The sequence below is a fragment of the Candidatus Vicinibacter affinis genome, from assembly GCA_016714365.1.
Lineage (GTDB): Bacteria > Bacteroidota > Bacteroidia > Chitinophagales > Saprospiraceae > Vicinibacter > Vicinibacter affinis.
This window is the reverse complement of the sequence record JADJNH010000005.1, coordinates 1,647,569-1,878,254: the sequence shown is the minus strand read 5'-3', so window position 1 is coordinate 1,878,254 and position 230,686 is coordinate 1,647,569. Positions and strand designations below refer to the sequence as shown.

General features: G+C 38.5%; 177 protein-coding genes and 1 tRNA gene (2 of these 178 cut by a window edge). 102 read left to right on the top strand and 76 right to left on the bottom strand.

The genetic code is table 11. The features are described 5' to 3' along the window. Both IPJ53_07430 and IPJ53_07425 read right to left on the bottom strand, forming a co-directional pair. On the bottom strand, positions 1–2,350 hold the 5' portion of the coding sequence (locus IPJ53_07430; GenBank protein MBK7798926.1) for a TonB-dependent receptor. 176 nt of this gene lie to the left of the window's left edge; 2,350 of the gene's 2,526 nt are visible here — the first part of the coding sequence; it begins with the start codon at positions 2,348–2,350; its stop codon lies beyond the left edge, outside the window. A 20-nt stretch (positions 2,351–2,370) separates the two neighbouring features. Further along, entirely contained in the window at positions 2,371–3,042 is a 672-nt protein-coding gene (locus tag IPJ53_07425; protein MBK7798925.1) for a ribulose-phosphate 3-epimerase, read from the bottom strand. 224 nt (positions 3,043–3,266) lie between these two features. Between IPJ53_07425 and IPJ53_07420 the strand changes: the two genes are divergently transcribed. The 5 genes from IPJ53_07420 (at position 3,267) to hppD (ending at position 13,346) form a co-directional block, all read left to right on the top strand. Next, entirely contained in the window at positions 3,267–3,743 is a 477-nt protein-coding gene (locus IPJ53_07420; GenBank protein MBK7798924.1) for a hypothetical protein, read from the top strand. A 97-nt stretch (positions 3,744–3,840) separates the two neighbouring features. After that, positions 3,841–8,727: a gliding motility-associated C-terminal domain-containing protein gene (locus tag IPJ53_07415; GenBank protein MBK7798923.1), complete on the top strand. Its 4,887-nt coding sequence runs from the start codon at positions 3,841–3,843 to the stop codon at positions 8,725–8,727. 211 nt (positions 8,728–8,938) lie between these two features. Further along, complete coding sequence (locus IPJ53_07410; GenBank protein MBK7798922.1) at positions 8,939–10,996, top strand: hypothetical protein; 2,058 nt, start codon at positions 8,939–8,941, stop codon at positions 10,994–10,996. A gap of 323 nt (positions 10,997–11,319) precedes the next feature. Beyond that, the gene (locus IPJ53_07405) at positions 11,320–12,054 is read left to right on the top strand and encodes a histone H1-like repetitive region-containing protein (GenBank protein MBK7798921.1); all 735 of its coding nucleotides are present in this window, start codon (positions 11,320–11,322) and stop codon (positions 12,052–12,054) included. A gap of 164 nt (positions 12,055–12,218) precedes the next feature. After that, positions 12,219–13,346, top strand: a complete 1,128-nt coding sequence (gene hppD, locus IPJ53_07400; GenBank protein ID MBK7798920.1) for a 4-hydroxyphenylpyruvate dioxygenase — start codon at positions 12,219–12,221, stop codon at positions 13,344–13,346. A 51-nt stretch (positions 13,347–13,397) separates the two neighbouring features. On the opposite strand, the gene IPJ53_07395 is transcribed toward hppD, so the two are convergent. The 5 genes from IPJ53_07395 to IPJ53_07375 form a co-directional block, all read right to left on the bottom strand. Continuing rightward, on the bottom strand, positions 13,398–13,739 hold the full coding sequence (locus tag IPJ53_07395) for a hypothetical protein (protein ID MBK7798919.1): 342 nt from the start codon (positions 13,737–13,739) through the stop codon (positions 13,398–13,400). A 25-nt stretch (positions 13,740–13,764) separates the two neighbouring features. Next, complete coding sequence (locus tag IPJ53_07390; GenBank protein ID MBK7798918.1) at positions 13,765–16,413, bottom strand: transglycosylase domain-containing protein; 2,649 nt, start codon at positions 16,411–16,413, stop codon at positions 13,765–13,767. Between the two features lie 29 nt (positions 16,414–16,442). After that, on the bottom strand, positions 16,443–17,501 hold the full coding sequence (locus IPJ53_07385; GenBank protein MBK7798917.1) for a 3-dehydroquinate synthase: 1,059 nt from the start codon (positions 17,499–17,501) through the stop codon (positions 16,443–16,445). Positions 17,502–17,563: 62 nt separating this feature from the next. Further along, positions 17,564–18,970 (bottom strand): DUF4403 family protein, encoded by a 1,407-nt coding sequence (locus IPJ53_07380; protein ID MBK7798916.1) that lies wholly within the window; start codon positions 18,968–18,970, stop codon positions 17,564–17,566. A gap of 69 nt (positions 18,971–19,039) precedes the next feature. Then, complete coding sequence (locus tag IPJ53_07375; protein MBK7798915.1) at positions 19,040–19,513, bottom strand: nucleoside triphosphate pyrophosphohydrolase family protein; 474 nt, start codon at positions 19,511–19,513, stop codon at positions 19,040–19,042. A 209-nt stretch (positions 19,514–19,722) separates the two neighbouring features. Here IPJ53_07375 and IPJ53_07370 point away from each other — a divergent pair, with 209 nt between their 5' ends. Both IPJ53_07370 and IPJ53_07365 read left to right on the top strand, forming a co-directional pair. Beyond that, the gene (locus IPJ53_07370; protein ID MBK7798914.1) at positions 19,723–22,491 is read left to right on the top strand and encodes a TonB-dependent receptor; all 2,769 of its coding nucleotides are present in this window, start codon (positions 19,723–19,725) and stop codon (positions 22,489–22,491) included. 273 nt (positions 22,492–22,764) lie between these two features. Further along, positions 22,765–26,061 carry a PKD domain-containing protein gene (locus IPJ53_07365; protein ID MBK7798913.1) on the top strand — a complete coding sequence of 1,099 codons (3,297 nt, stop codon included), beginning with the start codon at positions 22,765–22,767 and terminating at the stop codon, positions 26,059–26,061. 229 nt (positions 26,062–26,290) lie between these two features. Here the strand turns inward: IPJ53_07365 and pruA are convergent, their stop codons facing one another. From pruA to IPJ53_07350, 3 genes are all read right to left on the bottom strand, one after another. Next, complete coding sequence (pruA, locus tag IPJ53_07360) at positions 26,291–27,910, bottom strand: L-glutamate gamma-semialdehyde dehydrogenase (protein ID MBK7798912.1); 1,620 nt, start codon at positions 27,908–27,910, stop codon at positions 26,291–26,293. A gap of 68 nt (positions 27,911–27,978) precedes the next feature. Further along, positions 27,979–28,470: a pantetheine-phosphate adenylyltransferase gene (gene coaD, locus IPJ53_07355; protein ID MBK7798911.1), complete on the bottom strand. Its 492-nt coding sequence runs from the start codon at positions 28,468–28,470 to the stop codon at positions 27,979–27,981. A 100-nt stretch (positions 28,471–28,570) separates the two neighbouring features. Then, positions 28,571–29,044 (bottom strand): hypothetical protein, encoded by a 474-nt coding sequence (locus IPJ53_07350; protein MBK7798910.1) that lies wholly within the window; start codon positions 29,042–29,044, stop codon positions 28,571–28,573. 187 nt (positions 29,045–29,231) lie between these two features. Here IPJ53_07350 and IPJ53_07345 point away from each other — a divergent pair, with 187 nt between their 5' ends. Then, positions 29,232–29,405, top strand: coding sequence for a hypothetical protein (locus tag IPJ53_07345; protein ID MBK7798909.1), 174 nt, complete (start codon positions 29,232–29,234; stop codon positions 29,403–29,405). 133 nt (positions 29,406–29,538) lie between these two features. On the opposite strand, the gene IPJ53_07340 is transcribed toward IPJ53_07345, so the two are convergent. Beyond that, the gene (locus tag IPJ53_07340; protein ID MBK7798908.1) at positions 29,539–31,857 is read right to left on the bottom strand and encodes a PKD domain-containing protein; all 2,319 of its coding nucleotides are present in this window, start codon (positions 31,855–31,857) and stop codon (positions 29,539–29,541) included. Positions 31,858–31,970: 113 nt separating this feature from the next. Between IPJ53_07340 and IPJ53_07335 the strand changes: the two genes are divergently transcribed. Then, positions 31,971–32,240, top strand: a complete 270-nt coding sequence (locus IPJ53_07335) for a hypothetical protein (GenBank protein ID MBK7798907.1) — start codon at positions 31,971–31,973, stop codon at positions 32,238–32,240. Positions 32,241–32,252: 12 nt separating this feature from the next. Here IPJ53_07335 and IPJ53_07330 read toward each other — a convergent pair whose 3' ends face one another. The 10 genes from IPJ53_07330 to IPJ53_07285 all read right to left on the bottom strand — a co-directional run bounded on the left by IPJ53_07330 (position 32,253) and on the right by IPJ53_07285 (position 42,664). Next, positions 32,253–32,429: a hypothetical protein gene (locus IPJ53_07330; protein ID MBK7798906.1), complete on the bottom strand. Its 177-nt coding sequence runs from the start codon at positions 32,427–32,429 to the stop codon at positions 32,253–32,255. A 139-nt stretch (positions 32,430–32,568) separates the two neighbouring features. Next, positions 32,569–32,787, bottom strand: a complete 219-nt coding sequence (locus IPJ53_07325) for a hypothetical protein (GenBank protein MBK7798905.1) — start codon at positions 32,785–32,787, stop codon at positions 32,569–32,571. Positions 32,788–32,790: 3 nt separating this feature from the next. Beyond that, the gene (locus IPJ53_07320; GenBank protein MBK7798904.1) at positions 32,791–34,068 is read right to left on the bottom strand and encodes a hypothetical protein; all 1,278 of its coding nucleotides are present in this window, start codon (positions 34,066–34,068) and stop codon (positions 32,791–32,793) included. 155 nt (positions 34,069–34,223) lie between these two features. Continuing rightward, a complete protein-coding gene (locus IPJ53_07315; GenBank protein ID MBK7798903.1) occupies positions 34,224–34,514 on the bottom strand; it encodes a hypothetical protein in 291 nt (96 codons plus the stop codon). 44 nt (positions 34,515–34,558) lie between these two features. After that, entirely contained in the window at positions 34,559–35,380 is an 822-nt protein-coding gene (locus IPJ53_07310; GenBank protein ID MBK7798902.1) for a T9SS type A sorting domain-containing protein, read from the bottom strand. An 8-nt stretch (positions 35,381–35,388) separates the two neighbouring features. Beyond that, positions 35,389–36,066 carry a hypothetical protein gene (locus IPJ53_07305; GenBank protein MBK7798901.1) on the bottom strand — a complete coding sequence of 226 codons (678 nt, stop codon included), beginning with the start codon at positions 36,064–36,066 and terminating at the stop codon, positions 35,389–35,391. Positions 36,067–36,099: 33 nt separating this feature from the next. Continuing rightward, complete coding sequence (locus IPJ53_07300) at positions 36,100–37,605, bottom strand: T9SS type A sorting domain-containing protein (protein MBK7798900.1); 1,506 nt, start codon at positions 37,603–37,605, stop codon at positions 36,100–36,102. Positions 37,606–37,668: 63 nt separating this feature from the next. Continuing rightward, positions 37,669–38,001, bottom strand: a complete 333-nt coding sequence (locus IPJ53_07295) for a T9SS type A sorting domain-containing protein (GenBank protein MBK7798899.1) — start codon at positions 37,999–38,001, stop codon at positions 37,669–37,671. A 19-nt stretch (positions 38,002–38,020) separates the two neighbouring features. Then, positions 38,021–39,526, bottom strand: coding sequence for a T9SS type A sorting domain-containing protein (locus IPJ53_07290; protein MBK7798898.1), 1,506 nt, complete (start codon positions 39,524–39,526; stop codon positions 38,021–38,023). Between the two features lie 66 nt (positions 39,527–39,592). Beyond that, a complete protein-coding gene (locus tag IPJ53_07285; GenBank protein ID MBK7798897.1) occupies positions 39,593–42,664 on the bottom strand; it encodes a T9SS type A sorting domain-containing protein in 3,072 nt (1,023 codons plus the stop codon). Positions 42,665–43,005: 341 nt separating this feature from the next. Between IPJ53_07285 and IPJ53_07280 the strand changes: the two genes are divergently transcribed. From IPJ53_07280 to IPJ53_07270, 3 genes are all read left to right on the top strand, one after another. Beyond that, positions 43,006–43,476 carry a hypothetical protein gene (locus IPJ53_07280; GenBank protein MBK7798896.1) on the top strand — a complete coding sequence of 157 codons (471 nt, stop codon included), beginning with the start codon at positions 43,006–43,008 and terminating at the stop codon, positions 43,474–43,476. Positions 43,477–43,855: 379 nt separating this feature from the next. After that, complete coding sequence (locus IPJ53_07275; protein MBK7798895.1) at positions 43,856–45,304, top strand: ankyrin repeat domain-containing protein; 1,449 nt, start codon at positions 43,856–43,858, stop codon at positions 45,302–45,304. A 10-nt stretch (positions 45,305–45,314) separates the two neighbouring features. Continuing rightward, positions 45,315–45,896 carry a hypothetical protein gene (locus IPJ53_07270; protein MBK7798894.1) on the top strand — a complete coding sequence of 194 codons (582 nt, stop codon included), beginning with the start codon at positions 45,315–45,317 and terminating at the stop codon, positions 45,894–45,896. Between the two features lie 72 nt (positions 45,897–45,968). On the opposite strand, the gene IPJ53_07265 is transcribed toward IPJ53_07270, so the two are convergent. Further along, complete coding sequence (locus tag IPJ53_07265; protein MBK7798893.1) at positions 45,969–46,973, bottom strand: IS30 family transposase; 1,005 nt, start codon at positions 46,971–46,973, stop codon at positions 45,969–45,971. A gap of 137 nt (positions 46,974–47,110) precedes the next feature. Between IPJ53_07265 and IPJ53_07260 the strand changes: the two genes are divergently transcribed. Then, positions 47,111–49,591 carry a T9SS type A sorting domain-containing protein gene (locus tag IPJ53_07260; protein ID MBK7798892.1) on the top strand — a complete coding sequence of 827 codons (2,481 nt, stop codon included), beginning with the start codon at positions 47,111–47,113 and terminating at the stop codon, positions 49,589–49,591. Between the two features lie 287 nt (positions 49,592–49,878). Here the strand turns inward: IPJ53_07260 and IPJ53_07255 are convergent, their stop codons facing one another. The 10 genes from IPJ53_07255 to IPJ53_07210 all read right to left on the bottom strand — a co-directional run bounded on the left by IPJ53_07255 (position 49,879) and on the right by IPJ53_07210 (position 59,355). After that, positions 49,879–50,046, bottom strand: coding sequence for a hypothetical protein (locus IPJ53_07255; protein ID MBK7798891.1), 168 nt, complete (start codon positions 50,044–50,046; stop codon positions 49,879–49,881). Between the two features lie 497 nt (positions 50,047–50,543). Beyond that, a complete protein-coding gene (gene phoU / locus IPJ53_07250) occupies positions 50,544–51,227 on the bottom strand; it encodes a phosphate signaling complex protein PhoU (GenBank protein ID MBK7798890.1) in 684 nt (227 codons plus the stop codon). An 11-nt stretch (positions 51,228–51,238) separates the two neighbouring features. Then, positions 51,239–51,997, bottom strand: a complete 759-nt coding sequence (gene pstB / locus IPJ53_07245) for a phosphate ABC transporter ATP-binding protein (protein ID MBK7798889.1) — start codon at positions 51,995–51,997, stop codon at positions 51,239–51,241. After that, entirely contained in the window at positions 51,997–52,878 is an 882-nt protein-coding gene (gene pstA, locus IPJ53_07240; GenBank protein MBK7798888.1) for a phosphate ABC transporter permease PstA, read from the bottom strand. Before pstA ends, pstB begins: the two co-directional genes overlap by 1 nt. A 1-nt stretch (position 52,879) precedes the next feature. Continuing rightward, positions 52,880–54,070 carry a phosphate ABC transporter permease subunit PstC gene (gene pstC, locus IPJ53_07235; GenBank protein MBK7798887.1) on the bottom strand — a complete coding sequence of 397 codons (1,191 nt, stop codon included), beginning with the start codon at positions 54,068–54,070 and terminating at the stop codon, positions 52,880–52,882. A 15-nt stretch (positions 54,071–54,085) separates the two neighbouring features. Further along, positions 54,086–54,934, bottom strand: coding sequence for a phosphate ABC transporter substrate-binding protein (locus IPJ53_07230; GenBank protein MBK7798886.1), 849 nt, complete (start codon positions 54,932–54,934; stop codon positions 54,086–54,088). A gap of 255 nt (positions 54,935–55,189) precedes the next feature. Beyond that, complete coding sequence (locus IPJ53_07225) at positions 55,190–55,795, bottom strand: rhomboid family intramembrane serine protease (protein MBK7798885.1); 606 nt, start codon at positions 55,793–55,795, stop codon at positions 55,190–55,192. Next, a complete protein-coding gene (locus IPJ53_07220; GenBank protein ID MBK7798884.1) occupies positions 55,788–56,255 on the bottom strand; it encodes a 23S rRNA (pseudouridine(1915)-N(3))-methyltransferase RlmH in 468 nt (155 codons plus the stop codon). Before IPJ53_07220 ends, IPJ53_07225 begins: the two co-directional genes overlap by 8 nt. A 2-nt stretch (positions 56,256–56,257) precedes the next feature. After that, positions 56,258–57,574 (bottom strand): hypothetical protein, encoded by a 1,317-nt coding sequence (locus tag IPJ53_07215; protein ID MBK7798883.1) that lies wholly within the window; start codon positions 57,572–57,574, stop codon positions 56,258–56,260. Beyond that, positions 57,571–59,355 carry a hypothetical protein gene (locus IPJ53_07210; GenBank protein MBK7798882.1) on the bottom strand — a complete coding sequence of 595 codons (1,785 nt, stop codon included), beginning with the start codon at positions 59,353–59,355 and terminating at the stop codon, positions 57,571–57,573. The genes IPJ53_07215 and IPJ53_07210 overlap by 4 nt, the downstream gene beginning before the upstream one ends. On the opposite strand from IPJ53_07210, the gene IPJ53_07205 reads away from it, so the two are divergent. From IPJ53_07205 to IPJ53_07175, 7 genes are all read left to right on the top strand, one after another. Next, positions 59,324–59,812: a histidine phosphatase family protein gene (locus tag IPJ53_07205; GenBank protein MBK7798881.1), complete on the top strand. Its 489-nt coding sequence runs from the start codon at positions 59,324–59,326 to the stop codon at positions 59,810–59,812. The genes IPJ53_07210 and IPJ53_07205 overlap by 32 nt on opposite strands. Position 59,813: 1 nt before the next feature. Then, on the top strand, positions 59,814–60,155 hold the full coding sequence (locus IPJ53_07200; protein ID MBK7798880.1) for a DUF4296 domain-containing protein: 342 nt from the start codon (positions 59,814–59,816) through the stop codon (positions 60,153–60,155). Between the two features lie 61 nt (positions 60,156–60,216). Next, positions 60,217–60,900 (top strand): response regulator transcription factor, encoded by a 684-nt coding sequence (locus tag IPJ53_07195; protein ID MBK7798879.1) that lies wholly within the window; start codon positions 60,217–60,219, stop codon positions 60,898–60,900. A 69-nt stretch (positions 60,901–60,969) separates the two neighbouring features. Then, complete coding sequence (locus IPJ53_07190; protein ID MBK7798878.1) at positions 60,970–61,953, top strand: sensor histidine kinase; 984 nt, start codon at positions 60,970–60,972, stop codon at positions 61,951–61,953. 351 nt (positions 61,954–62,304) lie between these two features. Next, on the top strand, positions 62,305–62,760 hold the full coding sequence (locus IPJ53_07185) for a hypothetical protein (protein ID MBK7798877.1): 456 nt from the start codon (positions 62,305–62,307) through the stop codon (positions 62,758–62,760). A 19-nt stretch (positions 62,761–62,779) separates the two neighbouring features. Next, positions 62,780–63,829: a hypothetical protein gene (locus tag IPJ53_07180; protein MBK7798876.1), complete on the top strand. Its 1,050-nt coding sequence runs from the start codon at positions 62,780–62,782 to the stop codon at positions 63,827–63,829. Beyond that, positions 63,807–64,157, top strand: coding sequence for a hypothetical protein (locus tag IPJ53_07175; protein ID MBK7798875.1), 351 nt, complete (start codon positions 63,807–63,809; stop codon positions 64,155–64,157). The genes IPJ53_07180 and IPJ53_07175 overlap by 23 nt, the downstream gene beginning before the upstream one ends. Positions 64,158–64,265: 108 nt before the next feature. Here IPJ53_07175 and IPJ53_07170 read toward each other — a convergent pair whose 3' ends face one another. After that, positions 64,266–65,570 carry a peptidoglycan DD-metalloendopeptidase family protein gene (locus IPJ53_07170; GenBank protein ID MBK7798874.1) on the bottom strand — a complete coding sequence of 435 codons (1,305 nt, stop codon included), beginning with the start codon at positions 65,568–65,570 and terminating at the stop codon, positions 64,266–64,268. A gap of 356 nt (positions 65,571–65,926) precedes the next feature. Between IPJ53_07170 and folP the strand changes: the two genes are divergently transcribed. From folP to IPJ53_07155, 3 genes are all read left to right on the top strand, one after another. Continuing rightward, positions 65,927–66,859, top strand: a complete 933-nt coding sequence (folP, locus tag IPJ53_07165) for a dihydropteroate synthase (protein ID MBK7798873.1) — start codon at positions 65,927–65,929, stop codon at positions 66,857–66,859. A 61-nt stretch (positions 66,860–66,920) separates the two neighbouring features. Then, positions 66,921–71,738: a translocation/assembly module TamB domain-containing protein gene (locus IPJ53_07160; protein MBK7798872.1), complete on the top strand. Its 4,818-nt coding sequence runs from the start codon at positions 66,921–66,923 to the stop codon at positions 71,736–71,738. Next, positions 71,707–74,127: a Smr/MutS family protein gene (locus IPJ53_07155; GenBank protein ID MBK7798871.1), complete on the top strand. Its 2,421-nt coding sequence runs from the start codon at positions 71,707–71,709 to the stop codon at positions 74,125–74,127. Before IPJ53_07160 ends, IPJ53_07155 begins: the two co-directional genes overlap by 32 nt. A gap of 190 nt (positions 74,128–74,317) precedes the next feature. Here IPJ53_07155 and IPJ53_07150 read toward each other — a convergent pair whose 3' ends face one another. After that, entirely contained in the window at positions 74,318–74,899 is a 582-nt protein-coding gene (locus tag IPJ53_07150) for a PorT family protein (GenBank protein MBK7798870.1), read from the bottom strand. A gap of 311 nt (positions 74,900–75,210) precedes the next feature. Between IPJ53_07150 and IPJ53_07145 the strand changes: the two genes are divergently transcribed. The 3 genes from IPJ53_07145 to IPJ53_07135 all read left to right on the top strand — a co-directional run bounded on the left by IPJ53_07145 (position 75,211) and on the right by IPJ53_07135 (position 77,665). Continuing rightward, positions 75,211–75,687, top strand: a complete 477-nt coding sequence (locus IPJ53_07145) for a GyrI-like domain-containing protein (protein MBK7798869.1) — start codon at positions 75,211–75,213, stop codon at positions 75,685–75,687. Positions 75,688–75,822: 135 nt separating this feature from the next. Next, positions 75,823–76,236, top strand: a complete 414-nt coding sequence (locus IPJ53_07140) for a DUF1801 domain-containing protein (GenBank protein ID MBK7798868.1) — start codon at positions 75,823–75,825, stop codon at positions 76,234–76,236. A 157-nt stretch (positions 76,237–76,393) separates the two neighbouring features. After that, complete coding sequence (locus tag IPJ53_07135; protein MBK7798867.1) at positions 76,394–77,665, top strand: divalent metal cation transporter; 1,272 nt, start codon at positions 76,394–76,396, stop codon at positions 77,663–77,665. A 63-nt stretch (positions 77,666–77,728) separates the two neighbouring features. Here the strand turns inward: IPJ53_07135 and IPJ53_07130 are convergent, their stop codons facing one another. The 3 genes from IPJ53_07130 to tsaD all read right to left on the bottom strand — a co-directional run bounded on the left by IPJ53_07130 (position 77,729) and on the right by tsaD (position 80,361). After that, positions 77,729–77,953 carry a ferredoxin gene (locus tag IPJ53_07130; GenBank protein MBK7798866.1) on the bottom strand — a complete coding sequence of 75 codons (225 nt, stop codon included), beginning with the start codon at positions 77,951–77,953 and terminating at the stop codon, positions 77,729–77,731. Continuing rightward, positions 77,946–79,193 carry a U32 family peptidase gene (locus IPJ53_07125; protein MBK7798865.1) on the bottom strand — a complete coding sequence of 416 codons (1,248 nt, stop codon included), beginning with the start codon at positions 79,191–79,193 and terminating at the stop codon, positions 77,946–77,948. The genes IPJ53_07130 and IPJ53_07125 overlap by 8 nt, the downstream gene beginning before the upstream one ends. Positions 79,194–79,344: 151 nt before the next feature. After that, the gene (gene tsaD, locus IPJ53_07120; protein ID MBK7798864.1) at positions 79,345–80,361 is read right to left on the bottom strand and encodes a tRNA (adenosine(37)-N6)-threonylcarbamoyltransferase complex transferase subunit TsaD; all 1,017 of its coding nucleotides are present in this window, start codon (positions 80,359–80,361) and stop codon (positions 79,345–79,347) included. 66 nt (positions 80,362–80,427) lie between these two features. Between tsaD and IPJ53_07115 the strand changes: the two genes are divergently transcribed. The 4 genes from IPJ53_07115 to IPJ53_07100 all read left to right on the top strand — a co-directional run bounded on the left by IPJ53_07115 (position 80,428) and on the right by IPJ53_07100 (position 84,693). Next, positions 80,428–81,054, top strand: a complete 627-nt coding sequence (locus IPJ53_07115) for a DUF3822 family protein (protein MBK7798863.1) — start codon at positions 80,428–80,430, stop codon at positions 81,052–81,054. Between the two features lie 6 nt (positions 81,055–81,060). Continuing rightward, complete coding sequence (locus tag IPJ53_07110; protein MBK7798862.1) at positions 81,061–81,624, top strand: RsmD family RNA methyltransferase; 564 nt, start codon at positions 81,061–81,063, stop codon at positions 81,622–81,624. Positions 81,625–81,748: 124 nt separating this feature from the next. Next, the gene (locus IPJ53_07105; GenBank protein MBK7798861.1) at positions 81,749–83,764 is read left to right on the top strand and encodes a ComEC/Rec2 family competence protein; all 2,016 of its coding nucleotides are present in this window, start codon (positions 81,749–81,751) and stop codon (positions 83,762–83,764) included. Between the two features lie 2 nt (positions 83,765–83,766). Beyond that, positions 83,767–84,693: a helix-hairpin-helix domain-containing protein gene (locus IPJ53_07100; protein ID MBK7798860.1), complete on the top strand. Its 927-nt coding sequence runs from the start codon at positions 83,767–83,769 to the stop codon at positions 84,691–84,693. A gap of 64 nt (positions 84,694–84,757) precedes the next feature. Here the strand turns inward: IPJ53_07100 and fbp are convergent, their stop codons facing one another. Beyond that, positions 84,758–85,738 carry a class 1 fructose-bisphosphatase gene (fbp, locus tag IPJ53_07095; protein MBK7798859.1) on the bottom strand — a complete coding sequence of 327 codons (981 nt, stop codon included), beginning with the start codon at positions 85,736–85,738 and terminating at the stop codon, positions 84,758–84,760. Positions 85,739–85,966: 228 nt separating this feature from the next. Here fbp and IPJ53_07090 point away from each other — a divergent pair, with 228 nt between their 5' ends. After that, the gene (locus IPJ53_07090; GenBank protein ID MBK7798858.1) at positions 85,967–87,760 is read left to right on the top strand and encodes an ABC transporter ATP-binding protein; all 1,794 of its coding nucleotides are present in this window, start codon (positions 85,967–85,969) and stop codon (positions 87,758–87,760) included. A gap of 181 nt (positions 87,761–87,941) precedes the next feature. Beyond that, the gene (locus tag IPJ53_07085; GenBank protein MBK7798857.1) at positions 87,942–88,277 is read left to right on the top strand and encodes a DUF3276 family protein; all 336 of its coding nucleotides are present in this window, start codon (positions 87,942–87,944) and stop codon (positions 88,275–88,277) included. A gap of 98 nt (positions 88,278–88,375) precedes the next feature. On the opposite strand, the gene IPJ53_07080 is transcribed toward IPJ53_07085, so the two are convergent. Then, positions 88,376–89,347 carry a hypothetical protein gene (locus IPJ53_07080; GenBank protein MBK7798856.1) on the bottom strand — a complete coding sequence of 324 codons (972 nt, stop codon included), beginning with the start codon at positions 89,345–89,347 and terminating at the stop codon, positions 88,376–88,378. A gap of 356 nt (positions 89,348–89,703) precedes the next feature. Between IPJ53_07080 and IPJ53_07075 the strand changes: the two genes are divergently transcribed. Beyond that, on the top strand, positions 89,704–92,229 hold the full coding sequence (locus IPJ53_07075; GenBank protein MBK7798855.1) for a cation-translocating P-type ATPase: 2,526 nt from the start codon (positions 89,704–89,706) through the stop codon (positions 92,227–92,229). A gap of 85 nt (positions 92,230–92,314) precedes the next feature. Here IPJ53_07075 and IPJ53_07070 read toward each other — a convergent pair whose 3' ends face one another. Next, positions 92,315–92,470 (bottom strand): lmo0937 family membrane protein, encoded by a 156-nt coding sequence (locus IPJ53_07070; GenBank protein MBK7798854.1) that lies wholly within the window; start codon positions 92,468–92,470, stop codon positions 92,315–92,317. A 380-nt stretch (positions 92,471–92,850) separates the two neighbouring features. On the opposite strand from IPJ53_07070, the gene IPJ53_07065 reads away from it, so the two are divergent. From IPJ53_07065 to bglX, 3 genes are all read left to right on the top strand, one after another. Then, the gene (locus IPJ53_07065) at positions 92,851–93,507 is read left to right on the top strand and encodes a TonB-dependent receptor plug domain-containing protein (protein ID MBK7798853.1); all 657 of its coding nucleotides are present in this window, start codon (positions 92,851–92,853) and stop codon (positions 93,505–93,507) included. Continuing rightward, on the top strand, positions 93,474–95,210 hold the full coding sequence (locus tag IPJ53_07060; protein ID MBK7798852.1) for a family 43 glycosylhydrolase: 1,737 nt from the start codon (positions 93,474–93,476) through the stop codon (positions 95,208–95,210). Before IPJ53_07065 ends, IPJ53_07060 begins: the two co-directional genes overlap by 34 nt. Before the next feature lie 165 nt (positions 95,211–95,375). Further along, positions 95,376–97,655 (top strand): beta-glucosidase BglX, encoded by a 2,280-nt coding sequence (gene bglX / locus IPJ53_07055; protein MBK7798851.1) that lies wholly within the window; start codon positions 95,376–95,378, stop codon positions 97,653–97,655. A gap of 79 nt (positions 97,656–97,734) precedes the next feature. Here bglX and IPJ53_07050 read toward each other — a convergent pair whose 3' ends face one another. The 6 genes from IPJ53_07050 to IPJ53_07025 form a co-directional block, all read right to left on the bottom strand. Then, entirely contained in the window at positions 97,735–98,022 is a 288-nt protein-coding gene (locus IPJ53_07050) for a hypothetical protein (protein MBK7798850.1), read from the bottom strand. Next, entirely contained in the window at positions 98,019–98,480 is a 462-nt protein-coding gene (locus tag IPJ53_07045; GenBank protein ID MBK7798849.1) for a hypothetical protein, read from the bottom strand. The genes IPJ53_07050 and IPJ53_07045 overlap by 4 nt, the downstream gene beginning before the upstream one ends. Next, a complete protein-coding gene (locus IPJ53_07040; GenBank protein MBK7798848.1) occupies positions 98,477–98,866 on the bottom strand; it encodes a hypothetical protein in 390 nt (129 codons plus the stop codon). Before IPJ53_07040 ends, IPJ53_07045 begins: the two co-directional genes overlap by 4 nt. After that, positions 98,863–99,459 carry a TetR/AcrR family transcriptional regulator gene (locus tag IPJ53_07035; protein ID MBK7798847.1) on the bottom strand — a complete coding sequence of 199 codons (597 nt, stop codon included), beginning with the start codon at positions 99,457–99,459 and terminating at the stop codon, positions 98,863–98,865. Before IPJ53_07035 ends, IPJ53_07040 begins: the two co-directional genes overlap by 4 nt. Positions 99,460–99,468: 9 nt before the next feature. Next, positions 99,469–99,879 carry a hypothetical protein gene (locus IPJ53_07030; GenBank protein ID MBK7798846.1) on the bottom strand — a complete coding sequence of 137 codons (411 nt, stop codon included), beginning with the start codon at positions 99,877–99,879 and terminating at the stop codon, positions 99,469–99,471. A gap of 200 nt (positions 99,880–100,079) precedes the next feature. Further along, positions 100,080–100,382, bottom strand: a complete 303-nt coding sequence (locus tag IPJ53_07025; GenBank protein MBK7798845.1) for a hypothetical protein — start codon at positions 100,380–100,382, stop codon at positions 100,080–100,082. A 185-nt stretch (positions 100,383–100,567) separates the two neighbouring features. Between IPJ53_07025 and IPJ53_07020 the strand changes: the two genes are divergently transcribed. Then, positions 100,568–101,047, top strand: a complete 480-nt coding sequence (locus tag IPJ53_07020; protein ID MBK7798844.1) for a hypothetical protein — start codon at positions 100,568–100,570, stop codon at positions 101,045–101,047. A gap of 326 nt (positions 101,048–101,373) precedes the next feature. Here the strand turns inward: IPJ53_07020 and IPJ53_07015 are convergent, their stop codons facing one another. Continuing rightward, positions 101,374–102,624 (bottom strand): ABC transporter permease, encoded by a 1,251-nt coding sequence (locus IPJ53_07015; protein ID MBK7798843.1) that lies wholly within the window; start codon positions 102,622–102,624, stop codon positions 101,374–101,376. 118 nt (positions 102,625–102,742) lie between these two features. On the opposite strand from IPJ53_07015, the gene IPJ53_07010 reads away from it, so the two are divergent. From IPJ53_07010 to IPJ53_06965, 10 genes are all read left to right on the top strand, one after another. After that, the gene (locus tag IPJ53_07010; protein ID MBK7798842.1) at positions 102,743–104,029 is read left to right on the top strand and encodes a tyrosine--tRNA ligase; all 1,287 of its coding nucleotides are present in this window, start codon (positions 102,743–102,745) and stop codon (positions 104,027–104,029) included. A gap of 1 nt (position 104,030) precedes the next feature. Next, positions 104,031–105,296: an alpha-hydroxy-acid oxidizing protein gene (locus tag IPJ53_07005; GenBank protein ID MBK7798841.1), complete on the top strand. Its 1,266-nt coding sequence runs from the start codon at positions 104,031–104,033 to the stop codon at positions 105,294–105,296. Positions 105,297–105,501: 205 nt separating this feature from the next. After that, the gene (locus IPJ53_07000) at positions 105,502–109,614 is read left to right on the top strand and encodes a gliding motility-associated C-terminal domain-containing protein (GenBank protein ID MBK7798840.1); all 4,113 of its coding nucleotides are present in this window, start codon (positions 105,502–105,504) and stop codon (positions 109,612–109,614) included. A 109-nt stretch (positions 109,615–109,723) separates the two neighbouring features. Continuing rightward, a complete protein-coding gene (locus tag IPJ53_06995) occupies positions 109,724–111,166 on the top strand; it encodes a trypsin-like peptidase domain-containing protein (protein MBK7798839.1) in 1,443 nt (480 codons plus the stop codon). Between the two features lie 231 nt (positions 111,167–111,397). Continuing rightward, entirely contained in the window at positions 111,398–112,057 is a 660-nt protein-coding gene (locus IPJ53_06990) for a hypothetical protein (GenBank protein MBK7798838.1), read from the top strand. A 270-nt stretch (positions 112,058–112,327) separates the two neighbouring features. Next, a complete protein-coding gene (locus IPJ53_06985; GenBank protein ID MBK7798837.1) occupies positions 112,328–113,953 on the top strand; it encodes an acyl-CoA carboxylase subunit beta in 1,626 nt (541 codons plus the stop codon). A gap of 202 nt (positions 113,954–114,155) precedes the next feature. Further along, on the top strand, positions 114,156–114,476 hold the full coding sequence (locus IPJ53_06980; protein ID MBK7798836.1) for a hypothetical protein: 321 nt from the start codon (positions 114,156–114,158) through the stop codon (positions 114,474–114,476). Between the two features lie 176 nt (positions 114,477–114,652). Then, a complete protein-coding gene (locus tag IPJ53_06975; protein MBK7798835.1) occupies positions 114,653–117,535 on the top strand; it encodes a glycosyl hydrolase in 2,883 nt (960 codons plus the stop codon). Further along, positions 117,535–118,437 (top strand): ABC transporter ATP-binding protein, encoded by a 903-nt coding sequence (locus IPJ53_06970; protein ID MBK7798834.1) that lies wholly within the window; start codon positions 117,535–117,537, stop codon positions 118,435–118,437. Before IPJ53_06975 ends, IPJ53_06970 begins: the two co-directional genes overlap by 1 nt. A 41-nt stretch (positions 118,438–118,478) precedes the next feature. After that, positions 118,479–119,288, top strand: coding sequence for an ABC transporter permease (locus IPJ53_06965; protein MBK7798833.1), 810 nt, complete (start codon positions 118,479–118,481; stop codon positions 119,286–119,288). 474 nt (positions 119,289–119,762) lie between these two features. Here IPJ53_06965 and IPJ53_06960 read toward each other — a convergent pair whose 3' ends face one another. The 3 genes from IPJ53_06960 to IPJ53_06950 all read right to left on the bottom strand — a co-directional run bounded on the left by IPJ53_06960 (position 119,763) and on the right by IPJ53_06950 (position 120,834). After that, positions 119,763–120,026 (bottom strand): IS110 family transposase, encoded by a 264-nt coding sequence (locus tag IPJ53_06960; GenBank protein ID MBK7798832.1) that lies wholly within the window; start codon positions 120,024–120,026, stop codon positions 119,763–119,765. A gap of 206 nt (positions 120,027–120,232) precedes the next feature. Beyond that, on the bottom strand, positions 120,233–120,457 hold the full coding sequence (locus IPJ53_06955) for a hypothetical protein (protein MBK7798831.1): 225 nt from the start codon (positions 120,455–120,457) through the stop codon (positions 120,233–120,235). An 8-nt stretch (positions 120,458–120,465) separates the two neighbouring features. Further along, positions 120,466–120,834, bottom strand: coding sequence for a transposase (locus IPJ53_06950; protein MBK7798830.1), 369 nt, complete (start codon positions 120,832–120,834; stop codon positions 120,466–120,468). Positions 120,835–121,575: 741 nt separating this feature from the next. Here IPJ53_06950 and IPJ53_06945 point away from each other — a divergent pair. From IPJ53_06945 to IPJ53_06930, 4 genes are all read left to right on the top strand, one after another. Next, positions 121,576–122,625: a hypothetical protein gene (locus IPJ53_06945; protein ID MBK7798829.1), complete on the top strand. Its 1,050-nt coding sequence runs from the start codon at positions 121,576–121,578 to the stop codon at positions 122,623–122,625. A gap of 24 nt (positions 122,626–122,649) precedes the next feature. Next, positions 122,650–124,125, top strand: a complete 1,476-nt coding sequence (locus IPJ53_06940; protein ID MBK7798828.1) for an MBOAT family protein — start codon at positions 122,650–122,652, stop codon at positions 124,123–124,125. An 878-nt stretch (positions 124,126–125,003) separates the two neighbouring features. Beyond that, a complete protein-coding gene (locus tag IPJ53_06935) occupies positions 125,004–125,594 on the top strand; it encodes a hypothetical protein (protein MBK7798827.1) in 591 nt (196 codons plus the stop codon). Between the two features lie 43 nt (positions 125,595–125,637). Continuing rightward, positions 125,638–125,892 carry a hypothetical protein gene (locus IPJ53_06930; GenBank protein MBK7798826.1) on the top strand — a complete coding sequence of 85 codons (255 nt, stop codon included), beginning with the start codon at positions 125,638–125,640 and terminating at the stop codon, positions 125,890–125,892. Between the two features lie 627 nt (positions 125,893–126,519). On the opposite strand, the gene IPJ53_06925 is transcribed toward IPJ53_06930, so the two are convergent. Further along, entirely contained in the window at positions 126,520–128,898 is a 2,379-nt protein-coding gene (locus tag IPJ53_06925) for a T9SS type A sorting domain-containing protein (protein ID MBK7798825.1), read from the bottom strand. A gap of 53 nt (positions 128,899–128,951) precedes the next feature. Further along, entirely contained in the window at positions 128,952–130,328 is a 1,377-nt protein-coding gene (locus tag IPJ53_06920; GenBank protein MBK7798824.1) for a T9SS type A sorting domain-containing protein, read from the bottom strand. A 210-nt stretch (positions 130,329–130,538) separates the two neighbouring features. Between IPJ53_06920 and IPJ53_06915 the strand changes: the two genes are divergently transcribed. The 6 genes from IPJ53_06915 to IPJ53_06890 all read left to right on the top strand — a co-directional run bounded on the left by IPJ53_06915 (position 130,539) and on the right by IPJ53_06890 (position 136,021). Continuing rightward, entirely contained in the window at positions 130,539–130,931 is a 393-nt protein-coding gene (locus IPJ53_06915) for a cytochrome c maturation protein CcmE (protein MBK7798823.1), read from the top strand. 6 nt (positions 130,932–130,937) lie between these two features. Then, the gene (gene ccsA, locus IPJ53_06910; GenBank protein ID MBK7798822.1) at positions 130,938–133,760 is read left to right on the top strand and encodes a cytochrome c biogenesis protein CcsA; all 2,823 of its coding nucleotides are present in this window, start codon (positions 130,938–130,940) and stop codon (positions 133,758–133,760) included. Continuing rightward, positions 133,760–134,536 carry a DUF2520 domain-containing protein gene (locus IPJ53_06905; protein MBK7798821.1) on the top strand — a complete coding sequence of 259 codons (777 nt, stop codon included), beginning with the start codon at positions 133,760–133,762 and terminating at the stop codon, positions 134,534–134,536. Before ccsA ends, IPJ53_06905 begins: the two co-directional genes overlap by 1 nt. 4 nt (positions 134,537–134,540) lie before the next feature. Next, positions 134,541–134,783 carry a hypothetical protein gene (locus IPJ53_06900; GenBank protein MBK7798820.1) on the top strand — a complete coding sequence of 81 codons (243 nt, stop codon included), beginning with the start codon at positions 134,541–134,543 and terminating at the stop codon, positions 134,781–134,783. A 41-nt stretch (positions 134,784–134,824) separates the two neighbouring features. Further along, entirely contained in the window at positions 134,825–135,397 is a 573-nt protein-coding gene (locus IPJ53_06895; GenBank protein MBK7798819.1) for a hypothetical protein, read from the top strand. 258 nt (positions 135,398–135,655) lie between these two features. Next, positions 135,656–136,021, top strand: coding sequence for a hypothetical protein (locus tag IPJ53_06890; protein ID MBK7798818.1), 366 nt, complete (start codon positions 135,656–135,658; stop codon positions 136,019–136,021). 291 nt (positions 136,022–136,312) lie between these two features. On the opposite strand, the gene IPJ53_06885 is transcribed toward IPJ53_06890, so the two are convergent. Further along, complete coding sequence (locus IPJ53_06885) at positions 136,313–136,891, bottom strand: transposase (protein ID MBK7798817.1); 579 nt, start codon at positions 136,889–136,891, stop codon at positions 136,313–136,315. Between the two features lie 378 nt (positions 136,892–137,269). Here IPJ53_06885 and IPJ53_06880 point away from each other — a divergent pair, with 378 nt between their 5' ends. The 4 genes from IPJ53_06880 (at position 137,270) to IPJ53_06865 (ending at position 142,658) form a co-directional block, all read left to right on the top strand. Next, the gene (locus IPJ53_06880) at positions 137,270–138,055 is read left to right on the top strand and encodes an ABC transporter permease (GenBank protein ID MBK7798816.1); all 786 of its coding nucleotides are present in this window, start codon (positions 137,270–137,272) and stop codon (positions 138,053–138,055) included. 1 nt (position 138,056) lies between these two features. After that, positions 138,057–138,809 carry an ATP-binding cassette domain-containing protein gene (locus tag IPJ53_06875; GenBank protein ID MBK7798815.1) on the top strand — a complete coding sequence of 251 codons (753 nt, stop codon included), beginning with the start codon at positions 138,057–138,059 and terminating at the stop codon, positions 138,807–138,809. Positions 138,810–138,815: 6 nt separating this feature from the next. Beyond that, a complete protein-coding gene (locus tag IPJ53_06870; protein ID MBK7798814.1) occupies positions 138,816–139,808 on the top strand; it encodes an MCE family protein in 993 nt (330 codons plus the stop codon). 654 nt (positions 139,809–140,462) lie between these two features. After that, positions 140,463–142,658, top strand: coding sequence for a T9SS type A sorting domain-containing protein (locus IPJ53_06865; protein ID MBK7798813.1), 2,196 nt, complete (start codon positions 140,463–140,465; stop codon positions 142,656–142,658). A 652-nt stretch (positions 142,659–143,310) separates the two neighbouring features. On the opposite strand, the gene IPJ53_06860 is transcribed toward IPJ53_06865, so the two are convergent. Genes IPJ53_06860 through IPJ53_06850 form a run of 3 tightly spaced genes read right to left on the bottom strand, consistent with a single transcriptional unit; the run spans position 143,311 to position 145,517 of the window. After that, positions 143,311–144,339: a hypothetical protein gene (locus tag IPJ53_06860; protein ID MBK7798812.1), complete on the bottom strand. Its 1,029-nt coding sequence runs from the start codon at positions 144,337–144,339 to the stop codon at positions 143,311–143,313. Positions 144,340–144,359: 20 nt separating this feature from the next. Further along, complete coding sequence (locus IPJ53_06855) at positions 144,360–144,980, bottom strand: porin family protein (protein MBK7798811.1); 621 nt, start codon at positions 144,978–144,980, stop codon at positions 144,360–144,362. A gap of 12 nt (positions 144,981–144,992) precedes the next feature. Then, positions 144,993–145,517 (bottom strand): T9SS type A sorting domain-containing protein, encoded by a 525-nt coding sequence (locus tag IPJ53_06850; protein ID MBK7798810.1) that lies wholly within the window; start codon positions 145,515–145,517, stop codon positions 144,993–144,995. A gap of 547 nt (positions 145,518–146,064) precedes the next feature. On the opposite strand from IPJ53_06850, the gene IPJ53_06845 reads away from it, so the two are divergent. The 3 genes from IPJ53_06845 to IPJ53_06835 all read left to right on the top strand — a co-directional run bounded on the left by IPJ53_06845 (position 146,065) and on the right by IPJ53_06835 (position 150,966). Beyond that, entirely contained in the window at positions 146,065–146,658 is a 594-nt protein-coding gene (locus IPJ53_06845) for a class I SAM-dependent methyltransferase (protein MBK7798809.1), read from the top strand. A gap of 209 nt (positions 146,659–146,867) precedes the next feature. Beyond that, positions 146,868–149,417 (top strand): T9SS type A sorting domain-containing protein, encoded by a 2,550-nt coding sequence (locus IPJ53_06840; protein MBK7798808.1) that lies wholly within the window; start codon positions 146,868–146,870, stop codon positions 149,415–149,417. 172 nt (positions 149,418–149,589) lie between these two features. Continuing rightward, positions 149,590–150,966 (top strand): hypothetical protein, encoded by a 1,377-nt coding sequence (locus IPJ53_06835; GenBank protein MBK7798807.1) that lies wholly within the window; start codon positions 149,590–149,592, stop codon positions 150,964–150,966. 338 nt (positions 150,967–151,304) lie between these two features. Here IPJ53_06835 and IPJ53_06830 read toward each other — a convergent pair whose 3' ends face one another. Next, positions 151,305–151,472 (bottom strand): hypothetical protein, encoded by a 168-nt coding sequence (locus IPJ53_06830; GenBank protein ID MBK7798806.1) that lies wholly within the window; start codon positions 151,470–151,472, stop codon positions 151,305–151,307. Between the two features lie 165 nt (positions 151,473–151,637). Here IPJ53_06830 and IPJ53_06825 point away from each other — a divergent pair, with 165 nt between their 5' ends. From IPJ53_06825 to IPJ53_06790, 8 genes are all read left to right on the top strand, one after another. Beyond that, a complete protein-coding gene (locus IPJ53_06825; GenBank protein ID MBK7798805.1) occupies positions 151,638–155,999 on the top strand; it encodes a CusA/CzcA family heavy metal efflux RND transporter in 4,362 nt (1,453 codons plus the stop codon). A gap of 9 nt (positions 156,000–156,008) precedes the next feature. Next, a complete protein-coding gene (locus tag IPJ53_06820) occupies positions 156,009–157,304 on the top strand; it encodes an efflux RND transporter periplasmic adaptor subunit (protein MBK7798804.1) in 1,296 nt (431 codons plus the stop codon). 379 nt (positions 157,305–157,683) lie between these two features. Further along, positions 157,684–159,570, top strand: a complete 1,887-nt coding sequence (locus IPJ53_06815) for a cation-translocating P-type ATPase (GenBank protein ID MBK7798803.1) — start codon at positions 157,684–157,686, stop codon at positions 159,568–159,570. A 246-nt stretch (positions 159,571–159,816) separates the two neighbouring features. Next, a complete protein-coding gene (locus IPJ53_06810; protein ID MBK7798802.1) occupies positions 159,817–160,590 on the top strand; it encodes a dienelactone hydrolase family protein in 774 nt (257 codons plus the stop codon). A gap of 237 nt (positions 160,591–160,827) precedes the next feature. Further along, entirely contained in the window at positions 160,828–162,603 is a 1,776-nt protein-coding gene (locus IPJ53_06805; protein ID MBK7798801.1) for a DUF885 domain-containing protein, read from the top strand. 193 nt (positions 162,604–162,796) lie between these two features. Further along, positions 162,797–168,925: a gliding motility-associated C-terminal domain-containing protein gene (locus IPJ53_06800; GenBank protein MBK7798800.1), complete on the top strand. Its 6,129-nt coding sequence runs from the start codon at positions 162,797–162,799 to the stop codon at positions 168,923–168,925. Between the two features lie 100 nt (positions 168,926–169,025). After that, a complete protein-coding gene (locus tag IPJ53_06795) occupies positions 169,026–170,273 on the top strand; it encodes a T9SS type A sorting domain-containing protein (GenBank protein ID MBK7798799.1) in 1,248 nt (415 codons plus the stop codon). Between the two features lie 281 nt (positions 170,274–170,554). Further along, positions 170,555–171,475: a DUF1295 domain-containing protein gene (locus IPJ53_06790; GenBank protein MBK7798798.1), complete on the top strand. Its 921-nt coding sequence runs from the start codon at positions 170,555–170,557 to the stop codon at positions 171,473–171,475. An 80-nt stretch (positions 171,476–171,555) separates the two neighbouring features. Here the strand turns inward: IPJ53_06790 and IPJ53_06785 are convergent, their stop codons facing one another. Both IPJ53_06785 and IPJ53_06780 read right to left on the bottom strand, forming a co-directional pair. After that, entirely contained in the window at positions 171,556–172,455 is a 900-nt protein-coding gene (locus IPJ53_06785; protein ID MBK7798797.1) for an SDR family oxidoreductase, read from the bottom strand. Positions 172,456–172,670: 215 nt separating this feature from the next. Beyond that, on the bottom strand, positions 172,671–172,967 hold the full coding sequence (locus IPJ53_06780; protein MBK7798796.1) for a hypothetical protein: 297 nt from the start codon (positions 172,965–172,967) through the stop codon (positions 172,671–172,673). Positions 172,968–173,158: 191 nt separating this feature from the next. On the opposite strand from IPJ53_06780, the gene IPJ53_06775 reads away from it, so the two are divergent. After that, a complete protein-coding gene (locus IPJ53_06775; GenBank protein ID MBK7798795.1) occupies positions 173,159–174,652 on the top strand; it encodes an NAD(P)H-hydrate dehydratase in 1,494 nt (497 codons plus the stop codon). Between the two features lie 198 nt (positions 174,653–174,850). Here IPJ53_06775 and IPJ53_06770 read toward each other — a convergent pair whose 3' ends face one another. Next, positions 174,851–175,207, bottom strand: coding sequence for a hypothetical protein (locus IPJ53_06770; GenBank protein ID MBK7798794.1), 357 nt, complete (start codon positions 175,205–175,207; stop codon positions 174,851–174,853). A gap of 4 nt (positions 175,208–175,211) precedes the next feature. Here IPJ53_06770 and IPJ53_06765 point away from each other — a divergent pair, with 4 nt between their 5' ends. Beyond that, positions 175,212–176,084 (top strand): nucleoside phosphorylase, encoded by an 873-nt coding sequence (locus IPJ53_06765; GenBank protein MBK7798793.1) that lies wholly within the window; start codon positions 175,212–175,214, stop codon positions 176,082–176,084. 227 nt (positions 176,085–176,311) lie between these two features. On the opposite strand, the gene IPJ53_06760 is transcribed toward IPJ53_06765, so the two are convergent. After that, a complete protein-coding gene (locus IPJ53_06760; protein ID MBK7798792.1) occupies positions 176,312–176,887 on the bottom strand; it encodes a YceI family protein in 576 nt (191 codons plus the stop codon). Between the two features lie 204 nt (positions 176,888–177,091). On the opposite strand from IPJ53_06760, the gene IPJ53_06755 reads away from it, so the two are divergent. Beyond that, positions 177,092–177,934: a class I SAM-dependent methyltransferase gene (locus IPJ53_06755; GenBank protein MBK7798791.1), complete on the top strand. Its 843-nt coding sequence runs from the start codon at positions 177,092–177,094 to the stop codon at positions 177,932–177,934. 15 nt (positions 177,935–177,949) lie between these two features. On the opposite strand, the gene IPJ53_06750 is transcribed toward IPJ53_06755, so the two are convergent. Next, positions 177,950–178,312 carry a hypothetical protein gene (locus IPJ53_06750; GenBank protein ID MBK7798790.1) on the bottom strand — a complete coding sequence of 121 codons (363 nt, stop codon included), beginning with the start codon at positions 178,310–178,312 and terminating at the stop codon, positions 177,950–177,952. Positions 178,313–178,486: 174 nt separating this feature from the next. After that, the gene (locus IPJ53_06745; protein ID MBK7798789.1) at positions 178,487–180,748 is read right to left on the bottom strand and encodes a peptidoglycan DD-metalloendopeptidase family protein; all 2,262 of its coding nucleotides are present in this window, start codon (positions 180,746–180,748) and stop codon (positions 178,487–178,489) included. A gap of 299 nt (positions 180,749–181,047) precedes the next feature. Here IPJ53_06745 and IPJ53_06740 point away from each other — a divergent pair, with 299 nt between their 5' ends. From IPJ53_06740 to IPJ53_06730, 3 genes are all read left to right on the top strand, one after another. Continuing rightward, entirely contained in the window at positions 181,048–181,761 is a 714-nt protein-coding gene (locus tag IPJ53_06740; GenBank protein MBK7798788.1) for a metal-dependent transcriptional regulator, read from the top strand. Positions 181,762–181,840: 79 nt separating this feature from the next. After that, a complete protein-coding gene (locus IPJ53_06735) occupies positions 181,841–183,772 on the top strand; it encodes a hypothetical protein (GenBank protein MBK7798787.1) in 1,932 nt (643 codons plus the stop codon). Continuing rightward, on the top strand, positions 183,754–184,119 hold the full coding sequence (locus tag IPJ53_06730) for a gliding motility-associated C-terminal domain-containing protein (GenBank protein MBK7798786.1): 366 nt from the start codon (positions 183,754–183,756) through the stop codon (positions 184,117–184,119). The genes IPJ53_06735 and IPJ53_06730 overlap by 19 nt, the downstream gene beginning before the upstream one ends. Before the next feature lie 7 nt (positions 184,120–184,126). Here IPJ53_06730 and IPJ53_06725 read toward each other — a convergent pair. After that, positions 184,127–184,210, bottom strand: a tRNA-Leu gene (locus tag IPJ53_06725). Between the two features lie 655 nt (positions 184,211–184,865). On the opposite strand from IPJ53_06725, the gene IPJ53_06720 reads away from it, so the two are divergent. The 10 genes from IPJ53_06720 (at position 184,866) to IPJ53_06675 (ending at position 190,262) form a co-directional block, all read left to right on the top strand. Beyond that, positions 184,866–185,264, top strand: a complete 399-nt coding sequence (locus IPJ53_06720; protein ID MBK7798785.1) for a transposase — start codon at positions 184,866–184,868, stop codon at positions 185,262–185,264. Positions 185,265–185,269: 5 nt separating this feature from the next. After that, positions 185,270–185,557 (top strand): hypothetical protein, encoded by a 288-nt coding sequence (locus IPJ53_06715; protein ID MBK7798784.1) that lies wholly within the window; start codon positions 185,270–185,272, stop codon positions 185,555–185,557. Between the two features lie 118 nt (positions 185,558–185,675). Further along, positions 185,676–185,939, top strand: a complete 264-nt coding sequence (locus tag IPJ53_06710) for an IS110 family transposase (GenBank protein MBK7798783.1) — start codon at positions 185,676–185,678, stop codon at positions 185,937–185,939. A gap of 438 nt (positions 185,940–186,377) precedes the next feature. Continuing rightward, positions 186,378–186,875, top strand: coding sequence for a hypothetical protein (locus tag IPJ53_06705; protein ID MBK7798782.1), 498 nt, complete (start codon positions 186,378–186,380; stop codon positions 186,873–186,875). Positions 186,876–187,081: 206 nt separating this feature from the next. Next, positions 187,082–187,249: a hypothetical protein gene (locus tag IPJ53_06700; GenBank protein ID MBK7798781.1), complete on the top strand. Its 168-nt coding sequence runs from the start codon at positions 187,082–187,084 to the stop codon at positions 187,247–187,249. A gap of 227 nt (positions 187,250–187,476) precedes the next feature. Next, a complete protein-coding gene (locus IPJ53_06695) occupies positions 187,477–188,151 on the top strand; it encodes a DNA alkylation repair protein (GenBank protein ID MBK7798780.1) in 675 nt (224 codons plus the stop codon). Between the two features lie 102 nt (positions 188,152–188,253). Next, the gene (locus tag IPJ53_06690; protein ID MBK7798779.1) at positions 188,254–188,598 is read left to right on the top strand and encodes a hypothetical protein; all 345 of its coding nucleotides are present in this window, start codon (positions 188,254–188,256) and stop codon (positions 188,596–188,598) included. A gap of 758 nt (positions 188,599–189,356) precedes the next feature. Continuing rightward, positions 189,357–189,590 (top strand): transposase, encoded by a 234-nt coding sequence (locus IPJ53_06685; GenBank protein MBK7798778.1) that lies wholly within the window; start codon positions 189,357–189,359, stop codon positions 189,588–189,590. 5 nt (positions 189,591–189,595) lie between these two features. Beyond that, positions 189,596–189,967 (top strand): hypothetical protein, encoded by a 372-nt coding sequence (locus tag IPJ53_06680; GenBank protein MBK7798777.1) that lies wholly within the window; start codon positions 189,596–189,598, stop codon positions 189,965–189,967. 31 nt (positions 189,968–189,998) lie between these two features. Further along, on the top strand, positions 189,999–190,262 hold the full coding sequence (locus tag IPJ53_06675; GenBank protein ID MBK7798776.1) for an IS110 family transposase: 264 nt from the start codon (positions 189,999–190,001) through the stop codon (positions 190,260–190,262). A gap of 413 nt (positions 190,263–190,675) precedes the next feature. Here IPJ53_06675 and IPJ53_06670 read toward each other — a convergent pair whose 3' ends face one another. The 4 genes from IPJ53_06670 to IPJ53_06655 all read right to left on the bottom strand — a co-directional run bounded on the left by IPJ53_06670 (position 190,676) and on the right by IPJ53_06655 (position 195,796). Continuing rightward, complete coding sequence (locus IPJ53_06670; GenBank protein MBK7798775.1) at positions 190,676–191,098, bottom strand: hypothetical protein; 423 nt, start codon at positions 191,096–191,098, stop codon at positions 190,676–190,678. 18 nt (positions 191,099–191,116) lie between these two features. Beyond that, positions 191,117–193,183 (bottom strand): S46 family peptidase, encoded by a 2,067-nt coding sequence (locus IPJ53_06665; protein ID MBK7798774.1) that lies wholly within the window; start codon positions 193,181–193,183, stop codon positions 191,117–191,119. 55 nt (positions 193,184–193,238) lie between these two features. Continuing rightward, the gene (locus tag IPJ53_06660; GenBank protein MBK7798773.1) at positions 193,239–195,098 is read right to left on the bottom strand and encodes a M1 family metallopeptidase; all 1,860 of its coding nucleotides are present in this window, start codon (positions 195,096–195,098) and stop codon (positions 193,239–193,241) included. A 65-nt stretch (positions 195,099–195,163) separates the two neighbouring features. Continuing rightward, positions 195,164–195,796: a WbqC family protein gene (locus tag IPJ53_06655; GenBank protein MBK7798772.1), complete on the bottom strand. Its 633-nt coding sequence runs from the start codon at positions 195,794–195,796 to the stop codon at positions 195,164–195,166. 707 nt (positions 195,797–196,503) lie between these two features. Between IPJ53_06655 and IPJ53_06650 the strand changes: the two genes are divergently transcribed. Next, the gene (locus IPJ53_06650; GenBank protein ID MBK7798771.1) at positions 196,504–197,745 is read left to right on the top strand and encodes a hypothetical protein; all 1,242 of its coding nucleotides are present in this window, start codon (positions 196,504–196,506) and stop codon (positions 197,743–197,745) included. Here the strand turns inward: IPJ53_06650 and IPJ53_06645 are convergent. From IPJ53_06645 to IPJ53_06625, 5 genes are all read right to left on the bottom strand, one after another. Next, positions 197,742–198,680, bottom strand: coding sequence for a hypothetical protein (locus tag IPJ53_06645; GenBank protein ID MBK7798770.1), 939 nt, complete (start codon positions 198,678–198,680; stop codon positions 197,742–197,744). The genes IPJ53_06650 and IPJ53_06645 overlap by 4 nt on opposite strands. A 44-nt stretch (positions 198,681–198,724) precedes the next feature. Continuing rightward, entirely contained in the window at positions 198,725–199,411 is a 687-nt protein-coding gene (trmD, locus tag IPJ53_06640; GenBank protein ID MBK7798769.1) for a tRNA (guanosine(37)-N1)-methyltransferase TrmD, read from the bottom strand. A gap of 54 nt (positions 199,412–199,465) precedes the next feature. Continuing rightward, entirely contained in the window at positions 199,466–200,050 is a 585-nt protein-coding gene (locus IPJ53_06635; protein MBK7798768.1) for an FKBP-type peptidyl-prolyl cis-trans isomerase, read from the bottom strand. Between the two features lie 88 nt (positions 200,051–200,138). Continuing rightward, complete coding sequence (locus tag IPJ53_06630) at positions 200,139–201,506, bottom strand: dipeptidase (GenBank protein MBK7798767.1); 1,368 nt, start codon at positions 201,504–201,506, stop codon at positions 200,139–200,141. Positions 201,507–201,608: 102 nt separating this feature from the next. Continuing rightward, positions 201,609–203,771: a S9 family peptidase gene (locus tag IPJ53_06625; GenBank protein MBK7798766.1), complete on the bottom strand. Its 2,163-nt coding sequence runs from the start codon at positions 203,769–203,771 to the stop codon at positions 201,609–201,611. Between the two features lie 83 nt (positions 203,772–203,854). On the opposite strand from IPJ53_06625, the gene IPJ53_06620 reads away from it, so the two are divergent. Both IPJ53_06620 and IPJ53_06615 read left to right on the top strand, forming a co-directional pair. Beyond that, complete coding sequence (locus IPJ53_06620; protein ID MBK7798765.1) at positions 203,855–204,844, top strand: hypothetical protein; 990 nt, start codon at positions 203,855–203,857, stop codon at positions 204,842–204,844. Continuing rightward, positions 204,832–205,437, top strand: coding sequence for a tRNA-(ms[2]io[6]A)-hydroxylase (locus IPJ53_06615; GenBank protein ID MBK7798764.1), 606 nt, complete (start codon positions 204,832–204,834; stop codon positions 205,435–205,437). The genes IPJ53_06620 and IPJ53_06615 overlap by 13 nt, the downstream gene beginning before the upstream one ends. Positions 205,438–205,568: 131 nt before the next feature. Here the strand turns inward: IPJ53_06615 and IPJ53_06610 are convergent, their stop codons facing one another. Further along, entirely contained in the window at positions 205,569–206,906 is a 1,338-nt protein-coding gene (locus IPJ53_06610; GenBank protein MBK7798763.1) for an MATE family efflux transporter, read from the bottom strand. A gap of 740 nt (positions 206,907–207,646) precedes the next feature. On the opposite strand from IPJ53_06610, the gene IPJ53_06605 reads away from it, so the two are divergent. The 10 genes from IPJ53_06605 (at position 207,647) to IPJ53_06560 (ending at position 224,332) form a co-directional block, all read left to right on the top strand. Further along, positions 207,647–212,755: a T9SS type A sorting domain-containing protein gene (locus tag IPJ53_06605; protein MBK7798762.1), complete on the top strand. Its 5,109-nt coding sequence runs from the start codon at positions 207,647–207,649 to the stop codon at positions 212,753–212,755. A gap of 274 nt (positions 212,756–213,029) precedes the next feature. Next, complete coding sequence (locus IPJ53_06600; GenBank protein MBK7798761.1) at positions 213,030–213,983, top strand: magnesium transporter CorA family protein; 954 nt, start codon at positions 213,030–213,032, stop codon at positions 213,981–213,983. A gap of 428 nt (positions 213,984–214,411) precedes the next feature. Continuing rightward, on the top strand, positions 214,412–215,389 hold the full coding sequence (locus tag IPJ53_06595) for a ribonucleotide-diphosphate reductase subunit beta (protein MBK7798760.1): 978 nt from the start codon (positions 214,412–214,414) through the stop codon (positions 215,387–215,389). 54 nt (positions 215,390–215,443) lie between these two features. Then, a complete protein-coding gene (locus IPJ53_06590) occupies positions 215,444–217,903 on the top strand; it encodes a ribonucleoside-diphosphate reductase subunit alpha (GenBank protein ID MBK7798759.1) in 2,460 nt (819 codons plus the stop codon). A gap of 198 nt (positions 217,904–218,101) precedes the next feature. After that, positions 218,102–218,533: an Rrf2 family transcriptional regulator gene (locus tag IPJ53_06585; protein MBK7798758.1), complete on the top strand. Its 432-nt coding sequence runs from the start codon at positions 218,102–218,104 to the stop codon at positions 218,531–218,533. Positions 218,534–218,695: 162 nt separating this feature from the next. Beyond that, on the top strand, positions 218,696–220,792 hold the full coding sequence (locus IPJ53_06580) for a ribonucleoside triphosphate reductase (protein ID MBK7798757.1): 2,097 nt from the start codon (positions 218,696–218,698) through the stop codon (positions 220,790–220,792). Between the two features lie 11 nt (positions 220,793–220,803). Further along, entirely contained in the window at positions 220,804–220,974 is a 171-nt protein-coding gene (locus IPJ53_06575; protein MBK7798756.1) for a hypothetical protein, read from the top strand. After that, positions 220,967–221,644: an anaerobic ribonucleoside-triphosphate reductase activating protein gene (locus IPJ53_06570; protein MBK7798755.1), complete on the top strand. Its 678-nt coding sequence runs from the start codon at positions 220,967–220,969 to the stop codon at positions 221,642–221,644. The genes IPJ53_06575 and IPJ53_06570 overlap by 8 nt, the downstream gene beginning before the upstream one ends. Before the next feature lie 57 nt (positions 221,645–221,701). Further along, positions 221,702–223,090, top strand: coding sequence for a vanadium-dependent haloperoxidase (locus IPJ53_06565; GenBank protein ID MBK7798754.1), 1,389 nt, complete (start codon positions 221,702–221,704; stop codon positions 223,088–223,090). Between the two features lie 810 nt (positions 223,091–223,900). Beyond that, entirely contained in the window at positions 223,901–224,332 is a 432-nt protein-coding gene (locus tag IPJ53_06560) for an Rrf2 family transcriptional regulator (GenBank protein MBK7798753.1), read from the top strand. Between the two features lie 60 nt (positions 224,333–224,392). On the opposite strand, the gene IPJ53_06555 is transcribed toward IPJ53_06560, so the two are convergent. After that, positions 224,393–226,774, bottom strand: a complete 2,382-nt coding sequence (locus IPJ53_06555) for a cbb3-type cytochrome c oxidase subunit I (protein ID MBK7798752.1) — start codon at positions 226,772–226,774, stop codon at positions 224,393–224,395. A gap of 838 nt (positions 226,775–227,612) precedes the next feature. On the opposite strand from IPJ53_06555, the gene IPJ53_06550 reads away from it, so the two are divergent. Then, positions 227,613–230,453 (top strand): leucine--tRNA ligase, encoded by a 2,841-nt coding sequence (locus IPJ53_06550; protein ID MBK7798751.1) that lies wholly within the window; start codon positions 227,613–227,615, stop codon positions 230,451–230,453. Between the two features lie 102 nt (positions 230,454–230,555). On the opposite strand, the gene IPJ53_06545 is transcribed toward IPJ53_06550, so the two are convergent. Then, a protein-coding gene (locus tag IPJ53_06545) for a TonB-dependent receptor (GenBank protein MBK7798750.1) crosses the window boundary here: on the bottom strand, positions 230,556–230,686 show its 3' end. It continues 2,236 nt past the right edge of the window; 131 of the gene's 2,367 nt are visible here — the last part of the coding sequence; the start codon falls outside the window, past its right edge; it ends in the stop codon at positions 230,556–230,558.

Sequence of the window (230,686 nt, the reverse complement as noted above, 5' to 3'; positions counted from 1 at the left end):
GTGGCTTCTCAAGCCTCTTCCCCTCATCCCATAACAAAGCGGAAAAACCGATATCCACCCGATGATAAGGTTTAAACCTATAAGCATTGCGGTAGATTTCATTTTCTTCGCGAAATCCGTATGGGAGACCACTTGCAACCGTTGTCTGCATGTGCATTTTAAAATTCTTGTTTTTGGGTAGGTAGTCCTGAAAAAACAGACTGAGTGCAAAAAGTTGATCCGTGGGCCTGGGTACATCGGCAATTGTCTTGGGAGAGGCGGGATCGTCTGATTGTCTAAGATGCTGAACTCCATTCAAACTCTCTCTTGTCCTCAAAAAAGAAAGATTTACCCACGACTCAGCTCCGGATACAAATTCACCATTGATGCGATTGTCCCATCCTATGGCATAAGCTTGTGCATCGTTTAATCCTGAATATCGAATTCTGACATTGTCCAAATCATAACTGACCACATCCCAAAGTTTTTTATAATAAATCTCGGATATCCATCTGAACCTGGAAGTGCTCATTTTCGGCCACAAAAAATCCATTTTAAATCCACCGATCAAATGGAAAGATTTTTGGGCCTTCAAATCTGAATTGATATTTCCGTCAAGATCTCTCATTTCTCTAAAAAAAGAAACTTGAGGATACAACCCTGTTGATATCCAATATCTGATATTCTGAGTGGATCCCAAAGGCACAAATTCAAATTTCAATCTCGGACTCAATAAAAATTCATTATTGAGTTGATTGTAATGTGCCCTCAATCCGGGAGTAATATGCAAATGATTTTTGGAAGAGTATGCCCATTGGACAACATCTTGTAACCAAAATGCATATTTCTGATTGTTAAATTGGTTATTTGCACGAACAAATCTGTCCAGAATTATGGAATCACCCTGCAGAGGGATTGAGTATCCTGCTGAATCAATCCGTTCCCATTCCTTCAGTCTGTCATCAAAGGATTCGAAACGCACAGAACCGCCATATTGAATAAAGTGATTATTTCCGCTGGATAAATTATTCATTTGGTAGCCACCGCGCAATTCATGCAGTTGTACCCAATTATTCAAATAATTTCTCCCGTTCAAATGCTGTGTGCCTTCGCCCCAAAGTTTAACTTCTCTTCCATCCTGATCCTTTTCATCATTTTCAATTTCAACCAAACGGTAATAACCCAATATATCAAATTGTTCCGCTTCTTCACCTTGATATACGGAAGATATCCATTTAAAAAAATATGGATTTTTTACTCTTTTTGGAAAATAAAGTAAACTAACTCCTGTCATGGATTGATTAAAATAACTTTCTTCTTTTCCCTCATAAAATGTATTCAGTCGCAGCACAAAAAAGAAAGAACCCTTTGCCTGTGTGCTTGATTCCGGAATCAAACTAAACCGCGCTCTGTTGATATTTCCGATCCATGACAGTTGCCATGCAGGATTGAAGTCATAGCTTAAATAAGATTGAATATCTAAAAAATCAGGTTGATATTCACCCTTGATATCCTGTGAATTTAATAAATATTGATTGGTTTTGTAACGGGCACCAACCAGGTATTTTAGTCGTTTGTAATTGTGTTTTCTGGAATTAAATGCACTGCCTTCCAGATGTCCTGCAATACCCAAAAAACTTGCTGAGAAGCTGTATTTTAATGAATCCGGAATTTTGTATTTGATGTCTAAAACAGAAGACTGTTTGTCACCGTATCTGGCTTCAAATCCACCGGAGGAGAAACTCAATTCTCTGATTAAATCAGGATTTGGAAAAGACAATCCTTCTTGTTGCCCATTTCTAATGAGCTGAGGTCTAAATATTTCGAAGTCATTTACATAAACCAGGTTTTCATCATAGCTTCCTCCTCTTACACTGTATTGACTGGATAATTCCCCTCCCGCACTTGCGCGAACGCCCAGCCCAATGCTGGGTAGGATATTTTCAAATTGGCCTGAGACAGTTGGTAAGAGTTCAAACGAACTTCCTTTCTCACGTATGGTACCTGCATCTTCTGATTTGCGATCCCTGATGATGACCTCTTCTTGATCGATCATTTTTAAATTGAAATCCAAAGAAATCTTTCCCTCCCCTTTCCAATCTTTCAATACTTTTTCCTGAGGGTTATATCCTACTCTACTTACTTTAATGATGCAATTTTTCAGTGCGGGAATTTTCAATGAATATTTTCCTGTGGCATCCGTTTCTGTAAAATAGGACTGCTCCGGAACGAAGACAGTGGCAAATTCAAGACCCTGACCGGTATGCTCATCCCTGATCACACCACTTATAACGCCTTGCCCAATAACACAACAAAATGCAGAGAGCGCATAAAAAGCAAAAATCAGAAATTTACGGGTACATAAATTCATGTTCAGTTGAACGAATAAAATCACATTAAATTTTCTACTCCGATGAACTTCAGTTGTTCTATAGCTCTTTGCGGAGAAGCAGCTGAAAATACGGCATTCCCGGCAACCAAAACGTTGGCCCCTGCCTGCAGTATTTTTTCTGCATTTTGGAGTCCCACGCCACCATCCACTTCAATATCAATTTCAAGATTCCTGGCAATTATTTCATCTTTCAATTGCTTAATTTTTTCAAGTGAACGGTAAATAAATTTTTGTCCGCCAAAACCAGGGTTTACAGACATGATTATAACTAAATCCAATTCTTCCAGCACATCGTATAAAAAATTTACCGGGGTGTGTGGATTGATCGCAACTCCGGCCCTGGCACCAGTATTTCTAATTTCCTGCAAGGTTCTGTGCAGATGAGTGCAAGCCTCATAATGCACCGTAATTTGATCAGCACCTGCATCTCTAAATGCCTGGATGTATTTTTCAGGTTCACGAATCATGAGGTGCACATCCATGACCTTTGAACAAACTTTGCTGATGGCAGAAATCACCGGAAGTCCAAAGGAAATATTGGGTACAAATGATCCATCCATTACGTCAAGATGCAACCAATCAGCGTCACTGGCATTGATCATATTTATTTCATCTCCTATTCGAAGAAAGTCACAAGAAAGTAAGGAAGGAGATATAAGATGTGAAGGCATAAGCTAATTTGAGTTACAAAGATAGACCTATTATATATGCTTACAAAAGAACCAGGCATTTAATAATCAGGTTAAAAATCTAATTATTAAGTTTTCCACATAATATTTACACCTAATTTATATCTAGTGACAGATCTGATTCGTTAATGATTCTAAATCGTCCTTTACATTTTTTAATTACCCACGATCTTCCAATGGCAATGCCTAAAAAAATATCGATACTGTTGTTTGTTCTCCATTTGAGTTCAGCTGAAGCGCTTATTGCTCAAAAATACATTACTAGCCTTGGAGCCAGGCTTGGTGAAGAAACGGGTCTCAGCTTGCAACAAAAAATTGCACATGACTGGACCATTGAAGGCATCCTTCTCAGCAGCTGGCGAAATAAAGATCTAGGTCTAAAAGTACTCGCGGAAAAACATCACCCAATAATTGGGCGTAGATTTAACCTGTATTATGGAGGAGGAGTGCATTGGAATTATTTGAATGATTCCGCAAAAATTTACCCATCCGGACTATCCGGTATTGTAGGCGTAGAACTAAGTATTAGCAGATTAAATATTTCCTGGGATTTCTTACCATCCTTCAATATTTGGTATGGTGACAGTGACTTCACACCCAGTACCGCAGTAAGTCTGCGTTATATATTAATAAAAGAAAAAAAGAAAAAGCGTCACTGGAGACTATTTAAAAAACAAAATTGATTTCCGGGAATAATTTTGAATCTGGAGTTCGACTTGAAATACTGTATTCGAAATTAGCTGAATGGAATGATTGCCTCTGTTATATTTAATATATTGATTGCAGAATAACCCATATATTTGCAACAAAGCCAATCCTTTGAATTGTAGGTATCTGCTCTTATTACCTCTTTTCACTATTTGCAGAACCCTGTTTGCCCAATGTCCTGAGATTACTCAGACTACGGTAACACCTGCGTGCGCTCCTTCTTGTGAAATGTGCGAAGGAGAGTCCTTTACAGTTAATTTAAAAGGAGTCGATTTACCCAATGGCGGTAAAATTGAATATTATTTTAATGATGTTCCGGACTTTAATCCTTATCTCGGTCAAGGAACAAAAATAGGATCAGCTAACATTACTACCCCGGGAGGAAATTGCAGAATTTGTCCTGAATTGATCGGGTTTATGATTGACGCATGTGGGACAGAACAGTTGAATGAATTCATCGTCATTTGGACAGGATCCGGTTTCAATACCAGTAATTTAATTTTTGATTTTGATGCAAACAATAATGTAGGTGCTGGCAACGGAGACATTGGGACATCGTGTGGTATAGCTAGCGGCAATGCAGGTTTAATCGGAGGATGCATGGCCACCGCAGTAGGTGCTGGATTTAATTTACCGGGCAATGCAATTTGGGTAGTTTTTACCAGTGCAGGTGCCAATTATGCTTATGATTTTTCTTCTGTTTGCGGATTGGGTTTAAAAGTTTTTGTTAGTTCAAGTGCCTGTTCACGATCGATTGGTGGCTTTTCAAATTTTACCTCTACCGGAATCAGAACGCAAACATTTTCTGTGAATGGATGTGCCTGTGGAAATACCATCATGTATGACACAGACGATCCATCGCTCATGGGAAACGGAGATGCATGGGCAGGAGGTATAACAAATGGTGGTTGTGCTGCGTCTGTCAGTGGTGCAGGAAATTATGTGCCGGCGATCAGCGTAATTGATCCATTTACTTATGTGATTCCTAAATCCTGGTGTGACAAAACTTATGAAATAGTTGGAATCATAAATCCAAAACCAGATCCAATGTGCTGTATGGAAGAGTTTACGGAACGATTTGAAATTACTGTAAAATGTCCAAAAGCAAAACAATCGGCACTTGAAGCCTGCGAATTTGGAAATGGATTGGCAATTTTTAATCTTGAGGATGCGGACATGGATGTACTGGATGGAAGTTCTGGTACAGTAGAATATTTTAGAGACGCTGCAGGTACTATTTCCATTACATCTCCTTATACTTCTGCAACTGGCACTGTGTATGCCCGTGTGGTCGATGGCCGATGTAAATCATCTCCGGTGCCAATCAAATTAACCGTGGTTCAGATGCCATTTGCAAGAACTGCATCAGATACTTTATGTGAAGAACTTTTTGGGATTGCCACTTTTCCATTAATTGATTTGATCACCATTATCAAAGGTTCTAATCCAGGAGCTAAGGTCACTTTTTATGAAGATCTCACACTTACAACTCAAATATTTCCACCCTATGCCACCACCACCATCACCATTTACGCAGTAACTTCTAATGGTGATTGCACCTCCAATCCTGTACCCATCAATTTGATTGTTCGTCCCTCTCCCACATCACGAAAAGCGGGTGACACCATTTGTGATCTGGGTGATGGAACCGGTATATTTAATCTTTCCAAATTAGACAGTGTAGTTTCAGGTGGAATCAAAGTTGACAGCGTTCGATATTTTGAAGACAGCCTGACTACTGTCATGATTAAAAGTCCATACCGTACTTCTTCAAAAACCATTTACGCAATTGTATATGAAAAAGGATGTACCTCTAAGCTTGCAGAAATTTCTTTAAAGGTTTTGAAGTTTAATGCCGTTCCTTTAATCATTGATAAGATGTGTGAGGATGGGAATGGCAATGCTGAATTTGATTTAATAAATGTTGTTCAAATTTTGCAAAATGGGAATCCATCCATTAAAATCGAGTTCTTTGCAGACAGTCTTGCTCAAAAACTAATTCAACCTCCCCTATCAATCTCTCGTAAGGATACCATATATGCCTATGCGAGTAAGGATGCATGCCTTTCAAATCTTGTACAGATAATTCTTGAACCCATTTCAAGACCCAAAGCTTTTCCTGTTGAGTTGGTGAAATGTGCAGATTCCAGCGGAAAGGCAATTTTTAATTTAGATGACATCCGAAATCTGGTGAATGGTGGCAACGGATTGTTTGTTGGATTTTCAGAAGACAGCTTGTTAAAGAAACTGGTCCGGTCACCGTATGTATCAGCAGACGACACCTTATATGGTTTTACATTAGACGGAAACTGCTTTTCAAAACCGGTGTTAGTTGTGCTGAAAGCAAATCCTACTCCACAGTTTAATCATCAAAATGACACCACAGCATGTGGATATTTCATACTTGATCAAATCAATGGGAACCGTCTCTCTGGCAATGAAGTATATTCCACAGGTGAACGAGGTTCAGGTAAAATTTATAAAGCAAATGATACTTTATTTCAATCTGAAAAAATCTATTTGTACGATGTTAATTCAGGTTGCGAGGCAGAAGACAGTTTTAATATTTTGCTTTCAACTCCTGTTGATGCCGGACAGGATTATACCGGATCAGTTTGCCAGGGTAATATTTTAGATCTTAATACTTTGTTGGCAGGAGCTACCCCGGGAGGAATTTTTATCGACCGAGGAAATACCAATACATTGGTTGGATCTAATTTTAACTCCACCAACCAAAATGGCAAGACATTTAATTTCACCTATCTTTTGAGTGCTCAGGCTCCATGTCCAAATGACAGTTCAGAAATATTTATTGAAGTGGTTAATGCGCTTTCAGCAGGTCTTGATTCTTCTGTAACCATCTGCGAAAATGAATTGCTGAATTTGGATAGTCTGAGGCGTAATTTTAATTCAGGCGGCATTTGGAGAGATACTTCAACTACAGGGGCCTTCACAAATTCAATTTGGAATTCATCAAAGTCCGGTCCCGGCATGTTTGAAATTATATATGAGACGGGAGATGGAAAAGTTTGCCCAAAAGATTTTGCCGCTTTTAGTATTACCGTAAATCCAGGAATTGAAATTGATCCTTTGACCGAACTTATCAATTGCTCCTACTATGTACTTCCGGTTATCAATGGTAAAAACATTCCTTCGGATGCCTCCTATTACACCGGTCCAAATGGCACGGGACAAAAATTCAATTCTGGAGATACTATACGATTTTCTACAAACTTGTTTGCCTATGCTAAAAATCAGGATGCCTGCAACGACGAAAAACCGGTAGTAGTGACCATCGATCCATTGCCTGAAACTAATTTTACCCAAAGCAATTTATGTGCAGGCGATTCTTTATTGATTGGTGGCAATGTATACAACATCAATCGACCAAAAGGTCGGGAGATTTTAAAATCTGTACTGCAAACTAATTGCGATTCAATCGTCAACATTGACCTTTCTTTCCGCCCTGTTATAAACACAAAAATCTCCCTTAATTTATGTGAAGGAGATTTTATAGTCGTAAATAATACACGTTATGATCAATTGCATCCAAAAGGTCGCGAAGTCTTAACAGCAGCCTCATCCGAGGGTTGTGACAGTATAATCGACTTGGAACTTCAGTATTTCAAAAGTCCTCAGACGGATTATTCCGTTGGCATCTGCCCTGGAACAAGATTAACCATTAATGGCAGTGTGTATGATGAAAACCGGCTTGAAGGAATTGATACATTGATAGCCGCTGCACAAAATGGATGTGACAGTCTGGTACATACTAAATTGGTTTTATTACCAGTGTCCTCATTTGTTTTTAGAAGAAATTTATGTTTTGGGGATTTCATTTTAATAAATGGAATTAGATTTGACCAAAACAATCCGGGACTTAAAGAAACTCTTAAAGCTGCCTCTTTTTATGGATGTGACAGCACTGTGGACATTCAAATCAGCTTTTATCCGGAATCGGTTTTTGATTTACAAAAGACCTTGTGCAATGGCCAATCTATTACTGTAAATGGTAAAACTTACAACCAGTCAAATCCACGAGGACTTGAACTAATCAAAGGTGCCGGACAAAACGGTTGTGATTCAACAGTTCGAATTGATCTTACATTTCGGTCCGAGATCAAAGAAATAATTCGCACGGATTTATGTCAAGGGGATACTTTGAAAATAGGTAACCGAAAATATTATGATAATAATCTAGTGAGTCTGGATACCTTATTCGGTGGGGCACAGGGCGGATGCGACAGTATTGTGGATGTGCAGGTCAATTTAATCAATACACCAAATGGTCGATTGGATACCACATTATGTATAGGTGAGAGCATTCTAATAAATGGAACTCTTTATAATGAAAGTAACCGAAATGGGTTTGAAAAAATTAAAGTTCCCAATGGAACTGGTTGCGATTCACTGGTAGAAATCAGTCTTAACTACCAGGAATTAAAGGTTGACTACATCCAGGTTTATCAAATCAACTCAGGGGAGAAAGTAAGCTTTCTTGTCAATCCAGATTTTATTCCATCACAAGTTCAATGGTTTCCATCCACCGGCTTGACATGTTCAGATTGCTTAAATCCGGTGGCCTCTCCCTCAATCTCCACTGATTATACTTTGGTTTTGACAGACGAAAATGGTTGCCAGATAAGTCTTTCAATTAAAGTTATCATACAAAGTGATACTGATATTTTTACACCTACCGGATTTTCACCTAATGGAGATCAGGTAAACGATCGATTTAAAATATTTGGGAAGAACCCCAATTTGACCATTGAAAAATTAAACATATTCGACCGGTGGGGTGAATTGATTTATGAAGAAAATAATGTTTCTATTGGTTCTCAAATTGGCTGGGACGGCACCTTCAAGGGGCTTCCGCTGAATCCAGGGACGTTTGTTTTTTACCTCAAAATCAAAGAATCCGGACGAACAATTTATGGCGATATTAATCTGGTCAGATAAATTATAAAAGGCAAGAGCACTTTTATTGATGTTTAAATCCGCCTACTTTTCTACATTTTTTTTGAATCGGTAAGTTTGGATATGTAGGAAAGTCCGGAGATTTTTTTTTGCAAAAAAAGAAATCCGGCTGGTACTCCGCAATAAATATCAGACAATCCTTTTTGCATTTTAAGGTTTTTCTTACATTTGTTGCACACACACCTTAACACCTATGAGACCTTTCATTATCGGCATCGCCGTTATTTATTGCCTTTTTTGGAATACCTTAAACGCCCAGGAAGATGCAATTTTTGAACCTGAACCCAGTTGGAGCAAGGAAGAGGAAGTTAATTTATGGAGTGAAGAGATTCCAGAATCCTTGACATTTGCAGATCTGGTTAAAAATCCAATACAGGTTTCAGGCTGTACCATTGAAAATCTTGCATCCATTTCATGGCTGACCAGTCAGGAAAAAAAATCACTCATTGAATATTTCGATCATCACAGTCCACTCAGTTCACTATTGGAGATTCAAAGCATACCTGGTATTGGTATTGAAAAAGTCAGGCTGCTCATAAAGGTCTTTAGTTTAGAGAGCCGGCCAAAATTAAATTCATTTTGGAATTCACATTTCCTGGATGGTAAATCACAGCTTACCTTAAGATGGGGTAAATCGGTCAGCACTACCGAAGATGAAACCTCAAACAATTCATCTGACAAAAGCTATTTGGGTTCACAAGACAAGTTGTTTTTTAGATTGCGGCATTCGAGGTCAGGGTATTTTTCATATGGGCTGTTGGCTGAAAAAGATGCAGGTGAAGTCCTTTGGTCGAAATCGAAAAAATCGGGAGTTGATTATCTTTCAGGACATATTTTTTTGGAAAGAATTACTCCGCGGTTAGAAAAAATTGCCCTTGGAGATTACCGTTATAGAATTGGGCAAGGACTCATTTTAGACAATGCATTTCAACCAACAGGGACTTCAGAATATGGATCTATGGTAAAACCTGCTGAGTATTTAGGTCCTTATAACTCAGTGCAGGAAAATCAAATGCTGCGAGGCATTGCCCTTCAATTAAGGCTCAGCAGATATGTCAGTTCGAGTCTATTTTTCTCAAAAACAAAAGTCGATGCCAATTTATCGAATCCGGATTCACTTGAAAAATCAGGCTATACGAATTCGTACACAAGTATTCTCTCCTCCGGATTACATCGGAATAAAGCAGAATTATCAGATCATAACGCCCTGGATATTTTACAATCCGGGGTATCTATGAATTTTCGTCACAGCATGGGGAACATTGGTTTTGCTGGTGTCTACAGTAGACTGGGAAAAGATAAACTCAGGAATGGGAGTCCCTATCAATTGTACCAACAGAGAAGCGCAGAACAATTACATTTCACAGGCTACTATCAACATCAGATAAGAAACATTTTGTTATTTGGCGAGACTGCCACAGATCTAAAATTGGGATTCGCCACTTTAAATGGCCTTTTGATTGGCTTGGCCAAAAAGGCGGATGCAGTTTTTATATTCCGCAAATTCAGTCCTACATTCAATGCATTCCAAAGTCAAACTATATCGGTGACCGGCAAGAGTCAAAATGAAACTGGTCTGTTCACCGGAATAAATCTAATGGTGAATAAAGAGCTTCAATGCAATATTCACTTTGAAAATTGGAATGTTCCCTGGTTAAAATATACATCAGATCTCCCCTCCGATGGTAAAGAATGGGCAGCACGATTACAATATGTCAAACGTAAAAAGTGGTTTAGCTATGCTCAATTCAGTATGAGAGAACGTCAGGAAAATCAAATACAAGGAAAGGAAAATACATTGGTTACCGTAAAAAATCAAAATTTCAGAATTCATCTTGAGCAGAAAATCAGCAGCGATTGGACCTGGAGATCCAGACTTGAATGGCACACATTTTGCAAAAACAATTCCGAAGATCAGGGTGTGATGATTTATGTTGACCTGCTGTACAAGAGCCTGGGACAGGCCTTTTCAGGAAATATCAGATGGTGTATATTTGATACTGATTCTTACAACAGTAGAATTTATGCTTACGAAAACGATGTCTTGTATGCATATTCGGTACCTTCCAATTCTGGAAAAGGAAGCATGTGCTACTTGAATTTAAAGTATAAATCGGAAAAGAATTTTTCAATTGAAGTCCGACTCTCGTACAGAATGCAACACCAAAACTCGCCATTATCCGGGTCCTTAAAATCAGATTTAGCTCCCGTCCAGAAAGGAATTCGTATGCAATTGAATTATTCATTTTGACAAATCAAATGAATACGAATGCACATCCATCACTAAATTTGGAAAACTAAAAACTTAAATAACTCTTTTCTGCCGGGCAGTATCAACTAAAAAAAATGAAATAGCTTATCAATTGACATGCTTAATAATCATTACAAGACAACAGAATTGAAATATTTGCATCAATTAACAATAATTTTTAAAAAAACAAGTCATTTTGACTAAAAAAATATTAAAAAATATTTGCATATATAAAAAATGTCATACCTTTGATATGATAATTGTATCAGTGGATGCAATTTTTTAAATTTGAAATTTAATTTTGTTAACTAAATTGATTAAACATGGCAACTACAAGTAGTGCAAAAAAGTCAACAGGTAAAAAAGCTGCTGCTAAAAAACCTGCTGCAAAAAGCGGAAAGACAGCAACAGCGAAGAAAACTGCTGCTAAGAAAACTACTGCAAAAAAGGCAACTGCTAAAAAAGCAGCTCCTAAAGCTGCTGCTAAAAAAGCAGCTCCTAAAAAGGCAACTGCTAAAAAAGCAGCTCCTAAAAAAGCAACTGCTAAAAAAGCAGCTCCTAAAAAAGCAACTGCTAAAAAAGCAGCTCCTAAAAAAGCAGCTCCTAAAAAGGCAACCGCTAAAAAAGCAGCTCCTAAAAAGGCAACCGCTAAAAAAGCAGCTCCTAAAAAGGCAACCGCTAAAAAAGCAGCTCCTAAAAAGGCAACCGCTAAAAAAGCAGCTCCTAAAAAGGCAACCGCTAAAAAAGCAGCTCCTAAAAAGGCAACCGCTAAAAAAGCAGCTCCTAAAAAGGCAACCGCTAAAAAAGCAGCTCCTAAAAAGGCAACCGCTAAAAAGGCAGCTCCTAAAAAAGCAACTGCTAAAAAAGCAGCTCCTAAAAAAGCAACCGCTAAAAAAGCAGCTCCTAAAAAGGCAACCGCTAAAAAAGCAGCTCCTAAAAAGGCAACCGCTAAAAAAGCAGCTCCTAAAAAAAGAACGGCTAGCCGTGGCAGAAAAAAGGCCGAAGTTGTAGCTCCAGTTGAAGTAACTGAAGTAATGACTCCGACTATGGAATCTTAGGATTTTTTTAAATCTTTATAAAAACTCCGCTCCTTTCAGAAGCGGAGTTTTTTTTTTATGCTAAAACACTTTTGTGAACGCGGGTTAATCTTGTTGAGTCATGATGTATATTTGCATATCTTATTTTTTACCTTTTACCTTATCAAATCAATAAAACAGGAATCATGCAGGTAGCGACAAAAATTCAATCCAACGAATCTACTCACGATACATTTCCAATATTAGGAACTGACCACATTGAATTTTATGTTGGTAATGCAAAACAAGCGGCACATTTTTACCAGCATGCATTTGGTTTCGAAATGGTAGCTTATAAAGGTCCGGAGACCGGATCTAAGGATCTTTGTTCCTATGTACTCCAGCAGGATAAAATCAGGTTTGTACTGACCTCTGCTTACAAACCAGATCATGAAATTAGCAAGCATGTACAACTTCATGGGGATGGTGTTAAAGTACTTGCCTTGTGGGTAGATGATGCCAAGCAAGCTTTCCAACTGGCTGTCGATAAAGGAGCTGAAATCGCATTTGAGCCCCAAACATTTAAAGACGAATTTGGAGAAGTTGTGATGGCTTCTATTAAGACATACGGAGATACCATTCATACTTTGGTGGAGCGTAAAAATTACAATGGTTCCTTTTTACCAGGGTATGTATCTAAATCCGGATTAAAGCATGTAGTTTCTACGGGCCTGAAATATGTGGATCATTGTGTCGGGAATGTTGAACTGGGATCAATGAATAAATGGGTTCAGTTTTACCAAGAGGTATTAGGTTTCAAATTATTAATCACTTTTGATGACAAAGACATTTCTACTAAATACACCGCACTGATGAGCAAAGTGGTAGCAAATGGAAATGGATATATCAAATTCCCAATCAACGAACCCGCACAGGGATTAAAGAAATCCCAAATTGATGAATACCTTGAATTTTACAATGGCGCCGGGGTTCAACATATTGCCATTGCCACCGACAATATACTCCAGACGGTGAGCATGCTACGGGAGAATGGAATAGATTTTCTATATGTTCCGGAAGTTTACTATGAAGATGTAATGGACAGGGTCGGACAAATAGATGAAAATCTAGAAGATCTTAAAAAGTTGAACATACTTATTGATCGAGATGAGGATGGATACTTACTCCAAATATTTACAAAACCACTTCAAGACAGACCCACTGTTTTCTTTGAAATTATTCAGCGCAAAGGAGCAAAGTCATTTGGAAAAGGAAATTTCAAAGCACTTTTTGAAGCCATTGAACGCGAACAGGAAATCAGAGGAAATTTATAAACTTCTCTAATATCAAACATTAGACCTGAATCAAGACAAATTGATTTTGGTTTACAGGCTTTTTTGAAGTCTCCAAATTTTATAATACATCACAAGTGCAGCAGCTGTGCAGATGAGCATGAGTGCAACCCTCAAGGTACCCATTTGATGGCCGCTTTCAAGACTATTTTTTAACGGTAGCAACAAGGTGAGAAAGATGATTCCGGTAAGGGCTATCACGATTTTAAAAAATCTTTCCGGGGCATTGAGTAAAGGCCTGTGAAAAAATGACAACAATATTCCTAATGCCGGGACAATCAAAGTATGATTATCCCTTCCTGAAGCCTGAAAACTCCATAGACCCAACATTACCAAAGCGACTGCGAGAAATAAATTAATTCTATAAGGGTACATTATTAAAGATCTTTAATTAGAAAAATTATTGATTTTCATCTTTGCGAGGTGGTTTGACTTCTTCATAAATTTCGTCTTCTTCACCTGTACTGCTGTTTGGTAAAATACTGTTATCCATGTTTAAAGAATTCATCATGGATTTAAATGTTTCACAATTTAACTCAATGCCTATATCGCCTTTAGGTCTCGCAAAATCTACGTCCGTCTTAAATTCAGCTTCCGGGGTTTCTTCCAACTTATGCATAAACTTCATAAAAAACGGTTTCGCCATAACTGAACCCTGACCATTTTCTAAAGATAAAAATCTAATCCATGGATCTTCACCTCCAACCCAGGTTCCAACCACTAAATTTGGTGTAATGCCCATAAACCAACCATCCACATAATCATTAGTAGTTCCTGTTTTACCACCGACAGGAGTTTTCAATCCATAAACCTGTCCTGATTTTCTGAGCAAGTCTACCATGACATAATTATAATTTGGAGAAAGTGCCAAATTCCGAATTGCAGAATTTCGATAGATCACCCTTCCTTCTTTGTCTTCAATTTTGGAAACAAAATAAGGTTTTACATATTCACCATCATTTGCAAATGTGGTATACGCCCCGGTCATTTCATAGACTGAAAGATCAGCAGATCCCAGTACAATGGATGGCCATCTGGGAATCAACAATCCCCCATCTCTTCTTTTTGCCGTACTGTCAATGCCCATGTTGTGAAGCAAGCCTCGGATAGGCTCCACGCTTCCGAGCAGTATCACAAGTTTAACTGTAATTGAATTTTTGGAATACGCCAAGGCCTTATACAAATTATAATTGCCGCCGGTAAATACTTCAGCATTGCCGGGTGACCATGCTTCCGGCAAGTGAAAATTAGGATCATTTGCCGGAATCGTATATTGGACATCCTGAAACTCATTACATGGAGAAATATTTTGAAGTGCTATGGCTGTTGCATATACGAATGGTTTGAATGTAGATCCTACCTGTCGTCTGGAATTGACATGATCATATTTGAAATATTTGAAATTGGTACCACCCACCCAGGTCTTTATTTCACCGGTATGAGGATCCACACTCATTGAACCAATTTGCAAATGCTTCCGATGATATTTTATGGAATCAATCGGGGCCATCTTGGCTTTCTTCTCTTCTCCGGTAGCATAATCATAGATGAGCATATCTACCGGTGTGGTCATTTGAACCCGCATGTCTTTTTCAAATGAGGACCAAAGTTTCTGAATCATTGGCCATTGCTTGCTCTCTAGAATCTTTTTTGAAAATTCGTACTGTGTTTTGGTGAGCTGTTTTTTATTGTACTCTTCTTTGAGGAATCCGGGTTTCAATTTTTCATTTATTAACCTTTGAATGGTTCTATCCGTTACATCCACTTTTCCAATTTCAGCTTCCAATTGTGCAATAATTTTTCCATAATATTTATTCCACACAAATTGATAACGCTCTGTTTCACGAACCAGATTATTCAGGGCATCTTTTCTGATCCGTTTCATGTTGTCATTATCGTCTTCAACCTTTTCCCACGGATCCTGGTTAGTCCACACATTGAAATAAGCTTTTTGAACATTGACCATATGTTCTCTGGCAGCTTCTTCTGCCAGTCTTTGATATACAGGATTAATGGTGGTATAAATTTTTAAACCATCCTGATAAATATTGTATTTTTCACCATTGGGTTTAAGGTATTCATCCTGTTCAAATAAATCTTTCAACCACTTCCCTAATTCGATTCTGAAATGAGGGGCAATCCCATCGAGGTGAGTCTCGCGTTTGAAAAGTGAAACATCAAGTGGTAACTTTTTATACGCTTCCAATTGCTTGCTGCTAATGACGCCTTTTTGCTCTGCGAGTGCAAGTACTGTGTTTCTTCTTTCCTTTGCAAGATCCGGGAATTTCTTTGGATTGTATAAAGTAGGATTCTTCAACATTCCTACGAGCATGGCTGCTTCGTCTAATCGAAGATCCTTTTGATCTTTCCCAAAGTAAGTTTTTGCGGCCGTTTGCACCCCATGTGCTTCATAAATAAAATCAAATTTATTCAGATACATGGCTATAATTTCTTCTTTGGTATAACCTTTCTCAAGTTTTACTGCTGTCAACCATTCTTTCAATTTGACACGCACCATCATCATGGTCCGGACCAATTTACTTTTACCTTTCAAGTTTGGCCTTTCAAATAAAAGCTTTGCAAGTTGCTGTGTAATGGTACTTCCTCCTCCCGATTCTTCTTTACTCAACAGCAAAGTTTTAAAAAAAACTCTTATTAAAGCCCATGAGTCTATTCCTGAATGGTTATAATAGCGTGAATCTTCTGTGGATAAAAGACATTGCACCAAATATGGATTCAGACTGTCATACAATAAGAACTCTCTGTTCTCATTGTAAAACTTCCCCATTACTGACAGATCATTGGAATAGATGAGACTTGCCTGATTGTAATTTGGATTTTCCAATTCCTCAAAAGTTGGAAGATTGTCAAAGGAAATAATCAGGATGAGCAAATAGGAAAATAAAATAACTGCCAACAACATCTTCCAGACAAAGCCAATAAACTTCCTAAACCAGGGTTTGTCTTCCTTGGATTCTCCATTGTAAATATCCGTAAGTTTAAACTCGCGAATAAAAATGGCCCAGCGTTTTTTAAAATTTTCCCACATTTAAGTAAAAATTCAACTGCAAATTTCGTCTAAAAATTGCAGTCCTCCAAAGTTTTATTCACCAGTTCTGCATCCACCTCCACACCATATTTTGGCTGGCCGGGACGCTCAAGTAAAGTCATTCTAATTTTTCCTTGCAGATTTTTTTTGTCTGCTGACATCCATTTAAGAATCCCAGGAAAGTCTGCTGCCTGTGGCCTCCATGCACCTAAGAAGGGCAGCATCATTTCCTTGATTTGAGGAAACCATTGGGCCCTCCAGGCAAACTTTTGGGATGAAAGCCATGACTCGTATATAATTCCATACGCAACAGCTTGTCCATGCAGCATCTCGTGAGGGCTGTTCAAAAGCATGCCCTCGATGGCATGTCCAAAACTGTGTCCAAAATTGAGGATTTGGCGTAATCCTGTTTCATGAAAATCCTTCTGTACGATTTCCATTTTAAATCGCACTGATTTTCTGATAAGTTCAGGAAGAAGCTCCATTTCCGGTAAACCCGGCCTTTGTCTCAACTCTTCCCAAAATGGTGGATCCTGAATCAACGAGTGCTTGATTATTTCCACATATCCATTTTTAAGTTCCGATTCTGAAAGTGTTTTTAAGAAAGCCGGTTCAATCAGTATAGCTTTGGGCAACTTGAACAAGCCTATTTGATTTTTGAATTGCATAAAATTAATTCCGGTTTTTCCTCCCAAAGCAGCATCGGCCATCCCCATCAAACTGGTAGGAATATAAATACAATCGATTCCTCTTAATAAAACCGAAGTACAAAACCCGGTAAAATCTGTCACAACGCCTCCACCCACTGCCAAGCAAATTGTCTTTCTACCGACTCCATTCTCCAATGCAAAATTCCAAAATCGCTCACATTCTGCAAGACTCTTGGTTTGTTCACCCACAGGTAATTCAAAAATCAAAGGATTCTCCAGGTTCAATTGTCCAAGCATATAAGGTATACAATGCTGCCTAGTATTGGCATCGCAAACAATCAGCGTGCCGGAATATGGAGTTCTGGACAATATGGAAGAAAGCCTTTCCCAGGGTTGTTGAAAAAAAATCAAGCTGTCTGTAAATGGTGTACCTGACATGTGTTTGGATTATGGCCGCAAGGTAAGCCTTTGACTGCTCTTATGTGAAAGAAAATGGCAAACTATTTTCTAAGAATTTTCATTGGATCCACGTAGTTTACCTTCAACTTCAATTTTAGTTTTGATTCTAAGTTAAAATACATCCTGTTATCCATGAAATAAAAATTTCTGATATTAAAATCTTCCAGTTCACCATTCATGTTCAATCCATGTACTAATTCCTTATCATCCAGCAGAGTTTGAATAGATTCTTTATAATCCTTTATCATAGTGTTCAATTGCTCCTCCAATGTTTTTTTGATTTTTCCTTCTGCAATCCCTCTGACCAGAGAAAATATTGCTTTGTTGATGGATTTACCATTTTCAACTTTAAGCTTTAATTCTTTGAGTTCAATCAATTTACTTTCCTGATTGAATTCAGGAATAAAGGTCATCAGAAACCTTCCATTGAAAGCACCGGTTGAGTTAAAACCAACAGAAACTTTATCTTCTTGACCGGATAGATTGAGGGAGGTGATTTTTATCCTGGCCATTCCTGATCCGAATTCTTGATTCTCGACCGCTTCTTTGGTAAGGATTTCAAGATAATTTACCGGAATTCTGGATTGCAAATAAAACAAACTGCTCTCTTCAACATAGGGACGCATGGAAAAGGTGAGGTCATTATACAACTCCTCTGGTTTGCTTTCCGAAATAACATTTTCCAAATAAATCAAAACGGGTAATGAAATCTCATTGTTGCGATAGCTTGCAGGTCCAAGCGCCAGCTCTACCGGACTGGAATAAACATGGATGATGTTGTCTTCGGTGGAATAAAAAGGGGTAGTAAAAAACTGTTGTACTGATTTTTTAATTTTATTAAGATCCAGATTTTTAACGAGTGTCAAATCCAGTTTGGCACACAATTCTGATTTATATCTTTTGACAATCTGATTGGCAATTGGCTCTATCGGTATAGGAAGACCATAAACTTTCAGAATTGGCTTTTTTAACCATCGATAATCAATCAAATCAGTCTTGCTCAAAATCTGGTTGTTAAAGATATCCAGCTTGTTGACCAATTGAAGTTCAAGTTGCCCGATTGCTTTCACTTGACTGATTTGCGACCGGGGCTGGATTTCCAGATCAATCGGCAAAACCAGATGGATGGTGTTGTCCACGGCCTGAACCTGCATTTGACTGGCAAGTCTGGCTTTGCATTTATAACCATCCTCCAACACCAGACCTTCTCCAATGGTGGTATTGACCAATTCATTCACCACTCTGTTCAACTCATAATCTGAAATACTGATGTTGAAATTAACCGTGGAAATCGGTATTCGTTTCAGATTTATCATTTGTTGGGCATCTTTAAGAGGTGGGGCAATTTTCTTACTGCAGGAGAATGGCACACAGATCATAAAAATAACCACCAACCAAAGTATTTTATAAAGTTTAGTATCAGTAATACATCCTGTTTTTTCAATCATGTACTCTATAAACTAAGTTACCCTGATAAAATTGTTCCATACAAATAATTGCTTGTGCCAAAGATATTCTTACAATTTTAAATCCGCAGGATTGTAGGCTATTGATTTTAGCACTTTTCCATCCTCTTTCCTGTACACCAAAAATTGATTTCCTTTGTTTTTGATCTCTGAAACGGTACCTTTTTCGCTAAAATATTTTGCCTGAGTAGCGAGCGCTTCTTCATAAGTATTGCACGCCTTACTCATATTAGATCGCTGCACTTCATCAAAAAGTGATTTAAATTTATTCCCCAACCCAAATTCCAACACAGCTCCTGAAAGTACATATTGCAGATCACACAAGGCATCTGCTATTTCCCTCAGGTCATTTGTTTCTACTCCTTCTCGCAGTTCTCTTAGTTCTTCTTCCAAAAGTGCCAATCTCAATTTACATCTATCCATTGAAGGAATGGCGGGCTCATCCAAAACCGGCATGTCAAATAAATCATGGAAGTCTGCTACATCATTGAGTGCCTGAGGTTCTTTAAAATTCCTTTTGTTCATGTTTTCTCCATTTGGTCTGCAAAATTACATATTTAGCTTATTTATATAGGATAAAACTGAATATATCTGCACACCAAGGTTCATAGAAATTCACTTTGGTAACAATTTGGTCACATTCACTTAACACAGAGTTATTAATTAGTTAATCTTAGCAAAATGGCCGCCTGTAAGCATCTTCGTACCTTTGTGGAGTAAATAATTTAGAAAAAATGTTGAAATTTAAGCTAATTTTTATCATGCTCTTAGCCACATTGAGCATGCATGCACAAAATGCAATTATACAAGGAACCATCATTGATAAAGCGTCTAAAGAGCCTATCATTGGAGCAACCATCATGGTTGAGGGCACTCAAATAGGAACTACCTCAGATTTTGAAGGAAAATTCACACTTAAGAATTTAGTTGCAGGCCAACTGACCATTGTTATCAATTACATTGGATATATGAAAATCACAAAAGCATATAACCTGGAAAAGAATTCGAAAATTGAAGAATCCTGGGATCTGGAGGAAGAATCCACTGTGTTGGCTGACGTTGTTGTAATAGGAAAAGTAAACAAACAAAATGCTTCTGCCATAAGCCTATTGCAGCAAAAATCTTCTTCTATGGTTAGTGGAATTTCCAATGAGGACATCAAGAAAAGTCCGGACAGAAATACGAGTGATGTATTAAAAAGAGTAAGTGGAGCGAGCATTCAGGAAAATAAATTTGTTATCATACGTGGTTTGGCAGACCGCTATAACAATGCCCTTTTAAACGCCAACCTTCTGCCAAGCACAGAGCCAGATCGTCGTTCCTTCAACTTTGATCTTTTCCCTTCAAGTGTACTTACAAATCTGGTTATTTACAAAACAGCTACGCCTGATCTTCCGGGGGAATTTGCAGGAGGAATTGTTCAGGTAAATACTAAAGAAGTTTCAGAAAATCCCTTTATGGAATTGACACTCGGAACGGGTATAAATTCCATTTCCACCTTCAAATCATATAACTTTTACGAGGGTGGCAATACAGATTGGTTAGGATATGACAAAACCAAAAGAAGCCTTGACCCGAATGTTACTAAAGAAGCTTTGAGTAACAATACGACCCGATATGAAAATTCAAGACTGGTCGCCAATGACTGGAAGGTAAGTTCTTTTAATTCCATGATGCCATCTCAAAATCTACAACTTTCTGCCGGAAAGAATTTTAATGTGTTTGGTAAAAAATTAGGAATTCTCGGCGCCCTAAGTTATCAAAACACCAATAGAATTCTCCAAATAGAGAGGAATGACTTTAACATTGACAAAACTCAGCTGTATTCTTATTTAGATGCTCAGTATAAAAAACAATACAACAATGCCGGCTTACTGAATGCCACACTCAGTCTGAACAGTAGAAATAAAATAACTTTAAATAATCTAATGACTGTGATTGGCGATGATCAATACATTGAAAGATTGGGGCATGACATCGAACAAACCAGGCAGATTAAGGCTTATTCAATGCTGTACACAAGTACATTCCTTCTGAACAGTCAGCTTATCGGAGAACATGAGTTGAGTAAATCCGGTACTCTTTTAAAATGGGCTTTGTCGAGATCAGCCATCAACAGAAATACACCTTCCTACAGAAGGATGACCTATATAAAAAATGATGATGCAGAACCTACCGATCCATACTATGCTTACATACCTATTGGCGCACCTTCACCGAATTATGCGGGTAGATTCTATTCAGATCAAACAGAAAAATTATATACAGGTCGTGTTGATTTAAGTTTACCTATTAGGGGCAACGATCAAAACCAAATCAAGATTGGTGCTTTTACAGATGTGAGAGACCGCAATTTTGATGCCCGAGTATTTGGTTATACTTATTCCAAAAATTACGTTGCGCAAGAATTACTCACTCAGGAAATTGGTGACATACTGGATCATAAAAATATCAATGAAAAAGGTTTTGTTCTGAAGGAATCTACCAATCCAAACGATTCATATGATGCCTCTTCTGCAAATGTTGGTGGATATGCTATGTTGGATCATCATTTCTTTGGAAACAAAATCAGATTTATCGGTGGACTTAGGTTAGAAGCTTTTAATCAACAGTTAAACACTTTTGAATACGGAGGCAGTCCTATCGCCATTAACAGCCAGGTATATGATTTTCTTCCATCCATTAATTTAGTTTATAAAATTAACGAAACTTCCAATCTACGTTTATCCGGAAGCCAAACGGTAGTCCGACCAAATTTTAGAGAATTGGCTCCGTTTTCATTTTATGATTTTAATCTATCTGCTGCGATCGTCGGGAATCCTGATCTTAAGCGCACTCAGATCATGAATTACGATTTAAAATTTGAAAAATTCTTTAGTGCAGGACAACACATCAGCGCCTCAGCTTTTGTGAAAAAATTCAAAAATCCTGTAGAACAGTTGTATGAAACGCTTGGGGCAGGAACCAGAAATTTTCTGTTCACCAATGCGGATGCAGCATCTAATTATGGTATTGAATTGGAAGCTCGATATAATCTGAATCAAATCACTCCTGTCTTAAATAATTTTCAGTTCAGAACCAACCTGGCGTGGATCAGTTCAATGGTAGACCTTAGCAAATTTGCCGGTCAAAATCAATCAGAACGACCGTTGCAAGGGCAATCACCTTATCTACTTAATTTCGGTTTGTCCTATCAGCATCCGGATCTTGGATTGGCTGTAAATGTATTGTACAATAAAATCGGAAGAAGAATCTGGTTGGTAGGAAGTAATGGATATCTTGATACTTACGAGGCTCCTAGAGATTTGTTTGATGTGCAAATTTCTCAAATGCTTGGAAAGAATTTTCAAATAAAATTTACAGTGTCTGACCTATTCAATCAACCTTATACTTTTTATCAAGATCAAAACGGATCTAAAAAATACGATGCCGATGACACCTTGATCCTTCAAAATACTTTTGGAACAAACTATTCATTGGGTTTAACTTATATGATTAAGTAAGATACATTTCAACACTTTTTTTTTAACGGTTGTCCATGCAGATGGGCAGCCGTTATTTTTTTAACTAAATTTTAAACTCCCCTTGATCACTATTTGAATTTTGTTCAATGAAATAAAAATATTTTATCACATTCCATTCAATTATCAAAAAATTAATATTGCAGCAAAGATTTAGTAACCATTTGGTAACATCCAAGGCCCCTTTCCCGTATTGACCTGTCGTAATTTTGCAGTGAAAAGATTGAGAATTTTAATTTATCTAAAAAGCTATCTATGAAGAGATTGTTACTTTTAAGTTTTATTTTTTCTGCTTTTTTACTGAATGCACAAAATGTGATTCAAGTGAATGCAGACATTACCGGCAACACCACATGGGAATCGAAAAATATCTATGTGCTCACCGGTGCATCATTCATTTATGTAAAAAATGATGCGGTGTTAACCATTGAAGCTGGAACCATTATCAAAGGTGATCCGGCAGCTTTGGTCATTACAAGAGGTTCTAAAATTATTGCCGATGGAAAGGCAGAGATACCGATTGTGTTTACCTCCAACAAACCTGCAGGACAAAGGGCTCCAGGCGATTGGGGTGGACTGTTAATCCTTGGAAAAGCCAAAGTAAATTGTCCCGGTGGAGAGTGTAATGTAGAAGGAGGACTTGATCCGGTATTGGGTAAATACGGAGGCCAGGACGATGCAGACAATTCAGGAATATTGCGCTATGTGCGTGTAGAGTTTGCAGGTATTGCCTTCCAACCGAATAATGAAACCAACAGTTTGACCTTAGGAGGTGTGGGTTCAGGTACAACTATCGATCACGTACAAACCAGTTTCGGTGGTGATGATGCATTTGAATGGTTTGGCGGAACTGTAAACGGAAAATATCTGGTGGCCTATAAAACCATTGACGATATGTTTGATACTGATTTTGGCTTCACCGGAAACGTACAATATGGACTTGGTGTGAGTGATCCTAACCTTGCGGACATTTCAGGATCCAATGCATTTGAAGCGGACAATGATGCACAAGGAAGCACGAATACACCTATCTCAAGAGGGGTATTTAGTAACATGACTATTATAGGTCCAAGACAAGATGCAAGCTCAACATTTAATACTAACTTCAGAAGAGGTGCTCACCTTAGAAGGAGTACACAACAGAACATCGTGAACTCTATTATTTCAGGATTTCCAACCGGTATCAGGTTGGAAAGTGCAAACTCTGAAAATTTTTATTTGAACTCGAAAGAACTTCAATTGAGAAACAACATCGTTGCTTCTGTTGGTAAATTATTTGATTCTACCTCAACTACCACACAGATTATTTCAGATTCTTTCAGACTTCAAAACAGGATATTAAATACTTATGGCGAATTAAATCTGACTTCTCCATTTGGCGCCGTGGTAAATCCAGTTCCGGCTGCAGGATCTCCTGCATTAACCGGATCAGGATTTTCAGGAATGCCTGCCTTTTTTGAGCGAACAAATTACGTAGGTGGATTTGGTGGAAACAACTGGACCAATTGCTGGTGTGAGCAAGATCCTGTAAACGCTGATTATTCTAAATCTCCGCTAGAGTATATTGAATCCAATATTACTATCAACGCTCAAATAAATGCAGGAGAAGTAAAATTTACCACTTCTGCCAGTTCCAATTATACATACAGCTGGGTATTTGGAGACGGAGGAACTTCCACTGAAGCCAATCCGACGTACACGTATAAAAAATCAGGAAAATATACTGCTACTCTAACAATCTCGAATGCACGTGGTTGCACTAAAACAATTACTAAAACTGTGGAAGTCATTACACAGCAAAATGTAATTTTAGTTAGTTCGGATATAACCGTTGATACCAAATGGGAATCAAAAAACATTTATGTATTGACCGGAACTGCGTTTATCTATGTAAAAAATAATGCTACACTAACCATTGAACCAGGAACAATCATCAGAGGTGAGCCTGCAGCATTGGTTATTACAAGAGGATCAAAAATTATCGCAGACGGTCTTCCAAATAAACCTATTGTTTTTACATCCAATAAAGCAGCCGGTCAAAGAGCCCCAGGCGATTGGGGTGGTCTTTTAATGTTGGGAAATGCCAAGGTAAATTGTCCCGGAGGAGAATGTACTGTTGAAGGAGGTCTCGATCCTGTGTTGGGTAAATATGGCGGACAAAATGATGCAGACAATTCAGGCATACTGCGCTATGTACGTATTGAATTTGCAGGTATTGCCTTCCAACCAAATAATGAAACCAACAGTTTAACGTTGGGTGGTGTAGGTTCAGCAACTACCATAGAACATGTACAAACCAGTTTCGGTGGTGATGATGCTTTTGAATGGTTTGGTGGAACAGTGAATGGAAAATATCTAATGGCTTATAAAACCATTGACGATATGTTTGATACTGATTTTGGTTTTACCGGAAATGTACAATATGCTTTGGGTATCAGTGATCCAAATCTGGCAGACATCTCAGGATCAAATGCATTTGAAGCAGACAACGATGCACAAGGTTCTACAAACACTCCTCAATCACAATCCATCTTCAGCAATATAACCATCATTGGACCAAGAGAAAATTCAAGTTCTACTTTCAATACTAATTTCAGAAGAGGTATTCACTTAAGAAGAAGCACTAAAGAAAGTCTTGTCAATTCAATTATTGGAGGATTCCCTACAGGTGTGAGATTGGAAAGTGCAAATAGTGAAAATTATTTTTTAACTTCAAAAGAGTTGAAATTGAATGGAAATATTTTCACTTCCAATGGAAAACTTTTTGATTCTACATCTGTAAATACCAAAACCATCTCAGATGAATTTGTAAAACAAAACAGAGTGTTGGCGACATGGGCAGAAACTGGTTTAACGGCACCTTATGCTGCCAAATCAAATCCTCTCCCGACAGCAAGTTCACCTGCGTTAAGCGGTTCAGAATTTACCGGACTTCCTGCATGGTTTGAAAGAACTACTTTTGTAGGTGCATTCAGCACAAACAACTGGACTGATTGCTGGGCTGAATACGATCCGGCGAATGCTGATTATTCTGCTTCTCCGATTGAATATTTTTCAGAAGTTCTGAATATCAATTCAACCGCAAATAACGGCACGGTATCTTTCGGAATTAACAATCCGGGAAACTACAGCTACAGCTGGAACTTTGGCGATCAATCCGCAAAATCAACTGAAGCAAATCCAACTCATACTTATTCGACTTCCGGCAGATTCACAGTAGTTCTTTTGTTAACCAACGACAGAGGCTGTGTGAGAGAACTTACTAAAGTTGTAGATGTATTAACTGCAACTAATAATCCGGTAGAAAATTCAAGTGTGCAAGTATCTCCAAATCCAAATAGCGGAAACTTCCGATTGACCGTTCAAACTTCCATAAGTTCAGACATGAAAGTTGAAATTATAAACTCAATCGGTCAGGTTATGCGTACGCATACAACCAAAGTACAGGCCGGACAAGAAAGCTTTGATGTAAATTACCTTTCTAAAGGTATGTACACTGTAAAAGTGACTATTGGGTCTAAGCAGATGGTTAAGAAAATACAGGTTTTATAAATTAGCTAATTTGAAAATTAGCTAATTAGTTAATTTGGTAAGAATAAAATTCTTGTAGTTTACCGATATTGATATTGTTTTCGTAGCTCATTAGCTTTAAAGCTAATGAGCTATTTTTTTTTTGAAAATAATCAACTTACCATTAACCCATTTTCAAATTAACTCATTAGCACTTTAACATTTCCCATCATTAACCCATTAACTAATTTTCAAATTAGCTAATTAAAATTTATTCTTCTTTCATAAACGGATATTCATAAGAAAGAGGCGGATCAAAATTTTCTTTGATGGTTCGAGGAGATACCCATCGGATAAGATTGAGTACCGAACCTGCTTTGTCATTCGTACCGGAAGCCCTTGCACCTCCGAATGGCTGCTGATCTACGACGGCACCTGTTGGCTTGTCATTGATGTAAAAATTGCCGGCAGCATTTCTCAGTACATGAGAACTGTGCAGGATGACTTCACGTTCTTTCGCAAAGACTGCACCCGTCAAGGCATAATCTGAAGTCTGGTCCACTTTATGAAGTATTTGATCATAATCTGCATCATCATAAACATAGATGGTTAAAACCGGTCCAAACAACTCTTCACACAAGGTAACGTAATCAGGGTTGGTAGTAAGGATGATGGTAGGCTCAATATAATAGCCGATGGATTTATCACATTTACCTCCGGCGATGATTTTGGCATCAGGAGATTTTGCGACATCGTCTATGTAAGATTTTAATTTGTCAAAAGATTTTTCATCGATGACTGCGTTGATAAAATTTGTAAAATTTTCGGGGTTTCCCATTTTCATGGAATCAAGATCTTCGCGCATGAAACCTTCAATTGCCGGCCATAGGCTTTTGGGTAGATAGGCACGGGAGGCTGCGGAACATTTTTGGCCCTGAAATTCGAAGGCGCCACGGGAAAGAGCCACTGCAACTGCTTTTGGATTGGCGGAAGGGTGTGCAACTACAAAATCCTTTCCACCGGTCTCCCCTACCAGTCTTGGAAACGAACGATATTTAGCAAGATTGTTTCCGATTTTCGCCCAGATATTTCTGAACACGCCGGTAGAGCCCGTAAAATGCAATCCTGCAAATTCTCTATGTTCAAATATTACACTTCCGGCAGTGGCACCATCGACGAAAACCAGATTGATGACTCCTGGAGGAAGACCCGCCTCTTCCAGAATTTCCATGATGAGTGAGGCAGAATAAATTTGAGTTTCCGCAGGTTTCCATACTACTGTATTGCCCATCAAAGCCGGGGCACAAGGAAGGTTACCCGCAATGGAAGTAAAATTAAATGGAGTCAGTGCGAATATGAATCCCTCCAGAGGGCGATATTCCAGCTTGTTCCACATCATGGGCATTGAATTTGGCTGGATTTCGTAGATCTGCTTGAGATAGGCCACATTGAATCTGAGAAAATCACAGAATTCACATACGGCATCGATTTCAGCCTGATAGATATTTTTTGACTGTCCCAACATGGTCATGGCGTTGGTGCGTGCATGGTAACGTCCTGCGATTAAATCTGCAGCCTTTAGAAAAATGGCAGCGCGATCTCTCCAATCCATTTTCTCCCAGCCCTCCTTAGCCGTCAATGCAGCGTCAATGGCAGCCTGAACTTCTTTTGCAGAGCCTTTATAGTAATACCCAAGGGTATGACTTAATTCATGTGGCGGATGGATCCTTCTTCGATCATCAGAAGCAACCTTTTGTCCATTGATGGTCATTTTGATGTCCAGTTGGGTGGATTTTAACTCAGCCAGTACTTTTTTTAGTTCTATTTTTTCCTTTGATCCGGGTGCATAGTTCAGGACCGGTTCATTTTTAGGAACAGGAATTTGATTCATGTTGCGATTTTTAATTTGCCTGCAAAGAAACGACGCTTCCGGCAGAAAGCCATGAAATCAGCCTGAAATCAATGCTCGGTAATAGACATTCCACTGATATCGTTCAGGATAAGCTGTGGGACAAAAGCACTGATGTCACCTGCTCCCAGGATCAGTTCCCGCACAATGGTAGAGGAAATATGACTTAACTCGGGACGGGCGATAAAAAACACGGTATCCAAATGCTTCTCCACGGTGTGGTTGATTTGTGAAATGGTCCGTTCATAATCGAAGTCGGCAGCATTGCGAATGCCACGAATGAGATAATCAGATTCTATTTTTTGGCAATATTTGAGGGTAAGGCCCTGATAGTCGTCGACCTTTACCTTGGGCTCATATTCAAAAATGGACCTTAGCCATGATTTCCTTTGCTCAAGTGGAAACAAATATTTTTTTTGAGAATTCACACCGATGGCAATTACGATTTCATCAAAGAGTGGCAATGCACGGCGCACAATGTCTACATGTCCGATGGTGATGGGGTCAAAGGATCCAGGTAAAACTGCTATCTTTTTTTTCATATAGGCTTATTGGCTCAAAGCTAAGCATTCATCACCGTTCATACAAAAAACTAGGTTTAAATGGTCCTTGGAGAGAAATTCAAAAATAATGAATGACGAACTACAAATTTTCCTTCAGGGGTTGAAAGCTGATTTTATAGGCTTCGTATAACCCTTTGGTTGCGGTGGCTGGAAATTGGATCATTTCAGACATGCAGGAAATTCTGGAAGCCGGAATTTGTTTGGCCAATAATTTTTTAATGGCTTCTGCACGTGCCATACCCAAATTTTCATAAGGGCCGGAATATTGTTCCCGAGATTCATACAAACCCGTCACCACCGTCATCAATCCTGTTCTGGCCACCCGCATCAAAGAATCCCGATACATATAAAATTTTGGGCTGGTGAGCACACTGTCAGAATCATAAGTAAAGAATACATATTGTCCCTCCTCAAAACGAATATGGGAAGGGATCGGAGGCACTTTTTTATCAGCAACATTTCCGGATTGACAGGCGAAAACTGCCAGCATGATGAATAAAAAGACACTACCGGAATTCCACAAATACTCCCTACTTAATTTTAGTTCACTCATTTTAGGCTTATTGTCCAACTGCAAAAATACATTGGATACAAAACATAATCGGATTTTAAAAAATGAAATAAATGATGAAAGTCTTGCATTCCGGTTTTTGAAATTGTATATTTGAAATATTCGGATAGAAAAATCAATCACAAGAGATTAAGCATCATCATCTATTTTAAAAAATTAAACATTCAACATGCAAAAGGAATTTGACAAGGAACTTTTATTTACGAAAGATTTTCCAGAGCGAAACCGAAAGGCATTAGCAAAAGAAGTCGAATCCTATAAAAAAAATCCTTACACACGAGAACAGGTGGAGGCGCAAATCAAACGTATGTGCAAAAGAACGGAAGGGAGAAGGAAGGTTTAACCCATCAGACTTTTCTTTCCACTTTTATAGGAAGGTACTTTTTTTGCTGGTATGCAGCCTACACAATTGTCAAGGCTATAAATTCATCCTGCAAAAAAAGTACTTCTCACAATCTATTCCTCCGGCCTTTAAATCAACGGTCGTAAAAGAATATACTCAACTCTGTTTGGTTGCTGCTCCAGTCCACTGATCCAAGGTGCCTTTCCATTGGCATTCCCTGAAATTCATAGTTCTCCTGATAACTCAGTTGTTTTACCTTGGCCTGAGCGTCCGGTCCAGTCAGGATCTTACCGATTAATTTACCTGGTTGCCATACATCCATAGGAAAATCTTGCAACACAATAGCTGATTGATAAGTCCACAATCCTTCGAAGGCGCTGCCGGTGTAAATCGCACTCAGATAGTTTACTTTTTTAAAATCATCGGACATGGTTCCTGAAATTCTGCAGATGTAGGTTGCCTGTCCCTGACTGAATGTAAATTCCGTTTCAAAATTGTTTTTGTTCCACTTAATTGCCGGAGCGGTGGACTCCACTTTGTTGGACCAAACAATTGCAGGAATATCAATACCATCGCTCGTTTTGATGGTACTCGGTGGAGTAGTATTCATACCCTTGAGCGTGATGGCTATTTTAGGCCAAATCGTGACATGAATGGTGGTCTGAACTTCCGCCACTATTTTATTTTGATCGAGGTCGGTTACTTTTAGAATGACATCAAAATCCCCTATATCCTCGTATTTGTACACAAAAAATGTATCCGAACTGGTAAATGTTTTATTGTTGCCAAAATCCCATTCATATCGTGCGTTTTTAGGTGCTGATCCATTGTTGCGCGCAAGAAATTTAATTTCTGTATTTACAGCGATGGAAGTGTCCACCGGTTCTATCCAAATGTCTTGTTTGCGAATGCGAAACCACTGGAATCCTATCCAGCTTTCATACTTACTTGAGGGAGGTGTGCCCTTCAGGTTGAATCCAATGAGGGTATCAGATTCAAACATTTCGATTGGATGGACAATGTTTGGATAGCGAACCCACTGGTTGCTTTCTTTATCAAAAATAACGATTCCCGGATTGAGATTGTAGGAAGCATTCAAGCCCTCAACCACGAAATTGAATTCTCTGAATGGAATGTAATTTGTGATTTCATTTTTTGCGAGCGGTTTTAGTTCAACCCTGCTGTAGGCCGGATCGATGGGAACTGCAAACACCTTGTAGGAAGGAAATATTCCTTGTTCGATGGTTTTGTTTTGCACCTTATTCCACAAGAAAGTCATTTCATCCGGAAGCATTACGGAAGACAATGGCAGGAAGGCAATCTGATCACAATTAAATGTGATCCCTTCATCCAAAGCTTTTTTATTGGCAGCTGAAGTATAAGGTTTGAATTTTTTCTGAACCATGTCATACTCAATGGCACTTTGCGCGCCCGGATAGTTGGGATCATAAACCTGAATTTTGGCAGTCTGTGAATTGATTTCATAACCAAAAGCGATAATCATATGTGCCGTGTCGGAGACCGTGCTTTTCACATAAAGCAATTGTGGTTGATTAATGATCAGTAAATTATACACAATGTTCCAGAATCGGTCTTCCTCCGGAGCATTGAGCATTTCACCTATACTCTGATTGTTGCTGGTGTAGAATACTTCCTGAATCCTGTGAATGGCCGTAGCAAAATGCAACCCAGTCGCATCGTCCTCCCATATACCGGGTGTTGGAAAACCCAGTCCATTGTTATCAAAATAACTGTACAACTTCAATCCTGATTTAAAATTTTTATAGTAGTAGGCCGCACCTATACTCATGCCTGCACAAATTCCTCCAGCCTCAGGGTAAGTTCCGTAATTGACAAAACTCCAACCATTGACCAGCGGATCAAAAAATGTGTTAAATCCTTTTCCCTCTATAATCAGTCCTTTTTGAACATCGCTGACAACTACCAGGGAAAAATGCCTGACGGCGACCTCCACAAACTCAGACGTAGAGCGCACTATGGGTATCCCTTCCAATTCACCCGTTGCTTTGTCATAGTAGAAAGCCATTCTAATGCGTCCCGCTACTTCTGTTGAAGGAATCCTAAGGCTCATCATTTTCTCAGAAAGGCCGCCACCATTGGTAATTTGAATTAAAGGACTGACCGGATTAAAAAACGCTCCAAGCTCATGAGACTCGATCGCAGCATAAGACACCTTGAATTCTCTTGACTCCGGATAAGCACCGGGAGGAATCGTTATTTGAAGCCCATTGATTAAAGAATCAGAACTTGTCACTTCCAATTGCCCTCCTGAGATACCAATGTTTTCAATGCTGACTTCCACACTATTTCCTGTTACTATCTTTCCTGAATCATTGACTCCACCTTCATCCTCTTTATTACACGCGATGGAGACTCCCAGCAGCAACAGTAGACCCAAAACCAAACCCTTAAAAATCAGTTTATTTCTCATCTTTTAAAATTTAAAATTGTACTTTTTCAGAGCTTAATTAACCATGATTTGGGTAAAAAAACAATGACCTTGATTAAAGGCTCCGCTGACATTTATCATGCAGCAAAGTATCTGTGAATCCGCTTAAAAATATTTACAATGGATTGGACGAAAAAAGTTGTTTTGAATTGCTGCAACTTAAAAATAAGCTTATCTTTGAATATCGTATGTTGACGACATCAGAAAACAGGTATGGATTCCCAACTCCGGAGATGTACACCTCCATTGAATACCCATTAAATTATCTACAGAACAAGTTGGATGCACTTCAAGAGAAACAAGAGGATGTGATTATTGTCTCAGTGGATTATGGAGATTGTTGGGCTTTGGAATCATTTAATTAAAATAATAAATTTTCACAGGTTTTGAGTTGGTGAGCGAAGCATCTCGTCCAGTATTGCTTTCACTTTTAAGAAAAACGTATCTTTGAAATATCTCTTCTGGATATACTCCTGTGAAATAATCAACGCGATAACCAATGACATGGTTACCTGATCTATAATCCAAAGCCTCTTGTTAATTGATTGATTCATGTAAACCTTTAAATAATCATTACCCAGTGACTCCACTACAAACTTTGTTAAATCAAGAGGTATCTCCGCAATTTACAGCTTGTGGTATTTACTCATTAAAGTCTCTTGTAAATGGCAAATTCCAGGAAACCAGCAATCGTCACGGGGTCTCCATTTTTATCTGATAGGGTCCAAAAGAATGATTTTTATAGACCGGTCCTTGTTGTCTTAGCGCGTCTACCATCAATTCATTTTCAATGAAATATGTTCCACCATTAATATATGGTTGATCTCCACCATTTTTAAACGGATATTGATATTGTGCGAATGATTGTGTGATTATAACTAGATATAGATAAAATACAACAGCGCTTTTCATTAGCTAAATCTTAAGTTTGAATATGTTGTTTTTCATTTCAATATCTTCATGCTTTAAATAAAACTCGCTACCATGTAAGTATAGCGAAACTTCGCCTGAAAATGGTAAAATAATAGTACTAGTTTTAAGACCTGTTTCTAAGTCAAATATTTGAATATATTTTTTATCTTGCACCTTTCTATTATTGAGAAACCTATATTCTACAAATAATATATAAATCTTATTGTTTTGAAAATAAACCCTATATGCCTTAGCATTATTATTATCTCCTCCAATTTCTCTAACTAACTTTCTTTGAGTTAAATCGAATATATATACTTTGTGGCCTTCTACTATTAAATAATCAATATTCTTGTATTTTATATCTGTAGCTGGGAAGTTGCCAATATGGAATACTGGTATGTTCAATATAGGCTCTCCCCTTGAATTCAATATTGCATATCGAGACTCAATTTGATTGCCATTTAAAATACTCCGATAGTAGTAACTAATATGGTTACCATCATTAGACACATATAAACTGGAAGGTAAAATATCTATATTCTGCAATTTTCTAGAAAATAATTTAGAGCCAGAAATTGAATATTTTTCTATATTAAATATATTATCTTTATTATAAGTGACCACTACAAATGAGCTCCCATTTTCTGCAACACAAACTGAATGGAGTCTTGCTATTTCAGATTTTAGTTGTTTTGCTTCAGTATACTTACCGTTAGACAATGTATATATTTTTATATTCATTGAATATCCAAGCCTATAAGCAAATTGTACAAATCCATTCCCATTATCAAATGGTTTAAAGCAATCATAGGTTTCTTCACTTTCCAGTCCACTTGTTTCAGCTTTTCGAAAAATCTTTTGCTCTTCATCAAATAGATATAAATTATAATGCCCTGTTCTAATTAAATCTGTTTTACTAAACCCTATTTTATAATTAAATTTTTTTGAAAAATAGTATATTGTATCGCCTCTCTCTTGAGCATTTTCTCTATTATTCAAAAGCAATGGATATTTATAGTCAACATTATTGTCTAACTTTTTTAAGTCATTAAGAGATAATGGTGATGTATGTTCCCTTAAGAAGAGTGTAAGTTCTTGTGTATTAGAGTTATTCTTATTAATACCCTTAACTGTGCTTGTATCATATTGAATATTTTTCTTTGCTTCTAATGTGACCGCCCTACTTAACTTTACTTCACTATTTGACTTTTTTGCACAAGCCGTATAAACAAAAAACAATATAAAATGAGTCCAAAACGAAAGTTTGCGTAAATCCATATTCTAGTACATTGATTAACAAATATAGTCAAATATTTATTTTTAGAGTCAGACTTATAAAACGAACGCACTTTTTTTTTAGCGAGCGTTTTCTTTAATTCTTTAAACCATTTAGCGTATCAATCACGGTGCGCTAAATATAAAAAAATCCCACCCTAAGCAAGATACGGCAAATGTGGCAAAACGCTACTTGTTGTCTTAAAATATTTTATTGTAAAATTTATTCTAATATGAATTTTATTTTTTACCGGACTTCCATTTTCCATCCGTACCAATCTTCCTTCCATGGTAAAGATTTCAATTTGGCGTATTACATCATCCTCTTCATTGGGAATCAATGTTACCTTGTCGCTGGCAGGGTTTGAAAATACTTCTATTACCATTAATTCACTTTTTGGTCTTTGAATTACCGTCATTTGTTTCTGTCTGTTTACAAATAGACGCATAATTCCAATCCTGAAAAATTCTCAATCTGAAAGACTAATAATATCTATCTTTTAATAAATCTGCCTCTCCGGTTAACTCCTTCATTATCCAATAAATTTATAAAATAGATACCCGTAGGCAAATCTTCTACCTGGAATTTTATTTTATTGGTATTGCCATTCTCACTTATTGTTTGTAATAGTTTACCATGTACATCTTCCAGTTTGAACAATGAAATCGATTTGGACTGATCTGACAGTTCAATTGTTATTTCTTTAGCTGCCGGATTTGGATAGAGAAAAAGATCTTTCGAATTTTTACTAAAAGCCAAATTCCACGTCATGGTCATTGTACTGTCACACACCGGTTCATAGCCCAATCGATAATTCACAAAGTTGGGTATACTCGCATGATTTCTTGCAGGAAGTTGTATGCCGTGTTGTTCAAAATTACAAGCTTTACCTTTTTCATTTGGATTGTGGATGACGTGCATCACCCGATTGCTGGTTCCCGTGCGGATGTAGATTTTACAATCCGGACCGAGCATCGCCGCATCAAATCCCGCTGCCCATATTCCACCCTCCACATAACCATCCCAGGAATCTATATGCACCAGACTTGCCTGAACATCTTTTTCCCAGGTATCCACCTGATATAAATCAAATCGATACACCAGATATATAAATCTTGAATTTGGTGAAAATGCGACTCCAACTGAATGATCATTTGTCTCAGATCCGGTGGTAACATTTCTGAAATTGCTGAGCTGTCCGTTTGACCGATTAAAGTCCATTAAAAACAAGCCTGTGCTGGGTGTCATCCTCGCATACTTTGTTCCATCCGCCGAAAAACAAGATTGTGAGCCTCCATCGTCCAGGTACTGCATAGGAATCCCTAATTGCATCGTTTGAAATGGCCGGGGCCATTTTCCGTCATTTGTATGCTGTAATATAAATCATTTGCGCGTCCAGGCACCAATATCCACCAGTCAATGTTATTTGCATGTCTGACAGCTGTAAGATCTCCTCCGGAAAGATGCTTTTCTATAACAATTTGGTTTTTGCTTTTCACGTCGCCAAAGCTATTATTGGCATTCATATCAACAATACTGTATAATAACTTCGTAGATGTTCCCCCTGGTAATTGTGGATCAGGATCAAACTCAAGGAACCTGTGCAAAACTATATATTCATTTGCTTTACTTACCATTGGGATAATTAAGGTGCCATTATACAAAGGATGATCTCCATACTTACAATAAAAATCCCACACTAAGCCCTCATTAATCTTCCCATTGGGCATAGGTCGGTGAAGCCTGTCCGATACATTACAACCAGCGGTGTACATCAATAAGTTTCCATCTTTATCACAAATGCTGGCGTTGTTTTGATGAATGCGATAATCTTTATGAGTTATATATATACCCATGGGCTTTTTATTAAAATCAAAGTTAAAGCGATAATAATTTGTATCATCAATTGCTGAATTACTTCCGCCTAGCAACCATATATAATCTCTTTTGCCTTGGGCAAAAATTATGAATGGAAATAAAATCAGAAAATATATCTTCATTGTATTAGGTATAAAAAATGATGGAATTTCCTTTTAGTTTTTAACACTTTTAATTACATACTCCTGCCCACTTTTATCCGTCACTTTGACAAGATATATGCCTGCATCCAAATTGCTTAAATCAATTGTCTCTTTAAAGTTTGCATCTAAAAAAGATTTCTTTGTTACAACCTGACCATTCAAATCTAATATGCTGATGTTTTGAATAAAATTTTTACGATTTCGCAATTCAATGTTCATTATACTTTGTACAAGATTTGGATAACCAATTGCTTCATTAGAATCCGAAAATATATCCCAGGTCCTGGTCAATGTGCTGTCACACACCGGTTCATATCCTAATCGGTAATTCACGAAGTTGGGAATACTCGCATGATTTCTTGCCGGAAGTTGAATGCCGTGTTGTTCAAAATTACAAGCTTTACCTTTTTCATTTGGATTGTGGATGACGTGCATCACCCGATTGCTGGTTCCCGTGCGGATGTAGATTTTACAATCCGGACCGAGCATCGCCGCATCAAATCCCGCTGCCCATATTCCACCTTCCACATAACCATCCCAGGAATCTATATGCACCAGACTTGCCTGAACATCTTTTTCCCAGGTATCCACCTGATATAAATCAAATCGATACACCAGATATACAAATCTTGAATTTGGTGAAAATGCAACTCCTACTGAGTGATCATTTGTCTCAGATCCGGTGGTAACATTTCTGAAATTGCTGAGCTGTCCGTTTGACCGATTAAAGTCCATTAAAAACAAGCCTGTGCTGGGTGTCATCCTCGCATACTTTGTTCCATCCGCCGAAAAACAAGATTGTGAGCCTCCATCGTCCAGGTACTGCATAGGAATCCCTAATTGCATCGTTTGAAATGGCCGGGGGCCATTTTCCGTCATTTGTATGCTGTAATATAAATCATTTGCGCGTCCGGGCACCAATATCCACCAGTCAATGTTATTTGCATGTCTGACAGCTGTAAGATCTCCTCCGGAAAGATGCTTTTCTATAACAATTTGGTTTTTGCTTTTCACGTCGCCAAAGCTATTATTGGCATTCATATCAACAATACTGTATAATAACTTCGTAGATGTTCCCCCTGGTAATTGTGGATCAGGATCAAACTCAAGGAACCTGTGCAAAACTATATATTCATTTGCTTTACTTACCATTGGGATAATTAAGGTGCCATTATACAACGGATAATCTCCATACTTACAATAAAAATCCCACACTAAGCCCTCATTAATCTTCCCATTGGGCATAACCCGATGTAGACGATCCGAAACATGGCAACCGGCCGTGTACATCAATAAGTTGCCATCCTTATCACATATGCTGGCATTGTTTTGACGCAAGATTGGGTTAGGGCGATCTTTAATATAAATTGATCTTGGTTTAGTATTAAAATCAATTTGAAATCCTTGATAACTTGTATCGGTGGTTGGTGTTCTGTTTCCTCCTAAAAGCCAAACATAATCTCTTTTCCCCTGTGCAAAAATTATGAATGGGCATAAAATCAGAAAATATATCTTCATTGTTTTAGGTATAAAAAATTGGAATGCAATCCTGTTTTGGATTGCATTCCAAAGTATTAATAATTACTGTTTCATAAATCTCTTCGATCCCACACTACCATCTGAAAGGTAAACTTTTACATAATACATCCCACGCTCCAAATGTTGGATAGAAAAACTAATTTCCTCATTTACAAATTTTACATTTTCCATCATGACCAATTTACCTTCCATGGTAAAGATTTCAATTTCGTTAATTCCTTCATCCTTCCCGCTGACAATCATTGTTATCCTTTCGCTGGCAGGATTTGGAAATAAGGATATCCCTTCCCATTCGTTTCCGGGAGAAGGCTGAGTTCTTATGGTTGCTGCCTGATTACAATTATTTGTATTATTCCAATCCTGAAAAATTCTCAATCTGAAAGACTAATAATATCTATCTTTTAATAAATCTGCCTCTCCGGTTAACTCCTTCATTATCCAATAAATTTATAAAATAAATACCCGTAGGCAAATCTTCTACCTGGAATTTTATTTTATTGGTATTGTCATTCTCACTTATTGTTTTTAATAGTTTGCCTTGTACATCTTCCAGTTTGAACAATGAAATCGATTTGGACTGATCTGACAGTTCAATTGTTATTTCTTTAGCTGCCGGATTTGGATAGAGAAAAAGATCTTTCAAATTTTTACTAAAATCCACATTCCATGTCATGGTCATTGTGCTGTCACACACCGGTTCATAGCCTAATCGGTAATTCACGAAGTTGGGAATACTCGCATGATTCCATGCCGGGAGATGAATATCATGTTGTTCAAAATTACATGCTTTTCCTTTTTCATTTGGATTGTGGATGACGTGCATCACCCTATTGCTTGTTCCTGTGCGAATGTAGATTTTACAATCCGGACCCAACATCGCAGCATCAAAGCCCGCCGCCCAGATTCCCTCATCCACATAGCCATCCCAGGAATCTATATGTACCAGGCTAGCCTGTAAGTCTTGGGCCCAGGTATCCACCTGGTATAAATCAAATCGATACACCAAATAGACAAATCTAGAATTTGGTGAAAATGCAACTCCTACTGAATGATCATTTGTCTCAGATCCGGTGGTAACATTTCTGAAATTGCTGAGCTGTCCGTTTGACCGATTAAAGTCCATTAAAAACAAGCCTGTGCTAGGTGTCATCCGTGCATACTTTGTTCCATCCGGCGAAAAACAGGATTGTGAGCCTCCATCATCCAGGTATTGCATGGGGATCCCCAATTTCATTTCTTGATAAGGCAAGGGTCCATTTTCAGTGAACTGAATACTATAATATAAGTCATTGGCGCGGCCAGGCACTACAATCCACCAGTTTTGATTATTACTATGTCGCGTGGCGGTAAGGTCAGCTCCGGATAAATGCTTTTCAATTACTACTTGATTTTTTGCAGTCACATCTCCATAGCCGTTATTTAAAGCCATATCTACAATGCTATATAACAATTTTGTAGAAGTTGCCCCTGGTAAATTTGGATCAGGATCAAATTCTTCATATTTATGAAATAAAATATACTTTTGGTAATCATTTATTTTAGGGACAAATACTGTCCCATTATGAATTGCATAATCTCCTCGTTGACAACCAAAATCCCAAACAACCCCTTCATTGATCTTACCATTCGGCATGGGTCGGTGAAGTCTGTCTGAAATATTGCAACCAGCGGTGTACATCAATAATTTACCATCTTTGTCACAGATACTGGCGTTGTTTTGGTGAATCCGATGTCCTATTCCCAAACGCATGGACTTCATGGGTTTTTCATTAAAATCTAAAATAGAACGATAAAAATTAGAATCAGTATTATTATTTGAGCCACCAAATAACCAGATATAATCCCGTTTTCCTTGTGCAAAAGCAAGTATTGGAAAAATAAAAAAATAAAATAGTTTCATAATTTTTTAAATAAAAATAAAAATTAAAATGCTACCGAAACTTCAGTAGCATTTTAATTGAATTTATTAATTTTTAAAGAATTTTGTGATTAGATTATTTCCATCAGGCATATATATCTTGGCAAAATAAATGCCGCTTGGCAAACTGCTGGCAGAAAACGTCAATTCTTCTTGTCCCGGAGTCACAATAAATAGATTGATATTTTTTCCTTCCATATTCAAAATTTCTATGTTTATCTCATTATTACTTTTAATTGGTACATTAATCGTAATAAGATCACTTACTGGATTAGGATAAATACTAACTTTATCCAAAGCACTGTTTTTATTTACGCTGCTCCTTGAAGCTAAGGCTAAATTACAAATTTCTTCATCACTGTAACGGTCAAGTCGGTAAATTGCTGCTAATGCACGGGCACGATTGACTCCATCTCCTCCATAATATGGGCATTGGCTCGCAATTTGATCAATTTGAAGTCTTTCAGTCTCAGAAATACTCCAATCATTGGATATCATTTTTTGAAGCATAATTTGATTAACTTGTTTTTGATTCTGTTCATACACTTCGGAAGTTATGATTGAATTGTTTTCCAATAAAAATTGGTTCAAAATAGTCTGTACACCTGTAAGCCATTGATTACTCAATGCTGATTGATTGACTAAGATTGTATTTTTTTGAGCCATCAGGGTATTTAATTGCAATTGCAAGGAAGCTTGTTCGGTAGGATTGCTTAAGCTATTCATCTGACCAGTAATACTAGCAATATTGGTAGTCAGATTTTCTAAACTAATCAAATTAGCTTGTATTTGATCGTTAATGAATGTGCCATTTCGGTAAGCATCCCTGATCCCATTTTCTACTAACTCAAACTTACCTACGGAAGTATTCGTGTGATTATTGAAAAAATTATTGAATGTCCGAGGAATATTTTCTCCAACTCCAGTTTCCAAAATCTGCCGATACAATTGCCTTCTATCTGTCCAAATTCTTGATCCCCAATCATAATCTGTGTCAAAATCATTATTTAATATAAAATAATCATCAGATCTAGGAAACAAACGAGGGAATGGATTTGGATTACCCGAGCCAATACCTAAATTACAATTCCAACTTGCTGCACTCCCAGGATCATGTGCAAACCATCCATCATTCACTAACTCAGAAAAGTTATTCGGTTTTAGATCCGGATTATTGGGATCTTGAGCATTGACAATAAATCTGGATTTTTCTCTGTCACCATACGGACCATAATGTTTAGCACCTTTGGCATGTGTCCCATTCCAACGATTGCCCTTGTGCTCCTGTACACCTATTCGGGCACTAAATCCTCCCTGAGCAAAACCCAATATCAAACCATGGTTGGCATTGCCCATTTTATTGTTTGCAAAAACAGTACCCAAGGAAGTGCCTGCAAACTGGAAGTCGTACTGCCAGCCTTCTGCAAAATTGGCGATATCTGCATTATTTAATGATTCCGACACATAAAGCCCTTGATTGTTGCAAACCATTGATGAAGATAATAAATTACACGCAACCAATGCATCAGAACCACCTGTAATGGATATTCCAATATTGGGCAATGAATTCAAACCATCTGCAAATACAGCATTGTTATAAATCCAGCTGCCCCGGCTGTTTTCATGGTTGATTCCCTTATACCCATTCCCAATTTGGATGTTGTTCTGAAAAATTGTTTTCAGATTTCCTTTGGTCTCCACAAGGTCTATTCCAATTGCATTTTGACCTGTCAATTGAATGGTGTTTTGTTCGTTCACTATGATGGAGGAAACTTCTCCGGTCCAGGAAAAATTTATCCCTCTGTTCACCGCTGCAATATTATTGTGTTTTATGTCAAATGTCCTTCCGGGACTGTAATCAAACTGCATGCCTGTCAATACATTTTTCAGGTGGTTATTGCTTGCGGTACAATTCACTCCTTTCGTATAAATCCCCCAGTTGCTGTTCTCCACAGTACAATTGGAAACGAGGGTATTATTTGGAAAACCAACAGAGTGAATTGCTTTGCCATTGGATTTTTCAGCAGAAATATTACTGTTGCCTACTTCCCAAATATTGTTAAAATTTGACCCCTCTACAGTTAATTTTGAATCTAAGGTCCTGACACCGTTCAACAAATTTATGAATGAACCGGCATTCACTCGTACCCCGGATTTTTTGGCATAAATTCCGGACCAGGTTTTAGCTTCCAAAGCAGGTTCGCCGGCATAACTGGCATTAAATCCCTGAAAAATAAATTCTGAATCATCTACATCCACATTCGCAAATTCATCTGCACGAATACCAATGGCAGCATCTTTAAATTTTGAATCTTTTACAATAACGGTCGATCCTCTTTTAGCTTCAATTTCAAAATGTCCGTTGTCAAATGTGGTATTAAATACTTTTAGAATTGCCCCCGACTCAACCACTATGGAGTTCCATCTTTGACCATCACATGCAATGACATAATTTTCATTTAAGGTGAGGACATTACCAGATTTAACTGTAATACTTGAGCCGGGCAACATCCTTATGTGAAATGCCCCATTTTGATAATTTACATGACCTATCAAACAGTAATAACCAGCGTCAATGTCCAGATTGCCATTAATGATTAATTGTTGACGATTACTACATGAATTTGCCTGGTTAGCCAATCTACCGTTGTTAATCAATTCCTGCAAGGATCCTTGCACCACAAACCCATTTGATGAATTGTACAGAAAAGTGATATAGCTCTTATAACCAGAATCGCTCAAACATTTATACTCATAAGTAAAACGAGCCTGACCACCATACAAATCACGCAGAACCAGTAATTTATCGGCCCATGGAACTTCTGCCGGATCAAATTTGGCTTTAAACAATGTTTTTTCCAAAATTCCATTTACACAAACCTCTTCCTTGGTAAAATCTCCCAGATCCACCACTTCAAATGGTACATCTCTAATAATTTCTATTAATACTTCTCCAATTCCTTGAGGTGTACCGGACCAGTCGGGAACCACCTTAAACACGATGGGCTCGCATCCTGCCATACTGCTGATGGCATTGTGATTGGGACCCGGCACCGGGGATATATTAGGAATAAATGTACATACGTTTTGAGCTTCAAGCAAACCATTAAAATAAAACACGGACAAAATCGAAAGAAATAAACAAGGCTGCTATATTAGTGAATTTTTCATAGTTGAATAATTAGGTTTATATGCCTTCATACCCTTCAGGCATTGGGCCGAAAACCATTAAACAGGAAGGTGATTTTCGGGTGTCTACCTCCTTGATTTACCGTGCACTTAAATCCTTACAAAAATAGTTTGCCTGTTCGAAAAATGCTGAGTAAACCGAGGAACGGTAGCTCTGAACCGATTATCGGTAGGTATGGACCGATTATCGGTAAAATAGAAGGCTAGCTATTAAGTTGAGTGCCAGCTTGCGCCTTTACAAAAAATGTATCTTTGAAGACTAAAATAAATATATGGAAATCACGGATTTAAAAACAACTATATCTGAAGAACTGTACAATACTTTAGTTCAGGAAATAGAAATTAATAAAAGACAATCCAATATTCACTTTGAGGTCATTTTCCTGGATGACAAATATTCAGTGATCAGAGCTGAGCAATTTAAAACCTCTAATGCCAAATATTTTTCAAGGTCGAGAATTGTTGAAATTGTTCATGAAACATTTGATAGTGCTCTAGCTCCAAGAACAATTAGGGTGCATCCATTGACTTATATTCAAAATCCATGTGATATAATAAATGATAAATATCTGCACGATCTTACGGGTAAACTCAAGATTAGCAATAAAGAATTTGAAAGGGCCTTTGGCATACACAAAAACGAAATATCCAAATGGATAAATGGCTCCAAACCAATGGGTAAAACGGTTAGAGCCCTGTTTTATTATTACTTATTGTCCAAGGGTTATATTTTAGAAATGTGAAGCAGCTCTAGTTTGTATTGGCCATCCAAAAAATTCGTATAGATGAGAATTTTGTTTGCTTCCAGGATGAATTTATCACCTATGGATTCTGCTATACTTTTAGTGAAGTGGATCCTAGAGATAGCCCGATTTACAATTTTCAGTTAATTCAACTTATTTGGATTGTTCATAGATTATAAAAGCACTCATACTTTAGCACAAAACTAAATGAAAGCCTACTTACTAAATTAGATCCCTGGTCTGAATCATATTATGTTCACTTGGTCAACAATTACAGGATACTGTCCAAGATTAACTTCTCAAACATAATTAAAATTAAAATTAATTAAAACCAAAATATATTATATTTGCTAAAGACAATCAGGTCAAAGTTATTACAATGAAACGTCTAATTTACAGAATTTCTCACTTTCTGATTATATTGACTTTTGCGGAGATTTATGGTCAAAAAAATCCACTCTCTGATGCAATTGAACAAGGTAATTATGAAAAGGCAATGGAATTCACAAATAAGTTATCGAGTTTAAATCAAGCCAGTGGCAAACTAGGATGGACTCCGATATTTTATTCTATATTTCAAGCAGGAATTAGTCCTTCACAATTTACCGCACTAAAGAAAAAAAATAAGTACCTTCAAAACACAGAATTAATAACACATCAAAACAAATTCAATGATTTATGCATCTCGCTAATTAAAAATGGTGCACATATTAATTTATTCGATAAGAAAGGTAGAAGTCCACTTTATTATGCTGTCGTACTCAGACTTGATACATTAGTTTCATTTATGATCGCACAAAAATTACATATTGAAGATTCTGAAGATTTATTTAAACTTGCTTCCGCACATGGCTATCCAGCAATAGTAAGTTATTTGATGAAAGTAAAATTAAATCCTTGTGAATCAGATAGAGATTGCTTCGCCCCAATTCATTTAGCCAGTATCAATGGACATTTATCATGTATTAAAAGCATTATTTTTCATAAGCTGGATGTGGATTGCCAATCAAAGCTAAATTATGGAGATTTTTCATCTTTAAGTTCATTGCAATTGGCAATTATGAATGGAAACAATCACCTCATTGAACCATTATTTCTTGCAGGTGCCAAAATAAATCAATTAAATTCCAGGCAAGAGAACTTAATGCATTTAGCTGCAAAGGGAAGCCGTAGTGAAATATTTAAGGTGGATAAAAAAGGAGAACCTGAAGAGTATTTAATGGTTAAAGGAGGAAATTTAGCTTGTATAAAATTATTAGATTCTATTTCTAAAGAATTCCACAATTATGATGCAATTGGGGCCAACCCACTTCATTGGGCTGCCTATTACAGAAGGATAGATGCTATTGTATCACTTATAAAAATGGGTGAAAAACCTGTAAGAATAAATTTAGATGCAGAACATGCATTTGGTTCCATGCTTTCTCAACTTGTCTATCATGGCGTTTCTGAATCCATTCTGACAGACCAAAATAGGCAGAATTTAGTCGAACAACTACAGATCGCCGAAAAGATGTTTTCCGACAGTGCAAGAGGAATTAGTCACAAAATTGTAAATAGAAAAATTCTCCAAGCAGGCATAGTCGCATTAGCCGTTGCTGCTGCTAGCTATCAGGCCAGTATTGATGCCAAATCAACAGGCTTCGGATATTCAAGTGTAGATTATCCTACCATTGAATCTAGTGACTTAAATTCAATTAATATCTATTTAAAAAAACAAATAAGTATTTGTCAAAAATTAAAACCATTTATTGAATCCCTAAATCAAAATAAAATTTCAAAATCGGAATTTATGTCTAAATTGAGTCAATATTTAAATAATAATTAATTAATTCTGTATGAAAAAACAATTTAAGGCTAATGCAATTTGCTTATCACTCGTTTTTTTGTTTTCAATTAAAACATTTTGTCAAACAATCAAAATAGAGCCCTTTACCATTAATTATCCTTCAAAAGAAAAAATTGACATTTCAATCTGTGCACCATTTAAAAGTTACTCGATTGAAGGCATGAACACTCCTGATGATATGGGATGGACATACGATTATTATGACGAATCTCTAAGACAATATAATGAACTATTTAACAATTTGCTTAGCACTTCAAAATATGCTGATTGTATAACTGAATCAGATCAAAAACCAATTTATCAACTGGACTGCAGATTGGAATCCATTTCCTCCGGTAAGGTTATAACAGCATTCAGCAAATTAAGCCTGGAAATAATAATGACATGGAAACTTACTCGAATAAATGATGGGGAAGTTATTTTTAGAGAAAAAGTTACCGGGTCACATAAAAATAAAATCGGAAACGCCTTTAGTGGAAAGTCAAATGCAAAAGAAAGGGCAACAAAAGCCTTAGAAGCCGCATTTCTAGAATCTAAAAATATGCTTACACTAAGGCTTAAATCATTATAAAGAAATCATAAATTATATTTACTAACTTTAGTCTAACAATTTATGAATTCTATCAATTAATGAATTGTAAGTTCAATTAATAAGTGCAATTTTTTCAAGTAGCACTTGATTAGCAGTTAAATAATTAAATTTTCTTATAGGTCTGTTGTTTAACATTTTTTCAACATAACGGACCTGTTTATCGGTTACAAATATAAGATTAGTTTTCTTTGGAAAGTATCTTCTGATTACTCCTATTCTATTTTCGACTGTTCCCTTGTCTTGACTTGTATAGGGCCTAGTAAAATACGTAGACACATTAAACAACTTTGCAATTTCATGATGACGACTAAAAGCCAGGTCATTATCAAAAGTTAAGGTCCGTGGCTTGTACTTGTTTTTCTTTATGCATGATATAATACCTTTCATAACATTTATACTATCCTTACCAGATAACTTTTTTATTCGGGTATGTAAACTAGCCCTATCTGTTAGCACTAATAATGCGGCTTTATGATTTTTGCCCATCATAAGGTCTACTTCTAAGTCACCCAATCGCTTGCGTTTGGATACAATAGATGGCCGTTTTTCTATTGGCGTTCGATTTAGAATAACTCCTCTGTTGTCTTTCCTGTTACCTCGTTTGCGTCGTCTCTTGCAGTGTCTAAGATACTTGTATAGGTCTTTATATTGTCTGTTTTCCTTGGTATTTGAGTGCTTACATTCCCATATCCACCGATAAATTCGTTCATGGCTTACCGCAGTTATGTTGTTCAATTTTGCAGCATTACTTATTAGTTCTGGACTCCACTTATCTATTTTGAGCTGATTAGCCACTATTGATTTTATCTTATCCGTAAATATTATTCGTTTCGGTTTGTTTTGATGTCGCAATATTGTCTTTCTCTGTGCATTGTTAGCTTTGTAAGTGCCTGCAGTTTGACCTCTTTGGGCAATATTTCTCTTTAATTCTCGACACACCGTAGATGGATGGACATCAATTTTTTCGGCAATCAATTTTTGCTTCATTCCGGCTTCAAATAAAGCCTCAATCTGGTATCTTTGCTCTAAGCTGAGCTGGTTGTAATTTTTTGACATAGACAATCCAAAGATTGCACTACTTGGTCAAAAGGAAAAAAGCCCTTAAAGGCTTTTTTTCCTTTTTTTTTGAAAAATTGCACTTATTTGTTGATCTCAGCAATAATAAATATAAAGAAATATTAAATTTTACAATTATGCATTCAAAATTTACAATTTTTCTTTGCATTCTACTTTGTTATACTTCGAATTACTCCCAATCCGGAAACATTGATCTTAGTTTCAACACAACGGATTATGGATATGGGCAGGGGGATGGTCCGGATAATTCGATCAACACAATAGCAGCAGCATCTGATGGCAAGATAATCATTGGTGGAGATTTTACAAAGTATAACCATACAAAAATTAATAGCATCGCTAGGTTAAATTCAAACGGATCTTTAGATACCACATTCAAATCAAACCTCACCTTTTCAGGAGAAGTTCATAAAATAATTATTCAACCGGATGGAAAAATACTTGTAGCTGGTTCATATGGATATAATTCTGGGATTTTAAGACGAGGCATTGCCCGTCTAAATTCCAATGGATCTATTGATACCACTTTTAATCCCGGAACAGGTGTAGATAATCGCATCATGACTCTTGTCTTACAAGGTGATGGAAAAATCATCCTTGGTGGTAAATTCGGATTTTATAATGGATATCAAATCAACAGCATAGCACGAATCCATCCAAATGGATCTTTAGATTCTAGCTTCAATCCTGGCTCAGGTACTGATGAAGTTTTAGCTCTTGCAATTCAAAATGATGGCAATATCCTTGTAGGAGGTGATTTTGATTTCTATAATGGGATACCAAGAAATAACATTCTAAGGATCCAAAATAATGGACTAATTGATAATTCATTTGGTATTGGAAAAGGTTTTATAGACGACGTAAATTCAATAATCATTCAACCAGACGGTCAAATCTTAGTTGGGGGATATTTCGCATTTTATAATGATTCGACAAGACTAGGTATAGCGCGATTAAATACTAATGGAACACTGGACTCCTCTTTTAACCCATCTTGGAGCAGCTTTACAGGTAGGGCAATGGCATTGCAAAAGGATGGTAGGATTCTTACAGGAGGAAGCCTTATTTTTGATTCAAAAGGAAACCTTTCAACCGGCCTGGCCAGGTTAAATCCAGATGGTTCAAAGGATTTAACCTTTGTTCCAATGATTACAAAATACAATACTTTTTTGTTGGGTATATCAAGCATTCTTATTCAGATCGATGGTAAAATTCTTCTGGGAGGAACGGACAGACTTTTTTTTGGAACAGAAATTAAAGATCTCATTCGAATAAATCAGTATGGTACGATGGATCAATTTTTCAATACTAATACAGGATCAAATGGATGGGTAAATTCTACGTCCATTCAATCAGATGGTAAAATTATTGCATCAGGATGGTTTACAGAATTTAATGGCATTTCCAATAATTTTATCACGAGATTATTAATTAATGGCACAGTTGATCCAACATTTAATACAGGCTCTGGATTTGACTATTTTGTGAATTCCACTCTTATTCAACCAGATGGTAAAATCATCGTGGTCGGATTCTTTAATGAATTTAATAAAGTAAAAAGGCGGTATGTAGCCAGATTAAATATGAATGGAACTTTAGATAATTCATTTGTCCCGGGATTCTATGCAGATGATGTTATAAAAGCTGTGGCTCTGCAATCTGATGGAAAAATTCTTTTAGCCGGTGGATTTGACGAAAAGATTGTTCGACTTTATTCTGATGGAACTTTTGACAATACGTTTGAAGCTGGATTTAGAGCAACAGGTGGTGACATTAATTCAATTGCCATTCAATCCGATGGAAAAATAATTGTCGGTGGCTCATTTAATAGATACGGTGGGATTACAAGAGCAGGAATTGCCAGATTGCATATTGACGGCACCCTGGATCTTAGTTTTGACCCTAAATTAAATCGTGTAATTGCGATCAATTCTATTGCCATTCAAACAGACAATAAAATATTAATTGGTGGAAGCTTTGGCGTTTTAAATTCTCGCAATACAAATTTAACCAGACTAAATATGGATGGATCTATAGATGCATCCTTTAACACTAGCAAAGAGGGCCCTACCGGCGAAATTAATAGGATAGCAATTCAAAAAGATAATAAAATAATTGTCGCTGGTGGATTTTCAAGTTTTAATTCAGTGAGTAGAATTAGGATTGCTAAACTTCATGAAAATGGAAGCTTAGATCAGACATTTGATCCAGGCATTGGAGCAGATGGAGACATTCAGTCAGTCAGTTTACAAGGAGATGGTAAGATTATAATAGGTGGTGAATTCACTTCTTATAATGGAATTGGAAAAAACCGTATTACAAGGCTCCATAATTCAAATACAACAGCCGTTGAAAATTTAGATATTTTTTCACAAATAAAAATATATTCTAGTCCTATGAGCAATGAGCTCATTATAAATTATGACAATGATGAAGTAAATTCTGTTAGAATATTAAGTATCGACGGTAGAATTTTTTCAGAACACGAGCATATCCAACAACCAATCAATAAAATTAATCTAAATATGCCATCGGGTATATACATCCTTGAGATTAAAAAGGATGACAAAATTCAATGCTATAAATTTATTCATTAATAAATATTCTTGATATTCACAAATCATCACAATTGAAAAATGAAGTAATGAATATTTTCATCAAAAGAGAAATGTATCTTTGAAATATCTTGGGATTCAGGCAGATTCAGGACCATTAGTTTTGATTTGCTTTCATCTTTAAGAAACATTTATCTTTGAAATATAATTTACCTCATAATAATCTATGGTTAATAAATTATAAAAAACTTTTTATGCGGTCACACCCAGCAATAAGTTTTACAATATACTGTTATAAAAAAATTAGTCCCGCTTACTTCGTACTCTTTTTACTTATAGCATTGACTGATATCAAAACAATAATTTTCTTCAAGTGTTATGACCTCCAGGTCATCTTCCTTGATGGATTCTATCGTGATTACATCAAATGATCTTCCATCATGAAATTCATGGCATTGCCCCAATATTTTCCACTTGACACCTCGGAGCGCGCCCACATACTTTAGATATTCATATTCGCAATTAACATACCTGGGACCATTCGAATTAAAATGGTTACTGCCTGCTCGTATGAATTACCCGGACCGCCGGATATTTCCAAATCGATTCCAAAATGAGCTTTAATAAATGACCGGACATCCATCTATAAAAAGTATTTGCCAAATTTATCAAATGAACCTATATCAAAACACAATAGAAATTTGTGAAGGTAAGTATCGTAAAAAAGTGCTGAGTAAACCGAGGAACGGTAGCTCTGAACCGATTATCGGTAGGTATGGACCGACTATCGGTAAAATGAAATGATAAAAGTTTTGTGCTGAATGGACGGATTAAAGAAAAAAAAACTAAGTATTTGCATACAATTTAGAAATGCGAATTTTATGATGATGTGCCAGAATTGATGAGTCATAAAAACGCTGGCGGAAATTAAATGAATGGATCAGAAATTTCCTCACCAATATAAATTGATCAATAAAAAGCATAAGGCATGCTCCTACTCTTCCTTATCCAGTTCTTTTATCTTTTTGGCATGCTTGATGACCTTCGCATCCAGATAGAAAATGATTTCCTCTGCAATGTTTTTGGATTGATCACCGATGCGTTCGATTTTACGGACAATAGAGAGAACGTGAAGGGTCTGCCTTCTCTGGTCTACAAATTTATCAAGACATTCCAATGCACGATGACTGGCCTGGTCGTTGATCTGATCGAGTAATTTGTCGCGTTGAAAAATAGTCCGTGCGAGTTGAGTGTTTTCGTATTGATAAGCTTCTCTGAGATCCTTGACCATTTCTATGGAGATGGCCAACATTTTCTCTGCCTGCAGGAGATGAATAATTTCAGGATTTACAGATTGGTCAATGTCTGAGATGAATTCTGCGATACCACTCGCTATATCTGCAATACGTTCCAGATTGGTGTTGATCTTTAATGTGGACAAGGCAAATCGCAGGTCAGTTGCAACAGGTTGTCTTAAAGCAATAAAGTCCTCACATTCCTTGTCAATATTCAACTCATATGCGTTGACCCGTTTCTCATTTTCCTGAATCTCCAGAGCGAGATCCTTGTCAAAATTGTTCATAGCTGTCAGGGTCTTATCCAGTTGTGTGGACACGAGTTCCCACATGGCACCTAGCTTTTCTTTGAGTTCGTTTATTTCTGCATCGAGATGAATCATGTAATGAAATTTTAGCCGAAACGGCCGGTGATGTAACTTTCAGTTTTGGAATCTTTAGGATTGGTAAAGATAATTTTCGTTTCGTCAAATTCTACCAGGTCTCCCAGTAAAAAGAAACCGGTAAAGTCGCTGACCCTACTGGCCTGCTGCATATTGTGGGTGACGATTACGATGGTATAATCCTTTTTAAGTTCAAATATCAGCTCTTCAATTTTTCCGGTAGAAATCGGGTCCAATGCGGAAGCCGGTTCATCCATCAGGAGAATAGAGGGTTCTATCGCCAGAGCCCGGGCAATGCATAATCTTTGTTGTTGTCCTCCTGAAAGTTCGAAGGCAGATTTCTTTAATTTATCTTTTACTTCATCCCAAAGGGCTGCCTGAATGAGGGTTTTTTCTACCTGATTCTGAATTTGTTTTTGATCATTGATGCCGTTTACGCGAAGTCCATAGGCCACGTTTTCGAAAATGCTTTTTGGAAAAGGATTTGGTTTTTGAAAAACCATCCCCACATTCCTTCGCAGTCGATCTACTTCTAGACTTTTGATTTTGTAAATATTCTGATCATCAATCAACACTTCACCCGAAATTTTAATTCCATCGATCAGGTCATTCATCCGGTTGAACAGTCTCAGAAAGGTTGATTTTCCACAACCGCTGGGACCGATCAATGCGGTAACTGATTTCTCCGGAATGCGGGTGCTGATTCCTTTCAGCGCATGAAAATCACCGTAATGAAGGTGCACATTCCTGGTCTCAATTTTATAATGCATCAATTCGTTTTAACTTTTTTAGCAAAATAATTTCGCGCAAAATTAGCCAACAGATTCACCACCAAAATAATTAATACCAATACCATCGCTGTCCCATAGGCAATCGGTCTGCTTTGATCAATGTTTGTTCCTGAGGTGGAGATCACATAAAGGTGATAAGGCAAAGCCATGCACTGATCCATGATGGATTCGGGTAGTTTTGGTATAAAATAAGCAGCCACTGTAAAGAGTATGGGAGCTGTTTCTCCGGATACCCTCCCGATGCTGAGTATCAACCCTGTAATGATGTTGGGAAAGGCCATTGGAAGGACTACTTTCCTGATGGTGTATAATTTAGAGGCCCCCAACGCATAACTTGCCTGACGGAAGGAATCATCCACCGATTTAAGACTTTCTTCCGTGGTACGAATTATCAATGGTAAAGCCAACAAGGCCAGTGTAAGAGATCCTGCGAGTATAGAGGCGCCCATGCCCAATTGATTTACAAATAATGCCATACCAAATAATCCAAAAACAATGGAGGGAACTCCGGCGAGATTGTTGGTCATCATTTTAATGAAATCTTTTACCTTGCCATGACTTGCGTATTCATTGACGTAAATTCCTGCCAAAACCCCAATGGGAAAAGCAAATAAAATGCTGAAGAACACAAGATATCCGGTACCTACAATGGCCGGCCAAATCCCCCCTTTCAACATGCCTTCTTTAGGTCCCGTACTGAGAAATTCCCAATTGATGACCCCAATCCCTCGTTTAAATATGAAGTACAGGATCATAAGTAACACTCCGATAATGGCAAAGGAGATCAGCCTGGCAAGCCAAAAAAACATGGCCTGGTAGATTCTCTTTCGTACATCAACGTGTTCCGGAAACTTGATCATGCTATTTGAGTTTACGTTTGGAAGAAACTCGCTCTACCATAAAATTGGTCGCCAGGGTGATGAGGAAAAGCATGCAACCAAGTGCAAACAATGCTTTAAAATGTTGGCCTCCAAAAGAAGCTTCTCCCAATTCTGCTGCAATGGTAGCAGGAATGGTCCGAACAGGCTGTGTCAGGCTAGTCGGCATCATGGCCGCATTTCCGGTCACCATCAACACCGCCATGGTCTCTCCTATTGCCCGGCCAATTCCCAATATTACAGCGGCGGTAATGCCCGAAGATGCATAGGGTAAAATAACTTTTCTGATGGTCTGCCAATGGGAGGCTCCCAAGGCAAGACTCGCCTCTTTCATCGCACGAGGGGTGGTCCGGATGGCATCTTCTGAGACAGTGATTATGGTAGGCAAGGCCATAATGGCCAGTACGACCGATCCCGCAAGAGCAGTCTCCCCTACCGGCAACTGAAGCATTTCCTGGAGCCAGGGCACAATGATTACCAAACCGAAAAAACCATAAACCACGGAAGGGATTCCGGACAATAATTCAATAATCGGTTTGAGAATATTTCGTATTCGCATATCTGCGATCTCAGCCAGGTAAATCGAGCCGGCAAGACCAAAAGGCAATGCCAGCAATATGGCAAAAAAACTGACCACGAGGGTTCCCAGCAACAATGGAAGTGCACCAAAAACCGCTGAGGGTTTTGAAGTAGGAAACCACTCTCTGCCACTTAAAAAATGTACCAGCGTAATTTTTTCGGCAGTAATGTTTTTAAATCCTTTAGCATCTTTAAGCAATGACACCGGTAAGAAAAGTAGGGCCCCCGGCAAACTATCCAGAAGTTTGACTGCGAAGCGATGGGTAAACTCAAGGTCCTTCCCCAGCGCTTCCTTGCCATAAATGGATTCCAGATCCGACAATTCAAAATGGCTCAAAGGCAAATCTTCACCACCCATCACTTTCCAGTTGGTAATCTTACCGTCAAAAACATTTTTTATTTCCAGGTCTTTTAGTTCGCTGACCGGGTTATCCTCATGACCAATTAAGGTGTAGGAATGTTCTATTGGCGATTCCCCAAGAAAAGAAATTCCTTCTTTGAACAAAAAGACGACGATCAGCAAAACAATGATGGATGTAGTATATCCACTGGTCTTGATGAGTAATTCGACAAACTGTTCTATGAATCTCTTCACTGGAATTTTCAAATCTTATTGTACTGGAATATAACCTACTGTTTCAACTATTTTCATTCCTTCCGCAGACAAACAAAAATCAAGATAAGCTTTTACTTTGGCTTCTGACTTACTGTCGTAGATGTAAAACAAAGGTCTTGAAATTGGATAAGTTTTATCCTTGGCAGATTCCATACTCGGACCTGTAAAAGTTGCCCCCTGATCATAAGATACTTTTAAAGCTTTGGTATCTGCATTGAGATAAGCTAAACCTACATAACTGATGGCGCCCTTGGTCTGGCTCACTGATTGGACAATTGCTCCGGTGGCAGGCATGTTTAACACTGTGCTGGCATAATTCTTTTTATCCATTACATGTTCTTTAAAAAATTCATAAGTCCCTGAACTGTTTTCCCTGGAATACACCACAATTTCAGCATCCTCTCCTCCTACCTCTTTCCAGTTTTTAATTTCACCGGTAAAGATTTTTTCAATCTGCTCTCTGGTCAACTGATCTACTTTATTGTCCTTGTGTACAATAACTGCCAGTGCATCCACTGCAACAGATTTAACTACAGCATCTATCCCTTTTTCTTTCAATTTCAATTTTTCTTCTCCCTTTAGATCTCTGGAACACATGGCTATATCCGTGTTGCCATCTATGAGGGCGGTCACACCGGTACCACTTCCACCTCCGACTACAGAAATGGAAACTCCGGGATTGGTTTTCATAAACTGCTCAAGAGTGGCTTGTCCAAGCGGAAGAACGGTATCGCTTCCTTTGAGTGAAAGGTTATTTGATTTGCTTTCCTGGCTACCCTTTTGGCCACCATTACAGGCAAATAGTAAAGACAATGCAAATAATGAAACGATGATTTTTTTCATGATTAGGTATTTAATTTTTTTTATTGACGGGGTACTTTGCTTGGATGAGTTGATGGTTCATTCAAAAAAAATGAAATTATGGCAAAGTATAAATCCAGCATAGAAGCCCCTATCGGGAATTCTGTTTCCTGAATACAAGTTTTTGACATTTCTAACACTTTTCACTGCAAAGTTACGCTCATATTGGCCCGTAGTGGGACGGCGTATATTACCAAATTATTAATTCTGAATCACTATTGGACGATTTACTTAAAATTAACTTAATCCCGGTAACCTGTCAATCAATACCGCTATCACCAGTCCCATTACTGCCCCGTAATAATGTGCATCATGATCAATTCCATCTCTTGATTGCTTGGCAGCCCACCAGGAATAAACCAGATACAAAATACCCATGGCAAATGCCGGCAACGGAATGATACCGTACAAACTTAGAATGGCGTTGGGAAAATGATAGATGTATATAAACAGAATTCCTGAAATTGCTCCTGAAGCACCAATACTGGCATAGGAGGAGTTGTTCTTATGCTTGATGTAAGTCGGCACACAAGATAAGATAAGGATCAGCAAGTAAGCACTCAGATAGATTGACATTCCGGGGACCGATCCAAACTTGGCTATGTACATTTTCTCAATCACAAATCCAAATTGCCATAATACGAAGGCATTTAAGATAAGATGTATGTAACTTCCATGGACAAAACCACAACTCAGCCAACGGTAATAGGATTTGTCGCGGTGTTCCTGATATGGGTAATGGCGCATGTACTCTATGACAGAATAATTGCTAAAACCTGATACGGAAATGACACCGATCGTGCACAAGAGAAAGATGGTAATATAAGGAATGGATTCAATCATGATGATAAGGCAAATGATTAATGATGGTATAGGCTCTGTACAGTTGTTCTGCAAATATGAGCCGAATCAATTGGTGGGAAAAAGTAAATTTGGAAAACGACAGGAGTTGATTGGCTCTTTTCTTAAAATTATCGCTGAACCCATAAGCCCCGCCAATGATAAATATTATTCTGGAGTGCCCTCCATGTAAAAGTTGTTCCACAAAATGAGCAAACGCCACAGATTCATATTGTTTGCCATGCTCATCCAGTAAAATGACATAGTCAGCAGCACGCAAATTTTTAATCAATTGTATTTCTTCCAGGGTCTGTATCCTTTGACTGTCTTTAACACCTTTTGGACTCTGATATTCTACCACTTTAAATTTACAGAAATGGCTCAGCCGCTGAACATAATCTGCCAATCCGTCTTTGATGTAATCGAAATGATTCTTACCGGTCCACCACAATTGTATTTCCACTTTTACTTAATATTTGTAAGTACAAGGTATTGGTAAGGACCTAAGGTCAAAGTAGTGTTTTTTGGAAAGTTGACTAATGCGTGTGTAAAAAATTCAGTGTAATAATTATAATCTTTGTGTATGGAATAAGTGCGTGTGGAATCAGTCAGATTAGCCATCAGTACAATGGAGGTATTGCCTTGTTTTCGTTCAATGGCAAGGACTTCCTCAGAGTCAGAAATGATTTCCGGCAAGTTGTCTGTTAGAGAATGCAAGGCAGGATGATCAAATCTGTGCAAGGCAAGTCCTCTGTAAAAATCACGGTTGTAATTATAAACGTGACCAATAGTCTTTTCTGTTCGGACATTGATCGGTTCAAACATAGGTTCCTCCTGCCCATTCAACATCAAGGGTACTCCACCCAACAGGTAAGTGATTACAGAACATAGTTTGTAGCAACCATAACACCGTTGAGTCTCGCCTCCAAATTTAATGTTCGTGATTGCATTTTGGTTGTACATAATGGATGCACTTTTGTATTTGGATTTTACATTCTCCTCGAGAATCGATTTAAAATCGGCCACTCTACATTCATTTTTTGAAATTTTATCAAATACTTTATATAAATCCTCATTTAAGTAAGCATCGTAGATCCCTTCATTTGCCCACTCCGGTGCCTGAGATCCGCCTATCAAAACTTTGCCTTCTCCTCTTACAAGTTCACTTAATTTTAGGACGAATTCTTTAGGCAATTCGTGAGAATTCACCAGCATAATTCCATCAATGTCAAATTTAGTACACCAGTACTTAACTGCTTTTGTTAGTTTTTTCCTCAGTGAAGGATTGCTTAAGTCAAAACGAACATAATCCTTGTTGTAATCCATTCCTGACTTTTCCTCAGAAGATAAATAAAAATCAGGATGCTCTTTTCTCCATTCATGAGCCGGACCGGAATAACTTAAATTCATTTCCAGGAAGACTTTCATTTTTTTAAGATGTGCCGAGTCAATCAAAAATTTGAAATCTTTTTCAGTTCCCAACGACGTATCTATGGACTGGAAATCAATTGTTGCATAAGGATCTCCGGGATTGTAATGGTTGTCAACATCCTGTACCTTCATCACCGGCAAAATAGAAAGTGCTGTGACAAATTGAGCCCTGAGTCTATTGAGATCACGGGTTACTCCTGAGAGATTTCGGCTCGGGCTGTAATGCTTAGGCATTACCTCATAAATGGTAAGTGTCTTAAACCACTCAGGCGGCCCCTGACTGACCAATTTATGTTTTCCACAAGAGAGGAGTAAAGCGAAAACGATCACAAGTGATTTATAAATTTTCATAGAAGAGTATTAACTGTTTTTTTTTGATGGGTGACCAGAGAAATTCGTTCCGGAAAAAGTTTTTCTACTTTTTCAGTAAATGTTTTGAGCAATTCTTTAGCTCTAAAATTCCCCAGGTGCGTTCTGATTTTCTGCACATAGTCATAAGCCTGCCCTCCTCCGTATTCATTTAAATAATCCTGGGTCAAAAGCACATAAGTATCGAGCAAGGACAATCGGTTATCCGGTGACAAAACTTTGTCATACTGAATCAATAAATCAACATCCCCTCTTTCTTTTAATTCTGCCAGTAAAAGTTCCTGCGCATCACTCTTTGCAAGAAAATCAAGTATAAAATGCTGGTCGCTAACATGTGCCGACTTAAATTCTTGAATGTATTTGACCAATTCTGATTCATCTGGTGCAGAGCTGTCGTACCACACATTTGCAAATCTTGACTCTTTGAATTTTATAGAAAAATCCCTGGAGGCCTTAGCAAGTTCATCAGAAAGTCCTTCACGAATCATAAATTCAAGTATTTGACCTGCTGAAGCAACAGCCAACTCACGGTAAGGACTCTTTTCAACCAAAAACTCCAGAATCATTCTACTCCTTGTAAAATCATGCTGTTCTTTAAAATAACCTATAAGCATCAACCAATAAGTGGAGGAAATCTCCTGGAATAAATGATGACGCTTGATCAGTTCAATAAATATTTTTGGGCTGTGTGTGTTCAATAAAAACACAAGGCCTTCAAGTGGTTTGTAAAAAAATGTTTTGGTTTCTTTTATTTTGGCAGAAATCAATTCTTCCGTACGGGATGATTTATTTTTTTCTTCTTTAAAGGAGTACAGGATGTGGTACAAATTTTCTTCTCGATGGATCAGATAATATGGACCTTCGGAAATTCTATCCATCATTAAATCAAATATAGAAGTACGCAGCGCCGGTGCTTTGATGCTTTTTAAAATTTGATGCAAAGCCTGATGCATTTTGACCAATTGTTGCACCCACTTTTCCTGATTGATGTCGGCAAATGTGTCAAACCATTGAGATGACTTAACCAAGGAGGCCAATAATAAATGAACCGCTTGCTCCAAATTTCCTCTCAAATACAAACTCAATGAATGATCGTAAATCTGATCAAGCAGCAGCAATTGGTGTCTGAAATCTTTTAGAAACTTTGAAGAGGAACCCTTGGTGATTTGGGGATCAAAACCAGAAAGAGCCTCCATATAATTTTCATAGGCCAATTCCGGCGAATAAGGCTGCATCAATAATAAATTAGCCCAGGCGTTCAGGCCGGGATTCAATCGCAGACTCAACTGAATAAAATCAGTCAATTCTTTTTCCTGGTAAATCCCATCCTGAAATTCAAACTTTTTTCGTGGTGCCAATTTCTTGGCGGCCTCTTTCTTTTGACGCACCACTTGTTGATGATGCCAATACGCAAGAATCCAGGCATGCATGCATGGATTTTTGGCGGTGGATTTTCCACAGGCACATTGGATGGCACTCACCTGATTTTGGCCATATCGGATCTGACATTCCAGCAACGCATCGTCTGCTCGAAGCAAATAATGCCAGGTGTCTTTACTGATTTGACTCGCCTTCTTTATTTGTCCGGAAAAAGGGCTTTCCTCACCAAATCCATTTTGTCCTCTGGCAGGATAAAGTCTATACTGTCGAGTACAATTTTCATTTTTGTTAAAATGCTGGTTGATTTGGAATAAAACCCTAAATTTAGGTACATTTTTCGATCTGAAGCCGATGAAACATATTTTTCTTGTCCGACATGCCAAATCTTCCTGGGATCATCCGGGTCTTTCAGACCTTCAAAGACCGCTGAATGCCCGTGGCATAAAGGATGCCCCGGCCATGGCCAAAATTTTTGGTGGATTGATTCCGGAAAAAATTATATTGGTGTCAAGTCCTGCGGTGCGGGCATTTTCTACTGCTTCCATGTTCAGAGAACAATTAGGATCTGAAGTGCCGCTTGAACTTGAGACTTCTCTTTATCACGGGGACGAAACCGACTATTTAAGTTGTTTGCAGCAGCAGGAAGAATCTTTTCATGGTGCGGCGCTATTCGGGCATAACCCTATTCTGGAAAATTTTTGTGCCCAGCTGAATGATGCCTGGTCAGGCCCGGTTCCAACCTGTGCCATTCTACAATTTCAATCCAAGGTGACCAAATGGCAAGAGGTCAATTGGAACAATATCCTATATTTGAACCATTATTTTCCAAAAGAAGTCTGACATGTATAAGAGCCTGTTGCCATTATTGGTTTTGTTCTTCATTTGCTGCAAGGAGAACAAAGATTCCAAGCCACCAATTTCTCCTGAAGAAATGGCTGCCATACTTACAGACTTGTATTATATGGAGGCAAATTTTGAATCTCTTTCTGGTTATGTAAAAGACAGTCTGACGCAAACGCTCAAACAAGAAATACTGAACAAGCACCAAACCAACGATTCAATCTTCCTTCTGGCCGGCGATTATTACAACCTAAGACCTGAAATGCTTGAAAAAATTGAGCGAATGGTGATTGACAAAATTGAATCTCAATCAAAACCGGATTCTTCAACCATCCGAAATTAATAATTTGATAATCTGACATTATGGTATCGTAACTTTTTACCTACGTATCTTTGCAGCATCGATGAAGAATTCGACTAAAATCCTGATTGTTGATGATGAAGCAGATACGCTGGAGTTCATCAACTACCATCTAAGCTCTTTAGGATATGAAGTCAAAGTGGCTTTGAATGGTAAACTTGCGCTGGAAATTTTACAAACATTTGAACCGGAGCTGATTCTTGTAGATTATATGATGCCGGAAATGGATGGGCTGAGTTTCCTAAGACATTTAAAGTCTAAGTATCCCAACAATGAATACAAAATAGCCTTCCTTACCGCCAAGACCGATGACCAAACACAAATGAATGTCCTTGATTCAGGTGCGGATGATTTTATTACCAAGCCCATCAAACCCAATGTTCTTTCGAGCAGGATAAAGGCCATCCTAAGGCGCAATCAGAAAAATAAATTTGCAACAGAGGCTGTACTTAAATTCGGAGACCTCACCATAGATCCTGAGTCCTATAGAGTTATTGTGGGTGACACACCCCTTGATTTTCCCAGAAAAGAATTCCAATTGCTATATTTGTTGGCGGAAAAGCCGGGCAAGGTCTTCAAACGCGATGAAATCCTTCATAAAGTTTGGGGAAATGATGTACTTGTCGGCGAAAGAACCATAGATGTCCACATCAGAAAAATCAGAGAAAGGCTGGATGGACGGTACATAAAAACGATTAAAGGCATTGGCTATAAACTGGAATTCTAAAGTATTCAAGAATCTTAATCTCAATAAGGTAAGCCTGATTGCAGCAGGCATTTTGGGTGTTACTATATTTTGCATTACGACCATAATGGTTGGGATTGGTCTATTCAAAATGACTTTTGGTGCAATTTTTTTAGCTCATTAGCTAGCTTTGTATTTTCGGTCATTACTTTTAATATCCTTCTGCATGCTTCCGTCTACCGCAGATTAAAAGTAATTTACCGCCTCATCAACGATCAAAAAAAAGAAGACACCCAAAAGTTAACAAGTCTGATTACGGCTAATAATCTCTTCGACATGGTGGAGGCAGATGTCAATGCCTGGCTCGATAAAAAGAACAATGACATGATTGCTTTATCGAAGCTTGAAGATTACCGAAGGGAATACATCGGGAACGTTTCCCACGAATTAAAAACTCCTATTTTCAACATTCAAGGTTACATACAAACTTTGATCAATGGAGCGATCAACGACCATGAGGTTAACTCTAAATTTTTGGAAAAAGCATTGTCCAATGCTGAACGCCTGCAAACCATTGTGGAAGATCTTGAAGCCATTTCCAGGCTGGAATCCAGTCAGAGTGTATGGGATCTTCAATCGTTTGACATTCAGGAATTGGTTGAGGAGGTATTTGGCGATTTGGAAGAAACCGCCAAGCAAAAGAATATCAGCATGTCTTTTAAGTCTGGTGCGGATCAAAAATATCAGGTACAAGGTGAAAGGGAACAGATCCGCCTAGTCTTAAACAATCTGATTCAAAATTCAATAAAATACGGAGACACCAACGGTAAAACCAAAGTCAGTTTCTACGATATGGACACCAAGATCTTGATCGAAGTTTCCGATGATGGAATTGGAATACCGGAAGACCACCATAAATTTATATTTGACCGGTTTTACAGGGTTGACAAAAGCAGATCCAGAGAAATGGGCGGAAGTGGCCTGGGACTCTCCATAGTCAAACACATCCTGGAATACCACGGACAAACCATCAATGTGCGCAGCACGCCCGGAAAAGGCAGCACCTTTAGCTTTACTTTAAATAAGGTGAATTAGTTTATCGGCTCTTAGTTTTGATTTTGATAAGAGGGTGACCGACTACCGGAACATTTTTAAAATAAAGCCCCAAAAAAAATTAACTATCGAATTATACTTTCTGCAGCCAGTGGAAATACGACTCAATGATGATATTTATATTGGTTACTTCATGAATGATCACTGAATAAAAGTGTTGTTAATTAATTGCTAACAAGACGTAAAATTATTTTTAATTTATTGAATTGTTGCTAGATTCGATTACTGTTTACACTATCAGGCCTTATACCACACAGTGAATGAATTAACAATCCTTCGAAGACTTCCTTATTCACCAAGTAGGTGGTATTTCTTACACTTAAAACATTCTTTATGAAAATGATTACTTTCTCCATCGTCGCTATTTTCTTATCTAAAAGTTGCACAACCGACAAATTTGACCAATTAATTGAACAGGATTTAGGTCCAAATACTAATAAATCAAAATCAATGGATGAAACTCCGTTGCTGGTTCATTATCTAAAAAAAAAGACCCAACTTCAAAAAAGAGACTTTACAAGGAGGGTTGTCAAATATGAAATCCTGGACTTGGAGACAGGGAATAAAACAATCAGTTACAGTTGCTTACAACCAGGTTCAAATTGTGTTATCAGATCTGGATCAACTTCAAATTTTGAAAATGAAGTTTTGGATACTTTTATGCAAAGCTTTCCAAATATTGACATTCAAAACGCTGTTCGTGATAATAGGTACGCAATCTGTAAAAATGGTCTGGACTTTGAATTAAGGATATTTAACAGCGACCATGTTGTTAGCTCCCATCTCTAATTAAGCCCACAATTATAATATGAGAAAATTATTTTTTAACAACTGGTCAATTTATCAAATTGCCCTGTTGTTATCTACACTTACAGTACTATTTGCAACTTTGGGTTGTTTAAAAAAATCTAAATCTTATTTTAGATTAAAAACCAGGACTGAAAATTTTTCACAATTAAAAAATTTAACCAAGTCCATTGATTACTCTAAAGATATTTCCGTACTGTCAATTCATAACAGCGTATTTGTCTATTTCACAGATAAAAATAAAAAGCTTATAAAATACAGCTTGACTGAAAATCGAATAGATACTGTCCCTTTAAAAGTTGACTGTATGGAAGAAGACATGACCATTACAGTAATAGATCAAATTGTATATTTACGATGTGGCACACAAATGCATATTTTGGACCTTAAAACTCAAATGAGTAAAAAAATAAACTCTTGTCCATTTGAAAACTGCTACTTCATTCCTTGCATGCATGACAGATCCATATCAACTACTTTTGATCAATCATTCATCTATCAGGTTGGAAATTCAAACAATTTCAATTACATCGATTCCTTCATTTTTTTAAAATATGAAGATGCTGGAAAATTTAAAAAAATAGTTAAATATCAGGATTATTTTTCAAAAAAGTATGTTCATTACTTAAGCTTCATAAGAACTGTGGAAGATTCATTCCTTTATTACCTGAATGTTCTTGATAATAAAATATATAAATTAAATCATTGTTCCAATGAGCCAATTGGCATAAGTGAAATTTTTGGAAAAGACATAGTAGATTATGACACATCCAGGCTAACAGACATGATGTATTTAAAAAATTATTCCGAACAGGTACCGTTTAACATTCGATTAATTAAGCTGGAGAAATATCTTGTATTATTAAGACTACTTCCACACAAAAATAATTCGGAATATCGTTTATTGATTTTTAACAATGATTTAAAACTTTTATCCAATACGAGGATCAACCATCCTGTAAACAGCAGATTAATTTACAGTCTCCATAATAACCTTACTTTTCTTGACCCTCCAAATAATCTGGCGTATGAATATGTATTCGAAGACTAAAATTATTCTTCTTTACTACCTTTTATCAACCGGTTGTAAAGAAGCAGAACCTCACATCGTAATATTTTGTCAACATTGCAAAGGATGCGTTCAAAATGCCTTGCTTGACATTGAGGAAAATGAACTTGATAAAAAATTCAAAATTTATACTGATTCCAATTGTATAGATTCAAGAGATTTATTGCAAAAGATCCAATTCGTACAACTTGATGATGAGGAGCTCCACAAGAAATTTGGAGATTTTGTCAATATTGGTATCAGCTTATCCGACGAAGATTTAAAAATTTTGAAAACGAATGAACGTCTCACTGACTGTCTAACAAAATAAGTTTCAACAAAATTTCTAAAAACCAGCACCACGAATTTGCATGGAAAATCCAGTCAACTTACCAAATGTGCAAACAATTTATATTAAGAAAACCAGCAGAGAGCGCTTTTAAGATTTTCTAACCTGTCCTTCGTCTCGGTTGTACGCCGTGGTAACTTTAATCTGATTGAATCTTTTCATCAATTCATCCCGTTGAGCACCAAAATCAGGGAGAAGGTTGGATGGCATGGGCTCTCCGGATGGGAAATTCAACTTTCGGTGATCCACCTGGGTTCCATTTCTCCAAAACCTAAAGCACACGTGAGGACCTGTAGCCAGGCCTGTTGATCCCACATACCCAATTATTTGTCCCTGACTTACATGGGATCCGGCTCTAATACCGGCAGCAAATCTGGACATGTGGAGATATTGAGATTCATAAGTTTTGTCGTGTTTGATCTTCACAAATTTTCCATTACCACCAGAATAGGCAGCAGCGGACACAACTCCATTTCCTACGGCCATAATAGGCGTTCCGGTCGGGGCAGCATAATCTGTTCCAAAATGGGGTCTCGCATATTTTAACACAGGATGGAAGCGCCTCATGGTAAAACCGGAAGTAATTCTTGAAAATCGTACCGGCGCTTTTAAGAATGCAGCTTTCAATGGTCTGCCATTGTAATCGTAGTAACCGGATCTGTTGTTGACATCAAATTTAAAAGCATAGTGCTCCTTGTCGTTGGTGTTGAAATAGGCCGCCACTAAATCACCCATATTACTTGGCTGTCCTTCAATCCAATGCCGGTCAAAGACCAATTTAAAGGAATTGCCTTCCTGAAGGTGATGAAAGTCAACTGAGGTGGCCAATGCATCTTCCATCTGATCGATGATATTGATGGAGACACCCTGCTCCTGTAGTGCATTCCAAAGAGAGTTTTTGATATACCCTCCTACCTCTTCACGTTTAAGCTCATTTTGTTTGAATTCTACTCTGGGACAAGATTGACCTGATAGATCGCAAACTAAATACTTCATGGCATCAATCTCGTAGACAAAATAATCCGGGGCTTTGCACTCATTGCTGCAAATCATGGCATAAGAATTGCCTTGTCTGATGTTACGGAGGTTAAGGACCCCATCCATTGACCCAATCAAGCTGCTGATCTTAGTTTGGCTTAAGCCATAATCGGAAAATATTTTAGGCAACAATTGTCCTGATTTAACCTTTGACCGCGTAACCTGGAAGTGGTCTAAGGAAAATCCGAAATATTCTTGATCGCTGGTTAAACACTCTTTGGAAAGTACATCACAATCATTTTGAGTTTTGAACAACTCAAAATCCAACATAAAATGAAGTACGAAAGCATTGATAATTAATAAACCTAAGAAGCTGGTGATCTGCAATAGTCTCTGGATGGATTTTTGTAAATTCATTCCGATATGCTTGGTTTAATAGTTGAAAAGTTTGCAAAACTAAGCCTATTTATCTAAAAGCTCAAACAATTGATGGCTGTTAACTAAATTTTACAAATTATATTTTTCATATTACAATATTATTTAACTTATATATTTATGTATATCATGCAATTAATGATTAAATCTTGTATTTTAAGGGCCATTTTTGAGCCCGTTAAGGAACCGCTTTTAGACGGTGCCAAAGTCACAAAATGGCTCTTCCTAGGCTTTACCAGTGGTATTTAATCCTAAAAAAATGCCCTCTTGGTCCCCTTCCGGTCACTCCTTCCGCATTGGCGGTCAGCTAGCCTCCACATGGCTTAAAATGGCTTATTTTGAGTAACTTTGCAGCGTTTACTAAAAGCAATCACACCTTCCTGGAGGGACTTGTTTTTCGTGGCTTAAAGGATAATCCATTGACATCATCATCTATTTTTAACATTTCCGGACGACTGGTAAAGTTGGAGTACCCTGCCGTAATGAGCATAATTAATCTCAGCCCGGACTCCTTTTACAGCACCTCCTCCGTAACCGAAGAGGAACAAATAGAAATACGCATCCGTGAGATGATTGGCGAAGGGGTTGACATACTGGACATCGGAGCGGCTTCTTCCAAACCAGGAAGCAAAGCAATTCCTGTCGAACTGGAAACCGAACGCATTGCCAAAGCAGTCAAAATCGCCAGACAAATATCTCCGGAGGTTTTGATTTCAGTAGACACTTACAGAGCTTCCGTTGCAGCAAAAGCATTGGAACTGGGTGCATCCATGATCAACGACATTTCTGCAGGGCTTCTGGATGAGGCAATGGTTCCTTTGGTCCAAAGCGCAGGTGTACCCTATATCATCATGCACATGAGGGGAACGCCTGAAGACATGAACAATGCCCAAAATTTAATGTACAATGATTTGGCAGCCGATATCATCCGTTTTTTTGCAGAAAGAATTCATTTTCTTCATCAACATGGAATTCATCAATTGATCATCGATCCCGGATTTGGTTTTAGTAAAAACGTCCAACTGAATTTTGAATTGCTCCGAAAATTATCGTTGTTTCAAATTATTGAAACCCCAATATTAGTAGGACTTTCCAGAAAATCGATGATTTTTAAAACCCTGCATCTTGAGCCAGGTCTTGCACTCAATGGATCTACCGCAGCACACATGATCGCACTGATGAATGGAGCTGACATCCTGCGGGTTCACGACGTCGCTGAAGCCAGGGAGACGATTGCCATTTTTAAAGCTTATAAAAATCAGTCAACATAAATAATTGTTAATACATTCAATACATTAAAATCTAATTCCTCAGTAATCAGTTATCCATCAGATGCAGAAAAAAAAACAACATTGGTCTCGCAGGGCTTTCAGAAGATTCTGGAAGTTCCTCCTGGTGTTGCTGAGTACTGCAGGATTGTTTTTAACACTCTTCCTGATAGGTTTCTTTTTATTAGCCAGTTCGGCATTTACTGACTGGTCAAAAAACAGCATCATCAATTTTCTAAAAAACAAAGTAGAGAATCGTATTGAGTATGGTTCCTTTGAACTGAATGTTTTCAAGGGAGGTAAAATTACCGATCTGTTGATTTACGACCATCATGGAGATACCCTGATCTACAGCAAACTTCTGCATTTTCAATTAAGCAGGAGTCTGGGCTCTCTGTTGAAAAACGAAATTTCACTTAAAGAAGTAGACCTCGACGACGGGTTGTTGAAGGTCATTGGTTACGTCGGTGAAAATGACAACAGCCTGACCCATTTCATCAATCAATTTTCAAAATCCAAAAGTTCTACTAAAAAGAAATTCAAACTTGAATTATCCGACATCAAATTAAAAAACTTCAGACACTTCAGAGACAAACGTGAGACAGGAGTGCGAGAATATTATTATGTACAAGATGGTAGCGTTAAAGTGGAACAAATGAATTTCCCTGCTAATTACATTTTGTTGAATTCTGTTAACCTGAAAGGTCCCGCTGTTTTAATTTCACATGACCCCAATGTCATCCCTCCTGAGAGCAAAGCCATTTTAGATTCTGTGTACAGTTGCAACAATCCTTTTGTTATTTTTATAAAGAAGGCAAATCTGGAAAAGGGTTATTTTGCTTTTGACCGCACTGGAAATGTTGTTTTTGAAGAACAAGGTAAAGATCATGTCGATTTTAAACATTTCAGTGTAGATGAAATTGAAGGGAGCCTTAGCAATTTTTTTTACAGTGATTTTGAATCAAATGGAGTCTTGCATGAACTGAAGGCAAGACTCAATAATAAAATGAGAATTCAATCATTTAAGGCCGGAAAAATAGATGTAAGCAACAATAAAACCACCCTAGAAAATTTTACCCTTGAAACAGATCGTTCTTTCGTGGGAGACAGTCTGTATTTAACTTACGGCAGTTACAAAGATTTCAAAAATTTTAACAACAGGGTATTTCTTCAATTGGTGGCCAAATCCAATACTGTTAACCTCGATGAGGTAAAATATTTCTCACCCTCCCTGGCGAATAATGCGTTTTTTACACGAAACAAGGATGTCAATCTTGGATTTTCAGGAGACATAGCTGGAAAAGTGAACAGTCTCAAACTATTCAATTTCAAAGCACATATTCTTCATGACTTTGTTTTTGAGGGAGACATCAGCACCAGAAATCTTACCAAAAAAGGAAGTGAGTTGTTAAACATTAAATCCAGGAAGTTATCGACCTCCATGAACTTCCTGAGAAAACTTCTTCCGCAAATTAAACCCAATGCAGTCTATGATAAGTTGGGAGAATTTTCTTTTGTGGGTGGGTTTGACGGATACTTTGAGGACTTTGTGGCTGCAGGCAAACTTAATACAGGATTGGGACAGGTCCGAAGCGACGTCCGTCTGAATCTGAGACCCGGAAAAGATCACGCCACTTTTGCCGGCTCCCTTGATCTCATTGAATTTGACATTGGTGAACTGCTTAAAGTAAAGGATCTCGGTAAAACAAATCTCAAGGCATACATCCGAAATGGAGAAGGATTAAGTGCCAACAAAATAAATGCAGATCTTGAAGCCAATGTATCTTCTCTGAGTTTTAAAAATTATAATTATTCCAACATTAACTTCAATGGAAAACTCAGTAAGGATTATTTGGATGGTTCTGTAAAAGTAAAAGATAAAAATCTGGATCTGAATTTTGAAGGGCGCATTTCAGATATTAACACCAGTCCAAATTTTGTTTTCAAAGCCACCATCGCTAAAGCCGATCTGAAAGAACTGAACTTATCCAAAAGCAGTCTGATTGTTTCGGCTGACCTTATTTCCAACTTCAGAAACACGGATCTTAAAAAATTGGATGGTGACGTTCGTGTCGAAAAAACACTGATTTACAACTACGAAAAAAACAGGGTATTGGGTTTGGGTGAAATTTATTTTACACAAAAAAGAAATGCAGGACTTATGAACACTACCCTGCAATCTGATTTCCTCAATGCAGAAATGGTAGGAGATTATAGACTTAACAGTATCTACGACCAGTTGATAACCTTCTTCTATCAGCAGTATCCGGATCTTTTCAATGAATTTGAGATTGCTCACAATTTCAATGAGTCCGCATCATTTTTTGAAGCAAAATTAGAGGCTAAATCCCTGAACAGAATTTTTAATTTCTTTGACATTAACACCCGAATTGAAGAATTCCAGGGGGATATCAAATACAACTCCGCTCAACAGTTTTTGAATTTTGACTACACTATCCAATCTATTGTGTCCGGAGACTTTTCCATGAATTCATCTTCCGGATATTTAAAATGCACCCGAAATGAATTTGAATCTGACATCAATTTTCCTGATATTTCATGGAATAAAAGATTTAATCTCAGGGCTGTAAAATTCAATACTTATTTCAAAGACAACAAGTTGAAATTCTTCTTTTCCGGAAAAGACAGTTCGGGAACAAAACCATATTACGACATTGGAATAAACCTGGTCAGTGGACGAGGTCAGAAAAAATTCAGTTTTGATCATCCAGACCTGTTGTTTCAGGGAGAGCAATGGCAAATTCATCCACAAGCTGAACTGGAATTCAATAAAAAGAATTTCAGTCTGCGGAACATGGTTTTTAGCGACTCAGGCCGCAGCCTTCGTTTAGAAGACATATCCAACAGAGGGCTTAAAGTCATGATTCAAGGATTCAACCTTTCCTTTATCAATGATTTCTTGATCAACAAATCTGTCTACATGAGCGGAATTTTTGATGCTTATGCAACTGTAGACGATGTATACAATGTCAACAATTTAAATGGGAAAATTTCTGTCGGAAACTTCCGGATGAACAGTAATTCCTATGGAAGGTTGGTGGTGGATTTCGATCTTCCAGATCCTATGAGGCCTATGAACGTAGTGGTTTCAAACCAATACAAGGAAACCAGTATAGACGGCAAAGGAACTTTTAATTTACCTTTGAAATCCGGTTATAATTTGCCAAAATATGATTTCCTCCTTGATTTTAACGCCACTGCGTTTCCCATTTCATTTCTAGAAAATTTCATGACCAGCATCGGTGATACAAAAGGTACATTGGATGGAAAGTTTACCCTGGAAATGATCAATAAAAATATTTATGGTTCAGGAAGTCTACTGGCGTTGAATGGCACCACTCTGATAAAGTACTTAAACACAAGATATTTCTTTGACAAACAAACTATCCGCTTTGATAAAAACAAAATTGTATTTAATGAAGTCAATATCAAAGATGAATTAGGCAATCCGATAAAAGTTGATGGCAACATAAGGCATGAGAATTTTGCCCGGTATTTTATGGATGTTACAGTTAATTCTGACAAGGCTTTAGTCCTTGATACTAAAAAAGGCAATAATCTATATTATTATGGATATGGGCTTTTTGATTTTATTGCAACATTCAAGGGACCTACCTCGAGCATGGAAATGGATATTTCAGGAAGATCAGTTAAAGGCACTAAACTTGTTATTCCTGTGCGGTCTGATCGTGAAGCCACCGATACCAAGTTTGTCCGATTCAGATCGAAAGATACTTCTGTAGTTATTGCAAAACCAGCCCAAACAACCATTAAAGGAATGAATGTGCGGATGAATCTCGAGATTAATGAAGAAGCTGAAGTGTCCATTATTTTTGATGAACAAACCGGGGACATCCTCACAGGAACAGGCAGGGGAAACTTACAGATTGCTTCCCTTAGAGACAACACTTTTAGTATTAAAGGTAGTTATGAAGTGGACCGCGGAGAATACCTCTTCACTCTATTCAATTTTGTCAACAAGCCATTCAAAATCAAGAAAGGAGGAACCATCGTCTGGACCGGAGATCCATTTGGCGCCACAATTAAAATTGAGGCTTCCTATGAAGGACTTACTGCGAGCCCAAGTAATTTGCTCCAGGAATTTATTGTGAACAATGAGGAGCTTAAACAAGCTGCAAAGGCGCGCACCCCGGTAGATCTGACCATGATTTTGACAGGTTCGCTTCTTAAACCCGACATCAACTTCACACTCTCCTTCCCTGAACTCACCGGATCACTTAAAACCATCAGTGATAATAAAATAAGGTTCCTTGAACAAAATCCGGATCAATTAAATCAACAGGTGGCTGCACTGATTGCCTTCAGAACTTTCATTGGGACTAACTCAAACCTTGGATTGGTAGCCGGAATAGGCAATACTACCATTAACACCATGAGCGAATTTCTGTCCAGTCAGCTTTCCATTTTTGTAACCAATCTTTTATCTGAAGCATTCGAAGATGTAGATTTCATTTCGGGAGTGGATTTTAACATCAATTACGATGTAGACAAAAACCAATTGGGCCAAACCAGATTAAATGAAGGCGCTGTAGTTTTTAGCTTGAAACACCGCCTTTGGAATGACCAATGGGCAGTAACCCTTGGAGGAAATTATGTTTCTAACTCAACAATTTACGGAAATACTTATTTTAATCCGGAGAGTGTCATTGAATGGAATACACCGGTCCCCGGTCTGAAGATGAGAATTTACTACAAAGGAGTAGATTCCATTGAAGGAGTCAGGCATCGTGTAGGAGCTGGGGTAACATACAGAAAAGAATTTGACACTTTATTTGACTTTAAGAAAGGGATAAAAGAACAGAAAAAAGGTGAACCAAAAGACGATAAAAGCATCAACTGATAATTTGGCGCTGCTCAAGCCAACTGCAATCCTAAAAGACCTGGACTTTGATAAAATTTTAAGCAAATGTGCAGAGTTTGCTCTTTCAGCGGATGCTAAACAGGCTATTCTGGATAGCGAAATTTATACAGACAAAAAGTGGATCAAAGAAGCGCTTCAGCGAGGTCATGAAATGAAAGAGTTTTGTGCCCGCGAACCACTGAATCTAATTGAATATTATACCATTCTCAAAGAGCTTAAAAGCCTTCGAATTCAGAATTACACCTTGGGCATTGAGGATATTGTAAAGATTAAAGTCATCCTGCAGAATTTAAGACTCATCAGCACTTCACTTGGGCATCTGGCATGGCAACACCTTGAGTTGTTGCGCGGCGACCTGAATATGATACCGGATTTGAAATTTATCACCGATCGGATTGATAAAATTTTTGCGGCTGACGGTAAGGTAAAGGATGATGCGTCTCCATCATTGAAAATTATCCGGGATCAATTACGCAATAAACAAAATGAAATTTACAGATCTTTCAAAAAACAAGTAGCACAGTTTCGCAACTCCGGATTCCTGGCAGAAGGTGAAGAAAGCATCCGGAACGGTAGGCTGGTGTTGAGGGTTTTGGTGGAGCACCGACGTAAAATAAAGGGTATCATTCACGATGAATCTGACTCTGGCAAAACAGTCTTTCTTGAACCTCAGGAACTCGTGGAATTGAATAATGATATATTCGAATTGGAGTCTGAAGAAAGAAAAGAGATTTTTCGCATTCTTGCTGATTTGTGCAACCTCATGCGCCCCTTTGTGGAGGACCTTGAACAAAGCTATCTGCTATTGGTAGAGTGGGATATCCTGTTGGCAAAAACACGACTTGCCATAGCCCTTGATGCAGTGCGACCTTCCCTGTCTGACTCAGATCAGATGAATTTGAAAAATGCAAGACATCCACTTCTGTTTTTAAAGTTGAAAGAATCACAAAAAAAACTGGTGCCTGCAAGTCTTAGCCTTCATGCTAAAAACCGCATCCTGCTCATTTCAGGTCCAAATGCCGGTGGTAAATCCATCATTCTCAAGACTGTAGGATTGCTGCAATGCATGACGCAAGCCGGTTTTCTGGTACCGGTGGACAAACATTCTGAATTCAAAATTTTTAAGAAAATATTTGCGGACATTGGTGATCACCAAAGTCTTGATGACGCGCTGAGTACTTATTCCGCCAGATTATCCTACATGCGAGATTTTGAAGCAGCTGCTGATGGCGAAACTTTGATCTTGTTGGATGAGTTTGGAAGCGGAACAGAGCCTCAGATCGGCGGGGCCATCGCAGAAGCACTTTTACAAGCTTTGAACAGGCGAAAAGTTTATGGAATATTCAATACCCATTATGCAAATCTGAAAGCATTTGCTCATCAAAACGAAGGTCTGATCAACGGGGCCATGCTGTTTGATGAAAAAAATCTAAGTCCAACTTACCAATTACAAACCGGCAGACCCGGCTCTTCTTATGCGTTGGAAATTGCAGAAAAAATCCAGCTGCCATTGCATCTGATCGATTATGCCAAGAAAAAAGTAGGAAAGCAGGCAGTAAGTTTTGAAAGTCTTTTGGCCAATCTGGATAAGGAAAACAGTAAATTGCTTAGGGAAATTGAAGAATACAAAAAGAAAAAAAACGAACTCGACAAACTGATCCGAAATTATCAGGATCTACAAAAGCAATTTGAATATAAAAAACTCAAATTAAAACTGGAACAAAAACAAACTGAGATTCAATCTAAAAGTTCCAAACACCGGGAACTCGAAAATTATGTAAAAGAACTTAGAAAAGAAAAAGATCTTGAATTGGCCAAAACAAAAGCCGATCAAGAAAAAATCAGATTGCAAAAAGAACACGAGGAATTGCTGAACATCAACACGGAATATCAAAAACTTTCCGGCCATGATGTAAATGCTCCCCTAAAACCAGGGGATGCGGTAAAACTTGTTATCAATGGAATGATCGGGCAAGTTGAAAAAATCGAAAAAGACCAGATTACTGTCGTAACGGAACACATGACTTTTAAACTTAAAAGGAAGGAACTGATCAAATTAAAATCTAATGTGGAAGTCCGTCTGCATAAATCTGTAAAATCAGATTTGGAGCGGAACACTGCAGTTTTCAATCCGGTGCTTGATTTGAGGGGAATGCATCTACAGGAGGCGCAATCAATGCTGGAAGTTTACATTGACAAAGCCTTACTGGCCAATGTAAATCTGGTGCACATCGTACATGGAAAAGGCAGTGGGATACTTCGTCAGACAGTTAGCAAAACACTTAGAGGACAACGCTACGTAAAATCCATAGGACATCCTGCGGAAGAATCAGGAGGTGATTCAATAACCGTGGTAGAATTTAAATGACCATTTAGCAATAGGTACCAGACTCCTATCGAAGGCAAAGCAAACCTTCTAACGTCCTAAAACATAAATGACTTATAGTTAATAATTGATCAAACGCTATTTTGAATTGGTAACAAACTTATACCAAAATAAAAGGGGTGAATAAATATATTCACCCCTTCATTATACTAGGAAGTATTACCGTAAAATTTTATTTATGTCCTAAAAGATAGAAAACGCCTACTTGAATCACTCGATTGGTCGAGTTTACATTTCCTTCATCATTTATATTTGTCAATCCGACATTGTATCTTGCATCCACACCAAATCCGGTAGGAGGATGTACATAACTTACACCTGCGCTTATTGCAAAATCAATGACAGCTAGGTCATCTTTAACATCTATACTGACATCATTACTTTTTACTTTTGCATTTACAAGGATACCTACTTGCGGCCCTGCCTGAATTCTAAAGCCGTTGTCAAACATGTATTGCAATAAAACCGGTACATTTATATATCCAAGATTTAATTTGCTTTCGACACCGGAGGATTTAAAAATAGCACCCTGATCAGAATAACTTATCTCTGGCTGCAAGGCAAAATTGTTCTTCAGGTGAATATGACCGATGACACCCACATTCAGACCAGGTTTCAGAGACGTCTCAGAATTGTCATCGCTCGCTACATCAGCAAGATTTAAACCAACCTTAAATCCAAAATTTACATGTTGGGCGTTCATCGTCCCAATTGTAACAACTGTAATGAATGCAAGGATTAAATAATTTTTCATAATCTTAAATTTTGTTTGAAATCACATGATTTCATTTTGTGAAATATATACTTTGAAACATTCAAGGTATGATATAAGTTTATACTTTTCTGCCATTTAAAATAAATTAGAGTCAATTCTTGATTAATGTGTGAATTATGTAATCTTTCTCCTATCATTGTGTAAATAAATTTAATTTACAAGAGAAAAATGTTTGAAATGTGTTGAATGGAAAAAAATAAATTATGCTTCCAATTTAATTATTTTTTTAATATTGAATTAAATTTAAATCGCATTGATCACCAAGCACCAATAATTAAAAAATCTTAGCAATGATACCTCGCATAGAATTAATGACCAATAAATCATTCATAGGAATACGACGCATTATGTCATTAAAAGAAAACGAAACCCACCTGTTGTGGAAAACATTTATGCCCTTGCGCAAGGAAATAAAAAATGTCCTTGATTCAAATTTATATTCCATTCAAATTTATGGATCGCAGTATTTTCAGCATTTCAATCCGAATAATCAATTTGAGAAATGGGCTGCAGTAGAGGTCAGTGATTTGAATTCCATCCCGATAAACCTCGAATCACTCACCATACCTGGCGGAATGTATGCCGTATTTCATTACAAAGGTCTAAGTACAGACACCGCCATTTTTGAATATATATTTAATACCTGGTTGCCAAATTCTGAATACGGACTTGACGATCGTCCATATTTTGAAATTTTGGGAGAACGTTACAAGAACAACGACCCGGATTCAGAAGAAGAAATCTGGATCCCCATAAAAAATAAATGATTGCTTAAAATTTAACACCCTATAATTTTACTTGTATAATGATATCTGTCGTTTTAATTAAAATTATAGCAGCTAATTAACTATTTTTACATCCGGAACAACCACCATTTATTCTACCAGATCATCCAAATAAAAGTGACTAAAACAAATATCAAAGAAGATCATGAAGGTGTAAGTGCACTCATTCAAAATCTGGATTCTTCAGTTGCTGAAGCTGTTTCTGAAATCAGACAAATTTTTTTAAGTACCGATCAGGAAATCGGCGAACAAATCAAATGGAACTCTCCAAGTTTCTTTTATAAAGGTACAATGAAAGATTTTAATCCTAAGGAATATAAACGCGACATCGCGGTCATCAATCTGAGAAAAGGCATACTTTTGATTTTTCCAACCGGCGCTTCCATCCATGATTCTACCGGTTTGTTGGAAGGAAATTATTCAGATGGAAGAAGGATGATTGGTTTCAAAGACAAGACGGATGTAATATTGAAAAAAGAAGGTCTGCGAAAAATAATCAATGAATGGTTGCTTAATGTTGAAAAATGTTAACTGCATGATCACCGCATCTAAATTAACTTTGAAATCATTTGAGCGCTCATTGATTTGTTTAATATTTTCAAATCTTTTACACCCTTTAATTTGTTGCTTTCTGTAGAAATCCATCAGATGGCAAATCAAAAAAAATCACTCAGAATAAAATCCAAGCATGAACACCGGAAAAAATAAATCCTCCAGGCTGCTGAAATTTTGGAAATTACTTGGACCTGGTTTGGTCACTGGTGCCAGTGATGATGATCCTTCAGGAATTGCCACCTATTCTCAGGCAGGTGCTGCATATGGCCTCTCTACTCTATGGACTGCAATACTTGCTTTTCCACTGATGGCGGCTATCCAACAAATGTGCGCGCGCATTGGCTTGGTCACCAGTCAGGGATTAACCGGCACGCTTAAAAAACATTATCCAAAGCCTGTCTTGTATTTGATGGTTTTATTTAGTTTTCCGGCGATTGTAATGAATATTGGTGCTGACATCGCCGGTATGGGGGCCGTCGGGAATATGTTGTTTCCACAGATTGATGCAACCTACTTTAGTGTGGTGTTTACGCTCTGTCTACTTGGTTTGATCATTTATTTACCCTATGGCAAAATAGCCTCCACCTTGAAATATTTGTGTATTGCCATGTTGGTTTACTTTATTGTACCCTTTCTATATAAGCAAGACTTTTCTCAAATACTTAAAGCCACGTTTATCCCCACTATAAAATTTGACAAAGAATTTGTTGCCATTCTTGTGGGAATCCTGGGCACCACTATTTCCCCATATCTGTTTTTCTGGCAGGCCTCTGTGGAAGTAGAGGAAATGAAAACCAGAAAAAAACATCTGGTGGTGAATAAAAAAATTATTCATGACATGAAGCAAGATGTTGATTTTGGAATGACATTTTCCGGCCTTGTCATGTACTTCATAATATTAACCACTGGCACAGTTCTTTTTCAAGGCGGTGTCCACCAAATCGACACGGTCGAACAAGCGGCTTTGGCTCTTAAACCACTTGCAGGTAATATGGCCTATTTGCTTTTTGCAATTGGTGTTATCGGTACAGGTCTCATTGCCATTCCGGTATTGAGTGGCTCTCTGTCTTACATATTTGCTGAAACATTTGGTTGGGAACAAGGCCTTGATAAAAAATTTCACGAAGCAAAAGCATTTTATCTAATCATTGCCTTGTCTCTTATCCTTGGACTGTCCTTAAATTACATTGGAATTTCCCCTATCAAGGCACTGATCTATACCGCCATTTTATACGGACTCACAGCGCCGGTATTAATCGCCATTATCTTGCATATTTCTAATAATAAGCAGATCATGGGGGTTTATGTAAATGGACGCACAACCAATATTTTAGGATTTACTGCATTGATCATCATGACCCTTGCCGCAGGACTATTGATCTACTTACAAATAACCGGAGTCTAACATTGTGTGGTAAAATAACTTTGATCACAAAAAGAGATTCAGACTCAATTATTGATACAGCTTTTATCGTATTACCTTAATGACTTTTACCGGACAATGAATGGCGGTTTCCTCAGACAAATCCACTTCCTTGATTCCAATTTCCAATACATAGGTTTGATTCTTTAATACCCCGTTCACTAAAGTAGCTTTGCCATCCTTTCTCGAAAGTCGCCAATATTCTGGTTGCATTTCAAAGCAAATATTGCAGCCTATGCATTTATCTCTGTAATGTATAATCTTAGGCATTTTCACTTACCACTTTGTATAATTTGTCTTGCGTCCTGATCTTTCTTTCAAAATAGAAGGTAATCTTATCGCCCCGATTTGCCTTGTTGTTGCGCACTCCATTTACCATCAATGGGTCTAAAACCACCTTATCGGCGCCTGTGTCCCGACCGATGATCATAACTGTTTCTCCCTCTTCAATGCTGCCTGATTCCAACATGAATTCGGCTACATGGATTTTTGGATAATACCTGGTAGCTTTGGCAACATAAACTTTTTTTTCAGTGGCAGCAGATCCAGGATTCTTAGTCCAGACTCCAAGTTTTCTTCCCAGATAATACCCTTCCCAAAATCCCCGATTGTACACTGCGTCTAATTCCTTTCGCCAACATTCTATGCGCTCCTCTTTGTATGTTCCTTCCAAAACCGAATCAATCGCTTCCCGGTAACATTTTGTAGTGGTGTATACATAATCTGCAGATTTTGTTCTACCCTCGATTTTAAATACATCAATTCCTGCACCAATGAGTTCGTCCATAAAATCAATGGTACATAAATCTTTTGGAGACATAATGTATTTATTGTCTATCAACAATTCATTACCGGTCTCCAGATCTGTAACTAAATAGGGTCGTCTGCAATTCTGTACGCAAGCTCCTCTATTTGCAGAGGCATTCATTTCGTGCAGACTTAAATAACATTTACCTGAAACTGCCATGCACAGTGCACCATGAATGAAAGTTTCTATTTTCATCAATTCTCCGGATTTCCCTTTAATTCCTCTCCGTTTAATTTCTTTTGTGATGCCTTCAATTTGTTTCAGGGTCAATTCTCTTGCCAAAACTATTACATCCGCCATTTGTGAAAAAAAAGCCACTGAATCAATGTTGCTGACATTTGCCTGGGTACTGATGTGCAGTGGCATTCCCTCTTCCCTGCAAATTTCGAACACTGCAAAATCTGAAGCAATGACCGCATCGATCCCTTCCTGAACGCAAGTTTTTACAATCTTTCTGGCCAATTGCATGTCATAATCATAGATCACCGTATTTAGGGTAAGATTGGCTTTTATTTGAGCAGCCTTGCAAACAGCAGCCACCTCTTTGATGTCGTCTATGGTAAAAGGAGGAATAGATTTGGTGCGCATGTTGAGTTGTTCTACACCAAAATAAATCGCATCTGCTCCTCCCCGTATAGCGGCATGCAAAGACTCAAAAGATCCAGCAGGTGAAAGTAACTCTGGTTTTTTGGGGTTTGTCATGAATCAGTTTTTGTAAAATCGAACTGCAAAATTAGTCCTAAATTATAAGCACTTTTTGGAAATTTTAATTTAAAATGAAGAATATGGGATACTGCACTTTTTCCTTTCAAACTAAGTTGTTTCTATATTTTTTTTTTACAATGATATCCGTTCATGTTCCAATAGGCATCCTTGCCAGCGGTTCGATATCGTCCTCCGCAAATAAACCTTTCTTCCACTTTTGAAATCCACCCATCGCAATCATGGCGGCATTGTCGGTACAATATTCCATCTTTGGCATAAACACCTCCCAGCTGTGTTTTTGTGCAAGTGCATGAAGCTTTTCACGTAGACCGCTGTTGGCAGAAACTCCTCCTGCGATTCCAATTCTTTTTATACCGTTTTGTTCGGATGCCTTTACCAATTGATGACAAAGAATTTCTACAATGGTATACTGGATGGAGGCGCACAAATCATTTAGATGGTCCGTAATAAAATGTGGGTCTTCCTTCAGTCTATCCTTTAAGAAGTACAACACCGAAGTTTTTAATCCTGAAAAACTGTAGTCAAGACCTTTCATCTTAGAAATTGGAAATTTAAAAATTGGTTTCCCTATACGGGCCAGTTTATCCATCTCCGGACCTGCCGGATAACCCAGACCAAGCAACTTTCCCGTTTTGTCAAAGGCCTCTCCTGCCGCATCATCCAAAGTGTGGCCGATTACTTCCAATCGGTCGTAATCACGGACGATCACCAACTGTGTATGTCCCCCGGATACCGTCAAACATAAAAAAGGAAATTCAGGTTTGGGCTCCTCTATCAGAAGTGAGAGCACATGAGCCTCCAAATGATTGACAAGCATCAAGGGAATATCCAGGCTGTAAGACAATCCCTTGGCAAAACACAGACCTACCACCAAAGACCCCATTAAACCTGGCCCTCGGGTTACGGCAATTCCATCCAAATCCTGAAGGCTACATTTTGCAGTCAACAAGGCTTCTTCCATCACCGGCACCACAGCTTCCATGTGTTTTCTGGAGGCCCATTCAGGAATTACGCCTCCATATTTCGCATGAATAGTTTGGTTGTAAGTAACATTGGATGCCACCTTTCCGTCCACTAAAACTGCCATGGAAGTGTCGTCACAGGAACTCTCGATACCCAGTAAAATGACTGCTTTCTTTTCCAAAATTTGATCTACCTTGCGCAAAATTAGTCATTAAGACACAGCATTTATAGCGCATATTCTCTTCGCATGTTAGGACTTGTCAATCAGGATAGTATATATTTAGTTTCTAAACTTGGGTCCATCCAACTTAAGCCCGTGGATAAAGAAGAACTCATCGAATCTAAAAAATGGGTTTCGGCTATATCCATCAGCAGAAAATTTATGCTTAGACCAGCCGGCTTCGCGCAGGAACTTGTGTCTCTTCCATTTCCTGTTTTTCCCTCTGAACAATTGGAATCTCAGGATGATAAACCATTGCCATACGCAACGGATTTTACCCTAAAAAATCGATTCAAACCGGCATTCCTGGACATACGTCATATTTCGGGCTACCTGAATGAAATCTCTTTGGATGCTCAATGTACTGACAGGACCTGTACCTTTATTGCCATCCTCGCCAATACAGCGGTGGTAATTGTAAAACGGCTGGAAGATTTTCTGTATTTCAATATTTTTGAATTTGAGGAGTCCCCGGAACTGTTGTATTACATTGCCGCTGTTTTTGAGCAATTAAATCTGGACCGAGAAAATGCCAGATTGGTCATGATGGGTGAAATCAGAGAAGGTTCTCAACTGTACAACCAATTTAAAATTTATTTCAGAAACCTGCATGTGGACGAATCCAATTTCTTTTCCCGTTTTTCTTCCAATTAATCAAAAATGAGAATTTCCGGCGGCAGCCTGAGAGGTAGAACCTTTTATCCACCGGCCAACAACTGGCCTACAAGGCCCACTACTGATATTTCAAGAACAGCCCTGTTCAACATATTGAACAATCTCATAGACTTTGAAGAAGTCCGGATGCTGGACCTTTTCGGAGGCACCGGTGCCCATTCCTATGAAATGGTTTCTCGTGGATGCAAGGATGTGACTTATGTCGATAAATTTATTCCGGCAACAAAATTTGTTCAGCAAAAAATTAAAGATTTTAAAATTGAAGGTCTTATCAAAATCGTTCACAGTGATTATCTGATTTATATTAGAACCAGCACGCTCCAATATGATTATATATTTGCGGGACCTCCTTATGGGCTGGAAAAATTAAATCAGATTCCGGATCAAATATTTGCTTCAAACATCCTTGCCACCGATGGCTTATTCATTTTGGAACACAATCCTGAACACGACTTTACAAAGCATCCTCGATTTTGGCAACAAAGAAATTATGGTCAGACGATTTTCAGTTTCTTCAGGTTTGATTTAATAAAGGAAGAGGAAGAATAATCCACAGTAGATATCGAATTTGAGTTCATCATAAATTTTATAGAGAATCCATAAATTTATTTGATTTATTTCCTCACTTCAATTATTTTTGTTCCAACATTAAGAGAAAATTTCTGATTACGCTATGATCAGAGCCCTGTTAGCACAACCTTTTCTGTATGTGACGGTATGGCTTGCCATTTGTCTGCAGATTCCGATGGAGTATGTACCCATGTTCCTGCTGTCCGTGTTATTGGCATTTTCAGGAATATACTGGTATGTCAGAATAAAATCAGGGACTGCCTTGAATGGCTATTTGTTTTTAATTCCACTGAGCCTGGTCTTTGCATTAAGAACCTATACACACCAGTTAGAAGACCATCCGGATGATGTACCTAAAAGTCTTACCCTGGAAAATCAACCGGGATTGATTGAGGGAATCGAAACTTCAGACAGTGTGATTCATCTTAATTTAAATTTCATCCAATCCAACAAAAAATATCATGCAAGAATTAAAATTGCATCCGACCAATACCCCTATCCGCTGCTTCCCGGAGACAGTATTTATTTTTCTGGACAATTAGTACGACCTTCTCCTGCATTTGAATTTGATCCATTTGACTATGCAGAATACCTGGAACAAAAACACATTCAGTTCCTCAATAGAAATGAAGTTAAAATTCATGGTCAAAATAGATCATCCAATTTCAACATCCGGAAGTTGGCACATCAGGCAAAAACGAAAATCTGTCATTCACTGTTGAGCAATGTTGAACAAAAAGAATACGGCGGTTTGTTGATAGCCATTCTGGTGGGCGATAAAGGATTGGTCAGCGACCGAATAAAAAATCAATTCATTGCCACAGGGACCGCTCACATTCTGGCAGTGTCCGGAATGCATCTGGGGATGCTTTATGCAATGCTTACATTTTTGATGTCAATCATTTCAACACATTTTTTGCTCGCCAAAAAATCACAAACTTTCATCATACTCATTTTAATTTGGTTTTTTGCAATCATCACAGGACTCAGCCCTGCAATCTTAAGAGCCGCTGTGATGTTCAGTCTGTTGGAATTCGGGATTTATCTAAGACGTAAATCTCATGGGATCAACATACTTTTCGGGACCGCTTTTTTGATGATCTTCCATAATCCCTGCATTTTAAAAGATATAGGATTTCAATTATCATTCATGGCCGTTCTCAGCATCATGCTCTTCCAAGCGCCGATCAATAAACTCATGCGTAACTCAAATAAAATTTTGAATTACCTCTCAGAAATTATTGCGGTGAGTCTGGCCGTACAATTTCTCATTACACCCATCAGCAGTTTTTATTTTGGAAGCTTCCCTACTTACTTTTTATTGACCAACCTGGTTTGGGTACCTCTCTCATTTATTCTCATGATATTGGGGATAATAGTCCTGATCACCTGTTCCTTTTATTTACCTCTGAGCCATTTGATGGGTAGTTGTTGTGCCTGGAGTATACAAGCAGGATTACATTTCTTTGATCAAGTTGAAAAATGGCCCATTTATAAAATTGACCAATTGATGATTTATCCGGAACAACTGGTATTTATTTATTCAGCTTTCTTTTGCATTTTCCTTTGGCTGAAATTTAATTACAGATCCATGATGTTTGCCGCCCTCCTTTTTTTACTATCTTTTGCAATAGTCTATCCCATGAGAATATGGAAATTCAGCAAGGAATCTGAGCTGGTACTTTATTCGAAAAACAAGGAAAGTGTAATGGATATCAGAACCGGACTCAAGGTCTTTTCCTTCGTCCAAGAAAATCAATCAATTCCGGTCTTAAATTATTATCATCAGTATCATCAGATCAAGGAAAGAGAAATCATAAGAATGGATGAAAATATGGCTTATCACTTCAAGACCTTAGATCTGAATTCAGACAGCATTTCATGGTGCATAAATCTAAATGGCTTCAATGATGGTTTAGAAAAATGTACAAAAAAAATGTTACTGGTAAGAAATTTAATAAAATTAGACAGCTGCATGATTTTAGATCATCAACCGGACTTGGTTGTATTGTGCAAACAAAATCGAACAGCAATAATTAATCAGCTTACCCACTTCTTATCCAATGAAAACATACCATTTGTGGATATGAGAACTGGAACTCAGTTAATAAAATTTTAAAGATGAGAAAACCATCTTCAGCAAATCTCTACCTCTCCCAAAAAGAAAGACTTGGGCTTTCCTTACTGATGCTTACTTTGGTTGTTTTTATCATGGTGCCCTACCTCTGGCGCCCAAAAATAAATTTTGCTGAACTCAGCAGCTTACCAAAAGTAGCTCCCATAATAAAAAAATCTTTTACAAAGAATTCGCATCCTCCGGAATCAAAACCCGAAAAGCCTTCTCCTGGTGAGTTGAAATCAAAAAATAAAATCACTTCAGAGGTAATTGAACTTTTTTATTTTGATCCAAATAATTTAAATGAATCAGCGTCAAAAAAATTGGGAATTTCCCCAAAAGCATATAACAATTTACAAAAATATCTGAAGGCTGGAGGAAAGATTAAAAAGGCAGATGATCTCCAAAAAATTTACGGGATGGATGCTGAACTCCTTCAAAAATTAAGACCCTACCTCAAAATCCCGGAAACCAAAACAAGATCAGGTGAAGAAGGCCATCCCACAACAAATTCACTCCCTTTCACTAAAAAAATTGAACCATTTGAAATCAATAAAGCAACCTGCGAAGAATGGAAATCGCTTCCCGGCATTGGGGATAAATTATCTGCGCGCATTCTAAAATATAAATCTGCATTAGGGGGATTTATACATAAAAGTCAAGTATGTGAAGTCTATGGAATCGACGACAGTCTGTGTACAGCGATCTCCAGATATCTGGATTGCTCACCTTCTTTGGTCAAAATAAAAATCAATTCTGTGGACTTGGATGAACTTGAAATTCATCCATATTTAAATCACAAACAAGCAGAATTTATCATTAATTACCGAAGGCAACATCAGAAAATTAAAGATTTAAAAGAATTGGAGTCTACTGGTTTTTTCAAAAAAGATGAACTCAATAAAATTGAACCTTATCTCGACTTCCAATAAAAAAGTCTACAAAAAAAAAACGGGTGTATCTAAGTGTAAAAAAAGTTAAACGCTATCTCAGCTATTATAATTTCTCCAAAACTTCTTGAACATTTTTGGGAGATCCTATAATAATGGAACTTCTTTGATGCAGTTCATGAACTGGAATTTCCATAATTCTTTGCTTTTCCTCATTTACACTAACGCCGCCTGCTTGCTCTACCACATAACTCAATGGATTGCATTCATACAATATTCTTAATTTGCCCTGAGGATTTTTCTTGGTCAAAGGATATAAGAAAACGCCACCCAAACAAATGGTACGATGAACATCTGCGACCATTGATCCTATGTACCTCAGCATATAATTTTTTTCAGCGCAGTCGTCGAGATAGGCCTTAATTCCGGAATTAAACTGTTTATAGTAACCCTGATTGATGGAATATTGTGTGCCGTAATCCGGAATTTTCATTTGAGGGTGGCTGAGACAAAACTCACCTACACCACGATCGTACGTAAACCCATTCACTCCATCACCATACGTGTAGACCATCATGGTGGAAGTGCCATATAGTACATATCCGGAAGCTACCAGCTCTGTGCCCTTCTGACAAAAATCACCTAGAATTAAAGGACCTCTTTCGTTGGTTACCCTCCTGTAAATACCAAAAATAGTCCCAACCGATATATTCACATCAATATTGGAGGAGCCATCCAAAGGATCAATGACCACCACATAATTGGATGAACCCGGCCTGACGTTGTCAAAAGATATAAAGTCTTCCAACTCTTCCGAAGCAACTCCTGCACAAATGCCGGAATTTCGAAGATATTCTATCATCAGATCATTGGCAAACACATCTAATTTTTGGACGGCATCGCCTGAGGTATTAATGTTGCCCTCTACACCCAAGATATCCATCAATCCGGCTTTATTGACAACCCTGTTGACAATCTTTGCAGCAATCCCAAGATGACGCAGCAATCCTGAAAACTCTCCACTCGAATCAGAAAAATTTTGTTGACTCTGAACGATAAATTCATCCAGGGTATTTCGCCTAAACATACTGATGTTATTCACTTTGATCGCAATTTTGATGCAAAGATAGCAGAAGCAGCCAAGTCTTGCAGCCCAATTTTATAGGAACTCATAACCTTAAGTTCCAACCGGATGTTAAATTGAAGGGTAACCGGATTAACAAAGTATCACTCATTATCAGGAAGTTAGATCCTTCCTTATTTTCACGACTTACATAGAGGAGTTGCTTACCTTTACCTCCTAATTGCTTCCATATTGAAACATCTTTTTACACTCAATAAGCTGATACTAAAATATAAAAGCAAGCTCCTATCAGGCATTCTGTTTATTTCACTTTCCAATATTTTTAGAATTTTTCAACCCCAAGCCATACGGGAGGCGCTGGATGAAATTGTTACTTTTGTCAAACTCAATCCTGACCAACGAAATGGTGAAGAATTGGTCAACAACCTCATGTTTTTTGGCCTGATAGTTCTTGGCTGTGCACTCATGATGGGCATTTTTATGTATTTCATGCGGCAGACCATCATTGTGATGTCCCGCCTGATAGAATACGATCAGCGCAAAGAGATTTTTGAACACTATCTATCTTTAGATGCGGGTTTTTACAAGCAATTCAAAATCGGAGACGTGATGTCCAGAATCAGTGAGGACGTGAACAAAGTAAGGATGTATCTGGGGCCTGCTTTCTTGTATGGATTCAATCTGATTACCCTTTTCATCATTGTAATTTTTACGATGTTCAAAGTCAACTTCTGGCTTTCTGTTTACACCTTATTGCCTTTACCATTGCTCAGTTTCATCATTTACAAAGTCAGCAATTTGATCAATAAAAGATCGGAAAAAATCCAGAAACAATTGGCCCGATTGACCAGTATGGCTCAGGAAGCATTCAGCGGTATCAGAATAATAAAATCATTTCACCGGGAAGAAAACTGGACACAAAAATTTGAACGTGAAAGCAATCGTTATAAAGATTTGTCTTTAGAATTAAACCGGGTGGAGTCCTTGTTCTTTCCCTCCATGTTCCTGTTGATTGGGCTCAGTACTTTAATCACCATTTACGTGGGAGGACTCGATGTATTTAAGGGAACCGTAACCCCCGGCAACATTGCAGAATTCGTCATTTACATCAACATGCTCACCTGGCCGGTTTCCGCAATCGGTTGGTGCGCTTCCATCATCCAGCAAGCAGAAGCCTCCCAAAAAAGAATAAATGAATTTTTAAATGTTGCACCGGAAATACATTCCAATTCAGAACCGGATGAATTTCCGGATAAATTTGATATCAGTTTTGACCATGTTTCATTTCATTATCCGGAGAATGAAGTGGATGCGCTCAAAGAAATTAATTTTAAGCTTCCACAAGGAAAACATGTGGCCATTATCGGCAAAACTGCCTCAGGAAAATCGACGATTGCAGAATTATTGCTCAGGATGTATGATCCAAACTCCGGTTCCATCAGCATTGGTGGAATAGATATCAAAAACCTGGACTTGTACCAATTAAGAAAATCCATTGCTTACGTCCCACAAGATGTTTTTCTTTTTTCTGATACCATTGCTGCAAATATTCTTTTTGGCGAAGAAGGAGAACCTGATACCAGATCGGGTAGAGTGCAAAGAGTCAGTGAAGCAGCTGCCATCAAAAATGAAATCGAGAGCTTCCCCGAGCAATACCAGACCATCATGGGGGAAAGAGGCGTCACTCTTTCAGGAGGTCAGAAACAAAGAATAAGTCTTGCCAGAGCTTTGATGAAACCTGCGTCTATCTTCATTCTGGATGATTGTTTGTCAGCAGTTGATGCGCATACAGAGGAACACATTCTTAAAGAACTGCATCAAGAACTTCAAAACAAAAGTCTTCTCCTCATTACCCATCGCTTAAGTCAAACCAAAGAAATGGATGAAATCCTGGTAATGGATCACCATAGAATTGTGGAAAGGGGAAGTTTTGATCAGCTAATTGAGTCGAAAGGGCTGTTCTGGAAAATGTATCAGACAGAAATTGCCGGAAGAAATGAAGACTATTTGCTGTCCGTACGATAATCGCTATTAAAAAGTTAAATAATTAATTTAAAGACACATATACATTAAATTAATGTTATATATAATGAATTATTGAAAGCAGATTATTCCAATTAATTCCGCACAATTCCTGTTCAGATAAAAAACAGATTAGGATTTTAGGATTTTGTGTTTAAATTTATGACCAAATAAATAAAGAGCCGTGGAAAAAGATCGACAACAGGACATTGTCTACTCAAACAAAATGCGAGCAGGTAAGAGGAGGACTTATTTTTTTGACATCCGCAAAACTAAAGGGGAAGACTTTTATGTGTCCATCACAGAAAGTACCAAGAAGTTCAATGGAGACGGCTTTGAGCGTCACAAGATTTTTATTTACAAGGAAGACTTTAACAGATTTGTGCAATCCCTGCAAGACACTGTAAATGAAATAAAAACCAAATACCTTCCGGATTTTGATTACGATTCTTTTGCAAAGAGAGAGGAAGAAAACGGTGAAGGTTTTACAGAAAAAAAAGAGGACGATCTGAGCTGGTAAGTTCTCATGTAGATTTTAGGGATGCTGGCCCTATCTAATTAATCTCTTTTAAATTAAATCTTTCCTTAGCGATCCAGTTGATCACAGATTTTAATTTATCAACAGATGATCTGATTGATTTCGCCTGCCACTTCAAGTCCTGCATTTCTTCCGTTGTCATGCAGTATTACCAATTTACTTTTCTTTTCAGTAATCTTCACTTCAAGTATTGACGTCATGCTTTCTTCAATTCTACCATCCATCATACCTTGGATGGGAGACGCAAGTATAGTTGCTTCACCACGAGTCGCCAAGAGTTCAAAAATGTACTTCCGACTGTGTAGCACCATCTCCAATTTTTTTTCTGATATAGCCAACTTAACCAACGCAGATCCATTATAAGTTGTAAATCTGATCAGTCTGTCACCAAGCCATACACCTGCAATAAATCCGACAAAAGAATTGCGAATCCATGGAATATTTGCCACCGAAGCTTTTACCGATATTCCCGGAGTGGAAAAGTGATTGGATTGCATCCACACATAAGCACTCGGAAAAGACCTTCCCCAATCTTTTTCAATGTATCCCCTGCCTCCATTAAAATCAATTATTTTATCCCCTACGTGCAAGACCCCCTCTATCGAATGATCCATGCTCACTATTCCATGATAACATTCCATAAATGGAACAAAAGCATAAGGCCCCATAATTCCTGGAGAATAAATTGGTTTTGGCCAGGCTACCCTGTTTTCAAATCGCAATTCTCCGTTTATACCTGGTAATTTTAAAATAATCCTTTGATCGGAAAATATATTTTCTCCAATCGCAATTTTAAATTCTTTTGAAGAAGGTATAAATTCTTCAATGGCAAAACGGTGATAAGTGGAACTGTGATTTTTTCCATCCAGCACTTGTATAAAGGCATGACCATTGCCCTCTTCATCCATGGCAATTCCCGGAATGATCGCAAAAGCAAATCGTTCAGTAGCATCGACCACTTTAAAGTACCAGCCTTCAAAATACTTTTTATCTTTTCCCCAACCCTGAAAACGCTCCGGATTAAAAAAGCATTGAATTTTTTTAATCAACATTTATTTTAATTCTCCATCATGATGAATCCTCTTATCAGGCACAAATTAATAATTTATAAGCGCTCTCAGGGGATTATTATAATTCATTTTACAAAAGTAGCGCAATCATAAAATGAGCGTTCGTTGGTAAATAATTATAACATACATTTATTTTCCTGCATTTTTCTGTGTAAGATTAATATCTCAATAAATTAGAACAGGTTTTGAGCGGAAGCATTTATCACATGTGTAAAACGATGTCATATAATGGCGATTCAGTAAATTTAAAAAAAAGCCCCAATCTGAATCAATGTCGTGTTTGATAATGATCCCGTATTTTATCAATAAAAGCTTTAACTTCGGGGATTGAGATAAGTATGGATCATAACGGTTTAAACACTTCTGCCGCCAGAGAAAATCTAATTCGGCATGGATATAATGAGTTGCCCTCCGCAAAGCCTAAGAGCTTATGGCTTATTGCACTTGAAGTTATGAAGGAGCCTATGTTTGCTCTTTTAATTGGGTGCGGGATCTTGTATATGATTTTGGGTGATTACCGGGAAGGAATTATCTTGTTATCGTCCATCTTAATTATCATTTTCATCACTTTCTACCAATATCAGAAGACTGAGAAAGCATTGGAAGCCTTGAAAAGTCTGGCTTCTCCGAGAGCCCTGGTCATCCGTGACGGACAAAGAATCAGAATTCCGGGGAGAGAAGTGGTTCCCGGCGACTTATTAGTCCTCAACGAGGGAGACAGGATCGCAGCTGATGCAAACCTAATAGAAGAAAACAATCTGCATGCCGATGAATCACTTCTTACAGGAGAGTCTATACCTGTCCGCAAAACGATACAATCCGAAAAAAATAACCATGAGGGGGTTGTATTCAGTGGAAGCCTGGTCGTAAGGGGGACTGCGATTGTGGAAGTGTTTGCAACCGGGCCAAACACTTCGTTTGGTAAAATTGGATCTGCCCTAACAGGAATTGTGCAAGAACAAACCAGGCTTCAGAAAGAAATGAAAGCTCTGATTCGCACTCTCTTTTTCGTAGGAGGAATTATTAGTCTGGCTGTGATCATTGCTTATTATTTCACGAAGGGAGATTTGATTTACGCGTTGCTTACAGGTCTTGCTTCTGCAATGGCCATTCTGCCCGAAGAATTTCCGGTCGTTATGACCATTTTTTTAGCCTTGGGCGCCTGGAGACTTTCCCAAAAAAAAGTCTTAACCCGAAATCCTTCTGCCATCGAATCTCTGGGATCTGCAACCGTCCTGTGCAGCGATAAGACCGGGACCATCACCCAGAATAAAATGGAAGTCACCGCTATTTATGACGGTAACAGGATCATGCATAAAAATATTTTTCACGACAACCATTTACAACTAAGAGAATTACTTTACTCAGGCTTCAAAGCATCCATTCCTGATTCTATTGACCCTACCGAATTTGCCATCATCAATGTTTTTAAGGAAATAAATAAGGAACCACCACAAGAACTTACCTTGATTAAAGAATATCCGTTTAGCAGAAACTTGATGGCAACCACCAGAGTGATGAAAGATGAATCAGGTCATGTCAGCATTTCTGTAAAAGGAGCACCGGAAACAGTCCTCGACTTATGCAAAATTTCTGCTCAGGATAAAACAAAACATTTAAATGCTTTACACCAACTTGCAGCACAAGGATATCGGGTACTTGCAATAGCACACCTTAAAAATGCTTCCCCGGATCTTCCGGAAACTCAGATGGGATTTCATTTTCATTTTCTTGGATTCCTTGGATTGGAAGATCCTGTGAGACCGGAAGTTCGTCAGGCAATACAAGAAAGCTACGCAGCTGGTGTCAAGGTCATAATGATCACCGGTGATTATCCGGTTACTGCAAAAAGTATTGGTAAACAAATCGGTTTACACAAGGATGGTAAAATAATGACCGGAGAAGAACTTGGTCAAATGAATGACGAAAAGCTTAAAGAAAAAATTGAAGAAGTCAACATTTTTGCCAGGGTGATCCCGGAACAAAAATTGCGCATTGTAAAAGCACTTCAGCAAAACCATGAGATTGTTGCAATGACAGGAGACGGCGTGAATGATGCCCCTGCCTTGAAAGCTGCCAATATAGGTATCGCCATGGGTGGGAAAGGCACAGACGTAGCAAGGGAAGCCTCTTCTCTGGTTTTATTGGATGACAACTTTGCCTCGATTGTTGCGGCGATACGTTCCGGCAGAAGGATATTTGATAATTTACAAAAAGCTATGTCTTACATCATTGCCATTCACATCCCCATTATAGGGTTAAGCCTGATCCCTGCATTCATATCTTCCATTCCTACCATTTTGATGCCCCTGCATATCGTATTTATGGAATTGATCATTGATCCGGTTTGTTCCATAGCATTCGAATCCGAGGCAGAAGAAAAAGAAATCATGCACCGGCCTCCCAGAAAAACCAATAAAAAATTCTTCGGTACGAGCCAGATGATGTTCAGCATTCTTCAGGGACTCATCTTACTGGCGATGGTGCTGGTGATTTATTTTATGTCTGTTGAAGAGGGACACTCTCAAGGTGAAGTAAGAGCCATTACTTTCTCCGCTTTAATTGTGGGAAACATTTTCCTTATTCTCAACAACCTTTCCAAAACACGAAGTTTCCTATCTGTTTTCATCAACCAAAACAAAGCAGCCATTTTCATTCTGCTTGCCGCTGTCTCTCTATTGATGCTCACCATAACCGTTCCTTACCTACAGACACTTTTTGGTTTTGAATTTCCTGGTTATGCCCACTTCAAAACTTCCATCATAGCCTCTCTAATCATGTTGGCAATATTGGAAGCCATTAAGTTTATCAGAATTTGGACAAGAAGCGTCAGTGAACTCCCTTTTCAGAATAAAACTATCTGATGATTGATTGGCACTTTAAAAAGCAAATACCAAACCCAGCCTAATTTTACAGAAGACTCAACAATTGTTTAATGCAAATTATTAACTACAGTACTTTCCCGCCTTGAATTACTCGTAGGATGATTGCAATTAAAGCTATCACCAATAAAATATGCAACAATCCGCCTGCATGGAAAACAAAAAATCCCAAGGCCCAGCCAATAATTAATATTACTGCTATTAGATAAAGTAAATTTCCCATTTTTTTAAAGTTTAGGTTTACAAATTAAGAATGTTGTGAATGTACCTAATTTTTATGAAAAAATCAATATTATTCCATCAATATCCAAAAATATTACAACATCCTGACAGAAAGATGTAACATATTGGATTTATCCCTTCATATTCACTACAACTGCAGCAATTGATTTGTTAACCCTTTAATAAATCGTTTCATCCATCAGCTCTTCATGAAATTTTTGCAGAGGACCCAATGCCAAAAAAATTAGGTTGACTTTGAATTATTGTTGGACACACCGATGAAGTAAAACAAAAATTTCAATAAACAGCATAAAAAAAACTTTTTCGGCTTAATGCATTAACTTAGCCATTCTAATAAAGTTAAATTTAACTTGAATGCGAATGAAAAAATTTCAATTCCTGCCTTTCCTTATTATTAGTTGGATGGTAGTATACAATGTATTTTCCCAGACAACAATTGCCTCCTTAAAGGGATCTGTTACCGGAACTTCGCAAGAAAAATTACCTTATGCCACCATAGCTGTAAAAGGAACTACACAAGGTACGTTGACTGACGAATTGGGTAATTTCACTTTGGAAGTTGAGCTTCCCTGCGTATTAAAAATCAGCATGACCGGTTACCTTACCCTGGAAAAAGAAATCCGCGAAACCGGAACCTATGATTTTAATCTTGTAGAGGATTCGAAATTATTAGAACAAGTGGTCGTCATAGGATATGGAACTACAAAAAAATCTGATCTCACAGGGTCTTCTTCCACCATCAAGGCAGCTGACATTCGAAACATTCCGGCATTGACTGCAACTCAGGCCATACAAGGAAAAGTTGCTGGTGTAAGTATTATCAATTCGGGTGCACCCGGTTCCAGTCCAAAAGTAAGAATTCGTGGAGTGGGTTCGATTCTGGGAGGTGCGGATCCACTTTATGTTGTGGATGGCGTAATTACTACAGACATTCGAAATATCAATTCAAATGACATTGCAACCATAGATGTCTTAAAAGATGCATCTTCTACTGCCTCATACTCACCTTCTGCATAATTTCCCAGCAATGGAATTACGCTCAGAGAAAAACATATTGCAATCCTCTGAACCTGGATTACGGATACACCCCCATTCCTAATTTTACCAATTGGGGAAAACATCGTGCTACGGCAGACCCCGTGATCGTTAATTACAAGGGAACTTATTTTTTATTCAGTACCAATCAATGGGGCTATTGGTGGAGTGATGATCTTGCGAAATGGAATTTTTTATCAAGAAAATTTCTGCGCCCCTGGAATCAATCCTACGATGAACTTTGTGCACCCGGAGTAGGAATCATAGGTGACACGATGATTGTTTTTGGTTCAACCTATAACAGCAATTTCACTCTTTGGATGAGCACCGATCCCAAGAAAAATGAATGGAAACCTTTAGTGGATAGTTTTGAAATCGGAGGATGGGATCCAGCTTTTTTTACAGATGACGACGGTAGATTTTACATGTACAATGGAAGCAGCAACCGATGGCCTTTATATGGCATTGAATTGGACCGCAAAACTTTTAAACCAGTGGGCACCAGAAAAGAATTATACTTTTTGGAGTCCTGGAGATATGGCTGGCAAAGATTTGGAGAACATCAGGACAATACATTTTTGGATCCATTCATAGAGGGAGCTTTCATCACCAAACACAACGGCAAATATTATCTCCAGTATGGTGCACCGGGAACTGAATTCAGCGGATACGCAGATGGAGTTGCCGTGGGCAATGAACCATTAGGTTGGTTTGCCAGCCAATCTGACCCTCTGAGTATGAAATCAGGCGGTTTTACAAGAGGTGCGGGACACGGTGCAACTTTTAAAGATAATTTCAATAATTACTGGCATACATCCACCATTGCCATCGCTGTTAAAAATAATTTTGAACGCCGTATCGGACTATGGCCGGCAGGTTTTGATCAGGATGATGTCATGTTTTGCAACACATCTTTCGGAGACTATCCTCATTACATACCCTCATACGAAAGTCAAAATCGGGATGATCTTTTTACCGGTTGGATGTTGCTTAATTACCAGAAACCTGTTCAGGTCTCGAGCACCTTGGGTGCACACTATTCTAATTTTGCGGTTGATGAAAATATAAAAACGTATTGGAGTGCCAGAACTGATCAACCAGGAGAATGGATCAGTTCAGACCTTAGTTCTGTATCTGAAATTTTCGCCATCCAAATAAACTATGCTGATCAGGATGCAGAATATCTTGGAAAATCATCCGGAGTTTTTCATCAATACATCATTTATGGTTCTATCGATGGTAAAAAGTGGGAAATCATGGCAGACAAAAGAAATAATCATGAAGATGTTCCGCACGATTATATCCCACTCTCCCTCCCAAAAAAATACCGCTATGTAAAACTTGAAAATATTAAAATGCCCACCGGTAAATTTGCCATCAGCGGATTCAGAATTTTTGGACATGGTGGGATGGATAAACCTGATCCAGTTAAGAATTTTATGGTCTTAAGAACAGAAAAGGACAAACGCTCCGCATGGTTAAAATGGAATCCGGTAAACAATGCATACGCATACCAAATTTATTACGGTACTGCTCCTGATAAAAAATACAGTTCCATTATGGTCTACGATCAAAATGAATATTGGCTTAAAACACTGGATGCACTTAAAACTTATTACTTCAGCATTGAAGCCATAAATGAATCCGGGACATCTCAGCAGCACCCGGTGGTTAAATCTGAATAAATAAATGCACCCATTATTTTTTAACCATCCATTTAATAGAACGACTCTGCATTTCATACAAACAATCGATTCAAAAAAAATAATGACTTCTCAGGAGAATTACTCTTTCAATTAAAATTTATGATTCAAGATCTCATGTCAAGCTTAAGATTTTTCCCAATAACGATGCGTTCATTTATTATTTGCTTTTTCCTGATTGGCATTGTGCACATGCATGCACAAACAGATACCAAAAAAAAGGAAATGTTCGTCCGCAAGCTGTTAAAAAAAATGACCCTGGATGAAAAGATCGGACAATTGAATCTACTCACTCCGGGCTCGGAAATACTTACCGGGTCCGTAGTGAGTAAGGATGTGGAATTAAAAATTATTCAGGGAAATGTGGGTGCGCTGTTTGGCATTCATGGCCCTGAAAAAATACGCAAAGCTCAGGAACTGGCGGTCAATAAATCCAGACTTGGAATTCCATTGTTTTTTGGATCTGATGTTATTCATGGATACCAGACTGTTTTCCCGATTCCTCTTGGCATGGCCTCTTGTTGGGATATGGAATGGATAGAGAAAAGTGCAAGAATGGCAGCACAGGAAGCCTCCGCTAATGGAATTAACTGGACCTTTTCGCCAATGGTGGACATTTGCAGAGATCCCAGATGGGGAAGAATTGCTGAAGGGTCAGGGGAAGATGCTTTTTATGGCAGTCAGGTTGCAAAAGCCATGGTTCGCGGATATCAGGGTAATGATCTTTCCAAGAACAACACCATCCTTTCTTGTGTCAAACATTTTGCACTCTATGGCGCTTCAGAGGGCGGAAGAGACTACAATACCACTGACATGAGTAAGATCAGAATGTATCAAGATTATCTACCACCTTATAAAGCTGCCATTGATGCCGGAGTTTCCAGCGTAATGACTTCATTTAATGATGTAGATGGAATACCGGCCACAGGCAACAGATGGTTATTAACCGATGTTCTGCGCAATCAATGGGGATTTAAAGGATTTGTGGTAAGTGATTACACTGCCTTGAATGAAATGTCGGAACATGGTATGGGAGACTTGAAAAATGTGTCGGCCTTAGCCTTAAATGCAGGACTGGATATGGATATGGTTGGTGAAGGTTTTTTAATACATCTTAAAAATTTACTTGCCGAAAAAATAATAACCAAACAACAAATTGAAAAGGCGTGCAAAAGAATTTTAGAAGCTAAATATTCATTGGGATTATTTGAGGACCCATTCCGCTACATTGATGAAGCCCGCGCCGCAAAGGAATTAATGACAACTGAAAATCGAAAATTTGCAAGAGAGCTCGCTGCCAGATCTTGTGTCCTCCTAAAAAATGAAAACAATTTCTTGCCCCTGAACAGAAAAGATAAAATAGCTTTGATAGGTCCATTGGCAAACAATAAAAATAATATGCTAGGTACCTGGGCTGTTTCGGGAGACCCTCAACAATCCATTACAGTTTTGGAAGGATTGAAGCAATACTGTTCAGCAGGAATGATTTCTTATGCAAAAGGAGCCAATATTTCTGACGACACCACCTTCGCTAAAAATGTAAACTTTAATGGTGTTCGCATTGATATTGATTCGAAAAGTCCCGAAAAGTTGTTGGAAGAAGCACTTACACTCGCAGCTGGTGCAGATAAGATTGTTGCCATAATAGGTGAAGCTTCTGAAATGAGTGGAGAATCTGCCAGCCGAACAAACTTAGAAATTCCTGAAAGTCAGAAAAAATTAATTCGTGCTTTAAAAAAAATCGGAAAACCGCTCATTCTTGTTTTAATGAATGGTCGCCCACTGGTACTCAAAGAAGAAAATGAATTGGCGGATGCCTTAGTGGTGAGCTGGCATGCAGGAACGGAAGCGGGGAATGCAATCGCTGATGTGCTGTATGGCCATTATAACCCTTCGGGTAAATTAACCATCAGTTTCCCCCGAAATGTAGGACAAATACCGGTATACTACAATTATAAAAATACAGGAAGACCCGCAACAAAAATTGATTTTGAAAAATTCAAATCTCACTACCTGGATGAATCCAATTTGCCACTTTTTTCTTTTGGATTCGGGCTCAGTTACACTAAATTCGATTATGGAGAACTCAAGTTAAGTCAGAAAGTGCTTACTCAATCTAAAAACATAATCGTATCTTGTACAATAAGCAACGTCGGCAATTACGATGGTGAAGAAATCATTCAACTCTACCTGCGAGACCCTGTTGCATCTGTATCCAGACCCGTAAAAGAGCTTAAAGGTTTTCAAAAAATACATTTAAAGAAAGGCGAATCCAGGGATGTGACCTTCACTATAACCACCGAGGATCTAAAATTTTTTAACACCCAGCTGGAATACCTTGCGGAGTATGGTGAGTTCATAGTTTTCGTAGGCCCAAATTCTGAATCCTACCGCGAAGCAAAATTTATATTTGGACCAAATGACTAGATAGAGCTATTTACAATTGTAATTAATATCAGGGTCCAAGATTACCGGTATTTAAGTCATATCCTCTTCGCCAAATTTACTATTTGATGAGTATTAATTGACTGTTAATTATTGCTTCGACCCAATGTTTTACAAACGGTTCAATGTTAATATAATCACCTGACATAAGAGATTCTTTTACCCCTTGCTCGTTCTCAAAAACCACCTTGCCTTCCATGCAAATAAGACACGCAGGAGTCTTGGTGATGTGCTCCTTTAATTTTTCACCTTGTAAAATTTGTAATGCAGTTGCATTGCCCAAATCACTTTTGAAAAGTGAAGCTGCAGAAACTGTTTTATCCTGTGCATGTAACTCTTTAATGTTCATTGGAAGTATTGATTAAATGTTTCGAAAGAATTTTTTATGTTTTCAAATTGCTTCATGGCAGTAGACTCGTCCTTAGTCTCCACAAGTTCTGCTACCATGTCAATGTAAGGCAATAACCATTTATGGAGCTCGTCATGTGCTTTACCTTCCATAGTACAATTTGAAGTAAGCAAATCAATATTATTTTGAAGTTTTTCACCCAGCAAGTTGTAATTTTTTGGGTCTGTTGTGTTGAAATTTTGAACCTCCTTTTCCATGTTGCGGATATGGACCAACATATGATCATGTACTTTCCATTTTTCACCATGATTAAGTTCAATGCTCTGCAAATCATTGTGGGAGGAATGTTCTTCCTTCACAACGGATTCGTCTTCAATTTTTGATTTATCGGCACCCTTGTCACTACAACTAAAAATGGATATACCAACAAGCATCAGTAAAATCAATTTTGTTTTCATATTTTCTTCTTTGAAATGGTGATATAAGCAATCATTGCAAAAACTATGGTTACAGAAATTCTAAAGATCAAAGCCCCCATGGTTTTTGATTCATAAATCCCACCTGAATTGGCGTGAATCCTTAACCCTATAAAAGCTGCCACTAAAATAATTGTTGAGATTCCCATTAACGAGGCCGTCCACTTCTTACTTTTTACAAAACCATAGGCAGCAAAAAGGTAGAGTAAGCTACAAATGAAATTTGACCAAACAACAAACAACACATAATTGCCTTCTTTGGCCCTGATTCCAAATAAATCAAAAATTACAGAGGTGCTTAAAAATAGAGTAAGCATTGCAAACCCTGCCAGGATTGTTGCCAATAAATAGGATGGTAGATTTTTCATTTGGATTTTTCTTTTATCAGTTTTAAAACAGAATTTATCATATCGTCACCCGATTTGCCGATATCGAATTGAAAGTTTGCAACCCGCCATTTAAACATTTGCAAACGGAAGGTTCCCATCACGACATTCATTAATTCCTCAGAGTTAATAGTATTTGTAAACACATGCTTTTGCTGCCCTTCTAAAATTATGGGTCCCAAATGCTTCATCTTTACCCCCATTATTTTCAAGATGGTTTCATTAATGCGTTGACTCTCTTCCAATAGTCCATCAGAAAAAACAGCCACGACAAAATGAGGGTTTATTTTAAAAAATGCGAACTGATTTTGAAATAAGGTGATGAATTTTTCCTCGGGTGATTGGGCTCTTGAAATCGCTTGAGTATATCTTTCATCCATACTCGTTGCAAGATATTCAAGCAAGGCAATAATAATTTCCTCCTTACTTGTAAAATGCCTGTAAATAGCACTTTCGGAAAATTTCATTTCTCTTGCAAGGTTTTTAATGGTCAGACCACTTACCCCCGACGAGGTAAGTATTTTTCCTGCTGCTTCGATAATTTCAAGCTGTCTATTTGAAATTGCTTTTAACATTCGATACTTTTATTCGCTGATAGATTTCATTTTATAAAAGGAAAAGCCCAACCAGATCACAGAAGTCGTCATCGCAATTGCACCAACTAAAACCAATGCAGGAGGCAAACCAAAATATACTTCTGATAAAATGCCTAATGGCATGAATAAGCCGGTCAAAGCCAACCAGGATATAGTTTTCACATTTGGGAGCTGGTCTTTAAAATGCAAAAGAAGATAGCCAATTAATATATTAAGAAAAGCGAACAAATTCCCATGAACATGAGCCAATCTGCTCTCAAAGTGTTTTCCAATGCTGTATGAGTTGGCCCATTCTTCTTTACCCGGAGCAAAATCACGGAGATAGATTAGTAAAAATCCGTAGGCCATAAAAAAACCCATGGTTAAAAAACCAATTGCAATGTTGCGCTTGCCGTCCATTTTATTTGAATTTACAATGTGAGTGAATATTCACTTACAAATTTAATTTAATTTTACCAAGAGGACAGGATTTATTCAATAATTTTCAAAATAAATCAAAAACCCTCCCAAAGGTCAGGAAGACAGCTCTTTGAGTGGAATCATTTCATAGACTGGTGTCAAACCGAATCAACTTCTTGAAGAACTGTAAATCCTAAAAATCAATCTCCTACGGGTGTTTGAAATCCATTAATGCATGCCTTCACCAAGGTTAAAATTACACCGGGTATGTCTGCTTCTTGATCTTGTAATTTGATTATTAACTGTTGTTTTTGTAAAATCATATCAAAATACTTCACCGGTAAATTATCAGACACCCCTATGATCATCTTCACACATATACATGAATAATTGCCAATATTTATGGAGCTATAAATCCAAAATGAAAGATTGACATTTTTAAACCCAGCACCTAATTGATTTAGTCCATCTATTAAAATATAGTTAAAATAAATCCAAGCCACACCCTATGTTTGGTCCAGAAAGACCCATTATTACTTGGTACAACTGATAAAATACAACCTAATGGATTTGTGACAATGGCATTGGGAAGGCGAAGAGCAATTTTTGCTTTAAAAGTTTTGTACCTTGAGCCGATTTCGCATAAAATTTATGAATTTCAATTTCATCAACTTCTAAATTTAAAATAATGAAACTTATTCTGAACTTATTATTATTTATTTGCAGCACCTTCGCTGTATCTACCTTAAATGCTCAGCAAGACTGGGATTTTGAATGGACTCAACACAACATCGTATTTACATTGGCCGAAGACTTCAAAGTTGTAAGCAATTCTGCAGATGAATTTACTGCAAAGGGCGATGGTATGGATTTTGGAATTTTTCCATTTGACGACAATACTGTAGACCAAACAGATATGATCACCTATACACTTGCAATTGCCAAATCACTGAGTATGGAACAATTGGACGACGTGGATGTCATTGAAATGAATGGACTAAAAGGTTCTTATGTAGAAGGCTACAAAGATGGGCAAAGAATTATTACCCTTGGTTTTATAGATCCGGAGTCCGGAACCAACTTTTTTGCTTTTATAACATTTGCAGATAATGATAAAGTGGCAGAAGATGAAGCAGTACGAATGATTACCAGCTTAAGAAAAAAATAATTTAAGTCAGATTAAATGCCTGCATTTTAGAGTCCAGTGTGGAATTTAACTTGCAGGCATTTATTTTTTGGTCAATACTTTAAATGATTTTATTTTTTCAATTTACTTGTGCAATCACTCAATCTGAACAATTGATCACGAGTATAAAAGTTCATTCATCACCCGCTCATTAAAATTACATTTATTTCTGGTCCTATCAGATCGCCATACAACTCAATCGCTTCATTAATTCAATTTAATAAAGTCATCCGTTACTGACAGGTGTCAAAATATTTTTTAAAGAACGAGCATCCTGAATACACACAAACTTAACTTAGAATTTTTTGTCACCTGAACTTCAATGCATTCACAGGCTTTATTCTCGCGACTAAGTAGGATGGAATCAACAAGCTTGAGCTGATTACCACAAAGAAAATTACATTCACTATCAGCCACGTCCAGGGGTTGAGACTTACCGGCGCATGATCCAGATAATAATCCGCTTCACTGAGTTTGATAAATTTATATTTCCACTGGATCAGACAAAGACCTATCCCAATTATATTACCGTACAACATTCCCCGAGTCAGAATTCTTACGCCATAGCGGACAAAAACCTTGCGCTGATCCCAACTCCGCATTCCCAAAGCACTGAGTAAACCAATCATGTGTGTGCGCTCCAGAATCAGTATCAATAAGGTAGTAGACATATTGATGATGCAAACCAATAAAATCAACCCGATTATAAAACGCTTGTTGATGTCTTGCAAGGAGAGCCACTCAAAAATATTTGGAAATTTCTCGCGTATGGTTTCTGAATATAAATTCGAAGGAAGGACTTCTTCATAGAGAAAATTGTTCAGTTCAGAAACAAGTTGGATGTCTTTTGCAAAAACTTCGATCCCGGTTACTTCCTCAGGCCCCCATTGCAATACTTGTTGCAACATTCGGATGTCTACCAATGCAAATTTACGGTCATACTCTTCCAGGCCTGTGCGATAGGTTCCACAAACTTTTAGCTTGCGTTTTATTTGTTTGCCATCTATTACAAAATTGGCAATGAGGCTTTGTTCCGGTTGGAGAGACAACTTGAGTGCGGTTTGTTCCGACACCAGAATATCTCTCGAAAAAACGCTGTCTGACAATTCAGGCAACCTGCCCGATTTAAGAAATTGTCCTAAAAATTCCCAATCAAAATCTGATGCAATCCCTTTTAAAAACAAGCCTTCATATTGCGCATCCATCCCCACAATGGCGGGGAGCACCACAAACGATTCCAGCTTTCTGATCACATCAGTCGGCAAGTTCACCGGACTAAAGTCTGCATGGCTTATAAGATATTTGATGCTGTCGCTGTGCTGAATTGCATAGGGCTCAATGCTCCTGTTTACCTGCATATCCGTAATGTGAATATGTCCCCAGAAACCAAATACCTTCTGTGCAATCAGCTTCTGGAATCCCTCAAAAACGGAAGAGGATACAATTACGACAGACAGGCTGAGCGCCGTAGAGATGACTGCAATCCGAATGATGTTTCGGATCAGGGATTGATTGAAGGCCGAATAAGTCCTGGAGGCTAAAAATCTGCTCAGATTCATAGGGCAAACCCGAATGAAGTTAGGAAAAATGCCCTCGACAGGCGGTCGGCTATAAGTCTTATTTCGATCAAAACAAGGTTGTATCTTTGCTGCTTAACACAAGTTTAGCGGAGATTATATGCAAAGGAAAGATTTTTTGGAGGAATTACGATGGAGAAATATGTTGCAGGACCATACTCCGGGTTTGGAGGAGTATCTGGCTTCCGGAATGGCCACCGCTTACATTGGCTTTGACCCTACGGCTGCCTCTCTGGGACTTGGGAATTATGTACAGATCATGTTGCTGAGCCTTTTTCAACAATCAGGCCATCAACCCATTGTTGTAATGGGTGGGGCAACAGGCCGCATCGGTGATCCCTCAGGTAAAGACAAAGAGCGTGAACTTAAAACGGAAGATGAACTTGATCGCAACATTGCCACCCAAAAGGAACAGTTTATGAAAATGTTAAACTTTACGGAAGGGACCAATAAAGCCATCATGGTCAACAATTATGACTTTTATAAAAACATGAACATTTTGGAATTTCTCAGAAAAGTCGGTAAAAATTCCACCATTAACTACATGCTTGCCAAAGAATCCGTAAAACGCAGATTGGAGACCGGAATTTCATATACTGAATTTACCTACCAGCTCCTTCAGGCTTACGATTATCACTGCTTGTATAAAGAATATGATTGCCGTCTTCAAATGGGGGGCTCTGATCAATGGGGGAATATCACGGCCGGCACAGATTATATACACAAAACCATCAGGGACTCCAAGGCTTTCGCGGTGACCACTCCGCTCCTTACAAAATCGGATGGTAAAAAATTTGGCAAATCAGAAGAAGGCAATATTTGGTTGGATGCCAACATGACCAGTCCCTATAAATTCTATCAGTTCTGGCTCAATTCAGACGATGCAGATATTTCAAAATTACTCCGGTATTTCAGTTTTAAAACCAAAGAAGAAATTGAAAATCTTGAAACCAATCATCGTGAGGATCCAAGAATATTAAAACAAAGTCTTGCTGAAGAAATCACCATCCGCATTCATGGCAAAGATGTTTTTCAGCGTGTGCTTCGGGTATCAGAATTGTTGTTCGGCAGAGACAGTAATGCAGCTTTTTTAAAGTCCATGACTTCTGAAGAGTTAACTGATGTGAGCAGAGAAATTCCACGATTTGAATTGGTTCGGGATTCATTAAATGGTGGCATAAACATAGTCAATCTCCTTACCGAATCTTGTCCGGTGTTCACGTCCAAGAGCGAAGCCAGACGGGCGCTACAGAACAATGCAATCAATCTTAATAAAGAAAAAATTACAGATTCCGATACCATCATACAAAGCCACCACTTGTTAAATGAAAAATTCCTGATGGTCGAAAACGGCAAGAAAAATAAATTCATCATCGAATGCATGTAGTATGAATTTCTTATCCGCTTCATCCCGGCAAAAAGAAATCTATGTAAATGGTTCGGTAGGCATTAAGCCTGGAATTCCTGTGGATTTCCAAAGTTTAGAACATCTTGCAGAAAAAAAATTAAAACCTGAGGCCTTTGGGTACATTGCAACCGGCGCAGGTTCAGAAAAAGGAATCAAAAATAATGCAGACGCTTTTTCGAAATATTCGATTATCCCAAAGATGGCACATGGTGGAGTCACTCCCGATTTGTCCATTGACTTATTTGGAACAAAGAGTGAGGCCCCTGTCCTGTTTGCCCCCATTGGCGTATTGAGTTTGGCTCATCCAAACGGTGATCTTGAGCTGGCAGAGGCTTCGGCTGCATCAGGAGTTCCCATGATATTTTCCAATCAGGCTTCACATAGTATGGAAGCTTGTGCATCCAGACTATCCGGAAATAATTATTGGTTTCAGCTTTATTTCAGCAAGTCTAACGAATTGGTGGAAAGTTTTGTTTCCCGGGCGGAAAACTGTGGATGCAAGGCCATCGTACTTACCTTGGACACTACCACTCTTGGGTGGCGCCAAAGGGATTTAAACAATGCCTATCTTCCTTTCATTAAGGGACTGGGAATTGCTCAATACACCTCCGACCCGGTTTTTAAAAGACTTATGCAAAATGCAGATCTCACACCCAACACAAAAACTCCGTTTAATTTATCAAAGTTACTTTTGGCCCATCAGTTGATGAGAAATTACCCTGAACCCTATTTCACAAACTGGAAAACGAAAAACCCGATCAAAGCAGTTAAAACATTTATTGATCTATACTCAAGACCCAATCTGAATTGGGAGGACATTAAATGGCTGCGTTCCATCACAAAATTACCCATCTTACTCAAAGGCATTCTTCATCCGTCAGATGCCATGCGGACCATCGACACCGGAATTGATGGAATCATCATCTCCAATCACGGGGGCCGACAAATAGATCAGGTCATTTCGTCTTTGGATGCCTTAAAAGAAATCAAAAAAACGGTACCGGCCAATTATCCGTTGTTGTTGGACAGTGGAGTTCGTACCGGAACAGATATTTTTACAGCCCTCGCACTGGGAGCAAAAGGAATCTTGTTGGGCAGACCTTATGTTTATGCGCTTGCACTCCAAGGAAAGCATGGTGTTTTAGAATATTGTCGCAACCTACTTGCTGAATTTGAAATCACCATGAGCTTGGCAGGAAGCAAAAGTCTGCAAGAGTTAAATACAGATTTTCTGACAACTAAATAATGCTCTTCCAAACTTGATTTTTTGAATCCGGTGAATCATATTCATGATTTTACTATATTTGGTCTTGGTTGACTCGTATAATCAAATTTTATAATGTATTGATATTGAATGGGTCAGCTAAATTCATGTATTCATTTTCGGAATACCGGAACGATTTGGCATATTATTAATGGTACTTATTGCATCTCAAAGTCTTAAAACTCTTATGAAGTCAACAATTTTTATTTTTCTTCTTTTTGGTTTGATACAATTTTCTGTTCAAGCTCAGATTTGTGCAGATGCAGGTAAAGACAGCACCGTTTGTGGATATACTTATGATCTATTTGGGGCTCCTGCAGGAGGATATTGGACGGCAATTTGCAATAAAGATGGGCAGCTTGTCAAAATGGACAGCATCTTTCCCGGCACCTCAAGAGTTACCGTTACAGGTTGTGGAACCTACCAATTTGTGTATCACGTAGATTTTCCACCATGCATTTCAACTGATACGGTTTCCTTAAATTTTGAAAACCGATCTTTCAAATTACAAGAAGTAGAATACAATATCAGCCTTCAATACCCAAACATGAGTTGCCATCCAAGTCCGGACGATTCATGCGGAAACATACGTACCCTCAATGGATTAATTGCACCTTCTCCGATCTGGAAAATTAACATGACCGGAAGATGTGAATTATTTGAAGTAAGACAAACACTCGGAGGTATTGATTCAAGTAATTGTACCATACAGTCGGTCAGTCAGGATGTTAAAATCACCAGAGATACTTCTAAACTGAATTGGTCCACCAATCAACAAGCTTTCCTAACATTGGATGCCAATGGTAAAGTTACCAGCAACAGATTCAACGCTTTTTTAAGTTTGATTACTCAGGCTTTAATTGATGACATGAATCAGAAATGCAAATTAGAAAAATGTTTTGTTGACAATAGTTTGTGCAAAGACACTTTTACCATTGATACCATCAGGACCTTGATTCCTGTACACAATGGTGGAAATTGGTATTTTAAAAATGGAAATAATTTTATCAGATTGGGTAATTCAAATCTGATCACGCTGAATCAAAATGAATTTTACCTGAACATTACGCCAGATGCCAAATATTACGGAACTGATAAAATTTCATTTGAATTATTGAGTGTCAATGGAAATGGGGATCCAATTGATTTGCAGACACGGGAAAGAATGATCGTGCAGTGGAGAGAAGAATGGACATATGATACAGTAGATGTTTACGTATACCGGGAAATTAGCGAAGACAATTGTGCTTGTAACGGTACAACAACCTATTCCGGAGATATCATCCTCCCGGTGGTCCCAACCTTTTCCTGCCCGGAAATAAAAATGGTCTTTGCGCCTACTTTAAAAGTAAAAATTCAGGGAAAAGATTATTTCTGTCAGGGAGACATCACGGATCTGGACGGAGGTCTTGGATATAAAACCTATCAATGGAACAATGGTATAACAGAACATGCCACGAGTTATCAGAGATCCGGTCCGGCTATATTGACAGTCAGTGATTCATTTAATTGTTTCGCCTCCGACACGCTCAACCTGAGAGAAATCCCTGCACCCTCTTTCACCATCTCTGCCGCAAGAAATGTACTTTGCAGAGGCGAATGCACTGAACTAAAACTAACCGTTGACTCTACTTATTTGGTTATTTGGAATCAACAGGATACTGCAAGAGATTTGATCGTTTGTCCGAATGTTACCAAGAAATACACCGCTACCATTGTTTCCCCGGAAGGCTGCCGAACCGATACCTTTTTAAACATCCAAGTATTCAATGCTCCGGATCCTCGTTTAGGATTGGATCAAAAACTCACTTGTAGTATGAACAGCATCACTCTTGATCCTGCAAGACCAGATGTGGGTGACAAACGAGGTTTTTATTGGGAAGGGCCTGGCATTACATTTCTAAACAAGACCAGTTTAAATCCGGTAATTTCTTTCCCGGGCATGTACATTTTTACTGTTTTTGATTCTCTGAGTGGTTGTGTAGGCCGTGACACCATGGAAGTGTTCGATGATCGTATCCTACCTATTGCAAAAGCCGGAAATGATATGATTCTGAATTGCCTTAATACCATGGTTCAATTAATGGGCGATTCCTCCCAGACCGGTGTGGGGTATAATTTTGAATGGTCCGGGCCAAGCATCACTCCTTTGAAAAAATTTCAGATTAACCCATTCGTTGATTTACCCGGAACTTATGTAATTAAAATTACCAACATACTCAACGATTGCTTCACTCTTGATACTGTAATTGTAACACAAAACATATTATATCCGGTGGCAGATGCCGGATTGGACCGAGTGATTCCTTGTGATTCCTTGGGTCTCACATTAGGGGGAAAAACTACTTCTGTTGGCAGTGTTATAGATCTAGTATGGACCGGACCAGGAATTGATTCTTTAATGAAGAATTCGAGATTTCCATTTGTGAAGCTCCCGGGTAAATATCAAATCATTGTTACCAATAATGTATCTCATTGTCAGGATACCGATGAGGTCATAATCAGTCTTCCGGACAGTTTACCAAAATTAAGTTTAATTAAATCTTCAGATCTGGATTGCGAGCATGACACGGTGTTGATTGATGCAGGCAAATCCACGGGAAAAAATCTAAAATATTTCTGGTCAGGTCCCGGAGTAAACAACGATAACAGAAATAAAAAATCCATCACTACTGATTTGGAAGGCAAGTATTATGTTTTGATACGTGATACATTGTACAATTGTGAAGCGTTTGATTCCATTGAAGTTTTTAACAATGGTGGTCGCCCGTTGGTCAATGCTGGATTGAATAAAAACATTACCTGTGATTTTACGACCGTTACGCTAGACGGCAGTTACGCCTTGGCTGATTCTGTTTCCAGTTTCACCTGGCGAGGTCCGGGTATCAATGCATCCAATGAAAATAATAAAAAACCAACTGTCTCCATTGATGGGGTTTACATTCTTAAAGTAAAGGATCTACGGACTGGCTGCGTGGCAGAAGATTCCGTATTGGTAAATAAATTGTTTGTGAAACCTGTGCCTTTTTTAGGTCCTGATAGAACGCTCAATTGCAGAAAAGATACTTTGGACATTACCGCCCAACTTACCAATATGAAAACCGCCTACTCATTTGTATGGACCGGGCCCAATATCAATGCCGGCAATGAACGAAATGTGAGGCAGATCATCAGAGCGCCCGGCATTTATAATGGATTTATCACCACACCAAATCCTGAATGCAATACATCTGACACATTGGTCATTAGCATTGATACTATGCGTTACAACATCAATGCACCGGATACCGCTTATTTCAGTTGCAACAATAGAATTTACAACTTCTCTGTCAACGATTTCAGTCCTTTTGATTCAATCGTTTGGGCGGATGTATTTAACCGTAGAGTTCCATCGCCTGATTTGGGACGTTCCGTCAGTTTTCTTTTCGAGGGCGAATATCGTTACCTGACCTATCAAAAAAATGGTTGCTTTACCAGTGGAATGGTCATCGTTAAACCATACACCACGATTGTAGTGGATAAAATTGAAGTAAAAGCATCCTGTCCGTCTGACCCTACAGGCAGTATCAGAGTTTTTATCAAACAGGGAGATAAACCGGTTACCTTCAGCATCGAAGGAAGTGCAAGAGATACGACTTCTTATTTTAGCCCCCTTCCTCCTGCTCCTTATATGATCAGAATTTATGACAGGTACAATTGCTTCCTGGACACTGTGGTGGGAGTCCCAGAACTGCAAGGATTGCCGACTTTTTTGAATAACGGAATGGAAGAATTTTTGATTTGTAAGGATACCACCATAGACATCAGAGATACGCTGATTGCCAATAAATTTCCTCCTGACCAGGCCTCGTATGAGTGGCGGCGCGGAAGCACTAAAATCAGCGATCAACCGGTCATAACCATTGACGCTCCGGATGTTTATTCCGTATTGATCATCAATAAAAATGGTTGTGACTCTATTCTAATACGTTACGACATTAATCAGGATGAAAGTTTGGCAGAAAAAAAGGTTCAGTTGCCCAATGTGTTTACGCCAAATGGAGACAATGAAAATGACAAATTCCGTCCGGTTTTTGATCCAAAAACGGAATTTGAAATGGATGGATATTCTTTAAAAATATTCAATCGCTGGGGACATATTGTGTTTGAATCTGCTGACCCTCAGGAAAGTTGGGACGGCACTTACAAAGGCGATCAGGCTCCGGTCGAAACTTATATAGTGGTGTTCTCGGGTAGATTAGATTTATGTGGATCGATGAGAGAAGTAAGTCTTAAGTCAACCTTAAATCTTATCCGGTAACCAAATTTATATTTTTTGCGTTATATGTTCTAAAACCAGGAATGTGGAATAAATCGGGCATGATTATTGCTTAAACATATCTTGGTTTTGTTTTATATGTAACAAGTTTATGATCAGACAAGTAATAATTTTAGTTCTTTGCACCGCACTGGTTACCGCCTTTCTTACTTTGGGAGCTCATCATTTGATGTACCACCGAAAAGACGATGTCCTGCTCAAGGAATGGAAATCTCAGAGAGTTAACCAGAGTCAATTGGAAAAATTGATCAAATCAGATCGTCTTCACAGCAATTTGCTGTCCAGTGTGCCGACTGACTTCATCACTGCTGCAAAGGTCAGTACCCCTGCAGTTGTATTTATTGAAAGCATTCAGGAAGATGGAGACCGGATGAGCATCACCAATAAAGGTCTGGCCACCGGTTCCGGGGTAATCATTTCCCCGGATGGCTACATTGTGACCAACAATCACGTAGTAGAACATGCCGAAAAAATTCAGGTACTATTAAACGACAACCGGGAATATGAAGCGACTGTGATTGGAACCGATCCCACCACTGACATCGCCTTGATTAAAATAGAGGATTCAGGCTTACCTTATTTATTGTTTGGTAATTCAGATTCAACCGCCATTGGAGAATGGGTTCTGGCGGTCGGCAACCCTTTTAAATTGCAATCTACCGTTACTGCGGGCATCGTCTCTGCGAAAGCAAGAAATATCAACATTCTGAACAACCAACAATACCGCATAGAGTCATTTATTCAAACAGATGCCGCTGTAAATCCGGGTAATTCTGGTGGTGCTTTGGTCAATACTGCCGGTGAGCTCATCGGCATCAATACGGCCATCATGACCTATACCGGAAGGTATGAAGGTTATTCTTTTTCCATCCCTTCCAACCTGGTGAGAAAAGTCATCGGTGACTTACAGGAATTTGGTGTGGTACAAAGAGGACTCCTGGGAGTAACCATTGAAAATGTGGACAATGCCAAAGCCAAACAATACGGATTGGACCGTGTGGCGGGTATTTTTATTTCAAACACTACAAAGTCAGGTGCTGCAGAAGAGGCTGGTCTTAGACCGGAGGACATTATTTTGGAAGTCAATGGTTATAAAGTTGCCACTGTTTCTGAATTACAGGAAATTATAGGCAGATTCCGGCCGGGTGCTGAAGTATCCTTGTCTTTTTGGAGAAATAAAGCCATGTTTACTGCAAAAGCCATACTTAAAAATCAAATCAATTCCACAGAACTTATTGCCACTCGCAGAGATCCTGTATTGGTAAAACTAGGTTTTGAAGTGAGGGATCTGAGTGAAGCAGAAATTAGCGAATTAAAAACAGACGGAGTCAAAGTGCTCAACATTTACAGAGATGGAATCATTTTCGGGACCAACATGGCACCAAGCTATATCATCACCACTGTAAATGGTAAAAAAATTCAGTCCGTGGATGACCTGGTGGACTTAATCAACAGCGCTTCAGATAAAGTGAGCTTCGATGGTTTTTATCAAAATTATAAAGGTCGCTACCCGTATAGTTTTTATAAAGAATAAACAGTTTTAAATTAAAATTTACTTTCCATCCTTTTCGATAAATAAGTTTGAAAGAATTAAAGTGAAAAGTCACTTCCAATAGGACCAACTCACGCTCGGTAATTTTTAAATTTATACTTTTGTATATCTCTTGAATGTGTTTTAATTATTTAAAACATGGGAGACCCTTTAAACCTTAGCTAAACTTTATTCTCTGGGATCAAGAAATTCGATAACACAATACTTTAAGACATGACAAAATTTCAAATGCACCTGCTTGGATTCATCAGTATCCTAATTCTGTGGACTAATTGTGCCTCCGTAACTGGTTTTCAGGATGGAAGAACCCTTGGCAAAGAAAAGATAGAGCTCAGCAGTTCCATCAATTTTTCCAGAAGTCCAAAACTTGCAAACACAGACAATGGGAATTGGGATGATCTTGAAAATATCTTTTGGCCAAACGTTGAAGTAGGTGGGAGATACGGGGTTTTGGAAGATCTTGACATTAATTTTAGGTTTAATACTTCTGCCAACATAAGCGCAGGTGTAAAATACCAATTTTATGGAGGCAAGGATTCGCCAATTGCTTTGTCAGTAGGTGGAGAAGTAGGTTCCATAGGATTTCTTGCGTTGTGGAATGTTCAGGTGCCTGCATATTTTTCGTATCACCCTTCAGAAAAAATTGCCTTGTATTTAAGCCCAAGATACATTTACCAATTCAGTTCCTATGTAGGCTCAGGGTATGGAATTAATTATCTTGGATTCAATACCGGTTTTTTGGTAGGCAATCGGAATAAATTTGGTTTAGATATTGGCTATTATAGTCTTGGTAATCGTTCTGCATCAACCTGGATCGACCTCCTTCAAATTGGATTCGGCGGCCGTTTTTTGCTGTTTGACAAAAAAAAATAATCCAACATTTCTTTTAAAATCTAGCACACTACTTTCTATTTTTTAATTGAAAATTATGAAGATCCCTCTTCACTGAATAAAATATAAAATTTTATTGTGTAATTCTCTTGCAGTGCATGTTTATTAAAAAATCGATGAATTTTTTATAAAAAATGCCCAATCGATTTTCATATTCCACGAAGAAATCGATCCCAAAAAATATACACCCTTATTTAATACCTTTGTCCCCGGTATTAATTTTCCCTTAAAAGCCCTCAAATAACAGTAAACATGGATCCAAATTTCTATATCAACGAAGACGAAATGAAGCTGAACATCTCCAGAATGAACAAAGATCTGGAGAAAATTTATTTGGGAGGGGGGGTGAAAAAACTGGAGGCACAGCGTGCCCAGGGAAAAATGACGGCACGGGAACGAATTGCATACCTGGTAGATAAAGAAACTGAGGTCCTGGAGATAGGTGCCTTTACAGGATATGAAATGTATGAAGAGCATGGCGGATGCCCTGCTGGTGGCGTGGTCGTAGTACTCGGTTATGTACAGAAAAGATTGTGCGTAATTATCGCCAACGATGCCTCCGTAAAAGCAGGCGCATGGTTCCCGATCACCGGCAAAAAGAATCTGCGTGCCCAGGAGATAGCCATGGAAAACCGTTTACCGCTCATATACCTGGTGGACAGTGCCGGTGTCTATCTACCCATGCAGGATGAAATATTTCCCGACAAAGAACATTTCGGCCGGATTTTTAGAAACAACGCCATCATCTCCAGTCGCGGAATTCCTCAAATTGCCGCGGTGATGGGAAGCTGTGTAGCGGGTGGCGCCTATTTACCAATTATGTCTGATGAATGCCTGATCGTTGAAAACACAGGGTCGATCTTTCTGGCAGGACCCTATCTGGTAAAAGCTGCCATTGGTGAAGAAACCGACAACGAAACACTCGGTGGTGCTAAAACACACAACGAGATATCCGGCGTAACTGATTACAAAATGAAAGATGACGTTGAATGTCTGGATACCATCAAAAAACTGGTTGACAAGATGGGTCATTTTCCAAGAACCGGATTTGACCGTAAAGAGGCTACTCCTCCTGTAAAGGATCCCATGGAAATCCTGGGCCATTATCCTGTAGGTGGCCTGAAGCCATACGACATGCGCAAAATACTGGAATGCATCGTAGATGGTTCCGAACTTACTGAATACAAGGAACATTACGGCAAGACGATCATTTGCGCATACGCAAGAATCAATGGCTGGGCAGTGGGCATCGTGGCAAACGACCGTCAGGTTTTTAAGTCAGGCAAGGGAGAAATGCAAATGGGCGGTGTCATTTATTCAGATTCAGCTGACAAGGCCGCAAGATTTGTGATGAATTGTAATCAAAAGAGAATTCCCCTGGTGTTTGTGCAGGATGTAACAGGTTTTATGGTCGGCACCCGATCTGAGCATGGAGGCATAATTAAAGATGGAGCAAAAATGGTCAATGCGGTCGCCAACAGCACGGTGCCTAAATTCACCATAGTCATTGGAAACTCCTACGGAGCGGGTAACTACGCCATGTGCGGCAAAGCCTACGACCCAAGGCTGATTGTGGCATGGCCAAGTGCTAAAATCGCTGTCATGGGTGGTGCCCAGGCTGCAAAAGTCCTTACACAAATACAGGTTTCCGCCTTAAAGAGCAAGGGACATCCACCGGATGCAGAGGAAGAAAAAAGACTTTTTGAAACGACCAGCAAAAGCTACGAAAAACAAACGACTGCCTATTATGCAGCAGCCCGGCTATGGGTAGACGCCATCATTGATCCAAGAAAGACACGGGAATGGATTTCTATGGGTATTGAAGCGGCAGATCATGCTCCGGTCGAAAAATATAATGTGGGCGTCATACAAACTTAATTTGATTGAAATTTCAAATTGACTTGAACAAAAAGCAGTGATATTCATTAGTTATCGACAATTGTTTATCCATGAATGACAAATACAAATCGATGCTAAAAAGATTTGGGCTGGTGGGTTTCCTGTTTTTTCTTTTGAAAGGGCTTGCCTGGCTTTTCCTAGGTGGAAGTCTGGTGAATTGGATGTGCAACAATTCCGGACAATGAAAGCAATGTTAGTTCCTGCCATCGTTTGTTGTCTCATACATCTTGGAGGAACCTTAAAAGCTCAAATACAAAACCCCTCACTACTTCCGTTTTCTTCCAAATTTGTACTTCCTTCTTTCACGCATTCACAAGACACTTTTACTTTATCATGCCTTTCTGTCAGTTGCCTGCTTCAAAAAAAATCGATGCCCTTCTTCTGCAGACTTGAACACCGCTTTTTTACCCAAACCAATGTGAAGCTTAGTTTCAGACTGGGCAGTCTGGACTACAGCAATCAACTGGAATATGGTGCGGACAGGTTTAGATCCCTCAGGTAAAAAATCGCTTTTACCCAAAATTGTCATTGGAATTCTATTAAAAACCAAAATAGCTTTGTTGCTCTTTTGCCTCTCACTACGAACTCTCATGACAATTGTGGGTTTAATAGAGGCTTTTTGATACCTTGTCGAAAAAATAATTTTCTCTTCTTTTCTGCCTTTAAATTCGCCCCAACATGCTTATTACTTTCAATTTCATGGCAAAAAAATGTCTGCAAGTGTTGATTCTCATGGCTTTCATTTCTATAGTGAATGCACAGGATTCAAATCCCCCATCCCGACTGCAAGCCTTGCAGCAACGTCAAAAAATATCTGCGACCTCTCTTTCCCATCAAATTCCTATCCGCAACATCGGGCCCACAGTATTCGGAGGTAGAGTGGTAGACATTGAAGCCAATCCTGATCGCCCTGAGGAATTTTATGTGGCATTTGCCTCGGGAGGCCTTTGGCACACCAACAACAATGGAGCAAGCTTTAGTCCGCTCTTTGATCATGAGGCTGTGATGACCATTGGAGACCTCGCTATTGACTGGCCAAGAAAAATCATTTATCTGGGCACCGGAGAGAACAACTCCAGTCGTTCCTCGTATGCAGGCTGCGGCATTTATAAATCTTATGATTTGGGTAAAACCTGGATTCACCTTGGTCTGGAAGAAACACAACACATTGGAAAAATCATACTTGACCCCGGCGATACAAACAGGGTTTATGTTGCAGCACTTGGACATCTGTATTCCGAAAATCCTGATCGGGGTTTGTATACAAGTTCCGATGCTGGGAGAACCTGGAAGAGAAACCTTTTCATAAACGACAGTACCGGCATCATTGACCTGGTAATGGATCCTCTTGATCCTTCCATTTTGTATGCTTCCAGCTGGACACGCACCAGAAGAGCCTGGAATTTGAATGAGTCCGGCCAGGGATCAGGAATCTACAAAACCAATGATTACGGCTTGCATTGGAAATTACTTACTGATTCTTCCTCCGGTTTTCCACATGGAGCTTTTGTGGGTAGGATTGGACTCAGCATTTATCATGCAGGTACCCAACAAATTATTTATGCTTTGCTGGACAATCATGAACGAAGACCTGCAGATTCCGAAAAAAAAATCGGATTGCACAAGGATGTTTTTAAAAAAATGACCAAAGAAGAATTTCTTAAAATTAAAGATGATTCACTTGAAATTTTTCTTCGGGATAAAAATTTTGATGCTGACTATACAGCTGCTTCTGTAAAAAAATTAATTCGCCAGGACAAAATACTTCCTGCTCATCTTGCCGAGTATCTTGAAGACGGAAATTCACGTTTATTTGATACCCCCATAAAAGGCGGTGAACTTTATGCTTCTACAGATGCCGGAAAAACTTGGCATAAAACGCATGAAGGATTTTTGGATGGAATTTATTTTACCTACGGATATTATTTTGGTCAGGTCAGGCTCAACCCAAAAAATCCGCAACATGTTATTTTGTTGGGTTATCCATTGATCAGTTCTGCGGATGGTGGAAAAACTTTTCATTCGATTGAGAATGACAATCAGCATGTGGACCACCATGCGCTCTGGATAAATCCCGCAAATCCTTTTCACATGATCAATGGAAATGACGGTGGCATCAACATTACTTATGACGGTGGAAACAATTGGCTACGATGCACGCATCCTCCGGTGGGACAATTTTATTCCATAAATTATGACCTCGAAGAAGATTATCATGTCTATGGAGGTGCCCAAGACAATGGGGTTTGGAAAGGTCCTTCCGGAAATAAAATTTCCAATGGCTGGCAACTTTATGGCAAATATCCTCATGAAGTTTTGCTGGGTGGTGACGGCATGCAAACTGAAGTAGACCCGACCGACAGCAAAATAATTTACACGGGTTTTCAATTTGGCAATTATTTCAGAATTGATAAAAATTTTGGCACAACCAGCAGAATTACGCCTAAACACAAACTGGGTGAAAGGCCCTATCGGTGGAATTGGCAGACGCCTATACTTTTGTCTTCGCACAACAGCGACATACTGTACATGGGTTCAAATTTTTTGCACCGATCTATGAATCAAGGCAGAAAATTTGAAATCATTTCACCTGATCTCACCAAAGGAAACACCCAAGGTGATGTGCCGTTCGGGACCATTACCACCATCTCTGAGTCAAAATTAAAATTTGGCTTACTCTATACCGGCAGTGACGATGGTGAAGTTTATGTAAGCAAAGATGGGGGAGATAATTGGAATAAAATAAATGAAGGAATACCACAGGATAAATACGTGTCCAAAATTCTTGCCTCCACACATGTCAAACAAAAAGTTTATCTCTGTCTCAACAATTATCGCCGGGATGATTTCGAATCCATGTTGTATGTATCTGAAAATTATGGTGCAAATTGGAAGCGAATTGGAATGAATCTTCCTGCTGAACCATTGAATGTAGTTTGCGAAGACCCCGAGCATCCGAACTTACTCTACGCAGGCAGTGATCATGGTGTTTATTATTCATTGGACAATGGAATTAATTTTTCATTATTGAGTGAGCAACTTCCATTTGTTCCCATTCATGATCTGAAAGTTCATCCAAAAGCGAAAGAGTTGATCATAGGTACACATGGGCGTTCTGTATTTATTGCAGATGTAAGTGTTCTGCAACAATTATCTGACAGCAATTTGCAGAAAGAAATTATGCTGTTTGAACCTGATGAAATAAAATTTAACAACGATTGGGGAAAAAAGAAAAATGTGTATACTCCTGCAGACAGTCTTCAAATCCCCCTTAGTGTGTATTCCAAATCATCAGGAGAGGCGGAAGTAAAAATAATGTTCCAAAATATTACGCTCAATAAGAAAAAATGGATGTTGACCAGGGGAATAAATCAACTACAGTTGGATGGTCATATAGAATCTTCTTCAATTGCCAACTTCTTAAAAGAATATAAAAAAGAAAACAAAGAATACCGATTCCCAGAAACCGATGACAAAAAAAATTATCTTCCAAAAGGCCTGTACAAAATTAAAATTAACAAAGCCGGTATTTCGGAAGAAAAAAACTTAAAAATAAAATAATGCAGGACAGTTTACTCTCCATTCAAAACCTTTCCAAATCTTATGGGAAGATAAAAGCCTTAAAAGGTCTTGACATCGAAATCAAACCGGGTAAGGTTTATGGTTTGCTGGGACCCAATGGAAGCGGAAAATCTACCACCCTGGGAATTGTACTGGACATCATAGAATCAGATCAGGGGCAATTCAATTGGTTTAAAAATAAATATGGACAGCAATACCGAAAACATATTGGTGCCACGCTGGAAACGCCCAATTTTTTTCCCTACCTGGATGCAATGGACAATCTTGAAATAGTTGCCCACATCAAACAAATTGAAAGTCCTGATTATACATCTGCCTTGAAACTCGTGAATCTTTACGAACGAAGAAATTCTCCCTTCAAGACGTACTCCTTTGGAATGAGACAACGTCTTGCCATTGCTGCGGCACTGTTGGGAGATCCGGAAGTGGTCATTTTTGATGAACCCACCAATGGTCTTGACCCACAGGGCATCGCGGAGATCCGTGACATCCTCATTAAAATAAGTAGGACCGGTAAAACCATTTTTATGGCCAGTCATATTTTGGATGAGGTAGAAAAAATTTGTTCTGATGTCATCATACTCAACAAAGGACAATTACTGGCTCAGGGAACTGTTGGCTCTGTGATGGATACCAATTTGATCATTGAAATTTCCTGTGACGACCTTGAAAAAGCGCAATCCATCCTGCTGCACATGCCCGGAATAAAATCTGCGGAAATAGCCGGACAGAATTTAATACTGAGTTGTGAACAGGACATCAAAACTTCCATGATTAATAAATACGCTTTTGAACAGGGAATTTTACTCAGCAGCCTGAACATTAAAAAGACCAGGCTGGAAGATGAATTTCTGGAAATTGTAAAAGAGCACAACAGCTAAAATTCAAATGTCTTTCAAAAGAAAATTAAAGCAACTATAATATGGGATATCTCTTAAAACTGGAATGGTTAAAAAATCGTAAGAATACCGTTTTCATCCTGATTTGTTTCAGCTATCTTGTAATGTTGCCAGGCACCATGATGATCGGCAAAAGTGTAAACCCTATGCCGCCTGTATTGCCGGGAAATTTTATCTTCTTTGAGTTTCCAACCAACTGGGATTTCTTTGCCTATGCAGGATCCTGGCTTGCATTCTTTATGTTTGGTTTTTTTGCAGTGTATACCGTAACTTCAGAATACAGTTTCAAAACACTGCGACAATCCATCATCAACGGTCTCCAACGCAATCAGTTCGTGTCAGCAAAATTGCTCTTCATACTCATGATGTGTGTGGGTGCTACTCTGTATTATATCCTATGCGTACTTGCCTGCGGTTACATCCATGAACCACACACCAAACTGGATTTCGCATTTGATCAGCCACTGATCATCCTGAAATTTTTCCTGATGAATATTTCATACGGAGTTTTTGGTTTGCTGTTGGGATTTTTACTGCGACGTTCAGGGTTGGCACTTTTCACCTACATGATTTACATCATGATGTTGGAGCCCTTCATCAGATGGGTCCTGGTACAAAAATACATACACAAGTCTGCGCACATTTATTTCCCCATGAATGTTTTTGAAGATCTCACCCCCCTACCCTTTTACAGAATGATGCCAGAACAGTTCAAGACTGCCGGTGGAGCCATGGCCCTTGTGCCGGATCATATTTCAATACCTTTGAGCATTGGGTATATTTTTGTTTTTATTTGGGGCATGTATTATCTAATCAATAAACGAGATCTTTAGTAGCAAATTGCCAACCAACAGCCATCTGGAAATATTATCAAAATTGCCCCACTTTATTAATGTTCTATTGGTTTATATTTAGTTGTCTAAAAAGTAAACTGGTTGAAATATCGTAGTTGCTGATGGTAATGTAATACAAATTTTATTCTGGTCAAGCCAATAATTTGGAGAAAAACCTGTTTTGAGGACTTCGTTATTCACTAAAGTTGTACTAAATTCCATCTGATTATCCTTGTTCTTTTTTGTCTCTTAAGTAACTACATTTCAACTATCTGTAAACCAAGGTTTTTAGCTTGTCGTTTTAACTTCTTAATTTGATTTTCTTTAAACCCATCCATATATTTTTCGATTGGTATTGGGTTAAATTTAACCCTTTCTTTTACCATTTTATAAAAAATAGCCGCAATTTTTCTTGCAGTCGCAACAATTGCTTTTGGCGCCCCATTTTTGCTTTTATACGATTATAAAACATCGCTAACCAATTTTTGCTACGCTGTATGGCAAACGCCGCCATTCTAAATATTTGACCTGCGTGGTTTTTCTTTTTGGAATCCGGCTACTTAATACTTTCCCTCCTGATATTTTATTATTCGGCGCTAAGTTTAACCATGATGTAAAGTGTTTTACCGTTGGCCATTTACTCATATCTAATCCGACTTCGCTTATAATTTCTATAGCATTTGTTTCCGTAATCCCAAAAATTTCTGCTAAATCCGTCCCCGTTAGTTCGTACAACATTTCCTTTCCGTTAAAATTCAAATTATTTTTATTACTCTTTTCTTTTTTTTGGGGCTCCACAAATGTATCTACTCCGGATTTTTCACGAAGATGCTCTTCTATTTTAGCATCGCATTCCTTTTAGCTTAAGCATGATAGAATTGATATATTGAATAACTTTGCTCTAGTTCAAAAACGTTTCTCTTTCCAAACCCCCGTTAAGGATTTTATAATACCCTCTTTTTATGGGCTCTAATTCTACTATCGCAACAAGATGCTAATATCTCTGCGTTTCGTTCACCAGCTATGATGGATTTTACAATCTCTTGTCCAGATTTACCTGTAATATCCGCAATAACATGTTGTATTTTAATATTCATTTGTTCTAAAGCTTTATGCATCATGCGAATATGTGTAGCTGACATTTCAATTAAATTTTTTCGATGACGCATATATGCTCTTAATTTACGAGTAAACTTATCGGGTTGAAAACTTGCAGATAATAATCCGCAACTGTGTAATTGACGTATCCAATCAGCATCGCTAACATCTGTTTTCTTCCTCTTACATTTTTTACATGTTTAGCTGTAACTAATACAACATCAAAACCCGCATCTTCTAATACTAAAAATAAACTTACCCAGTAAATACCGGTAGCTTCCATAGCAACTGTATCTACTTTGCATTCTTTTAAAAACACAACTAGGGCGTGTAAGTCTTCAGTAAAGGCGCCAAAGGCTCTTATTGGTTTTTCAGTGGATTCAGGATTAACTGCTACATAATGTTCTTTGCTTGATATATCTATACCTGCCGCGTTAGGATAAATAATCGGAAATGCTTTTGTTTTTTTTTTTTTTCATTTTCTTAAAATTTTAAAGTGAATAAAACGAAAGCAGTGTTAAGGTTCTGAGTAATTATCGTATAAGCTCTTAAACGGGGTTTCGCCAAAGGCGAACCACCAAAATGGATTGTCATTCAAAGAACACTACCAAACTTGATAAGGGGCTGAGAGCACCATAACACAAAACGGTTTTTGTAAACACTGCTTTACATCTCGCAAGTTACTTTAAAGGATTGAGAGCGGAGCCGCTGTTATAAACTTGATACAAAAAAGAACCAAAAAAAATCAAGGCTGTTTTCATTTCTTAACGCAAAAACTGATCTAAAAAGCTAAACAAAATAAACTCGCCATAAGCAGCAATAATAGCTCTAGGCCTTACTGTTATAAATTCATTGGCTTATCTGCAGGCGAGCTCAAACAGTATTTTGTTTTGAACGCCTTTTAAATCAGTTTTAGCTAAAATGAAAAAGGCCGAGCTAAATTTCTCATTCTATAACTATTTGATGAGGTATCAGAATCTGTATAATCTGACTATTTTAGATATTTAATATCTACTTAATCCCCATAAAATTTACCCGACTATTTTATTCGACGGTCAATGCCCTACATACAGTTACTCGATTTTACAATGTATCCAACATTTATAAATCGTGGTTGAAAATTAACTGGAATAATTACATACATTTGAAGCGTGTTAATATTATTTCTATTCCAGTTAATTCTGTCTGCATGTTTCCAAACCCACTTTTAAAAGCTTTTCTCTTGACCATGGCCCTGGTTTCCTTTACCATTATTGGTTGGGAATTGTATTTGCGACAGCAAGGGATAGACCTGTCATACGACGATGAAGAAAGTCTTTGGGCTGATAAGAGGGATCGTGCTATAAGCATGCAGGAGGAGGCCACGGTGTTTGTTGGTTCGTCCCGAAATAAATATGATGTTGACATCAATACCTGGAAATCACTTACCGGAGAAAATTTGATTCAATTATCATGTGTAGGAAGTTCGCCATTGCTCATCCTTCAGGATTTAGCCAATGACAAGCAATTTTCCGGCAAGGTTGTAATCGATGTAACGGAACCCTTATTTTTTTCCATGTCGCCAAGAAATCAAGAAAGACCCTCCAAAAATATAAAGTGGCGAAAAGACAGAACTCCGGCACAGGCATTTAGTTTTCATGTCAACCACTTATTGGAATCCCAATTTGTTTTTCTCGACAAAGACTACTTTTCACTAAATGCATTAATAGATAAAATAAAATTACCCAACAGACCCGGTGTTTTTGTTTTTCCGGAATTTCCTTTTGGATTTGAGCGGGTAAGTTTTGACCGTCAAAATTACATGTCTGCAAACTTTGTACAGGATACCCACAAGCACCAACAAGTAAGAGATGTGTGGACCTTTGTAAAAAAGATCAGTAAAGATCCACCTGTTCAAGGACCTAAACTCGATTCTATTTTAAATCAGGTTAAAGAAAATGTGTCCCAAATATTATCCAGAGGCGGACAAGTAATTTTCATTCGCACTCCTTCCAGCGGAATCATGTTGGAAAGTGAGTATAAAAATTATCCAAGACAAGAATATTGGGAAAAATTATTGAGTACCACAAAATGTCAAGGAATCCATTTTGCTGATTATCCTCCCATTGCACATTTCATTTGTCCGGAATGGTCTCACCTTACTCCGGAGGATGCTTTGGTTTACACAAAAAACTTAGTGCATATTTTAAAAAATGAAAAGGGCTGGAGATTTAAAAACGATTCCGCAATAATTAATTAAGTTCTCACCACCAACTTAGACGACATGGTTTTTAATTCATATACTTTTATTGTTTTCTTTCTGGTTATGTTGTTATTGCATAATCTGCCTTTCAGCTGGAAAGTCAAAAAAATAAATTTACTGATCGCCAGCTACCTCTTTTATGCTGCCTGGAATCCACCTTTCATTTTATTGCTGTGGCTGTCTACCGTGGTAGATTTTTATGTAGGCAAGGCATTGTTTACGCAGGAAAATAAATACAAGAAAAAATTATTGTTGGTCATCAGTCTCATTGGAAATCTTGGCATGTTGTGCTTTTTTAAATACGGCACTTTCATTTTAGAAAATTTCACCTTGCTGGTGAACCTGGTTGGTTTCGATTTTCATCCGGCCAAACCGAACATCATACTCCCAGCCGGAATTTCATTCTATACGTTTACCACCTTGTGTTACACCATTGATATGTACTACAAAAAAAGTGAACCGGTAAAATCGATGCTGGACTTTTCATTATTTGTTACTTTTTTTCCACATCTGGTTGCCGGACCAATTGTCCGTCCACCCCAACTCGTTCCACAATTTGAACATCCAAAACAAGCAACCATGCAACAACTTATGCAAGGGCTGCTGTTGCTGAGTTTGGGATTATTTATGAAGGTCGTTCTCGCAGACAGTATGCTGGCAGAATCCGCCAACAAAGTTTTTGATTCGAAAGATGTCTTAAGTACATTAGATGCATGGATGGGTGTCTTGGCCTTTAGTGGTCAGATCTTTTGTGATTTTGCAGGATATTCTACCTGCGCCATTGGCGTGGCGGCTTGTCTGGGATTCATACTTCCCCATAATTTTCTATATCCATACGCGGCGATTGGTTTCTCTGATTTTTGGCGGCGATGGCACATTACTTTATCTGCCTGGCTCAGAGATTATCTTTACATTCCGCTGGGTGGAAATCGGAGTGGCCTATTCAGATCCTACCTGAACATTATGATCACCATGTTGCTGGGCGGTCTGTGGCACGGAGCAAATTGGACATTTGTGGTATGGGGGGCTTTGCATGGATTGTATTTATGGGGTGAGAAGACCATCCTGTATTTTAGAAATAAAAAAGTTCCTACAGCGGATGCTGAGGTAGTCATTTCTGAGAAGTCCGGTTCCGGAGAAAAGGTCATGCGGAAAACGTTTCGAAATTTTATGCTTGCAATGGTCACCTTTTTCTTTATAAACGTTACCTGGGTATTTTTTCGGGCGCAGGATTTTAGCACCGCCTGGCGACTACTGACCTCTATGTTTTATCAAGCTCCGGACGCAAAGACGCTGCTTCATACCATGAGCATGGTAAAAATTTGCATCATCACAACAGGACTGATTAGTTTCCATTGGATGATGCGCAATACATTGGTGCTGCAAGTCGTGGAAAAAATGTCATGGTGGTTATTGGCATTCTTTTGGTCACTGATTCTGATCCTTTTAATACTGAGTCAGGAGAGCAGCAGTTCATTTATTTATTTTCAATTTTAAACCTCTTTGAAATAAATTTTCGCTTAAAAAAAATGGATGAAAAATAAGTTGTGCTATTCATACTCAAAATCTGGTGGTAAGTTAAACTTACAGTATACATTGATTAAGGTATTGCTATCCAATATATAATCATACACATTACAGATTGCCCCTTGGTGTTAAAGGACAAGCTTTAAGTTTTATCAAATAATCAGTTTTATAATCTTCAAGCTTTTGTATTTATCAAGTTCGATTCGAAATTCGATATAATTAATTAAATTTGTACCGAGTCCAAGTTGCAAGACCCATTAATGAAAAAAATAATGCATGTGGTGGCGTTTATCTAGCAATTGATTTGGGAGTGCAAATTTCCATGTGAATAAATTTTTATTAAATGAAAATAATTTATATTAAAACGTAATATGTTTTGTAACTCAACTTAATAATACACTATGGTAACAGCTATGTAGCAAATTGTTATGACTTCAAAGAAGCTTTAAGGTAAGCGTGATCAAATTATAATCAATTTTTTATGGTGCTAAGAACCCTGATAAAGACCATCTCATACAAGTGATATAGCTCCAAAGTTTGTAAAATGGATACATGGAATCCAGTGAATGCTTAAAACATCTTGGGTCCAACAAATTCTTTAGTGTCAAATTGCGTTCAGTTAGCAGAAAAATGGCAAAACAAAGCAAAGTCGTAAAAAGACAAATTTAAGTGTTATATTTGTCTAAAGAATAATTATGTTTAAACACCTTTCTCTTTCTTTCTTATTAATTAATTTCAACCTAATTCAACTGCAAGCACAGGGGGACACGCTTATAGAATATTTCACCTACGATTCTGATGAGCTTGTCAATAAATCTGGATTAATGAATCACTTATAATCCATTGTTATGAGAATTAAACTAACAATCATTTCATTATTCATCACACTCCTTTCCTGTCACAAAGAAATACCCATTCAAGAGGAGCCCTGTATTGAAACAGAGCAGATTATCGATTCGACAACTAAAGTTTTTACTAGCAAAAACTGGAAGTATGAAAACCATGCTTATGCACTTAAAATAAATGATACTTCACATTTTAAATCAGATGGCTTCAGGTATGATAACGGTAAATCTTTAGGAATTGGTCTTACCGGCCGAAGTGAAGATAGTTTAATTTATGAAATAATAATTACATATAACATACCTTTTGAGATTGGCTGCTATAATATAGCCTACCCTCATATTAACCAAACATTGGGTATAGGCAGTGAATATTCCACCAACGATGATGATGTCATCATTGATGCATATTACACGGATACAGCCGCTTTGAATAACCGGATCGAGATCACAACACTAGATACGATCAATAAAATCGTGGAAGGTTATTTTGCTATAAGTTATATCTACGCCAACAAGAGGCCCAAGCGCAACCCAAATGAGCCTTATCGTATACGATTTTTCAACGGTTATTTCAAAGGAGTTTATTATGAATAATCCATGGAATCATATACTACAGCAGAAGTTAATCTCCTAGAATATGAATTTTCGAATCCAAAAATCAATTCTACTAATAGTTATTCTGGCTAGCTTCAATTGTCACAAAGAAGTTCTAATCCAGAAGGAACCCTGTATTAAGTCAGAAGCAATTACTGATTCTATTACTAAAGTATTGGTATTTGAAAAGAAAGAGTGGCCAGAGGGATATGGAAATGCAATAAAAATTAACAAATTAGGCTGGTTTAAAAGTTCAGGTAGGTTATATGAGGATAGAAAAAAATTTGGTTTTTTTTAAAAAGTTATGATACAAGAAATGTATTTGTAGAGTCAATAAGTATTACCAATATTGAATTCGAATTGGGTTGTTATGACATACTTTCTAATGACTACAATAATAAAAAAATTATCTATTCTGACTTTTGCACCCATGATAATGACGTGATTATCGATGAATATAAATTGGATACAACTGCTATTAATAAGTTAGAAATATTGCAAATTGATACCATCAACTAGATCATAGAAGGAAAATTTGCAATTAGTTTTGTATATGCCAATAATAGGCCAAAACGCAATCAATTTGAACCCGACAAAATAAGATTCTTTAATGGGTATTTCAAGGGACTATATTTTGATTAAATCAAAGTTTAATTTATTGGATTGAATGCAGTCTTCAAGATTACAATTTGTCAACCATTCTATTCATTGTAACCATTTTGCAATCTCTTAACATGTCTGGGGCAATTAATATACTTTATCTCTTTGATATTCAAATTAAATTAAAAAGTCAGCATTTATTAAAGCATTTTAAATAAATGAAATCTGAATTTGCTAAAATCTAATTAATTAATTCAGTAAAATCGTCCCCCCCTCACTTTACACAATCCACAACACCGTTTTTATATTAACAACCAAACTACTTTTACCCTCCTGTTCCCTTAACTAATTTTAAAATCTTTTTCTTTCCATCCATGCCTGTGTAGCACACCATGTAAATTCCGGAATGTACGATTACTGACGTACCGAGATCGATGGTATAGAATAAGGAATTGCTTTCGGGAATTTGGTGGGACCACAATTTTAGACCGGTCAGATCAAAGACCTCAATTTGTCCACCTGCCTGTTGATCAAATCTTAAAAGCAACTGTGCCTGTTCTTTGAATGGATTGGGTTGAATGGAAAAATGAATTAGATTTTCAGATTGCGTTCTTTCCTTGGTATTCAAAGTTGAAAAACAATCATTGTTGTTTCGGGTAGAACGGGTGACAAGATTTTCAGCTGAAAATGAAAATTTATATTCTTTACAACTTCTGATGTACCTGCCATACCAGACACAATCTCCTTTCCTGACTTCTACACTTAGATTGTCGTAATAAGGGCCCATGAGCATCACATAAGATCCGGTTGCGCCATTGGACCATTTGATTTGATATTGGGTAGGATCAATCAGTTGTCCGTTTAATTCAAAAAGTGCAATGGTGTAATTGCATTCATTTTTACAAATCGACTGACAAATCGCAGGTGGAAAATTCAAATTGTATTTTTTATCATAATCATCTTCGCAGGAGGAGAGTACCAGATTAAAATCCTTGCACGGACCGGTGCAATTCAAGTTAATGGTATCCGTAATTCTGCGTTGACAGATGAGTGCATATTCGATGGATTTCGGGACTCCCTTTGGCCAGGAATATATTTTGGAGGTGAGACTCATTATTCTGCCATCCTGAACGACAATCGGATTTCGATTGATGATGGAATAAGCCGATTGTGTTGCATTGGCTTTGATGTCCCAAAACAACTCAAAACTACGTGCACCGGCTTGCACAGGTACTCCCAGATGGTTCAGGGCGGTAATTTCTACGGAACCTCCCGGAAGACATTTGCGGATCAAACTGACCGCACAACTGTCCAGTATACAGGACTTAACCTGAACCGTTACCTTGTCGGAGCGTGAACAAGCAGTATCCATGCTCATCAAATAGTAGGTGGTCGTAACAGAAGGAAAAGCTGTCGGATTAGGACATGTGTTGCAAGATAAGCCGGTCGAAGGTGTCCATTCATAATTTACACCCGGTCTTGGATTTTTCAATAGCTGTATGGAGTCGCCCCTGCAAATCAAAAATGAATCTGCAAAAAATGCAGGTTTAAGATTGTTGAAAGTAATTGGTTTGATTAAAGTATCCTGACAACCCTCCTTGGAACGGATAACCAGTCGGATGGTTCCTGTACCGCTGTCCGGTAGATTAAAAACCGGATTCCGCAAGGTTGAGTTTTGAATCGTTGGGCCTGCGGAGACTCTCCAATTCCAACTTACAATGTTAGAAAACGCATCCGTGGATCGATCGGTAAGTTCGAGATGCACGGGATCCTGACAGTTGAACAATTTAACATCAAATTCTGCGACCGGCACGGACATGCAATTGCGCACATTTATCTGGAATTCTCTTTGAAGCTCTGAGATCAATACTCCATCCCGATATTCCTTCACACAGTATGCCACCAGGTATTGTGCAATGGTATTCACAGCGAATCCGGTCATCCTCCCTGTCCTTGCGTCCATTTTTAATACAGGATTTCCCCCAATCATGTCTACAAGACTGTAAGGGGCTTTGAATATTACCGGGTCGTATGGAGGTGAAGAAGGGGTGGATGGTCTGGGATTCATTTGATTGGCTCCTGTCAGTGGATTGCACAAACTGTATACCAGCGAGTCCCCCTCAGGATCTGTGGCCTTTAGGTTAAAATCAATGGGCGTCCCTCCACAAATATAGGTGGGCGGATAATTATTCAATATTGGGCTACTGTTACACAAGCTCAGCGCTTCCTCCCTGATCCTAAGTGAAAAAGTAGATCCTACTGTAAGCGGATCGACAATGTTCACAATGGTATAATTCCGGCAACAGCGCTGATAAGCCAGTATATATCCTTCATCCCTGAATGGCAGGGTGACGATTTCCTTGTAGGTAGTGGTATGAACACAAACATCTCCTCCATTTAATCCACATCGGGTATCCAGGATATCATTCAAAGTATCGTCGAGTCTCAAATTCATTTCCAGGACTCCAAAATTGGCCACCTGGCTAACCAAAAATCCCCTGGAATCGAATATACCTACTGCAGCAGGGTCATCAAACTGAGCCCCGGGATTCCCGTTCAGGCAATCTCGCCGGACCGTCAAAGAAATTTCATATTGGTTATTTCCCAGGCAACGATAAGTCATGTCCCCTCCTACAATGTGTGTGGCCTCCAGATGATTCATCCAAGCTAAAATGCAAGCGAGTGCGTAAATCCAATTCTTCATTCCATTCTTATTTATACCAAACTTAATTGTTTGGATTTGCCGGTAAAACTTGTTTATTTGTTCAGCAAAAAAATCTTTTCTTGCGCAACCATTTTACCTGCCTCATTATAGACCCTGATGAGGTGCAATCCTGATGCTTGACCCAAGAGATTTATTTGCATGAATTGATTATTACCACTTTGGTCAATTTTTATTTGCCGCCCCAATAAATCGGTAAGGGTGATTTTTGAAATCACCTCGTCAACCAATGATTCTATATTCAGGATGTCACTTGCCGGATTAGGAAATATTTTAATTCCGGATGATTCTGCTGCAATTGTTCCGGTCGGACCGGAATTCCAGCTCACTAAATTTTTTCTTTTAGTCTCCAGCGTATTTCTCATGAAGGCAGCCTGATCGGGTGTAAAGAGCACCTGGCATCTTTCTTCTGAGTAATCCATATAATTTTCCCACATATCGGGCAGGTCAGGATTGTTTTCATTACAGGTATTCTTTTCCGGATCACAACCGTCGGTCTGGGAGTTTCCGCCACAATAGGGGGTGTCTTCCATTCCGTCATCTTCCGGAATGCCCTGAGCATTTGTGCAGGATGGAGTCCCCAGCAAAGGGTTTCCTTTGTCTGCCCAGATATGTCTCAATCCCAAATAATGTCCAGTCTCATGTACCAGTGCACGACCTCTGTTCGCAAATGAAAATTCAACAGGCAATGACTTTAAAGTTTCATTGTTGTCGCCAATAAACTGGTATTGCATCACCACCCCATCTGCCCCTACTCCATCGAGGGCATTGGAAGGCCAGTTGGGTAAATCAGCCGGTGGAGTTGCAAAGCCAAGCACTGCAATTTGTTCCTGACCAAAAAAACTCAAAGGCATGTTCACGACCCATACATTCATGTATTTTTCAGTTGGCCATGGATCGGAACCGCCTTTTGCCGCTGATTTCATATCAATGTTGATTCCTCCGGTCAAAGGATTAATGGTAAATTTTTTGGAGGTGGACTTGCGTACGATCCCATTGCTTGCATTGCCATCCGGATCTATGTCAGCGAGGTAAAATTCAATTTCCGAGTCGGCAGCACTTATGCCAAACTGAGATCTTAGTTGATCCTTGTCCTTATTGGTTGCGCGGAATGACTCGTTTAGAATTTCCACTTGTCTGAGGATAACGGAGTCCGGAATGTTCTGAATCTGAACTAAATTGTTCCAAAGCACATGGAACACCATCGGAATCCTCCGAACATCACCAGTCCTTTGATGCAGAGCGGATTTGGTGGAATTAAAGGCTGTTTGCACCGCGTGTTGGTATCCCGGATGGGACTTTTCTGCCTGAGACATCAACTGCACATGTCCGCAACGTTCCATTGGAATTTGAGCCTCTAAACTGATTTGGCAGCCAATTAAAAGAATTGCTGATCTTAGAAATCTTCTCATATTGATTTTTGTTACAATATTAAAGATAAAATATGAAATGCCCGTTATTTAACAATTCACTGAATTCTTCTGTTAGTGAATCAATAAAATGGGTATTCAAGGCTTAGTTTTTAACAATTTCCCGGGTGATGATTAACATTTGCCTAAGGTTGTTTAGACTTGGATCAAGGCTGATTGATTAGATTCGTCATAAAAGTTTAATTTTGTATCATGAAAAGATCGTTTATTATTGGTTTGATTCTTATCGGAGTGGCCATTGCTGTTTTAGTTTCTGCCTCCAAGGACATCACCAGTTATGCCAGTTTTAAAGATGCGAGGTCCACAGGACGTTTGGTGAAAATTGTAGGCCAATTGGCAAAAGAAAAGGACATGGTCTACGATCCGGTAAAAGACCCTAATCATTTTAGTTTCTATGTAACCGATAAATCAGGAGAAACCTTGAAAGTTATCCTCAATGCTGCCAAACCTCAGGATTTTGAATTATCTGAGCAAATTGTGGTAACCGGAAAAATGCAGGATGGTGTTTTTATGGCAAAGGATGTTTTGTTAAAATGTCCATCCAAGTACAAAGACGAAGAAGTCTATATCAAAAGCGAAAGTTAATCACACATGACGGAGGTTCAATATGTGGGAGAGCATCTTTGGGTGCAACATCTGGGTCATTTATTTATACTCACCAGTTTTTACTCAGCCCTTTACCTGGTTTTGATGGCGTACCTATACTATCAGGAAAAAAAGGACAACAAACCTGTTTGGATGCGTTGGATCAAAATCGGGCTGATTGTCCACAGCACGGCACTTCTAGGCATCATTGGAACTATGCTTTTTATGATGTCCAATCATTATTATGAATTTCATTATGTATGGGAACACGTTTCTGACGAACTGCCCATGAGATATATCCTTTCTGCCTTTTGGGAGGGTCAGGAAGGTTCTTTTCTGTTGTGGATGTTTTGGAATGCGGTGATGGCCTGGCTTCTGTTGCGTAAAAAGAATGCATTTACCGTGAGCAATCTCGGAATTTTATTTGCGGTCCAGGCGATACTCATGAGCATGATTTTGGGTGTCTATTTCTTTGGTGCAAGAATTGGTTCCAATCCATTTTTGTTGCTGCGCGAAACCATGGATATTCCTTTGTTTAAAAAAGCAGACTATGTCTCTCTAATCAAAGGCAACGGTATGAATCCATTGCTTCAAAACTACTGGATGCTGATTCACCCGCCTACCTTGTTTTTTGGTTTCGCTTCGACGGTAATTCCATTTTGCTATGCGTTATCTTCTCTATTTTTAAAAAAATATGAGCAATGGCTCAGACCATGTCTGCCCTGGAGTCAACTCTCCGGAGCGGTATTGGGTTTAGGAATTTTGATGGGTGGTGCCTGGGCTTATGAGGCTTTAAGTTTTGGCGGTTACTGGGCATGGGATCCTGTAGAAAACATGTCTCTGGTACCCTGGCTGGTGTTGGTAGGAGGAATACATACTCACCTGATAGCCCTGAATACACGCTATTCAATTAAAGCAACGCTGGTCTTTTATTTTCTGTCCTTTGGGCTGGTAATTTATTCCACTTACCTTACGCGCAGTGGGGTGTTGGGAGATACCTCTGTGCACGCATTTACTGGCTTAGGTTTGGGATGGCAGTTGGTTTTCTTTATTTTTATCAGCATCGTCCTACCCTTCTACTTTTTCTTCAAGCAAAAAAAAGAGATTCACAGTTTTGAAGTGGAAGAAAAAGTTTCCTCCCGTGAATTTTGGATGTTCATTGGTGCTTTAACTTTTTTATTCAGTGCCGGATTAATTTGTTTCTCCACATCTATCCCTGTTTACAATAAAGTATTAGACTTCTTTGGATCCATGAGTGGCCTTGACGTGGCTGCTTATCACAAGAGTGCGCCGGTTGATGTGGTCGCTCATCATAATAGATTTCAATTATGGATCGGATTGCTGATTGGTCTGTTATCAGGATTTTCTATATTTTTAAAATACTTAGGCATACAACGAGACGGGCTCAGGAAAAATTTCTGGATTCAATTGACAATTGGAATTGGGATCAGTGGGATTCTTACTTATGTTATTTTAAATCAACTATCCAATCAATCTTACCCAATTGCCGCTTTACTTTTTGCATCCTGGTTCTGTCTGATCAGTTCTCTACAGTATTTAATATTTGTACTAGGCAAGCAGCTTAAGGCTTATACACCTTTAATTTCTCATATGGGATTTGGTTTGTTGTTGATGGGTATTTTATTTACGGGTCTCAACAGACGAAATATTGCGCCGGACGAATTTTTTCAAGAGGATATGATGCTGAACGGGATGGATTCCGAAGCAAACAAGCACTATCTTCTGATCAAAGACCAGGAGAAATATGCTAAACCTTACTGGATCAATTACCAGGAGGACACCATGAGAGGTGCCATTCGGGAATACAAATTAAAATTTGTACAAACAGATAGTTCCGGATCCAGACTGGATTCATTTCAAGTATATCCAGAGATACAATACGACAATAAACTCACCAAAGTGGCGGCATCCAATCCGTCTATTAAGCGATATTTTTCAAAAGATATATTTACACTGATTGCCCAAATTCCTGCTGTACAAATGGATGCAGAAGCTGCACGAAAGGCAGAAGACAGTCTTCAATACATAAAGCATTGGTTAAAAGTGGGCGACACCGTTTTTGGTAAAAGTCATTATTTTGTTTTGAGTGAATTGAATTTTGATTTCAACCCCAAAGGATTTGAAACGAAAGAAGGTGATTTAAAAATTGGTGCGAAACTCACCGTTGGAGGTACTGATTCTTCAGACAGAAAAGCGTTGGAAACCGGTATCCTCTTCAGAGAAAATATGGTCTATCGTTTTCCGGCCAATTCGGATGGCGGTGGTGTGAGAATTCAGATTCCTGACTCTGCGTATGAAGTTTATTTTCCGGATTTAAGTCTATTGAAATTTCAACATCTCGAACTCAAAGAAGGCGAAAGTAAAAATATCGGAGAAGGTTATGTTTTTAGTTTGGAAGGATTTGACAAATCGCCTACCAGCCCTTTGTTTGAGGCAAAAGAAAATGACATTGCCGTTGCAGCCAAAATTAAATTGACCAAAGAAAATTCTTCCATCCAATTAAACCCGATCTACCTGATCAGAGAAAATGCGATTATTCCCATCCCGGATCGAAAAGCAAATCCCGGAGTGAGTGTACAATTTTCTAAAATCAATCCCGAGACCGGTGTGATGAGTTTTGAAATTGCCTTTCACCCATTAGCAAATGCTTTTCCATTGGAAATAACAGAGCAAGGACCTCGAACAGACTACATCGTGATGGAAACTATTGAGTTTCCCGGTATTAATCTGGTATGGTTGGGCAGTTTGATGATGGTTGCAGGTCTGGCAGTCGGAGCCTGGCAAAGAAAACAAAAACCCAATGCCTGATGATCCGTAATGTGGTCATGATCGGTACCGGAAAATTAGCCCAGGCATTGAGCCCTGTATTGTTGGAAAATGGAATTCACATTATGCAATTTTTTTCCAGAGAACTTACACACGCTCAAAATCTTGCCGATCAATTTAATACTGATTATACAAATAATTGGAATGAGCTCAATCGGGTGGCAGATTTATACATCATCTGTGTAAAGGACGATGCGATATCCGAAGTTAGTGAAGCCATAAGCAAGCAATTGGATCACACCGCAAATATCTGTCATACTTCCGGCTCAAGAGGAATAGAGGCCATTTCAACTTATTTTACACACAGAGCATGCATGTGGCCAATGCAGAGCTTTACATTTCAATCAAAAATAATCTGGCCCGAAGTACCAATATTTCTAAGCGGCACTGATTCAATACTGAATGAAATTGAAGTTGTGTGTAAAAAGTTTAGCAAAAAAGTTTTCCGCATTGATGAGGAGAAAAAAAAGTGGGTGCATGTGGCTGCTGTATTTGCAAATAATTTCAGCAATTACAATTTAAGCATCACTGAAAAAATACTGGATTCCTGTGGAGTTCCGCTGGAGGTGATGGAACCGATGATGCAGAACATGATCCGGAATGTATTCACCATCGGACCCGGGAATACTCAGTCAGGACCTGCCAACCGCGGCGACCGGAAAACCCTGGAAATGCAACAAAAAATGTTGGCAGACAAATTTCCTGAATATGAAAATTTGTATCAACTTTATTCAGAAATAATTTCTCAAAAAAAATAATTGCATGAGGTTACTTGGACAGATTGCTCATCCCACCTTACTTATCAGCGTATTCAAAAGTGCCGGGAAAATTATTTTGAAATTTGAAATAGGCCCATTTGAGCAAACGTACAAATTTCTTGAAACTGAAAAATTACATGATTCAGTGAGCGCAGAAAAAATTGTGGATGAAGATTTACTTGGCAAAGTATTTAAAATTTTCGACCAGATGAATGCAGAATATCAGCAGTTGTGTACTAAAATATGATTATGATCATTTTCAATTCCGACAATCATTAAAATTAAAGCATGAGATTTTTATCAAAATACTATCTGGCAGCGATGCTGCTTGCATCTGCATTGATGCTCCACTCTTGTTTGGAAGATCTTGGTGGAGATCCGGCAGGCACCGAAATAAATATTACATTTGATCAGGGTCCCAAAGCCGGGCAAACGATTTCTCTATTAAGCAATAACAGCGGAGACGATTTACAATTTTACCTAAACCAAAATAAAACAAAAGTATTTTGTCAACCGCTGGTAGAAAACAACAGCACCAATCTGGCCACTTCGAGTTCCATCAATTGGGCTTTTGAGGGAAGTCCGGGATCAGGTAGTTTTCAGGCTATTTTCTTTTCCAACAGCAGTGCCGCGGTGGCCGGAGATATTGATCTTTCTTATACAAATGGAGAATACATCAATTGTACCATTCCTAAAGGCGCCCTGATAAATATCTCTGAATATGGAGAGGTTGATGCAAGAGTGATCGGAACCATGTCCTTCACAGGAGTGATGGATTATGAAGTCGGCGGTGTCACTCAAAGATTAAATTCAGGAGTTCAGATTGAATTTAAAATTAAACGTGGAAAGGATGTGAATTAATTGCTTGCTTCCTGTGTCTGGGCATTAAGCACACATACATGTTGAACCCGATTTTTAAACTTGCCTTTTGAAAGTATCGAAAGCTTTAAGCTGGGAAGCTCAAAGCAACCGAGTATCGAAAGCTTTAAGCTGGGAAGCTCAAAGCAACCGTCCTAATGCCAATGGTCCATCTAAAGGAAACTTATGTTAAGCGCATTCTGTTGAACTTAATAGTGGATGTGCTTTACATATAACTGCATCAATTCTAAATTATTCATCATGAACAATAAAATCAACTGGTTAAGACTTGTGTTTATCCTGGGTTTGATAGCTGTCATCGCAGGTGCTTTGGATCCCCTTGAAGGTTCCGTTGTGATTGCTGTGGGTAGTGTCTTAATTGCCTTGTCTTCTAATCTTACCAAAGACCGTCACGAGAAGATATTTTTGTATGCAGCTTTGCTGATCGTGGTGGGCGTGGCATCTCTTTTTTACATTTCTTCGCTGGGTGGATTTGGTGGAACGTCTACACTTTCCTGGTGGTGGGGCTTGTTGATTGTTCCATATCCATTGGGTTGGTTGATTACCATAGGAACTTTGTTGTACAGAGCATTTAAGAAAAAGGCCGCATCGGAACCGATGGTGTAGGGATTGGTTGTTTGATGCTTCCCAGCGTCAAACATTATTGATCATAGCATTTGCAATGCGGCCTGTTGGATATAAATTTTTATTCCTTGTTATTACGTAAAAAGTTAAAAACTTTGGATCGTATGGTGTCGCGGTTGCAAACCGCGACAATCCACATTTGTTTTTTATTGCTCGTCTTATTGTTCGTCGCAGTTTGAAACTGCGATGCCATACGATTGCAGCATTTTCAATGCGGCCTGCTAACTATCCATTTTTTTTAGTATGATAATTACATTTCCAATTTCTTAGTAATTATAAACTAATGTATCCGATATCAGGGCCAATGTCCAATACTTCAATATCAATCAATCCACTATGACCTAAATATTGTCTTGCACTGCTGTACCTGTATGCCTCCGGAACATCTACCAACCCATTTTTAACAGGATTAAGGTGTATGTATTTTATTTTTTGCATGACCCATCCGGGACTTTCCAACTCCATAGGCTTATTGTACTGTGTCCAAAATTGGTAATTCAAATTATCACTATTAAATTTAGCATGAAACTTAAACAACCGTAACAACCACTCTCTTCTGCTTTCAGATTTATTGGTTTCTATTTCTTTGATGATTCTTTTTGAAGTAAACTTTTTGAAATCCCTGATGGTATTTGATAATAAATTCGGTGCTTTAGTATAACAAATTAAATGCAAATGATTGGACATCAATACATAGGAATTTACGACCAGTCCCTTTTCCTTTTGACAATAAATCAAGCTGTCGAGAACAATATCTCTGTACACCGGTCTGCTGAAAACATCGGCCCAGCTTACAACGGTAAGCGTAATAAAATGCAAAGCATTTTGATTAACAATCTTGTGTCCATTCATAGTATAGTGTTACAGTTACAAACTTATAAAAATGTTGTTTACCTACAAAAATTTTTATTTCTTGATATTACGTAAAAAGTTAAAAACTTTGGATCGTATGGTGTCGCGGTTGCAAACCGCGACAATCATCTTTTGTTTTTTTATTGTTCCGATGATATATGATCATAGCATTTGCAATGCGGCCCTCTAGTCCAGAATTTTCATGACTCAATATCCCTCTCTTCTTGCAGCAAAAAGTTAAAAAATTTACATCTTATAGTGTTGACCAATTTAAAAATACAATATGTATAAATGCTTAAAGATGCTCAATTTCACTTTTTTCTCCTTTAAAAGTCGTAATTTTGGTTTAACATACCTTAAATGTTCTCCTAAAGACCAATGGCATTTTTCGACAACATATTCAAATCAGTTACCCCTATCCTTCAGGAAGTAGGAGAGATGTCCTATTTCGCAGGGCGTTTTTTTAAAGAATGTTTTAACAGGCCGTTTGAATGGAAGGAGTTTATCCGCCAGTGTTACAACATGGGGAACAAATCCTTTTTACTGGTGAGCGTAACCGGATTTATCATAGGCTTGGTATTTACCTTACAATCGCGTCCGACCTTACAGGAATTTGGCGCCGTCTCCTGGATGCCATTGATGGTAGGAGTCTCTATAGTGCGGGAGATAGGGCCGATTATTACTGCCCTGATATGTGCCGGGCGAATTGGATCCGGAATAGGTGCAGAATTAGGTTCTATGAGGGTGACAGAGCAGATTGATGCCATGGAGGTCTCCGGAACCAATCCTTTCAAATATCTTGTGGTTACCAGAATTCTTGCCACAACTTTGATGCTCCCTCTATTGGTCATCCTCAGTGACGGCATTGCACTTTATGGATCATTCATCGTTGAAAACGTGAAAGGCAATGTTTCTTTTACCCTGTATTTCAACTCCATGTTTCAAAGTTTGGAATTCAGTGACTTGATGCCTGCCACCATTAAATCTTTCTTCTTTGGATTTGCCATAGGGTTGGTGGGTTGCTACATGGGTTACAATTGCAAGAACGGAACGGCAGGGGTTGGAGTGGCTGCCAATTCAGCGGTGGTGTATACCTCCTTATTATTGTTTATCATTGATTTTGTGGTGGTGTTGGTCACCGGTATTTTTGACGATCTGAAGTAGTATGAATAAATTTCAGCTGGCCGGAAAAAAAGTGGTAGAGATCAGAGACCTCAAAAAATCATATGGGAATAACCATGTGATGAATGGGTTTAACATGGATTTGTACGAAGGGGAAAATCTCGTGATCATGGGGAAGTCGGGATCCGGAAAATCCGTAATGATAAAATGCCTTATTGGGCTTGAGGAACACGACAGCGGCACCATCCAGGTGATGGGTCAGAACATTGAAGAACTGGATCAGGAGGAATTCAACGAGTTACGGACAGAAGTGGGGTTTTTATTTCAGGGAAGTGCCTTGTATGATTCCATGACCGTTCGGGAAAATCTGGAATTTCCACTGAGAAGACACACCAAAAAATTCGGGGAATTAAAAGACACCACCCCCTTGGTCACGGAGGCGTTAAAAAGTGTAGGTTTGGAACATACCATGCGACTCATGCCCAACGAACTCTCCGGTGGTATGAAAAGAAGAATCGCCCTGGCCCGCACGCTGATACTCAGACCAAAGATCATTCTGTATGATGAACCTACAACCGGATTGGACCCCATCACCTCGAAAGAAATTGTCCTGCTGATGAAATCCATTCAAACGGAATACAACACCTCCTCCATCATCATCACCCATGATGTGGATTGTGCCAGAGTAATATCTGACCGGATGATTTTGCTGGTGGATGGTATTAATTATGCTGAAGGTACTTTTGAAGAATTGTACGTTTCAGAAGATCCTAAGGTGAAAGCCTTTTTCAAATAGTTTCAAATGGAAAAAACAATTAGACAAAATATTCGCTTGGGAATTCTGGTCATCGCCGGAACAGCCCTATTTATACTGACCGTTTACCTGATTGGCAACCGACAGCGGTTGTTTGGTAACACTTTAACCATCAGTGCTTACTTCAAAAATATCAATGGACTGATTCTGGGTAACTCTGTCCGTTATTCCGGTGTCGATGCCGGTACCGTGAATGCCATTGAGATGATGCAGGACAAATCCATCCGGGTGGAAATGGCCATCGATAAAAACATCATGAAGTTTATTACTAAAGATGCAGTAGCCACTATCGGATCCGATGGATTGGTGGGAAATATGATCGTCAACATCATTCCGGGCAAGGATACCGAACCTCCGGTAGTTTCGGGAGACACCATTACTACGTTCAGCCGCACCAGTACAGATGATTTGCTGAATACCTTCAATGTGACCAATGACAATGCTGCAAAACTATCAGCCAACCTGTTGAAAATTACCGAAGAAATCCTGAACGGAGAAGGTGTGTTAGGTACCTTGTTGAAAGATCCCAAAATAACCAGCGACTTAAAAGAAACACTCAATAATCTAAAGACCACCAGTCGCATGACCACTGAATCCATGACGACCTTTAACAATCTGCTGCATTCCCTTCAAAAAAAGAATTCTGTGGTGGGAGTTCTGCAGGACAGTTTGGTGGCAAGTCAGATCAAAGGAACCGTATCACAAGTTCAAAGCTCCGTCAGCAAACTTGACCAGGTATTGGAAAATCTGAATGCCACTATATTAAACCTTAAGGACGGCAAGGGAAGTATCAACTACTTATCCAATGACCCTAAATTGGTGAACAAAATCGACCGCGCGGTTACCAATTTGGATTCCACCTTGCGGCAAACTCATAAAGCAGGAAAGCTATTGAATGAAAATCTCGAAGCGCTCAAACACAACATTTTCTTCAGAGGCTACTTCAAGAAGCAGGAAAAAGCGGAGGAGAAGGAAAAATAGTTGTTGAGTCTTAATTAACCAAGATTTACCCAACTGCTCGTCGCAGTTTGAAACTGCGATGACATATGATTGCAGCATTTTTAATGCGGCCTGCTAGTCAAATATTTCCATGAATCAATCTCCCTCCCTACATACATCAAAAAGTTAAAAACTTTGGATCGTATGGTGTCGCGGTTGCAAACCGCGACAATCTACTTTTTTTGTGATGTTCGTTGCAGTTTGAAACTGTGATGTCATTTGATCATAGCATTTGTAATGCGTCCTGCTAGTCTAATATTTCCATGAATCAATCTCCCTCCCTGCATGCATCAAAAAGTTAAAAACTTTAGATCGTATGGTGTCGCGGTTGCAAACCGCGACAATCTACTTTTTTTGTGACGCTCGTCGCAGTTTGAAACTGCGATGCCATTTGATCATAGCATTTGCAATGCGGCCTGCTAGTCAAATATTTCCATGAATCAAACTCCCTCTATACATGCATCAAAAAGTTAAAAACTTTGGATCGTATTGTGATCATAGATGCAGTAAAAATCCTGAAGGTTCTATTATAACTAATTGAAAGATCTATTGCCACAACCAGTAAATTATTAATGAATAAAAGTAAATAATTTTTTCTATTATATTTGAAGGCAGTTTCACCAAAATAAAATAGCCATGCATAAAATAAAATTCTTACTTGTAGCTCTCACCTTGATGTATTCCTGTGTGGGTTTTGGGCAACCCTTTGCAGGCAAAATTGGGGTGGGACTGGATGGAATTGGAGGGATTGCGCTGGAATTTCCCAATGTAACATTGACCGCCACTGCCTGGCAGAGTGTAGCGACCGGAAGCAATGCGAGGACCGATGCAGCCGGCTGGCCGCTGGAAGATTTTAGGGTCGTGTTCTTTGATCACCGCCCTACCAATGCCTGGAACAATGCGCCGGACGATCCTCAGAAATATGTGGTGGACCAAAGTGGTACCTATACACTTAGCTTTACCGGGCAAGCCAACTTAACTTCCTGGAGTGATGCGCCCATCCAGTTTTTGAATAAAACTTATAATGCTGTTACCAATACCACCAACGTGGACATTGTTTTTCCACCAGGCGGCGGACCTAATGTAAACACGCTGGGCAATTACGGATTTCTGATGGTCAACTTTCTCCAGACGAATCATTCCACAGGAGTAGCCGGTGTAAAAAATATCCGACTGATGCGTCCCGGTTATCCGCACCACAGTCCTCAGATCTTCCGAACCGCCTATCTGAATGCCTTGAGTCCGTTCAGCACGCTTAGGTTTATGGACTTTCTTAAAACCAACAACAGCGACCGCAACTATCCCAACATGCAGACCTGGTCTCAGAGACAAAACCTTAATGCACCTCGCTATGTAAAGGGCGCACCCTGGGAAGTCATCATCGCCCTGGCAAACTACACGGCCAAAGACATCTGGATCAATATTCCGGTGGACGCTGACAGTGTGTATGTGGTCGAACTTGCAAGGTTGATGAAGAATACCTTGCGACCTGAACTCAATATTTATCTGGAATACAGCAATGAAGTATGGAATGGCAGTTTTTCGCAATACCAATACAATTTCAATGCAGTGCTCCAATCCGCCGAAGATGCTGACATCAGAGCCAGCACCCCCTGGGATGACCGCAGGCGAGCCAGAAGGGTTGCCAAACAGGTGATCAAATTTGGAAAAATATTTGAAAACGTCATGGGGGTAACCGTAGCCTCCAGAACCAAAATCCGTCCGGTATTTGCCTGGCAGGTGGGCGGTTGGCTTCCCTGGTATGACGATGTGTTGAACTGGATCAACCAAAGCTACGGTCCACCCAAAAACTTTATTTACGGGATCGCATCTGCACCCTATTTTAATGAGGGATCTGCAGCTGCCAATGCAAGCCCGCAACAGATTATAACCGCCATGAATGCCAACAGTGACGGCAATGTGGCAAGCATTCAGACCCTGGCACAGTTTGCCGACCAATGGAAAATCAAACATCTCCAATACGAAGGAGGACCGGACAATGGTGGCGGGAGCACCGTCAATGTGGGAAACCGGATTCTGGCCAACCGCCTTCCTGAGATGAAAACAGCCGTCCTTCATCATTATCGGGACAATTGGTTTTCTGCCAGGGCCAACGGAACCGCCCCTGTAGGAACCAATGATGTGGTCAATTATTTTGTCATGAGTGCCGGCGTAAGCCGCTACGGCTGCTGGGGTGCAACCGAGGACCTTGCTTACCTCAAAAATTTATCAAAAGCCCCCAAGTACGATGCCCTCTGTGTGCTATCCGGTATTTGTGGCAATGAGCCGGAGACTTCACTCCTTACTCCTGCAAACAACGCAAGGGTTCCTGCAAATCTTCCCTTGGACATTTCTGCAACCGCGACCGACCCGGATGGTCGAATCCAAAAGGTTGAATTTTTTGTAGGTTCTGTTTTAGTGGGGACAGACAGTACTTTTCCATATGCGGTGTCATGGACGCCTTCAGAATTGGGCTTGCATGCAGTATTGGCCAAGTCCATTGACAATGATGGTAAATTTACCTTTGACGACCCACATGTTATTGAAGTTGTTCCCAACACAACCGCTGTTGAAAACCACGAAAGCCCTCTTCAAATCAGCCTGTTTCCTAATCCGATTCAGGATGAATTAAAACTCAGCTTTTCTGCCATCCCCATTTCAGGAGGCCGCATTGAATTAAGAGATGCCCTGGGAAAATTGTGGAAATCTTTAGCGATTAAAGAACAGCACATGCAAATTGACCTTAGCGAACTTGGGAATGGCATATACATTGTCACCGTAATTTTAAATCATCAAAAACTGACGAAAAAAATTATTAAATCTAAAAATTAATACGATCACTTTTAATTGCTATTTATTTCATTTGAAAGATAAACTACCAGTTTGAAAGTGTTTTCAGAAAATGAACAATGGAGATGTTTTACTGGTACTGCTTACCCATTCATAATCTTTCAACAGACCTTCCATAAATATTCATTAGGAGTCAGGTAAATTTAAACGGGATTAAAAAGAAATTAAACGTTTTAATAGTAGGATTAAATAGATTCCATTTTTACATCATAAAGTTATCGAATGAGAAATTCAGATCGGCCTTTTTCATTTTAGCTAAAACTGATTTTAAAAGCGTTAAAAACAAAATACTGTTTGAGCTCGCTTGGCTGATAAGTTGATAAAATAATGACAGTAAGTCCGAGAGCTATAATGGCTGATTAAGGCGAGTTTATTTTGTTTAGCTTTTTAAATCAGTTTTAGCGTTAAGAAATGAAAACAGCCTTGATTTTTTTTGGTTCTTTTTTGTATTAAGACAAAAAAGAACAATGATCATAAACCGGAATTTAGGACAACTTTAGCGAATGACGGGGTCCACCAAAGCGGTTTCGTCCCAAATTTTTGACTTGACCATTTATATGGCTTCAAAAAAAAATCGCAAATCTTATCCTCAGTAAGATTTGCGATTTTCCTGTTTTTATGTGAAATATAAAATTTATTGCACTACCCAGATTTTCACATTAGCCATACCAAATGAAACAGCTGAAAAAGATGGATTAAAAATTGCAATTCTAATGGTATTTTGTGCGGAGACGTATGCCGAAATAAAACATCCCTTTAAATCCGTATCCAGAGAAGCGACGATAATATTTCCAAGACTTACACCCGGGACTGTAATCGGTGGTGATAAAAAGCTTTGACCAGTACTGATAATGCCAATATTCATCGCACCGGTAGAAGTTCCGCCTGTCGCAATTTCTATACTCCCGGGACCATTGGTCACAATGACACCTTTACCGGCTGTAATATTAGCCAGTACAGGACCAGATCCTGTTGCACCAATTGGAATTTGACCATTTGTAGCCTGACCTAAAGCTTGAACAGGATTGGTGCCTTTGCCAAGAAGCAGACTATTATTGGTTAAGGTAGCATCTCCTGTTCCACCATTTTTGACAGGAAGTACATTGGTCACTTTACTTGTAAGATCAATGGTTCCATTCGCTATGTCCTGATTCTGTATCGTGAGATCCAATATTTTGTTGGTCGTAATGGCATCATCGGCTATATCGTCTGTATAAAATGCATAAGGAACAGACATAAATTGTTGATTACTTACCAGTTTGTAAATACTGTCATTTTTAGTGGAAATTTCTACTTTTAAAAATTGATCCGCATCAATCCAAGGAATGTCAAGTAATCTGGTAAACAAGCTACTTGCACTGCGATTTCCTTTACCGATAATCAAAGTGAATAAACCATATTTGTCCGTGTTGGTAATGTGGGTTTCTTCCCACTGAACAGCACCATTTAATCCTTTGGTAATGGAAAAACGGACCCCAATAGTTTTATTATATAGTGGTTTGCCTTCAATGTCCATGCCTACGATTTCCTTTCCGTTTTCATCAATGGCTACGGCTTGATAATAAATTCCGTTCAGGTCTCCGATTTGTTGGGCAATGCTTTTTTCAACTAATCCCAAAAGGAGAAACGTGCTGATATAAATGAATTGAAATATCTTTTTCATAAGACAGTAATTTATAAATGTTATTTAGAAATTGAAAATGAAAGCCCAAGTGTAAGACCAAGAGCCGTATTGCTTGATTTCTGATCGGTATCTTTTTCAAGATTTGAAAGTCCAAGCAGATAGTTAAATTCTATATTGGTAGATATGCGATCATGGAGTACTATATCCACGCCGGGTGAAAAATTGAGCCCAAAATCTGAACGCTTAAGTTGCTCAGATTCTATAATATTGAAGTGTTCATTATTTAGAATTTGGGATCCCTGCACTAAATATCCAAAATAGCCAAACACCATAAGATATGGGCTTATTTTGTTTATTTTGTACAAGTAACCTATCCCTAATTTCGGTTCAAAATATTTTAACCGCCAGGAATATTCACTATCATCATAATTCAGATTAGCACCACCATTTCTCATGCTTAATCCCAAGCGAAACAGCAGGCCATTGTTTAAATCATATCGATACCCCACACCATAAGAATTGGTAAAAATACCTGTATACTCTTTGTTCAGTTTTATTTTATCGCTGTCCTTAAATTTGAATTTGGTAATGAGTTGAGCGGCTTCTATGGTAATGGAAGATTGGGCTGTTGAAACCAACTGAACACCAAAAAAGCAAATTAGTATAATTATATTTTTCATTTGATGTAATTTTTATTGTTTAGCAATCATTAGTTTGAATGTTTGAATATTTTGATGTGCATCCAGGATTTTAATCAAATAAATGCCCTGAGGCCATTTATCACATGGAATAACATGAGACTTTAACCCATTTAGCAATTCTGAATAATAAATATTTCCGGTCAGATTCATAATTTGTATAAGTGTTGGTCCAACTTCGTTTTCTGAACTTAAGGAGATGGAATAACTGGCTGGATTAGGAAAGACTTTTATGGCAGTCTTCGCTAAATCCGGTGACCCAAAATGCTGAATATAAACCGATGCCGATTGCTGAAACCCTTGACATAAAACAAAATGCTCGTCAAAATGATTTGTCGTATTGAAACATTGACCAGCTGTCTGTTGGATGGTTTGAAAGTCACTATGACTTATCGATCCATAACTTGAGACACATTGCCGCCGAACAGACTGTGTCCAAGCGTCTTGACTGAACGTAGAAATTAGTAAAATCAAAGACAAGAAATAATGAGTGTAGCGTAATTGTTTTGTTTTCATCATTTGCAGATTATTAATGTGGCTCCGTTTTTTTTTAAAGTGGGATCTGGACTCCACTGATTTTATTTAAGCAATTGTAAGGGGGTAGGCCTTCTATGGGTTACCATTCAGAATTTATCGTTAAATATTGCATGGATAGCTATTATAAAAGCTGAATTGAAATGAATATCAGGGAAACACATGAGATGTGTTTGAGCAAATATATACAGATTTAATTTTTAATCCAAACTAAATTTACTAATAATTTTAAAAATTTTGACACCCATGCCAAAATGAAAAAGGACAACCAGTCTGTGCCCAAATTCATCCTATTAGCTAAAGAACACGAAACTTGGTGAGCATGCTTAATTTTTAATGAGCCGTCCCCAAAAAACAGACATTAGATAAGTTACTTTGTTTTGGCAAACCACTACTTTAAGCCATTCATAAACTTCTAAAACAATTTACCAAAAAGAAGGCCCCCTCAGAACTTATCTACAACAAAAACGCCTTTCCAAATGTTTCTCTCAGTCCCCAATATTGGGATTGGTCTACTTCACACTTTAAGAATTTGTTTAAAGCAATCAGTCGTAATGAAGAAATAGAAGATCGTGAGTTCGACATGATGTTCCCAAAACAAATTCAGGCCGACTCGGAATTTCATTTCACCCCAATCAAAATTGCCAAACTTGCTGCAACCTACCTTGCAGACCACCAAGAAACTAAAATACTGGACATTGGTTCGGGTGCAGGAAAATTTTGTATGATCGGATCTGCCTGCACCGATGCTTTTTATATTGGTGTGGAACAAAGGAGTCATCTGAATAACATTGCCATCCGGCTAGCCAAAAAACATGATTTAACAAAAATTGATTTTATCCACTCCAACATCACATCCATTTCATTTGGTGACTATGATGCCTTTTATTTTTTTAATTCATTTCATGAGCATCTCGATCACACAGGCAGAATGGATGACAGTCAGGCATGGAGTAAAAAACTTTATGAAGAATATTCCCTTTATGTGAAAACAGAATTGGATAAAATGCCCGCGGGTACCAAATTAGTGACTTACTTCAGTTATTTGGATGAAGTTCCTGACAGCTACGAACTGCAGTATTCGTATGAAGAATACAAACTGAAAATGTGGCAAAAGAAATTATGATAAAATTATTTTCTGAATATTTTCTAAGATAAAATATTGCCTTAATTAATTATTCTCTGCAGGCAGCAATTCTTCTTCGAATCAGGTCTGTATTAAATAGACCGATCTAATCTAATTTTCCCTGAACTGTCTAAATAGTATTCAAAGTCTGTATATTCGGCTTTAATCCGGATTATTTATTATTTTCCATTCATGCATCAAACAAATAAATGAAAACAATACAACTGATTTTCTCCGTACTTCTATTTTCACTCCTCGGATTGAATATTCATGCACAGCCTAAAAGTTTTGCACCACGAGGCATAGGGGGCGGTGGAGCTCTTTTCTTTCCGACAATTAATCCGGCAAATGACAACGAGTTTTATGTGAGCTGTGATCTGAGCACACTTTTTCACAGCACAGATTTTGGAAGACACTATGACCAAATTGATTTTACCAAACTGCAGGTGTTCAATACCTCCACTTATGAATTTACCAAAGATCCTAAAATTGCCTACAGCAATTTTAACGATGGAAACAGCGGATTTCCGGTTAAAACTACCGATGGTGGAAATACCTGGCTACCCATCAGCGCATACAATGTGAACACTTATGGCAATGTCTATACCATGAAAGCAAATTACCAAAATCCACAACAAGTCCTCATTGGTGCCTATGGTGATATTTTAATCACCAACGATGGCGGAAGCACTCTGAAGCTGGTAAGACATGCAGCCAGCAATGGAGCAGGCCTGATCATGGGTGGTGTATTTTTTGACGGTCTGAATATTTACATCGGAACCAACGAAGGCATTGTGTTTTCTACAAATGGCGGAACCAGCTTTGGCCTCATGCCCAACAAAGGATTGCCTAACGGTCAATTGATCTGGTCATTTGCAGGAGGTAAGGAAGCAGGCACAACCAGGTTCGTATGCATCACAGCGAGTTCAGGAGATGTGTACAACGGGGTAATGCCCTGGGATTATTCAGGATTTGGGAAAGGAGTTTACACCATGGAAAATGCGAGTGGAACCTGGACAGCAAAATCAACCGGAATTAATTTCTCCAACGACTATCTTATGTATGCGGCCATGGCATCAAATGATGTGGATACGATTTATCTGGGTGGTCATGACAATGCTTTGGGCGTTCCACTGGTATTCCAATCCACCAATGGCGGATCCAACTGGTCAAAAAAATTCAACACCACCAATAATGCAAACATCGTCACCGGATGGGAAGGTTTTGGAGGCGATAAAAACTGGAGCTGGAGTGAAACCTGTTTCGGCATTACTGTAGCGCCTTTCAATTCAGGAAAAGTGATGTTTACCAATTACAGCAACGTACAACTCAGCAGCGATGGAGGTAATAATTGGCGTCAAGCATACGTACATGCGGCAGATGAACATCCTGCAGGAAGTTCTACCCCCAAAAATAAAGCCTACCACAGCATCGGTCTGGAAAACACCACCTGCTGGCAGGTGAGCTGGCAAGATGAGAATAATATGATCGCATGCTTTAGCGACATTGGTGGTATCAGAAGTACCAATGCGGGAAACAGTTGGGGATATCAGTACAGCGGTTTTTCAGTCAACTCACTTTACCGTCTGGAAGAATCAGCAGATGGCATATTGTTTGGTGCTTGCTCCAACATCCATGACATGTATCAAAGTACCCGACTTGCTGATGCACAGCTCGATGCAAATGATGCCAATGGAAAAATTATTTATTCCATGGATCGTGGTGTAAGCTGGAACAATCTTCGGGTATTTAATCATCCTGTGTTTTGGTTGGCTAAAGATCCGAACAACAAAAACAGAATGTATGCTTCCGTCATCCATTACGGAGGAACACCAGGCAATCAGCAGGGTGGCATTTACATGACCAACAATCTGAATAATCTGGTTGCGTCCACCTGGACCAAACTTCCCAACCCAGCACGCACTGAAGGGCATCCTGCAGCAATTGCCGTACTTAAAGATGGCAAAATGGTATGCACCTTTTCCGGAAGGAGAAATTCATCAGGCGCATTTACTGCAAGCTCCGGAGTATTCTTGTACGACCCTATGACAAATACCTGGAAAGATGTGGGCAATGCTTCCATGAATTATTGGACAAAAGACATTGTGATAGACCCCAATGATCCTGACCAAAACACCTGGTATGTCTGCGTTTTCAGCGGATGGGGCGGTGCGCCGAACGGCCTGGGAGGATTGTACAAAACAAAAGACAGGGGGGCAAATTGGACCAAACTAACCGGCATACAATTTGATCGTGTGACTTCCATTACTTTCAATCCCAAAAAACTTACACAGGCTTATCTGACTACAGAAACGCAGGGGCTCTGGGTCAATGATGACATGAATAATGATTTACCCAATTGGAGGTTGGTTACTTCCTACCCTTTCAGACAACCTGAACGAGTGTTTTTCAATCCGTATAAACTAAATGAAATGTGGGTCAGCAGTTTTGGAAATGGAATGAAGGTAGGAGAAATAGAAACCACAGGTACGATAGAATTTAATTCACCTGCAGATCAGCTGGTAATCACCCCCAACCCGAATAATGGGAACTTCAATATAGAAATCCCTTCAAGAGGAATTTATGCTCAATTGGAAATTTATGATGCAATGGGCAAAATGGTTTATTCAGAAAAAATAAATTCAGGCTTCGGTACCAAACAAATATCATTGGAAAGGACGAATCTAAAAAGTGGATTGTATTCAGTGATGCTTTATGGAAAAGAGAAAATTAGCTGTGGAAAGTTTTTGGTCAACTAATTAATTACTTTCATTCCCAACCTATATATGATCAATTCAAACGGAGATTGATGTCTAGATTATACAAGTAAATTGATTCAATTACTTAAATAATTGTACTTTGTGGAAGTGTAGATCGAAGCGCATTCTTATGTGGTGGTAACTTTTGTCATTCCTTGAATAAAAAAAGACCATGAATCTATTTTCTAAATCACTTATTTTGTTGGTTGTGCTGATTTCATTCCAGCACATTTTTGCTCAGACTTATCCACAACTGGCAGGCACGTGGTATATAAATGGACAAGCAGATGCTCCCTGCTTAATTACGCAAAACCAACAATATTTAAATTTTAGTTATTCAGGTAACCAGTCAAAAGGATATTTTACTCAATCCGGTCAAATTTATGCATCTGACTGGAATGCCTATGCAAATTTGTCTGCTGACGGAAACACCATCACCTGGAATAACCAAAACTGGACACGCAATCCCACCATGAATTATGGTGACATCAGTGGCACTTGGTATGTCAACAGCGATCAGGCAAATGTTGCAAGTATTAGTCAAACAGGAAAAAATCTGGAGTTCAAATTTTCAAACGGAAGTTCTTCCGGATATTGGTATTCTTCCGGTCAGATATTCGCAACAGCCTGGAATACTTATGCAAACGTTTCTTCCGACCTGCAAACCATCACATGGGGAAATCAAACTTGGACAAGGAAACCCAACAACTCAGGCCCATCAAATAGAACTCACGAAAATAAACTGTATTGCAGATTTGAACTATCCACATTCTATTACGCCAGTCAACTTCTGGGGTCTGCATGGGGAAGAAGCGCTACAGAGCCAGCCTTTCCTACAGCAATTGGGATATCAGCCATGCAAGCACATTTACGGACAGCGTTGGATGTTTTTAAAGATTATGAAAACTGTTTAAACTATGACCTCTTCAAACTCAGAAAACTTGAAAGTGAATTAAGAACCATGTCCTCTGCAACGATCAGCAGGGAAATAGAAATTATTATAAAAGAATTACAAACCGCAATAAGTCGTGCTCCATTTAAATGTGACAATGGTGTTCAACCAATTGCTTTATTTGTTGCAGGAGTACATCTTGGCGCAGCGCAAGCATGGGCTTCCGCTCAGCAGTGCATGCCTGTTCCCATGCCCGCTGCCGTGGCCTCTGTAATTTCAGCACATTTGAATACAGCATCCACTGCACTGGCCCCTTATGCCCCTTGTCTGGACGCAACAAGAGCAGATAAGTCAAAAGTTGCGGCATTCAATTTTAACAATTTCAGTAATGTACCTTTAACTTCGTTGAATTCAATTGAAGCACATACTTTCATCGTCGGTACTGAAACACAACTATTATGGGCGATTGCCTTATCAGATTGTTGTTGTTCGTGCGCTACCGGAAATTCGAGCAATAATACCGGTTCCGCTTGCGATGCCACCTGCCAGGAATATTGTAAACAAAGAGGATATCGGGAAGGAAAATTCAATGGCAAAACAGTGTGTTTGCTTGGTGTAGTTTCAGATGGCAATGATCGTGGTTGCGATTGTAAATAAACAGATATTCAAGCCTAAAAATTTATTACTTAAAAATGGTTGTATATTGGAATACAAAATCTCCTCTTCTGGCTTAACTTTTTTTGACTATTAGTCAAGGTGTTTGACAATTATTAGTTATTACAAATTACATAATCTTCAAATTAATTTGTTAAGCCCAAAAGAATTAAAAATTGTAAGGCGTAACAATAAATTCAATAAATTCCACGATTAATTCAAAGTGAGTATAATTTTGTATATTTGCCTAGTGAAAAGAATATTGATCTACATCTTCAGTTTTTATCTTATGGCATTATCAATTATGCCATGCGCTGATGATATAGAGGGAAGATTTATTTCTACTGACACCTCGTTTCTTCCAACTTCTGATCATTCTGACCACAATAGCTCTTCAGACCACTGCACACCATTTTGCATTTGTGCATGTTGTGGACATTTCGTTGACTTCCAATTCCATAGTTATTTTTTATTACCCAGGGTTCAAGAAGATAATAAAGTCTTTTCATTTTATCCCACCAACTTCATTCCGGAGGTATATATATCAATCTGGCAACCTCCCAAAATCAGTTAATGGATTTCCATTGTTGTGCTTAGGCATGACAATAAATACTACTTACGTTGTTCATTCAGCGAAAGTTATTTTGTAATTATTCATTAAACTGGTCAAACAAATGTTAGATAATATAATTGCGTTCAGCATAAAAAATAAGTTTATCATCTCTTTAATGACACTTTCTCTTATAATCTGGGGAGTGTGGAGTGCAACAAAACTGCCTATCGATGCAGTTCCCGACATCACCAACAATCAGGTGCAAATCATTACAGTTTGCCCCACCCTTGCTGGACAAGAGGTAGAACAGTTGGTAACTTACCCCATTGAGCAAAGTATTGCCAACATACCCGATTTGGAAGAACTTAGGAGCATTTCTCGTTTTGGGCTGTCGGTAATTACTGTCGTATTTGATGACAAAGTAGACATTTATTTTGCTCGCCAATTGATAAATGAAAGACTCAAGGAAGCGGAAAGTAAAATACCTAAAGGGGTTGGAACACCCGAATTAGCACCAGTTAGCACAGGTTTGGGTGAAGTTTATCAATATATCATTCACCCAATAAAAAATAGTGAAAGCAAATACACAGCTATGGATTTGCGGACAATGCAAGATTGGATTGTTGCCCGCCAACTTTATGGAACTCCGGGAATTGCAGAGGTAAACAGTTTTGGCGGACAAATGAAACAATATGAAGTTGCCATAAACCCAGATCGTTTAGTTGCAATGGGTATAACCATTCCCGAAATTTTTAAAGCTTTAGAAAAAAATAACGAAAATACAGGCGGGGCCTACATTGACAAAAAACCTAATGCTTATTTTATTCGTGGTGTGGGTTTGATTGGTTCATTTGACGACATTAAAAACATTTTGGTAAAATCAAATCCAAATGGAATACCCATTTTAATAAAAGATGTTGCAGAAGTACATTTAGGAAGCGCTGTAAGATATGGTGCAATGACATACAACGGTGAGGTGGATGCAGTAGGTGGAGTGGTAATGATGCTAAAAGGCGCAAATAGTGCTGATGTGGTTGGTCGAATTAAGGATAAAATGGTAAACATTCAAAAATCATTACCAAAAGACATAGTTATAGAACCATATTTAGATAGAACAGATTTGGTAAACCGTGCCATTTCAACAGTAGAAAAAAACCTGATTGAAGGGGCTTTGATTGTAATTTTTGTTCTCGTTTTGTTTCTTGGAAATCTTCGTGCAGGTCTGATTGTTGCTTCCGCCATTCCATTATCAATGCTGTTTGCCTTGGGAATGATGAATGTGTTTGATGTAAGTGCAAATCTGATGAGCTTGGGAGCAATTGACTTTGGTTTGATTGTGGATGGCGCAGTAATAATAGTAGAAGCAACTTTACACCATTTAGGAATGCGAAATGCAATTGGCAAACTTTCTCAAACGGAAATGGACAATGAAGTTTTTATTTCTGCTTCGAAAATCCGTAGCAGTGCTGCGTTTGGTGAGATAATTATTCTAATTGTTTACATCCCCATACTTACTTTAGTCGGAATTGAGGGTAAAATGTTTAGCCCAATGGCTCAAACTGTATCTTTCGCAATTGTTGGAGCTTTGATTTTATCACTTACCTATATTCCAATGATGTGTGCAGCGTTTCTTTCTAAAAACATTTCGCACAAGCAAACATTGAGTGATAGAATGATGAACTTTTTGCAGCACCTTTATACACCTCTATTAGAAAAAGCAATCTTTTTCAAAAAAGTTATTGTAATAGCTACCGTTGGTGTATTCACATTTTCCGTATTTCTATTTTCAAGAATGGGAGGTGAATTTATTCCTACTTTACAGGAAGGTGATTTTGCATTTCATTGTATTTTGCCGCAAGGCACATCACTTTCACAAAGTTTAGAAACTTCTATGCAAGCATCCCGAATAATAAAAGAATTTGATGAAGTAAAAATGGTAGTTGGAAAAACAGGAGCAGCCGAAGTTCCAACTGACCCAATGCCGCCTGAAGCCACGGACATGATGATAATTCTAAAACCACAAAGCGAATGGAAACTCGATATTTCGTATGATGCGCTGGCAGAAGAAATTGAAGAAAAACTCAACACAATTCCTGGCGTTTTCTTTGAAAAAAATCAACCTATACAAATGAGGTTCAACGAACTAATGACAGGTATTCGACAAGATGTTGCCGTTAAAATCTTCGGTGAAAATATGGACACACTTTTAAGCTATGCCAATATGGTAAATGCAGTTGTACAAAGTGTGGATGGCGCAACAGAACCAAGCGTTGAAAGGGTTGCAGGTTTACCACAAATCGTAATCAAATACAACCGTTCGCAAATTGCCAATTATGGATTAAACATTGAGGACATCAATCACATTGTTTCTACTTCCTTCGCTGGAGGAAGTGCAGGTGTTGTGTATGAAAACGAACGAAAATTTGATTTGGTTGTTCGCTTAGACAGCACTCACCGCAACAACATTGACGATGTGAGTCACTTGTATATTCCAACTATCAATGGAACACAAATACCATTATCTCAAGTTGCTGAAATCAAAATGGAATTGGGTCCCGCACAAATTAGTCGTGAAGATGGCAAACGAAGAATTGTAGTAGGCTTTAATATAAAAGGCAGAGATGTAGAGAGTGTTGTTACCAATATTCAAAAGGAACTTAATGCCAGAGTAAAACTTCCCGAGGGCTATTATTACACTTATGGAGGTACGTTTGAAAACTTACAAGCAGCAAGTAACCGCTTGATGATTGCATTACCAATCGCCTTGACTCTCATTTTTATGCTGCTCTATTTTACTTTTAGTTCTGTTAAACAAGCCACGTTAATATATACCGCAATACCAATGAGTGCTATAGGTGGTGTGTTCGCCTTACTAATTCGTGATATGCCATTCAGTATTTCAGCAGGTATAGGATTTATTGCTTTGTTTGGAGTAGCTGTACTAAACGGTATAGTGTTAATCGGAACTTTCAATCAATTGGAAAAAGACGGCATGACAGATGTTTTGGAAAGAATCAAGGAAGGAACAAAAATTCGTTTACGCCCCGTTTTAATGACGGCAACGGTTGCCTCACTTGGTTTTCTACCAATGGCTTTATCACACGGCGCAGGTGCAGAAGTGCAAAAACCACTGGCAACTGTTGTGATAGGAGGCTTGCTAACGGCTACTTTCTTAACGATGTTTGTATTGCCTTTGCTTTATTTGATCTTCTCAACAAAAAGGAAAGTCAATATCAAGATTTCGACTGTAAGCATCTTAATTTTTGTAATACTTTCTTTAAATACGGTAAATGGTCAAACACAGACTGCAAAAACCATTTCAATTGAAGAGGCAATCAGAATAGCATTGAGTAACAATTTGGAAATTCAAGCACAACAACTCAATGTACTGTCATCCACTACCGTGAAAAAATCGGTATTTGAATTACCTAAAACAAATGTCAATTTTCAGTTAGGGCAATACAACAGCATCAATCAAGACAGAGCATTTCAGATTTCGCAAACCATTCCATTCCCAACATATTATACTGCGAAATCAGGTTTGTATAAAGCTGAATTGCAAAGTAGCGAATTAAAACAGCAAGCAACCGTAAACGATATAAAAGCACAGGTGCAATACTGGTTTTATCATTTGCAATATTTACAGCAAATAAAAATTCACTTGCTATCTATAGACAAATTGTATGACGAATTTGTGAGTGCTTCTGCCTTGCGTTACAAATCAGGCGCAGCAAATTTGTTGGAGAAAACCACAGCAGAAACCAAACGGGAGCAATTTTTCTTGCTTATCAAACAAAACGAAACTGACTATGCAACAGCATATAATTCGCTCAAAATGCTGTTGAACAAAAGCGAAGAATTTACAATTAAAATTAGTGAAAATTTGCAACCACTACATTTAACTACTTCGATTGACACAACGCTCATTTCAAATAATCCATTGATTAAAGAATTGTTTCAACGAGCCATCATTGCGGAGCAAAACAAAAAAGTTGAAGTGGCAGCTACGTTGCCTGATTTTAATTTGGGTTATTTTAACCAATCCTTAATCGGCACTCAAACCTTACATGGCAGTGACGTTTACTTTAACGGCAGTAAACGATTTCAGGGCTTGAACGTAGGCTTAAGTGTTCCACTTACCTTCTTTAGCAATGCCTCCAAAATAAAATCTCTTGAATACAAACAGCGGGCTTTACAATTGGAAGCTGATAACGGAAAGCTGATCTTACAAAATCAATTGCAAAGCGCATTTCTGCAATATAATCAAAATTTGTCTCAATACAATTACTTTAAATCAACCGCATTAACTAATGCCGAAATTATTATTAGCACCGCCAAAGTTAGTTTTAAAAGTGGCGAAATTGGTTATATTGAATACTTGCAAGCCCTTCAAACCGCCACCGATATACAATTAAATTATCTGCAATCGGTTAATCAATTAAACCAAACTATTATTAAAATCAATTTCTTAATCAATAAATAACTCTTCATAATGAAAAATATAAAATTTATAATATCGATTTTAACAAATGTTATAATTCTAACCTCCTGCCACACTCATTCTGAAAAAGATGGACATACACACGTTGGAGAAAAAGAATTTCATGACGAACACGAAAGCCCCAACAAAGCAATGCTTACAGCCGACCAAATGAAATCCATAAAAATTGAACTTGGTAGTATCGAAAAAAAGCAACTCACCGCTTCACTCAAAGCCAACGGAATTTTAAAAGTTCCAAATCAAAACAGGGCAAATGCAACAGCTTTTCTTGGCGGAATAATTAATTCAATTTTAGTACAAACAGGAAATTCAGTAAGAAAAGGACAGGTAATTGCTACCATATCCAACAATACATTTATTACCATGCAAGAAGAATTCTTAAGCATATCTTCAAAAGCAGAATTGGCGCAATTAGAATTTGCCCGACAAAAAGAAATGCAACAGGGCAATGCTGGAGCTTTGAAAAATTTACAGTCAGCAGATGCAGAATTAAAAACAATTAAAGCCAGAAAAGCAAGTTTGCAAAAACAATTACAGTTAATTGGCATAAATACCAACTCGCTGACAAGCGAAAACATTAAAACTACAGTAAGCATTGTAAGCCCAATAAATGGAAGTATAAGTAATGTGAAGGTAAACATCGGAAGCTATGTTGATGGTAATAATCCCATTGTGGAAATTGTGGACAACAGCCAACTACATCTTGATTTGTATGTATATGAAAAGGATTTACAAAAAATAAAAGTCGGACAAATCATACATTTTACACTCACTAATAACCCCGGCAAAGAATACGATGCCGAGGTTTATGCAATCAGCAATACTTTTGAGCTAAACACCAAGGCTATTTCGGTTCATGCAATGGTAAAAGGAAACAAACAAGGATTGATTGACGGAATGAGCATAACTGCATTGGTAAGTTTAGAGAATGCCACCGTAGATGCAGTGCCAACCAACGCCATTGTAAGCCACGAGGGGCAGGACTATATTTTTATTGTTACAGATGCTCACAAGGAAGAAGAACACCATAGCGAAACTGAAACAGCCGAACACAAACACGATGAACATGAACATGGAGAGAAAGAAAGTCAGCATAAAGAAGGCGAACACAACAAAGAAGAAGGAACAACTTTCGAAAAAATCCCTGTTCGTAAAGGAAAATCCGATGTAGGTTATAGCGAAATTAACTTGCTCAAAGAAATTCCAATCAAAAGCAAAGTTGTAGTCAATGGAGCATTTTTTATTTTGGCTAAAATGAACAACAAAGGCGAAGCGCATGCACATTGAAATTTCTAACAATGAAATTTAGCGCTTCAGTAACTTTTGAGTTAACAAAGATTTATAAAAAAGCTCCAATAGAAGCTCTAATTGTTAATTCCAAAGTTCGCTTGCAGCTTTTTTGGCAAATTTTAAAATGTTTTTACATACTTGGGCAACCATACCTATTTACAAATTCTTATTTGTACTGGAAAAAGTTGCCCTTCGGTATAAAAATAATTAACATTCTAGAAATCATCGGACATATTTATCAGATATCTAGTTGTAATTTTAAAATCTCTTAAACAAATATTTCCTGTTGTTAATAGTAGCGATGTACAATTTTCTCCATTTAAACAAATTAACAAATCTGAAGATATATTGGCCATTATTAAAATCCATTGAAAAAATGAACTTACCGTTAAAAGATAAAAAATTCCTCATTCTTCTTTCTACAATTGCTATAGTAGTTACGTTAGAAATCCTCTCCATTCTCGGCATAAACATACCAATGCCATATGCACCTTTAGTCTTTGCTGCTTTTATTCTCAGCATTGGCAAAAATGTTTTGTGGAACGGAGTAAAAGCAATCTTCAAACTCCAATTCAGTAGTATCAATTTACTAATGACCATTGCAGTTATCGGAGCATTTTATTTAGGCGAATATCCCGAAGCAGCAGTTGTAATAGTGTTGTATGTTTTAGGTGAACGCTTAGAAGATATTGGAATAGAAAATTCAAAATCGTCATTAGATGAATTGGTGAGCAAAGCACCCAAAACTGCATTTGTAAAAGCACAGAATGATTTTTTTTCAATTGATAAAATTTCAGTCGGAACAATCATTCAAATAAAACCAGGTGAAATGATACCCCTTGACGGAAAAATAATTTCAGGCGAAACCAGTGTTGATGAAGCAGCCATTACAGGCGAACCCATTCCAAAAGACAAACACAAAGGCGATAATCTTTTTGCAGGAACACTAAACAAAAATGGTTTCATAGAATTAGAAACAACAAAGCTTTCTATTGACACTACTTTTTCAAAAATCATTCGCCTCACCTTTGAAGCATCAGCCAACAAAAGCGAAACACAAAAATTCATTCAGAAATTTTCAAAGTATTACACACCTTCCATTATTGCAATGGCAATTTTGGTTTTCGTAATTCCTGTATTTGCAATGCAATTAGATTTTAACCATTGGTTGCAACAAGCAATTACACTTTTAGTAATCGCTTGTCCCTGTGCATTGGTTATCTCTACCCCTGTAGCAATCTATGCAGCAATCGGAAATGCATCAGCAAAAGGAGCATTGGTAAAAGGTGGAAAATACATTGAAGCCCTTGCAAACATCAAAGCAATTGCGTTAGACAAAACACGAACCATCACTTTTGGCAACCCGATTGTTTCAGATATTTTTCCGTTGAACGGAACAAGCCGAGAAGAACTTTTGGCATGCACCTCAGGAGCAGAAATTTTCAGTGAACATCCATTAGCACAAGCTATTGTTGATGCAAGTAAAAAGGAAGGATTTGAACCACACAAAACCGAAGCATTTAAAAGTGTATTGGGCAAAGGAGCAACAGCAAAATGTTTGGTATGTGAGGACAAAACAATTTATGTGGGCAAGTTGGAATTTATAAAAGAACATCAATACAGCGACAACGAAGCTGAAAAAATTGTAGAGCAACTTGCATCACAAGGTAAGACAAGTGTGGTGGTGAGTTTTGGTAAAGGTGTGGCAGGAATTATTGGATTGATGGACGAAATTAAACCTGATAGTGCGGCAGCATTAAAAGAAATTAGAACATTGAATATTGAACCAGTAATGCTCACGGGCGACCACAGCAACGCAGCAAAATTTGTAGCAGAACAAGTAGGAATCAAAAAAATATTCGGAAATATGTTACCCGAAAACAAAGCCGACAAAATCAAAGAACTTTTATTGCAGTATAAATTCGTAGCAATGGTAGGCGATGGCATAAACGATGCACCAGCTTTAGCACAATCCACCGTAGGCATAGCAATGGGAGCAGCAGGTAGCGACACAGCAATAGAAACCGCGAACATAGCATTGATGAACGACAAGCTTTCACTCATTCCATTTCTCATTCGTTTAAGTAAAAAAACATTGAAAAGAATAAAATTCAACACCATCGGGGCAATAGCGGTTAAATTGATTTTTATAGCAATGGCTTTTACTGGATATAGTAATTTGGTTTTTGCAATTTCAGCTGATGTAGGAGTAACAATTCTTGTTATTCTTACAAGCTTAAAACTCCTTGATTTTGAAAAATGAATTACCATTATCTAAATTCATAAATACCACATAAAATTGGATTTAAATGCATTAAAATTAAACCCGATTTTTTACTAACAAAAAAAATAATACCTGACTTATATTAAATTAAATAAAAAAATATAATAAATATTAAATTAAAATATTTTAATATTGAAAATTGTAGTATAAAAATATTAATTTTGTCGCTTAATATTTTGTTTTAACCCTATTTTAGAATTATAAATCTTTGTAATATATTAATTCATGAATATCCAAAATTCACTTTTAGTCTCCATAATAACAATGACTTTAGGTATTAACTCATTTGGCCAATTGAAACCTGTGAAATATAAAGATGAAAAGCAAACACTAAACGGCCTTTCATCCCGTCCAAAAAAACAAAGCAAACAAAAAGCAGGAATCCTAATTCTTCCCGCCTGGATGGGAATAGATAAACATGCCAAAGAAACTGCCCTCAAAATAAGCGACATGGGTTACTATTGCTTTATTGCAGATATTTATGGAGAGGGTAATTATCCAAAAAACAGAAGCGAGGCAATTACCAATGCAACTTTTTACAAGACCAATACAGATGCCTACAATCGTCGGATAAAACTGGCATTGGAACAATTGATAAAATCCGGTGCTGACCCATCAAAAATTGTGGTAATGGGATATTGTTTTGGAGGAACCGGTGCCTTAAATGCAGCCAGAGAAAATATGAACATCAAAGGTGTGGTCAGTTTTCATGGAGGCCTTGGAAGAGATACCACCAGAAAAATACAGCAGATTAATCCGAAAGTATTGGTTTGTCATGGCGCCAATGATTTTTACATACCGGATGCAGATATTGCCGCCTTCCAGAACGAAATGAAGCAAGCCAAAGCTGACTGGCAAATGATTTATTACGCCGATGCGGTGCATGCCTTCACTGATCCTTCCGCTGGAAATGACCCCACAGGAGGTGCTGCCTACAATGAAAAGGCCGATAAAAGAAGTTGGAAGCACATGATCCAGTTTCTCAATGAAGTATTTTAATAGACGCCTCGAGAAATAACCACTATATTTTTTCGGTACCAATTAAAATTACAGCAGGATTAGCATTCAAAATTTCACTCCGCTGCTAACCTCACTACTGGTAATTTTTTCTAAATAAATATTTTATAAAAAGAGATTGTCTCAATGTACGAAATTATTCGTAGATTTGTACCATTGTATTAAACGGTATCCATTTGAATACTTTCCAACTTTAAAAATCACACAATTTCATTTAAAATGAAACACATTCTTTTAACCTGCATCCTTACATCATTTTTGTCCTGCGGACCTAAGGAAAAACAAAATGACACTCCTGCCCTACCCTTCAAGGATCTTGTGGCGCAATATCATCAGGACCAGCATCATTTCTTTCCGATGGAGGCTACTATCCAGGGAGCAGAGGGTTTTAATGATTTGCTTACGTTGGATGTTACAGAAGGATTTCGCAGAGAGCTCAAGAATTATTTTGTTGGCCTGAAGAAAAAATTGGCCGGTTATGATCCTGAAAAAATGGATGCCAATGATCGCATCAGTTACGATATACTCAATTGGGAATGTGACATCAGATTATCAGGTCTTGAATTTCCCGATCATTACATGCCGGTCAATCAATTCTGGAGCTTACCATTGACTTTCGGCCAGTTTGGTTCCGGCAGCGGCACGCAACCGTTTAAAACCGTCAAAGATTATGACAACTGGTTGCACCGGATCGATAGATTCGTAATGTGGTGCGATTCTGCCCTTGTTTCTACCCGCACAGGAATGGAGAAAGGTTATGTCCTGCCAAAATCTCTGATCCTTAAAATCATCCCTCAGTTTAAAGAACTTGTGGTAACGGACCCTGAGAAAAGTCTTTATTACGGTCCTGTTAAAAATATGCCTTCCTCTTTTACTGCAGAAGAACAGACCAGAATTAAGGAAGACTTTAAGAAAGCCATCATGGAAAAATTAGTCCCGGCATTCAGTAAAATGGCTGATTTCTACGAGAAAGAATACTTACCAAAAGGTAGAAGCTCTTACGGTTATTCAGAAATTCCGGGAGGAAAAGAACGTTACCAGCAACTGATTAAATATTGGACTACGACGGATATGACTGCGGAGGAGATTTTTTCCTTGGGTGAAAAGGAGGTAGCCCGGATTCGCAGTGAAATGGAAAAAGTAAAAACGGCAGTTGGGTTTAAAGGTGACTTGAATGGGTTCTTTGATTTTATGCGGACGGATAAAAAGTTTATGCCTTTCCAAAAACCGGAGGAAGTGATTTCGTGGTATGCGGGATTGGAAAAAGTGATGCAACCACAACTCAAAAAAATGTTTGATCTGGTTCCAAAATCCAGATTTGAAATCAGACGTACGGAAGCTTTCAGAGAAGCATCAGCCAGCGCAGAATATCAGCAGGGCACTGCCGATGGCAGCAGACCCGGTATATTTTATGTACCTATTCCGAATGTAGCCACTTACAATGTTTTAGGAGGAGAAGCTCTTTTTCTACACGAGGCTATTCCAGGACATCACTATCAGATATCACTTCAGCAAGAAAATTCACTGCTCCCTGATTTTAGAAAATTTTCCTGGTATGGTGTGTATGGAGAAGGCTGGGCATTGTATTGCGAAAGTCTGGGAAAGGAACTTGGACTGTACACGGATCCTTACCAATATTTCGGTATGCTGAGCAGCGAGATGCATCGTGCCATTCGCTTGGTGGTGGATGTTGGAATACACGTCAAAGGTTGGACCAGAGAGCAAGCCATAGAATATTCCAAATCCAATGAAGCAGAACCGGAAGAGAGCATCATTGCAGAGATTGAGCGCTACATGGCCATTCCGGGACAGGCCCTTTCCTATAAAATAGGCCAACTTAAGATCATAGAACTTAGAGAAAAAGCTCAGAAAGAGTTGGGAAATAATTTTGATTTCAAAAGTTTCCACAATCAGATTCTGGAAGCTGGTTGTCTGCCGATCAAAGTTTTGGAAAATAAAGTGAACCGATGGATAGCTATTCAGAAGAAAGAATAATTCTTTGCCTCTTGAGCCTGGATTAGTACCTATTGAAATCGAATCTGAAATACTTCCATTTAGGAAGATCCTACCTCTTATCTCAAAACCAGTTGGTTGAATTACAAAAGAGCAGGTTGAGCCGTAATTCTAACTTTAGATTGTTTTTCATAAAAAAACCTGACATGGCGTAAATGTATTAATTTTACATGCCATGAACAAAAGCCTCTATTTTAGCTTCCTCCTCTGCGTCTTCTGGCTTAAACTCTCAGGCCAGATTTCAATCAGCATGTCGCTGCCACTCAATACAGAGCAATGCCAGGGCCTCCCGGTAGAAATTCGCATTACCAATGAAGGCAAAACACCCGTAAGGAATGCAGATATTCAATTTTTTGCAAATAATCATTTTACTTTTCGCCCTAACAGTTTAAGTGGAAATCAGGTCTCGCTCAAAAATGCCCAACATCCATCGGGTCCACAATTTCAATTGTCCTTTCTAGACATTTGTGAGACGACCAGTTTTCAATTTTGGATGGATCATGTCTGTTCCGCAAAAAGTCATGCAGATAGCTTTTACACACAATTCATTTGGAATGGAATTAATTTAGCAACCAACAAACAGCTTACCCAGATTTACAGTCCACAAATCAGCATTGCAAACCTTGGATTGTATTACGATGAAGTCGACAAAAAATTTAAGAAGAAATACTCCATTGTGAACATAGGTCAGGTGGCCCTGGATTCCTTCACCATTTTTGTGGTAGGAAATGACAAAATGACCATTTTGAATTCAAATCTTGGTCAACTAAGTTCCTCGGGCGATACCTTGTTTTTTAATCCGTCTGATTTTACACAAATTGGAAATTTCAATGAATTTTTTGAACGGGGAGAATCGATGGTGATCATTCAGGAAGTAAATCTCAATGCCTGTGAAACAGAATTCAAAATCAATCATAAATTTTTAGTTTCCTGTGGCAAATTGAAATGCGAATTTTCTGTACAGGAAAATGTCAACTTATTGGTCCCGGTCGGAACGCCGACCTTGGTTGTCGTTCAGGATACACAAAAATTTGCAACCCCTTGCAAACGGGGTGAATCAAATCTCCGTATATCCAACTATTCCAACAAAGGTTCTTTTGAATTGGGAAATAGTATGTTTGATCTATATATTAATCTGGGCTGGTCACTGATTCAAAATGGTCAATACACCGCTCCGCTTAAAGATGATTGTCTCAAAATTACTGAAATAAGAATTTCGGGAAAACTGATCCCCATCACACAAATTGGATTCACCGGATACGGACTGGATTTCAGAAGACTTACTACAGATCCAGATGGTCCCGGCGGATTAGATGATCTGGACGGCGATGGATATTACGATGATCTAAGACCAAATGATACTCTGGATTTTAAAATAAAATATTCCTTAGATCCCTCATGCCTGAATTTTGATTGTGACGGTCAGGTTTTTGATCGACGCACCATGAAATTAGAAGCAGGGTTTAACAACTACTGTGACAAACCCGGAACCTATGAAGGATATGTGTACAATCAAAGTTATTACTGGTATCAACCCAGTGTTTCGACTTTAAGATTTCAGAGTGTTTATGTGGATGAAGAGAAGGACACCATCCAATTTTATCTTTATAAAAATCAATATCATTTTTTAGATGAATGTACACGGGACAGTGCAAGCGTGAGGATTACACTTCCTCCATCCGTAGAATTATTACCCGGAACCATCATCACCATTAATGGAAACCCTACCCCTTATAGAAAAAATGCGAATGTCATTTATTTAACTGCAGACACGAGTAATTTTATAGTCGGTATTCCTTTGAAATTCCATTGTGATCCTTCCTCAGGTTCGGGTGGCGTAAATACCAATTGTACTTTTTGTTTGGGAAGCGGTGGACCCAGATACAACATTCGCATTGAAGCAGATTATTTTTGTGGAGACGGTTGCTATCAGAAAATACCGCTGTATTGTGGATCCACACCAGCTTTCCCGGTCGTCTGTGACACTACTGTCATTGGCGTAAATTCTCCCGGACAATTGGTTATTGGAGACATCACTTTTAAAAGATTGACTGTAGGCTTTACTGATTCAACTAAAACCATAAAAGTCAATCCTAATTTTGACTCACTCAATCATAATTACTTCTTCACCCAAGATACTTTTCTTATGTACATCCCGGTGGAAGTATTATGCAATGCCAATTTTTCAAATATACTTTTCAAATTAGCTATTGCCCCATTGATTTATTACATCAATGGAAAATACGATACTATAAAGCAGGTTACCTGGCTTACAGATACCTTAAAATATTTTGATGGCGAAACCAACCGTTGGTCCACATGCATCAATCCACTTGGTGCGGATTTTTATAGCCAGGCCACCAATAATTATTATCATTATTTTTTAAGACAGCTTAATTTATCCGCATTATTCGGAACTTGTCTGAATGGTAGTTTAAGCACCAGGGATTCCATCGTATTTGTGCTGAAGGGTGTGATCAATCCATTTGAAATTACACAATGGTTAAAATCAACCGTCTATGCAGACCTTACTTATGCACAGGATGGATGCAACATGCAGGTACAAAAACCGGTCACCATCAATACATTTTCCGGCAAACCATCTGTGGGCAGCACTTTTCTTCGACAAGATTACTACAAAGATCCAAATTTCAGAGGCAGTTCGCCATACTTATCTGTCTGTGGTAATTTCCGCTTAGAAACTTCTCTGGATACATATGGAAATTATCCTGAAAATCCGGACCCATTCATCAATGAGTTCAGGAATACTTATCTCATTGATCAGGTTAAAATTGTGATCCCTCCATTTTTCAAATTCCTAAACAATGCACCTAATTATGCAAAGGTATTCCGCGTTCCCTCGCCATTGAATCTAGCCTATGACACCAGTTATTTAGCACCATTTGTATGGGACAGTGCGGGCTATACTATGATCCAGTTTGATCAATTTAATTTGAATCAGGACTTTGAATTGTTTCAGCACCAACTGTGGTTTGATTTACAACCGGAATGTTATGTTTCTCTTACAGACACCATCCGGGTTTTTAAAAAATTCAAATACAATCTCCATCTTCCTGATCAGAACCTGCACAAGGATTTATACAATGAAACCAAGTATGCCATTAATGTTTCAGGAGTTGAGCCTGCGTTTACAGAAATTCGTAAACAAATACTAAAAGACACCCTGATCATTTGGCCTTTCAACCTAAGTTCAAAAACCACTACAGCGAAACCATCCAATTATTTTACTTATAAAAACCTCTGGCTGTTGGCAGAAAATTCTTCCGGCCAAATTTTAGTAGACAGTTTGATAGAATACGACAGTCTGGGTATGGCGACCAGACATATTCCGCTTGTTCTTAATCCACAGAATATGGTATTCAAACTAGATACCATTTACAGTTCGCGGAATTTTAAATTATTTACCAGATTCAACGATTGCCATGCAGATTCTTTGATCATATATTCAGGAAATTCCTGTGCAGGCTATCCAAATGACTTTTTGAATATTTCCGGAACCTGCAAAGAATATGTGCACCGTTCTGTGCTCAATTATGAACCCGAAGATGCCAGTATCAGATTGGAATTAATTAAACAACCTCTCGATACGTTTTCGCAGGCTTGCGACAGTTTTAATTATTCTGTGTTGGTGTACAATTCGGGATTGGGGCATAGTTTTAACAATCGATTTCATTTTACAAAACCGAATGGACTGAATTTGCAACAAGCATATCTTGAATATCCTAAGGACAGTTTCCGTTTGCTTCCACCGCCACTGACGACAGCCAATCCAAATGAATATTACTGGGAAATGTCCGATAAATTATTTCCTCTAGGATTTCCGGGTTTTTATCGCATCAACCAAAATCAATACCTCGTGCATTTGGATTTTACCGGTGATTGTGCTTTGGAAGATGGACAATCTTTGAGCTTCTACAGTTTTCACACCAATGTCTGTAATGAGTACAATAAATCACCGGTAGTGAGTTCCACACCCTTCCGCTTCAATCCGCAAGGACAGACGCTGCAAGACTTGTATGATGCGAGCATCAGCTTTGACGCGGACAGCGCCTGTGGAGACAAATTTAAAACCAGGGTGGTGTTGTATTCGAAAGATGCAATCGTCAATTCCCTTCCACAAAAAGTATACTTCGTTTATGCAAAAGAATTGAGTTTTCTTCCGGGTAGTTTTAAAGCCATCCGCCATGTGCCAACTACCGGTGCAGGATTTTATTATCTCGATGGAATGGAATCAGTAGAAGTGCCTGTACAAGGTCCTGTGGCAAAAGGAGATTCTGTGGTGTTTGAACTGGAACTGGAACGAACTTGCATCGAACACTGCAAGACTACTGATTTCAAATTAATACTCAATTCACCAAAGAAGGTAAGCTGCTCACAGGCATCCGGTGGTGAGTGCGACCAGTTGCTGCATGTTCAGGAATGGGATTACAAAGACATTCCGCTCAGTCCTATTTTATACATTTTGCAATCAGATGTGCGTGCTCAATTTCTACCTGGAGGAAACGAACAATTGGAAGTGGATTATCTCATTCAGAATAAATCACCTTTCACCGGAAAAATTGACTACCTGATTAAATTCTATTTTGATCAAAACAACAACGGGGTATTGGATTCAACCGATGTATTCATCTCTTCTGATAAAATTCCCGGAGCCCGCATCACTTCCAGCGACAGCATTTGGATTCATTGGAAATATGAAGTGCCGGGTAATTATTCATGCAGAATGATCGCCGCCATTCATCCACTTGACAATCCATGTCTGTGCAATGGAGACACCATCCTGTTAAGTCCTGCCAAAATTTTTGGTGAAAGCCAGATCCATAGAATATGCTTTGACCGAAACATACAAATTGGTTTTGATTCCATTGGCTCTTACAAATATCAATGGTTGCATCCTGATAGGTTGTCTTCTTTGAATTCATCCTATTCACAATATCAATTTCCCGGAAATGTCACCACAGGTATGACTGTTTGGGATACACTGTTGCTCAAAGTTGAAAAATATCAGTCCTGTGAATTTTATGATACCGTATTTGTGGAATTGTATCGACTGGATGCAGATTTAAAGATGCTGGACAGCATCAAATGTCATGGAGACGCCAATGCCTCCATTGAAGCCATTGGAATTGGCTCAGCAGCTTCCTGGTCTTATCGTTGGCAAAATTTTGCAGATACCAGTGCAAGATTAACAGGACTTGGCATTGGAACTTATTGGGTGCAACTCAGTGATCCATTTGGATGCGTAGCAACGGACAGCATTGTAATTACCCAGCCGGATTCATTGTCTTCTCTGGCTTCCATTATCTTAGATTACAACGGCTACGCGGTCAGTTGTTTCGGTGCCAAAGATGGCGCAGTTAAAATTGAAGTAAAGGGAGGCACGCCTGCTTACTCATACTTTTGGAAAAATGGTGCAACCGGTGACACCGCACAGAGTCTTGGTAAAGGTTGGATAAAAGTTGAAGTACGGGATAAAAATAATTGTCCGATAGTAGATTCTATATTTCTCAATGAACCACCTCCAATGCTGATTGATGGTGGTGCCACTCCTGCGGGTTGTGATGACCTGCATGGTGGAGTTGCATTTGGTAGTTCCGCCGGTGGAGTCAGACCCTATCGTTTTATATGGGATAATGGACAATCATCTGATACCATTCGCGCACTAAAAAGTGGCTTGTACAAATTGAGAATTTTGGATGCAAACAATTGTTGGATAGATACTATTTTGCAGGTAGACCAATTACCGGATCCTGACATTAATCTGAACATTACAGACTCTACGATTTTATATGGCAGCTCTGTTCGATTGTCGGCATCGACGAATGCTGCCAATCCTAAATTCTTGTGGAGTCCGGCGCAATATATTTCCTGTGATTCCTGCAGTGCAGTGGTTGTTTCACCAAAAGAAAACACACGGTATGAAGTAATGGTTATTGATGAATTCGGATGTACGCGCACAGCCTACATCAACATAAATATCCGAATTGAAAAAAAGGTATGGGTGCCAAATGTGTTTTCGCCCAATGGAGATGGTATCAATGATAAATTTACCATTTATGGAAATCCTGCCCTCGAAGAAATTGAAGTTTTACAAATTTATGATCGATGGGGTGAATTGGTTTTTGAAGGCCACGACTTTCCACCAAATAATCCCGCACATGGATGGGACGGCACTTTCCGTAACAATGAATTGAATCCTGCGGTGTTTGTCTATGTGGCTACTGTGCGTTTTGTAGATGGAGAATTAAAACAGCTTTATGGTGATGTGACATTGGTCAAATAATGGACATGACTTTTATTCAGAATTTACTTTAATGGAAATAAGGAACCCGCAGTAATCATCAAAAACTGATTTGCGTTTTTTAAGCTCTAAAATTTTTGCAATGAAAATTAAGGCAACATTTTTATTTCTCTTATATCCTCTGCTCGCAAGCCTTCAACCAAAGTGTGATGCAATTTCAACAGGATACATTCCCATCAATGATTTGGGTACTGAAATTTCTCCACTTACCGGAAAAATGGGAGGCTTGTACCTCAATGGCTCCAATGACATGCCGGCTGAACATCTTAAAGCAGGTTTGGAATTATCTTCCCAGATTCAATGTCTGGACATATCGGGAAATCCGGATGCAACCAATGGAAAAATCGTATGGCTCAGTATAGGCATGTCCAATTGTACACAAGAGACCCAACAATTTATCAGACAGGCAAATGCCTCCCCATCGAAAAATCCAAAACTGGTATTGGTGGATGGTGCTCAAGGTGGTCAAACTGCCAATGTGATATCCACCCCTACCCACAACAATTATTTAACTTTCTGGAACACCGTGAACACCAGACTTGCAAATGCAGGTGTAGGTAAAAATCAGGTGCAGGTCATTTGGTTTAAAGAAGCCAATCCTGCGGGGAGCACTCCTCCGGGTGTTCATTATGATTCATTGGTCGTGCAGTTTCGCAGGTGTATGAATGAAATCAAAACCAGATTTCCCAATGTAAAACTCTGCTACATGGCCAGCAGGATTTCCGGTCGCTATGCAAGTTCCAATTTAAATCCAGAGCCATATGCATACCTCACTGGATGGGCTGTAAAACAAACAATAGAAGATCAAATAATGGGTTTACCCCAAGTGGCTTTTAAGGGGAGTGAAGCAAAATCCCCCTGGCTTTCATGGGGAATGTACATGTGGTCAGACGGAGATAACCCACAGAAAAACAATCCTGACGTATTCTATACCTGTCCCGCTGATTTTCAAAATGATGGTACGCATCCTTCTACTTTGGGAGCGCAAAAAGTAGGCGCATTGCTCTTGAAATTTTTCTCCAACGACAAAACTGCTTCCCCATGGTTTCTAGGCAGTGGATGTACAACAACTGTTAACAGTGCAGATCAGATCATCTCCGATCTGGTAAAAATTTATCCAAATCCCGGGAATGGTCTTTTTAATTTAGAATCGGATAAAGAAATTGAATCATTGGAATTGTTTAATCTATATGGGTTAAAACTAAATTATAAAATCACCTCTGCTGTAAAGTCCACACAAATTGATTTAAGCGATTTGAAGAAAGGAGTTTATTTGTTGCATGTAAAATGTTCAAATTCTTCCCAAACAAAAAAAGTCGTCATTCAATGAAGTTTAAAAATTATATATAATTTCAGAATGCAAGGCTGATTGTTTTTAATGATTTTTTTTGAAAATTGAAAAATTACTCAATAAGGTGATGGTTAAATTTTGATACCTTTATTCTTGAAATAACTATTGTATTTTTATAATTTGGTCCAAACCTATTTATAATAATACATTGGTTAATGCCGATGGGTGCAATTTAATGGTCCAAATGAACGAAGTGATAATTGGACTTTATTATTTGGCCGGTTGATTTTAAAATAAATTTTTGAAAAATTTTGGGGATCATGATTAAAACTATTTTCATACTCATACTAACTTTAATAGTAGTGCCCATAATTTCTTACAGGTTTGGTTCACCCTTAAGTCCATTGCAACATGAAGTGCTGTGGAACTGTATCTACCTCTGTCTTTTTACAGCTTTGGCCTGTTTTACTTTGAGTGAACTAACGGGCAACTGCAGTCAGGTGGACAAGATCTGGAGCATTGTTCCATTGGTTTATGCCTGGTACATTGCGTATGCAGGAGGATGTACCACTCGATTGATCCTGATGGCTGTATTGGTCAGTATATGGGGCATACGACTCACTTATAATTTTTCACGGCGAGGAGCTTACAGTTGGAAATTCTGGGATGGAGAAGAGGATTATCGGTGGGCGGTATTAAGAAAAAAACCGGAGCTTTCCGGAAAATTAAAATGGACTTTATTCAACTTATTTTTTATTTCTCTTTATCAGAATGGATTGATTTTACTATTCACCTTGCCCATTCTGGTTGCCATGTATGATCAGGTTCAGTCACTTGGTATGATCGATTATGTATTAGCGACTATTTTTATTGGATTTGTAGTTTTAGAAACCATAGCAGACCAACAGCAGTGGAATTTTCAAAAAGAAAAACATCGCCAAATGAATTTAACCGGAAAGGTAGATGGCATTTATACCAAAGGATTTACTCATACGGGACTTTGGAAATACATGCGACATCCAAATTATCTTGCAGAACAGGCCATTTGGATTTCTTTCTATTTATTGGGGGCGAATGCAAGTGGAGAATGGATCAATTGGTCTGTTGCAGGATGTATGTTGTTGTTGGTGCTCTTTCAGGGAAGTTCCGATTTTAGTGAAGCAATTTCAGCCGAAAAATATCCCGCCTACGAAGCATACCAAAAAAACACAGGGCGATTTCTGCCAAAATTGAACAGTTAGTATGTTGAAGAAATTTAATTAACTCTTACCCGAAGGAGATTACCTTAGGTCAATACTGAATGTTCAGATACCATGATAATTCATTTGCATTGCTGCTTTATGAAATGTTCAATGGTGGTAAGTTTGATGGGGAATTTTTGAAGGGTGCGGGTAGGATCAAAAGTCTGATCCGTTTCGTCCAGCACTTCACCAAGTGCCATCACCCTGGAAATCCCCTGATGAAATGGTTTGAATAATTTAGACATGATATTCAAAAATCCAATACTGAGATACGTGCATTTAACTTGCCTCCCGGAATACTTTTCGTAGAGTGAAACAATTTCATTTCTGCTTAAATTATCAGGACCTCCGATTTCTATAATTGAATTCAATGCCTCGGGTTGCTCCAATGATTTAAGTATGATTTGTGCAACATCCACCACTGAAACAAAATTTAATGGATTATTACCTTTCCCCATGATCATCGCCTTCCCGTTTTTAAGAATTCCTTTACCCATTAATTCATGGATATGGGTTTCCATAAAGGCCGTAGATCTGATGATGATAAAATTCAATCCACTCTTTTGGAGATATTGTTCTACTTCAAATTTATTGCGCCAAAAATCAATGGACTGATCAGGGCCGGCACCGACCAGTGAAATATAAACCATGCATTTTACGCCTGCTCGCTTTGTGAGGTCAATGAGCGATTTGTGCCCTTCTACATCTACTTTCATGGAACCATATCGACCTGTCCCCAGAATAGAGTGCGCCATCGCGATGACAACATCCCTGCCTTCACAAGCAATCTCCAAAGAGGATGGATCGATCAAATCTCCCTTGACAATTTCAACATCGGAACTTTGTGTCAAACTTATTTTCTCAGGATGACGTGTCATCAGTCTGATTTGATATCCTGCTTGCCTCAACAAGGGGGCAGTAACTTTTCCCAAAGTTCCCGAACCACCTACCAAAAGAATTTTTGAAAACTGAGTGATCACTTAATTCAAATTTACAAAAGAAAATTGTCTACTTAATATAATTTTAAAATCCAAATAATAACAGTCACCGAAACGAATGCATACAATTCAAAACATCTTTGTAAATATTCTCTCGGAAAATAAATTTACATTGAAAAGTTTAGAAAGTTTCTTTTTAGAACAACCAAAATTTCCTTACTCCATTATGCCCACCCCGCACAACAGAAAATATCAATTCACTTTATGGTAAAATTAGCGTACGCTTTACATTCCCCCAAATCAGTGACCGTCACACTGTAGGTGCCTGATCCGGTAACCGTAATTTCTGAAAGGTCATTTACCCCGGTGGACCATTTATAGAAAAACGGAGGGTCTCCACCATCGGTTACTACTGTAAGTTTGTTTGCCTGTTGATTCCAATTTATGGACGCTTTAAAATGGTGGCAAATCTCATTTGACGAGGTAAGCAAATGGCAGGATTGTGACAAAAATAGAAGGAGGGTTAGAGGCAGGAAAATTTTAATTTTTTTCATGACCATTAATTTTGATTAAAGTTAATAAATGTTTATTAGTTCGCTTAAATCTATTTTGAAATCCCGTTTTTACACCACACAAGTCTGATTGCAGCTTAGGTAGGTTAATTTATCACCTTCCCTATGCAGTGCACAAAAAGAGAAGGTGTTATTTCTTTTCTGTCTACTTTTGAATTTCAATTCCAACACCAATGCCACACAAAATATTCAGTCCACCCCAAATTAAAGCCATTGAAGAACTCACCATGGTGAAGCAGGATATAGCCTCTCACGAACTGATGGAACGCGCTGGATCCGTCTTTACAGAATGGTTCACGGCAGAACTCAAACCGGCCTCACCATCAGTGTTTATCCTATGCGGGCAAGGCAATAATGGTGGAGATGGGCTGGTCATCGCCAGATTACTCAGCCAGCAGTTTTATAAAGTAAAAATCGGATTTTTTCCCTGGAACCAATCGTCCTCCGAAGATTTTTTCCTCAACAAAAGCCACCTGCCATCAGACAAGGGAATTGAAACTTATCAAATCAAAGAACCAAAAGATTTGGACATTATTGAATCCCGAGATACCATTATTGATGCCATTTTGGGAACAGGCACTAACCGTCCCGTAAGTGATGCGTGGGCCTTGCTTTTTAAAAAAATCAACAGTCTTGAGAATTTAGTAGTATCTGTGGATATCCCTTCAGGAATGATTTGTCATGGGATTACCGAGGGCGAAGTAATTCGTGCCGATGAAGTTTTGAGTTTCGAATTTGTAAAGCTCGCTTTTCTGCTTCCGGAAAATAAATTCCGGATTAAAAACTGGACCCTAAAATCCATCGGATTAGATCAGGAAGCCATCAAAAAAGAAAATACCCCTTTTTACCTCAACACCAAAGAGGACATCAGTTCTATCCTGCGGGAAAGAAATCGGTTTTCCTATAAAAATTCATATGGTCACGCACTGGTCATCGCAGGTAATCAGGAGATGTGCGGTGCCGGGCTTTTAACAGCCACCGCCTGCCTGAGATCGGGGGCAGGATTGGTAAGCCTGATGACCGCTACTTCCTGTTTTACCGCTGTTCATTCAAGTCGACCCGAAATCATTTGTAGAAAACAAGAAGATCTCAACTCCGTTGAATGGAAAAAATTTCAAGCTGTAGCCATTGGCCCTGGTCTGGGACCAAAGTTTTCCTATGAAATTCTGTTCTCATTTCCTCTTTCAAATCCCATGATTTTGGATGCGGATGCGCTGAATTTTTTGGCGACCAAACCTGACTACTTAAATCTGATTCCTAAAAATTCCATACTGACTCCACATCGTGGAGAATTTTCCAGATTGGCAGGTGGCTCCGGAAATGAATTGGAGCTGATAGAAAAAGGAATTCGATTTTCGAAGGAACACAAAATTCACCTGGTTATCAAAGGATCTTACACAGCTTGTATCAGTCCTGATGGTAAAGTTTACTTCAACCCTACCGGAAACACCGGCATGGCCACCGCAGGCAGCGGGGACGTCCTCACTGGCATTCTCACCGGTCTGCTTGCACAAGGCTACCTTCCGCTTGATGCAGCCAGATTAGGCGTTTGGGTTCATGGTCTCGCAGGAGATTTAAGTTTGAATTTTGAATCTGAAGAAAGTCTTTTGGCAGGAGACATCATTGACACCCTTGGCGAAGCCTTTAAAGAAATCAAAGGAGATTAATTCTCCGTCTTTCCATTTTCTCTCCTTATTAGCCCTTCCCTTTCAAGGGAAGGGTTGGGATGGGTTAGGAAGGGTTGGGATGGGTATAGCCCTTCACTTCAAACGCATGTTTCAAGAAAGGTAGCCCTTCCCTTTCAAGGGAAGGGTTGGGATGGGTGTTGCCCTTCCCTTTCAAGGGAAGGGTTGGGATGGGTTAGGTCAGGCTAACGCCTCCCTTGCACCGTCCACTTCCTTGGCTGCATTTCCAATAAATATTTTCTTGCCTACTACAATTACAGGCCTCTTCAAAAAGGTGTATTCACTTAAAATCAGTTTTCGGAAATCTTTTTCGGTCAGTTTTTTATCCTTCAAACCAAGGGTCTTGTACTTGATGGCCTTTCTCGAAAAAAGTGCTTCGTAAGATCCTGCCATTGCTGCCATATCATCCAATTCTTTCTCCGAAATCGCATTTTGTTTGATATCTTGCAGCTCACAAACTTCTGTATTGAGGCTGCCCAGAATTTTTTGACAGGTACCACAATTCGTGAGGTGGTAAATTTTATTTTTCTTTTTCATTTGTATCATTTTGAAAGCAAACTGGATTACCAATCAAGACGGTTCTATCTACCATCTGCATCTTTTGCCGGAACAAATTGCCCCCCTGATCATTACGGTAGGAGACCCATCCAGAGTGGCATTGATCAGCGATCTATTGGATACAATTGAATGTAAAATTAGTTCACGTGAATTCGTATGCCACACCGGCCGACTCGGCACCAAAAGAATAAGCATCCTCTCCACCGGAATTGGCACGGACAACATCGACATCGTACTCAATGAAATTGATGCACTTTTTAACGTGAATCTGTTATCCGGAAAACCAAAAGAAAAAATCACTTCCTGTACGATCATCCGTCTTGGCACTTCAGGTGCCATACAAGAAGACATTCCGATGAACAGTCTCCTGATTACAGAGTGGAGCATAGGAACCGATGCACTGATGAATTACTATCAACACGAAGAATATTTAGTTTTGGAAGAGGTCAGAACTGCATTTAAAACTGCGGGACTGGAGTCCTTAAATTTTCATTTGAGCTGTTGCGATGACGCTCTACTCGATCATTTCAAAGGAAGCGATTTTCTGGTTGGAAACACCCTAACCGCGCCTGGATTCTATGGACCTCAAGGACGTACTACGAGGATTCCCAACAGCGTGCCGGATCTGATAGATAAATTAAAAAATGTTCATTTCAAAAACATTGGCAGACTCACCAACATCGAGATGGAGACAAGTGGAATATACCATTTGGGTAAAGGCCTTGGTCACAGATGTCTTTCAGTTAATGCTATACTTGCAAATCGAATCAACAACTCTTTCTCAGAACATCCGGAGAAAATTATCATGCACATGATTGAAAAATCCATGAGTCTTATGGAAAATTTACCACAGTAAGCTACCAATTTTTAGTAGCCACCGATGCAAAATTAAATTTTAATAAACTTAAAATTTAAACCTTAATAATCATTAAGCACCATCCTAGCTTTTATATCTTCTATTTAATTAATCCTTAGTTATGGATTTAAAAAATAAACAACAGTTATTCCTTTTTCAACATTGCATAAAATAAAAAAGGCGGAATAAATTCCGCCTTTTCCTTGTTCAATATATCCCGTCTGATGTTATCTCGCTAGTGCTAATTGCACATCTAATGTAAATTCGTTATCAATTGCTTTATCGCCCAGGTTGTCAAAGAAACTTCCTGAACCATATTTAATGTCAAATTGGGTACGGTCTACCATAATTTTAGCTGTAGCCATTGTTCCGTTCACCACCGCTTCAAAACTAATTGGTTGAGAAATACCTTTGATGTTCAAATTTGCATCAACCAGGTAAGTGTTTGCTGCGCTGGATCGACCAACTTTAGTGATGTCCAATTTTGCAACCGGAAATCTGCTTGAGCTAAAAAAATCATCGGATTTCAAATGGCCTACTAATTTACCTGCATACTCTCCCTGAAGGTCGGTACATTCTATAGAGTTCATATCAATTTCAAAACTTCCACCGGATAATGCACCTTTGTTCATTTTAAGGTTTCCGGATTTTACTTTGATCACTCCTGTGTGTTGTCCTGTAACTTTTTTAGCCAACCAGGTAACTTTACTTTTGGATGCATCCACTTTAACAACCGTGTCTCCAATGAAGGCAGAATTCAAAACGAGTAATGCCGCTAGGCTTAGGATAGAGAATAATTTCATGTTTTTTAATTTTTTAGTTCAATGGTTATAAACTCCAATCCAGGGATTATGTTTCATCACAATACAATATTTAAGCTTTTCTTAATATAGGTTAATAAGAACACGAGGTGAATCAACTGGCTTTTCTCAAACACTGCACTAATTACTTCAGCTTCCACCACAAAGCCACATTTTTTTTGCAAATTTGCATATAATTATAACCCAATGGCCAGCAACAAACCTCCTGAATACATTCACGGTTTTACAGCAGAAGAACAAGTCAGACTGATTTACCAGAATCAGGTGTTGAGTCCAATGATCTATGCCCACACAGATCTTTCAAAATGTAAACGGGTCTTGGAAATTGGTTGCGGGGTGGGTGCACAAATGATTGAAATCCTTAAGCTGTATCCGGGTATACATGTCACTGGCCTGGATATTTCTGAAATACAAATAGCAAAAGCAAAAGAAAATCTCGCTGCATCGGGGTTTGATGAGGCACAATATGACTTATGGCTCGGCGAACCGGAAGCCATTCCGGAACCTGCCAAGAAGTTTGATGCGGTGATACTTGTTTGGGTGTTGGAACATGTACCGGAACCCGGAAAATTACTGGAAGCCTGTAAAAAATACCTTAAAACCCATGCAAGAATCCATCTTACCGAGGTGTACAACCGTTCTTTTGACCTTTACCCTTCCAGACCCTCCATTCGGAATTTTTGGGAAAAAATGAATAATTTCCAAAGCCAATGCGGAGGTCAAGGCGACATAGGCCTACAATTGGGCAATTTATTAAAAGATGCGGGTTACCGCAACATCAGAACCATCTCATGCCCGCTGTTCTTTGACAAAACCAAAACCCAACAGCGCGGTAGATTCATGGAGTACTGGACTTCTCTGATGAAAAGTTGCACAGAGAATATGATCAAACAAGGAATGATCACACGCGAAGAATGGTCACAAGTAGAAAAAGACATGCTGGAGCTTTCAAAAAATCCGGACACCATCTTTTACTATTCCTGGATTCAGGCTTCTGCCGTAAAACTCTCCCCGCAAAACATTTTATAACATCAGATTTCAAGATCATTCATCTTGTCGGACCAGCAATACTTTTTGATCATCTAACAAGACATAGCCCTGGTCAAAACAAAAATAATAATGGTTGCCCGTTTTTGTCCTGAACTGGTGTGTCATGTATTTTAAGTCAAAACCTTTACGCAAGAGCAATTCCTTGCTGATGGTTCTCTTGCCTTCAGGATTTAGTTCCAAAAGTATTTCCCGGTTTAACTTTAGAATCTGCGTAATTTTTTTAATTACAAGGGGTAACTCCGGCTTGTTTTGTTGATGGTAAATTGCCCTGCATCCATCATTGCAAAATCTTTTATCTCTTCTGCCATGCAAGGGTGATTGACAAATTAGACAAAGACTGGTTGCTGTCTTTAACATAAATTTAGTTTTAGGTGCTCAATAAAATAATAGTGACTACTCTTTGGCCAATCAAAACAAATCAAGCAAGTGTTTAGGCTTAATGTGCTGTAAATTGCCCACAGTGTTTAAACAAAAATAAGCGCTTCTGACGAATTGAAAAAAGAAATCAAACAATTTTTTAAAAATAGCATTCTACGGAATAAAAACCCGAAGCGCCTTGAATTTATTTAACCCACCGGCCCCGGTCAAAATATAGGTTCCGGTCGACAGGTGCTTTAATTGCAAGCTTTCCCCGGGTTCAATTTCAGTTTCAAATATGGTTTGACCCAACAGGTTTAACACTTTTAATTTTTGCAAAACATCGGTTTGATTTAAAACCCTTGAACCGGATACTTTAAATACAAATTCTTCTTTTGGATCACTGACCGCTACACTACCCTTGATTGAAAAAACAAACTCTTCCACCATTTGACCATTTCTGAAATATCTGCAACGACAAGCATCACACGCACCCAATCCCGCCGTAGTCATGTAGGTCCAAAAATATTGATACCAATAATTTTTATCCGCCACATAATCATATTGAAATTTCTCTAGACCATTCTGATCCAACCACTCCACAGACAGCACATCCCCCCTTCGTACACCAAACTGCAAATTCCAATAACTCACCAATGCATCTTTATTCAATTTGAATTTGTCCAGATTAAATTGTTTGAAACGTAAAGAATCCAGCATTGCTTCACCCGGTATCAATCCACTTTTCCAAACATGAAAGCTGCTGTCGTAGAGAATAGGATCTGCCCAGAAATCAAACTGATTTCCACATGGTCCATCATAAGGATCCACCACTTGTGTACTGTCGTACCACAATTCGAAATGCAAATGTGGGTCGGTACAATTTCCACTGCAACCCACCGATGCAATTTTTTGTCCCGGGATTACTTTGTCCCCCGGTTTCACTTGCAAAGAATTTTTCTTGAGATGTGCATAATAAGAGTGCCAGTTTTCTCCATGCTGTATCACCACGTAATTACCCAGCTTTTTGGCGGTGTCCGCAACTGTTTCCTGATCAAATAACCCATCCCTTAAAGCAGTTACCACACCAGAATCCACTGAAAAAACATCCACCAATTTTTCCATATGCTCGAATCCACTTAAAGCATAATCTGTACCCTGATGACCATCATATGTTTTATCCAGACAGTACAAATCTTTGACATCGGACACGGACTGGTCGACATGATGTACAATGATGAAATCCTTACCATAAATTCCGTGTATAGGATTTTCAAAAAGATTCAATTCGTGAAACTCAAAAGCTCCGGGGTCGGGCCAAAATTCCATTTTTCTTGATTTGACATTGTGGTTCAAATCATATTCCCATTCAGGTTTCCATTCGGGATAATTGCGGAAATCAATTTTGGAATAATTGAGCGCCGGCGATTGAATCGTCAAATGATAATCGGATAATGCCTGATTATTGAATAAAAAATAATTTCTGGAAATATTCATCAGATTTCCCTGATCTAGAACATTTGTCGCAAGTCCATTGTATGGTTTGCCGGCACCTGCAAAAACATTGTTGAGAAGCACGAGTTTGTTGGTTTGATCCTTCAGGTTCACAAAATTTCCGCTTCCTTTTTCATTGACCAGGGTATTATGGGAAAGTATCATTTCATGGGGTCCCGGGTTGCTGAGACCTTCGAGACCAAATGAAATTAAAGTACTGTTCTGACTATTTGGCCCTTGACGTATGGTATTTCCAAGAATGAGTGCGGATCCGCCATTGGGTAAATCAATTTCATACGATCCGTCACCTGTACCAGTGTTTAACACATTGTAACGGATAATATTTTTATAGGCCCTGCTTTTTAGAAGATGTCCTACCTTGCTGTCATGGCTGTTGTTGAATTGAAAGGTGAGCAATTTGACATGATTGATGTACAGGTTATGAGATTGGCCATCGCCAAAACCATTTCTGGCAAATTCACAGTACTCTATCAAGACATGGCTGTTGACATTGTCTCCGGCAAGAATCCCATCTTCATTGTCATGAAAATAGCAGGAGCGCACCACCAGATGGGTGGCTTCCAGCCGAATGCCGGCACCGTTTTTATCCGGCACACTGCATTCAGAAAATTCGATGTTCTCCACTATGGTGGAATCTCCCTGTATCACCCAAATGGCTTTTTGTCCATAGGCTTTTCCTTCAGCCTTCAGATGTGCTTTTCCTCCCACTCCGGACAAGTACAGATGATGAGCCCTCCACAAACAAACGTCCTGACTGTAAATACCTGCATCGATCAATACCGTATCTCCATTTTTAACGAAGGCAGCGACGGCGCTTGGTTTTTTATGAAGTTTACCGGGGCCTACGGACCAGGTGGTGGCAGATGCTATTCCAGAATATCCTGTAATAAAAATAAATGCAAGAAAGACAGATTTCAACATGCAAGTTTTGAAGTAAATGTAATATTTATATCCTTAAACATCTTTGAAAACTGAGGTATTCACTCCAATTATGAATTATCATCAATGTTGAAATGAATTTTTCATGTTTTAAATAAAACTATTGATTGAATAACTTATCAAGTAAAATCATCCTGGATAATTTGGCTTCCTCTTTTTATAAATTTCAAAATTGTCTGGTCGAATTTTTAACATTAAAAGAATCAAATACACATTTACTCCTTGACTAATTCCCAAGTAGCCCTTTTCTTCCCTATTTTCGCACCATGGATCCGCACATTTTGAGTCTAACCGAAGAAAACTATCTGAAGGCAATTTATACCCTCAGCGAACAGAGTCCGGATTCCAGCACCAGCACGAATGAAGTGGCCCAATCCATCCAGTTCAAACCGGGGACAGTCACAGAGACTATAAAAAGGCTCAGCGATAAGGGCCTTATTGCCTATGAAAAATACCAACCCCTGAAGTTGACCATCATAGGGAAGAGTCTGGCCCTGCAGATCATCAGGAAGCAAAGACTCTGGAAAACCTATCTGGTCCGAAAGATGAACTTTGGCTGGGAGGAGATCGGAGAAATGGCCGAACAACTCGAACACATCCGGTCTGAAAAACTCATTGACAAGATTGATGAATTGCTGGGTTTCCCCTTGTTTGATCCACACGGTGACCCCATTCCTGACCGTAGGGGCAACATGCGTGGCCGATGTTTTATTTCCTTGGATAAGGCAATACCTAAAAAGGATTACCGCATCACAGCTGTCAACGACCACAGCGAGAAATTCATCCGTTATATGGATAAACTCGGAATAAGTCTTGGAGATCATATAGAAGTGGTTGAAGTGGAAGAATACGATGGCTCCATGTCGGTCATCATCAATGGCAATCGGGAATCTCTGATCAACAAGGCCGTGGCAGAAAACATCTTTACCACCTCGGAAATCCATTGCTGTGCCTTTGAAAAAAATTACCAAAACCCGCCTTGCCTGGCACATTGATTAGGGTTCCTGTTGCAGGACGCACACATTTAACAATTGCTTCGAAGAGAAATACCTAATTTTGCACTTTACTATACGCATGAAGTTATACTGGAGATTTTTCATTGTATTTGGCCTCTTAGGGACTCTGTCTGAACAATTGCTTGCAGCACACATCATTGGTGGAGAAATGTACTATGAATGTCAGGGCTATGGAAGCAACGGCCTGGACTCCACCAGAAGGACCTATAAAATCATCATCAAGCTCTATAGGGATTGTCGTCCACAGCAGAATTCTGCCGGTTTTGACCAACCTTTGGGCTTCACCATTTATCGAAAAAATGCCAATGGAAGCGGCTATACCAATGCGCTGGGCAACAACAGGGAATACAGTATTCCAAGACTCACCTTGGGACCAACTTTTATTGAACCGCCTGAATATCCTTGCCTCATCCTTCCTCCTGATATTTGTGTGGAAAGCGGGACCTATGAATATTTAGTAGATCTGCCCATTATTAATGAAGAATACGTCATCGTGTGGCAGAGGTGCTGTCGCAACAATACCATTACCAATATCCAAACTCCGGAATCTACCGGAGCCACTTTTACCATCTCCATCCATCCGGAAGCGCAAAGGACCTGTAACAACAGCCCCGTTTTCAACAACTTTCCGCCTACCGTCGTTTGTGTCAACAATCCACTGAAATTCGATCACTCTGCTTATGACAAAGAAGGCGATTTGCTGGTTTACAGTTTTTGTGAACCCCTTGCAGGTGGTGGCCGTGGAGGTGGTGGCGGCAATTGCAATTCCGTGACACCTACGCCTGATTGCCCTCCTCCTTTTACCCCGGTAGCGTTCAGAGCACCACAATACACTTATCTTTTTCCAATGGGCGGAAATCCTCCCGTGACCATTAACTCTCTCACCGGTCAAATTACAGGCGAGCCAAATACCATCGGACAATATGTAGTGAGTGTATGTGTATCCGAATACAGAAATGGTGTACTCTTATCCACTTTAAGAAGGGACTTCCAGTTTAATGTGGCCAGTTGCCAGGGAACCGTGGTGGCCAGATTGAACAATGGAGTCGAAGTACGCAAGAAAAATTATGAAATCCTCCTGTGCAACAGTACCCAATTGCAAATGAGCAATGGCAGCTATCAGCAACAATTTATCAACAATACCGTCTGGGAATATGAGAATGGTGGAATCATGGAAACGTACAACGGATGGCATCCATTGATTGACTTCAAAGAAGGTGGGCTTCACAATGGACGATTTATTCTAAACCCCGGAACCAATTGCAGTGATACCGTTCAATTTCAGGTAAATGTCATTCCTCCCATTCAGCCGGACTTCAGCGTATCGTTTGACAGTTGTAAGGCAGGGCCCGTTGAATTTAAAGACCTGAGTACTTCTGCATACAGCACCATCAACAATTGGAATTGGGATTTTGGCGATGGTTTCAAAGGATTTACAAAAGATTATACCTTGCAATACATCCATCCGGATAGATATACCATCTACCTGGAAATCACTGACAATTTTGGATGCAAAAACAAAACCCAAAAAGGAATTGTATGGCAACCCGCACCTGATGTAGTCATATTCGAACCAAGTATTCGGGAGGGATGTGTTCCACTAGAGGTGCAATTCAAAAATATTTCATTTCCTACAGACAACAGCTATTCCTTCAACTGGATTTTTAGCGACAGTACAAAAGCGAATGGCTTCTCAGTTAAAAAAGTATTTGACTCCATCGGCAGCTACAATCTAAAGCTTCAGGTAACCTCTCCACTGGGTTGTTTCAATGAAGCGACCTTCAACAATGTGGTAAATGTATTTCCGCCACCAATGGCAGATGGAAATATAGACAAAACCCTGCTGAACATTAAAAATCCGGTCCTTCGGATGGAAGACAAAACACAGAATACCGTTGGTAGATCTTGGATCATTGATGGTTCAAAATATTATTTTGACAAAGACCTTTCCTATACTTTTACAGACACGGAATGCACCACATCAGGTTGATCGTTAACGATCGGTTTTTATGTACAGACACCATGGATTTCGAACTGTTTATTTTCAGAGACTTTTCCTTGTTTATGCCCAATGCATTTACACCCAATGGAGATGGACTAAACGAAGAGTTCTTACCCATTGGTGAAATTCATTCTTTAGATTATTTCTCCCTCAAAATTTTTGATCGCTGGGGAGGATTATTATTCGAATCCAATGATCCAAACAAAGGCTGGAACGGAAAATACAACAACTCGGGAAAAGATATTCCTCCTGGAGCTTATGTCTACGAACTTAAATACAGGCAGAGCAGAAAGGAAGCCAGGATAGAGAAAAAGATGGTGACCCTGATCAGATAATAATATGTGCCGAAGGTGGGACTCGAACCCACACGCCCTTTCGGGCACACGCCCCTGAAACGTGCATGTCTACCAATTTCACCACTTCGGCAATCAAACGGTGGCTGCAAATATAATCGATTCAGTTAAAATGAACGGGTTGTCAGGACTTTTTAGTGATTCAGGTGAATTTTATGGGGATTAAGTAGAAATTAAGCCGCCTTAATAGCTAAATTAAATAGATTCCGACACCTCATATAGTTATCGAATGAGAATTTTCGATCGGCCTTTTTCATTTTAGCTAAAACTGATTTAAAAAGCGTTCAAAACAAAATACTGTTTGAGCTCGCATGCAGATGAGCTAATAAATGTATGACAGTAAGGCCTAGAGCCATTATTGCTGCTTACGGCGAGTTTATTTTGTTTAGCTTTTTAGATCAGTTTTAGCGTTAAGAAATGAAAACAGCCTTGATTTTTTTTGGTTCTTTTTTGTATTAAGTTTATAACAGCGGCTCCGCTCTCAATCCTTTAAAGTAACTTGCGAGACGTAAAGCAGTGTTTACAAAAACCGTTTTTTGTTATGGTGCTCGCAGCCCCTTATTAAGTTTGGTAGTGTTCTTTGAATGACAATCCATTTTGGTGGTTCGCCTTTGGCGAAACCCCGTTTAAGAGCTTATACGATAATTACTCAGAACCTTAACACTGCTTTCGTTTTATTCACTTTAAAATTTTAAGAAAATGAAAGAAAAAAAACAAAAGCATTTCCGATTATTTATCCTAACGCGGCAGGTATAGATATATCAAGCAAAGAACATTATGTAGCAGTTAATCCTGAATCCACTGAAAAACCAATAAGAGCCTTTGGCGCCTTTACTGAAGACTTACACGCCCTAGTTGTGTTTTTAAAAGAATGCAAAGTAGATACAGTTGCTATGGAGGCTACTGGTATTTACTGGGTAAGTTTATTTTTAGTATTAGAAGATGCGGGTTTTGATGTTGTATTAGTTACAGCTAAACATGTAAAAAATGTAAGAGGAAAGAAAACAGATGTTAGCGATGCTGATTGGATACGTCAATTACACAGTTGCGGATTATTATCTGCAAGTTTTCAACCCGATAAGTTTACTCGTAAATTAAGAGCATATATGCGTCATCGAAAAATTTAATTGAAATGTCAGCTACAAATATTCGCATGATGCATAAAGCTTTAGAACAAATGAATATTAAAATACAACATGTTATTGCGGATATTACAGGTAAATCTGGACAAGAGATCATAAAATCCATCATAGCTGGTGAACGAAACGCAGAGATATTAGCATCTTGTTGCGATAGTAGAATTAGAGCCCATAAAAAAGAGGGTATTATAAAATCCTTAACGGGGGTTTGGAAAGAAGAACACGTTTTTGAACTAGAGCAAAGTTATTCAATATATCAATTCTATCATGCTTTAAGCTAAAGGAATGCGATGCTAAAATAGAAGAGCATCTTCGTGAAAAATCCGGAGTAGATACATTTGTGGAGCCCCAAAAAAAGAAAAGAGTAATAAAAATAATTTGAATTTTAACGGAAAGGAAATGTTGTACGAACTAACGGGGACGGATTTAGCAGAAATTTTTGGGATTACGGAAACAAATGCTATAGAAATTATAAGCGAAGTCGGATTAGATATGAGTAAATGGCCAACGGTAAAACACTTTACATCATGGTTAAACTTAGCGCCGAATAATAAAATATCAGGAGGGAAAGTATTAAGTAGCCGGATTCCAAAAAGAAAAACCACGCAGGTCAAATATTTAGAATGGCGGCGTTTGCCATACAGCGTAGCAAAAATTGGTTAGCGATGTTTTATAATCGTATAAAAGCAAAAATGGGGCGCCAAAAGCAATTGTTGCGACTGCAAGAAAAATTGCGGCTATTTTTTATAAAATGGTAAAAGAAAGGGTTAAATTTAACCCAATACCAATCGAAAAATATATGGATGGGTTTAAAGAAAATCAAATTAAGAAGTTAAAACGACAAGCTAAAAACCTTGGTTTACAGATAGTTGAAATGTAGTTACTTAAGAGACAAAAAAGAACAATGATAAAAGGATGGAATTTGGGACAACTTTAGTGAATAACGGGGTCCGCAAAACTGGTTTCTCCCCAAATTTTTGACTTGACCCGTTTTAGCATGGTTTTCTTCAAAGCCAAAATGGGATTATAATTTTAGTGGAGGATAATTGTTTTTTCAATTAAAATATTTTTTGTATAATTGTCAACTAAACACCTTGGTATATGAACAACCCACTTTACAAATTTATCTTTCCTCTATTTTTACTGGCATATACACTGCAAGCTTGCGTGGACAATGAATATACCTGCCCACGCAATACCCCTACCCTTATTTTCCACGGCTATCCATCGACAGATGTAGACTCGATCGTATTTAATGGATTCACAAAAGGTTCCGGATTCCAGAAGCTTGAAAAAAAATTCAGCAGCCTTAACAAGGAAGTTTCTTCTTACCGAAACCATGATACCCTCTATGTGGAATTTTACGAATATCCAATGTCCGATAGTTTGGATTGGGAAATCAAATTAATTCCCGTCAGTCAGTCATTCCTATTTACAGATATTAAATATCATAAAAGCACTTGTGGCTGCAAAGGCTTGTTGGCTTGGGATTGTTACAACTTTGGCAATAGTTTATTCAGCGAAGCAAACATCGACGGTATCACATACCAATGGAAGAATCAACCAATAGATTACAAAATAAGTCTTTACCGAAAGTAATTTCAACTTTGCCTATTTGATCGATTGATTCCCTTTTTGATTTTATGACCTGTTGTCAAGGAAATTCACAGAAGAAAATGGATGAGAAAAAATTTTCTGCTTTAATGATAAATCCGCTATAAAATCAACTCCTGCAACTATTCTATGAAACCAAGCGTTTCCATCTATAGCAGGCTGATACATGGTCTGCTTAAAATCAATTTCAGATGAGTAAGGACAAAGGAACTAAAAACGTAAAAAAAGCCCCGGCGGATAAATCCAAAGGTAAATCTGTTTCCAGCTATAAGTCTGAAAGCAAAAGTTCGCAAACCAGTAATTCAGTTGTGAATGCGTTCAGCCCTAAAGCGGAAAAGAATACGACCGGGAAGAAGTAGAATTGATTTCAAAATTTTAGTCTGCAAGATTGGTGAGTTGTATAAAATTATATTTTTTTACAAGTCACTACAAGCACTTTCTAATATCATTACTTGCTGTTTGATTTAAGTCTTGTAATGTGTTAGGATCGTTTTAATAGAAAACCTTTCAAGATGGTGCTACCAATCGTACGCTGAAAAAAAGTTATGCATTTGGCTTCTCTGATTCCAAGGCGTAACTTTGCCCTATGAGTGGCCAATTATTTCAAGACCTCAAACAATCCTTCCTCGCTGCTGCAAACCCATCCAGAGCCAAAGGAATGGAGGCGTATATGCGACACCAGTTTGTTTATTACGGAATTGCCTCCCCTGTAAGGAAAGAAATTGAGCGAAAAGTATTTGCTCATTATGCGACGTACAATTTTTCCTTGGTGGAAGAATTTGTCCTGAATTGTTGGGCGGAAGACCAAAGAGAATGGAAGTACGCAGCCCTGGACTACACCCAAAAATTTCAAAATAAACTTGGATTAGAAGTTTTGCCACTTTTTGAAGAACTGATCGGGGATCAGTCCTGGTGGGATACTGTGGATTGTATAGCGCCCAACATCCTTGGCAAAATGTTGCTCAGGCATCCCACTGTGTTTCGTGAAAAATCTTTGGAATGGATTGAAAGCGATAATTTCTGGTATCAACGGGCAGCCATCATACTGCAATTGTTTTACAGAGACAAAACGGACTTTACTTTGATGCAGCGACTTATTCTAAAACGGGCGGACAGCAAAGAATTTTTTATACAAAAAGCCTCCGGCTGGGCCCTTCGGCAATATTCCAAAACCAATCCCCGGGCAGTCAGAAAATTTATTACATCCAATGATCTCCCATCGCTTACCAGAAGAGAAGGCCTGAGATTAATGGATAAATAAAACCACAAAATCTTTCGTTGAATCTACCAGGAGGCTTCAATTTATAAGCTATCATGTTAAAGTTCAGATTGAACTCTTACTTTTGGGCTCTATACCAAAAATATGAAACTGGAAAACAAAAAAGAACAGGTTATCAACATGCCAAATTTCTATTGGAGGCTTTGGCGATATAATTTGTTTGCAATGAGCTTAATCTCTTTTTCTATGGCGCTGGGAACAAGCGGTTACCATTTTATCTGCCAGCTTTCCTGGTTGGATGGTTTCCACATGTCTGCGATGATTCTGACAGGTATGGGCCCTGTTGCTGAAATGACAACCGTGGCAGCTAAACTGTTCTCTTCCTTTTTTGCTTTGTACAGTGGAGTCGCTTTCTTAAGTATTACTGCTGTATTTTTTGCCCCAATCATTCACAGGCTGCTGCACATATTACACGTAGAGAAAGATTAGAGTCAGATAAATTTTGTGGGGATCAAGTAGAAATTAAACATCTTTAATAGTTAAATTAAATAGATTCAGATACCTCATCATATATTTATCGAATGAGAAATTCAGACCGGCCTTTTTCATTTTAGCTAAAACTGATTTAAAAAGCGTTCAAAACAAAATACTGTTTGAGCTCGCATGAAGATAATCTAAAACATGTATGACAGTAAGGCCAAGAGTTATTATTACTGCTTAGGGCGAGTTTATTTTGTTTAGCTTTTTAAGTTAGTTTTGGCGTTAAGAAATGAAAACAGCCTTGATTTTTTTTGGTTCTTTTTTGTATTAAGTTTATAACAGCGGCTCCGCTCTCAATCCTTTAAAGTAACTTGCGAGACGTAAAGCAGTGTTTACAAAAACCGTTTTTTGTTATGGTGCTCGCAGCCCCTTATTAAGTTTGGTAGTGTTCTTTGAATGACAATCCATTTTGGTGGTTCGCCTTTGGCGAAACCCCGTTTAAGAGCTTATACGATAATTACTCAGAACCTTAACACTGCTTTCGTTTTATTCACTTTAAAATTTTAAGAAAATGAAAGAAAAAAAAACAAAAGCATTTCCGATTATTTATCCTAACGCGGCAGGTATAGATATATCAAGCAAAGAACATTATGTAGCAGTTAATCCTGAATCCACTGAAAAACCAATAAGAGCCTTTGGCGCCTTTACTGAAGACTTACACGCCCTAGTTGTGTTTTTTAAAAGAATGCAAAGTAGATACAGTTGCTATGGAGGCTACTGGTATTTACTGGGTAAGTTTATTTTTAGTATTAGAAGATGCGGGTTTTGATGTTGTATTAGTTACAGCTAAACATGTAAAAAATGTAAGAGGAAAGAAAACAGATGTTAGCGATGCTGATTGGATACGTCAATTACACAGTTGCGGATTATTATCTGCAAGTTTTCAACCCGATAAGTTTACTCGTAAATTAAGAGCATATATGCGTCATCGAAAAATTTAATTGAAATGTCAGCTACACATATTCGCATGATGCATAAAGCTTTAGAACAAATGAATATTAAAATACAACATGTTATTGCGGATATTACAGGTAAATCTGGACAAGAGATCATAAAATCCATCATAGCTGGTGAACGAAACGCAGAGATATTAGCATCTTGTTGCGATAGTAGAATTAGAGCCCATAAAAAAGAGGGTATTATAAAATCCTTAACGGGGGTTTGGAAAGAAGAACACGTTTTTGAACTAGAGCAAAGTTATTCAATATATCAATTCTATCATGCTAAGCTAAAGGAATGCGATGCTAAAATAGAAGAGCATCTTCGTGAAAAATCCGGAGTAGATACATTTGTGGAGCCCCAAAAAAAAAAAGAGTAATAAAAATAATTTGAATTTTAACGGAAAGGAAATGTTGTACGAACTAACGGGGACGGATTTAGCAGAAATTTTTGGGATTACGGAAACAAATGCTATAGAAATTATAAGCGAAGTCGGATTAGATATGAGTAAATGGCCAACGGTAAAACACTTTACATCATGGTTAAACTTAGCGCCGAATAATAAAATATCAGGAGGGAAAGTATTAAGTAGCCGGATTCCAAAAAGAAAAACCACGCAGGTCAAATATTTAGAATGGCGGCGTTTGCCATACAGCGTAGCAAAAATTGGTTAGCGATGTTTTATAATCGTATAAAAGCAAAAAATGGGGCGCCAAAAGCAATTGTTGCGACTGCAAGAAAAATTGCGGCTATTTTTATAAAATGGTAAAAGAAAGGGTTAAATTTAACCCAATACCAATCGAAAAATATATGGATGGGTTTAAAGAAAATCAAATTAAGAAGTTAAAACGACAAGCTAAAAACCTTGGTTTACAGATAGTTGAAATGTAGTTACTTAAGAGACAAAAAAGAACAATGATAAAAGGATGGGATTTAGGACAACTTTAGTGAATAACGGAGCCGCAAAAACTGTTTTCTCCCCATATTTTTGACTTGACCCAAAGATAAATTCTGTTTAGAACTGCATTAGCCTTAACAAAAAAAGCCCCGCAAGATTTGCAGGGCTTTTTTTATGATTTATATCATGCTAATCTTTGAGCAAGCTAAAATTTTTGGCATCATTGACTTTAAAAGTATAAGACCTTGTACACAATTCGTGCACATAAACATCATACCCTTCAATTACACCTGTTACCCTCAACCTTTTATTTTGTGCATCCTTAGCATTGGCATACACTTCAGGTGGAACACTTTCTCCAAATTCAATTTTCACAGTGTAGTCAAAATTGTCCGGATCTCTTACGAACAACGCTGCCCCACCCTGAAGAATATTGTTATTCCGCAATTCAACTTCAAGCGTCATGGTCTTTCCTTCACATGGCATGACTTTACCACAAGGGCCTTTGCAATCCGGACGAGTTGTAAGGTTGCTCACTCCCTTGATGGTGTTGTTGGTTCCACCACAGGCGATAAAAAGTAAAACAGAACTTAAGACGATGAATTTTTTCATATCAATTTTTGTATAAAATTATTTCCCCAATAATTCGTTGGTGAGTCTTTCGGCTCTGTAAATATATTTCAAAGCTGCTACCATCCCTCCTGCATGCACACACACAGCCCTGTTGGATGTTTCATCATAAATAAAACTACCAGGCAAAGATTCAATGTTACCATCGAATATCAATCCTACTGCTTCTTTATTTCTGTTGACAATTGGAGATCCTGAATTGCCACCTATGATGTCATTGGTAGAAACAAAATTCATCGGTGTCTTTAACAATTCCACCGGTGGATTTTGCCATTTAGATGGCAAGGCATATGGTGCTTGCTCATTGTAAGAATAATAGCGATCGTATAATCCATAAAAGGTGGTTTTGTAGGGCGCTATGGTACCATTGTATTTGTAACTGGATACCTTTCCATCAGAAAGCCTTAAGGTAAAAGTCGCATCAGGAGGAAGGTTAGTTCCTTTCACTCCGAAAACTGCATTTGCAATTTTAGCTTCCAATGATTTTCTCCGAGGGGTACTGGATTGAAAGGCAGTGACTGCATCATTGTATTTAGGAACAATAATTCTGGCTGCATCAAGAATCGGGTCATCAAACTTTTTAAACTTTGCGGGATCTTTTGACAGAATTTTTTCAATTTTTTCTGCATCCGTAAAATCGGTTTTCTTCAGAATCTTTTCCGCTCTGGCTTCCGGAGTTTTACCATCCAGAATTTTTTCTACAAATTTATTTTCAGGATGCTCGTACTTCTGCAATTCCATCAGGTAGGTTGCAAAGTATTCCCTTTCTTTTTCTGAATCCATTCCTTTGGCTAATTCCTTAATACCTTGTTTAATTTTATCCAAAGCAGCCGCATTATTTGGCATATCCAAAGTCTTTTCATATTTGCCCAGGGCAAAAAGTAGATTCACGATGTTGCCTTTCATCCCTCCGGGTCCGGCAAGAGTTACTACAGCAGAATGTTTTTTCAATCCTTCTACAGCCTTGCCCAGTTCATCCCAATAATCTTCACCTTTTAATTTTGTTTTCTTCCTGATTTCATCTTCCATTTTTTTCTTCCTGGCCATTAAGTCAGGATTTTTAAGTCCGCCGTAAATCCCCTGGAAAACTTTTTGGCTGTTTGCTAAACCAAAAATTTCATTTTTTAGTTCAACACTAGGCGTAACAGCATATTCCTTTTCAAGCAACTTGATACGATTGGTAAACATTTCGTATTGCAGATTGTAACGGTAATCTCTATCGTATTCCAATTGTTTGGTAGTTCTGTATCGTTCGGTAGTGCCCGGATTGCCAATCACAAAGACAGGCTCCCCTTCTTTTACACCATCTACATTGAATTTAAAATAGTTGGCACTTGAATTCACAGGGTTCCCATTCTCATCATAAGCCCTCCAAAAGGTACAATCAAGGGTATATCTTGGAAAAGTAAAATTGTCCGGATCGCCTCCAAAAAAACCCAGATCCGTCTCCGGAATCATCACCAACCGGATGTCATTATATCTCTTATATCCATAGATACTGAATTTACCTCCACTGTAAAAAGTTACCGTTTGAAGTCTCAATCCTTTCCAGCCATCCATTTGCTGGTACTCCCGGCTTACTTGCGCAAGGGCGCTGTCCTGGAAAATTTTTCGCTCAACATCATCTTTAGCCTTTTCCATTATTTTCAATACTTTATCTGAAATGTCTGCAGCCATGATCATCTGCTCAACAAACAAGCCTTCAGCTTTTCGCTCATCGGCCTGCGTTGCAGCATAAAAACCATTTTTATCAAAGTCTTCTCCCTCTTTCTGGAGTTGGGGAGCCACATCTCGGGAACAATGATGATTGGTCATGATCAAGCCGTTGGGTGAAACAAAAGATGCAGAACACCAGCTGGCAAATCTTAAGGAAGACTTGCGCACATCATCATACCATTTGTCATCCGGAGTAAAATTATACGCTTCTTTGAACCAATCTTTCGGCGGGTTCTCAAAAGTCCACATTTTTCCAAAATCAAATCGTTGTGGAACAGACATATCTTCCTGCCCACTCAGGTTAAAACTGAATACCAGGACTGCTAGCAGTGAATAAAAACTTTTCTTCATGACCAATATATTTTAAAAAATTTGTGCAAAGATAAACTAACGCCAGAAAAGCAAATTAAATTTTGGGGTACAGGACCTTTTCCTGGGTGCTGATGGTCAAAGGATGGTAAATTTTCTTGGATCGTTGAAAAATTTCCCTGGCTTGTTGCCCTAAACCCTGATCAACAAGAGCCTCATAGATCGGGGTAAGGAATTTTCTTCGCCCTACAGAACCTAAAAATCGCTCTATCTCCTTCATATACTTTGGCCCCATCCCGGAACGAACAATGTACAGCAACCAGGCATGCGCAATCTCTGAATTACCTGAAGCCGATAACTTAAAAGCCGCGTCCAAGGCTTTTATTCGGCCTTCACTTTTATCTATCGGCAACATCCTTATAAAATGCAACCACTCATGTGTGGACCAACTACCGGTACCAAGACTGGCAGGATCGTTGTTCTCTAAAAAAATGCGGAGCTTGTTTTCAACAGACTGGAAATTTCCATTGTCCCAGGTCGGTTTAAAAGAAATTAGACCGGGCTCGTAGACCCATTTTTGAACAGTGTCTCTTAATTCTGATGAAATGTCAGGAAAAGCCTGGTCAAAAAACTGTAGAAATCCCTCAGTGGTATTGGATTGAAATTGAAATGCTGCAAAATAAGATTTTAGAAAAGGATCCCATCGCTCACGTCCCAATCGCTCCTCCAAAAATCGCAAAAGCAACTTGCCTTTCTCATAGGCAATGTCACTCAAAGCTTCTTCCGGATCTACGTCTTTGAGATTCAATTTAAGTTGGGTAAAATGACTGGTGTCTCCCATTTCATGGATGGTTTTTTGAAGATCCTGATAACCAAGCAGACTCAACATATCGGCGTAGGGCTTCCCATACATGGATTCCATGATCCGGCTCTCAAAATAAGTGGTAAAACCTTCATTCAACCAAAAATCCTCCCAGGTGGCATTTGTCACCAGATTTCCTGACCAGGAATGCGCCAACTCATGTGCCAGTAAAGAGGTAAGGGACCTGTCTCCGGCTATGACGGTAGGAGTCAAAAAAGTAAGCCGAGGATTCTCCATACCCCCAAAAGGAAATCCAGTTGGCAATACAATGACGTCGTATCTGCCCCAGGGATATGGGCCGTACAGTTTTTCTGCGGATTCGACCATTTTCTCCAAATCTTCAAATTCATAGGCAGCTTTATGGATAATTTCTGCTTCTGCATACACGCCGGTCCGCTTACCTAAGGGTAAAAATTTAAAATCCCCTACAGCCAGGGCCATCAAATAGGCAGGCACCGGCTTATCCATTTTAAAGGAATAGATTCCATTGCTGTCAACATTCTGGCCATTTTCTGCACTCATTACGGCCATCATTCCTTTGGGAACTCTGACCTTTGCAGTATAGCTGAATCTGATACCCGGTCCATCCTGACACGGAATCCAGCTACGCGCATAGATGGATTGGCTTTGCGTAAACAGGAATGGAAACTTGTGTGAGGAAGTAAAGTTAGAATCAAGCCATTGAAGAGCCATGGCATCTTTGCTGGTCGAATAATGCAGATGTACTTTTCTGGTGTCGGGTCTTATGATGACTTCAATGGAGCTTCCAAGCAAGGTATCTGAATCCGGACTTGTAAATCCAATTTGTTGCTTCCTGCCCTGTTCATCTTCAATCTCCACCTTCCTGATGGTGAGCCCCAGATTATCAAAAATAATCCTGTGTGCATTTTGATGTGAAATGGTGTAGGAGGCCACCCCGATTATTTGTTGCAACTCAAAATCACACGCAATGTCCAAATCCAAATGAACAGTCCTGGCTTCATCTGGTCGGGAAAAACTATGTGGATCCGGTCTGGATGTGGAATCTTTGATTTTTGCCGTTTGTATCTCTTTGCAGCCCAAACACAAAAGCAAAATGAAAAATTGATACTTCATAACTGAGACTAAATATAATCAGAACAAAGCTACGACATCGGCAGCCGCAAGAGAAATCAGGAATCTTAAAGCTTGGTTAATAAATCAAGACCTCGTATACTTTCAAGATAGGAATAAGAATCGGGTCCCATGTGGAAAAGCAGATCCAACGCAGAACTTTGTGCAGGTATAGGATCGCTTCCCCAATAGGAAGGTAAATATTTTCCTTCGAATAAAGATGGTTTTAGCGCAGATCTTAAATCCAAAATCTCTTCCTTTGTTTCCTTTTCATAAGAATGCGTCTCTGACAAAGTAGTGTCTAGTTTAAGCATTTTAAACAACCATTTCAGACTTTTCAAATCAAAATCATACAAAGATTTTGGACCGTTTTGAATCAGTTCAAACAGCTCATCTTTATAAAAAATAAAATAAGGGCTCCTTCCATAAATACTCTGCAAAGTCTTGATGTGTTGTTCCCTCCAGGGTAATTCATCTGCAATTTCTACCAGTCGAATGGGCAATGATTCATTCTTCCCTTTTCGAAGCGGTATGCTCAGCATTTGGAGTACATTGCCGGAAGGTAAAAAAAAACGATTCCTAAAACTTCTTTTCTGATAATGCTCACAAGTTTCAATGAGGACATTTCTATCAAGACATTCTGCCAATAATACGATTGGTGTAAAAACAGTAATGGGAATCAACACAGAATGAACTTGCATAATTTCAAGAAATGACTGGCAAAGTTAGCGCAATAAATATTTAGCCTGCTAATATTTACTTCACAAAGATCAACCGTTAAAAACTACTCAGGTTGACCTTCATTCTTCCAAATTTTTAGGGACCAATTGCGTATCGGTATTTTTGACTGCTGCTTTATTCTCCATAAATCCAATCAGCATACATAAAAATAAAAATACTATAATAATAAAGTGGCTTTTTGAAAACCAATAAGTAGGTAAACCACGCATCAGATTATAAATGTAAATGATGACCAACCCCAAAAGCGTATTGCCTAAAAAATAAAGAATAAAACTGATAAAGAATAAATTCATTGTTATCTGGCCCTGGGATTTTCGATAGATAAAAGCAAACAACAGGGAAATTATTAATGTAATTCCCAAATTTAACATTCTGCTATTCATAAAACAACATAATTTTTAAAATCTTCATTTGGTGATGAATATCTAATGATTTATTTAATGTAAATTAAACTATTGACTTGCAATATATGTCATTTTTCTTGAAGTAGTGAGCCTTTATAGAATGGATACCAGAGGGGAACGACTGTCACACTCACAAAAGTGTAAAATGTGAATACGGTTAATACAACAAAATAAATTAATGATAATTTATACCCTGTTGGATCTGGTTGTTGCTAATTTCGCAATTTGATTTAGCTTCATTAAGCCTGATTTAACCTATCATTTTGAATTCCTATATATCTCAGAAAATTTTAAATCCTGCTTTGTTAAAGGTGAACCCGGACCCGGCACTGGATGTCATACTGGTAATTCCAGCCTTCTATGAAGATAATTTATTGCTTGCGCTGGACTCTTTAGTCCAGGCAAATACTTTAGGAATTAATGTAGAAGTATTACCGGTATTAAACTATCCTGAAAATAAGGGAGCACAATTTCAAGATTTTCATGAACAGCAGAGAGCACAACTTCTTCTCTATTCAGAAAAAAATAACCGGCCAGGATTCACAATCCATTGCCTGCCGATACAATTGCTTCCTCCTAAACATGCAGGTGTGGGACTGGCCAGAAAAACAGGAATGGATGAAGCAGTTCGGCGATTTCACCATATTAGAAAACCCAAAGGAATCATTCTAAATTTTGATGCAGATTGTATCTGTCATGAAAATTATTTTCAAAGCATTTTTAATTATTATCAAATGCCCGCTGCAAAACCGGCAGTGAGCATTGGATTTGCACACCCACTGGTCAATATTCCTGAAAAGCAACGTCAGGCCATCATTGATTACGAACTACATCTCCGCTATTACATCAACGCCCAGAAATATTTTAATTATCCATTTGCCATTCAGACCTTGGGTTCCTGTTTTGGCGTAACCGCTGAGTCCTATTGCGCACAAGGTGGCATGAATAAAAGACAGGCGGGTGAAGATTTTTACTTTCTTCATAAATTTTCTGTGTTGGATCAACTGGGTGAAATAAATGAAGCCTTGGTATATCCATCCTCTCGAAAATCTGATCGAGTACCATTTGGTACCGGTAAGGCAATAGGACAATATCTCGACCAAAATTTCCAGTTGAGCTATTCCCTGGAAGCCATTCATTTGTTTATGAATTTTTTTCATAAAATACATGAATTCCATACTTTAGACTCCATGGTGGCAGTGGACAAATTGAAGGAGATTTCGCCCACACTTGCAGAATCTCTAATGGATCAGGGATTATTGCAAGAGCTCGAATTGATTCAAAAAAACACCTCCGGAGAAAAAGCTTTTGTCAAAAGATTCAACAGATGGGCCAATCCTTTTAGACTGATGAAATTCCTTCACGAGGTCAGAGACAAGGGTTTTCCCGACGAAGAAGTTGGTATAGGTGCAGCAAGACTAATGTGTAAAATCAAGCCGGAAGAACTACACGAAGATAAATTATCCCTCTTGGAAGGATACCGCAAATTGGACGGAATCTTTTAAAAATCAAGCATCAATTCCTTACGATAAGAGGCATCTGCTTCGTGATTAAAATTCCAATAATCCAATAAAATTTTCTTCTTAAGTTTTGCCGTGGTCGTCATAGATGCTGAACCCTCCTGGTATGATTCCTCCCAGCCTAAAATTTCATAAGGTGCTACTGACGAAAATCGAATATTGAGTTTGCGTTGCAATGAAACAAAATCCAAAGCATAAACTTTTTCTGTTAATGAGGACTCCATTAGTGTAGCCTTTGCCTTTACAACTTCGTAGGGTTTATGTTTCAACCGAACATAAAACAAGCCAGGCAACATGTCAACATCTCCTGTCGGAAGTTGTGAAGGATTGATCCTGATCTGGTTAAAAATGGCATCTTCTGACCACACCAGATTGCAGGTGAATCGCTGATCGCCTTCTGTTTCAAAATATGAAAACTGTTGTACATCGTAATGACCCTCTTTTCTGTTGACCTGGGTAAATACATGACCACACCATTCCTGAACACTTACATTTAATTTAACCGGATATGGACTCACTGCAGATCCAACTTCCGTAAAACTACTTAACAACATGGAGTAGGGGTAAATTCCGGTATTGAATTTTTTAGAAAAGTTTAGCTTCAATACAGGTAATTTATCCTGACCCGCATTGGAGGGATCATCCAATTTAACTTGCTTGGATTTCGAAAAATCTTCCGCGACAAAAATCAATACTCCCTCACCTTTTCTTACTTCGCCATACCGTACCTGCTGCAAATCATAACTGCTCAACTCCGCTTTGCCTTGATACCAATAATCACTCAGACTTTGATCTTGTGTTTTGACAGCTTCTACAGACGGACTTGGAGGAGTAGAATGTTTGGAACCAACTGTACACGAGATGACCGTTGATAATAAAATTGCAGAAAAAACAACACCTGACGACCTATTCAACTTCATAAACATACTTTGTACATCAACAAGTATAGGTATCAGGAGTTCATTTAAAAATCATTATCTTTCAAGAGATCGGGTCGTCTGATGCGTGTTCTTTCCAGGGATTGTTCATGTCGCCACTCCTGAATTTTTGCTTCATGTCCACTCATCAATATTTCCGGTACCGCATAACCCATGTATTCAGCAGGTCGCGTGTAAACAGGTGGTGCGAGTAAATCATCCTGAAATGAATCGGTCAATGCAGAAGTTTCATCATTCAACACCCCGGGAATTAATCTTCCAAGCGTATCAACGAGAACAGCTGCCGCCAATTCACCGCCACTGAGTACGTAATCTCCGATTGAAATCTCTCTTGTGACCCAATGGTCTCTTACCCGTTGATCAATTCCCTTGTAATGCCCACAGATAATAATTAAATTCTCCTTCAAGCTTATGGAATTGGCCATCTTTTGATGGAGGGTCTCTCCATCGGGTGTCAAATAAATAATTTCGTCATATGGACGTTGAGACTTCAATAATTCGATGCACTGCACCAATGGCTCTATCATCATCACCATGCCAGCTCCACCTCCAAATGCATAATCATCTACTTGCTTGTAGGCTCCTATGCCGAAAGCTCTTAAATCATGCAGATGTACCTCAAGCAGACCCTTCTCTTTTGCACGCTTCAAAATAGAATGTTCAAAAGGACTCCTGAGCAATTCAGGCAGAACTGTAATGATGTCAATTCTCATCCTAAACTGTTTGGTTCTTTGGTATCCCTTCCATTCATGAAGGGTATTTATTTATTATTCTATCCCCAATAATTCTACTTCAAATATCAAAGCAGCAAAAGGCTTAATGTCCGCACCTGCTCCCTTTTCTCCGTAGGCCAGTGAATAGGGAATGAAAAACTTGAATTTAGATCCCACAGGCATCAATTGTAGTCCTTCAGTCCAACCTTTGATCACCTGGTTTAATGGAAAAGAAATGGGTTCGTTACGTAGTACCGAACTGTCAAATACTTTTCCATTAATAAGCGTTCCGTGATAATGTGTATTCACTTTATCTGTAGCCTTTGGCTTAGGACCTTCTCCCATTTTGATCACCTCATATTGAAGGCCACTTGCGGTTGTGGTTACACCTTTTCTTTTACCATTTTCTGCCAGAAATTTCTCACCTTCCTCTTTGACCCCGCTGTTCGCTTTTTCTGCCATTTTTGACAATGCCTGACTGTAAATTTCTGAAGCTTCTTGCATGCTGATTTTAGTCTTAGCTCCGGACATAAATTCCTCCAGTGCTTCTACCACATCCGGTGCAGAAATTTTTTCAATGCCTTGTTGTTTCAAACTGTTACCAAATAACAAACCAATGCTGTAACTCAAAGAATCCATTTTATAATTGCTTTGTGCAGCAGACCTGTTGGTGAATGATAAGCTGCCGATGATAAAAAATAATATTCCTAAAGAACTTCCTTTCATACTATGATTGTTTAAAAGCTGCATAATTTTTGAAAAACATAGGGATGGTTTCGATGCCCTTGTAAAAGTTAGCAAGACCATAGTGCTCATTTGGTGAATGGATATTGTCTGAATCCAGTCCAAATCCCATCAGTACTGTTTTCAAGCCTAAAACTTTTTCGAACAAAGCAATAATCGGGATACTTCCTCCACCTCTTGTAGGTATTGGCTTCTTTCCAAAACTTTGCTCGATTGCCAATGCAGCAGCACGGTAGGCCTCACTGTCAGTTGGGGTTACCACCGGCTCTCCACCATGGTGTTCTGTCACCTTTACTTTTACGAAAGGAGGAGCTACTGATTCGAAGTATTTGGTAAAAAGTTGTGCAATGTCATGTGACTTTTGATTCGGCACCAGACGCATGGAAATTTTTGCGTTGGCCTTGGAAGGTAAAACAGTTTTAGCACCCTCTCCGATATAGCCACCCCAAATTCCATTCAACTCCAATGTAGGACGGATGCCCGTACGTTCTAGTGTGGTATAGCCTTTTTCGCCCCACACTTCAGCAACTTTGAGATCCGATTTATAATCTTCCAGACTAAAAGGAGCTTTATTCAACTCTTCCCTTTCAGCAGGCGTCATTTCCATCACCTGATCATAAAAACCCGGAATGGTAATATGGTTGTTTTCGTCATGCATGGAGGCAATCATCTTGGCCAGTATGGTTATTGGATTTGCCACTGCACCACCATACACTCCTGAATGCAAATCCCTGTTAGGACCTACCACCTCAACTTCCATGTAGGCAAGTCCTCTCAGACCTGTTTCTATGGACGGATTTTCCATGCTGATCATGGAAGTATCGCTCACCAGAACTATATCTGCCTTAAGTTTTTCTTTATTTGCTTCGAGAAAGGCTCCTAGATTCGATGAACCAACCTCTTCTTCCCCTTCAATAATAAATTTCACATTGCATGGAAGCGTATTGGTTTTAACCATGGCCTCTAAGGCTTTTACATGCATAAAAACCTGTCCTTTATCATCGCACGCCCCCCTTGCATAAATTTTACCACCCTTTACCACCGGCTCAAAAGGTCCACTAGTCCACAATTCAAGCGGATCAGGTGGCTGAACATCATAATGCCCATAGGTTAAGACAGTTGGAAGTTTGGGATCAATAATTTTTTCGCCAAAAACAATTGGGTGACCCCCGGTAGGACAGATTTCTGCTTTATCACATCCTGCTGCTAATAAAGACAGCTTCACAGCCTCCGCACAACGGGCAGTATCTGCATTATGGTTTGAATCTGCACTGACAGAAGGAATCTTCAACAATTCAAGTAACTCATCCAAAAACCTTTGTTTGTTTTGTTCGATATAATTAATATGCATACAATAAATTTTAAAGTGCTTTAACGAGAAAAAAGTATAATTATTTAATCAACATTTGAAATCATTAGGAGTTTTGAGAATTTGGATCTAATCTAACAATTTTTAGTTCTTGGGTAAATGTACGACCGGATTTACTTTCATGTTGTAAAACATAAAGCTGAGCATATCTGCGATCTCATCGATTTTTTTTCCGGTCGGTTTGCCGGCTCCATGGCCCGCAGCGACATCTACCCGAATGAGTACCGGGTTTTTACCTTGTTGCGCTGTCTGTAAAGCGGAGGCAAACTTAAAAGAATGTGCAGGAACTACACGGTCATCATGATCTGCAGTCGTAATCATGGTAGATGGGTATTCCGCAGGTCTGCAATTGTGCACAGGAGAGTATTTTTTTAAATAATTAAACCCCTCTTCTGTTTCGCTGGTCCCATAATCTGTTGCCCATGCCCAACCTATGGTAAACTTATGGTAACGAAGCATATCAAGGACGCCTACAATGGGAAAGGCCACTTTACATAAATCAGGTCTTTGGGTTATACAGGCGCCTACAAGTAGCCCCCCATTGGAACGGCCCTCGATGGCTAATTTTTCTCTGGAAGTGTATTTTTCTGAAACCAGATAATCAGCAGCTGCTATAAAATCAACAAATACATTTTGCTTTCGCTCCTTGGTCCCTGCTTCATGCCATTTTTTACCAAATTCACCTCCTCCTCGTATGTTGGCAACTGCAAAAATTCCACCACACTCCAGAATCGGAATTCTGCGCTCCGCAAAAGTAGGAAGATAAGAGATGTCAAATCCTCCGTAACCATACAACAGGGTTGGAGCTTGTCCATCTTTTTGCAGTCCTTTTCGATGAGTCAAAAACATGGGTATTTTCGTTCCGTCTTTGCTGTTGTACCACACTTGTTCTGTCGTGTATAGATCAGGATCAAAATTAAGTTTCGGTTCAAAGTATTTTTCAACTTCGAAGGAATTCAAATCAAGGCGAAAAATACTCGTGGGTCTGATGTAAGAAACAAACGAATAAAATGCTTCTGAATCATCCTGCTTTCCGCTAAACATTTCTACAGTTCCCAATTCAGGCAGTTGTATGTTTTTTTGCAAATTACCCTGAAGATCAAAAATCTTGATTTCGCTGGAAGCATTGTGCATATAGACGGTAACCAACTTGTGATTTAATAAATATACAAGTTGCAACACATCTCCCCCTTCCAATAAAACTTCCTGCCAATTTTTAGGTGAATATTTCAGCATATCAATGGAAACAACTTTCCAATTCGCCGCATCTGCATTCGTATGAATAAATATTTTATTTCCTTCATTCCCAATTACACTGTAGTCGCTCACAAAATCACTCACCAGCCAGGTCCAGTCTTTCTGATCCATGGTCAAATCTTTTATAGCAAGTGCGTTTCCACTGGTAGACTCAGAAATGGATAAAATTAAATACTGTTCATCCTGGGTAATGGATGCGCCAATATTCCGTAAAGGATGTTCCTTATCCTCATAAATGAGTTGATCTTCCTTTTGTGAAGTGCCAATTTTATGGTAATACACGGCATGATTTTCATTTTTACCGGATAAGGCAGATTGTCCTTTCGGCTCCGGATAGCGGCTGTAATAAAAACCGTCTTTATGCCAACTTATATTGGAAAATTTTATCCACTCCAGTGTATCTGAAAGAAAATTTCCGGTACCCAAATCCTTCACGAGAATTTTATTCCAATCTGAGCCTGCATCCGATAGTTGAAAGGCCAGAAAACGACCATCTTTTGAGATGGTGACTCCGCTGACGGAACTTGTACCTTCTTTGCTAAAAATATTTGGGTCCAAAACCAGTTTTGCGGCTTCATTGGGAGCAGACTTCCTAAAAAGGACATCCTGATTTTGCAGACCATCGTTTCTAAAGAAAAAATAAGAATTGGCTTCTTTAAATGGGGCTCCCTGCTTTTCATAATTCATCAGGTCTGTAATTCTGGTCTTTAGAGCCTGCCTGAAAGGAATATGCCCAAGGTAATCAAACGTCAGTTTATTTTGAGCCGACACCCAATCTTTGGTTTCTGAAGAATTATCATCTTCCAGCCAGCGGTAAGGATCCGGCACTTCATTTCCAAAATAATCATCTTTTACGCTGTCTTGTGCAACGGAGTCATAAGCCAAAGGTATGTCTGGAAAATCATTGGATCCGGCACCGGGGTCATTAGTCTTGCAGGATAAAAATGTCATAACAGAGGCAATAAGGCTTGAATATAAGATGTGTTTCATTATGATTGACTTGCCGAAAAAACAAAAGGCCGCCAAAAGTAAGAAAAAACCTTCTATTGGCTTATTTTTGTCCAATCTTAACTATGCCGGCCATTAAAATATTTATTCTGCTTGTTCTTACCTGGTTGTGCTCTTCGGAGGAATTGTATCCTCGTTATATTTCTGTTTTTGATCAAATTCCCATTGCCAAGATTGAAAATTATTCTGACACCTTAAACAAGTCCATCAACTTTATAGAAAAGAAAATCCAAACCCTGAAAGATACTTTGGTCATCCTGGAGGATCAGTTAGAGTATCTGAAATCTGAAAACACAAGATATCTTTCTCAAAAAAAAGAAAGGAAGAAAATTGAACATTTAATTCAAAATAAAAACACAGAAATTTCATTAATTGAATTTAAATTAAAAAGACATCATCTATTCCTTACTGAAGCCAGACAAATCATTTTCCAACCATTAGACAAGCAGGATAAAATTTTAAGCAGGCTCCTTGATAAAATCAATTTATTTGACCGGATAAAAATATCAAAGGCAGATCTTAAAAATGACCTTACATCTCCTGCACTCCCGACAAATAATTATCTTGAAAGTTTGCCACTTGATTGCGAAATTACCCTGTCGGAAGAATTGGGAATTCTGGCGACAAAGTTCGTCCCATTTTTTAGTTATACACCAGCCAATCTGGAAGCTCATTTTAAAGATCGGGAGTTTGTAGAATCAGAGATTCGATTGCTCCGCTCCAGCAAAAAATATTTTCTGGAAATTAGATTGACCATTAACACTGCCAAAGCACAAAAAACTTATGGTTTGTTTGAAGCTGGAAATCCGATTAAAATGATTATGCTGGACGGAACTTTTACTTACTTAAATGCAAACGCCGGCGCCAGTGGACAAGTAGATGAAAAAAATAACACCACTACCTACCAAATCCAGTGTCCACTCTCACATGATAAAATTAAACTACTCAAAAATAAAAATCCTGACCGAATTATATTCATCTGGGAAGGCGGTTTAGAAGACTATGAAATCTATCATATGGACGCTATCCAAAATCTGATCAAATGCATGGAGTAAGAGAAATTACAAAACTTGGTCTGCATCTACCTACCGATCCGCGATGGGTAAATCTTGCAAGCATGAAACTTGAAGACATACTCTCCGATCACGCATTCTGCGAACAAAAAGCTGCCAGCGCCTGCATCAGTTTGATACAATTATATCCGGAATATGACGAACTGGTCACCAATGTTGCCCCCGTTGTTACCGAAGAATGGGGACATTTCAGACAAGTAGTCGCAGAGTTAAAAAAACGTGGCCTTAAGTTAGGCTTCCAGCGAAAAGACGAATATGTTTCTGATCTTTTAAAATTTCACAAAAAAGGAGGCAGCAAAAAAGACAGGCTTTTAGATTTGCTGCTTACCTGTGCTTTGATTGAGGCCAGAAGTTGTGAGCGATTTCGATTACTGTCACTTGAATTAGAGGAAGAAGAACTCAGAAATTTTTATCACCAATTTATGGTCTCTGAGGCTGGGCATTACAGAATGTTTTTGGATCTGGCTAATCATTATTTTGATCATGACATCGTCCGCAACAGATGGAAAGAATACCTGGATTATGAAGCGGATATCATTGAAAAACTTGGACCGAGAGGAGACAGGATGCACTGAAAATGGAATGAGAAAATTTGAAAATGAGCTAATGAGTTAATTGAAAGACTGAACGAGCTCTGCCCCAAGTAGTGGATGTTTAGACTTTCTCATAAAAGTAGGCAGAAAGATAAGATAGAAAATTAATAAATTCACGAATCTTTTAATCTCGTAATCCGGTAAAATCTTCTGATCAGAAAGTAAGCCATAAAACTCAGACAAATGACAAATCCAATCCACACCCCAAATGCCTTTAATTCAAAATAGGTTGCTAAAATATAACCCGATGGAATCCCTATAAACCAATAAGAAATTGTAGTCAAAACTGTCGGTACGCGCACATCTTGCAATCCTCTTAAGAGCCCTATCCCTACTGCCTGCAAGGCATCTGATACTTGGAATGCCGCAGCAAGCAACAGTAATTGACTGGCAAGAAAAACAACCTTTTCATTTTCGTTGAAAGCCAATGGAATTAACCCTCTGAAAAAAATAAAAATCATAGCAACGAGTATCCCATAAACTATTGCAATATTGACTATCATCCTGCCATAATGACGCGCAAGTGATAAATCTGCCTTGCCCAATGCTTCGCCTACTTTAATACTTGCCGACGTAGACAATCCCATAGAAAACATAAATGCAAATGCAGCTATTGAAATTGCAACATGATGTGCTGCAAGTTGGATTGCTCCAAACCAGCCCACAATAATTGCCAGTACGGCAAAAGCGCCAACCTCAGAAGCATACTGCCAGGCGGAAGGGATGGATAATTTGAGAAATTTTTGAATTAAATAAAAATTTATTTTTCTGAAATGCAAACCATAACCTGCAAAACTTCCTGAAAAAAATAAATGAATGATCAAAACCAACATGATAATTACTCTGGTAATGAAGGTAGCCATACCACTACCCTCCAACTCCAATCTTGGAAAACCAAAATTTCCAAATACAAGGATATAATTCAGTAATGCATTAATACCTATGGATAAAAATGATAAAATCATTGGCAACCTGGTTCGCTCCAATCCATCATAAAACTGTTTTACACTTAGAAAAATGATCATGGGAAAAATAGACCAACACATCCATTTAAAAAATGGGATCCCTAAAGTCACTACTTCAGGATCTTGATTCAGATGATAGACTACATTTCTAAAAATGAGCAACAATAATATGATCAGAAAAGTAACCACTGCCACCACAAGCTTGGTATTAAACAAGAGCATACCGGTTTCTCTGATTTTATTTTTTCCGCGGCACTCGGCTACCATTGGAGCAATTACGGTGGTAAGTCCTATGCAAGCCACAAAAGGTATGCTAAGTATGTTGTTCACAAGAGAAGAGGCGGCGAGTTCCTTATACCCCAGTCTTCCCACCATCATAGCATCAATGATGTTCAGCATCATTTGAGAAAGGTTCCCAATGATGATGGGTATGGCCAGTGAAAATATCTCTTTGTATTCCCTGAAAGGGATAAACTGTTTTTTCATGCAGGGCCTAAAATTAAAACAAAAAATGATATTATAAATTTAAATCAATTATAAACCATGGATAAATGATTGATTAAACAATTAAAATAAAATATGTAACGGAATGACTGTTGATAATCTGTATTGACGAATCATTTGGCACAGTTTTTTCAGTAAGATTCCTGAACACGAGACAAAGTACATCGGCAATCGTATAACGTTTCCGTGGCACCCTACAGTTATTTTGAATTCTACCTGCATCTGGGTAGATCATACATGGTGGTTCACCCTTATATCAATTTTTTTCATATTACATTTTAATGAGGGACTAAAATATGTTTCATCCTGAATGAAATCCTTTTAGGCATAATGAATTAAAATATTTAAAAAATATTTTGGCGGCTTCGAGTAAAAGCATCAACATTGCATCGTAACAGAAGCCGATGTACATCAACACCATGATGTATTTTAGATTCACTCTTGTCCTACCGACAATGGGTCTTCATCTGTTTTTGTTGCAAACCAAGTGAGCTGATTTAAGGTATTTAACCAACCTTCTTTTAGTGATCAAGGCAATAACCAAATGATAAGGGTAATTGGACCCTTAGTACTCGCAGTCTTCATATAACCAATTTAACTCAAACTCACAAAACTCATTTTCTCAACAAGTTTTTCCGCAAGGAAAGACCTGGGGGGAAAGTGTTTTATTCCGAAGCAAATTTTTTGTGATGTTAAATTTTTATAAATCAAATCTTAGTTGTATGAATGAACTACGCTTACGAAGCTTTCTCAGAAAGTCCCGAACAGGCTTTCTGTCCCTGCTTTTAAGTGCGATCGCCAGTTTGAGTTATGGCGGAGTCGTATTTAATGGCAGCCCAGGAACCGCAGCTCCTCCCAATACTTTGGGTGGTCTGCAAGTATTCCCGTTTCCTCTAGACCCAAGGACCTTGGGAGTAGATGAAACATTTGTTAACCCTGCTTTTGACTGTCCGAGCAGTCTGTTGTTTTCAGGACCTTTGAACCACAGAAGAATTGGTGCTGGTTGGGCAACCTGGAGTCATGGTTATAACGGAGATGTGTATGTATCTAATGGAACAACCATTACTCTTACACTTCCCGCCAATACCAGAGCATTTTACCTTTATGTGGAAGGAAACAATTTTGCACCAGCAAACATTACTGCTACTGCAAACGATGGTTCTTCTTCAGGACCTGTTCCTGTAGTTGGAAATGCCGGTGCCCGTTATTATGGTTTTTACACCAACAATTCTGCTTGCTTATTGACTACCATCAGAATTGATGTTGCAGTAAATGCCGCTGGATTTGCCATTGGCGAATTTGGTATCAGCATTGATGCAAACAATGGTGCTATTGCCTGTAACAACAACATCCAGATTTCCCTCGATGAAAACTGTCTGGCTACCATCAAACCTGATATGATCCTTGAAGGAGGTACAAATTCAGATTGCCCTGGTGACTATACTGTAGTTGCAAGAGATTGGAACACCAATCAAATCATAGATCTTGATGCCTTTGCACATTATCCACAGATTGGTGTTGCACAAATCGGTAAAAAATTGAAAATCACTGTTACGGATCCTTTCACCGGCAATAGTTGCTGGGGATCTGCAACGGTTGAAGATAAACTTGCACCGATCATGACTTGTCCACGAAGTTTGGAGATTTCTTGTACAGAATCCATTCTTCCTGTTAACACAGGTACGCCAATTGTAAGTGAATATTGCAGTGCATATAATCTCACTTACAAAGATGTCGTCTCTCTTGGCGGATGTCCTTTTGGTTATGATAAAATAATCACGCGCACATGGACTGCCATAGATGCATCTGGTAATAAAAGCACCTGCGTACAAACAATTACAGTTCTTTTAGGAGATTTGGGAGCAATACCAACTCCACCTGACTATACGGGACTTGCATTGCCAAATAATCTACCAGCACTATCTTGCGCTGACAGATATGATGCAGGCAAAGACATCTCTGCGCACATCAAACCTTATCCGGTTTGTGTGGATGATTATTTGGTAGATCAGGCTATCCTGCTTGGAACCGGATTACGTGTACCGAGGACGCTTGGTTGGAACGTTATCGAAAACGGTCCATACGCAGGTCACCCGAATCCGAAATCAGTTTATTATCCTGCTCATCCTGATGCAATAGGTTGCTATGGTGCCAACCAGGTAATCCAATGGCATGGAACAGGCGAGCCTGCTGCAGTAGGTTGTAACAATATTGCGGTTACTTTCAGGGATTTAAAAATTGACATTTCAAAACCAGGCTGCGATGCAGGTCCTGTGGGATGTTATAAATTATTAAGAACCTGGACCATGTTGGATTGGTGTACCGGCTCCATAAGAGAGCACAATCAAATTATTAAAGTTATTGATAATGAAGGACCACGTGTACTGTATCCTGATAGTCTTGTCGTAAGCTCCGACGCATGGAAATGTGAAGGCAGATGGGAAGTATCCCCGGCTTGGGTACAAGACAATTGTTCTAATGAAGTCCATTACACTGTAAGAGTGGAGAATGGCACTGTATTGGGAAATGAAAATACAGGTTATATCGTGGTAAATCTTCCTCTTGGTATCCAAAACGCTTATATTGTGGCTGAAGACTGTTGTGGTAATGTAACTGAAAAACTGCTTAAAATTAATGTACAGGACAATACTCCTCCTGTAGCTGTATGTGATCAAAAAACAGTTGTTACCATTACTGGTAATCTTTCTCCTGGAGAAAATTTAGCTAAAATATTTGCGGAAACATTCGATGACGGTTCATTTGACAATTGCGCTCAGCATTTGTACTACAAAGTAATCCGCATGGATGAATTGGATGGTACCAATAATGGAAGCACCAAAGAATCTACTGTTTGCAATAAAGCAAATGGAGATGATGATGCTTCAGTTGTAGGCTCTCAGACATACTTTGATGATCATGTAAAATTCTGTTGTGCAGATGCCAACAAAACCATCATGGTTGTATTCAGAGTGTTTGATGCAGATCCAGGAGCTGGACCAGTGCGTCCTGGACGTATGAATCCGGGAGGAAATCTCCTCGGACATTACACAGATTGCATGGTTGAAGTGGATGTACAAGACAAGAGCATTCCAACAGTAGTTGCGCCACCGGATATCGTAGTAAGCTGTATGTTCTGGTTTGACGTAACAAAAATTACAGATGCAACTGATGCTACTTTCGGAAAAGTAGTAAGTGATGTTGCCTGGAGAGCTAAAGTAAAGACTACTGATATAGTTTGTGAGCAATTCTGTGCACAAAACTTGATTACCGGATATCCTGGATTTATTTCCGGATTACCAGCTCATTTACAGCCTGCTTCCAACAAAGCTTGTGACTTTTACAACACTTTGTTCTCTCCGGCTCATCCGGACAACAAGTATGAATTGGTTTGGGGATTTGACGGGTATGTTCTTTCTTCATGCAGCGTAACTCCTGAAATCAAAGTGAGTGACTTGCGTGAGTGCGGACAGGGACGTATCCTAAGAACCATCAGCGCCAGAGGTCCTGGTGGAGTGTTGGTTTCTGCTACTCAAACTATCTGGGTGGTAGATTGTGATCCATTCTATATTGACAGAAGAGACTATTGCAGTACTTTGGATGATATAGCATGGCCTGATTGCCAAGGTTTGGGTACAACCGTAGAAGGTTGTGGTGCAGACACTGATCCTGAAATTATAGGAAAACCAAGAATCTTAAATGGTGCTGATGATAATTGTGCTTTGATTGCTATCCAGAATTTCGATGAAGTATTTACTATCGAACCGGATGCATGTTTTAAAATCCTTAGAAGATGGGTGGTAATCGATTGGTGTCAATATGATCCAAACATCAGTGCAACTGAAGGAAGATGGGAATTCACACAAGTGATCAAAGTATTCGACAAAAAGAAACCGGTTGTTACCTGCAATGTAGGTGCTTGCGAACCAGCAGTTATAAGCGCACAATTGGGTGTTTGTGTTGGACACATCAGTCTTACCGCAACTGCTTCGGATTCTTGTACTCCGGTAGATTGGTTGAATTATGAATATAAAATTGACGCATTCAACAATGGAACTATTGACTTCACAGTAGGATCTCTTACCAGAAGACAATATGCGGGTGGAGAAAAACCTGCAGTAAGAAACAATCCTTATGCAGACGATAACTCAAATCCATTTGATGCCAGTGGAGTTTACCCACTCGGTATTCACAAAATCACCTGGTATGTAGAAGATGGTTGTGGAAATGTTGGTCAGTGTGAAACACTCTTTGAAATCAAAGACTGTAAAGCACCAACACCATATTGCTTAACCGGAATCATTACTGTGCCAATGCCTTCATCCGGATGTGTAGACATTTGGGCAAAGGATTTGGATTTCAACAGTTATGACAACTGTACGTCTAAGAGTAAATTAAAATTCTACTTTGATGGCGATCGTAACAAAACTTTTATAAGAGTATGTTGCAGCGATTTTGTGAACAACAAAGTAAACGACGAACTTCGTGTTCCTGTCCAAATGTGGGTGGAAGATGAAGAAGGAAACAGAGACTACTGCTCCACTATTGTGATAGTTCAGGACAATCAAAACATTTGTCCTAACTCCTCTAATCTTGGAACCATCAGCGGTAACTTAAAAACTGAGAATGGAGACAATACGGCAGAAGTGACCGTAGATCTATACCATAACGGACAATTGGCTAATTCCAAACTTACTCAAAAGGATGGATTCTACGCCTTTAGAGATTTGGATTTCCCACAAAACTACTTGTTGAAATCTACCAGAAACGATAATCCGTTAAATGGTGTAACAACAGCTGACGTGGTAAAAATTCAAAAACACATTCTTGGAATTGAAGAATTGAGTTCTCCGTTCAAGGTGATTGCAGCTGACGTAAACAAAACAAACAGTGTTACGGCTTCAGATATGTCCGAGATCAGAAAACTGATTCTTGGTGTAACTACTCAATTCAGTAAATCTCCAAGCTGGCTTGTAATTCCTGATGGAATTAAGTTTGAAGATCCAAGAAATCCTTGGCAGTATGTAACTGAGAAAACAATGTCGCTTACCAAGTCTACAGACTACATGAATTTCCTTGCCATTAAAATGGGAGATGTAAACAACTCTGCCGCTGCAAATGCAAATGGAAAAGTTCAAAGTAGAACTGCTGGTGAATTAAGCTTTGTAATTGATGAAGCAAATCTTACTGCTGGAGAAAATTATAAATTACAAGTAAGATCTTCAGATTTCAAAAACATCAGTGGCTATCAGTTTACACTCAACTTTGATGCAAAATTGATGACCTATGAAGGTTTTGAATCCGGAGTACTCAACGTCAATGATGCAAATTTTGGAACAACATTCACTGAGAAGGGCTTGTTGACAACCAGTTGGAATGCTGATAAAGCAATCAGCTTTGGAAAAGAAGAAGTACTCTTTACTTTGGTTTTCAAAGCACTTAAAAATGGTTCCATCAACGGAGCAATTGACATCACAAGTGACGTTACGCTTGCTGAAGCTTATAATGAAAAATTAGAAGCAAAAGAAATGAAACTTGAGTTAAGAAGTAAAAATGGTCAAAATGCAGCCGGTGTGTTTGAGTTGTATCAAAATGCGCCAAACCCGTTTGACCAATTTACAGAAATTAACTTCCGCTTGCCAAATGCTTCTAAAGCCACTCTAACCGTTTATGATGTTACCGGAAAAGTTCACCGCATATTCAATCTGAATGCTCAGAAAGGTATGAATACTGTTAAAATTAACAGAGGAGAATTAAATGGTACAGGTATGTTCTATTATCAATTGGATGCAGATAACCAAACTGCTACTAAACGAATGATCATCCTGGAATAATCCTGGCTAAAATCCCATAAAATGGGAAAAGACATAAGATTATTATAGTATTGAAAAAGACCCTGCTTAACGAAGCGGGGTCTTTTTCTTTTATGCAGATTTCTTTTACAGGGTTATTGCCAAACAAAGTGGCAGACCCGGACTTGCTTGGAGGTAAAATTAAGTTTGCTCCAGGGTCATTTAAGCTAGATTAATTGGCTTGGTTTTTGTAACTTTGCCATAGCAGCTAATGCCATTATTATTATGATTCAATTACTTTCAGAAAACACAAAAGATGATCCGTTACTTTGGCATAAGCGATGGAGTTTTCCAGGAATTGGATTTGCTGAAAGAAGCCTCCTGGGTTAACCTTTCTCCACCTTATCAGGATGGAGAACTGGAGCAGTTGGCAACAACACTCAAGATTTCAACAGACTTTCTTACCGACCCACTGGATATTGAAGAACGTGCTCGCTATGAGAAATACGACGAAGCGCGAAGTATTATTTTTCATACACCAGTGGTCAATGAAACTGAGAAGGAAAACGATCCTATTTTCATTACCATACCTGTCGGCATTATCCTTTGTCAGGGTAAAATTATTACCGTATCAGCCTGGGACAATCCCGTTTTAGAGAAATTCTGCCATTTCAAGATTAAAGGATTTGATCCCAGAAATGAACGTTTATTCATTCTTCAGTTATTCGAGCAAACAGTTTTACTTTTCCTGGACTATCTCAAGAAATTAAATCTGCGAAGAAGCCTTATTGAAGAGGAATTATACCACTCCAGCCGAAGTGGGGAGTTAAAAAGTCTTTTGAGAATTGAAAAAAGTTTGGTTTATTTTGTCAACTCCCTGAATGCCAATGAACTGCTTAAAATTAAAATGAGAAGGACTGATTTCCTTGGCATTAAAGACAATGAAGACCTTTTAGATTTGTTTGAAGATATCATTGTAGACAACAATCAGGCGCGGGAGGTGGCACAACTTTATACCAATATCCTCAATGGTACTATGGAGGCATATGCATCTATTATATCCAACAATCTCAACAAATTTGTAAACAGACTTACAGTCATAACCATCATATTGATGGTGCCTACCTTGGTGGCAAGTTTTTTCGGAATGAACGTCCACCTACCTTTTTGGTTAGGGGACTCTGCCTACTCCTTTTACATCATCCTTTTTCTTTCCATCAGCTTCAGCTTAGGTCTTGCCTGGTTTTTTAAAGTCAAAGATGTTTTATAAGGTGAAACCGCACCAAAAGAGAAAAATTCACAATTTATATATTTTTTTTAACACATATCTAATTTACAGGGATTTGTATTTTTATACATAATGACCATTGCAAATGTGTTTTCCACAATTCTCATTTTTTTATTTTTTATAATTCACTAAACCTCTTCATCTTATTAAAGTTTTCCACAATATGTGGAAAAGTAATCGGGCATTTAGTACGGCATCAGATTATCTTTGACTCAAGATATAATAATAAATGTTAATATGTTTTTTTTAAGTTGATTTAAAGAAATTTAGCCTTCTAAATTCTAAAAATCAAAGTCTAACAAATATTAAAAAAAAATATATCTAATTTATTAATATATATTCAGGAGAGATTCGATAATTTTGAGCCCTCTTTTGAGAAAACAGTAAGAACCACATCAATTTCAGATCAAATGAACAACCATATAGAACCGCTACTCAAAGAAAATCCCAACCGATTTGTACTTTTCCCAATTGAACACGATGATATATGGAAATTTTACAAAAATGCAGAGGCCTGCTTTTGGACTCCGGAAGAGATTGACCTTCAGGCGGATCTTACAGATTGGGAAACTAAGCTGAACGACGACGAAAAACATTTCATCAAACATGTACTGGCCTTCTTTGCAGCAAGTGACGGAATCGTCAATGAAAATCTTGCAGAAAATATGGTCCGCACTGTACAATACACCGAGGCAAAATTCTTCTACGGGTTTCAGATCATGATGGAAAACATCCATTCTGAAACATATTCTCTTCTAATTGATACATACATTAAAGACAATAAAGAAAAAGATTTCCTCTTTCATGCCATTGACAATTTGGATTGTGTTCGCAAAAAAGCCGATTGGGCACTCCGATGGATCAGCCAGGGAAATTTTGTAGAACAATTAGTAGCCTTCGCCGCTGTTGAAGGTATCTTCTTCAGTGGATCATTCTGTTCAATTTTCTGGCTTAAAAAGAGAGGTTTAATGCCCGGTTTAAGCTTTTCCAATGAACTGATTTCCCGGGATGAAGGCATGCATTGTGATTTTGCTTGTCTTCTTTACAACCAACACATTGAAAATAAACTTCCTAAAGAGACCATCCGCACCATCATCACAGAAGCGGTGGAAATCGAAAAAATATTTGTAACCGATTCTATCCCTGTAGCACTCATCGGAATGAATGCTGAACTCATGTGCGAATACATTGAGTTTGTTGCAGACAGGCTACTGGTTTCATTAGGAAATGAAAAAGTATACTTTAAAGACAATCCATTCGCATGGATGGATTTAATTTCCATGCAAGGTAAAACCAATTTCTTTGAAAAGAGGGTGGGTGATTATCAAAAAGCCGGGGTAACCGCCGGGCACGAAAAAAAGGTATTCACCATTGACGAAGAGTTCTAAACGAATTTTTCACAGTAAAAACCTATTCTTTAACCTTTTCAACTCAAGCTCACTATGCAAGTAATTAAACGCAATGGCAAACGCGAAGACGTAAGTTTCGATAAGATCACCGCAAGAATTAAAAAACTATGTTACGGTCTTGATGCAAATTTTGTAGACGCCATTGAGATCTCCAAAAAAGTCATCCTCGGATTGTTCAATGGTGTAAGCACTTCCGAACTGGATAATCTCGCAGCCGAAACAGCTGCTTCTTTTGCTGCTGTGCATCCGGACTATGCCCTACTGGCCGCACGCATTGCCATCTCTAACCTACACAAGAACACCAACAAGTCCTTCTCGGAAACCATGGAGGCCTTGTACAATTATGTTGATCCAAATACCAACCAAAAAGCAGGTCTCATCAGTGATGAAACCATAGAGGTCATTCGCCAAAATGCCGATAAATTAGATTCTGCGATTATCTACGACCGTGACTACAGTTTTGATTATTTCGGGTTTAAAACACTCGAAAGATCATATCTCTTGCGCACGAATAAAAAAGTCGTAGAACGACCACAACATTTGCTCATGAGAGCTTCCATAGGAATTCATGGCCTGGCTGTCGACAAGGCCATTGAAACCTATAACCTGATGTCTGAAAAGTGGTTTGTGCATGCCACACCTACCCTTTTCAATGCAGGAACCCCAAAACCCCAACTTTCTTCTTGCTTTCTGCTGAGCATGACAGACGATTCCATAACAGGCATCTTCGAAACGCTTAGCCGATGTGCAAAAATCTCTCAATCTGCCGGAGGGATAGGAATTAGCATCCACAATGTACGAGCCAAAGGAAGCTACATCAAAGGCACAGGAGGAACTTCCAATGGAATCATCCCAATGTTAAAAGTTTTCAACGACACTGCACGATACGTGGATCAGGGCGGTGGTAAAAGAAAAGGCGCGTTTGCTGTATATCTTGAACCATGGCACGCAGACATTGAAGATTTCCTTGAATTAAAAAAGAACCATGGTAAAGAAGAACTCCGAGCCCGTGACCTCTTCTATGCCATGTGGATTCCTGATCTTTTCATGGAAAGAGTAAAAGAAGACAAGGAATGGTCTCTCTTCTGTCCAAATGAAGCGCCTGGTTTGTATGATACCTATGGAGGTGAGTTCGAAGCGCTTTATCATAAATATGAAAATGAAGGCCGCGCAAGGAAAGTCATCCGTGCTCAGGAACTTTGGTTCAACATACTTGAATCTCAAATTGAAACCGGAACACCTTACATCCTGTTTAAGGATGCCGCAAATAAAAAATCCAACCAAAAAAATCTGGGGACCATCAGATCCTCGAATCTTTGTACCGAAATCATTGAATATACTGCACCCGATGAAGTAGCGGTATGCAATCTTGCCTCCATCTCCCTTCCTAAGTTCATACAAAACAAAACTTTTGACTTTAAAAAGTTGGAAGAGGTTACCAGAGTCATCACCAGGAATCTTAATAGAATTATCGACATCAATTATTACCCCATTCCAGAAGCTCAAAACTCCAACTTCAGACATCGTCCAATTGGGATTGGCGTCCAGGGTCTTGCCGATGCCTTCATTCTGATGAGGTTTCCATTTGATTCAGATGGCGCTAAAAAGTTGAATAAACAAATTTTCGAAACCATCTATTATGCTGCTGTAAGCGAATCTTGCGAACTGGCAAAAGTGGATGGACCGTATCAGACATTTAAAGGTAGCCCGATTTCACAAGGCATCTTCCAATTTGACATGTGGGACGTAAACCCAACGCAGGAAAGATATGATTGGAATGGACTTAAAGCAGAGGTGATGAAACATGGTGTGCGAAATAGCCTTCTGCTCGCTCCTATGCCTACGGCCTCCACTTCACAAATTTTAGGAAATAACGAATGTTTTGAACCTTACACTTCCAACTTTTATACCAGACGTACTTTGAGTGGTGAATATATGGTGGTCAACAAACATCTACTTGAAGACCTTATCAAAATGGGACTTTGGAATTCAGAAATGAAAGAAACGCTGATGGCACATAATGGCTCCATTCAAAGAATTCCCGGAATTCCAGCGGAAATGAAAGAGCTTTATAAAACCGCTTGGGAAATAAGTCAAAGAGCAATTATTGACATGAGCGCAGACCGAGGAGCCTACATTTGCCAAAGTCAAAGTTTAAATCTGTTCCTCGAAAATGCTACCTTCGGAAAACTCTCTTCCATGCATTTTCACGCATGGCAGCAAGGATTAAAGACCGGTATGTACTACCTAAGGACCAAAGCAGCCGTAGACCCAATAAAATTTACCTTAGGCGAAAAACATCAGAGAAAATTTGTAGATGACGTAGTAGAAGAAGTCGTCACACTGGAAGAAACATCGGTCTCTGTATCTTCATCATACAATAAAGAAATCGTGGGATCCCTCATGGATTCTGTCAAGAGCATCAGCCAGGACGACATCGTGGAAGGACAAATCTGCACCATGGAAGACGGTTGTCTGCAATGCGGCAGTTAAGATAGTATCTAATCAAAATCATGAACCCCGGGGACTTTTAAATAAGATCTCGGGGTTTTTCTTTTTGCTCACTCCTGAATAACATCCTTTGCCAACAATTATTTTTAAAAAATGAAATAAAGAATTTCATTTTATTTTGAAAATATAAAAATAACTCTATATTTGAGACTTAATTATCTTAATTAAAAATAATACCTATTGAAAGTTCTTTCCAAAGCAACGATTTACAGCCTTAGGGCCCTCATATACATGGCCGGTAAAGAGTCAAAAGACACACCCGTAACCATTGGAGAAATTTCTGAGAATCTGGATATTTCATTCCATTTTCTGACCAAGTCTTTCCAGTTGCTGACTCAGAAAGGTATATTAGAATCCCTTAGAGGACCTTCCGGAGGAATTTTCTTAAATAAACCTGTGAATAAAGTATTCCTGATCGATGTCATAAACATTTTGGAGGGGGAAGATTTCTTTGATACTTGCATGCTGGGTCTGCCGGGGTGTGGAGAACGGGAACCCTGCCCTGTGCATATGTTTTGGAAAGATGTCAGGGGTAAAATGAAGATGGAATTTCAAAAAACAACTTTGGCTCACCTTGCGGAAAAAGTGCAGACAGGAAAAATGAGAATCTAGATAAAACCTTTTTTTGATGCTATTTAAGACTTTATTATCTTATTTAAAAAATGAACACGATACTGATGCGTGCGATGTTTTTCCACAAATGTTGAAAAGGCTCACCGCACAAAAAAAGAGTGGAAATAAAATATTCAATTTTTTATATAAAAATTAATCAGGATGTCTTCTTGGGTGATTAAAAGAAACGGACAGTACCAGCCTTTTGAGTTCTTCAAAATTGAAGATGCCATCTGCAAAGCATTTGATTCTTCTTCTGTAAAGTTGGAGAAAAACATACTTTCCCGAATTGCCCATAAATTGAAAGACAAGGAAGTTTGGGCCGTTGAAGAAATTCAGGATCTAATTGAGGAAAGTTTGCATCAGGCCGGACAATTCAAGGTGATGAAAGCATTTATGCTTTACCGCCATACCAGAAAAATGCAGCGTGAACACATCCACGGATTAAATGAAGATACGACCTATATAGATTGCAGTCTTTCCGTGAATGAATACATTGACAAATCTGACTGGAGAATCAATGCAAATGCGAACACCTCTTATTCCAGTGCAGGCTTGATCAACAACGTGGCAGGTAAAGTGATCGCGAACTATTGGCTGGACAGCGTATATTCCAAAGAGGAAGGATATGCCCACCGAAATGCGGACATTCATATACATGATCTTGATTGCCTGACAGGTTATTGTGCAGGATGGAGTTTGCGCATGCTGCTCAACGAGGGATTTAACGGTGTTCGTGGCAGGGTAGCCAGTAAGCCACCTTCTCATCTTAGAGAGGCCTTGGGACAAATGGCTAATTTTCTAGGGATTCTACAAAGTGAATGGGCAGGGGCACAAGCATTTAGCTCCTTCGATACCTATCTGGCACCTTATGTTTTCAAAGATGGGTTAACCTATGATGAGATCCTCAAAGCCATCAGAAGTTTTGTATACAACCTTAATGTCCCGGCAAGATGGGGGCAATCCCCATTCACAAATGTAACTCTTGACTGGGTGGTTCCTGAAGACCTCAAAGGGCAAATTCCTACCAAAAACGATGTTCATCTTTTCAGATCTATGAATCATCCTGATTTTCTTCAAAGAGTCAAGGAACGAGGAGTCAATCATCCGGAAGACATGTCCTACAAACATTTCCAACCTGAAATGGAATTGATCAACAAGGCATTCTATACCATTCTCACAGAGGGTGATGCAAATGGTCAGCCGTTTACTTTTCCAATTCCAACTGTGAATATTACAGAGGCTTTTGACTGGAATGGACCCAACACCGATGTATTGTTCGAAAATACTGCTAAAATAGGTTCATCCTATTTTCAAAACTTTATTGGTAGCCAATACATGTATGATGAAAACGGAAATAAAATAGAGAACCCGTATGCATACAAACCCAATGCGATCAGAAGCATGTGCTGCAGGTTGCAACTGGATTTAAGAGAATTATTAAAAAGAGGCAATGGACTTTTTGGGAGTGCCGAATTAACAGGAAGCATTGGCGTAGTAACCATTAACATGGCACGCCTGGGATATCTGTATAAAGAAAATGAAGCTGAATTAATGAACCAACTTGACAAATTGTTACAGATAGCGAAATCAAGTCTGGAAAAAAAGCGAGGATTTATTTCAGATCTGTTTGCCCGAGGTTTATACCCATATTCTAAAAGATACCTGAAAGGATTTCAAAACCATTTCTCAACTATTGGGGTGAATGGTATGAATGAAATGATCAGAAATTTTTCAAATGATCAAATGAACATTGCGGATGAAAATGGAAAAGACTTCGCGTTAAGAATATTGGAATTGATCAGAAATAAAATCACAAATTTTCAACAGGAAACAGGAAACCTTTATAATCTGGAAGCAACACCTGCAGAAGGAACCACGTACAGATTTGCAAAAGAAGATTTAAAAAGATTCCCTGACATCATCCAGGCAGGAAATGAAAAAAATATTTACTATACCAATAGTTCTCAGCTGCCGGCAAATTATACAGATGATCCTTTTGAAGCATTGTATCAACAAGACGAACTCCAAACCAAATACACAGGAGGCACTGTACTGCATCTTTACATGAGCGAAAAAATTAGTTCGCCTGAAGCATGTAAAAAACTTATCAAACGCACCATTTCACAATTTAGACTCCCGTATGTAACCATTACACCTGTCTTCAGTGTCTGCGAAAAACATGGATATCTAAATGGCGAGCACGAATATTGTCCCAAATGCGATGCGGATATTCTAATGGAAATAAAAAACAATTAAACTTTTATATCATGTTACCAGAACCGGAAATTTCAATTCTTGAAGCAAATCAAATGAGAAGAACCAAATGCCTTGTATTCACTAGAGTCATGGGGTATTTGAGACCTGTAGAAAGTTTCAACCTTGGCAAAAAGGGAGAACATAAAGAAAGAATTTATTTTGTCGAAAACACGAATGAATAAACCAATTTATCATATTACCCCTTTCAGTATGTTGGATTTTCCTGACATGCTTTCATGCATCATTTGGTTTGCAGGATGCAACATGAACTGTGGTTATTGTTACAATGTGGATGTGGTCAGGGGTAAAGGAAAGATAGATTTTAATGAAGCTCTTGATTTTCTTAAATCCAGAAACAATCTGTTGGATGGAGTAGTATTAAGTGGTGGAGAGTGTCTGATGCATCATAATTTAGAAAATTTTATTCAGGAAATAAAAGTATTAGGACTTAAGATCAAAGTGGATACCAATGGATCACAGCCAAAGCATTTAGAAAAATTACTTCAAAAAAATCTACTTGACTACGTTGCCATCGACTTCAAAGCTCCTGCAGATTTATTTTTAAAAGTGACCTCCATTAATAAGTTTGATGAATTTGTCCAATGTTTTAAGCTTTTGAAACAAGCAGGAATTCCGTTTGAAGTGAGGACTACTTACCATTCGGATTTATTGGAAATCGATTCAGTTCAGTTAATGGCTTCATTTCTGGAAGAACTAGGTTACTCAGGACCATTTTATATTCAAAATTTTTTCAACAATTGTAAAACATTAGGAAATCTAAGAAACAATTCCACCAAAATTAAAGCAAAAGATATACAGACTAAAAATCTACAGATTGAAATCAGAAATTAAAATAATCAATTAATAAATTCGGAAAAACAATTTTTAAATCATTATAATTATTTCATCATGAAAAATCTAATGCGCATTCTGCTCTTGGTATTTGTCCTGACATTAGGATTAAATACCGGATGTAACAAAACCGAAACCAACAACTCATCGTCGCTCACCTTGCAAAGTTATCCCTCGAGTGTGTACCATGAATGGACAAATATTTTTTTAGAGACAGATCGGTATGCTGCTTTTTACAGACCCGGTCCTGCACCAAGGGCACTTGCTTACATGGCGTTGAGTGCCTATGAAGCTTGCTTGGGTGGGATGCCGGATTATCAATCACTCAGATACAGACTTGTCATCAGCGGGTTACCGGAAATAAAAAAAGATTTGTATTGGCCGGAAGTAATTAATGCATCTTATGGCTATCTCATGCAGAAATTTTTTGAAAACGTAACTTTTAAAGATAAATCCGGAAACATTCTCAGTACTGTTGAGATTCTAAACAATATTGCCGCTAAAGAGTATGAATTACAGGCAACTTACGATCTTGAAGAAGAGGATGATTTAATCAAACGTTCCAAAGAACATGGAAAAGCAGTAGCTGAAGCAATCTGGATTTATTCTACCACGGATAAGGTAGGACATAACGGACATTTAAATCCATTTCCTAAAGCCGTGAATGCACAAGGCTGTGAGTGGATACCTACTGACCCTCAGGATGCTGACAAAGGATTGTATTCACAATGGGGTGAAGTAAGAAGATTTGGACTATCACGCTCAGATATGGATGCCTTGGTTGCGCCATACGGTTGTGATTCAGATAAAAATTCTTTGATCTACTCTCAGGCTTATGAAACATATGTCCTGACAAATCAAGCCAGAAATAATCCTAAAGGAGAAATGGAACACATTTCAGAATTCTGGTCAGATGACCGTGTTGGTTGGACTTTTAGCCCACCTGCCAGAATGATATCTGTGGCTGATCAAATCGTGGAAAAGGAAAGATTCAATTTGGAAAAAACCTGTGTATTATATGCTCAATTGAGTATGGCATTGAGTGATGCCGCGGTGATCGCCTGGTACAACAAATATAAGTTCAATGTGGAAAGACCCATCACCTACATCAGAAGAGTGATTGATCCTAACTTTACAATACCATGGCTTGGATTTACACCACCGTTTCCAGCTTACCCTTCAGGTCATTCTACCTTCGCCTTTTCAGGTATGGGTATAATTGAGGCTTTTGTTGGTTCCAGCTATCCGTTCACGGATTTCTGTCATCAGAACAGAACAGACTTCCTGGGTACTCCAAGATCTTTCAACTCTTTGCGTGATCTTGCAATAGAAAATGCTTTCAGTAGATTACCGCTTGGCGTACATTACAGAATGGATTTCGACAGTGGAAATTTCTGTGGAATTCTTTGTGCCCGAAAAGTATTGCAACTACCTTGGAAGAAATAAAAATTAAAATCCAATAGGCAACAATTTGTTGTAGTTCTTTATTCTAATTTGTTTAAGAAAGTGACTTGCTTAGGTGAGTCATTTTCTTTTAGTGAATGTAGGGAAAAATATTCGGTCTACCTTTCCAAAAAAAATATTCCTCAATAGATAACTCTATTCATTGGGTTGAAACATCCCATTTAGTATATCTAAGCACTAATTAATTAAATTTTTTTTTGAATAATCTCGATTTTTTATCCTTATTAGTATAAAATAAATTCCAATACCTCATCATATAGTTATCGAATTAGAAATTCAGATCGGCCTTTTTCATTTTAGCTAAAACCGATTTAAAAAGCGTTCAAAACAAAATACTGTTTGAGCTAGCATGCAGACATTCCAATGAATTTATAACAGTAAGGCCATGAGCTATGAATGCGGCCTAAGGCGAGTTTATTTTGTTTAGCTTTTTAAATTAGTTTTAGCGTTAAGAAATGAAAACAGCCTTGATTTTTTTTGGTTCTTTTTTGTATTAAGACAAAAAAGAACAATGATAATAGGATGGAATTTAGGACAACTTTAGTAAAAAACGGGTTCCGTAAAACTGGTTTCTCCTCAAATTTTTGATTTGACCCGCAATTCTTCCCAACAGCGAAAGTTATTAGCCCCCATTCTAAACACGGTCAAACACCAGGTCAATATAATATGCATTTTCAGTTATTTTACCTTGAGATAAAAATTCTATTGATAAAATTGGATTAAATAACCCATACTGAAAATTTAATAATAAACAATGTCGATATTTGCCCCGGATCATTATAAAATAGTCTAATGTTTTCAAAAGCCTGTGAATATGCCATTCGTTCTTCCATATACATTGCATCGCAATCTATACTGGGACATCGTGTAAATCTGCAAGAGGTTGCTAAAAAAATAGAATCGCCGGAGGCCTTTACTTCCAAAATTTTGCAAAAATTAGTTAAGGATAAGATTATTAAATCTGTTAAGGGTCCGGGTGGAGGTTTCGAAGTAGAGATAAATCAGATGGCCAAAATAAAACTGATCCGGATTGTTCAAGCTATCGATGGGGATGTACTCAACCGATGCAGCCTTGGATTAGACGAGTGTTCTGATCATCAGCCCTGCCCTTTTCACCACAAGTATAAACCTATAAAAAACAAGTTGTTGGATGTATTCGGAAAAACCAGCCTTCATGATCTGATTAAAGGGTTAAAAAATGGTGAAACCTATTTAAAACTTTAAAAAAAGTGTCACCGACTTTTCTCGATGACACTTTTGAGTGTTTAATTTTTAATGTTTATTCTAAAATACCATTTCTTTTTCCGGAACGGTTTGATATTTTTGAACAGCAACTTGCTGAGGATCCATCTCTTCAATGCTTAAAGCATTCGCCTTTAAGGATTTTACCCTCGAAACAATAAACCAAGTTAATGGAATGACACCCCCACCAAAAAAAACAGTAGCTCCAATCCCCCGTAGCCAGGTCAATGAATTAAAAATACCATAATCTATAAATTCAGATGAACGACCAAACCATAACCCACGCTCTACAACAGCCTTAAACTGGATAGATCCGGCTGGAAAGAGATCCAATACTACCATTAACATCAGTCCAACATTAATGGACCAGAAAGAAAATGTTACCACTTTGGTGTTCCAATTTTTATCCTTGATCAACAATCTCGAAGCAAATAATAGAGCAGCAATAGAAATATTTCCATACACACCCATTAAGGCAGCATGCGCATGGTTGACCGTCAGGTATGTTCCATGTTCGAAATAATTCATGATTGGCAAATTGATGATGATTCCTAAAACGCCGGCACCAAAAAAATTCCAAAAGTTGACCGCAATTAAAAATAAGAACACTTCAGGAAATCCAAAATTCCCTAGTTGCTTATGCTCAACATCACCGACTGCCAACTTTGGCATATTTTTAAATCGCCATGCCTCCACCGTAAGTAAAATAAGTGGTACAAATTGCAAAGTAGAAAATACACTTCCCAAAGCCATGGTGGCAACAGGTTTCGCATTCCAATAAAAGTTATGTGAGATTCCCAGCAATCCGGTTCCTAAAAATAATACCGTAGCAAAATAAACAACACGAATGGCCGCCTGCCTGCTTACTAAACCCATCAACACCATCAGGTAAGAAACAATAACCGTAATGAAAACTTCGAAAAATGCTTCGACCCACATATGTATTACCATCCATCTCCAAAAATCAGCGATCACAAAATTGGTCTCCGGCTTTGCAACAAATCCTGAAAGAAATAAAAGTGGAATTCCAATGACAGAATACAAGATCCAATTTGGCAGATTCCATGGTTGTCCCTTTATAAGAGCCGGCTTAATTCCACGGTACACAACAGTGCCCCACAATATAAATATTCCCATGAGCAACACCTGATATACTTTTCCAAAGTCTACAAATTCCCATCCCTGATGTCCTAACCAATACCACCACTCTCCCATCAATCCCAATGGCCCCAATACCATTCCTGTTAATGAACCGCCTACGAGCAGGAACAACAATACAAATAAGGTATTTACTAAGACCAATTGCCCTTTCACTTCCTTCTTAGACAGTATTGGTAAAATAAAAATTGAAGAAGCTATCCAACAAGTTGAAATCCAATAAAGCGATAGCATCAAATGCCAACTCCTCGAAATGGTCACAGGTACATCATCAGAAATATGAATACCTATGTAACTTAACCAATTGATAAAATCATTAATTGTGATGAGTCCACTGGAAACCTGTAGAAAGAAAAGCAGAATGGCCACAAAGAAAAATTTAAAACTGGCCTTTTGAGTGGGTGTTGGAGAAAACCTCGCCACCCTTTCCATTGAAAATAAATCTTTTGTGGATGGTTTAAAAAATTTATTAGGTAACTGATTGTATTGTCCAATAAAATAAAGCACAATTCCGCACATCAAAACAAAGGCCAATAAACCCAAAACGCTCCAAAGTATCACCGGAGACGTAGGGGTGTTCCCTGACCCCGGATCATAGGGCCAATTGTGTGTGTAACTATAAGTGGTTCCAGGTCGCTCCGTAACACATACCCAGGCGCCCCAAAAAAAGAAAGAACTCAAATCCTTTATTTCAACATCATCCGTAATATAATTGGTTGGAGGAAATCCCTTTTCCTTTTTTCCACCTTTATAAATCTCTAAATAATAATTCTGCAATTGTGCATGAGCATAATTTTGAGCCGGAGTAAGCATCACAATATCCTTAGCTTTGTTAAAGCGATTCACTTTAAGTTCCTGCTTGATGCGCTCATTGATTTGTTTCATCATAAATTCATCAGGTGCACTCCCCTTTGCCGCAGTAAATTCTTTAGCATAAAAGTCTGCCATAAAAACCGACATTTTGTGGAGTGCCTCTGCCGTAAAATCTGGACCTCGCTGTGCTCCATCGCCAAAAAAACTTCCGTACTCCATTAATGCATACTTATGAAACACCTCTTGTCCATGCTCAAGAGTCTTCTTATCTATAACAACATTCCCTTTATCGTCACTAAAACCAGACATTGGCGGAGCATCAATGTAGGTCTGATACCCAATCATACCGACACCCAATATGCTGATGATTAAAATAAATGTTAAAGGCCCCCACCAGTTTTTTGTATTCATTATATAACTGATGCTCTTCGAAGAAGTATTTTGATTTTCCATATCAACTAATTAAATTTTATAATAAATAAACTTTGATCCATAACCATATCTGCTTGAATGAGACACGCAGACCCATCCAGGTAAACTGAAAAATAAAAATCTCACTTTAACTTGTAAACGCTCCTCCGAAAAGTTAATTTCGGTATACAAAACACCTCCCGATGTAATAAATAATTACACGCTCAAATAATCTGATATTTTCTATTTATATACTTAGAATAACCAATAATTGTATTTCGGACAAATATATCCGTTATTATTTTGAAGTCCAAATATTTTATGTTTTTTTTTCAAAATTTTAATTACTTTTTAATTAATGTCGGATCTCATAATATGTATCGAATATTTATCAGGCCCCTAATTTTTCAATAAATAACCCAATTAATTTTGATGTGAATTCACGAAAAGAAAAATTAATCTTAGAACAAAAATGCTTTAAAATGGTATTCAAACCAACCTTAAGTTGTCAAGGTGAATATTCATCTGTATCAATTTAATGAAATTATCCTTAAATTTTCTCAACATCATAAGATAAACCGAGATTAGAAAACTTGCCCCTTCTAATAAATCAGCTTGGTCAAATATTTAATTTTACCCTTAACCTGATGTAATTAATTTTTAACACGGTAAGATTCCAGATGGTAACTTTTGAATAAATAAATTTTAAATCCTTGCCAGCAATAATGGTAAAGTAACCCAAACATAAATTGTGTTTTCTTATGCATACCATCCTTTGCCCCCTTCATATCCGCTTGAATACTCACTAATTGCCAAATATAAATTAAGTAATCCATGATTTCTTACTCAATTTCCATATTTTTGCTTTAAAATCAGGCAAATGGACTACAATCATAGGGAAGTTGAAAAAAAATGGAAGAAAAATTGGTTAGATAATCAAGTTTACAAAGTAGAAGATAATTTTTCAAAACCTAAGTATTACGTTCTGGACATGTTTCCGTATCCTTCCGGCTCGGGTTTGCATGTAGGTCACCCTTTGGGATATATTGCTTCTGACATTTTTGCCCGGCATAAGAAAATGTCCGGTTTTAATGTACTGCATCCTATGGGTTTTGACGCGTTTGGCTTGCCTGCTGAACAGTATGCAATTCAGACCGGTGTGCACCCAGCCAAATCAACCATGGATAACATACAGCGCTATCGGGATCAACTTTCAAATATTGGTTTGAATTATGACTGGAGCCGGGAAGTAATCACTTGCAATCCTTCTTACTACCGATGGACTCAGTGGATATTTTTAAAATTATTCAAACACTATTTCAACATTTCCATCAAACAAGCAAGGCCTATCGAAGAATTGATTCTACATTTTGAAACAAAGGGGTCTGCCAACTCACTGGCATTTGGTTTGGAAGAGCAAAATTTCAGTGCAGAGGAATGGCATGCTATGTCTGCATTTGAAAAATCCAGGATACTGATGAACTATCGTCTTGCCTATAGAAAGGAAAGTTTTGTGAATTGGTGTGAGGGATTGGGTACCGTACTTGCTAATGATGAAATTAAAGACGGAGTTTCCGAAAGAGGAGGTTTTCCTGTCGAAAAAAAACCAATGACCCAATGGGCATTAAGAATTTCGGCTTATGCAGAAAGATTGTTGAATGATTTGGATACCCTGGACTGGTCAGATGCATTAAAAACCATGCAAAAAAATTGGATTGGAAAATCCACGGGGGCACAGATTTATTTTAAAATTAAAGACAGCGAGCAAAAACTAGAAATATTTACAACCAGACCTGATACCATATTCGGTGTCAGTTTTATGGTCATAGCTCCAGAACATGAACTGGTTAACAAACTTACTACGGCTTCCAATAAAAATCAGGTAGAGGAATACCTTGAATATGTCAATAAAAGATCAGACCGGGAACGTCTTTCAGATATAAAAACGGTAACCGGTGTATTTACAGGATCCTATGCAATTAATCCAATTTCAGGAAAAACTATTCCAATATGGATATCAGAATATGTTTTGATTGAATATGGGACAGGTGCCATCATGGCTGTACCGGGACATGACTTGCGGGACCAGGCATTTGCAACAAAATTCAATCTTCCCATTTTATCGGTAGTTGATCAATCTGCTTTTCCTTCAGCAAGTCCGGAAGATAAATTAGGGAACATGATCAACTCAGATTTGCTGGATGGACTTTTAGTCAAAGACGCAATAGAAAAAATTATCCGAGAAATAGAAAGACTTGAAATCGGAAAAGAAAAAGTGCAATACAGGATGCGTGATGCCAATTTCAGTCGACAGAGATATTGGGGTGAACCCTTTCCTGTTTATTACGACAAAGAAGGAGTTTGTCATCCCATTGATGAATCTGAATTACCGCTCATCCTTCCTCATATTGATCAAATAAATGCAGGCATAGGTGGAAAATCCCCTTTAGCAGCCGCGGAAGATTGGGTTAATTTTTCAGACAACAAGACCAGAGAAACGGATACCATGCCTGGTTATGCGGGATCAAGTTGGTATTTTTTACGATACATGGATCCAACCAACTCCACTGAATTTGCCTCCAAAAATAATATGATCTACTGGCAAGATGTAGATCTTTACATTGGTGGTACGGAACATGCAGTCGGACATCTGATGTATGCTCGCTTTTGGCATAAATTTTTAAATGATCTCGGTTATGTGCCTACTATAGAACCCTTTAAAAAATTAGTTAATCAGGGCATGATCCAGGGAATGATCGAAAGTCTCTGCCTGGTCAAAGAAACCCATCCTCCGCATTTTATATCAACTGAAATAGCTAAAAATTATCTTCCGGAAGAATTAGCCTTTATTCCTGTGCATAAAGATTTCGTAATGAATTATGGCAGTATCGAGGCTCATTTAAATTTGGATGGCATACAAAAGTTTTTGGATTGGAGATCCGATTATTCCAGTGCAATTTTTGAAAACGAAAATTTCAAAGGTTCCTATAAAGAATTGCCCACAGACTTTAGAATAAAAACCAAAACCGAGGTCGGAAAAATGTCCAAACGATATCATAATGTGGTCAATCCAGATGATGTGGTAGAAGAATACGGAGCTGATTGTTTTAGAATGTATGAAATGTTTCTGGGCCCTATTGAGGATTCTAAACCCTGGGATACCAAAGGAATAAGTGGGGTTGCTGGTTTTTTAAAAAAATATTACCAACTATTTTTTGGAGATAAAAATAATTTTAATTTAACAGACGAACTTCCAACAAGTGAAGAACTGAAAATACTACATACCTGTATTAAGAAAGTAAACAATGATGTGCAGGTTCTTTCATTCAATACTTCAGTGAGTGCATTTATGATTTGTGTAAATGAGTTACGTAAATTAAACTGCAATAAAAAAGAAATTTTACTGACATTAAACAAACTCCTTGCACCCTTCGCACCATTTATCACAGAAGAAATTCATTTTGCATCAGGCGGAAACGGTTCAGTTCATCATCAGGAAATGCCTCTTCATGATGAAAAACATCTTACTTCTGAAGAAATAAATTATCCGGTAAGTGTGAATGGTAAGAAACGATGCGAATGGCTTGTCCTAAAAACAAAACCGGATCACGAACTGATGGAAGAGGTTCTCTTGCTGGATGAAATAAAAAAATGGGTTGAAGGTCAGTCAATCAAAAAAATCATAATTGTACCCGGAAGAATGATTAATATTGTTTTATGATTTTAGATAACTATATTCAATATTAAGTTAGTTATTTAATCAGCGACAATTTAAAATTATTCTTCTACTATGTCAATTTTGGTTATAGAGTTCCCTTAAACCTTAACCATTAATTCTCCAGGCCATTCTTGCACTGATGTTCCTTGGAGCCTCCATCAATCCAGGTCTAAAAGTATAGGCTTCGTTAAATGCATTATTTAAATTTATTTGGAGTTCATATTTCTCAAATTGAT

Coding starts and splice junctions, on each gene's coding strand:
- pstB (MBK7798889.1), bottom strand. CDS start 51,997: ATGCATTATAAAATTGAGACCAGGAATGTGCACCTTCATTACGGTGAT.
- IPJ53_07205 (MBK7798881.1), top strand. CDS start 59,324: ATGAAACATATTTTTCTTGTCCGACATGCCAAATCTTCCTGGGATCAT.
- pstA (MBK7798888.1), bottom strand. CDS start 52,878: ATGATCAAGTTTCCGGAACACGTTGATGTACGAAAGAGAATCTACCAG.
- IPJ53_07375 (MBK7798915.1), bottom strand. CDS start 19,513: ATGAACAAAAGGAATTTTAAAGAACCTCAGGCACTCAATGATGTAGCA.
- IPJ53_07150 (MBK7798870.1), bottom strand. CDS start 74,899: ATGAAAAATTATTTAATCCTTGCATTCATTACAGTTGTTACAATTGGG.
- IPJ53_06965 (MBK7798833.1), top strand. CDS start 118,479: ATGGGATATCTCTTAAAACTGGAATGGTTAAAAAATCGTAAGAATACC.
- IPJ53_07170 (MBK7798874.1), bottom strand. CDS start 65,570: ATGAATTTACAAAAATCCATCCAGAGACTATTGCAGATCACCAGCTTC.
- IPJ53_06645 (MBK7798770.1), bottom strand. CDS start 198,680: ATGAAGTTGAATAGGTCGTCAGGTGTTGTTTTTTCTGCAATTTTATTA.
- IPJ53_07225 (MBK7798885.1), bottom strand. CDS start 55,795: ATGATTGAATCCATTCCTTATATTACCATCTTTCTCTTGTGCACGATC.
- IPJ53_06855 (MBK7798811.1), bottom strand. CDS start 144,980: ATGAAAAATATAATTATACTAATTTGCTTTTTTGGTGTTCAGTTGGTT.
- IPJ53_07365 (MBK7798913.1), top strand. CDS start 22,765: ATGAAGAGATTGTTACTTTTAAGTTTTATTTTTTCTGCTTTTTTACTG.
- IPJ53_06700 (MBK7798781.1), top strand. CDS start 187,082: ATGAGTAAGGACAAAGGAACTAAAAACGTAAAAAAAGCCCCGGCGGAT.
- IPJ53_06925 (MBK7798825.1), bottom strand. CDS start 128,898: ATGAAGAATTGGATTTACGCACTCGCTTGCATTTTAGCTTGGATGAAT.
- IPJ53_06885 (MBK7798817.1), bottom strand. CDS start 136,891: ATGAATGGACACAAGATTGTTAATCAAAATGCTTTGCATTTTATTACG.
- IPJ53_06750 (MBK7798790.1), bottom strand. CDS start 178,312: ATGTTAAAGACAGCAACCAGTCTTTGTCTAATTTGTCAATCACCCTTG.
- IPJ53_06565 (MBK7798754.1), top strand. CDS start 221,702: ATGAAAAATCTAATGCGCATTCTGCTCTTGGTATTTGTCCTGACATTA.
- IPJ53_06715 (MBK7798784.1), top strand. CDS start 185,270: ATGTCAGCTACAAATATTCGCATGATGCATAAAGCTTTAGAACAAATG.
- IPJ53_07010 (MBK7798842.1), top strand. CDS start 102,743: ATGCAAAGGAAAGATTTTTTGGAGGAATTACGATGGAGAAATATGTTG.
- IPJ53_07265 (MBK7798893.1), bottom strand. CDS start 46,973: ATGTCAAAAAATTACAACCAGCTCAGCTTAGAGCAAAGATACCAGATT.
- IPJ53_07215 (MBK7798883.1), bottom strand. CDS start 57,574: ATGAAAATTTATAAATCACTTGTGATCGTTTTCGCTTTACTCCTCTCT.
- IPJ53_07275 (MBK7798895.1), top strand. CDS start 43,856: ATGAAACGTCTAATTTACAGAATTTCTCACTTTCTGATTATATTGACT.
- IPJ53_06655 (MBK7798772.1), bottom strand. CDS start 195,796: ATGCAAGTTCATTCTGTGTTGATTCCCATTACTGTTTTTACACCAATC.
- IPJ53_07105 (MBK7798861.1), top strand. CDS start 81,749: ATGATCAGAGCCCTGTTAGCACAACCTTTTCTGTATGTGACGGTATGG.
- IPJ53_06665 (MBK7798774.1), bottom strand. CDS start 193,183: ATGAAGAAAAGTTTTTATTCACTGCTAGCAGTCCTGGTATTCAGTTTT.
- IPJ53_07385 (MBK7798917.1), bottom strand. CDS start 17,501: ATGTCAGGTACACCATTTACAGACAGCTTGATTTTTTTTCAACAACCC.
- IPJ53_07050 (MBK7798850.1), bottom strand. CDS start 98,022: ATGAACATTAAAGAGTTACATGCACAGGATAAAACAGTTTCTGCAGCT.
- IPJ53_07125 (MBK7798865.1), bottom strand. CDS start 79,193: ATGACAAACCCCAAAAAACCAGAGTTACTTTCACCTGCTGGATCTTTT.
- IPJ53_07200 (MBK7798880.1), top strand. CDS start 59,814: ATGTATAAGAGCCTGTTGCCATTATTGGTTTTGTTCTTCATTTGCTGC.
- IPJ53_07070 (MBK7798854.1), bottom strand. CDS start 92,470: ATGGGAAATTTACTTTATCTAATAGCAGTAATATTAATTATTGGCTGG.
- IPJ53_06980 (MBK7798836.1), top strand. CDS start 114,156: ATGAAAGCAATGTTAGTTCCTGCCATCGTTTGTTGTCTCATACATCTT.
- IPJ53_07305 (MBK7798901.1), bottom strand. CDS start 36,066: ATGAAGATATATTTTCTGATTTTATTTCCATTCATAATTTTTGCCCAA.
- IPJ53_07145 (MBK7798869.1), top strand. CDS start 75,211: ATGATACCTCGCATAGAATTAATGACCAATAAATCATTCATAGGAATA.
- IPJ53_06635 (MBK7798768.1), bottom strand. CDS start 200,050: ATGGATTCTTTGAGTTACAGCATTGGTTTGTTATTTGGTAACAGTTTG.
- IPJ53_06880 (MBK7798816.1), top strand. CDS start 137,270: ATGGCATTTTTCGACAACATATTCAAATCAGTTACCCCTATCCTTCAG.
- IPJ53_06960 (MBK7798832.1), bottom strand. CDS start 120,026: ATGTTGTACGAACTAACGGGGACGGATTTAGCAGAAATTTTTGGGATT.
- IPJ53_06775 (MBK7798795.1), top strand. CDS start 173,159: ATGCCACACAAAATATTCAGTCCACCCCAAATTAAAGCCATTGAAGAA.
- IPJ53_06685 (MBK7798778.1), top strand. CDS start 189,357: ATGGAGGCTACTGGTATTTACTGGGTAAGTTTATTTTTAGTATTAGAA.
- IPJ53_06580 (MBK7798757.1), top strand. CDS start 218,696: ATGTCTTCTTGGGTGATTAAAAGAAACGGACAGTACCAGCCTTTTGAG.
- IPJ53_06805 (MBK7798801.1), top strand. CDS start 160,828: ATGAAACACATTCTTTTAACCTGCATCCTTACATCATTTTTGTCCTGC.
- IPJ53_06870 (MBK7798814.1), top strand. CDS start 138,816: ATGGAAAAAACAATTAGACAAAATATTCGCTTGGGAATTCTGGTCATC.
- IPJ53_06695 (MBK7798780.1), top strand. CDS start 187,477: ATGAGTGGCCAATTATTTCAAGACCTCAAACAATCCTTCCTCGCTGCT.
- IPJ53_06780 (MBK7798796.1), bottom strand. CDS start 172,967: ATGAAAAAAATTAAAATTTTCCTGCCTCTAACCCTCCTTCTATTTTTG.
- IPJ53_07320 (MBK7798904.1), bottom strand. CDS start 34,068: ATGGATTTACGCAAACTTTCGTTTTGGACTCATTTTATATTGTTTTTT.
- IPJ53_07020 (MBK7798844.1), top strand. CDS start 100,568: ATGAAACTTATTCTGAACTTATTATTATTTATTTGCAGCACCTTCGCT.
- IPJ53_07290 (MBK7798898.1), bottom strand. CDS start 39,526: ATGAAACTATTTTATTTTTTTATTTTTCCAATACTTGCTTTTGCACAA.
- IPJ53_06680 (MBK7798777.1), top strand. CDS start 189,596: ATGTCAGCTACACATATTCGCATGATGCATAAAGCTTTAGAACAAATG.
- IPJ53_06575 (MBK7798756.1), top strand. CDS start 220,804: ATGTTACCAGAACCGGAAATTTCAATTCTTGAAGCAAATCAAATGAGA.
- IPJ53_06675 (MBK7798776.1), top strand. CDS start 189,999: ATGTTGTACGAACTAACGGGGACGGATTTAGCAGAAATTTTTGGGATT.
- IPJ53_07330 (MBK7798906.1), bottom strand. CDS start 32,429: ATGAATCAATCAATTAACAAGAGGCTTTGGATTATAGATCAGGTAACC.
- IPJ53_06605 (MBK7798762.1), top strand. CDS start 207,647: ATGAATGAACTACGCTTACGAAGCTTTCTCAGAAAGTCCCGAACAGGC.
- IPJ53_07260 (MBK7798892.1), top strand. CDS start 47,111: ATGCATTCAAAATTTACAATTTTTCTTTGCATTCTACTTTGTTATACT.
- IPJ53_06945 (MBK7798829.1), top strand. CDS start 121,576: ATGTTTCCAAACCCACTTTTAAAAGCTTTTCTCTTGACCATGGCCCTG.
- IPJ53_06705 (MBK7798782.1), top strand. CDS start 186,378: ATGAACAACCCACTTTACAAATTTATCTTTCCTCTATTTTTACTGGCA.
- IPJ53_06895 (MBK7798819.1), top strand. CDS start 134,825: ATGAGATTTTTATCAAAATACTATCTGGCAGCGATGCTGCTTGCATCT.
- IPJ53_06690 (MBK7798779.1), top strand. CDS start 188,254: ATGAAACTGGAAAACAAAAAAGAACAGGTTATCAACATGCCAAATTTC.
- trmD (MBK7798769.1), bottom strand. CDS start 199,411: ATGAGAATTGACATCATTACAGTTCTGCCTGAATTGCTCAGGAGTCCT.
- IPJ53_07005 (MBK7798841.1), top strand. CDS start 104,031: ATGAATTTCTTATCCGCTTCATCCCGGCAAAAAGAAATCTATGTAAAT.
- IPJ53_07195 (MBK7798879.1), top strand. CDS start 60,217: ATGAAGAATTCGACTAAAATCCTGATTGTTGATGATGAAGCAGATACG.
- IPJ53_06735 (MBK7798787.1), top strand. CDS start 181,841: ATGAAGTTATACTGGAGATTTTTCATTGTATTTGGCCTCTTAGGGACT.
- IPJ53_07175 (MBK7798875.1), top strand. CDS start 63,807: ATGAATATGTATTCGAAGACTAAAATTATTCTTCTTTACTACCTTTTA.
- IPJ53_06670 (MBK7798775.1), bottom strand. CDS start 191,098: ATGAAAAAATTCATCGTCTTAAGTTCTGTTTTACTTTTTATCGCCTGT.
- IPJ53_06825 (MBK7798805.1), top strand. CDS start 151,638: ATGTTAGATAATATAATTGCGTTCAGCATAAAAAATAAGTTTATCATC.
- IPJ53_06860 (MBK7798812.1), bottom strand. CDS start 144,339: ATGAAAAAGATATTTCAATTCATTTATATCAGCACGTTTCTCCTTTTG.
- IPJ53_07315 (MBK7798903.1), bottom strand. CDS start 34,514: ATGCGTCTATTTGTAAACAGACAGAAACAAATGACGGTAATTCAAAGA.
- IPJ53_06830 (MBK7798806.1), bottom strand. CDS start 151,472: ATGAAAAGACTTTATTATCTTCTTGAACCCTGGGTAATAAAAAATAAC.
- IPJ53_06920 (MBK7798824.1), bottom strand. CDS start 130,328: ATGAGAAGATTTCTAAGATCAGCAATTCTTTTAATTGGCTGCCAAATC.
- hppD (MBK7798920.1), top strand. CDS start 12,219: ATGCAGGTAGCGACAAAAATTCAATCCAACGAATCTACTCACGATACA.
- IPJ53_07280 (MBK7798896.1), top strand. CDS start 43,006: ATGGAAATCACGGATTTAAAAACAACTATATCTGAAGAACTGTACAAT.
- phoU (MBK7798890.1), bottom strand. CDS start 51,227: ATGATTCATCTCGATGCAGAAATAAACGAACTCAAAGAAAAGCTAGGT.
- IPJ53_07310 (MBK7798902.1), bottom strand. CDS start 35,380: ATGCAGTACCTGGACGATGGAGGCTCACAATCTTGTTTTTCGGCGGAT.
- IPJ53_06815 (MBK7798803.1), top strand. CDS start 157,684: ATGAACTTACCGTTAAAAGATAAAAAATTCCTCATTCTTCTTTCTACA.
- IPJ53_06810 (MBK7798802.1), top strand. CDS start 159,817: ATGAATATCCAAAATTCACTTTTAGTCTCCATAATAACAATGACTTTA.
- IPJ53_06610 (MBK7798763.1), bottom strand. CDS start 206,906: ATGAAAAAACAGTTTATCCCTTTCAGGGAATACAAAGAGATATTTTCA.
- IPJ53_06595 (MBK7798760.1), top strand. CDS start 214,412: ATGAACAACCATATAGAACCGCTACTCAAAGAAAATCCCAACCGATTT.
- IPJ53_07345 (MBK7798909.1), top strand. CDS start 29,232: ATGCAAAAGGAATTTGACAAGGAACTTTTATTTACGAAAGATTTTCCA.
- IPJ53_07130 (MBK7798866.1), bottom strand. CDS start 77,953: ATGCCTAAGATTATACATTACAGAGATAAATGCATAGGCTGCAATATT.
- IPJ53_07390 (MBK7798918.1), bottom strand. CDS start 16,413: ATGTGGGAAAATTTTAAAAAACGCTGGGCCATTTTTATTCGCGAGTTT.
- IPJ53_06710 (MBK7798783.1), top strand. CDS start 185,676: ATGTTGTACGAACTAACGGGGACGGATTTAGCAGAAATTTTTGGGATT.
- IPJ53_06760 (MBK7798792.1), bottom strand. CDS start 176,887: ATGAAATTATTCTCTATCCTAAGCCTAGCGGCATTACTCGTTTTGAAT.
- IPJ53_07185 (MBK7798877.1), top strand. CDS start 62,305: ATGAAAATGATTACTTTCTCCATCGTCGCTATTTTCTTATCTAAAAGT.
- IPJ53_07270 (MBK7798894.1), top strand. CDS start 45,315: ATGAAAAAACAATTTAAGGCTAATGCAATTTGCTTATCACTCGTTTTT.
- IPJ53_06905 (MBK7798821.1), top strand. CDS start 133,760: ATGATCCGTAATGTGGTCATGATCGGTACCGGAAAATTAGCCCAGGCA.
- IPJ53_06770 (MBK7798794.1), bottom strand. CDS start 175,207: ATGAAAAAGAAAAATAAAATTTACCACCTCACGAATTGTGGTACCTGT.
- IPJ53_06990 (MBK7798838.1), top strand. CDS start 111,398: ATGACAAAATTTCAAATGCACCTGCTTGGATTCATCAGTATCCTAATT.
- IPJ53_06590 (MBK7798759.1), top strand. CDS start 215,444: ATGCAAGTAATTAAACGCAATGGCAAACGCGAAGACGTAAGTTTCGAT.
- IPJ53_07110 (MBK7798862.1), top strand. CDS start 81,061: ATGAGAATTTCCGGCGGCAGCCTGAGAGGTAGAACCTTTTATCCACCG.
- IPJ53_07350 (MBK7798910.1), bottom strand. CDS start 29,044: ATGAGTGAACTAAAATTAAGTAGGGAGTATTTGTGGAATTCCGGTAGT.
- IPJ53_06915 (MBK7798823.1), top strand. CDS start 130,539: ATGAAAAGATCGTTTATTATTGGTTTGATTCTTATCGGAGTGGCCATT.
- IPJ53_07395 (MBK7798919.1), bottom strand. CDS start 13,739: ATGTACCCTTATAGAATTAATTTATTTCTCGCAGTCGCTTTGGTAATG.
- IPJ53_06615 (MBK7798764.1), top strand. CDS start 204,832: ATGCATGGAGTAAGAGAAATTACAAAACTTGGTCTGCATCTACCTACC.
- IPJ53_07015 (MBK7798843.1), bottom strand. CDS start 102,624: ATGAATCTGAGCAGATTTTTAGCCTCCAGGACTTATTCGGCCTTCAAT.
- IPJ53_06900 (MBK7798820.1), top strand. CDS start 134,541: ATGAGGTTACTTGGACAGATTGCTCATCCCACCTTACTTATCAGCGTA.
- bglX (MBK7798851.1), top strand. CDS start 95,376: ATGCGTTCATTTATTATTTGCTTTTTCCTGATTGGCATTGTGCACATG.
- IPJ53_06600 (MBK7798761.1), top strand. CDS start 213,030: ATGATCCGTTACTTTGGCATAAGCGATGGAGTTTTCCAGGAATTGGAT.
- IPJ53_06835 (MBK7798807.1), top strand. CDS start 149,590: ATGAATCTATTTTCTAAATCACTTATTTTGTTGGTTGTGCTGATTTCA.
- IPJ53_07230 (MBK7798886.1), bottom strand. CDS start 54,934: ATGAAAAAAATCATCGTTTCATTATTTGCATTGTCTTTACTATTTGCC.
- IPJ53_07160 (MBK7798872.1), top strand. CDS start 66,921: ATGCAGAAAAAAAAACAACATTGGTCTCGCAGGGCTTTCAGAAGATTC.
- ccsA (MBK7798822.1), top strand. CDS start 130,938: ATGACGGAGGTTCAATATGTGGGAGAGCATCTTTGGGTGCAACATCTG.
- IPJ53_06570 (MBK7798755.1), top strand. CDS start 220,967: ATGAATAAACCAATTTATCATATTACCCCTTTCAGTATGTTGGATTTT.
- IPJ53_06975 (MBK7798835.1), top strand. CDS start 114,653: ATGCTTATTACTTTCAATTTCATGGCAAAAAAATGTCTGCAAGTGTTG.
- IPJ53_06850 (MBK7798810.1), bottom strand. CDS start 145,517: ATGATGAAAACAAAACAATTACGCTACACTCATTATTTCTTGTCTTTG.
- coaD (MBK7798911.1), bottom strand. CDS start 28,470: ATGAAAAAAAAGATAGCAGTTTTACCTGGATCCTTTGACCCCATCACC.
- IPJ53_07100 (MBK7798860.1), top strand. CDS start 83,767: ATGAGAAAACCATCTTCAGCAAATCTCTACCTCTCCCAAAAAGAAAGA.
- IPJ53_06820 (MBK7798804.1), top strand. CDS start 156,009: ATGAAAAATATAAAATTTATAATATCGATTTTAACAAATGTTATAATT.
- IPJ53_07325 (MBK7798905.1), bottom strand. CDS start 32,787: ATGAAAAGCGCTGTTGTATTTTATCTATATCTAGTTATAATCACACAA.
- IPJ53_07080 (MBK7798856.1), bottom strand. CDS start 89,347: ATGTTGATTAAAAAAATTCAATGCTTTTTTAATCCGGAGCGTTTTCAG.
- IPJ53_06625 (MBK7798766.1), bottom strand. CDS start 203,771: ATGAAACACATCTTATATTCAAGCCTTATTGCCTCTGTTATGACATTT.
- IPJ53_06995 (MBK7798839.1), top strand. CDS start 109,724: ATGATCAGACAAGTAATAATTTTAGTTCTTTGCACCGCACTGGTTACC.
- IPJ53_06560 (MBK7798753.1), top strand. CDS start 223,901: ATGTTTTCAAAAGCCTGTGAATATGCCATTCGTTCTTCCATATACATT.
- IPJ53_07180 (MBK7798876.1), top strand. CDS start 62,780: ATGAGAAAATTATTTTTTAACAACTGGTCAATTTATCAAATTGCCCTG.
- IPJ53_07065 (MBK7798853.1), top strand. CDS start 92,851: ATGAAAAAATTTCAATTCCTGCCTTTCCTTATTATTAGTTGGATGGTA.
- IPJ53_06840 (MBK7798808.1), top strand. CDS start 146,868: ATGAAAACAATACAACTGATTTTCTCCGTACTTCTATTTTCACTCCTC.
- IPJ53_07000 (MBK7798840.1), top strand. CDS start 105,502: ATGAAGTCAACAATTTTTATTTTTCTTCTTTTTGGTTTGATACAATTT.
- IPJ53_06660 (MBK7798773.1), bottom strand. CDS start 195,098: ATGAAGTATCAATTTTTCATTTTGCTTTTGTGTTTGGGCTGCAAAGAG.
- IPJ53_06630 (MBK7798767.1), bottom strand. CDS start 201,506: ATGCATATTAATTATATCGAACAAAACAAACAAAGGTTTTTGGATGAG.
- IPJ53_06875 (MBK7798815.1), top strand. CDS start 138,057: ATGAATAAATTTCAGCTGGCCGGAAAAAAAGTGGTAGAGATCAGAGAC.
- IPJ53_07135 (MBK7798867.1), top strand. CDS start 76,394: ATGAACACCGGAAAAAATAAATCCTCCAGGCTGCTGAAATTTTGGAAA.
- IPJ53_06550 (MBK7798751.1), top strand. CDS start 227,613: ATGGACTACAATCATAGGGAAGTTGAAAAAAAATGGAAGAAAAATTGG.
- IPJ53_07340 (MBK7798908.1), bottom strand. CDS start 31,857: ATGAGAAATAAACTGATTTTTAAGGGTTTGGTTTTGGGTCTACTGTTG.
- IPJ53_07040 (MBK7798848.1), bottom strand. CDS start 98,866: ATGAAAAATCTACCATCCTATTTATTGGCAACAATCCTGGCAGGGTTT.
- IPJ53_06930 (MBK7798826.1), top strand. CDS start 125,638: ATGAATTTTCGAATCCAAAAATCAATTCTACTAATAGTTATTCTGGCT.
- IPJ53_06955 (MBK7798831.1), bottom strand. CDS start 120,457: ATGCGTCATCGAAAAAATTTAATTGAAATGTCAGCTACACATATTCGC.
- IPJ53_06795 (MBK7798799.1), top strand. CDS start 169,026: ATGAAAATTAAGGCAACATTTTTATTTCTCTTATATCCTCTGCTCGCA.
- IPJ53_06555 (MBK7798752.1), bottom strand. CDS start 226,774: ATGGAAAATCAAAATACTTCTTCGAAGAGCATCAGTTATATAATGAAT.
- IPJ53_06985 (MBK7798837.1), top strand. CDS start 112,328: ATGGATCCAAATTTCTATATCAACGAAGACGAAATGAAGCTGAACATC.
- IPJ53_06940 (MBK7798828.1), top strand. CDS start 122,650: ATGGTTTTTAATTCATATACTTTTATTGTTTTCTTTCTGGTTATGTTG.
- IPJ53_07410 (MBK7798922.1), top strand. CDS start 8,939: ATGAGACCTTTCATTATCGGCATCGCCGTTATTTATTGCCTTTTTTGG.
- IPJ53_07035 (MBK7798847.1), bottom strand. CDS start 99,459: ATGTTAAAAGCAATTTCAAATAGACAGCTTGAAATTATCGAAGCAGCA.
- IPJ53_06620 (MBK7798765.1), top strand. CDS start 203,855: ATGCCGGCCATTAAAATATTTATTCTGCTTGTTCTTACCTGGTTGTGC.
- IPJ53_06730 (MBK7798786.1), top strand. CDS start 183,754: ATGCACCACATCAGGTTGATCGTTAACGATCGGTTTTTATGTACAGAC.
- IPJ53_07380 (MBK7798916.1), bottom strand. CDS start 18,970: ATGATTGAAAAAACAGGATGTATTACTGATACTAAACTTTATAAAATA.
- IPJ53_07045 (MBK7798849.1), bottom strand. CDS start 98,480: ATGAAAACAAAATTGATTTTACTGATGCTTGTTGGTATATCCATTTTT.
- IPJ53_07300 (MBK7798900.1), bottom strand. CDS start 37,605: ATGAAGATATATTTTCTGATTTTATGCCCATTCATAATTTTTGCACAG.
- IPJ53_06790 (MBK7798798.1), top strand. CDS start 170,555: ATGATTAAAACTATTTTCATACTCATACTAACTTTAATAGTAGTGCCC.
- IPJ53_06865 (MBK7798813.1), top strand. CDS start 140,463: ATGCATAAAATAAAATTCTTACTTGTAGCTCTCACCTTGATGTATTCC.
- IPJ53_07115 (MBK7798863.1), top strand. CDS start 80,428: ATGTTAGGACTTGTCAATCAGGATAGTATATATTTAGTTTCTAAACTT.
- pruA (MBK7798912.1), bottom strand. CDS start 27,910: ATGAATCAAATTCCTGTTCCTAAAAATGAACCGGTCCTGAACTATGCA.
- IPJ53_06745 (MBK7798789.1), bottom strand. CDS start 180,748: ATGTTGAAATCTGTCTTTCTTGCATTTATTTTTATTACAGGATATTCT.
- IPJ53_06800 (MBK7798800.1), top strand. CDS start 162,797: ATGAACAAAAGCCTCTATTTTAGCTTCCTCCTCTGCGTCTTCTGGCTT.
- IPJ53_07370 (MBK7798914.1), top strand. CDS start 19,723: ATGTTGAAATTTAAGCTAATTTTTATCATGCTCTTAGCCACATTGAGC.
- IPJ53_06970 (MBK7798834.1), top strand. CDS start 117,535: ATGCAGGACAGTTTACTCTCCATTCAAAACCTTTCCAAATCTTATGGG.
- IPJ53_06935 (MBK7798827.1), top strand. CDS start 125,004: ATGAGAATTAAACTAACAATCATTTCATTATTCATCACACTCCTTTCC.
- fbp (MBK7798859.1), bottom strand. CDS start 85,738: ATGTTTAGGCGAAATACCCTGGATGAATTTATCGTTCAGAGTCAACAA.
- IPJ53_06755 (MBK7798791.1), top strand. CDS start 177,092: ATGGCCAGCAACAAACCTCCTGAATACATTCACGGTTTTACAGCAGAA.
- IPJ53_07075 (MBK7798855.1), top strand. CDS start 89,704: ATGGATCATAACGGTTTAAACACTTCTGCCGCCAGAGAAAATCTAATT.
- IPJ53_07425 (MBK7798925.1), bottom strand. CDS start 3,042: ATGCCTTCACATCTTATATCTCCTTCCTTACTTTCTTGTGACTTTCTT.
- IPJ53_07405 (MBK7798921.1), top strand. CDS start 11,320: ATGGCAACTACAAGTAGTGCAAAAAAGTCAACAGGTAAAAAAGCTGCT.
- IPJ53_06890 (MBK7798818.1), top strand. CDS start 135,656: ATGAACAATAAAATCAACTGGTTAAGACTTGTGTTTATCCTGGGTTTG.
- IPJ53_07030 (MBK7798846.1), bottom strand. CDS start 99,879: ATGGACGGCAAGCGCAACATTGCAATTGGTTTTTTAACCATGGGTTTT.